153 protein-coding genes, 1 tRNA gene and 2 pseudogenes (1 of these 156 running past the window's edge) are annotated in these 186040 nt (G+C 43.4%); 64 read left to right on the top strand and 92 right to left on the bottom strand.

The genetic code is table 11. From position 1 onward, the window contains the following. Positions 1 to 421: 421 nt before the first annotated feature. The 3 genes from FKQ60_RS07795 to FKQ60_RS07785 all read right to left on the bottom strand — a co-directional run bounded on the left by FKQ60_RS07795 (position 422) and on the right by FKQ60_RS07785 (position 2692). Positions 422 to 1693, bottom strand: coding sequence for an aminotransferase class V-fold PLP-dependent enzyme (locus tag FKQ60_RS07795; RefSeq protein ID WP_170905251.1), 1272 nt, complete (start codon positions 1691 to 1693; stop codon positions 422 to 424). A gap of 282 nt (positions 1694 to 1975) precedes the next feature. Continuing rightward, positions 1976 to 2287: a stress response translation initiation inhibitor YciH gene (yciH, locus tag FKQ60_RS07790; protein ID WP_004396328.1), complete on the bottom strand. Its 312-nt coding sequence runs from the start codon at positions 2285 to 2287 to the stop codon at positions 1976 to 1978. Positions 2288 to 2305: 18 nt separating this feature from the next. Beyond that, positions 2306 to 2692, bottom strand: a complete 387-nt coding sequence (locus FKQ60_RS07785; protein ID WP_154171059.1) for a DUF3319 domain-containing protein — start codon at positions 2690 to 2692, stop codon at positions 2306 to 2308. A gap of 101 nt (positions 2693 to 2793) precedes the next feature. Here FKQ60_RS07785 and FKQ60_RS07780 point away from each other — a divergent pair, with 101 nt between their 5' ends. Beyond that, positions 2794 to 3747 (top strand): tyrosine-type recombinase/integrase, encoded by a 954-nt coding sequence (locus FKQ60_RS07780; RefSeq protein WP_158137330.1) that lies wholly within the window; start codon positions 2794 to 2796, stop codon positions 3745 to 3747. Here FKQ60_RS07780 and FKQ60_RS07775 read toward each other — a convergent pair. Beyond that, on the bottom strand, positions 3731 to 4735 hold the full coding sequence (locus FKQ60_RS07775; RefSeq protein ID WP_170905252.1) for a D-alanine--D-alanine ligase: 1005 nt from the start codon (positions 4733 to 4735) through the stop codon (positions 3731 to 3733). The genes FKQ60_RS07780 and FKQ60_RS07775 overlap by 17 nt on opposite strands. Before the next feature lie 195 nt (positions 4736 to 4930). Beyond that, positions 4931 to 5506, bottom strand: a complete 576-nt coding sequence (locus FKQ60_RS07770; protein WP_170905253.1) for an SPOR domain-containing protein — start codon at positions 5504 to 5506, stop codon at positions 4931 to 4933. A gap of 279 nt (positions 5507 to 5785) precedes the next feature. Here FKQ60_RS07770 and FKQ60_RS07765 point away from each other — a divergent pair, with 279 nt between their 5' ends. Further along, a complete protein-coding gene (locus FKQ60_RS07765) occupies positions 5786 to 8473 on the top strand; it encodes a bifunctional acetate--CoA ligase family protein/GNAT family N-acetyltransferase (RefSeq protein ID WP_170905254.1) in 2688 nt (895 codons plus the stop codon). Positions 8474 to 8490: 17 nt separating this feature from the next. On the opposite strand, the gene FKQ60_RS07760 is transcribed toward FKQ60_RS07765, so the two are convergent. The 4 genes from FKQ60_RS07760 to FKQ60_RS07745 all read right to left on the bottom strand — a co-directional run bounded on the left by FKQ60_RS07760 (position 8491) and on the right by FKQ60_RS07745 (position 11874). Then, positions 8491 to 9378, bottom strand: coding sequence for a LysR family transcriptional regulator (locus FKQ60_RS07760; RefSeq protein ID WP_154171063.1), 888 nt, complete (start codon positions 9376 to 9378; stop codon positions 8491 to 8493). 41 nt (positions 9379 to 9419) lie between these two features. After that, positions 9420 to 11108: an SgrR family transcriptional regulator gene (locus tag FKQ60_RS07755; RefSeq protein WP_170905255.1), complete on the bottom strand. Its 1689-nt coding sequence runs from the start codon at positions 11106 to 11108 to the stop codon at positions 9420 to 9422. 80 nt (positions 11109 to 11188) lie between these two features. Beyond that, a complete protein-coding gene (locus FKQ60_RS07750) occupies positions 11189 to 11422 on the bottom strand; it encodes a DUF3389 domain-containing protein (RefSeq protein ID WP_154171065.1) in 234 nt (77 codons plus the stop codon). Continuing rightward, positions 11419 to 11874: a hotdog fold thioesterase gene (locus FKQ60_RS07745; RefSeq protein WP_158145070.1), complete on the bottom strand. Its 456-nt coding sequence runs from the start codon at positions 11872 to 11874 to the stop codon at positions 11419 to 11421. The genes FKQ60_RS07750 and FKQ60_RS07745 overlap by 4 nt, the downstream gene beginning before the upstream one ends. A gap of 147 nt (positions 11875 to 12021) precedes the next feature. Here FKQ60_RS07745 and FKQ60_RS07740 point away from each other — a divergent pair, with 147 nt between their 5' ends. Both FKQ60_RS07740 and FKQ60_RS07735 read left to right on the top strand, forming a co-directional pair. Beyond that, positions 12022 to 12816 carry a M48 family metallopeptidase gene (locus FKQ60_RS07740; protein WP_154171067.1) on the top strand — a complete coding sequence of 265 codons (795 nt, stop codon included), beginning with the start codon at positions 12022 to 12024 and terminating at the stop codon, positions 12814 to 12816. Positions 12817 to 12954: 138 nt separating this feature from the next. After that, positions 12955 to 13521, top strand: coding sequence for a PhnA domain-containing protein (locus tag FKQ60_RS07735; RefSeq protein ID WP_154171068.1), 567 nt, complete (start codon positions 12955 to 12957; stop codon positions 13519 to 13521). Between the two features lie 95 nt (positions 13522 to 13616). Here FKQ60_RS07735 and FKQ60_RS07730 read toward each other — a convergent pair whose 3' ends face one another. From FKQ60_RS07730 to FKQ60_RS07720, 3 genes are all read right to left on the bottom strand, one after another. After that, the gene (locus FKQ60_RS07730) at positions 13617 to 13808 is read right to left on the bottom strand and encodes a hypothetical protein (RefSeq protein WP_004396347.1); all 192 of its coding nucleotides are present in this window, start codon (positions 13806 to 13808) and stop codon (positions 13617 to 13619) included. Between the two features lie 227 nt (positions 13809 to 14035). Then, positions 14036 to 15013 (bottom strand): TerC/Alx family metal homeostasis membrane protein, encoded by a 978-nt coding sequence (locus FKQ60_RS07725; RefSeq protein ID WP_170906274.1) that lies wholly within the window; start codon positions 15011 to 15013, stop codon positions 14036 to 14038. A gap of 405 nt (positions 15014 to 15418) precedes the next feature. Then, complete coding sequence (locus FKQ60_RS07720; protein ID WP_170906273.1) at positions 15419 to 17158, bottom strand: bifunctional UDP-sugar hydrolase/5'-nucleotidase; 1740 nt, start codon at positions 17156 to 17158, stop codon at positions 15419 to 15421. Between the two features lie 250 nt (positions 17159 to 17408). Here FKQ60_RS07720 and FKQ60_RS07715 point away from each other — a divergent pair, with 250 nt between their 5' ends. Then, positions 17409 to 19040 carry an ATP-dependent endonuclease gene (locus FKQ60_RS07715; protein WP_004396350.1) on the top strand — a complete coding sequence of 544 codons (1632 nt, stop codon included), beginning with the start codon at positions 17409 to 17411 and terminating at the stop codon, positions 19038 to 19040. A gap of 210 nt (positions 19041 to 19250) precedes the next feature. Here the strand turns inward: FKQ60_RS07715 and FKQ60_RS07710 are convergent, their stop codons facing one another. Together FKQ60_RS07710 and FKQ60_RS07705 are read right to left on the bottom strand one after the other, a co-directional pair. After that, on the bottom strand, positions 19251 to 19745 hold the full coding sequence (locus FKQ60_RS07710; RefSeq protein ID WP_158137323.1) for a DUF1097 domain-containing protein: 495 nt from the start codon (positions 19743 to 19745) through the stop codon (positions 19251 to 19253). A gap of 163 nt (positions 19746 to 19908) precedes the next feature. Beyond that, the gene (locus tag FKQ60_RS07705; RefSeq protein WP_004396351.1) at positions 19909 to 20814 is read right to left on the bottom strand and encodes a LysR substrate-binding domain-containing protein; all 906 of its coding nucleotides are present in this window, start codon (positions 20812 to 20814) and stop codon (positions 19909 to 19911) included. A 217-nt stretch (positions 20815 to 21031) separates the two neighbouring features. Between FKQ60_RS07705 and focA the strand changes: the two genes are divergently transcribed. Continuing rightward, a complete protein-coding gene (gene focA / locus FKQ60_RS07700) occupies positions 21032 to 22486 on the top strand; it encodes a formate transporter FocA (RefSeq protein WP_004396353.1) in 1455 nt (484 codons plus the stop codon). Positions 22487 to 22598: 112 nt separating this feature from the next. On the opposite strand, the gene FKQ60_RS07695 is transcribed toward focA, so the two are convergent. Together FKQ60_RS07695 and FKQ60_RS07690 are read right to left on the bottom strand one after the other, a co-directional pair. Beyond that, entirely contained in the window at positions 22599 to 23162 is a 564-nt protein-coding gene (locus tag FKQ60_RS07695; RefSeq protein WP_004396355.1) for a YceI family protein, read from the bottom strand. Beyond that, positions 23159 to 23698 (bottom strand): cytochrome b, encoded by a 540-nt coding sequence (locus tag FKQ60_RS07690; protein WP_170906272.1) that lies wholly within the window; start codon positions 23696 to 23698, stop codon positions 23159 to 23161. Before FKQ60_RS07690 ends, FKQ60_RS07695 begins: the two co-directional genes overlap by 4 nt. Before the next feature lie 520 nt (positions 23699 to 24218). Between FKQ60_RS07690 and FKQ60_RS07685 the strand changes: the two genes are divergently transcribed. Beyond that, a complete protein-coding gene (locus tag FKQ60_RS07685) occupies positions 24219 to 24854 on the top strand; it encodes a hypothetical protein (RefSeq protein WP_154171071.1) in 636 nt (211 codons plus the stop codon). 56 nt (positions 24855 to 24910) lie between these two features. On the opposite strand, the gene FKQ60_RS07680 is transcribed toward FKQ60_RS07685, so the two are convergent. The 6 genes and pseudogenes from FKQ60_RS07680 to FKQ60_RS07660 form a co-directional block, all read right to left on the bottom strand. After that, the gene (locus FKQ60_RS07680; RefSeq protein WP_161426583.1) at positions 24911 to 25297 is read right to left on the bottom strand and encodes a CBS domain-containing protein; all 387 of its coding nucleotides are present in this window, start codon (positions 25295 to 25297) and stop codon (positions 24911 to 24913) included. Between the two features lie 12 nt (positions 25298 to 25309). Then, on the bottom strand, positions 25310 to 25675 hold the full coding sequence (locus FKQ60_RS07675) for a transcriptional regulator (RefSeq protein WP_154171072.1): 366 nt from the start codon (positions 25673 to 25675) through the stop codon (positions 25310 to 25312). Beyond that, on the bottom strand, positions 25672 to 26397 hold the full coding sequence (locus FKQ60_RS17480; RefSeq protein WP_224215239.1) for a DUF1538 domain-containing protein: 726 nt from the start codon (positions 26395 to 26397) through the stop codon (positions 25672 to 25674). The genes FKQ60_RS07675 and FKQ60_RS17480 overlap by 4 nt, the downstream gene beginning before the upstream one ends. An 84-nt stretch (positions 26398 to 26481) precedes the next feature. Then, positions 26482 to 27159 (bottom strand): annotated as a pseudogene (locus tag FKQ60_RS17475) (DUF1538 domain-containing protein); the annotation flags it as partial. 433 nt (positions 27160 to 27592) lie between these two features. After that, the gene (locus tag FKQ60_RS07665) at positions 27593 to 28366 is read right to left on the bottom strand and encodes a 4Fe-4S cluster-binding domain-containing protein (RefSeq protein WP_170905260.1); all 774 of its coding nucleotides are present in this window, start codon (positions 28364 to 28366) and stop codon (positions 27593 to 27595) included. Further along, positions 28366 to 29889, bottom strand: coding sequence for a YjjI family glycine radical enzyme (locus FKQ60_RS07660; RefSeq protein ID WP_249374182.1), 1524 nt, complete (start codon positions 29887 to 29889; stop codon positions 28366 to 28368). Before FKQ60_RS07660 ends, FKQ60_RS07665 begins: the two co-directional genes overlap by 1 nt. 449 nt (positions 29890 to 30338) lie before the next feature. Between FKQ60_RS07660 and alr the strand changes: the two genes are divergently transcribed. Continuing rightward, positions 30339 to 31439 carry an alanine racemase gene (gene alr / locus FKQ60_RS07655; RefSeq protein WP_170905261.1) on the top strand — a complete coding sequence of 367 codons (1101 nt, stop codon included), beginning with the start codon at positions 30339 to 30341 and terminating at the stop codon, positions 31437 to 31439. A 182-nt stretch (positions 31440 to 31621) separates the two neighbouring features. Here alr and FKQ60_RS07650 read toward each other — a convergent pair whose 3' ends face one another. Together FKQ60_RS07650 and FKQ60_RS07645 are read right to left on the bottom strand one after the other, a co-directional pair. Beyond that, on the bottom strand, positions 31622 to 32797 hold the full coding sequence (locus FKQ60_RS07650; protein WP_170905262.1) for a Gfo/Idh/MocA family oxidoreductase: 1176 nt from the start codon (positions 32795 to 32797) through the stop codon (positions 31622 to 31624). Between the two features lie 152 nt (positions 32798 to 32949). After that, entirely contained in the window at positions 32950 to 34317 is a 1368-nt protein-coding gene (locus tag FKQ60_RS07645) for a GntP family permease (protein WP_249374279.1), read from the bottom strand. Positions 34318 to 34644: 327 nt separating this feature from the next. On the opposite strand from FKQ60_RS07645, the gene FKQ60_RS07640 reads away from it, so the two are divergent. From FKQ60_RS07640 to FKQ60_RS07630, 3 genes are all read left to right on the top strand, one after another. Then, complete coding sequence (locus tag FKQ60_RS07640; protein ID WP_170906269.1) at positions 34645 to 35817, top strand: iron-containing alcohol dehydrogenase; 1173 nt, start codon at positions 34645 to 34647, stop codon at positions 35815 to 35817. Between the two features lie 92 nt (positions 35818 to 35909). Continuing rightward, positions 35910 to 36758, top strand: coding sequence for a diguanylate cyclase (locus FKQ60_RS07635; protein ID WP_238925702.1), 849 nt, complete (start codon positions 35910 to 35912; stop codon positions 36756 to 36758). Positions 36759 to 36768: 10 nt separating this feature from the next. After that, positions 36769 to 38262: a methyl-accepting chemotaxis protein gene (locus tag FKQ60_RS07630; protein ID WP_154171079.1), complete on the top strand. Its 1494-nt coding sequence runs from the start codon at positions 36769 to 36771 to the stop codon at positions 38260 to 38262. Positions 38263 to 38374: 112 nt separating this feature from the next. On the opposite strand, the gene FKQ60_RS07625 is transcribed toward FKQ60_RS07630, so the two are convergent. The 4 genes and pseudogenes from FKQ60_RS07625 to iolD all read right to left on the bottom strand — a co-directional run bounded on the left by FKQ60_RS07625 (position 38375) and on the right by iolD (position 45352). Continuing rightward, positions 38375 to 39886, bottom strand: a complete 1512-nt coding sequence (locus FKQ60_RS07625; protein WP_170906268.1) for a CoA-acylating methylmalonate-semialdehyde dehydrogenase — start codon at positions 39884 to 39886, stop codon at positions 38375 to 38377. A gap of 354 nt (positions 39887 to 40240) precedes the next feature. Further along, positions 40241 to 41131 (bottom strand): myo-inosose-2 dehydratase, encoded by an 891-nt coding sequence (gene iolE / locus FKQ60_RS07620; protein WP_170905503.1) that lies wholly within the window; start codon positions 41129 to 41131, stop codon positions 40241 to 40243. A 20-nt stretch (positions 41132 to 41151) separates the two neighbouring features. Further along, positions 41152 to 43068: a 5-dehydro-2-deoxygluconokinase gene (iolC, locus tag FKQ60_RS07615; RefSeq protein ID WP_170906267.1), complete on the bottom strand. Its 1917-nt coding sequence runs from the start codon at positions 43066 to 43068 to the stop codon at positions 41152 to 41154. A gap of 352 nt (positions 43069 to 43420) precedes the next feature. Further along, a pseudogene (gene iolD, locus FKQ60_RS07610) lies at positions 43421 to 45352 on the bottom strand (3D-(3,5/4)-trihydroxycyclohexane-1,2-dione acylhydrolase (decyclizing)). A 366-nt stretch (positions 45353 to 45718) separates the two neighbouring features. Between iolD and iolB the strand changes: the two are divergent. Further along, on the top strand, positions 45719 to 46543 hold the full coding sequence (iolB, locus tag FKQ60_RS07605) for a 5-deoxy-glucuronate isomerase (protein WP_170906266.1): 825 nt from the start codon (positions 45719 to 45721) through the stop codon (positions 46541 to 46543). Positions 46544 to 46619: 76 nt separating this feature from the next. Here the strand turns inward: iolB and FKQ60_RS07600 are convergent, their stop codons facing one another. The 17 genes from FKQ60_RS07600 to FKQ60_RS07520 all read right to left on the bottom strand — a co-directional run bounded on the left by FKQ60_RS07600 (position 46620) and on the right by FKQ60_RS07520 (position 68686). Continuing rightward, positions 46620 to 47456, bottom strand: a complete 837-nt coding sequence (locus tag FKQ60_RS07600; RefSeq protein ID WP_004396389.1) for a MurR/RpiR family transcriptional regulator — start codon at positions 47454 to 47456, stop codon at positions 46620 to 46622. 155 nt (positions 47457 to 47611) lie between these two features. After that, positions 47612 to 48325 (bottom strand): exonuclease domain-containing protein, encoded by a 714-nt coding sequence (locus FKQ60_RS07595; RefSeq protein WP_004396390.1) that lies wholly within the window; start codon positions 48323 to 48325, stop codon positions 47612 to 47614. After that, positions 48322 to 50181, bottom strand: a complete 1860-nt coding sequence (locus FKQ60_RS07590) for a DUF294 nucleotidyltransferase-like domain-containing protein (RefSeq protein ID WP_004396391.1) — start codon at positions 50179 to 50181, stop codon at positions 48322 to 48324. Before FKQ60_RS07590 ends, FKQ60_RS07595 begins: the two co-directional genes overlap by 4 nt. A gap of 103 nt (positions 50182 to 50284) precedes the next feature. Beyond that, a complete protein-coding gene (locus FKQ60_RS07585) occupies positions 50285 to 51991 on the bottom strand; it encodes a solute:sodium symporter family transporter (RefSeq protein WP_040905021.1) in 1707 nt (568 codons plus the stop codon). A 94-nt stretch (positions 51992 to 52085) separates the two neighbouring features. Then, positions 52086 to 53072, bottom strand: coding sequence for an inositol 2-dehydrogenase (gene iolG / locus FKQ60_RS07580; protein WP_170906265.1), 987 nt, complete (start codon positions 53070 to 53072; stop codon positions 52086 to 52088). Between the two features lie 486 nt (positions 53073 to 53558). Continuing rightward, the gene (locus FKQ60_RS07575) at positions 53559 to 55193 is read right to left on the bottom strand and encodes an FGGY-family carbohydrate kinase (protein WP_154116156.1); all 1635 of its coding nucleotides are present in this window, start codon (positions 55191 to 55193) and stop codon (positions 53559 to 53561) included. 11 nt (positions 55194 to 55204) lie between these two features. Further along, a complete protein-coding gene (locus tag FKQ60_RS07570; protein WP_170906264.1) occupies positions 55205 to 56164 on the bottom strand; it encodes an ABC transporter permease in 960 nt (319 codons plus the stop codon). Continuing rightward, positions 56164 to 57162, bottom strand: coding sequence for an ABC transporter permease (locus FKQ60_RS07565; RefSeq protein ID WP_170906263.1), 999 nt, complete (start codon positions 57160 to 57162; stop codon positions 56164 to 56166). Before FKQ60_RS07565 ends, FKQ60_RS07570 begins: the two co-directional genes overlap by 1 nt. Further along, positions 57155 to 58648: a sugar ABC transporter ATP-binding protein gene (locus FKQ60_RS07560; RefSeq protein ID WP_154171087.1), complete on the bottom strand. Its 1494-nt coding sequence runs from the start codon at positions 58646 to 58648 to the stop codon at positions 57155 to 57157. Before FKQ60_RS07560 ends, FKQ60_RS07565 begins: the two co-directional genes overlap by 8 nt. A gap of 67 nt (positions 58649 to 58715) precedes the next feature. Next, on the bottom strand, positions 58716 to 59690 hold the full coding sequence (locus tag FKQ60_RS07555) for an autoinducer 2 ABC transporter substrate-binding protein (protein WP_170906262.1): 975 nt from the start codon (positions 59688 to 59690) through the stop codon (positions 58716 to 58718). A gap of 526 nt (positions 59691 to 60216) precedes the next feature. Next, complete coding sequence (locus tag FKQ60_RS07550) at positions 60217 to 61812, bottom strand: ABC-F family ATPase (RefSeq protein ID WP_158137317.1); 1596 nt, start codon at positions 61810 to 61812, stop codon at positions 60217 to 60219. Between the two features lie 223 nt (positions 61813 to 62035). Beyond that, on the bottom strand, positions 62036 to 62722 hold the full coding sequence (locus tag FKQ60_RS07545) for a response regulator (RefSeq protein WP_154171090.1): 687 nt from the start codon (positions 62720 to 62722) through the stop codon (positions 62036 to 62038). Between the two features lie 20 nt (positions 62723 to 62742). Next, positions 62743 to 64329, bottom strand: coding sequence for a sensor histidine kinase (locus FKQ60_RS07540; protein ID WP_249374278.1), 1587 nt, complete (start codon positions 64327 to 64329; stop codon positions 62743 to 62745). A gap of 195 nt (positions 64330 to 64524) precedes the next feature. Beyond that, entirely contained in the window at positions 64525 to 66027 is a 1503-nt protein-coding gene (locus FKQ60_RS07535; protein WP_154171092.1) for a tripartite tricarboxylate transporter permease, read from the bottom strand. Between the two features lie 12 nt (positions 66028 to 66039). After that, positions 66040 to 66531, bottom strand: coding sequence for a tripartite tricarboxylate transporter TctB family protein (locus tag FKQ60_RS07530; RefSeq protein WP_158145059.1), 492 nt, complete (start codon positions 66529 to 66531; stop codon positions 66040 to 66042). Positions 66532 to 66633: 102 nt separating this feature from the next. After that, positions 66634 to 67614: a tripartite tricarboxylate transporter substrate binding protein gene (locus tag FKQ60_RS07525; protein WP_170906260.1), complete on the bottom strand. Its 981-nt coding sequence runs from the start codon at positions 67612 to 67614 to the stop codon at positions 66634 to 66636. A 301-nt stretch (positions 67615 to 67915) separates the two neighbouring features. Further along, positions 67916 to 68686 carry a DeoR/GlpR family DNA-binding transcription regulator gene (locus tag FKQ60_RS07520; protein ID WP_040905030.1) on the bottom strand — a complete coding sequence of 257 codons (771 nt, stop codon included), beginning with the start codon at positions 68684 to 68686 and terminating at the stop codon, positions 67916 to 67918. 260 nt (positions 68687 to 68946) lie between these two features. On the opposite strand from FKQ60_RS07520, the gene ltnD reads away from it, so the two are divergent. From ltnD to FKQ60_RS07490, 6 genes are read left to right on the top strand one after another with little or no spacing between them, the layout of a single operon-like run. Continuing rightward, complete coding sequence (gene ltnD, locus FKQ60_RS07515) at positions 68947 to 69852, top strand: L-threonate dehydrogenase (protein ID WP_158137313.1); 906 nt, start codon at positions 68947 to 68949, stop codon at positions 69850 to 69852. A gap of 2 nt (positions 69853 to 69854) precedes the next feature. After that, positions 69855 to 71111, top strand: a complete 1257-nt coding sequence (otnK, locus tag FKQ60_RS07510; protein WP_170906259.1) for a 3-oxo-tetronate kinase — start codon at positions 69855 to 69857, stop codon at positions 71109 to 71111. Further along, positions 71108 to 71740 carry an aldolase gene (locus FKQ60_RS07505; protein WP_170906258.1) on the top strand — a complete coding sequence of 211 codons (633 nt, stop codon included), beginning with the start codon at positions 71108 to 71110 and terminating at the stop codon, positions 71738 to 71740. Before otnK ends, FKQ60_RS07505 begins: the two co-directional genes overlap by 4 nt. After that, positions 71740 to 72516 carry a 2-oxo-tetronate isomerase gene (gene otnI, locus FKQ60_RS07500; RefSeq protein WP_158137310.1) on the top strand — a complete coding sequence of 259 codons (777 nt, stop codon included), beginning with the start codon at positions 71740 to 71742 and terminating at the stop codon, positions 72514 to 72516. Before FKQ60_RS07505 ends, otnI begins: the two co-directional genes overlap by 1 nt. A 43-nt stretch (positions 72517 to 72559) precedes the next feature. Then, positions 72560 to 73531, top strand: a complete 972-nt coding sequence (gene denD, locus FKQ60_RS07495; protein WP_170906257.1) for a D-erythronate dehydrogenase — start codon at positions 72560 to 72562, stop codon at positions 73529 to 73531. Continuing rightward, complete coding sequence (locus FKQ60_RS07490) at positions 73531 to 75033, top strand: SLC13 family permease (protein WP_004396410.1); 1503 nt, start codon at positions 73531 to 73533, stop codon at positions 75031 to 75033. The genes denD and FKQ60_RS07490 overlap by 1 nt, the downstream gene beginning before the upstream one ends. Before the next feature lie 93 nt (positions 75034 to 75126). Here FKQ60_RS07490 and dmsD read toward each other — a convergent pair whose 3' ends face one another. From dmsD to ulaR, 6 genes are all read right to left on the bottom strand, one after another. Beyond that, entirely contained in the window at positions 75127 to 75711 is a 585-nt protein-coding gene (gene dmsD / locus FKQ60_RS07485) for a Tat proofreading chaperone DmsD (RefSeq protein WP_170906256.1), read from the bottom strand. A gap of 70 nt (positions 75712 to 75781) precedes the next feature. Beyond that, on the bottom strand, positions 75782 to 76627 hold the full coding sequence (locus FKQ60_RS07480) for a DmsC/YnfH family molybdoenzyme membrane anchor subunit (RefSeq protein WP_170906255.1): 846 nt from the start codon (positions 76625 to 76627) through the stop codon (positions 75782 to 75784). Between the two features lies 1 nt (position 76628). Beyond that, a complete protein-coding gene (locus FKQ60_RS07475; protein ID WP_004396412.1) occupies positions 76629 to 77243 on the bottom strand; it encodes a DMSO/selenate family reductase complex B subunit in 615 nt (204 codons plus the stop codon). A gap of 15 nt (positions 77244 to 77258) precedes the next feature. Continuing rightward, on the bottom strand, positions 77259 to 79703 hold the full coding sequence (locus tag FKQ60_RS07470) for a DmsA/YnfE/YnfF family dimethyl sulfoxide reductase (protein ID WP_217520973.1): 2445 nt from the start codon (positions 79701 to 79703) through the stop codon (positions 77259 to 77261). A 496-nt stretch (positions 79704 to 80199) separates the two neighbouring features. Next, positions 80200 to 81267: an L-ascorbate 6-phosphate lactonase gene (ulaG, locus tag FKQ60_RS07465; protein ID WP_170906254.1), complete on the bottom strand. Its 1068-nt coding sequence runs from the start codon at positions 81265 to 81267 to the stop codon at positions 80200 to 80202. 123 nt (positions 81268 to 81390) lie between these two features. Further along, entirely contained in the window at positions 81391 to 82146 is a 756-nt protein-coding gene (gene ulaR, locus FKQ60_RS07460; RefSeq protein WP_170906253.1) for an HTH-type transcriptional regulator UlaR, read from the bottom strand. A gap of 390 nt (positions 82147 to 82536) precedes the next feature. Here ulaR and FKQ60_RS07455 point away from each other — a divergent pair, with 390 nt between their 5' ends. The 7 genes from FKQ60_RS07455 to FKQ60_RS07425 all read left to right on the top strand — a co-directional run bounded on the left by FKQ60_RS07455 (position 82537) and on the right by FKQ60_RS07425 (position 88535). Continuing rightward, complete coding sequence (locus FKQ60_RS07455) at positions 82537 to 84297, top strand: PTS ascorbate-specific subunit IIBC (RefSeq protein ID WP_170906252.1); 1761 nt, start codon at positions 82537 to 82539, stop codon at positions 84295 to 84297. A gap of 74 nt (positions 84298 to 84371) precedes the next feature. Next, entirely contained in the window at positions 84372 to 84854 is a 483-nt protein-coding gene (locus FKQ60_RS07450; RefSeq protein WP_010316860.1) for a PTS sugar transporter subunit IIA, read from the top strand. 7 nt (positions 84855 to 84861) lie between these two features. Continuing rightward, positions 84862 to 85554, top strand: coding sequence for an L-ribulose-5-phosphate 4-epimerase (locus FKQ60_RS07445; protein WP_088733125.1), 693 nt, complete (start codon positions 84862 to 84864; stop codon positions 85552 to 85554). Positions 85555 to 85559: 5 nt separating this feature from the next. After that, positions 85560 to 86381: a Cof-type HAD-IIB family hydrolase gene (locus FKQ60_RS07440; protein WP_170906251.1), complete on the top strand. Its 822-nt coding sequence runs from the start codon at positions 85560 to 85562 to the stop codon at positions 86379 to 86381. Between the two features lie 5 nt (positions 86382 to 86386). Continuing rightward, positions 86387 to 87034 carry a 3-keto-L-gulonate-6-phosphate decarboxylase UlaD gene (locus FKQ60_RS07435; RefSeq protein WP_170906250.1) on the top strand — a complete coding sequence of 216 codons (648 nt, stop codon included), beginning with the start codon at positions 86387 to 86389 and terminating at the stop codon, positions 87032 to 87034. Positions 87035 to 87042: 8 nt separating this feature from the next. Then, positions 87043 to 87924, top strand: coding sequence for an L-ribulose-5-phosphate 3-epimerase (locus FKQ60_RS07430; protein WP_170906249.1), 882 nt, complete (start codon positions 87043 to 87045; stop codon positions 87922 to 87924). A gap of 188 nt (positions 87925 to 88112) precedes the next feature. Beyond that, a complete protein-coding gene (locus FKQ60_RS07425) occupies positions 88113 to 88535 on the top strand; it encodes a hypothetical protein (protein ID WP_170906248.1) in 423 nt (140 codons plus the stop codon). 54 nt (positions 88536 to 88589) lie between these two features. Here the strand turns inward: FKQ60_RS07425 and FKQ60_RS07420 are convergent, their stop codons facing one another. Then, positions 88590 to 89357, bottom strand: a complete 768-nt coding sequence (locus tag FKQ60_RS07420; RefSeq protein ID WP_004396438.1) for an ABC transporter ATP-binding protein — start codon at positions 89355 to 89357, stop codon at positions 88590 to 88592. 1 nt (position 89358) lies between these two features. Then, positions 89359 to 90411 (bottom strand): iron ABC transporter permease, encoded by a 1053-nt coding sequence (locus FKQ60_RS07415; protein ID WP_154171100.1) that lies wholly within the window; start codon positions 90409 to 90411, stop codon positions 89359 to 89361. A gap of 387 nt (positions 90412 to 90798) precedes the next feature. Between FKQ60_RS07415 and FKQ60_RS07410 the strand changes: the two genes are divergently transcribed. From FKQ60_RS07410 to FKQ60_RS07380, 7 genes are all read left to right on the top strand, one after another. Then, entirely contained in the window at positions 90799 to 91884 is a 1086-nt protein-coding gene (locus FKQ60_RS07410) for an ABC transporter substrate-binding protein (RefSeq protein WP_158145054.1), read from the top strand. 312 nt (positions 91885 to 92196) lie between these two features. Continuing rightward, positions 92197 to 93141, top strand: a complete 945-nt coding sequence (ylqF, locus tag FKQ60_RS07405; protein WP_158137307.1) for a ribosome biogenesis GTPase YlqF — start codon at positions 92197 to 92199, stop codon at positions 93139 to 93141. Positions 93142 to 93440: 299 nt separating this feature from the next. Then, entirely contained in the window at positions 93441 to 94568 is a 1128-nt protein-coding gene (locus tag FKQ60_RS07400) for an efflux RND transporter periplasmic adaptor subunit (protein WP_004396452.1), read from the top strand. After that, a complete protein-coding gene (locus tag FKQ60_RS07395) occupies positions 94558 to 95829 on the top strand; it encodes a TolC family protein (RefSeq protein ID WP_170905269.1) in 1272 nt (423 codons plus the stop codon). The genes FKQ60_RS07400 and FKQ60_RS07395 overlap by 11 nt, the downstream gene beginning before the upstream one ends. Further along, a complete protein-coding gene (locus tag FKQ60_RS07390; protein ID WP_170905268.1) occupies positions 95829 to 97046 on the top strand; it encodes an ABC transporter permease in 1218 nt (405 codons plus the stop codon). The genes FKQ60_RS07395 and FKQ60_RS07390 overlap by 1 nt, the downstream gene beginning before the upstream one ends. 1 nt (position 97047) lies before the next feature. After that, the gene (locus tag FKQ60_RS07385) at positions 97048 to 98328 is read left to right on the top strand and encodes an ABC transporter permease (RefSeq protein ID WP_170905267.1); all 1281 of its coding nucleotides are present in this window, start codon (positions 97048 to 97050) and stop codon (positions 98326 to 98328) included. Beyond that, the gene (locus tag FKQ60_RS07380) at positions 98321 to 99025 is read left to right on the top strand and encodes an ABC transporter ATP-binding protein (RefSeq protein WP_004396460.1); all 705 of its coding nucleotides are present in this window, start codon (positions 98321 to 98323) and stop codon (positions 99023 to 99025) included. Before FKQ60_RS07385 ends, FKQ60_RS07380 begins: the two co-directional genes overlap by 8 nt. A 73-nt stretch (positions 99026 to 99098) precedes the next feature. Here the strand turns inward: FKQ60_RS07380 and FKQ60_RS07375 are convergent, their stop codons facing one another. Then, entirely contained in the window at positions 99099 to 100082 is a 984-nt protein-coding gene (locus FKQ60_RS07375) for a GTP-binding protein (RefSeq protein ID WP_158137302.1), read from the bottom strand. A gap of 471 nt (positions 100083 to 100553) precedes the next feature. Here FKQ60_RS07375 and clcA point away from each other — a divergent pair, with 471 nt between their 5' ends. From clcA to FKQ60_RS07355, 4 genes are all read left to right on the top strand, one after another. Then, positions 100554 to 101951 carry a H(+)/Cl(-) exchange transporter ClcA gene (gene clcA / locus FKQ60_RS07370; RefSeq protein ID WP_004396480.1) on the top strand — a complete coding sequence of 466 codons (1398 nt, stop codon included), beginning with the start codon at positions 100554 to 100556 and terminating at the stop codon, positions 101949 to 101951. Positions 101952 to 102067: 116 nt separating this feature from the next. Next, a complete protein-coding gene (locus FKQ60_RS07365; protein ID WP_004396481.1) occupies positions 102068 to 103024 on the top strand; it encodes a TDT family transporter in 957 nt (318 codons plus the stop codon). Positions 103025 to 103169: 145 nt separating this feature from the next. Then, a complete protein-coding gene (locus FKQ60_RS07360; protein WP_158145045.1) occupies positions 103170 to 104120 on the top strand; it encodes a tripartite tricarboxylate transporter substrate binding protein in 951 nt (316 codons plus the stop codon). Between the two features lie 219 nt (positions 104121 to 104339). After that, positions 104340 to 106949 (top strand): EAL domain-containing protein, encoded by a 2610-nt coding sequence (locus tag FKQ60_RS07355; protein ID WP_170906247.1) that lies wholly within the window; start codon positions 104340 to 104342, stop codon positions 106947 to 106949. Positions 106950 to 107148: 199 nt separating this feature from the next. On the opposite strand, the gene FKQ60_RS07350 is transcribed toward FKQ60_RS07355, so the two are convergent. After that, positions 107149 to 107223 (bottom strand) — tRNA-Gly (locus FKQ60_RS07350). A 396-nt stretch (positions 107224 to 107619) separates the two neighbouring features. On the opposite strand from FKQ60_RS07350, the gene FKQ60_RS07345 reads away from it, so the two are divergent. Continuing rightward, positions 107620 to 108852, top strand: coding sequence for an OFA family MFS transporter (locus tag FKQ60_RS07345; protein WP_170906246.1), 1233 nt, complete (start codon positions 107620 to 107622; stop codon positions 108850 to 108852). Positions 108853 to 108928: 76 nt separating this feature from the next. On the opposite strand, the gene FKQ60_RS07340 is transcribed toward FKQ60_RS07345, so the two are convergent. Further along, positions 108929 to 109366 (bottom strand): TM2 domain-containing protein, encoded by a 438-nt coding sequence (locus tag FKQ60_RS07340; protein WP_154171112.1) that lies wholly within the window; start codon positions 109364 to 109366, stop codon positions 108929 to 108931. Positions 109367 to 109483: 117 nt separating this feature from the next. On the opposite strand from FKQ60_RS07340, the gene FKQ60_RS07335 reads away from it, so the two are divergent. Further along, positions 109484 to 109672 carry a hypothetical protein gene (locus FKQ60_RS07335; protein WP_004396488.1) on the top strand — a complete coding sequence of 63 codons (189 nt, stop codon included), beginning with the start codon at positions 109484 to 109486 and terminating at the stop codon, positions 109670 to 109672. Between the two features lie 39 nt (positions 109673 to 109711). Here FKQ60_RS07335 and FKQ60_RS07330 read toward each other — a convergent pair whose 3' ends face one another. Together FKQ60_RS07330 and FKQ60_RS07325 are read right to left on the bottom strand one after the other, a co-directional pair. Further along, positions 109712 to 110215 (bottom strand): RNA-binding S4 domain-containing protein, encoded by a 504-nt coding sequence (locus tag FKQ60_RS07330; RefSeq protein WP_161425399.1) that lies wholly within the window; start codon positions 110213 to 110215, stop codon positions 109712 to 109714. Between the two features lie 127 nt (positions 110216 to 110342). Further along, positions 110343 to 110870: an NUDIX hydrolase gene (locus FKQ60_RS07325; RefSeq protein ID WP_004396491.1), complete on the bottom strand. Its 528-nt coding sequence runs from the start codon at positions 110868 to 110870 to the stop codon at positions 110343 to 110345. 170 nt (positions 110871 to 111040) lie between these two features. On the opposite strand from FKQ60_RS07325, the gene FKQ60_RS07320 reads away from it, so the two are divergent. Beyond that, positions 111041 to 111829 (top strand): siderophore-interacting protein, encoded by a 789-nt coding sequence (locus FKQ60_RS07320; RefSeq protein WP_004396493.1) that lies wholly within the window; start codon positions 111041 to 111043, stop codon positions 111827 to 111829. Positions 111830 to 111917: 88 nt separating this feature from the next. On the opposite strand, the gene phnR is transcribed toward FKQ60_RS07320, so the two are convergent. Next, entirely contained in the window at positions 111918 to 112637 is a 720-nt protein-coding gene (gene phnR / locus FKQ60_RS07315; RefSeq protein WP_161438268.1) for a phosphonate utilization transcriptional regulator PhnR, read from the bottom strand. A gap of 240 nt (positions 112638 to 112877) precedes the next feature. Between phnR and rnk the strand changes: the two genes are divergently transcribed. Further along, positions 112878 to 113288 (top strand): nucleoside diphosphate kinase regulator, encoded by a 411-nt coding sequence (gene rnk / locus FKQ60_RS07310; RefSeq protein WP_004396497.1) that lies wholly within the window; start codon positions 112878 to 112880, stop codon positions 113286 to 113288. Between the two features lie 53 nt (positions 113289 to 113341). Here the strand turns inward: rnk and yjjG are convergent, their stop codons facing one another. Further along, positions 113342 to 114016, bottom strand: coding sequence for a pyrimidine 5'-nucleotidase (yjjG, locus tag FKQ60_RS07305; RefSeq protein ID WP_004396500.1), 675 nt, complete (start codon positions 114014 to 114016; stop codon positions 113342 to 113344). Positions 114017 to 114110: 94 nt separating this feature from the next. On the opposite strand from yjjG, the gene elbB reads away from it, so the two are divergent. Further along, complete coding sequence (gene elbB, locus FKQ60_RS07300; RefSeq protein WP_161425397.1) at positions 114111 to 114761, top strand: isoprenoid biosynthesis glyoxalase ElbB; 651 nt, start codon at positions 114111 to 114113, stop codon at positions 114759 to 114761. A gap of 590 nt (positions 114762 to 115351) precedes the next feature. Further along, positions 115352 to 116533, top strand: a complete 1182-nt coding sequence (gene cqsA, locus FKQ60_RS07295) for an alpha-hydroxyketone-type quorum-sensing autoinducer synthase (protein WP_004396503.1) — start codon at positions 115352 to 115354, stop codon at positions 116531 to 116533. A 180-nt stretch (positions 116534 to 116713) separates the two neighbouring features. Here cqsA and FKQ60_RS07290 read toward each other — a convergent pair whose 3' ends face one another. From FKQ60_RS07290 to cra, 4 genes are all read right to left on the bottom strand, one after another. Continuing rightward, positions 116714 to 118762 carry a response regulator gene (locus FKQ60_RS07290; protein ID WP_154171116.1) on the bottom strand — a complete coding sequence of 683 codons (2049 nt, stop codon included), beginning with the start codon at positions 118760 to 118762 and terminating at the stop codon, positions 116714 to 116716. 53 nt (positions 118763 to 118815) lie between these two features. Then, complete coding sequence (locus tag FKQ60_RS07285) at positions 118816 to 121860, bottom strand: SMC family ATPase (RefSeq protein WP_170905611.1); 3045 nt, start codon at positions 121858 to 121860, stop codon at positions 118816 to 118818. A gap of 3 nt (positions 121861 to 121863) precedes the next feature. Further along, a complete protein-coding gene (locus FKQ60_RS07280; RefSeq protein WP_170905613.1) occupies positions 121864 to 123006 on the bottom strand; it encodes an exonuclease SbcCD subunit D in 1143 nt (380 codons plus the stop codon). A gap of 74 nt (positions 123007 to 123080) precedes the next feature. Continuing rightward, the gene (gene cra / locus FKQ60_RS07275) at positions 123081 to 124061 is read right to left on the bottom strand and encodes a catabolite repressor/activator (protein WP_170905615.1); all 981 of its coding nucleotides are present in this window, start codon (positions 124059 to 124061) and stop codon (positions 123081 to 123083) included. A gap of 435 nt (positions 124062 to 124496) precedes the next feature. Here cra and fruB point away from each other — a divergent pair, with 435 nt between their 5' ends. From fruB to fruA, 3 genes are all read left to right on the top strand, one after another. Continuing rightward, positions 124497 to 125645 (top strand): fused PTS fructose transporter subunit IIA/HPr protein, encoded by a 1149-nt coding sequence (fruB, locus tag FKQ60_RS07270; protein WP_170906245.1) that lies wholly within the window; start codon positions 124497 to 124499, stop codon positions 125643 to 125645. 10 nt (positions 125646 to 125655) lie between these two features. Then, on the top strand, positions 125656 to 126582 hold the full coding sequence (gene pfkB / locus FKQ60_RS07265) for a 1-phosphofructokinase (RefSeq protein ID WP_158145461.1): 927 nt from the start codon (positions 125656 to 125658) through the stop codon (positions 126580 to 126582). A 152-nt stretch (positions 126583 to 126734) separates the two neighbouring features. Further along, on the top strand, positions 126735 to 128474 hold the full coding sequence (gene fruA / locus FKQ60_RS07260; RefSeq protein ID WP_170905619.1) for a PTS fructose transporter subunit IIBC: 1740 nt from the start codon (positions 126735 to 126737) through the stop codon (positions 128472 to 128474). 109 nt (positions 128475 to 128583) lie between these two features. On the opposite strand, the gene FKQ60_RS07255 is transcribed toward fruA, so the two are convergent. The 4 genes from FKQ60_RS07255 to nrdD all read right to left on the bottom strand — a co-directional run bounded on the left by FKQ60_RS07255 (position 128584) and on the right by nrdD (position 133110). Continuing rightward, positions 128584 to 129204, bottom strand: a complete 621-nt coding sequence (locus tag FKQ60_RS07255; protein WP_170905621.1) for an ATP-dependent zinc protease — start codon at positions 129202 to 129204, stop codon at positions 128584 to 128586. A gap of 23 nt (positions 129205 to 129227) precedes the next feature. Beyond that, complete coding sequence (locus FKQ60_RS07250; protein ID WP_170905623.1) at positions 129228 to 130412, bottom strand: amino acid aminotransferase; 1185 nt, start codon at positions 130410 to 130412, stop codon at positions 129228 to 129230. Positions 130413 to 130487: 75 nt separating this feature from the next. Beyond that, positions 130488 to 130955: an anaerobic ribonucleoside-triphosphate reductase-activating protein gene (nrdG, locus tag FKQ60_RS07245; protein WP_154171123.1), complete on the bottom strand. Its 468-nt coding sequence runs from the start codon at positions 130953 to 130955 to the stop codon at positions 130488 to 130490. Positions 130956 to 130989: 34 nt separating this feature from the next. Beyond that, on the bottom strand, positions 130990 to 133110 hold the full coding sequence (gene nrdD / locus FKQ60_RS07240; RefSeq protein WP_170905625.1) for an anaerobic ribonucleoside-triphosphate reductase: 2121 nt from the start codon (positions 133108 to 133110) through the stop codon (positions 130990 to 130992). 289 nt (positions 133111 to 133399) lie between these two features. On the opposite strand from nrdD, the gene FKQ60_RS07235 reads away from it, so the two are divergent. Further along, on the top strand, positions 133400 to 134299 hold the full coding sequence (locus tag FKQ60_RS07235) for an endonuclease/exonuclease/phosphatase family protein (RefSeq protein WP_170905626.1): 900 nt from the start codon (positions 133400 to 133402) through the stop codon (positions 134297 to 134299). 88 nt (positions 134300 to 134387) lie between these two features. On the opposite strand, the gene FKQ60_RS07230 is transcribed toward FKQ60_RS07235, so the two are convergent. The 3 genes from FKQ60_RS07230 to FKQ60_RS07220 are packed head-to-tail and all read right to left on the bottom strand — an operon-like array spanning position 134388 to position 135603. Further along, positions 134388 to 134819, bottom strand: coding sequence for a YeeE/YedE family protein (locus FKQ60_RS07230; RefSeq protein WP_170905138.1), 432 nt, complete (start codon positions 134817 to 134819; stop codon positions 134388 to 134390). A 33-nt stretch (positions 134820 to 134852) separates the two neighbouring features. Further along, positions 134853 to 135272: a YeeE/YedE family protein gene (locus FKQ60_RS07225; protein WP_158145028.1), complete on the bottom strand. Its 420-nt coding sequence runs from the start codon at positions 135270 to 135272 to the stop codon at positions 134853 to 134855. 10 nt (positions 135273 to 135282) lie between these two features. Then, positions 135283 to 135603: a metalloregulator ArsR/SmtB family transcription factor gene (locus FKQ60_RS07220; RefSeq protein ID WP_154171127.1), complete on the bottom strand. Its 321-nt coding sequence runs from the start codon at positions 135601 to 135603 to the stop codon at positions 135283 to 135285. A gap of 145 nt (positions 135604 to 135748) precedes the next feature. Between FKQ60_RS07220 and FKQ60_RS07215 the strand changes: the two genes are divergently transcribed. Continuing rightward, entirely contained in the window at positions 135749 to 137452 is a 1704-nt protein-coding gene (locus tag FKQ60_RS07215) for an FAD-dependent oxidoreductase (RefSeq protein ID WP_170905139.1), read from the top strand. Between the two features lie 66 nt (positions 137453 to 137518). Here FKQ60_RS07215 and melB read toward each other — a convergent pair whose 3' ends face one another. Both melB and FKQ60_RS07205 read right to left on the bottom strand, forming a co-directional pair. After that, complete coding sequence (gene melB / locus FKQ60_RS07210) at positions 137519 to 138880, bottom strand: melibiose:sodium transporter MelB (RefSeq protein WP_170906244.1); 1362 nt, start codon at positions 138878 to 138880, stop codon at positions 137519 to 137521. Between the two features lie 327 nt (positions 138881 to 139207). After that, positions 139208 to 141325, bottom strand: coding sequence for an alpha-galactosidase (locus FKQ60_RS07205; RefSeq protein WP_170906243.1), 2118 nt, complete (start codon positions 141323 to 141325; stop codon positions 139208 to 139210). 690 nt (positions 141326 to 142015) lie between these two features. On the opposite strand from FKQ60_RS07205, the gene FKQ60_RS07200 reads away from it, so the two are divergent. The 3 genes from FKQ60_RS07200 to FKQ60_RS07190 all read left to right on the top strand — a co-directional run bounded on the left by FKQ60_RS07200 (position 142016) and on the right by FKQ60_RS07190 (position 147531). Next, the gene (locus FKQ60_RS07200) at positions 142016 to 145120 is read left to right on the top strand and encodes a beta-galactosidase (protein WP_170906242.1); all 3105 of its coding nucleotides are present in this window, start codon (positions 142016 to 142018) and stop codon (positions 145118 to 145120) included. A 153-nt stretch (positions 145121 to 145273) separates the two neighbouring features. Beyond that, positions 145274 to 146290 carry a substrate-binding domain-containing protein gene (locus tag FKQ60_RS07195; RefSeq protein WP_161429764.1) on the top strand — a complete coding sequence of 339 codons (1017 nt, stop codon included), beginning with the start codon at positions 145274 to 145276 and terminating at the stop codon, positions 146288 to 146290. Between the two features lie 242 nt (positions 146291 to 146532). Next, complete coding sequence (locus FKQ60_RS07190; protein ID WP_170906241.1) at positions 146533 to 147531, top strand: substrate-binding domain-containing protein; 999 nt, start codon at positions 146533 to 146535, stop codon at positions 147529 to 147531. Positions 147532 to 147603: 72 nt separating this feature from the next. Here FKQ60_RS07190 and FKQ60_RS07185 read toward each other — a convergent pair whose 3' ends face one another. Together FKQ60_RS07185 and FKQ60_RS07180 are read right to left on the bottom strand one after the other, a co-directional pair. Next, positions 147604 to 148953, bottom strand: coding sequence for an MFS transporter (locus FKQ60_RS07185; RefSeq protein WP_170905145.1), 1350 nt, complete (start codon positions 148951 to 148953; stop codon positions 147604 to 147606). Between the two features lie 109 nt (positions 148954 to 149062). After that, positions 149063 to 150133, bottom strand: coding sequence for a cellulase family glycosylhydrolase (locus FKQ60_RS07180; RefSeq protein WP_170906240.1), 1071 nt, complete (start codon positions 150131 to 150133; stop codon positions 149063 to 149065). Between the two features lie 216 nt (positions 150134 to 150349). On the opposite strand from FKQ60_RS07180, the gene FKQ60_RS07175 reads away from it, so the two are divergent. Continuing rightward, positions 150350 to 151375, top strand: coding sequence for a LacI family DNA-binding transcriptional regulator (locus tag FKQ60_RS07175; RefSeq protein ID WP_154171132.1), 1026 nt, complete (start codon positions 150350 to 150352; stop codon positions 151373 to 151375). Between the two features lie 144 nt (positions 151376 to 151519). Here the strand turns inward: FKQ60_RS07175 and galM are convergent, their stop codons facing one another. The 7 genes from galM to FKQ60_RS07140 form a co-directional block, all read right to left on the bottom strand. After that, positions 151520 to 152584 (bottom strand): galactose-1-epimerase, encoded by a 1065-nt coding sequence (gene galM, locus FKQ60_RS07170; protein ID WP_170906239.1) that lies wholly within the window; start codon positions 152582 to 152584, stop codon positions 151520 to 151522. Between the two features lie 9 nt (positions 152585 to 152593). Beyond that, a complete protein-coding gene (galK, locus tag FKQ60_RS07165) occupies positions 152594 to 153754 on the bottom strand; it encodes a galactokinase (protein WP_170906238.1) in 1161 nt (386 codons plus the stop codon). 99 nt (positions 153755 to 153853) lie between these two features. Beyond that, entirely contained in the window at positions 153854 to 154906 is a 1053-nt protein-coding gene (locus FKQ60_RS07160) for a UDP-glucose--hexose-1-phosphate uridylyltransferase (protein ID WP_170906237.1), read from the bottom strand. An 86-nt stretch (positions 154907 to 154992) separates the two neighbouring features. Continuing rightward, the gene (gene galE, locus FKQ60_RS07155) at positions 154993 to 156006 is read right to left on the bottom strand and encodes a UDP-glucose 4-epimerase GalE (protein WP_170906236.1); all 1014 of its coding nucleotides are present in this window, start codon (positions 156004 to 156006) and stop codon (positions 154993 to 154995) included. A gap of 255 nt (positions 156007 to 156261) precedes the next feature. After that, positions 156262 to 157821: an AbgT family transporter gene (locus tag FKQ60_RS07150; RefSeq protein ID WP_170906235.1), complete on the bottom strand. Its 1560-nt coding sequence runs from the start codon at positions 157819 to 157821 to the stop codon at positions 156262 to 156264. Positions 157822 to 158408: 587 nt separating this feature from the next. Beyond that, the gene (locus FKQ60_RS07145) at positions 158409 to 158768 is read right to left on the bottom strand and encodes a hypothetical protein (protein ID WP_050782746.1); all 360 of its coding nucleotides are present in this window, start codon (positions 158766 to 158768) and stop codon (positions 158409 to 158411) included. Continuing rightward, positions 158765 to 160021: a serine protease gene (locus FKQ60_RS07140; protein WP_170906234.1), complete on the bottom strand. Its 1257-nt coding sequence runs from the start codon at positions 160019 to 160021 to the stop codon at positions 158765 to 158767. The genes FKQ60_RS07145 and FKQ60_RS07140 overlap by 4 nt, the downstream gene beginning before the upstream one ends. A gap of 248 nt (positions 160022 to 160269) precedes the next feature. Here FKQ60_RS07140 and ahpC point away from each other — a divergent pair, with 248 nt between their 5' ends. The 4 genes from ahpC (at position 160270) to glpD (ending at position 165190) form a co-directional block, all read left to right on the top strand. Further along, the gene (gene ahpC / locus FKQ60_RS07135) at positions 160270 to 160827 is read left to right on the top strand and encodes an alkyl hydroperoxide reductase subunit C (protein ID WP_004396579.1); all 558 of its coding nucleotides are present in this window, start codon (positions 160270 to 160272) and stop codon (positions 160825 to 160827) included. 179 nt (positions 160828 to 161006) lie between these two features. Continuing rightward, positions 161007 to 162575: an alkyl hydroperoxide reductase subunit F gene (gene ahpF / locus FKQ60_RS07130; RefSeq protein WP_161425390.1), complete on the top strand. Its 1569-nt coding sequence runs from the start codon at positions 161007 to 161009 to the stop codon at positions 162573 to 162575. A gap of 272 nt (positions 162576 to 162847) precedes the next feature. Continuing rightward, positions 162848 to 163285, top strand: coding sequence for a DUF3069 domain-containing protein (locus tag FKQ60_RS07125; RefSeq protein WP_004396583.1), 438 nt, complete (start codon positions 162848 to 162850; stop codon positions 163283 to 163285). Positions 163286 to 163645: 360 nt separating this feature from the next. Further along, positions 163646 to 165190, top strand: coding sequence for a glycerol-3-phosphate dehydrogenase (glpD, locus tag FKQ60_RS07120; RefSeq protein ID WP_170905153.1), 1545 nt, complete (start codon positions 163646 to 163648; stop codon positions 165188 to 165190). Positions 165191 to 165261: 71 nt separating this feature from the next. On the opposite strand, the gene FKQ60_RS07115 is transcribed toward glpD, so the two are convergent. The 3 genes from FKQ60_RS07115 to FKQ60_RS07105 form a co-directional block, all read right to left on the bottom strand. Next, entirely contained in the window at positions 165262 to 166308 is a 1047-nt protein-coding gene (locus tag FKQ60_RS07115; RefSeq protein WP_170905154.1) for an AbrB family transcriptional regulator, read from the bottom strand. Positions 166309 to 166340: 32 nt separating this feature from the next. Then, on the bottom strand, positions 166341 to 166694 hold the full coding sequence (locus tag FKQ60_RS07110; RefSeq protein WP_158137435.1) for a GlpM family protein: 354 nt from the start codon (positions 166692 to 166694) through the stop codon (positions 166341 to 166343). 90 nt (positions 166695 to 166784) lie between these two features. After that, entirely contained in the window at positions 166785 to 167192 is a 408-nt protein-coding gene (locus tag FKQ60_RS07105) for a VOC family protein (RefSeq protein ID WP_170905155.1), read from the bottom strand. A gap of 105 nt (positions 167193 to 167297) precedes the next feature. Between FKQ60_RS07105 and FKQ60_RS07100 the strand changes: the two genes are divergently transcribed. The 4 genes from FKQ60_RS07100 to FKQ60_RS07085 all read left to right on the top strand — a co-directional run bounded on the left by FKQ60_RS07100 (position 167298) and on the right by FKQ60_RS07085 (position 170154). Next, on the top strand, positions 167298 to 167990 hold the full coding sequence (locus FKQ60_RS07100) for a tRNA (adenine(22)-N(1))-methyltransferase TrmK (protein WP_170905156.1): 693 nt from the start codon (positions 167298 to 167300) through the stop codon (positions 167988 to 167990). A 192-nt stretch (positions 167991 to 168182) separates the two neighbouring features. Continuing rightward, positions 168183 to 168656, top strand: coding sequence for a peroxiredoxin (locus FKQ60_RS07095; protein ID WP_154171140.1), 474 nt, complete (start codon positions 168183 to 168185; stop codon positions 168654 to 168656). 180 nt (positions 168657 to 168836) lie between these two features. After that, positions 168837 to 169574 (top strand): hypothetical protein, encoded by a 738-nt coding sequence (locus FKQ60_RS07090; protein WP_170905157.1) that lies wholly within the window; start codon positions 168837 to 168839, stop codon positions 169572 to 169574. Next, positions 169495 to 170154, top strand: a complete 660-nt coding sequence (locus FKQ60_RS07085; RefSeq protein WP_040905069.1) for a hypothetical protein — start codon at positions 169495 to 169497, stop codon at positions 170152 to 170154. The genes FKQ60_RS07090 and FKQ60_RS07085 overlap by 80 nt, the downstream gene beginning before the upstream one ends. Before the next feature lie 3 nt (positions 170155 to 170157). Here the strand turns inward: FKQ60_RS07085 and viaA are convergent, their stop codons facing one another. Then, positions 170158 to 171600: an ATPase RavA stimulator ViaA gene (gene viaA, locus FKQ60_RS07080; protein WP_161426001.1), complete on the bottom strand. Its 1443-nt coding sequence runs from the start codon at positions 171598 to 171600 to the stop codon at positions 170158 to 170160. A gap of 13 nt (positions 171601 to 171613) precedes the next feature. Beyond that, positions 171614 to 173263 (bottom strand): ATPase RavA domain-containing protein, encoded by a 1650-nt coding sequence (locus FKQ60_RS07075; RefSeq protein ID WP_154171142.1) that lies wholly within the window; start codon positions 173261 to 173263, stop codon positions 171614 to 171616. Between the two features lie 336 nt (positions 173264 to 173599). Here FKQ60_RS07075 and FKQ60_RS07070 point away from each other — a divergent pair, with 336 nt between their 5' ends. Beyond that, positions 173600 to 174115, top strand: coding sequence for an NUDIX hydrolase (locus FKQ60_RS07070; RefSeq protein ID WP_154171143.1), 516 nt, complete (start codon positions 173600 to 173602; stop codon positions 174113 to 174115). Positions 174116 to 174234: 119 nt separating this feature from the next. After that, positions 174235 to 175014 carry a TetR/AcrR family transcriptional regulator gene (locus FKQ60_RS07065; protein WP_161426003.1) on the top strand — a complete coding sequence of 260 codons (780 nt, stop codon included), beginning with the start codon at positions 174235 to 174237 and terminating at the stop codon, positions 175012 to 175014. 59 nt (positions 175015 to 175073) lie between these two features. Here FKQ60_RS07065 and FKQ60_RS07060 read toward each other — a convergent pair whose 3' ends face one another. Both FKQ60_RS07060 and FKQ60_RS17755 read right to left on the bottom strand, forming a co-directional pair. After that, the gene (locus FKQ60_RS07060; RefSeq protein ID WP_170906233.1) at positions 175074 to 176336 is read right to left on the bottom strand and encodes a DEAD/DEAH box helicase; all 1263 of its coding nucleotides are present in this window, start codon (positions 176334 to 176336) and stop codon (positions 175074 to 175076) included. A gap of 164 nt (positions 176337 to 176500) precedes the next feature. Beyond that, complete coding sequence (locus FKQ60_RS17755) at positions 176501 to 176632, bottom strand: hypothetical protein (RefSeq protein ID WP_261384366.1); 132 nt, start codon at positions 176630 to 176632, stop codon at positions 176501 to 176503. A 310-nt stretch (positions 176633 to 176942) separates the two neighbouring features. Here FKQ60_RS17755 and FKQ60_RS07055 point away from each other — a divergent pair, with 310 nt between their 5' ends. Together FKQ60_RS07055 and FKQ60_RS07050 are read left to right on the top strand one after the other, a co-directional pair. Next, positions 176943 to 178148 carry an aromatic amino acid transport family protein gene (locus tag FKQ60_RS07055; RefSeq protein WP_154171146.1) on the top strand — a complete coding sequence of 402 codons (1206 nt, stop codon included), beginning with the start codon at positions 176943 to 176945 and terminating at the stop codon, positions 178146 to 178148. A gap of 231 nt (positions 178149 to 178379) precedes the next feature. After that, positions 178380 to 179804, top strand: a complete 1425-nt coding sequence (locus FKQ60_RS07050) for a methyl-accepting chemotaxis protein (protein ID WP_170906232.1) — start codon at positions 178380 to 178382, stop codon at positions 179802 to 179804. 153 nt (positions 179805 to 179957) lie between these two features. Here the strand turns inward: FKQ60_RS07050 and galE (FKQ60_RS07045) are convergent, their stop codons facing one another. After that, positions 179958 to 180983, bottom strand: coding sequence for a UDP-glucose 4-epimerase GalE (galE, locus tag FKQ60_RS07045; protein WP_170906231.1), 1026 nt, complete (start codon positions 180981 to 180983; stop codon positions 179958 to 179960). A 252-nt stretch (positions 180984 to 181235) separates the two neighbouring features. On the opposite strand from galE (FKQ60_RS07045), the gene FKQ60_RS07040 reads away from it, so the two are divergent. Further along, positions 181236 to 181976: a 5-oxoprolinase subunit PxpA gene (locus tag FKQ60_RS07040; protein ID WP_170906230.1), complete on the top strand. Its 741-nt coding sequence runs from the start codon at positions 181236 to 181238 to the stop codon at positions 181974 to 181976. On the opposite strand, the gene FKQ60_RS07035 is transcribed toward FKQ60_RS07040, so the two are convergent. Then, on the bottom strand, positions 181973 to 183442 hold the full coding sequence (locus FKQ60_RS07035; RefSeq protein WP_161438075.1) for an FAD-dependent oxidoreductase: 1470 nt from the start codon (positions 183440 to 183442) through the stop codon (positions 181973 to 181975). The genes FKQ60_RS07040 and FKQ60_RS07035 overlap by 4 nt on opposite strands. 396 nt (positions 183443 to 183838) lie before the next feature. Then, positions 183839 to 186040, bottom strand: partial view of an ABC transporter permease gene (locus tag FKQ60_RS07030; protein ID WP_170905163.1) — the 3' portion only. It continues 240 nt past the right edge of the window; the window shows 2202 of its 2442 coding nt (coding positions 241–2442); its start codon lies off the right edge, out of view; the stop codon is at positions 183839 to 183841.

Raw genomic sequence — 186040 nt, 5'->3', positions numbered from 1 at the left:
TTTACGGGCCGTAAGTAATCGTCATATGCAAATGTCAGATCGTGATGCGCCTGTTAGGGCGCTGCTTGTAAGAAAGCCTTATAGGCGCATATGAAAAACCTCCGGCTATGCCGGAGGATATTTTTTTTGATTTTCTATGTCAATAACGCCTTCATTGTACCAAACAAAAGCGTATTTTATATTCATCAATGTACAACAGAATCATTGACTACGTTGGATCTGGCAAGAGGGCTTCTTTATCTTAACGCACTATAACTTACGTTGCGTTGTAACATAAAACAGAAAATGAAGTTTTAATTTTTTAACCCCCATAGCAATAATAAATATAAAATAGCTTAATAGAGAGGAGTTTCAGGATTCTTCTTCCGATCATGGCCACAGGGATCCCATCAAGGCCATGATTCAGATATCAGAATAAGATTTACACGGTAGCTTGTAACGCTTGTTCAAGATCAGCAAGCAAATCATCAATATGCTCTATGCCTATTGATAACCTAACCATATCAGCTGAAACGCCTGCAGCTTGTAATTCTTGATCATTGAGCTGGCGATGAGTCGTCGATGCAGGAATCGCGGCGCAACTTTTTGCATCACCAATATTAACTAAACGAAGAATTAGACTTAATGCATCATAAAAACGCGTCCCAGCTTCTCGGCCACCGACAATACCGAAACTTAGGATGCCAGAGGCTTTTCCATGCATATATTTTTGGGCAAGTGAGTGATCTTTGTGAGTGCTTAAACCCGCGTAATTTACCCAATTCACTTGTGGATGTTGGCTAAGCCATTGAGCTACAGCAAAAGTATTTTGATTAATTCGCTCAATCCGCAAAGCTAATGTCTCTAATCCTTGTAATAGATTCCAAGCCGCCTGAGCACTCAGCGCCGCTCCCATATTTCTCAAAGGGACAACACGCGCTCTAGCGATAAAAGCCGCAGCACCAATATCTTGAGCATAGTTAACTCCATGATATGAAATATCCGGCTCATTTAATAATGGAAAGCGCTGCGGATAAGCATGCCATGGGAACTTACCTGAATCGACAATCAGACCGCCAATCGTGGTTCCGTGACCGCCAATATACTTTGTAGCAGAGTGAACCACAATGTCAGCACCATGTTCAAAAGGTCGCCACAAAAAGGGCGTAGCCACCGTATTATCAACAATTAACGGTAAACCATGTTGATGAGCTAGGTTAGCTATCATTTCAATATCAACGATACTGCCGGATGGATTGCCGATACTTTCACAAAAAACCGCTCGAGTATTATCATCAATCAGTTGAGCTAACTGAGTAAAATTGTCTTTATCTACAAATCGAACCTCAATACCTTGTCTAGGCAAAGTATGAGCAAATAAATTATAAGTTCCACCATATAACTCACTGATTGAAATAATGTTATCACCAGCTTGAGCAAGAGTTTGAATAGCATAAGTAATCGCGGCCATCCCAGAAGCGACTGCCAGTGCGCCAATACCACCTTCAAGTGCTGAGATACGTTGCTCAAGCACATCACAGGTCGGATTCATAATTCTAGAATAAATATTACCTTGGACTTTTAAATCAAAAAGATCTGCAGCATGTTGTGCATCATTAAAACTGAATGAGGTGGTTTGATGAATGGGTACCGCAACGGAGTTTTGATTATCAGCTTGATAACCATGGTGTAAAGCGATCGTTTCACGTTTCATTACATATCCTTATAGTGATAAACGTAAGGCATGTATAGAACCATGAGCATGATATTGATGTCAATATTAATGGCACACCTTAGTGCGCATTATCATTGTTATGTTAAATATAATTCAGCGAAGGTAAAGGTGGTTTTATCTAGTTTATGTGGGCTATAAAAAGAGAGCTTGTGATAGACCTTACTCTACTTCGACTTTGAGTAGCTCAGTGATTAAACATAAGGTCTATTTACCATAAAATAGCTAATAACAACTCTTGTTATCGATATACAAGTGTCGTTATTAGCTTCCAGCAAGCTTTACCGTGTAACCTTTTTTTTCAAGCAATTGCTTAATTTTATCTCGCATTTCACCTTGAATTTCAATATGACCATCTTTGATCGAGCCACCGCAGCCACAGGACTTTTTTAGCTCAGCAGCCAACAGCTTGAGAGGCGCATCATCAAGGTCTAAACCCTTAATAATTGACACACCTTTGCCTTTGCGACCTTTCGTTTCTTTGTGAATTCTGACAATCCCATCACCTTTCGGACGTTCGATGCTTGGGGCTTCAGGCTTAATACGGCCCGTTTCCGTTGAATATACAAGAGTCATAATATACTTCGTTCTTTGTTACTTTTTTAATTGAGTTTGTTGAGCTTCCGCTTTCTGTTTTGCAATCAGATAAGCTTCGATATGTTTTTGAATAGCAACTTTTGCTCCTTTGATCAAGCGGCCATTGAAAAAGCAATACCATCCATTGGGTTCCCCTGTATCATTTTTTAACATAAAACCGTTGAATTGCTCTTGAATCGTTTGTGAACCACCTTCTCGTTTTTTGCCAATCGATTCAAATTCACTCGGGTCAATCAGCGATGCCGTATCACAAAACCAATCAATACTTTTTTTTACTGCAGCGAGGTTTCCCGTTAAAACGTTTTTTTTGATCTGCACTTGCCAGATGTCTGGTGAGTTATCTGCAGATTTTAGAGTAAATCCTCGGTATGTAGTGATTGCCATGATGACCTACTTATTTTTGTCATTGATAGTTAAATAATAATTGTATCTTCTCGGTACGCAAGTATATTTAGTAACTAATTAGAAAGTTATAGTGCATTAACATGAAAAGACCTCTTGTACAATTGACCGAAGCAAAACAGATCAAAGCTAAGCTATTGGAATTTAAGCATCCTATCACACCACAGCAGCTTGCTCTATTGACCCGAGAACACTATCAAAAAAATTCATTACTCGCCTTCAGTAAAGATTGGAATATTTTCACTGAATTTTGCCAAAGAAAATCAGTAAACCCTTTACCGGCCTCCGTTACCGCCGTTAGGTTATTTCTTGAAAGTGAAGCCAAGGTAAGAAAGTTTAGTACCATTAGACGTTACTCTGTCACTATCGGTATGATTCATTACTTACTGAATCAAAAAGATCCGACGTTGAATGTTCAAGTTCGTCAACTTCTTCAACGCTTAAGAGCAGAAAAATACGGCGATGAGAAACAAGCTGAATGTTTTACTCGTCAACACTTGGCATCACTTTATCAATTGATGGTTAAAAGTAATGAAAGCCTTGCGATACGTGATTTAGCTATCTATCACGTGATGTTTGAATGTGCCATGAAACGAGGAGAGCTTAAAAAGCTCAGCTTCACGGATATTACAGAAGATCATAGTCAACTTAGGATCGGCAATGAAATCTATCAATTATCCCCTTCCGCCCAGCAAATATTAGCTCGTTGGACAGCATTAATCTCTCAGCAAGACGGCGCAGTTTTTCGCTCAATTGATAGGCATGGCAATATCAATAATCGACCTTTAGATGATTCATCCATCTACCGTATATTAAGGCGTGCTGGTGATTTATTAGCGCTACCACATTTAAAGTTTTCAGGTCAATCGACCCGAATTGGTGCAGTAAAAGAGCTAGCTGAACAAGGCTATCATACTAAAGATATTCAAAGTTTTGGCCGTTGGTTAAGCCCTGCGATGCCTAACCAATACTTAGGTAAGTTACACACCGCAGCAGTCGCTAAAATAAAATTTACTCGAATTAAACCTTGGACATAAATGAGCGTTGGACACAATCAGCTAAAAACGCGGAGAATGAGTGGCCGTGGTGTTCCAGCATTTTCGGGAACATTGAAATGGGCGTCATACCCGGGAAAGTATTCACTTCATTAAGATAAATTTCACCTTGTGAGGTAAGGAAAAAGTCAATTCGAGCAAGATGTCTTAATTTCATATGCACAAAAACTTTCTCTGCATAGCGCTTAATGAGGTCTCTTTGCTCTGCGGTGATATTATCCGCAGTCACTTTAGTCATTGAGTGGCTATTTGCGCTGTATTTCTCTTCATAGCTATAAAAAGCATCATCAGGAGCAATAATCTCGCCAGGCTGAGTAATATGGAGTTTGCCACCGAGCTCATAAGCAGCAACCTCTAACTCTCGCGGTTTGACGGCTTGTTCAACCAGCACTTGATCAGAAAAGGTAAAGGCATCATCAATTGCCTTGGCAATTTGCTGCTTATCGGTGACCTTGTAACAGCCAACCGATGAACCTTGTCGAGCCGCCTTAATAAACACTGCGCCCCATTTATCAAAGGCTTGCTGGGCTTGACGTAAAGCCTCATCGTTATTTTCTGTTAAAAATAAGTAGGGTGTATTAGGAATACCGAGTGCGTCATACCATAGTTTCGACGTGATTTTATTGAAACTATTACTACTAGCTTCTGGTCCACATCCTAAATATGGAATACCGGCCAGCTCTAGCATCGATTGGATATCGCCCGTTTCTCCCGGATAACCGTGGATGCAAGGCACAACAAAGTCAATGCGACGAGATCCATGCTCACTGTTTAGTGAGGCAGAGTTCGTATCAAGATAAACCATATCGCCAGACTCAGTAAACCAGCCAGCAGGTTTCATCTCTACTCGAATCACGTCGAACGATGGCGTTAACGTCAGTTGTTGCTGCAAATAATCAGCGGAAACTAGCGAGATCTCATGTTCTGATGAGCCCCCACCACATAAAAGTAAAATTGTTGTTTTTTTCATTACACTGTTCCGTTACACCAAAATTCGGTTGCAGGCCACGAGGCCAAGTGATGCAGTAACTACATTCATTTTATCGGCTATGATAGACAATTCAGCACAGAGGTACACCATAGAAGAGGATTTATTACCTAATCTTAGTTTAATTGTGTAGAGAATAAACAGTACAGGGGCAAAGGCCCCTGTTGTAAACGTTCATTAGTTGAGTTTATTTAGTGTGGGGAAATCTGAGTTTTTAATACTATCAATGCTCTTAACGAATGGTTTCAAGTCACGGAATTCTTCTGGCAATCTTTGCAAGGCGTTCAACGCTTCCTGACGAGTGGCATAATCACCATACAAGACCGTGTACCATTTCGTGCCATTAACGACTTTATAGTTTTCCCAGATCGGTTGTTCATCTTTAGGTAACTGATTCGCAAATTGATCAACCTTAGTTTGCGCCCCAACGGCAACAACTTGAATGGTGAAGCCATAACGTGGATTCATTGCTAATTGCTGTTCGGTTGGTGGTGTAATAGTGACTTTAGGTTTGGCTGGCGGCGTTGCTTTGACGATTTGTTTCTCTTCAGCCGGAGCCATTTTGATCACTTGAGCTTGAACATTACGCTCGGAGACACCGTCAGCGTTACCCCTTTCTGAGACAATAGGTTTAGGAATATCAGCCACGGCAAACTCTTCCGTGTGGCTTTGAGTTGTTACATCCGTGATATAATTTTCTGAGGCACAGGCGGCCAGCAGCGCGCACAAGCCAACAATCGCAATTCTTTTCATAAACCAATAACACCTTAGATAGAAAGTAATGTAAATCATGCCGATAGCGCGTCTTATAATCAAGTATAGGATGTGATTATCTCTGATTATCCTGTGATTTGTGGCACAAAGTGAAAGAGAGATGATGTCATGAAGATCACATCCAGACTAAATACATCAACACCATTAGATAATTTTAACTACAGTGTTGTTGATATGGCTGTATTGACCTTTGGTGAAGATTTCATGCTAAAGGCAAAACTTAGTTATTGGCTCGTTACCTTTTAGGTCTTTTGCATCATGAATTCTATTAACCCGCTACTTAATCCAAGATCTGTGGCTGTGATTGGCGCTTCAACGCGATCTTTTCGTGCCGGTAATATCGTCATGAAAAACCTACTTCAGGGCGGTTTCGATGGTGCAATTATGCCAGTAACGCCTCGTTATCCTTCTGTGTGTGGGGTCTTGGCTTATAAGACCGTGCTTGATTTACCTCTCGTTCCTGATATTGCTATTCTTTGTACCCATGCTTCTCGTAATCTTGAACTTTTCCGTCAATTGGCAGAGAAAGGCGTTTCATGTGTTATCGTGTTATCTGCCGATATGTATAGTGAAGATGCCCAGCAGCATGAAATTCAGCAACAGTGCCTAATGATAGCCAAACAAGCGGGCATACGTGTGCTTGGCCCTAATAGCCTCGGTATTATTCTGCCTTGGATACACTTCAATGGCTCATTCTCTCCAGTCAATGCCTTAAAGGGCCATATTGCTTTTATTTCTCAGTCAGCAGCCGTCTGTACTACGATTCTTGACTGGGCGAATGATAAACAAATTGGCTTTTCGGCTTTTGTTTCCCTAGGCAACGCCTGCGATATCGACTTCGCTGATTTACTCGATTCGCTCAGTATCGACAAGCACACTCACGCGATTTTGTTGTATGTTGATACTATTAAAGATGCACGCCGCTTTTTATCCGCGGCACGTGCCGCATCTCGTAATCGACGAATACTTGTTTTAAAAGGGGGGAGAACGGCTGCAGGGCGAAAAGCGGCTAAAATACACACTGGAGGCGAAGATACATTAGATATTATTTATGACTCTGCCATTCGCAGAACCGGTATGCTGAGGGTTAATAATACGCATGAGCTGTTTGCGGCCGTTGAAACGTTAACTCATGCCGTACCACTCCAAGGCGAGCGGCTAGCGATCATCACTAATGGTGGTGGGCCTGCTATTATGGCTGTCGATACGTTACTCGAACGCGGAGGCAAATTAGCACAATTAAGCCATACCGTTTACCAACAACTGGATCAATGCCTTCCGCGTAGTTGGTCGCAAAATAACCCGATTGATATTGTTGGGGATGCTGACCACACTCGTTATATTAATGCGTTAAAAGCGGTACTCGACAGTGATGATATCGATGCCATTCTGATTATGCACTCTCCTTCCGCCATCGCGCACTCAGAACAAACAGCAATGGCTATTGTTGAGGTGGTTAAAAACCATCCTCGGGCGAGGCGTTTTAATATTCTGACTAATTGGTCTGGGGAACTTACCGCTCGCCCTGCTCGGCACATTTTTACTCAAGCCGGTATCCCGACCTACCGCACGCCAGAAAGTGCCGTCGTCGCTTTCATGCATTTGGTTGAATTTAGGCGTAACCAAAAACAGTTGATGGAAACACCGACGACCACTGAGTTGGTGACCGCTTCAGAAATCAATAGCGCCAAAGCGTGGATCGCCGAGTATTTAAGTGAACAAGAAAGTGTACACATTGATACTCATCAAATAGGCAGTTTTCTCAAATGCTTTCATTTTAATGTGTTACCGACTTGGATTGCTTCGGACAGCAGTGAGGCGGTACACATAGCAGAAACGATTGGCTATCCGGTTGCGGTAAAATTGCGTTCACCAGATATTGCTCATAAATCCGATGTACAAGGCGTTATGCTTAACCTACGCAACCGTAACGAAGTCGCCAATGCCGCGCAATCGATCCTTGATAGAACTCAACTCTCCTACCCTGCAGCTAGGGTGTATGGCTTGTTGGTGCAAGCAATGGCCAAGTTGGGCGGAGGAGAAGAGTTACGTATTAAAGTCAAACACGATGCTATTTTTGGTCCGGTGATTTTACTGGGACAAGGCGGTTCTGAATGGGAAGAGTCTCTGGATGCGGTCGCTGCATTACCACCATTAAATAGTACATTAGCAAGATATTTAATTGTTCGGGCGCTACGCAGCGGTAAAATTCGTCTACAAAAACAACCAGTACCAATAAACATTGACGGTTTATCCGAGTTTTTAGTCCGAATTTCCCAACTGATTATTGAGTGTCCACAAGTACATGAATTGGATATCCACCCTTTACTGGTCAATGGTGATCAATTTACGATTCTAGATGCCGATTTGATATTACAGCGTTTCGAAGGGGATGCGCAAAGTCGGTTAGCTATCCGTCCCTATCCTTCTGAATTGGTGGAAAATGTCATCGCTAAAGATGGGGAGCCGTTAACTCTTAGGCCGATTCTCCCCGAAGATGAGCCACAACATGCCGCTTTCATTCATCGAGTCTCAAAAGAAGATCTGTACAAACGCTTTTTTTCGGATGTCGGTGAATTTAATCACGAAGCGCTAGCCAACTTTACCCAAATTGATTACGACCGAGAGATGGCTTTTGTTGCTGTCAGCCATAAAACCTCACCAGCAGAGATCATTGGCGTCTCACGAGCATTGATCAACCATGATAATAGTGATGCTGAATTTGCCATTTTGATCCGCTCCGATCTTAAAGGTAAAGGGCTCGGATCATTACTAATGAAAAAGATCATTGATTACTGCCAAGCGAAAGGCACTGCCCGTATCTCAGGTATGACCATGCCTAGTAATAAAGGGATGCTCAGTTTAGCCCAAAAACTCGGCTTTAGTATCGAGATCCATTTTGAAGATGGAACGGCAGATATGGTCTTAACCCTGACCAAACCGTAAACCAATACTCTGGTAGATCAGACGAGATTCCAATGTTTTTTCAAATATTGAATACACCACGATTTGGCTTCACCCGTCGTATTTCTACGCCACGCCATAACAATATCAATATGTTTATCCATGCTGCCCGATATCTTTTGCAACTGCCCACTGGCAATCAACGGCTGCGCGATTTGTATCGGTAAGGTACCAATACCTAATCCCTCCACCAGCGCTTGGCATTTGGCATTAAAATTACTCACCGTCAAACGCGGCTGTTTTTCTAAGATATTAATACTCATCGCTGGCTGTTCGCGCGCTGTATCGGCAATCGCAATCACTCGATACTTTTGTCGAGCCTGCTCATCAAACTCACCACGACGGCGATGAACATAATGATCGCTCGCAGCAACCCAAATCAGTGACATTGAGCCTAATCGCTCTGATTTTACCTCTTGCGGTAAACTGTCTATCTTGGGGCAAATCAGTAAATCGGCTCTTCCTGTAGCGAGAGACTCCCAACTTCCGGCTAAAATCTCTTCTTGTAGACGAATTCGAGTTTTACTGACATTGCCTAACGCATCCACCAAAGGAAAAAAATTCGCGACCGGAATGATGCCATCAAAAGCCAATGTAATATCCAATTCCCAACCGTTAGCAAGTAACGTCGCATCGTTAACTAGCTTCTCGGCGGCCGACAAAATGGTTCGCCCACGCTCAAGGATCAACCGTCCGGCATCAGTAAAACTGGCTTTGTGACCAGAGCGATCAAAAATCATCATATCCAAATCTTGTTCAAGCTTTTGAATTTGATAACTCAATGAGCTTGGTGCGCGGTTCAGTTCATTGGCCGCGGCAGCAAAACTGCCACGGCGATCAATCGCATCTAGGATATGTAGCGCTTCTAAAGTAATCGGGCTTTGCATCTCTTCTTTCCTCATACAAGATCGGTGATTTGACGATCGTTTTACTCTGGCTTTACCCATACTTGGCTAAAATCAAACCAGCCTAAGGCATTGCACTTTGCATTTTGTAACGCACCACATTGATCTTTATTCACCCCTAACCAGCAATGAAACATTGGAATGATCTGTTTACTGGCGACTAAGGACTTACCGAGCTCTTGAGCGGGAAAAGGGGTTGATTCATCGCTCGCACGCCATTGATCAATCAATCCAGACCAACGATAAAAATCCTCAGCTTGACTCATTGGTTCAATATCAGAGTAATCCAATAACCAGCCAGCCAGTGCATCATCCCGATGGTTAGCGATGCCCATTGCTTTGATCCAAATGTCAACCTGCTCGACATCATCGACGGTTAATTCATATTTAATGAAGGTGACGTCTATACCATCTTCTTTAAGTAAACGTTCAATACACTTCGCTAAAGTAGGAAACATAGGATGCTGGGCATGATAAGCAACTGTAACGGTATTACCGATTGGCGGTTCAACGGCTGACATTGGTCCATTTTGATGATACCAACCCGGCTTTAATCCATAAGCAGGCAATACGCCCAGTTCAACCACTTTTTCTTCTGGTAACAAACGAAATAAATTCAGCGCACTGAGTTTAGTTTGTAGATAATTGGCCCAAACCTCATTAGACGCAATCCCATTACGACGATTGAGTAATAAATAAGTGCAACCGGGATCGAGTTCAACATCTTCACTAAATGAACCGCGTTGACTTTTCATCGGATGCGTTAAGCTCGGAAATACCATTGAGGAGTGCACTTCATCAATAACCCATACTTCGACACGGTCCAGCAATGGACGAAAACCAAAATAGCCATCAAATGCTTGTAGCACTAGCCTTTTCTCATCATTAACGAATACCTTATAAGGACCACTGCCCACCGGTTTTTGATCAAAGTCATCCGCTCTTAATGACTCTGGCAATAAAATTTTTGCACAAGATTCTGCCAGCAATAACGGTAAGCGAGTATCAGGTTTTGATAGATGGATATCGACGACCCAATTATCCGGAGTCGTAATGGCGTCAATGTGCGCAAACAAATTCACCAAACGTAATTGCCATAGACTCTGCACCACTATCTCAGTGGTCATTAATTCACCGTTATGAAAACGTACTCCAGGGCGTAAATAAAACCGCCAGTGTGTTGGACTTAACGCTTGCCAGTGATGGGCAAGATCCGCTTGTAGCTGTTCCTCTTCATCTAAACGAGTCAAACCAGAATAAATTTGCCGCGCAATATGCAGCTCTGAACGGCGCATCGGCTTCGTGGGATTAAGCATAGAAAGTGGTCGATAATACGGCAAGCGCACCACTTGCAAGCCCTCTTGGTGTTGTACACCTAGGTAACTTTGGATAACTTGGGTTAACTTAGCGGCATCTTGATCCAATACCGCCAGCGCTTGACCTATCTTGCCTTCTTGCAGATAACGGCGAGCAAGGTTTTCACTGACATCTGCCCGACTACGTTTAAAAATAAGCTGTGAGAGTTTGCCGCGTCCTGGAGCGGGATGCCATTCAATCCACCCCTCATCTTCTAATTTGTTGAGAACAATGCGCGCATTACGTCGAGTGCAAAATAAAATGTCGGTAATATCGTCTAATTGCGTCTCTGCATCTTGACCATGAAAATGAGCAAATAAGGTTTCAAATTGGACACGTAAGCGAGGGCTACTCATAAAGGAGGAAACTCTATATCTTAAAAACTTACTACAGTTTCCTCTATTTAGGTCCTTCAGTGCAAGAGCAGGCCACCAGTTTAGGAGATATCGCAACCTAAAGATTGAGCAAGCTCAGATAATTGCTCACTGTTATCGAGCTTAACCGACCATTTTACACCACCACTGTTGGCTAACAATACATTCGCGCCTCTGCCAAGTAAAGTGACATTGTCACTTGATGATTGTAGGCTAATTGAATGTTCACCCAGTAAACGCACCACCACTTCATGTGCGGTGGCAATAATTTTCCCACCGGAAAATTCCATCATCATTCGCTTGCCTCGCTATCTTGGCTTACTTTATTACGCTGCTGTTTGACCGCCAACGTTAAACGGCTGACACAGACCAAGCGGCCTTGTTCATCGGTAATATCTATCTGCCAAACTTGAGTGGAAATCCCAATATGGATAGGTTTCGCCGTGCCAATTACCTGACCTTGTCGCATAGCCCGCAAGTGATTAGCATTAATGTCTAATCCTACACAATAGCGAGTCTTATCGACGGCAAAATTACCGGCAATGGAGCCTAAGGTTTCAGCTAAAACCACCGATGCTCCACCATGCAACATTCCCAATGGTTGATGTGTATACGAACAGACTGGCATGGTTGCCGAGATAGTGTTTTCCGTGATCTCGGTATAAATAATATTCAAATGCTCCATCATGGTATTTTTTGACGTGGCATTTAATCGCTCTAAACTGATTGGCTTTTTCCAAATGTCCATGTTCACCCTTAATAAAATACATCAATAGCCGTCAACAACGCGCATCCAGCAATATTGCATCTCCAACAAACTTGGGTATATTGTACAACCACTTGGCTATCTATCCTACCGAGTCATTATAGGGATGATTATGATTAAGGATGTGTTATGCGTTTAAGAATAAAAATCTTAAGCTTAATGATAACGTTGATGGGTTTAACCGCTTGCAGCGCCTCACCAACTGGGCGCAACCAGCTATTGCTGTTCTCGAATACCCAAATGAGCACGCTCGGCGTGCAATCTTTTAGTCAAATGAAAAGTGAGTTGCCGATCAGTCAAGATGCGGCCTTGACTCGCTACGTACAATGCGTCACCGATGCCCTTCTTCAGTACGTCCCAGCACAGCCTAGCGTCGAGCAATGGGAAGTTGTCCTGTTTGATAGTCCACAAGTGAATGCTTTTGCCCTACCTGGCGGCAAAATCGGAGTTTATACCGGATTACTAAGCGTTGCCGTCAATCAAGATCAACTGGCAACGGTGATTGGTCATGAAATTGCTCATGTACTTGCCAATCATAGTAATGAACGCCTCTCTCAAGCCCAACTGGCCAATGTCGGATTACAAGTCACCGATGTTGCTTTAGGTGCTTCAGAATATGCACAATATCGTGATTTGACGATGGCGGCTTTAGGTGTCGGTGTTCAATATGGTGTGATTATGCCTTATGGCCGCCGCCAAGAATCAGAAGCGGATCGCTTAGGATTAACCTTAATGGCCCAAGCTGGGTTTGATCCGACACAAAGTATCGAACTATGGCGAAATATGGCAAGAGCTTCGATGGGACAGCAACCGCCTGAGCTACTATCGACCCATCCTTCCCACAGCACACGCATTAATGATCTGGCTGCGAAGATCTCAACATTGCCAGATACCACGCGACAAGCGCCCAATTGTGGACCATAAACTAACATCCCGTTCAAAACGACTTTAATTGTCTTTACTACCCCGAGAGTTGCAGAACATTCTCGGGGTTTAACCCTTCCAATCGTAGGCATAAAGTGGATAATACCCGCGAACTTAATCTTATAGAGGTGGGAATCAATGTCTACTGAAGCAACTTTACTCGAACGCTGTGACTCAAAATGTGAACTGTGCGCAGCACAGAGCTCGCTGTCTCCTTATGTGGTTGCTCCGCATACACAGATCACCGTCGATCACGCTATCATGCTTTGCGCCACCTGCAGCTCACAAATCGAACAACCTGAAACGATGGACGCGAATCACTGGCGCTGTCTAAATGACAGTATGTGGAGCCAAGTGGCGCCCGTTCAGGTAATGGCATGGCGTCAACTCAAGCGCTTATCAGCAACAGAAAGCTGGGCGCAAGATTTGCTGGATATGATGTATATGGAAGAAGATCTTCAAAAATGGGCCGAAATTGGTATGAACGATGATGAAGATAAACCCCGTGACGTGAATGGTGTTGAACTCAAAAAAGGCGATGACATCACGGTGATCAAAGATCTTCCAGTGAAAGGCTCAAGCATGGTCATCAAACAAGGAACGGCGGTACGTGGTATTAACTTAACCGATGATCCAAAGCACATTCAGGGTAAAGTTAATGGTCAAACTATGTACATTATCGCTGAGTATTGCCGCAAGAAATAAGCAACTTTGTGCTTATCTTTGCTAAGCGCTAAATGTATATAGCAAAAAGCCGACGTTTTCGTCGGCTTTTGTCTTTTAACAACTTATCTTTTTGCTTAACGTGTTAATCCAATATCACGTTGAATATGGCTAGATAATTCTGCAGTGTGGTAATACGTTGTTTGTTTCGTTTCCACAAAAAGAATATCCACCAAATGAGCTATCAATCCTTTGAAGTTAACCGCATAGGTTTTTTTATCCATAGAGGTGGGTGCTGTTAAAGTACCTAAACGCATTGCTTGTGCCATGTGAGCCTCTCTTAATTCGGTAACTTATTTGCGCGCATTTTAAGCAAGCTATTGCTACAAAAGAAGTGACAAAATTTGTCATTTCGAATTAAAAAAACTAATGAAACAACCCCATAACAACTGCGGAATATATATTCAAAGCAAACGCATTTAAAGCTACTATTTAACCATCAAATGCATAAGGACAATCGCTCTACGATTTTTCAGGCTTTTCATTAACAAATATTTTACTCTCGCGTAAAGTCACTATGTTCTAACTTAATAACAGAAGCTTGAGATCGAGCCTGCCCTTTAACAAGTGATGCGATGATCGCAAATAGCATGGTGGTTAATAGCACCGACAATGATATCCAAGTCGGGATTTCCCAGCGGGATCCAACCAGTAACATTTTTACGCCAATAAACATCATAATGAAAGCTAACGCCGGTTTTAAATAGATAAACTTATCCAGCAAGCCTTGTAAAACAAAAAATAATGAACGCAAGCCAAGCAAAGCGAAAACGTTTGCAGCGAGCACGAGAAAAGGCTCTCTGGTCACCGCAAAGATGGCTGGAATAGAATCCAGTGCAAACATCACGTCCATACAGGCGATCACACCAACAACGATCAACATCGGAGTAACCCACCAGCGTTTGCCAACACGTACCCAAAGTGCATGTCCTTGGTATTGATTCGTCACTCGACAGCAACGTCGGATGATTCTTTCTGCTAATGGATTAGCGTGACTCGCTGGCTTTTCTCGTAATAACTGCACACCCGTCCACATTAAGAACAGGGCAAACACATACAATAAGCCATGATATTGTTCGAGTAATTGAGCACCAACGATAATCATCACCGCACGCAACACAAGCGCGCCAATCACTCCGAACAAAAGCGCTCTTGGACGAAGCGACTCCGGCACAGCGTATTGATGAAAAATAATCGCAAAGACAAACAAATTATCAATACTAAGCGATTTCTCGAGTAGATAACCGGTTAGAAAAGCTAATGTTGCTTGCGAGGCGCTATAAGGGCTATGAACAGCATAATCATCCCAAAATAGATAAAGGACTGCCGCAAACAAAAACGCGAGTAAAATCCAGACCACGCTCCAGCTTAGCGCGCGTTGCAGGGTTATTCGGTTACCACGAGTTTGCCAAATATCCATAGCAACCAGAGCAAACGTTAATAACGCAAACGAAATGTAGATGATCGGGGTCATGCTTCCTCCACAGGCGGAAGGAAAACGGATTCTCGATAGGAAAACGACACCTTCCGCATACCAGTTAGTTCACTGCCTAAATAAGCAGTATGGAATGCGTTGGTCTCGTCGAAATAGAAGTGATAAACAAACTATTTATATTTGCCGGATAAGCGATGCTTAACGTGATGACGACAAATAAACAAATGGCGACTACTCCCCAAACGTCGCCATTTTATGCTGAGTCGCTACTTTCGTCTAGAGTTGATAGCAATTAAATTCCTGCGAAGGGCAAAGCATACACTAAACCTGCCCATAAACTAATCCAAACGACGACCACTAAAGCATCTAACCAGTCTTTGCTCCACATTGGCTTCTCCCCTGTTTGAGTCACAGCGCATAATGCTTTGCAAAGAACACGCCATATTAACGTGTGTATTGTCCCGTTTCTTGTCGTTCAGCGTCATTACTGAGTATCGAGGGGTTATCGGTTAAAAACTCAATAAAGGCATCGGCCATCGAAATCGTAGTGATTTTCCCTTCTCCTTTCATTTCGGTTAGCCCTTGGTAGCCTTCTTTCCCTTTCATGGTATAAGCCGAAGACGTTCCCCAGTATTCCTGTTCCGCTTGTACGGGATGCCACTGTCCCTTTTGCCAGATCTGTAAATTGGCGATCCGTTCTCCGAGCGGTCGTTCGGGCAGATACTCAAAGGAAAGATGGTGAGTATAAGGATAACTTCCCGCTCCCGTGCCCTCGACACCATTATTTAAAGCGTTATTAATTGCCCCTTCAAGGGCTTTAGCCAGGCTTTTACCTTTTAAACGATAGACGCCAATCGGCACGGCAAACGGAAGTAATTTTCCGGCAATATCGGCAACAGAAACAGCACCGGCAGATAAGGAGGTCCTCACACCGCCCGCATTATGAATCGCAAACTGAACCGGGTAGCCACGTTTACGCATCACATGCATAAAGGATCTCGCCACTAAAGGAGCCAATTCACTGGGGCCTTCTTGATCGGGAATACGCACATGACGTAGTGCTTGAGTAGCATGACCAATGATTTGTTGCTGCAACTCTCGCACACGAGGAATGTATTTATTGCGCAAAATAGCATGCACTTGCGGATCTTTTTTACACACCACGACATTAGGGTGGTTATTTACAAAATCACAGGCATCGAGATAAGCAGAATCACTGCCTGCTTCACTCATGCTCGCATCAAGAAATAATCGTCGACCAAGCAGTAATTCGTTACGCCCTGAGAAATTCACTACGTTACCTTGTTCATCAAAGTCTATCTGGCAGTGGCCTAACGCCAATGCATACAGCCCAGCTTGAACAACGTAAGTTTGGTTAATTTTTTGTCCATAGGATTCCTCACTACTTAACCCAAGTGAGCTAAAATCACCTTGCAATACGTGAGTATGACCACCGACGATTAAACTTATCCCATCGACCTTAGCCGCTAACTCTTTGTCAGCTTCATAGCCTAAGTGGCTGACGAGAATAATTTTATTAATCCCAGCATTGTGGATCTGTTGAATAGTATTTTTAGCTGTTTCTAACGCGTTGATAAATGGTGTATCAGCATCTGGGTTGGCTATCTCATCCATTTTATCCAAAGATAAACCGAAGAGAGCGATATCACTTCCCTGCGCAGATTTAACAATCCACCGAGCGCACTGTTTATCTACATCAAAGGCATGTACGCGCGGATTCATCGCTAAACGACGAGGTTTATCTTCATGCTCTTGCGATAAATCCCAGTTACCGGCAAGTAAAGGGAACTGGATACGCTCAGCAAATTGCGCCACCGGATCATTACCCATATCCAGCTCGTGATTCCCTAAAGTCATAGCATCAAGGCCCAGTGAATTGAGCATTTCTGCGTTCGCTAATCCTTTGAATAACGAAAAATAGAGCGTGCCTTGGAAACAATCGCCAGCGTGAACCAAGATAAACTCTCGCTGCATCCGCTTCGCATCGGCTCTTAACTGCTCAACACGAGTGGCGATACGTGCAAAACCGCCTGCACTGACAAAAGGCGTCATCGTTTGCCCGTCAATATTTAAGGTCAGTTGTAATGATGTTGGCTCAAAATAAGAATGGGTATCATTGATATGAGCCAGAGTGATTGATGTAATATTTTTTATTTTTTTCATAACTTTCTCTCTCTTTCGCGCTCATCCTAGCGGAAAAATCATGACAGAATCGTGACTTTTATGAAATAGGTTTGCAAAAAAAGTGTTCGACTGTCCTATCGTTTATTACGTAATACGAGATAAAAGGGATGAATTTGTGAGATGAGGACAAGTTTCAAGCCTTAACGGTCTGCTTTTTCAGACTTTTTCCTTTATGCTAAAAGAAAAGCTCAGCGTAAGCAGGCACGCGTTGAGAAAAAGGACATTGCCAATGCATCTAGAACGTATTGAAATATCAGGATTTCGTGGCATTCGCCGTTTATCGCTCGCTTTTGATGAGTTAACCACCCTCATTGGTGAGAATACGTGGGGTAAATCCTCATTATTGGATGCGCTCTCCATCATGCTACCTGCCGATGGTCGGCCTTACCAGTTCGAATTGCAAGATTTCCACGTCGACTATTCTGTCTCTCACCCCCAAACCCAAGATATTCAAATCATTTTGAGTTTTGTCACTACTGAACCTCGCGAACACCGCGCAGGACGCTATCGCAAGCTGAAACCGGTGTGGCGACAAGACGAACAGGGCAATCAACGAATCATTTATCGTGTCAGCGGAACACGGGTACAGTACGATATCTCAACCGATTATGCTTTCTTAGATTTAGACGGTAATCCTATTTTAGTTCATGACAGCGCACAAATCGCTCAAACTCTGATGAATTTACATCCGGTGATCCGACTGCGAGATTCTCGACAATTTGAACGCCCCTTTGTCGAAGGTAACGGTAAAAACACTCGCGTTGAGAAACGCATTAATAATACATGTCGCCGCTTAATGGCGATTCCCGGCCATGTCAATAAAGGTGAAATGCGCAGTAGCCTGAGCGCTATGCAAGCCTTAGTCGAGCATTATTTTTCTTTCAAAGATCAAAAACGTAAAAACCCACGTCGTGAACGCGAAAGCTTAGTCTACGCTTCACCAAGCAACGATAAAAGCTTAACGCAAATTGTCGATGAAACCAAAAATCGCCAAACGCGTTTGTTACTACTCGGGCTACTTAATGCTTATCTTCAAGCGAAAGGACCCAATGATCTTCGCCGTTATGCGCGACCGATTTTAATCGTTGAAGATCCGGAAGGGCGTTTACACCCCACTCACTTAGCCAGAGCCTGGAGTCTTTTAGAGTTGTTACCGATGCAAAAGATCTTAACTACTAATAGTGGCGATCTCCTCGGCTCAGTCCCCCTGCACTCGATCCGTCGTTTAGTTCGACAATCAGATAAAACGATCGCCACCAGCATGCCGATCCATGGCGTTAGCCGAGATGAGTTAAGAAGAATTGGTTTTCATATTCGTTTTCATCGTTCTGGTGCGCTTTTCGCTCGCTGTTGGCTATTGGTAGAAGGCGAAACTGAAGTTTGGTTATTTAGTGAATTAGCAAGACAATGTGGTTATAACTTAGCTGCAGAAGGCGTACAAATTATCGAGTTTGCCCAATCAGGATTAAAGTCGTTGATCAAAGTGGCTAAAGCTTTTTCTATTGAATGGCATGTGGTTACTGACGGCGATCCTGCAGGTAAGAAATACGCGGCAACAGTGATCGGCATGTTGGGCAATGATCAACCTCGACATCGATTAACCGAACTCCCTGATCGTGATATCGAGCATTTTCTCTATTCTCACGGCTTTGAAGACTTTTTTAAAGACATGGTCAAGATCCCTCATGATCATCCTATTCCAGCTAAAAAAGTGGTTAGCCGCGTACTCAAAAAACACGCAAAACCTGACTTAGCTTTGGCGATTGTTTCTCACTGTGATAAAAATGGTCTTGAATCTATCCCGGTCCTACTACGCTGGACACTGAAACGCGTGATTACGATGGCAAACGGCCATGGCTAGAGATCACCGAACGTTCGATCAATAAACAAAGAAAAAGCACAGCCAGTTAACTTTAGGCTGTGCTTAGTATCAAAGGAGCAAAACAGTCACATTTAGGGGAAATATGAATGTCGATATCAGAAAAGATGATATGAGGTCATTGATACAAAAATAAGCAATGAAATCCAACCATCGTATTTTGAAGAATGGATCCGTTATCAAGTAAACGATTTAACTGACCCGATTGATGGATTTTAGGCGTTTAGTTTGAGCGCTATTCTGTGCGCGTTGATGAAGCCACACTCCGCTCGTTTTCATTAAATAACCAAAAACTCCCCCAAGCAGTAATGAAGGGATCACCAAAGGCCATTGCTCTGCTGCGGCAAATGTTGCGCAAGATCCAATAAAGGTACCGGGAATATAAGCAAGCCAACTTTTACTCGCTTGAATACACATCATAAAGGCAACCATTGCAGTAATGATATAACCTAATACATCAACTCCCATCCACGAAGAGCTGTAGATAATCACTAACGCCCAGAAAACCCCGCTGATGTTACACAGTAAACTTTGCAGTAATCCTCTGATCCCTTCATTGGGCGTAGCAAAAAAACTGGTGCAACCTAAAAAACCAGCCCAAGAGAGAAGCCCTAACGAGACAGCAATCCATCCCCAAAGACCCGATAAGATCCCTGTTGTCAGTGAAATGGCGAATAGTATATTCATGATCTTCTCCGCAGTGACTCGCTTGCAAACAACCTTATCAATGAGCGGCATAGTAAAGGGGAACAAACACAATAACCAGTGATCAGTAACACATATTTAAAGTAACAATTTAAGTTTAATACATAAAATTGTGACGCAAACGGTAAATCAACAGATTTAGGAACTAAAGAACATAGGGCTTACCCTTCATCATCCGTAATCCTTCACGCCGAATACATTCTGCTAACGGGTTTTCAGCCATATCTGCTCGCCAAATAAAAGTTAATGTTCTCTCCATACTCAGCTGGGGAACATTCAGCGCTACTAACTGACCATTTTGAATAAATCGTTCGACATCCAAATAAGGCAAACAGGTTAAATAGGGGCCATTTTCTACCAAACTACGCAGCACGGGAACATGCTCATATTCACGCCATACATCCAAATCCGGGATAAGCTTATGCACTGCACTCTCAAAAATACCACGCGTCCCTGAGCCCTGTTCACGTAATACCCATTTCGCTTGTTCTAATTGGGCTAAACTCACCACATCGCGTTTCGCAAACGGATGATGAGCGGAAGTAACAATACATAAGTGATCACGACACCAAACTTCTTGGAGAATTCGGCTATCATCACAACGCCCTTCGATGATCCCTAAATCATAGCGATAATCTAAAATACCGTCGATCACGCTCTGGGTACTTCTGACGCCCAGCTCAATGCGGATCTCTGGAAAATCACTATCAATAATACTGATAAGATCGGGGACAAGATGCTCCGCAGGAGTTTGACTCGCACCAAGACGAATCTCTCCACTCAATAAATGCTGATCATAAAAGCCCATTTCAATTTGTTGAGCATCTTGCAGTAAGCGTTTCGCTTTCGGACGCAACCACATCCCCCAATGAGTCAGTGCCATCTGCTTGCCTTGACGTTCAAATAGTGGACGCCCTAACATTTTTTCTAGCTGTGCAAGTGACATACTGGTGGCTGACTGAGTTAAGGCGAGTTTATCTGCCGCGACACTGACACTACCGGAATCCGCTACCGCATCAAAAACGGCCAACTGTTTTAATGAATATCGCACTCTACATCCTTTTTATAACCATCATTACCCTGCCCATAATGAGCAATTCGTTTCATTTTACTGGCTCACCCAACTATATCAATAAAATTGATAGGGTAACCAAGAATTATCCATTTTACCGCCCTGCTCGTCTGCCCTAGTCTGGTTTGGTAACAACCCATACGGCGTTGTTTAATTTGTCAGGAGGTAATTATGAATGTGAGTCTGGAGAGCGCGTATGTCGACAGCCAACGCTGAAAATCAACACTATTTTTCACCCTATGAAATGATGGCTGAAGCGGAAAAGTTTGCTTTAAGTAAAGCGCAAAAAACCAGTGGACTGACGCTAAGTCTAGCGGTAATGGCTGGTGCGTTTATTGGTTTGGCTTTTTTGTTTTACATTACTGTGACCACAGGGAGTGAGAGTGCTGGCTGGGGATTGAGTCGTCTCGCTGGTGGCCTTGCTTTTAGTATGGGGCTAATACTGATTGTCATTTGTGGTGGTGAGTTATTCACCAGCTCAGTGCTATCAAGCATTTCATGGGCCAATAAACAGATAAGCTTTAGCAAGATGCTCGCTATCTGGGGCAAAGTATACGTGGGCAATTTTATTGGTGCGATGTTCCTACTTTTGTTGGTCGCTGCTGCGGGCTTGTATCAATTAGATAACGGTCAATGGGGGCTTAATGCGCTAAATATCGCTCAACATAAACTGCACCATACGGCCGTTCAAGCTTTCGCCTTAGGGGTGCTTTGTAACCTTTTGGTGTGTTTAGCCATCTGGTTAACTTTTAGTTCAGCCAATGCGATGACTAAAGCCGCGATGACAATATTGCCAGTAGCGATGTTTGTCTCCAGTGGCTTTGAGCACTGTGTTGCCAATATGTTCATGATCCCTCTTGGTATTGTGATTCATACCTTTGCTCCAGAAAGTTTCTGGATACAGGTCGGCAGCACTCCCGCTCAGTACGCCGACCTCAATATCTCTGCTTTTATTACGGCCAATCTTATCCCTGTCACTTTAGGAAATATTGTCGGCGGTGCTGTTCTGGTTGGCTTAGCAAATTGGTCAATTTATCGTCGTCCACATTTAAAAGCCGCTCATGTGAGCACAATAACAAAAACTACCCCTCTTCAGTCGGTTAAGGAAACTACTATGAAAAACGCAATCATCGTTCAAGATATGATGGATAAAAAAGCCATTACTCTCAGTGCAGAGACACCTGTACCCTTCGCTATCGATACTCTGTTGGATAATTATCTTACCGCCGCCCCTGTCGTCGATCGTCAAGGTCGTTTGATCGGTATGTTCTCAGCTCACGATGTGATGGTCGAGCTATGGTGCCAAGACTATTTACCGAATGCAGAACAAAAAGTTGTTGATTTAATGACTCGTGATGTCATTGCTATTAATGCGAGTGATAGTTTAGTTGATGTGGCGGAGTTCTTTTGCATCGATAAAGAGCAACTTTTCCCAACGACCAGTATGGGTATTGCCACTCGATTTAATGCGTTGTCAGTTGAAGAGCGGGCAAAAAGTATGAAAGTCAGTAAACCCCATGTGCTGCCAGTTTTGGACAAAGGGCAATTTGTCGGTGTTCTGAATCGCAATCATGTGTTGGCCGAGCTACGTGCGATTTATGGTGAACGAGTGACGGCGGTTAAAACAGAAAAAGAGTTAGCAAGAGCCTAAACAGCGACTCATCATTATCGGCCGATACACACGATAAATGATAGGCAAAAAAATTCCCTGATAATTCAGGGAATTTTCTATTTAATCAATCGAACAGAATGACATCGACCAACTATTTCTTGATGCCTTCAACATGCAGTTCCATGTCAACGTAACTTGATGGGCCAACCACTTTAATCGCAAAGTCTTTTAATTCTAGACGAGTCGTACCCATGAATCCGGCACGCTGTCCACCCCAAGGATCCGTACCTGCACCAATAAACTGAGCATCGATAGTAATTGGTTTAGTATGACCATGCAGAGTAAGATCACCAGTAATCGCTAAGTTACCATCGCCTTTATCCACCACCTGAGTACTGGTAAATGTCGCGGTAGAAAATTGCGAGGCATTGATAAAATCTGCACTGCGGATATGGCGATCTCGCTCTGCATGATTAGAATCGAGACTGCGTGTATCAACATTTACCGTAACTTTTGAAGCTGCAATATTCTCAGGATCATAAGAAAACTCACCATTAAAGGTATTAAAGCGACCTTTAATATAACTAAAACCTAAATGGTTTACTTTAAAGTTGATAGAAGCATGAGCTCCTTGAGTATCAATTACATAGTCAGCAGCGTTAGCACTAAAAGGTAATGCCAAAGCGAACGCTAATCCAAGTAAGCTCTTTTTCATTTTTTTGCTCCTGTCATTTTACGTAGGGTATTGTCTTTATCGATAAAGTGATGTTTCAATGCCGCGAGTGCATGAATCGAGACCATGATGATCAGAAACCAAGCGGCATAAAAATGAACATCACCAGAGATATCCGTCTGTCTTGGAAATAAACTACCAAGGCTAGGTACAGTGAACCAATCGAACACCGAGATGCCTCGTCCATCGGCGGTAGAAATTAAGTAACCAGAAATAAAGATCACGGCTAAATTCACATAGATAAGCTTATGAACAATGTTGGCAGCGATACGCTCAAATGGTTTACCTTCCACGGAGGGTGACGGCGTCACTAACTTCCAAATAAAACGAAATAAGGTTAACCCTGCCAGTAATATACCTATCGATTTGTGCCAATACGGGACAGTGTGATACCACTGGCTGTAGTAGGATAAATCGACCATCCATAGACCCGCTGCAAACATACCAATAACGACAATAGCGGATAGCCAATGAATAATTTGCAGCGGTCGATTGTAATGTGTCACTTGGGTCTTCATAGGATTTCTCTTTGTAAAAGTGCCGAGTTGATACATCTTGATAACAGAGTATTTACCATTTGTACCGCTCTGGATAGACAAGGCAATTGATGATGTTGTTCAATTTATTTGAAGAAACTTTTCTATGCCATGTTTCACATGGTGTGACTGACACCGAAAACTAATTATTGTTTAATTTCAAATAGTTAATTAAATTGACAGATATGCACTTCAACTTAAGTGGTAACATTATGAAACATATTGCCTTGATATGTTCTCGCTTGACTCAGAAAAATGAAAAGAAAAATGTATGCTATAGCACACTCTACACTGCTTTCAGTTGCCAAGCTCATCGCGATTGATTCATCATGTCACTAGCGATGGTGCTCTTTTAGTCAAAGCCAACTGATTGACCATCCACCATTATTTATTGGGTGGTATATGTGTGAAGGTTAACTTTTTCGAGAGTAATGGGATTTGAATTTTAGGAAGCGATTAAAGTGGGATCGTTTAAATACATTTTGCTAAGGAGTACATCGCCTTGCTGTTGGATATAGTGACGCAAAGTGTCAATGAGTTTCAAGCCGATTGTCTAAAGCTATGTGAAAAGCACTACCCTACTATTCATAATCAAGGAATGAGTCAACATCACCTCAGCCAAGCTTTTGCTCGGCGACTAGCGCGCACGTTAACTGAATTTGGTCATACCTGTGAATACATGCCGTTAGACTTTATGCCCAACAATGAACTTCCTTATCATTTTAGAGTGAGTAGTGATGTAGGGACGGTGTGGATATTAACGCAACATATGGTCAGTGCGGGGAAAACGTGCCGCGCAAAATTATTGCGCGATATTTGTGCTTGGAAACAAGAATACGCTTATGCCATTCAACCCAATGATCTATTACTCTTGCTCACCGATCATTGGATAAGTCGCAGCCAAAAAAGTCGTGAGTTGTTGCATTGGTGGACAGGACGATTGCCCGATGAACTGGCTGACTATCATGCACAAGGCATCACCCTCTATGAAAGTGAATCACAACTGCTACAAACGTTAGAGTCCACTTTTACCATGACCCCCTGCTATATTAAGTATGGTCACCCTCTTAAGCGCTCTAAAAACCAACAGCTCGTACGTAAATATATTCAGCTTTATGCGGTGTTACAAGGTGCCTAGTCTACGATACGCTACGGCCTAGGTCTCCACCTAAGCCGCTGATCGTCGTGATAATATTAATCGATGCGGGCAAGTAAGGCATCCATGATATCATCCATCGACACAAACCCGAGCAGTTGATTATCATTTAAAACCAGTAGACGTTTAATATGTTGTTGAGTCATCAGCGCCGCAACATGTTTTAACGCGAGATTTTCACCAACCGAGATCGCCGGTTTAGCGCATACGTCATAGACATTCAATAAATCAATATCACCACCTTCAGCAATCACTGTTTTGACAATATCGGTATAAGTGATTAAACCAAACGCATCATTGGCATTTTGCTGTTCAACGACCAGAGATTTTAAATGATGTTTTTTCATCAACATCATGGCTTCACGTAATTTGGCAAACGGCGATATAGTGACAACGTCACGAATCATAACGTCTTTTACTAACATAGGGTTTTATCCTTATAAAGTGTCTTTTAACTGCTGTTGGAACAGCTGCTGTTCAAATTTATCCAGTTGATTGAGGTCAATCCCTGCTAGATGTTCTAATCCAATCGTAAAAGCAATGCCTCTTGAATCTTCTTCACTTGGACGTAACAGTACTTGCAATGATTTCAGCACTTGTAAAGAGAGAGACTTCTCGAGCACCATGAGCAAAACAGATTGACTGCCATCGTAGGTTAAGCCAAAAAACGTCTTTCTGGTCTCATTGCTGATGCCTCGACCTGCTAATACGGTAATACCACCTGCGCCTTGCTCACGAGCGGTATCAATCGCTTCTTGCTCGAATTCTTCGGGGACGATGGCAACTAATACGGAAAACTTCATGATTTCACCTTTGAAAATTGAAAATACCATTGTGTGAAAATGGCGTAGAGCATAACTGTAACAATAGGAAAAATAGAGGCGAAGGCAATCAGACCAAAGCCATCAATTAGGACATTTCGACCTTCGATATGAGTCGCTAAACCAATACCGAGAGCCGTGATTAAAGGTACCGTAACCTCGGAGGTCGTCACCCCACCAAGATCATAGGCTAACGCGATGATGTACTTCGGTGCCAACATCGTCAAAATAATCACTAAGGTATAACCCGCCATAATAAAATAGTGCATCGAACCACCAATAATGATGCGATGTACACCAATCGCGATTCCAGTCGCGACCCCAAACGCCACCAATATTCTGATCGTATTACCTTTAACTTTACCTGCCGCCGCTTCTTCAGCTTGTTGTCCTACGGCAAGCAAGGCAGGTTCAGCCATGGTAGTAGCAAAACCTATCATAAAAGCAAATAGATAAATGTAGAATAATTGATCTCGGCCGATAAGTTGTTCCGCCATTGCGCTACCAATCGGAAATAGACCTAATTTTAAACCGACAACAAAGGCATACAGTCCAACGATAACTAATGAAAAACCAAAGATAATCTGTTTAGGATTACTTAATCGTCGACGTAAAATAATGTACTGAAAGAATAAGATAGTGATGATTATCGGTAATACATCCCTAACCATACTCGCCAGTTCAAGCAGTGGCGTAACCCACATAGGCAGTTGATTCGTTGTTTCGTCACCGAGTATTGTCAGAACATCATGTACCTCTGGCTGCGAATAAACATAAATGCCATACAACTGTACACTGATCATTGGAACCATTACCGCTAACGCAACTAGACCAAACCCATCAATCAGTGGATTTCGCCCACGAATAGAGCTGGCAAGACCAATCCCCATTGCCGCAATCAAAGGAACGGTGACAATATTGGTGGTAACGCCCCCCGAATCATAAGCAAGCCCAACGATTTCTTCTGGAGCAAAATAGGTAATGGTCACAACCAGCAAATAACCAATAATCATAAACCAATGTAAGGGATATCCCATGATGGTACGAAAGACACCCAGCGCAATAACGAAACCAACCGACGTTGCAACCAATAAGCGTAAGGTAAGCCCATCAATGCGTCCTTCACTAATGATTTGTGCCTGTTCTGCTACCGCAATCAGTGCCGGTTCAGCAACCACGGCAGAAAATCCCATCGCAAAACCAAAACCCAGTAAAATAGGGATCGAGCCGCGCCGTGCAAATTGGTTAGCCAAGCTTTTTCCGACAGGGAAGATACTTAACTCTAACCCTTGTAGAAATAGAGCCACACCAACTGCTACTACCAACAAACCAAATGTCATCGTCCACACATCGTCCGGAACTTGACGTAAGATCACGAGCTGAAAGAAAAGCACGACAGCAACAATCGGTAATAAATTTTTTAATGCATGCAAAAGCGCATGATAAAAATCCTTGATAAATAACATCATTATTCCTGTTTTACGTGAAGAGAGTCCATTGTGCTGTCAAAACGGACAATAATTAGCCGCTGTTATTTGAAAAATACATATTAAACAATACACTACATCGGCAAGAAGTAGATAATTAATTATATAAAACGATGAGAAAAAACATAATGTTATTCAAAAATAGCGTTGATTTTTTGTTAACTCACGCAAAAATAATGCTCAACAAATAGAGAAAAATGGCCTTAGTAAAATATGGTTACTCTATTTCACATTTCGTAACGAGCGTAGCCATTCAAGCAGGAAGAAGACAGCTAACAAGAAAAGAAAAAGCTAGGTCTTTTACACCTAGCTTTTGTGATATTAAGCCTACTGACATTGTTAGATATTAATTTGCAGACGAAATCATAACCACCACTAATCAATTGTACAACCGCTATTTACCTCAAGATTACTAGGAAAGTGCATCATCAGTAAGTTTTGCCATTAAACGGCTCACTTGCTCCGGGGTGGCCGCAGACCACGATTTAGCGATGCCAGAAACACCATGATTGGCAAAAGCATTAACACGTAGTTGAAAAGCCGCCCCCTGAGCTGACTGTAACTGTTGTAACTGATTTAAATATTGCGCTAATGACTCGCTATATAGGTCATAGTCTGTTTTATCGGGAATGAGTAATAAACGAACTTCATTTAGTTTGCCATGCTCAGCCAGAAAGTGTAACGACCGTTTAACGGGCACATTGCTATGCCCAGTTAATTGATAATGACACCTTTCATGCCATGCTTTTAAATCGATCATTGCCCCGTCCATCCAAGGCAACAAGCTTTGCCAGTGCTTGAGCGAAAGACTGCCATTACTATCGAGTAAGCAAGTTAATGACGATAGCTCTGGGGTGGTTTTCACCGCTTTGAATAGCTCGCGAACAAATTTGATTTGTAAACTCGCCTCACCACCACTGAGAGTAATACCAGTAATGAAGTGTCGCCGCTGCCTGATCTGCTCAACAGCGTCAAACACAGTCATCGCTTGAGAATCTTCACTACAGCGAGCAATCGTTTGCGGATTATGACAAGCCGGGCAGCGATAATTACAGCCTTGGAGAAAAAACACCAAGCGGTTGCCGGGCCCATCAACCACAGAATAAGGCAGCAATCGAGCAACTTGCCCCGTTATTGAGCGTTGGATCGTTATCTCATCATTATCCGAAATCACTGTGGTCGGCATTACTCACCTGCAATAAATTCATGACTCACCACTCTTGGTGCTCGTTGAGTGACTTTTGTTTCGGTGCACGCTTCAGCGCCAAGCGCCGTTGTATTCGTGCGAGAGCCTTGTTGATAATACGCTTCTAAGTCCGATTTTTTTACCATATAGCCAGTAATTCTCACTAAATCATTTCCGTGAGTATTAGCCGTGAACTCCCTCATTCCATGAGCGAAAGCGCCTAAGCAGAGATCGGTTAACGCCTGAGGATTGGCTTTAATGGTTTCGTCTAGAGTTAAAATCTCACTGACTCCAGAAGGATAGTAAGCGTGCTGCGGTGCTAAGGCTAATAAATGGCTAACCGGATCTGGCTCTTGACCATAACGAATTCGAATTCCTGGTGTGGTCTGCGTATCAATGGATAGCCCACCTTGCGAATGCAGTAAAGCTCGATTGGCTAAGCCATAAGTGACTGGCGTTTTAGTGACAATGTCACTTAAAGTTTGGCTGATCGTTAATGCGAGTTGGTTAGCCGCAGGGTCGCGCCCATATTCTGCCTTACCCGATAATAAATGATTGACCGCTTCGGCCATGCCATAAACACCAAACATTGGCGCAAAGCGAGCTTCTTCAATCAGCCCTTCTGTGACTAAAAAGCCTTGAAAAAAGTTGGATTGTTGATGTAAAAAACGACAACGCTGCTCAATCAACTCATACATCAAGTGGCAATAATAAGGCAGCGTATGATTTAAGAACGTATCGATATTTTGTGCTTGTTCAGCAACGGCTTTAAGATTCAAGCGTACCAAGGTATTTGCACCGCCACGAACAGGCAAGGCGTTATAACAACTGACAATGCCGAAACTAGGTTGCACATTTTGCTCAACAAAGAAGGCTTGATGTAAAGGCCAATTCGCTATATGTGGTTTACTGCAGTGGATAATATTATCCGTTGCTTGACGAAGTAAGCTGTTTGGCGTGCGCTGTGGGTCGTACATGAGTGTTAAATTAGGAGCAACTTGTTGTAATTCAGCATCGATTTTTAACACCATGCGACAAACACGATTATCCTCTGGGCCAATATTCGCATGCATAAAGGCATCGGGAAGCGTTCTATCTAATTGAATCCAAAAACGTTTTAAGGAACGGTAAAGATGCTCGTCAGTCACATCATCGCAATAAGGTAGCAACAGTTGATCAAGGTAGCCCAAGAATACCGGCATATTGGTCACTGAGGGTACATGATGATACAACACCATTAATTTCATTAATGCATCATCAAAATCTTCTGCAGGGGTTAACTCTAAATAGCGCGAACCTTGAGTTAGAAAGCGTTGATAATCGGGTAAGACATAACGAGGTTTAAACGGTGCATGGCCCTCATACATATCACAAATAATGCCTTGCTCCATCGCCTCAATTAATTCTGGGCTGCGAGAGACATAAGGTAAACTGGCTTCTGCTTGAGCCGCTAAGGCAAACGTTTTTTGTTTCGGATTTAAGATTGGATTGGTCACAATAGAGAAAAGATCATCGGTCATCATCGTATCCACATCGTTTACTCATCAATAACCTTATGCTACCAATGGTTTTATTAGTGGGAAAGCGGAATCAAGACACAGACCATTACGATGGCTCAAAGTATGAACTGCAGCACGTATTAACTATTTTTAAAACAAAAACTTATACGATAGAGATGGTTTACTTACCCCCTTTCAGAAACCCATTCCCCGATTAGCTATCTTTATATAACCAAAATCAAACATTCTGTTTTTATCTTAAAGCCAGTATTTTTAATTGAAAATCACCTTGAGAAAGGTACAGCGTTCTTCCCAAGCAAAAACAAACAACATTTTATACAACATTATTAGCAAGATCACGGCCAATGAAACCACAAAAGACTAACAAACCATACAAACTTGCTACATAATAACCAAAAGTTGACCGTTATCTCTGATGTAGAGAGACGAATTTCGAGTACATAGGATGTTGTATGAAAACCGCTCAGGCCTCAATAGACTTAATCGCACTTCGCCATAACTATTTACGTTTAAAGTCACTCTCTGGACAGCAAAAACTGATTGCTGTCATCAAAGGAGATGCCTATGGTCATGGTGCCGTCCAGTTGGCAAAAGCGCTCCCAATGGCAGATTGGTTTGCCGTAGCACGAATCGAAGAAGCAGAAGAGCTTATCGTTAATGGGATTGATCAACCAATCCTGCTACTGGAAGGCTGTTTCTGTGCTGACGATTTACAACGTGCCGCCGACCTCAAGCTCGCAACTGTCATTCATTGTGAAGAGCAATTACGAGATTTAGAACAAAGTAACTTGGCTAACCCTATCAGCATTTGGTTGAAAATTGATACTGGAATGCATCGGCTTGGAGTTCAGCCAGAACAAGTGACAGAATATGTACAGCGCATTGAACGAAGCGGAAAACTTAAAGGTCAACTCGGTTTTATGAGCCATTTTAGCTGTGCCGACGATCTTTCTCATCCTGCAACACTGAAACAAATCGAGTGTTTTTCACAAGCGGCGTTTCCGTATTCCGGCCCGAAAAGTTTGGCTAACTCGGCAGGTATTTTATTTTGGCCAGAATCACAGTTCAATGTCGCCAGAGCAGGGATAGCTTTGTACGGCATTTCCCCTAGCCTTTATCATTCGGGAATAGATCACCAATTACTGCCAGTAATGACCGTCACCACACGTTTGATTGCTGTTCGTCAACATACCGCGAATCAACCTGTCGGCTATGGTGAAACTTGGTATGCAAAACGAGATACGAAAATCGGCGTTATCGCGATGGGCTATGGTGATGGTTATCCACGCTCTGCCCCAGCAGGTACGCCAGTATTTATTAATGGCCGCCAAGTGCCAATTGTCGGGCGAGTATCCATGGACATGATAACCGTAGATCTTGGGCCTGATGCGATGGATAAAGTGGGTGATAGCGTAGAAATATGGGGAAAAAACTTACCAGTAGAAACGGTAGCCAAGCATATTGGTACCATCCCTTATGAATTAACGATTAAATTAACCAATCGCGTAGCTCGTCATTATATGGATAAAGTTCCGAATTTTTGTATTGCATAACATGATGTCAATAATGATAGCATATGCAGTGACGGCAGCTAGAATCCACTGCCGTCAGCTATTTGGATATAAAACTCCTAAAACAACTTACTGACTTTCAAGCCCTACTGTTTAGTAGAATAATAAAAAATGTTATCGTTCGAAGCCCGAAGATTCGAATTGATAGAATTACTTACCCTATATTAATCAAAGTATACCCATGTAGATTTATTATCCGCTGACTCCACACATTTTTCACAGAATTTCACGCCACTGATTCCAGCCTCAATTCCAGGATACCAGATGGCTTGGGCCGCTTGCTTATCATCACAATCAATGGCATTCATCACTAAAGCAAAGCGATGATAAAGATTTGACCATGATTCAAAATAGCCTTCGGCATGCCCACTCCCTATTCGATTAGCAGCCACTCCTGCCACATCTTTATATAAGTAGTCCATATCTCTGTCTAAAATCCGAATTGGTTCTCCCTGAACTTCATAACGTAATTGATTTGGATGCTCATCCCACCACTCTATCGAGGCTTTTTCTCCGACAATTCGAATTCTTTGTTGATGCATCGAACCTGAATTAACCGCTGAAGCCCAAAGTGTGCCGACCGCCCCACCATCAAACTCCATCATTACATGCGCATTATCTTCTAAAGGTGCACGTGATTGAATGAAACTTTGACGCATGCAAGAGAGACGTTTCACTTTAAGTCCTGTGATCATTTCACATAAATAAAATGCATGAGTACCAATATCTCCAATCACATACGTTGGCCCAGAGACTTCTGGACTCACTCGCCATTTCAAACTGGGATTATCTTTTTCATGTTCAACATTATGAAAGCCGTGCGCAAACTGCATAGTAACCACCCGTATTTCACCAAGGTCTCCCCTTTCAACCATTTCACGCGCCTGATGAACCATCGGAAAACCGGTATAACCATACATCACACCGAGCACGCGATCTTTAGTCTTTGCAATAGACTTCAGTTCTTCCGCCTCTTTGCTAGTAAAGGTAATGGGCTTTTCACACACGACATGCAATCCTGCTTGTAGTGCCGCTTTACAAATTTCATAGTGTGTTGCATTCGGTGTCGCAATCGATACGGCTTGAATGCCATCTTCTCTCTTTGCTTCCTGTTCAAATAATACGGGATAAGAGGAGTAACAACGTTCAGGATCTAGACCGATGTTCTTTCCAAAATCTTGACAACGTTGAACGTCTAAATCAAAAGCGCCTGCCACTAAAGTAAACAGACCATCTCGCACAGCTGCATTACGGTGGGAATATCCGATTTGACTGCCACGACCGCCTCCAACCATACCCCAACGAATAGGATGTTTGAATTGCTGTTCTTCATTAAACATGTGTTGTTTCTCCTAGTTATTGGGGGTTATCCCAACAGATAGTTTGATATGCTCTATGGTCGAATAATTGAGTTAATGAAATGTACATTCCTAAATTTGTAATCGAGTACCCCTTCATTCGGTTCATTTTCCCTATTTGAACTCAACGTTCATTACACCACGCCAAACGTCGCAAATATCAGCACCACTCCCGTAGCAACAATGGGAATCGCTAATGTACAAACAAAAATATCTTTATAAGAATCTCGATGTGTCATGCCACAAATGCTAAGTAATGTAATGACCGCGCCATTATGAGGTAATGAGTCCAACCCGCCGCAGGCAATCGAAGCAATCCGATGTAACGCGTCTAGGCTGATCCCTAAATTTGACGCTTGTTGAATATAAATATCACCGAGTGCATCCAAAGCAATGCTTAGCCCACCAGAAGCAGAACCGGTAATTCCAGCCAGTAAACTGGTGGATATGGCAAATGACAGTAGCGGGGAGCCTGGAATGGACAAAATCATCTCTTTAATCGAATCAAATGAAGATAATGATTTGATCACATTACCAAAACCCACCGCAGCTGCCGTATTCATAATGGGCATAATGGCACTCTCTCCACCGTCATTAATCGCCTCTCGTGCATGAGCAATCTGTTTTCGAAAAAGAATCAGTGCGACGACAATCGCGGTCGTTAACGCGATGATCAGGCTCCACATCCCTTTCACTTTTTGGAGCGTTGAACCGTAATCAGACAGGTAATGGGCTTCAATATTGGGGTAATAAAACGTGACCAACAAAAAATTAAGCATCAGTACAATAACGATTGGGATAAATGCCCGTCGTGGAGAAGGTAAAGTGTCTGATTCCTCACTATCGTCAACGTCGATACCAAGGTGATGTCCATAGCCTTCACCATTCGCACGGGCAACCGCTTCTCTTCTTTTCAGCCACAACATGCCTAATCCAAACATCGTGCTCGCGCCAATTAAACCGAGCATGGAAGCGGCATAGGCCGTCGTACCAAAAAATGGCATAGCAATCGTATTTTGAATCTGTGATGAGCCTGGTAATGCTGTCATCGTAAAGGTAAACGATCCTAAAGCGATGGTTCCTGGAATTAACCGCTTGGGAACATTACTATCCCGAAAAATTTGCGCCGCAATAGGATAGACCGCAAACACCACCACAAACATGGAGACGCCCCCATACGTCAACACCGACACGGCAAGCACCACCGCTAAAATGGCATTATTTGCTCCAACCCTTGATGTGATAACCTGCGCAATCGTTTTTGCTGCACCAGAAACATCCATAATTTTGCCAAAGACGGCTCCCAATAAAAAAGCTGGAAAATAGAGCTTTACGTACTGGGCAGCACTCAACATAAAAACTTCAGTATAACTGGCCATCAAAGGGGTTCCCGACGAAAAAATTGCAGCGAATAAGGCAAGAATCGGGGCTAGCCATATCACAGACATACCTCGATAGGCTAAGTACATTAGCATCACTAACGACAGAATAATTCCAACCATTCCAAGCTCCACGAGAGACTTCTCCTTGCTATCCAGATTTGGTGACTGGCAAAAGTTAACTTTTCAAAACCAACACAAATTGAATCATTCATTTCATAGTTTGGGAAGGTTTATTTATGTAACAATGTTCACATTTTACTAAAATCTCGACATAAAAAATAAAAAAAACAATTACTTATTAGTAAGATAAGGATTTTCCATTTCCAGTTTTATGGTCAGCGACTTTTTAGAATATATTTTTCAATTAATTTATTTAAGAAATAAAATTTTCAATGATAGTATGATTTGGTTACTATTTTTCAACTTTGAAAAACTGAGGAATCAATCATGAGCACAAGTATCGTATTACCCAGAATCATGCATATAGGGAAAGGGGCGTCCATGAAGGTGGCGGAGGTGATGAAAACTCTCCATGTTCATTCCCCTCTCATCGTGACAGATAAAATGATGGTTAAGCTAGGTTATGCCGAGCGAGTACAACAAAGGTTACGCTGTGACGGTATCGAAAGTACGGTTTACTCAGATACTGTGCCAGAGCCAACGGTTAGCTCTATTCAAGCCGGTGTGGATTTAGTGCAAAAAAGTCATTTTGATTCAATCATTGCAATTGGCGGTGGTAGTCCAATTGATAGCGCAAAAGCAATCTCAATTGTGGGTAAATTGGGTGGACAAGTCAGTGACTACCGATTTCCAAACGATGTGGCTGAAAATGGGCTACCGATTATTGCGATTCCAACCACCGCAGGAACGGGTTCAGAAGTGACACGAGTGACGGTGATTACTGATGACACCAATGATGAAAAGATGCTCTGTATGGGGCTTGGGTTTATGCCAATGGCCGCATTAATCGACTTTGAATTGACGTTGTCGTTACCCCCCAGAGTGACCGCAGATTGTGGACTAGATGCCCTAACTCATGCTATCGAGGCGTATGTTAGTAAAAAGGCTAACCCTTTTACGGATGCTCAAGTTCTCTCAGCAATAGAAATGATCGGAACCCATATCCGTCAAGCTTATCATGAGCCACAGAACGTACTTGCACGCTCAGCAATGATGTTAGGCGCAACACTGGCTGGTATTGCGTTTTCTAATGCCTCTGTCGCTTTAGTTCACGGCATGAGCCGACCTATTGGGGCTTTTTTTCATGTCCCGCACGGGTTATCCAACGCCATGTTATTGCCTGTTATTACGGAATATTCTATTCCTGCAGCAAAAGAACGTTATGCAGACTGTGCACGAGCAATGGGAGTGGCACTGCTTTCTGATCATCATTCCGTCGCCTGCCAAAAATTGGTTGCGGAGCTACGGCTGTTGAATCAACACCTTAACGTTCCCTCTCCCTCCTCTTATGGCATTGAAAAAGAAAAGTTTTTCGACTTGCTCCCCACAATGGCTCAGCAAGCATTCAATTCCGGTTCACCGCTAAATAATCCCAAAGTTCCAACGATTGAGGAAATGATAGAACTCTACCGAAAAGTATGGGCGGATGGAGAAAGATAAGTCTATTCGCTGTATTTCAATCACTTGAAGTTGTCGCTATAGCAACTTCAAGTAACAAAAGCTCGTGGAATGGTCGACTAAATGGAGAGATCATGAAAATAAAAAATATATTTATCCTCGTTGCAGTGTTCTTCAGTGTTCACTGCACTGCGGCACAAACGATAACGGTAAATAAAGTCGAAGGAGAAAAAGAACAACTGGCATTTAATATATTGCAATTAGTGTTAGCTAAAAGCTCTCCTGACGTAATCATTAAGCAAATTGATCAAAATTATAATGAAACACGGCTCACTGAGGAAATTCAAGCCAATAATATTGATGTGATGTGGGCCGGCGCTTCATCGGAAAGGGATGAAAAGTTACTTGCTATTCGAATACCGATATTTAAAGGGCTTATGGGGCATCGACTTTTTATTATTAGATCGGGAGATCAAGCTAAATTCTCACAAATAAAAAATCTATCACAACTCAGAGCATTAAAAGCCGGTCAAGCTACTTTTTGGGGAGATACACAAGTCATTAAACAAGCGAATTTGCCCATCGTCACCACGATCAAATACAACAATCTTTTTCCAATGCTAGAAGGAGGACGGTACGACTATTTTCCCCGCGGTGTTCTTGAGCCTTGGGAAGAGGTCGCCCAACATACTCAACTCAATTTGGCTGTTGAAAAAGATTTGATGCTTATTTATCCCTTTGCTTTATATTTTTATGTCAGTAGAGACAATCAACCCTTATATAATCAAATATATCAAGGATTTATATCAGCTATCGATGATGGGAGTTTTGATTCGTTATTTTTCAATCATCCTCTTATCAAAGACACTCTTGCTAAAGCCAATCTAGGGCAACGAACCATCTTACGGATCGATAACCCTTATATGCATCCAGACACCCCATATGAGAACAAAAAGTTCTGGCTAGATATCAACCAGTTATAGGGAATCCATTATGAACTCTATTAAATATAAATCCATGCTGCTTTTGATCATTATTTCATTAGTGGTTATGGCTGCCGTTTTCTCTGGTAGCTATTTTTTTGCAAGAGAATACTTAACCAATCAGTTGGAACAAGATATTAATGACACGAATAAAACATTATCGGTCGTTTTAAAAGAACCTATCTTTTCATATGATAACCATTTAATTGATAATATTACAAAATCTTTTGTTAATTATCCCTACCTCTATCAAATCAAGGCATTTGATCATCGTAATAATATCATTGGAGAAGCAAAATCTGATCGGCCGATACCATCCTCTTCTGATTTAAAATCCTTTACCTTAAACATATTATGGGAAGATGGGCAAAAAATAGGATCGTTAGTGATTGATTATCGTCTTGATGCCAATAATGCGATTTTAAATACCATAAAGAAAATGTTCATGCTCATTGCGGTTTTGTTATTATTCTCCCTACAACTCATTAATTGGGGCGTATTATCAAAATTAGTGATAACACCACTTAACCAAGTCACAGCAGCACTGTCAAAAATCGCCCAAGGTGAAGGTGATTTAACCCGCAGGCTAACGATTCGTCATCACGATGAGGTTGGCCAATTAGCGAGTGAATTCAATACGTTTATTTCAAACCTTCATGCTTTGGTAACTCGTATCATCTCTTCCACGAACGAACTTGCTTTATGTGCTGAAAAAATCCGTGCTAACAGTGAACAAAATAGCCATGAGACTCAGCAACAATTAAGAGAGATCGAACAAGTTGCCACGGCGCTGAATGAAATGGCTTCAGCCTCACACGAAGTTTCCCATAATGCGAATAATACAGCGGATAAAACAAGAAGTTGTAATGTTCTTGCTGAGCAAGGAAATGAGGTCGTGAAACAGACCGTACTGGCTATTCATAAACTTGGCGATGAGATTAATTCCACCTCTGAGACCGTCTCTGAACTGAAAGAAAAAAGTGATTACATCAGCACCGTATTAGAAGTGATTAAAGGAGTAGCAGATCAAACCAATTTACTGGCGCTCAATGCCGCTATTGAAGCCGCCCGAGCTGGAGAACAAGGCCGTGGATTTGCGGTCGTTGCGGATGAAGTTCGAGCTCTTGCGTTGCGAACCCACCACTCTACAGAGGAAATCGAACATATCATTCACGATCTTCAAACCAGTTCAGAAAATGCCAATACTCAAATGAATGCGACAAGTCTTACCTTAAGCCAAACGGTCTCTGAGTCCGAACAAACCACACTCGCACTCAACAACATTATTAAACACATAAACGATATTAATGATATGAATACCCAAATAGCGACGGCGACCGAAGAACAAAATACCGTCGCCAATGATATCAGTGAAAAAATCAACATCATTAATGATAGCACCACTTCAGTCACGAATAATGTTGCAGGTGTACGCGTGTTAAGTGAACAGTTAGATGAAATTTGCCAACACATACGTGAGGATTTAAATAAATTTAAAGTGTAACGGTTCAACAAGACAAATAGTCAAAAAACCGTTTACCCTTTCTATAGATCCATAGAGTAAAAAAGCGCCTCCGGCATAGCAGGAGGCGCTTTTTTGTATAGAGAAAAATCGATCAATCCATAGTGGGCATCGAGAAAGAGCTGGCATGTTGCTCTAACCGAACACTTGTAGGCCAACGGCTGGTGACGGTTTTCATGCGGGTATAAAAACGCACCCCATCTTGACCATGGACATTGAGCGGCCCAAATATTGAGCGCTTCCAACCACCAAAACTGTGGAACGCCATAGGGACTGGAATCGGGACATTGATACCAACCATGCCAGTATGGACCTCTTCACTAAATTGACGAGCCGTTTCACCATCGCGGGTAAAGATGGCTGAGCCATTGCCGTATTCATGGCGATTAATCAATGCTAACGCGGTTTGATAATTCTCAACCCGTACCACACACAACACTGGGCCAAAAATTTCTTCTTGATACACGGTCATCTCGGGTGAAACATGATCAATTAACGTTGGACCAACAAAATAGCCGGCTTCATACCCCTCAACGGAACAATCTCGGCCATCGGTAATTAAGGTCGCTCCCTGATCCTGTCCCGATTGAATATAGTCACATATTTTTTGTTTATGCTGCGCTGAGATAACTGGCCCCATATCATTTTCAGTGCCATCGACCATCCCTGGGCCCACTCGCATGGTGGCGATTTTCTGTTGTAGCCGCTCAATGAGTTGATCAGCCGTTTCATCACCAACAACCACGGCGACAGAAAGCGCCATACAACGCTCTCCAGCAGCCCCAAAAGCTGCGCCTATAATCGCATTGGTTGCCATATCAATATCGGCATCTGGCATCAAAATGCAGTGATTTTTAGCGCCCCCTAATGCTTGGCAACGCTTACCATGAGCAGAAGCGGTACTGTAGATATATTCCGCAATCGGGGTAGAACCAACAAAGCTGACCGCTTGAATTCTCGGATCAGTAAGCAGTACATCGACCGCTTCTTTGTCCCCATTCACAACATTAAACACCCCATCAGGTAAGCCCGCTTCGGTGAGCAGCTCCGCCAGAATTAACGCTGTACTCGGATCTTTCTCTGACGGCTTTAAAATAAAGGTATTACCCGTTGCCAAAGCAATGGGAAACATCCACATTGGCACCATCGCTGGGAAGTTAAACGGGGTGATGCCAGCGCAAACACCGAGTGGCTGCATTAAAGAATGGCTATCAACATGCGTCCCCACGTTGGCAGAGTGTTCTCCTTTTTGCAGATGAGGAATACCACAGGCGAACTCAACCACTTCAAGCCCTCGAGTCACTTCCCCCACCGCATCAGAATAAACTTTACCATGCTCATTGGAGATGACTCGAGCCAATCTATCCATATTCTGCTCCAGTAACGCTTTAAACTGAAACATAACTCGCGCACGTTTTAACGGGCTGGTTTTCGCCCATGAGGCAAACGCTTTTTCCGCCGCTTTGATCGCCTCTTCCACTTCTTCCTTTTGGCTTAATTGGACCTGTCGGGTTTGCTCACCTGTTGCAGGGTTATAGATTGCAGAAAATCGTTCACTCTGGCTTGCTTTGTGTTGACCATTAATAAAATTCAGCACCGTTTCCATCGTATTCTCCTTCGGCTGTCTTGACTGGAACATCATTATTATTTTGCTGTCACTACGTATTCCGTACTGCTTGAACCGTTCTAACAATACCACTCTTTATACAGAATAAATATTTCACTTTCAATGCAAGTTTAGTTGTTTTGTTTCATTTTGTACGAGATATTTTCTAAATTTTGGCCGGAATCACCCAATTTACCGAATTTAAATGAAATCTTAATTTCATTTAACACACATAAAACCAAGGAACGCTGCTGACCATTCTGGCTTTTGTTGGCTAGAATGGTGGGATAAAAAAAGCGCCTAAAAAGGCGCTATCAGGAATAAGAGGTTAGCGATTTACTCAAAGAATTGGCGCTATAAAAGCCCAGCTTCTTTGGCAAATTTATATAAGTTGTTATAGCCCAATGTGGCATAAGTCAACGGGTGAGCAATCGCAGGATCTTGCTCAGCTTCAACCACAAGCCAGCCCGTATAATTGACCTCTTTCAACACATGAAATACCGCAGGGTAATCAATACAACCATCACCCGGTACGGTGTAAACGCCTTCTAGAACAGAATCCAAGAAGCTTAATTTGCGATTTTTCACATCGGCAAGTACGTCTTTTCGAATGTCTTTGCAATGCACATGGTTAATTCGCTCAGCCCAGCACTGCGCGACTTTTACCGGATCTTCACCAGCAAACGTCAAATGCCCAGTGTCTAATAGTAAGCCAACTTCAGGGCCTGTGTGCTTCATCAAGTTATCGATATCTTGCGCGGTTTCAATCACCGTTCCCATATGATGGTGGTAAGCGATCTGGACACCTTGACTTTGTGTGTATTGAGCAAACTCTGTTAGCTTACGGCCATACTCTTCCCAACGATCAGCGGGAAACAGTGGGCGTAAGTGAACGGGTGTCTCTTTTGCACCATGAATACAATTCGTCACTTCACAGGCGACCATCACTGTTGCGCCAAGTTCACGCAATAAGGTCAGGTGTTCTTGTACCGCTTCAATTTCCTCTTCCACACTACGAGTCAAGAGTTCCATGGAATACCAGCCAGAGACCAGTTTCAGATCATGGCTAGCGAGAATTGGGCCTAACACACTCGCCTGACGTGGAAATTTATTCCCCAGCTCAAAGCCTGCAAACCCCGCTTGTTTTCCTTCGCTTAAACAGGTTTCTAGCGATGTTTCGGCTCCCAGTGTTGGCATATCGTCATTGGTCCACGTGAGTGGGTTAATACCTAGTTGAACACTCATCAAAAGTCTCCTTTATTGCACTATTTTTCGCCGCGTTGACGCCATAGTGTGATTAAGTTGTGATAATTTTCTTTCACGGTATGAATCAGAGTTTGGTCATCCATTTGACCGGCTAACCACGCACGTGAGGGCTCTCCAAATAACGTGCGACCAACAGCAAACCCTTTCACGATGTTTTGTCCTGCTGTTTGTGAAAAACCATGCTGTAATTCTGCTTGCGGAGCATCTAAGCCCAAAATAACGACTCCTCGACAGTAAGCATCTCGTTCTTCAATCAACGTCGAGATCGCCTGCCAGCTCGCTTTATCTAATGGAGGAAGCTTCCACCAATCTGGCTTTATGCCTAGGTTATAAAAGCGTTTCATCGCTCGTAGATAGAGGGCATCTTTTTTTTCGATGCCTGCGGGTAAAATCACTTCGAGTAACAGCTCATGCCCAGATTGGCAACAGGCTTGATACACTTCTTGAATTTGATGTTCTTGTTGTAAACGCATCGTGTGATCATCTTCTGGGTTAAAGAACACCAGACATTTCACGATATGCTCAAGCGGCCAACTGACGAGTTGTGAGCCAATGTTGCCATGCTCCAGTTCCAGCGGGCGTGATCCCGGTAATTCAATAGGACGTGCAATCCACCATCCCTGTCCAGTAATGGCATTTAATACATCTTGACCAAAGGAGCTATCACACAATAACCCGGCTTGTCCTTTTTCCAGCCCAGCTTCAACGGCGACTTCTCGGCTGGCTTGTAGAATCAGTTTCTTCAGTGGCTTAATACGAGCGATGTCTGCCCCAACTTGCCGCGCCATATCAACAAATTGAATTCGGTGATCAAACGCCATCACGCAGAGCTCATCTCGTGTTGGAGATTTTCGCGTGGTGACACGATGGAGATGATTAAGCTCACTATCGAGATCAGGACGCTTCACTTGCTGAGCCCGTAGTAAGTAATTGTCCAGCTCGGCTTTCGTTGGCATTGCCGGAGCGCAACCATGGCGAGAAACCACTAACGCGCCACAAGCATTGGCATAAGCACACGCTTTTTCCCAACCTTCACCATTTAAGTAGCCACGCAATAAGCCCGACATAAAGGCATCGCCTGCTCCTAATACGTTCAACACATCCACTCGAACGCCATAAACGGTGATTCCTTGATCAAGAGTTTCGGGAATAACATCCGTAAATACGGAGCAACCTAACGCCCCTCGTTTACACACCAACTCAGCCTGAGAAACTTCACGAACGGCTTTTAACGCTTGAATGGTATCAGTTGAACCGCCGCAGATATGAAACTCTTCTTCAGTCCCGACTATCACGTCAAAAAGACCTAATACCTCTTGCAGTTGATCGGTAACTTTTTCTGATTCAATAAAACGAGTTTCACCATCGCCTAAAGAGGTGAGCCCCCATAACACCGGTCGGTAATCAATATCTAAGGCAGTTTTAACACCATTGCGACGAGCATATTTCAATGCCGTCAACACCGCTTCTCGTGTTTTAGGGTGAGAAAGATGCGTTCCGGTGATTGCCAAACAACGTGCAGAGGCAATGTACTCTTCACTGAAATCTTCCTTGCTGATCGCCATATCAGCGCAGTTTTCACGATAGAAAATCAGTGGGAAGGTTTCTTCATCTTTAATACCGAGGATCACAAGCCCGGTTAGCCGATCTTTATCTGTCAGTAAATGGCTGGTGTCACAGCCAACTCGTTGTAACTCTTCACGTAAAAAGCGGCCCATATGTTCATCACCAACACGTGCCAGCATGGAGGATTTTAGCCCTTGTACTGCGGTACCATAAGCCACGTTACCCGATGAGCCACCCAAATATTTACTAAAAGAGCTCATATCTTCTAAGCGGGCACCGATTTGCTGTCCATAGAGATCAACCGCAATTCGTCCCATGCAAATCACATCTAAATTCTTTTCTGTACTCACCGTTCGCTCCTTAAGTACCTCTGTGCTAAACAAGTCCTCTTTTCCCTTAGGGGGATAGACCGTTCTTGCCGTGTTACACTCTATTGCACAATCATTTCACAACACCATTTATACGGAATATTCATTTCATTTTCAATAAAAAATCACCGTAATATTTCATTATGTGATCGTGATGGAATTTTGATTTATAAATATTCAAAAATAGAATAAATACTTCAAAAGAAAAAAGAACTAATAAAACAATGGGATAGAAGGATTTAAATTTAGACGGGAGTCAAAACAGAAAAATGGAAGTGAAAAAGCCCACCACATTTCGTGGTGGGAAATCGGGGGGTGGTTTCGTATTATCCGTTTAATACTGACGGGCTGTCGTTAATACTTGCTTAATGTCATTCGCGGCTTGCTCAATCTCTGGTTTATCGGCCACTTGAGCAGTACCACAGCGCCACCAAGCTTCATAACCATGGGTCATGGTTTTGGGTAACACTTTGATATCAATCAGGGTCGATACCGTCTGTTTTTTTGCCTCTTCAAGCGCACTGATCAGTTGCTCTTCGTTGTAAACTCGATAGGCTCGACATCCATAACTTTCGGCGTTCATAGCAAAATCCACCGGAACTAGTGGCCCGGTCAACGTGTTTGTTTTCGGATCTCGAAAGCGGTTTTCCGTTCCAAAACTCCCCATCCCTTGGCTCATTTGTAAATTATTGATAAACCCAAAAGCGGCATTATCAAACAAAATTACGTTGATCTTCACCCCTTATTGAATAGAGGTTTGTAATTCAGAATGCAGCATCATGTAAGAGCCATCACCTAATAAGGTATAAACGGGTTGATCAGGACAAGCGATCTTCGCCCCCACGGCAGCCCCAATTTCATATCCCATACAGGAGAAACCATACTCCATATGGTAGGTATCAGGTACTTTCGGTTGCCATAGCCGTTGTAAATCACCCGGTAACGAACCTGCGGCCCCGACCACAATCGCATCATCTTCTAAGTGTTGATCCAACAAACCTAAAACACGGGTTTGCGTTAACTCAGTATTGAGAGCGTCTCGATACTCACGCAATTCATCATCAAAATGCCCTTCCACCTCCGGTTGGTATTCTTGCCCTATTTGTGTAGCAAACAAACGCGCGACTTCTTCTCGCCACAGTGATTTCGCTTGCTTGATCTCATTGTGATAACCACTGGTGTAGCCAGCCTGAATTAAGTGGCTTGCCATCGCCCCAAGGGCTGATTTTGCATCCGCGACCACCGCAGTAGCATCAAGCTTACAGGCATCAAATTCCGACACATTGATGGTTAAAAAATCGACGTCTGGATGTTGAAATAATGATTTAGAAGCCGTGGTAAAATCGGTAAATCGGGTACCTACTCCAATCACCAAGTCGGCTTCTTTCGCAATGAGGTTAGCAGCCAAACCGCCCGTGGTACCAATGCCTCCTAAATTAAGGGCATGATCACACACAATGGCGCTTTTTCCTGCCTGTGTTTCACCAAAAGGAATATGGAAGGTTTCGGCAAATTGACGAAATGCTTCGTGAGCTTCTGAATATCGAACCCCACCGCCACAGATAAGTAGTGGTTTTTTCTTCGTCATGATTAAGCGAACCGCCTCATCGATCATGGCGTCAGTCGCAGGTCGGCGATCAATACGATGTACTCTTTTTTTAAAGAAATATTCTGGGAAATCATACGCTTCCCCTTGTACATCTTGGGGTAAACAGATGGTGACGGCTCCTGTATCAGCAGGGTCGGTCAAAACGCGCATGGCATGAATCATCGCAGACATCAATTGCTCAGGGCGATTGATACGATCCCAATAACGAGAAACGGGTTTAAAGCAATCATTGGTGCTGATTGAAGCATCATAATATTGCTCAACTTGTTGAAGCACCGGATCTGGTTGCCGACAAGCAAAAATGTCACCCGGTAAGAAGAGTACAGGAATTCGGTTTGCGGTTGCCGTTGCTGCCGCGGTGATCATATTGGCAGCACCGGGGCCAACGGATGAAGTCACGGCATAAATTTTCTTGCGTTTATGCTGTTTAGCAAACCCCATTGCAATATGCGCCATTCCTTGTTCATTACACCCTTGGTGAACAATCAAATCTCCTGAATCTTGTTCTAACGCTTGCCCAAGCCCTACTACATTGCCATGACCAAAAATCGTTAGTACACCATGAATAAACTTATGCTGCTGACCATCAAACTCAACGTATTGTTGGTTCATAAATTTGACCAGCGCCTGCGCTGTTGTCATTCTTATTGTCTTCATCACCCGATCATCTCCAAAATTCGCTAAGAGAAGCATTGATACTGTTCCATCACTGTTCTCGTGACTTACCGCAATCCTGTTATTTCTTGAAATCACTATATGAAATATAAATTTCATTTCAATTTATATTTGGAATAAATTTGGCTTTTGTGATCGGAGTACAATTGTCAAAATTAAACGTAAATTTCTTAATGTCGCCGAGTTTTTCTCATGAACTCACCTTGAAATTGAAACATTTATTTCATAATATGAATAATTGAAAACTTAAACTCATTTCAACCAGAAGCAAGTCATGAAGAACAAACCACACCTAGATAACGTGAATACGCTGGGGAAATGGGCTTGCTAACCACTGAGGAACATCGCATGTCTACACTATTATCAAAGTATAAAGCGCCAGATAAAATAGGGTGTACGCAAAAAATAACCCCTGAGAATGCAGGCTGGGAATATGTCGGATTTGAAGTTTATGAATTGAAAACAGGGCAAAAACTGGTTCTACCTGCATCAAGTAATGAACTTTGCTTAGTTCTGGTCGCGGGCAAAGCAAGCATAAGAACAGAAACAGCGATTTTTGAAAACATCGGCGAGCGGATGAACCCTTTTGAACGAAAAAAACCATACGCTGTTTATGTTTCCGCTCAGGAAGGTTGTGAGGTTGAAGCATTAACGCCACTAGAATTGGCCGTCTGTAAAGCACCGGGTAAAGGAACCTATGCCACTCGGTTAATTACACCAAAAGATATCCAAGCTGAAGCACGAGGCCAAGGTAATAACCGACGCTATGTACATAACATATTACCTGATGATGCACCCGCAGATAGCTTATTGGTCGTGGAAGTCTTTACTGATGAAGGTTGCACTAGTTCCTATCCAAGCCATAAGCACGATCAATCTAACGAACCTCATGAAACGTATTTAGAAGAAACTTACTACCATCGCCTTAACCCTAGCCAAGGTTTCTGCTTGCAGCGTGTTTATACCGATGATCGATCTTTAGATGAATCGATGGCGGTTTATGATAAAGATGTGGTCAAAGCACCAAAAGGTTATCACCCTGTAGCGACCATTGCCGGTTACGATAACTATTACTTAAATGTCATGGCTGGCCCTTCAAGAAAATGGTGCTTCACTTGGGAGCCAGACCATGAATGGGTCAATGGTCCGGTTTATAAGGCCAAACATGCTTAGTTGGGTATTTTGATTGTTATATAAAAACGTCAGCACTGATTGCTGACGTTTTTTATGCTAAGGATAAATCCGCTACTTACTCTTTGTTTGCAGAATCATGAAAAGCGAGCGATACAGCAAGAGTTTGAGCTAAACACAAGGAAGCGGCTTGAGAGCGAAATGCATCCACCTTTGCTTCTTTCACCACAAAACAGACATCACTCGATGAGGCTAATGGGCTAATTTGACTATCGGTAATGATAATTTGCTGAATCGCAGAACCGACTAATGATTCACTGATTGCAGTCGTTTCTTTTGCATAGGGTGAGAAGCTAATCACAATCAATACATCATTTTCTTCAATGGTACTCATCTGCTCTTTAAACATGCCCCCCAATCCATCAATGAGGAAAGCACGCTTGTTTAAGTGGCGCAATGCATAAACAAGATACGATGAAACAGAAAATGAACGACCTAAACCCACCACATAGATATTCTTTGCCTGAGCGAGAATCTCAACCGCGCTATCCAAATATTCAACCGGGGTTTGCGCCGCTAACTGATGCATAGCATTGCTATTTGCTCGTGCAAACTCTTGTAGAATATCCATCGGGCGTTCTGGTGGCGTGGTATCCCCTTCCATTTCTTTCAATAACCGAACACGATCCGTATAACTGGACGTCTCTTCTAATAAATTACTGCGAAATAGTTGTTTCATTTCATTAAAGCCACTGTAACCAAACGCATTGGCAAAGCGGATCAAGGTTGACGGTGGAACATTCGCTTGCTCAGCAATGGCGGAAACCGTTTCAAAAGCGACACTGTTTTTATTATCTAAAACATAAGCAGCCACTTGTTGCAATCTTTTGCTGAGTTCACCATAACGAGTACGGATTTGATCTTCTAATTCACTTAAGGTTGTTGCCGATAACATTCCAACACTCCATCATCTCTTTTAGACAATCTTATTCAAAATAAAACAACAATGAAATTTTTTTTCTGTTTTTATACGAATAAAGTAAAAAATTTAGACCAAACACGATTTTGTAGCGTTCATTTTTCAAGAGAGCTGACAGCAATATGCATTCATCATAATGAACGCAATACCAAAGGTCCCAAACACGGTGTTTGATCTTCACAAATTTCCTCGACCAACGCCAGAAACAACTCGCCAGTAGCCACTACATCGGCAAAAGCATTATGCGCGAGATAAGGAGGCAACCCTTTCTGTTCTCGAATATGAGCCAATCGTAAATCAGGATACATTATCCCTCGATACTTAATAAGCGAGCGTTCTAATCGCATCGTATCTAAAAAGATCAGGGGTAAAGGGAGTGAATCTTCTAGCGATAGCAACTGACGTAAAAACTGCTTCTCAATTTCAGCACCATGAGCAATCACCACTTTCCCGCTTAAACTTTCGACCAAACATTCAATCAGCTCATGACGTGAAATGCCTCCGAGCAATGTTTCCGGTACGATATGGTTAACGACCGCTGTTTCTGCCTCAATACAGTGCTCAGACTCAACATAATAATGCTGAGCCGTGGCAAGAGACATCACCGGGTAATGAATGTTGATCATCCCTACCGATAAAATTTCATCTTGCCTTGGATTGAGCCCTGAGGTTTCAAAGTCTAACACCACACACTTTAACTGCGATAACGGGGTATTAGGATCAGGGTACGGTTTCTTAAAAAGTGGCAGGCCATGAGACGGAATTCGAGATCGCGCCAAAGCATGACATCGTAACTTATCACTATTGCTGAGCGGGTGTTGACGACGAAACCAATGCTTTATCACCGTAAGCGCCCTCCTGCATGATACCGTTGTTTCGCCGCCTCTTGATAACGAGCAATAATTCGAAATGCATCTTTAAGATGGCTACGTTCAAATGCCGTCAACTCACCCGGCGCTACCTGATTATTCAGGGGTTGCCCGTGTTGTACTTGTTCACCTTGATGGTGAAAGCGAACTTGATTGATAAAGTTCAACGCTTCTTGTAGCTCTTGCTTGCTGCCATGGCTGATCACCCCAAGTTTTGCCGCACACGCTAATCTTTTGTGCGTTTCCGGTGCAAAACACCCTGCATTTAAGGCATAAATTCGCGCTAACTCAATAAGTAAATTCACCGCTTGCTGTTTAATATTAAGCACTTGGCGATTATCCCCATCTTTGGTTAACACAAATTGACGAAACAGGCCTAGTGGCGGACTAACACGCAAAGAGTTTGCCACCATAATAGAAAGAAAGCGCTGGTTTCCTCGGACACAAGTCAGCAAGGTTTGGTTAAGTGCCTCAACCAAAGGTTTTGCTCCGTATAAAAAACGCATGTCCAGAAATACGCTGATATCGAGCAATGACTGAGGTTCAGGCAATACCACCCATTGCCTGAAGTTTTTTTGCCATTGCTCTAAAGAGACACACCAGCGAGCCTGATTCGCCATCATTTCTCCTGGGCAAAATGGATAACCACAGGCATCAAGCCCATGGCAAACAAACTGTGCTAATTTGTGAAAATAAGCTTGCTCATCATGGTTGGCTTCTCTGGCCAATATGATGCCGTTATCTTGATCGGAATTTAAATGCATCTCTTGGCGAGCCTGAGATCCGGCGGCAAACCAAGCATATTCCATCGGAGGTGGGCCAAATTCACGCTCAGCCAATTGCAGTAGCCGTTTATTAAAGGCATCGGCGATCAAGGTCATCATCTGCTGGATAATGGTGGGGGCAACACTGGCAGAGAGTAATGCATCAAATACAGCTTGTCGTTGAGGAACCAGACTCACTAGCTCAATCAAAGACTCCTGCCGGTAAATTCGGCTGATCAGAAACACCGCATGAACATGGCTTTTTTCTGTCAAACTGGTGGCGGTTAATACCCCGACAACCTGCTCCCCTTCCAACACTGGCAAGCTTCGTACATTGTGTAACATCATCATTTCCATCGCTTCAAGCAACAAAGCATCAGACTGAATGGTTTGAGGATGTTGAGTCATAATTTGACTGATGGGCGTATTTAACGTTAACCCTGCCGCAATGACTCTTTTGGTCATATCTCTGTCAGTGACCACACCGACTAATTGATCATTATCCATCACTAACGCACTGGAACGGTGACTATTGACCATAATTTGTGCCGCTTCTTGTACCAGAGTATCGGTATGGACTTTTGCCACACTACGATTCATCACCTCTTTGACACGTTTTAAATAGAGCATTTCCTCACCGGCCCATTTCACACTGGAATGAGCCAAACGCACCGATTCTTTGGAAGAGAAGTGATTTCTAACCGCGGGGTTATCTTGCATGAGCTGTAACAGAACCCTTTTCGGAATGCGATACAGTAACGTATTTTCTAACGCCACTAGCTGGTAATCACACTCACCCGTACGATACAACTGGCTAAAACCGAACAGATCACCATCTGCGAGTCGAGCCCGCAAGGTTCCATCCGCGTGGCATTGCTCTACCGCGCCTGTTCGCACAAGGTACAATCCCTGCCCGACAATATGCTCTCCAGCAAGCGGTTTGCCTTGCTTTAAATAGAGAATATCCACTGCCGCCGCTAGGGCTTCTTGCTCTTGTGTTCCTAATCGCTCAAAGGGATCAACCGAAGAGAGATAACTAACAATATTAGGTAAAAGTGAACGTTCCATCGCAGAGCCTATTTCTATCAATGAAAATCGCTCAATCCTTTTGCGAAAAGATTGAGCGGTATACGTATTTCACTCTAGTAAGCGGCAAGGTAAAAACTTGTCACTATTGAGCGTCTTTCTGAGCTTTGATCATTTTGGCTCGTGGACTACGCATTAACTCACGGAAAATGATCCAGAAGACATACCCCAGTGAACCCATAGCCAATAAATAGTATCCAGTCATGATCCAAGTTGGCACATTATGCGCTAAAAAAACATACATAGAGACTGAAGCTAGCGTAATCAATACCGCCACCGCAGGTGTCATAGACCAAGGCGTAATATCTACTTGTTCGGTATAAACATCTTCATGATCTTCCTGAGGATAGAAATACCCAACCGTCAACATAAAGACAACGTTGGCAACAAATAATAACCCAACAAGGTGGAAGAAGTGGATGTCTACTTGGAAAACAAAGTTAAACAGAATATAGGCTGACACACCAAAAAGTAGCCCAAGTTTAGCGGCAATGGCGGGAACATGTTTGGTCAATAACCCGACCAGTACCACACTGAGAATCGGCGAGTTAAACAAACCTTGTAACTGCTGGATAAGATAGAACAGGCCATCTGGTGCGTTGGCAACTAAGGGGGCCACAATCATAGAGATTAACGCTAAGCTTAGCCCTAGCCATTTCCCAAGTGACACCGTTTGTGCTTCCGTTGCATCAGGTTTAAGCGATTTTTGGAAAATATTGACGGTAAATAGGGTCACCGAAGAGTTTAACCCGCCACTAAAGGTAGAGAATACCGCGCCCACTACCACTGCAGCGAAGAAACCGACCAACATTTCCGGTAGAACCAATTGTACAAGGCTAGGATAAGCATGGTCAGGGTTATCCATCTGCCCACTGAAAACATGGAAGGCAATAATACCGGGTAAAATAATAATACTTGGAATCATCAGTTTAAAGAAAGCACAAAGCAGTACTCCTTTTTGTCCTTCTGCTAGGTTCTTCGCCCCCAAGGCTTTTTGTACAATGGACTGATTGGTACACCAGAAGAACATATTGGAGACGATCAACCCAGTAAATAAGGTCGAAAATGGCACCATCGAATCTTCAGAACCAATCGAGTTAAATTTTTCTGGGTGAGCTTGATAGACTTCCACTAAGCCGCCCCAAATATCACCATTGCCCACATAAGCCAGAGCGAACAACGTGACCATCAAGCCGCCAGTAATTAACCCAACACCATTGATAGTATCGGCTACTGCAATCGCTTTAATGCCACCAAAAACAGCATAAATGGCCCCTATCGTACCCACACCCCAAACCATTAGCCATAAAGCGGTATCTTTATCGACACTAAATACATTGGATACTTGGAACAAACTTTCCAAAGCGATCGCACCGGTATAAAGCACAATAGGTAGGAGTGAAATGACATACATGGCTAAGAATAGAATCGACGTAATGGTCAGCGTTTGTTTATCAAACCGCTTTTCTAAGTATTCAGGAATGGTCGAAATACCCAGTTTTAGATAACGCGGTAGAAAGAAAATCGCAAAAAGAACGATGGTCATGGCTGCCATCACTTCCCATGCCATGACAATAAAACCAGTACGAAAAGATAAGCCATTGAGTCCGACGAGGTGTTCTGTAGAGAGGTTCATCAGCAACATGGATCCGCCAATATAAACCCCAGTTAACGACCGACCGCCGAGAAAATATCCTTCTGTTGAATCAGTAAGGTGTGCGTTGTGAGTTTTATAGTAGGCAAATCCCGCAACGAACAGCGTAAAACCGATAAATGAAATAAAAGCGAGCATGGTTCCTCCAAAAGCTTTTATTACGCCCAGCACCTTTATATCTCCATGCTGGGCGATAAATTAGCCAACCTGATTAGCGAAGGCTAATGACGATTTACAGTGTAATTTCACGTCCTGAGTGCAGTGATTCCAACGCTTTATCCGCGAGCAATAATGCTTGCTCACCATCATAACCACTGCATTCAGGCTTCGCTCGGCCAGATAACACATCCACAAAGTGCTGCCATTCTGCGCGATATGCTTTTTCATAACGCTGTAAGAAGAAGTGTTCAGGTTTTGCGGCCAGACAGCCTTGTTCGCCCCAAACTTCCACCACATCTTCATGGATATTATTAGCGCACAGTAAACCTTTTTCTCCATGCAGTTCAATACGTTGATCGTAACCGTAACCAGAGCGACGGCTATTGGTAATCGTCGCCATCGCCCCTGATGGGAATTTCATCACGATGAATGCGGTATCAATATCCCCCGCTTGACCAATTTCAGGATCGACAAGATTACTGCCTTGTGCATAAATAGAGACAGGATCTTCTCCCATGATAAAACGAGCCATATCAAAGTCATGAATCGTCATATCTCGGAACATGCCACCAGAAACTTTGACATATTGAGCAGGAGGTGGCGATGGATCGCGGGAAGTGATCAGCAGTGACTCCGCTTTACCAATGACACCCGCACTCAGTTGTTCACGCACTTTTCGAAACTGTGGATCATAACGGCGATTAAATCCGACAAAGAGAGGAACCTGATGCTCTTTGACAATGGCTAAACATTCACGGACTCGTTCAATATCTAAATGGACAGGTTTCTCACAAAAAATAGCTTTCCCAGCTCGTGCAGCCAGTTCAATCAACTCTGCATGGGTATCCGTCGCAGAGGCAATCAGCACCCCATGGACATTGGGATCAGCCAGAGCTTGTTCTGTGGTTTGAATGTTAGCGCCATATTTATCGGCCAGTTTTGATGCACCATCACCATAAGGGTCAATGACAGAGTAGAGGTTGGTTTCTTTATGTTCAGCGATATTGACGGCGTGAACTTGTCCAATTCTACCAGCGCCAAACAAAGCAATGTTATACATAGGGTACTCTCCTTCTACAGGATGTTTTTATGATCTTTTCATTGAAGCTTTACCGCATAACGAGTGTTGGCTTTCTCACTTCATTAATGAGCGGGATGGAAACAATGAGTTCTTGTTAATGACAAACACACCATAGCAACGAAAAAATAATTCCACAATAATTTAAAATGAAATTTTTATTTTGTTTTTGAGAATTGAGAGTATCGCAACATTTTTGCTCACCATGAACCTTGAGGCTGTATTCATTAAGGATAATATGAGAGGAATTGAAGAACATTGATCAACAAAATAGAAACATTATTGATATATAAAGGCTTTTTATTACTCTCCTCACAGAATAGGGAATGATATGAAATAAATATTTCATATCAACTAAAAACCGCGCGCATTTCCGAACGATCTCGAACAAAAAAGCCACAATATGATCGCGCTTCTCTTTGTGGCTTTCGTTCATTGGTGACACTTCACGCTTCTAGTGCGAATGGATTAGAAATCTGTCATTAGCCGTTTATATTCCATGTCATCCTCATACATTTTGTGGAAAATAGTGTATTTCATATCATAGAAATGCTTAATTTTTTCGGTCTGTGGCGTCACACTTTTACTGATACGACTCATCGCATTCATGGCATCTGGAATGTCACTATAAAACCCGGCGGCCACGGCTCCTAACATTGCGGAGCCAAGAATGACAGCTTCACTCTCTTCTGGTAACAAAAAAATACATCCTGTCGCGTTCGCATGTTCTTGCAGAAAAATACTGTTCTTGGTACCTCCCCCACAAGCCATGATGGTATCAATTTCGTAGCCTGAGCGGTTCATGACTTCGATAATATGGCGAGTTCCCAAAGCGATTCCCTGAATAGTTGCCAAATACAGTAATGCCATATCATCCATGGTTTGGGACATTTTTAATCCAGTAACCGTCCCCGTGAGATGCGCATTAGCTCGCGGTGAACGATTGCCATGAAAATATGGCAGTACGTGAATGTCTTTGGTCAGAAAGGCAATGTTGTCTTTGCTGCCCGCTAAACTCAGCAAACGATCATTTAACAACTGGTAGACCGTTTTTCCTACTTTACCCGCTTGTATCTTGACACTGTCATACAGTGGATGAGAAGTAATCACATGATCAATTAAGGCTCCGGTTGCAGACTGACCGCCTTCATTTAACCAGTACCCCGGGATCATGGCGCTGTAGTAAGCTCCCCATACCCCATCAATAAATCGAGCGGTTTTTGAAACGGCCATGTGACAAGAGGAAGTGCCACCAATTAAGGCTAACCGCTTATTAAAATCCGCTTTATCCCCCGTCATTCCTGCCGCACCTAAAACACCAATTCCCCCCGCATGGGCATCAATAATGGAGGTCGCAACGGCCGTTCCAACCACTAAACCAAGATCTGAAGCCGCATGAGCGGTTAACCCATTTCCTACTGGTTGCCCCATTGGCAAAATACGTTCGCCAATCACTTTCGCATTACTGTCGAGTAAATCATCAAGACCCACTTCTTTGAAAAAGCTTTTATCCCATCGACCTTCATGACCCAGATAGGTCCACTTACAGACGGTTGAACACAATGAACGACTATCATCAAAGGTAGCTTTCCAAGTTAAAAAATCCGGTAAATCAAAAAAATACCCCGCTTTTGACCAAGTATTCGGCATGTTTTGTTTTAGCCAGAGTAACTTTGGGGTTTGCATCTCAGGTGAAATCCGATTCCCCACATAAGCCAGCACAGGATGCTCCGTTTTATTAATGCGATCGGCTTGAACGATGGCTCGATGATCCATCCACATGATAATGTTCTGTTCACTACGCCCCGTTGGGCTCACGGTTAAAGGTTGACCATGTGGGTCCAACACCACCAGAGAACAGGTTGCATCAAACCCTATCCCTTTGACTTGAATCGGGTCGATATTGGCCTGAGAGACCGCATCTTTCACCGCCAAGCACACCGACTGCCAAATATCTTCCGACGATTGTTCAACAAAATCGGCTTGTGGCTTAAACATAAGCGTATCGCGTTTCGCTTCACCTACTTTATGTCCATTGGCATCAAATACCCCAGCTCGTGCGCTACCACTGCCTACATCAACGCCGATAAAATAAATACTCATAGATTTCACCGTTAAGCCTTATTCTTTTGTAAGAAAATAAATAAAATCAGGATACCGCCCCATAAAGCCATGGTGAGATAGCTGCTCACTCCCAGCAAGTTAAGGCCGCTTTCTAATGTTTGAAGCACTATCAAGGCAAGCGCAATACCAATAATTCTCCCAAAACCGCCATCAGGGTTAATACCGCCTAACACCGACGCTAGAATGGCAATCAGTAAATAAGATTCGCCATATCCGGCTTTAGCAGAATTGAATTTTGCCATCATGACCAATGCTGCCACCCAACATAATATGGATGAGAGGACATAAACCGCTAAGGTGGCCTTTTTCGTGTTAATCCCTGAAAAACGGGTGGCTTTTTCATTCGACCCCATTAAATAAATGGTTCGTCCTAAGCGGGTATGCTCTAGTAAAGCCCAAAGCCCGATCGCAAAGACGGCAAACAAAATAAGAGGCATGGGAATACCGAAAAATACCCCATTTCCCAGCACCAACAATGTATTCGGGAACCCAGAGATCACGCTTCCCCCAGAAATGAGTACATTTAATCCGTTGATCAATGTCATCATTCCTAGTGTTGCCAAAATGGGAGAAACACCAACATAAGCAATTAACGCTCCATTAAACAGCCCAATAATGACCGCCGTTGACACGCCTCCAGCCAAGGCAATCACCAGCATCGCCGCACTGTCTGGTGCTTGAGTAATGATGCTCGCCATAATCAAACCGCAGGCATTGGTCGTGGCAATAATGGATAAATTAATGCCTCCGGTTAACATACAGACTGCCATTGCCAGCGCGAGCAAACCCAATAATGGCATTTGAGAAGACATCGACTGTAGGTTATTTAACGAAAAGAAAGATGGACCGGCCAAAAATCCCATGGCCAGTAAAATACCCACTAATATCACCAACAAATAACGAATATTTTTGTCCGTCGGTAGTTGTAGTTTATTGAGAATGACTTCCATTATGCCCCCTGCGCCGCTTGTTTTTTCTCGTTGATCGCCGTCATGCTAATGCTGCACACAATAATTAAGCCGGTTACAACAGTGTGCCAATAAGAAGGAACCCCTAAAATCGTTAATCCATTTTTTACAATTGCCAGTAAGATAACCCCAAGGATCACTCCCATTAATGTTCCCTTTCCTCCTGTCATACTGGTTCCTCCCAGCACGACAGCAGCGAGCACGGTCAACTCAAACCCCATCAGTGAATTTGGTGCAACCGACTGGGTGATTTGGGTTTGCACGACTGAAGCGATGCCCGCCAGTGCCCCCATATATCCATAGACAAATAAATGAATACCAAAAAGGTTAATACCAATCCGACTTGCTGCATCAGCATTGCCACCCACGGCATAAATTTGTCGTCCTAGGCGTGTTTTCGTCATTAAAAAAGAAGTGGCAAGAACCATCACAATAAGCGTCAAGATCGGAAGTGACAAACCATAGTCATAGCCATCACTACCTGTGAACGTGAATAACTCGATACCCTCCATAAACCAGTCGGGAAAACCGTATAACCACTCACCATTGCTGACATAAATCAGCAAACCAAAGAAAACATTTAAGGTGGAGATGGTAATAATGATGGCGGGCACTTTTAACTTGTAAACAAGGATCGCATTGATCATTCCCAGTAAAATCCCCACTACGGTAGCAATAGCAAAAGCAAGCATAAAATTGCCACCGAGAGCTAAAATGTAAGTCGCCATCACATACTGGGCTATCGCCGCCGTAGCAGGAAAAGAGATATCAATTCCCCCAGCGATCAAAACAACAAATAACCCACAAGCCATGATGCCAAGAATGGCTGAGCTGACGGACATATCGAATAAGTTACCTAAGGTCAGAAAATCTTCAGAGGTCGCCGTTAGTACTCCCACAATGAGAACAATCATCATCGACAGATAAAATTCATGATGTTTCGTTAACGGCGTGAGAGAGCAGCGAAATGAATTAACCATTGACGGCCTCCATAATCTCTTGTTCGGTGGAGTAAGCGGGGTAGAAGTCATGAGTAAAACGTCCTTCTTTCATCACAATCACACGGTGACTGTTATAAAACACTTCAGGGATCTCATCACTGACCATGATGATGGCCATTCCTTTTGCGGCAAGATCTTTGGCGATGGCATAAATCGCCTCTTTATTGGCGACATCAACGCCAACGGTCGGAGAGTCAAGGATCAGCACCTCAGGTTCTGCCGCTATCCACTTTGCGATAGAAATGCGCTGTGCATTACCACCAGAAAGGCTAGTCACTGGTAATTGAGGGTCAGCCACTTTAATTGAGAGTGATGAAATCAAAAGCTCCACCAGCTTATTCGCTTTGATGTGGTCGAGAAAACCCGACGGTTTTTGCAATCGATCCAATACCGCGGCCGTAATGTTGTCTTGAATGGTTTGATCCATAACCAGCCCAGTCGACATACGATCTTCTGATACATACCCAATACCATGAGCAATCGCCTCTCGGTTGGATTCGAAGAAAACCGGCTGTCCGCTGATCAATATCTGACCACCATCTGGTTTTGTCATACCAAATAACGCCATACATAACTCCGTTCGGCCAGCACCCAGTAATCCCGTAATAGAAACCACTTCACCCGCGCGAACAGAGAAAGAAATGTCACTAAATTGCCCTTTTTTCGTCAGGCCTTTGACTTCCAGTTTGATCTCACCTTGCTCGTGGTAAGGTGCCAGCGGAGTAAATTCAAAGCGCTGCCCCGTCATTAAAAAGGCCAACTTGTCACTGTCAACATCACAGGCTTGATACGTTCCAATCGTTTTTCCATCACGAATAACGGTAATTCGATCAGAAATTTCCATCACTTCATCCAATTTATGGCTCACAAAGACGACCGTGACGCCTTTAGATTTGAGATCGGCAACCACATTAATCAGATGGTTAACTTCCGTGCGAGTTAACGATGCGGTAGGTTCATCCATGATCATTAATTTGGCATCCGATGCCATAGCACGACAAATTGCCACAAGCTGACATTCAGCAATAGAGAGCTGTTCAACCCTTTTGTCTAACGCCAACTTCACGCCGACTTTGGCCATCGCGGTGAGTGCAATGTCTCGAATTCGTTTTTTTTGCACCAACCCTTTCGACCACTCAATGTGATCTTGAATAGCAATATTCTCTGCAACGGTTAAGTTGGGAAATAATGACAAATCCTGATAAATCACTTGGATGCCGTATTCAATCGACTGTTGTGGGGTAAGCCTTGCATAACTTTTACCGCCAAGGATGATTTCTGCTCCTTTCTCTGGCGCATGAACACCGGAGATCACTTTAAATAACGTACTTTTACCACAGCCATTTTTGCCCGCTAAACAATGCACTTCACCTTGATTAAAGGTAAGATCAATGTCATCTAGAGCTTTCACTGAACCAAAATGCTTTGAGACATGTTTAAGGGTAATAAAAGGAGTACCTGACATAAGAATTTCCAGAAGTCAAAGGGCGGCGTTGCACCGCCCAAATAAGTAGAGGTAAAACGTTAAGCCGTTAAAAACCTAACTGACGAGCGTTAGTGTTATCCACTTCTAAGATTCTATTGAATTTGATGACACGATTTTCGGTATCAATGTCCGCCTCACCAAGCCCTTCAACTGTCACGCCTTTTGAGACATCTTTTCCTTCTAGCATCTGCTTCGCAACAGCCACCATGGCATAGCCTGCATCAGCGGGGTTCCATAAGAAACCCTTTTTAATTTCCCCACGAGCCAAATAAGGAGCCGCTTGACTTGGCATCATAATGCCCACTACGCTGATCTTATCTTTTGCTCGTTTCTTTCTGATCGCTTCCCCAGCACCAATACCGCCAAGTGAACCATAAGAGACAATGCCAGACATGTCTGAGTGCGCTTTCATCAAGTCATTAGTGGCAGCATAAGATTGATCGATACTTTCCGCCACTGGCATACGGCTAGTAACTTCATACATATTGGGGTAGGTTTTTTTCTGGTAATCAATGGCTAAATTTGCCCAGTTATTATGCAGAGGCACCGTTAATGAACCCACATACACGGCATAACCACCTTTCTCTCCCATATTCTTTGCGAGTTCATCCATGGTCGCTCTCGCATAGGCTTGGTTATCGATCGTTTCGATATCCCAATCGGCACTATGACCATCGGGAGATTCGTGGGTCAAAACAATAATGCCTTTTTCACGTGCTTTCTTAAATACGGGCTCAAGCACGGTCACATCATTAGGGACAACAGTAATCGCATCCACACCCTTTGCGATTAAATCTTCAATAATTTTCACTTGCTGAGCGGGATCTGGCGTAGAAGGACCCAGTTGGCGTGCATTCACACCAAAATCGGTGGCAGCTTGTTCTATCCCTTTATTCATTTGGTTAAACCAAGGAATACCAGAGACTTTTACTACGTTTACAATCTCGTAATCTTTCGCTTGTGCTCCCGCAGCAGCAATAGCAAGCGTTAATACGGCGGCTTTTAATAAGACCTTTTTCATCTTCATCAATCCTTTCTTGTGGTATGTAGGGTTAAGGTGAATCGATGAAAGAATGTTAAATCGGATTTCAATACAATATTGATACCCAATAGAGAAAACGTGATGCAGACACGAATATGTTAATATCTAGTTAATATGAAATCTCATATCAGTAAAAATCATAGGGAGGTGTAAAATTACGAATAAAAAAGCCATGAAAAAGATCAATTAATTACCCTTTAATTAACAAAATAAAAACAAAAAAATCAAAAAATTAAAAAAACAAAAAAATAGTCAGTAAGCTCTTAGCCTAAAAACCGTATTTTGATAAATATATGAATAAGATCACTTTTACTCTTCAATACCACCATAATTTTGACTCTTGAACGAACAAAAAACACTCAACAACGAATGTTATAACCGCTTTATTCTCGTTTTTTTGTCACTAAGTAACCGGTTATTTGTCCTAGAATTTCAGTTTGCAGCCCAATAAACAAAAAGCCATCGCGCAATGCGATGGCTTCATAGAGGTTCATGATGTACCTGATTAGCCTATCAAACCTTGTTTCGCCAAGTATTCATCGTAGGTGCCGTGGAAATCGTTGACACCTTGTTTAGTGATCTCAATGATCCGTGTGGCAATAGAAGAAACGAATTGGCGGTCATGGGAGACAAACAGCAAAGTACCTTTGTAGTTCTCTAACGCCAGGTTCAACGCTTCAATCGATTCCATATCCATGTGGTTGGTTGGTTCGTCCATCAACAAAATGTTCGGTTTTTGCATGATTAACTTACCAAATAGCATTCGACCTTGTTCACCACCAGAAATCACTTTAACCGACTTTTTGATGTCGTTTTGTGAAAACAGCATACGACCTAAAATGCCTCGCACCGTTTGCTCATCTTCCCCTTCGTTTTTCCACTGGCTCATCCAATCCAATAACGTCATATCTTCACTGAAATCATGAGCGTGATCTTGTGCGTAGAAACCGATGTGATTGTTTTCAGACCACTTGATCATGCCTGCCATCGGCTCCATTGCACCTGCTAAGGTATTGAGCATGGTTGATTTACCAATCCCGTTTTCACCGATGATGGCGATGCGCTCACCCACTTCTACCATTAAATTGACGTTATCAAACAGAATATTATCGCCATAACCTTGCTTTAGACCTTCAACTTCTAACGCATTACGGAATAACTCTTTCTTTTGATCAAAGCGAATAAACGGAGATTGACGGCTTGATGGCTTAACCTCTTGTAGCTGAATTTTATCCAACTGCTTTTGACGCGACGTGGCTTGCTTGGCTTTTGAAGCGTTAGCAGAAAAGCGGCTCACAAAGGTTTGTAGCTCAGCGATTTGCGCCTTTTTCTTTGCGTTGTCAGCATGTAAACGCTCACGAGCTTGTTCAGCCGCACTCATGTATTCATCATAGTTACCGTGGAAAAGACGCAGCTCACCATAGTCTAAATCCGCCATATGAGTACATACGGTATTTAAAAAGTGGCGGTCGTGAGAAATAATGATCATGGTGCAGTTACGCGCCAATAGCACTTGTTCCAACCAAGCGATGGTATGCATGTCCAAGTTGTTGGTCGGTTCATCAAGCAGCATGATTTCTGGTTCGGCAAATAACACTTGCGCCAGCAAAACTCGAAGTTTCAGACCAGGAGCCACTTCACTCATTAAACCAAAATGCTGCGCTTCAGGAATGCCAAGCCCAAGTAGCAACTCTCCGGCGCGAGCTTCTGCTGAATAGCCGTCCATTTCAGCAAATTCAGTTTCAAGATCGCCCACTCGCATACCATCTTCATCGGTCATTTCCGGTAACGCATAAATGCGGTCGCGTTCTTCTTTTACTTTCCACAATTCTTTATGACCCATGATCACTGTATCGACCACGGTATAGTTCTCAAAAGCGAACTGATCTTGGCCAAGTTTTGCCATCCGCTCATTGGGATCAGTGGAAACCGTACCAGAAGAGGGTTCAAGTTCACCGCTAAGGATTTTCATAAAGGTGGATTTACCACAACCGTTTGCGCCAATCAGGCCATAGCGATTGCCATTACCAAATTTAATCGAGATATTTTCAAATAATGGCTTATCGCCAAATTGCATGGTGATGTTTGCAGTCGTTAACACAAAAAATTCCAAGTTGTCGGATGATGATAAACAAAAGGTAAGCAAAACTAACCTTTAAAAAATACCGCCGATGGTAGCATTTTCTGTGACAAATATCACCTAAATTTGCAGACAAATCGTTCATCTAACAAAAATAGACAATAAGCGGTAATCAATATGAAAAATACATCCAATTTAAAATACCTTATTACTGAATAACAATAATTATTTAAAATAAGAAAGGTTAATTTTTAGTATAAACACGCTCGGGACGACCAACTTTACCGTATTCGTTTTCACTAATAATAAGTCCATGAGTGGCACAATATTCTAAATATCTCCGAGCTGTGGTTTTACTCACACCAGTATGTAGACTCACTTTTTCAACGGTAAATTTATCGCCACTATTTAAAGATAATAGACGAATAATTTTATCTAATGTTATCTGCTCTATACCTTTAGGTAGAAGGCTAACTTGCTGCTTTCTGTGCTGAATATTAAATAACTCATCAATGTATTTTTGATTTAAATTATCATAAGCTTTCATTGCATTATTGAGATCTAAATAACGTTGTAATGTTTGTTGAAATCGATCAAAAGATATAGGTTTGAGTAAATAGTCAAAACAACCAAGCTGCATTGCTTCTTGAACCGTATTTACGTCATCTGATGCTGTGATAAGTACAACATCTTGTTTTCTTTTCTTTTTCTGAGCAAGAATATCACGATATAAATCAATACCTAAACCATCCGGAAGATAGTTATCGAGTAAGATAAGCTGTGGTTGATAAGCTTGAATAATCGTGCGAGCTATCTTCTGAGACTCAGCGATCCCGACAACAGTAAATCGACTAAAACCTTGAATGATATCCAAATAAATATTAGTAATATTTACGTCATCCTCAACAATAACGATATCAATCGTTTCCATTCCTCCCTCCTGACTTTATGCTAATTATTAATATAGTTGGGGATAAATAAAGAAAAAATACATCCCTGAGGTTCAGCATTATCAATGTTAATAAAACCACCCGCTTGCTTTACATAGTGATCGACAAGATATAGCCCAAGACCATGATCTTCCTTATCATCTTTACGAGTCACACCTCGATTCCATATTACTTCCTTTTCCTGTATAGACAGACCACTTCCATTGTCAGACACTTCAATCAAAATATCTTGTCCTGCATCGGTAATTAAAATACCAACATAAGGACTCTTCGTTTGATTTATTCGACATGAATCAAAGGCATTATCAATCAAATTTCCTAATACTGTGCATAATTGATGATCATCTAACTTTGTTTGATTGTTACTTAACTGACAAGTGGGATCTAAACGAAAATCAATATTTAACTCTTGTGCACGTAAAGCTTTTCCTAGTAAAAATGCAGCGACTTGATTGACGCGGATAGAATGCTGAATAAAGTCTAACAGCTCTTGTTTACTCCCACTTTCATTATTAATTAATATCATCGCCTCTTGAATCTTTCCCATTTTTAACAATCCAGAAAGTGTCGTTAACTTATTAGAAAACTCATGACGAAGAACACGAAAATTATCACTATATTGTTTAATTTGAGTTAAGCTTGCAGAGACCGCATACACATCATTCTGCTCACGAAAGCTCAGAACCCAACCAACAAGATTTTTATTATGTAATATGGGTTCTCGATTAGCGATAATTTGATGATGGTTTAATCGATAAAACTCATCTTTCTGTTTATCGATGAGCGAACTCTTATTATCTAACCAACTACAATCATTAAGATAATCTCTAATGTTAATATTTTCTTCTGAACCGCATGGAAGATAGCGTTTTGCTGCTGGATTTATAACAATTATCCTACCTTGTAAATCAACCGCAATAATACCCTCATAGACAGCATATAAAATAGATTGCTGAATTTCCCAAGAGAGCGAAATTTCTTCTGGTTCCATATTATTCATTTTTCTTTGTATGTGCCGAGAAAACAACCAGACTAATAATAATGAAATAGAAATTAATAATAAGGCATCAATAATCAAAGGACGAAAGTAGTCTTTAAGCCAATATTGAAACCGTGTTAACAGATAACCGACTGAAACCACACCAATAATATTACCTTGGCTATCAATAATCGGTGACTTCCCTCGTATACCATAACCTAAACTCCCTTCTCGCAAAGAAGTATACGATTCCTTTCTTAATAAAGCTCCCGCATTATCATCACCTTGCATTGGATAACCTATACGATCCGGCTCTGGATGAAATAAGCGAATACCATTTTGATCACCAATAACAATAAAGCTCGCATCAGAATAATGCATGATACGCTCAATCGCCTTGTGAATTTCTGTAATGTTTTTTGTTTCTACTAAAGTAATCAACTCTGGATCACTAGCAATATCTTGAGCTTGTAATAATGCACGAGTACGAACTTGATCATCAATAGAAGAGGATAATGCTTGATAGAATCCCCAGGCCATGTAAAGGAATTGAATTAGGAGTAAAAAAGTAAGCAATAAGAATATCTTATTACGAAAGCGTAAATGCATAAAAAAACATCGGTTTCGATTGCTATTTATCTGAATCACGTCCAGATTTTTACGCATTACCTTATACATATTCACTCATATAATTACACAACTTAGGTATTCCACAGCATACCTAAAGACAACAACTTTACTACCAGAAATTAACAAAAAAAAGGGTAAAGTCACAAAATGACTTTACCCTTTGAAATAGTTATCTTAAGCCATGTTTGAAAGGCTTTTATTTCTAAATGAGTTTATTAATGGCCAACAGATTGAAAAAATTGTCACTATCAATAGAAATTGAGTAATTCCTGATTGAACAAAAATACTGAACTCTTGATTAGAGATCCGAAATGCTTGCCTAAACGACTGTTCCATTTGGCTGCCAACAATAACAGCAAGAATCATTGGTGCAGTAGGAATAACCAGTTTGTGCATAATAAACCCAACTATACCTAATAAAATTAAGATATAAAAATCTACCACAGAATTCCCAATGGCATAGCAGCCCACGAAAGCAAGCCCTAAAACGATAGGATATAAAACATTCGCAGGGATAGCGAGCATACGAACTAAAACACCTGCTAATGGAATATTTACAAAAGCCAGAATAATATTCGCGACAAATAAACTTGCGATCAATCCCCATGCTGTTTCTGGATGCTGGGTAAATAAAAGCGGCCCAGGTTGTATTCCTAACATTAATAAGGCCCCCATCATGACTGCCGTCGTACCTGAACCAGGGATACCTAATGAGAGCATAGGAATCATCGCTCCAATGGATGCTGAGTTATTTGCTGATTCAGGAGCGGCTAGGCCTTCTATCGCACCTTTGCCAAATTCATCTTTGTTGGGTGAGAGTTGTTTCTCATTATTATAACAAAGTAACGATGCCATTGTTCCCCCTGCGCCGGGGAGTGCCCCGACAATAAAACCAACAGGGGCACTACGTAAAATGGGCCATTTCGATCTGCGCCAATCCTCTTTACTGATCCAAATCCGTTTAAACTGAGTTTGTGCTTTTTTACTACCATCACCTAAGGTTGTCATGCTTTTCAGCACTTCTCCTAATGCATAAATGCCAATGATCACCACCAAGAAGTCAACACCTGTTTGGAGCTCAAGGGAACCAAAAGTAAAACGACTTAATCCGGATTGAGCATCAATGCCGATTGTTGCAATCGCTAACCCTATTGCCATAGAGAAGAAACCTTTCAGCATATTGCCTTTAGACATAGAAACCGTCATCGAAAGGGCGGCTAGCATTAACATAAAATATTCTGCTGGACCAAATCTAATCGCAAAGTTGGCTACAGGCTCAGCAAGAAAGGTCATGAGCACCGCAGCGATAGTACCTCCGATCAATGATGCGATTGCTGAGATAGCAAGTGCGGCTTCTGCACGCCCTTTCATTGCCATCGGATAACCATCGAAGGTTGCCGCCAAGGCAGCACCGTCTCCGGGTGTATTGATTAAAATCGAGCTACGGGAACCACCAAACATCGCCCCCATATAGATCCCTGTCATCGTAATTAATGATGCCGTAGGCCCCATGGCATAAGTCATGGGCAATAGAACGGCAACGCCCGTCGCCGGACCAAGACCCGGTAGCATGCCGATAATCGTTCCCATGATCCCACCAAGTGTTATCAGTAGAAGATAATAAGGCTGTAAAGCAATCCCAAAGCCATTAAAAAGATTCGTAAATATATCTGTCATAGTTAATTTTCCTTAACTAAAAAGTGTTCCGCTAGGTAAATTAATGGATAATAATTCATTGAAAATGAAGTAAATCCCAACAGAAAAAACCACACCAATGACTAATGATTGCTTCCAACGTTTAATACCACATGTAACCATTAACATCATCAGCATAAAAAACATCGTGCTTATAAGAAAGCCAACAGGCTCAAACATAAAAGAATACAGCAAGGAAATTAAACATGTTGATAATACCCTATATGTATTAATCTTATTTTTTGAATGCTCATCAATCGTCTTCATTATTGCTGTCATTGATGGAGAAAATCGACCATTAACGACTAATAATAATCCAATCACAATCATAAAAATCGAGATCGACAAAGGCATAATAATCGGTTCCCACTCATTACCAAATATAGGCCTTGGTAATAAATAGGCGTAACTACCATAACTTAAGCCAAAGAGAATACTGATAATACCGGTCAATCCATCCCAATTAGATTTACTATAATCTTTCATATTTATATCATCCATAAATGTACAAGAGAATAAACCAATACCTATAACGATAATTTTTATCTAGGCGATTGGTTTATTTCTGTATTGAAAATTTATATAACTCTAGAAAACTTCTTTAATCAAGGCATTATATTGTTGATTCGTATTTTCTAAGAATGGTTGAAAATCATCAAAATCCAGATAAGCATCATCCCATCCATTGCGTTGTAATGCGGCTTTCCAGCTATCGGTATGAATCATTTTCTCTAAAGCATCACGCCAATAATTGATGGCTTCTTCTGGCATATCTTTCGGCCCAAATAAACCACGCCAATTTTCAAAAACCACATCAATTCCCTGCTCTCTAACGGTAGGAATTTCGGCCATCATCCCTTCACCTACTCGTTTATCAGCAGTTTGAGCTAATGCTCTCAACTCACCACTTTGTATTAAACCAGCTACATCGCCTAACCCTGTTGAAATCAAATCAATGTGTCCGCCTAAAACCTGAGCAACAACTCCACCGTCTTGAAATGATATATAATCTATATTTTTTAAATTATTAACCCCAGCAGCTTTCGCCACTAAGAGAAATTGAATATGGTCCATTGAGCCAGCAGCGGATGTACCACCTATTTTAATAGACTTAGGATCTTGTTTTAGCGCCTCCATAACCTGATTAATTGAGGTATAAGGAGAATTTTTAGGCACAACAAAAGCGGCATAATCCGTAATTAAGCGCGCAATAGGGGTCGTATCTTGATAACTGTATGGTGTTAAACCGACTAAATGAGTCAGTAAGATCGGAGGAGAATAAACAGAAATTAAGTCTCCTTTACCTTTCTGACTTTGCATATAAGCCAAATTTACTGCACCTCCGCCACCGGGACGATTAATCACCGGTAGATTCGCATTAATAATCCCCTCATCTTTTAATGTCTTAGCTACGGTACGAATCGTAATATCCCATCCTCCACCCGCACCCGCTGGAGCAACCATATTAATGGTTCTTGGAGGATATGATTTCGCAAAAGCAGAGGATACCCCTAATAAAGAGCTAAGTATTATAAACCATGTTACAGAGATATATTTTACTTTATTCATCGTTCTATCCTTGTGTCTGACTTAATGTAAATTATTTTTTATAGTTTTTAATCTGGCTTATATTGTTGCTCTACTAACAATGGTTAATTAAAACAACTTATAATGTTTTCAACTTGTTTACATTAAGTGACAATAAAGTAAATTAACGAGAGGAAGGACACTTTTTACCATACCGCTTATGGTGTTTATGGTTTTTATGATGTTAATTATTGACCGACAAAGGCAGACGTCAGCTAAACCATTGATCTAAGTAGTAGCTGACACCAATCTGAAAAAACATGACGAGTTTATGAAATAATGATTAAGAGTTTTTACTCTCGATCAACACCGAAATCCCTTCTTCTGCTAATTCTTGTCGGACACTGATTGGAAATGCCCGGTCAGTGATCACCACATCAAAACACTGCATATCGAGCGCATGAAAGGTGGCAACTTTGCCATATTTAGAAGAGTCAGAGACAAGGATGACTTTTTGTGCTGCCGCTGCGACAGCCCTTTTGACAATGACCTTAGGCTCACTGGGCGTAGAGATACCGCGCAGATTCCATGATGAAGTTGAGACAAACGCGATATCCACATTCATTCCCGCCAGAAAGTCTGACACTTTACTCCCTACGCTGGACTGATTCTCACGATCAATTCTTCCGCCCGTATGATAAAGCTCGCTTTTACTGTGATGGGTTAGAAAAGCCGCAATAACAAAATCGTTAGTAATAAAAAGCAGATCATCACGGCTAGCAAGTTGATGAGCGATTTCCAGTGTAGTGGTCCCAGCATCAAGATAAACCGTAGCATTTTGTTGCACCAACTGGCTAGCAATAAGGCCAATCATCGCTTTCTCATTAGCGTGTTGCGTCGCTTTAGCATCATGAGAAGGCTCCTGATGCAGCACTTTAGTCAGTTGCACACCGCCTGACACGGACAATACCTTACCCAATTTTTCGAGTTTAGCGATATCGCGACGAATGGTCATGTGCGACACCTCTAATTGCTCAACCAGTTCGTTAATGCTGATCACTTCCTGTTGTGAAAGCAGAGATAGGATAGTTTTGTGACGTTCTGCTGGAATCATAATGACTTAGCTATAAGTAATGAGTGTACTCATATTATCAGTCATCAGCCATGGTGTGAAGTTGTGTTAACTATTGTTAAAAACAAACAAATTCTGGAGAAAAACTGAAGCTGTAAAGTGTGAACATCTAGTTATTTTCCATATTATTACTAATTATTGTTAATATATGTGACAAATGACGCATGACACCTCGCCGACTATCACATAGAATCACAATTAATAACACAAATTAACATCAATCTTCAATGCGAGATAAGTATATGGATAATCAAACCGTGAAATCGATAGCGGTGATCGGATTAGGATCTATGGGGATGGGGGCTGCAAAATCCTGTATTCGCGCAGGACTCGATGTGTACGGCATTGACCTCAACCCAATCGCTCTCGAAACACTAGGTAACTACGGGGCGAAAGCGGTAGCTAGCGACGCCAATCTATTTGCTCACGAACTCGATGCGGTTTTATTGTTAGTCATCAACGCCAAGCAAGTGAAATCGATTTTGTTCGATTCAGGTTTAGCCGCCAACCTAAAACCAGGCACAGCCATCATGGTGTCTGCCACCATCTCTGCCCAAGATGCAAAAGATATTGAAGCGGGCCTTAAGTCTTACCATCTGCTGATGTTAGACGCCCCCGTTTCCGGTGGTGCAATAAAAGCCGAAGCCGGTGATATGACCATCATGGCATCCGGAAGTATAGAGGCGTTCACTAAATTGGCTCCCGTGTTAGCGGCAACGGCAGGCAAAGTTTATAACATCGGTACCGAAATTGGTCTTGGTGCTACCGTCAAAATCATTCACCAACTTTTGGCAGGTGTACATATTGCTGCCGGAGCTGAAGCGATGGCCCTGGCCGCTCGTGCCAATATTCCTCTCGATTTAATGTACGACGTGGTCACTAACGCGGCAGGTAATTCTTGGATGTTTGAAAACAGAATGAAACACGTTGTTGATGGTGACTACTCGCCAAAATCAATGGTCGATATCTTTGTTAAAGACCTTAATCTGGTCGCCAATACCGCACAAGACCTGAAATTCCCTCTGCCACTAGCGAGTACTGCACTCAACATGTTTATCTCTGCTAGTAATGCAGGTTTTGGTCAAGAAGATGACAGCGCAGTGATCAAGATTTTTGATGGCATCAATCTACCTGGCATGGAGAAATAATTATGTTACTTGGAGTCATTGCTGATGATTTTACTGGCGCAACCGATATTGCAGGTTTTCTGGTTGAAAATGGCATGCGCACTGTACAGCTCAACGGCATACCAAAGAAAAACATTCATGTAGACGCCGATGCTGTGGTCATCAGCCTTAAATCCCGCTCATGTCCCGCTGAACAAGCCGTCAACCAATCACTAGAAGCGCTTCGTTGGTTGCAAGTTCAGGGCTGCCAGCAGTTTTATTTTAAATACTGTTCGACTTTCGATAGTACTGCACAAGGCAATATCGGTCCTGTGACCGATGCCCTACTAGCAGAACTAAATGAAACCTTCACTATCGTTTGCCCAGCACTGCCAGTTAATGGCCGTACCGTATTCAATGGTTATCTATTTGTGCTTGGTGAACTCCTGAACGAATCGGGCATGCGCCACCATCCTGTAACACCAATGACAGATTCGAGCTTAGTTCGTCTGATGAATAACCAATCTCAAGGTGAATGTGGTCTGGTTAATTATCAAGTCATTGAGCAAGGTGTAGACGCCGTTGTTGCACGTTTTGCTCAATTACAAGAGGAAGGAAAACGCTACGCGGTTGTTGATGCCATTAATAGCACTCATCTGATTACTCTCGGTCAGGCAGTGAAATCACTCAAATTGATTACTGGTGGGTCAGGCTTAGCTGCAGGTATCGCTCAAAATTGGGCCAACAAACTGGCCGATCAAAGCGAAGCTCAATCGGCAGGCTTACCGACAAAAGCACCCGGTGTCGTGCTTTCTGGATCTTGCTCAGTCATGACGAATCAACAAGTCGCCCGTTATCAATCGGTAGCACCGCATTTTGCCGTCGACGTCGAAGCGTGTCTACGCGATAAAAACTATGTACAACAAGCGTTTATTTGGGTCACCGAGCAACTTGATAGTCACTACGCACCCATTGTGTATGCCACCGAAGATCCAGACAAACTCAAGGCCATTCAGACGCAATACGGTGCGGCCACTTCAAGTGAAGCGGTAGAGCAATTTTTCAGTCAACTTGCCCATCAATTGCAAGAGTTTGGGATTAAAAACTTTATTGTTGCCGGCGGTGAAACATCCGGAATTGTAACCCAAAGCCTTGGTGTCACTGGTTTTCACATCGGACCACAAATCGCTCCAGGTGTGCCTTGGGTCCAATCTATCGACGGTTCACTATCGTTGGCGCTTAAGTCAGGTAACTTCGGCGATGAACGTTTCTTCGAAAAAGCACAGGATTTTTATCTATGACAGAACAACAACTTAGAGAACAAATGGTTAGCCTTGCACGCTCCATGTTTGAACGTGGTTACGCCACGGGTGGTGCAGGAAACCTATCATTGAAATTACCAAACGGCCATTTTCTCGCTACACCAACAGGCTCTTCATTTGGCCGTTTAATCGCCGAAGAATTATCTGTGGTGGATATTGAGGGTAATCAGCTCTCCGGTAAACGTGCTTCAAAAGAGATAGCCTTCCATCTAGCTATCTACCGAAACAACCCGAAATGTAACGCAATTGTGCATTTGCATTCTACTTATCTGACAGCGCTCTCCTGCCTCGATAATCTCGATGCTGATAATGCTATTCGCCCTTTCACACCTTACTACGTGATGCGTATCGGCCAATTACCTGTCATTCCCTATTTGCGCCCGGGTGAACCACGTATTGCCGAAGAACTGGCTAAACGTGCCGCCGATTACCGTGCATTCTTACTGGCTAACCACGGCCCAGTTATCACTGGCGCCGATCTAGAAGATGCCGTGGATAACGCTGAAGAATTAGAAGAAACCGCCAAGTTAATGTTTTTACTCAATAACCATCCAGTTCGTTACCTCACAGAGGTCGAGGTGGAAGACCTAAAAGGGAGAGGAAAGTAATGGCTAAATTTGCTGCGAACCTTACCATGCTGTTCAACGAAGTGCCTTTTATAGAACGCTTTGAGCATGCACATCGTGCTGGCTTTAAGGCGATCGAATTTTTGTTTCCTTATGCTTTCGAACCACAAGTGTTGGCGAAAAAATTAGAGCAATACGGGTTTGAACAAGCGCTGTTTAATATGCCTCCCGGCGACTGGGATGCCGGTGAAAAAGGCTTCGCGGCTCTACCGGGGCGTGAGCAAGAATTTAGGCAAAGTGTCGCCACCACACTGATGTATGCCAAAGCACTCAACTGCAAAAAAGTACACGCTATGTCAGGCATCATCGATCCAGCGTACAGCCTGCAACAACACATCGATACCTTTATCGCCAACATTCGTTACGCTGCGGATACCTTTGCCGAACATGGCATTGATGTACTGATTGAACCTCTAAACCATCGCGATGTTCCTCATTACTTCATTTCTCATCAACGGCGTGCCGTTGAATTGATTCAGATGGTTAATCGTCCGAATGTGAAATTACAACTCGATCTGTACCACGCACAGATCATGGATGGTGATCTGGATGTTCTGATCCGCGATTTAGCGCCATTTACTGGCCATATTCAAATTGCGTCAGTGCCACACCGTAATGAACCTAGTGACGGTGAAATCAACTACCCGTATCTCTTCGATGTACTGGATAACTCCGGTTATGACGGCTGGATCGGGTGCGAATACAAACCTAAAACCACTACCGAACAAGGCTTAGGCTGGGTCAAGCCTTACTTATAACGCTCATAACAATAATAACAAGCAATACAACAAGGACATGTGTATGAACATCGTAATCACTGGTGGTGCCGGATTTCTCGGATCTCTACTAGCTCAAACCCTACTCCAACAAGATTCAGGTTCGATTCAGTCTTTAATGATTGTCGATCGAGTCAAACCCAACGGTGCTATCACTGAAGATCCACGAGTCAGTGCCATCGTCGCCGACATCACCGATCCACAACAGGTGGCTACCTTGATTGGTCCGAAAACCACTCATGTATTTCACCTTGCTGCGATTGTATCGAGTCATGCAGAACAAGATTTCGATCTTGGAATCAAGGTCAACTTGACGGCAACACAGTTAATGCTTGAACAGTGTCGTCAAGTCAATTCAGAGATACGCTTTGTATTTTCTAGTTCGCTCGCGGTGTTTGGTGGAACACTACCAGAGGTAGTGACGCCAATGACGGCGACTCAGCCCAGTTCTTCGTACGGTACACAAAAAGCCATAGGCGAACTGTTGGTGAACGATTATGGTCGCAAAAATCTGGTTGATGCGATCAGCGTTCGTCTGCCAACGATCTGTATCCGTCCCGGCGTACCCAATCAGGCCGCGTCATCGTTCGTGAGTGGCATGATTCGCGAACCGCTAAAAGGTCAAACATCCAACTGTCCAGTGGATCTTGACCTCGGACTGTGGATATCCAGCCCAGAAACTGTCATTCAGAATATTATCCACGCAAGCCGACTGGAGCGTAGTGCTATCCAGGGTTATCGAACTTTTAACTTACCCGGTATTAGAGTTACGCCACGCACTATGCTTGCTGCCATGGCAGAACAAGTGGCTCCTTCTCGCACTGATCTCGTCACCATTAAAAAAGATAAAGCGATTGAATCGATCGTAGCAAGCTGGCCTCAAGCTATTGATAATACAAAGGAACTCAACCTAGGTTTCAGTGTTGATGCCAATTTCAATGCCGTTCTTTCTCGCTACCTTACGACTTGCTCAGTCGTAGAAATGGAGGATGCATAATGTTATCTACTTCCGTTATCGGTTTGATCATCGCGGTATTTGTTTTGATATTTCTGGTTCTGCGCACTCGGGTTCATGTCTTGATCGCAATGCTTGCAGCCGCTTGTATTGCGGGCTTGATTGGTGGATTAAGTGTTAATGAAACTATGTCTGCCATCAGCCAAGGATTTGGCGGTACCTTAAGTGGCATTGGCATTGTCATTGGTCTGGGTGTCATGATGGGAGCCATTTTGGAAACCTCTGGTGCTGGTGAGTCCATCGCCTATCATTTCATTAAATGGCTAGGTAAACGAAAGGAAGAGCTGGCGTTAGCGATCACCGGATACATTGTCAGTATTCCCGTCTTTGTCGATAGTGCCTTAATCATCCTTTATCCAATTGCTAAGTCTTTGGCCAAAACTTCTCAACGTTCGATTCTCACTCTTACGGTCGCACTAGCAGGTGGTCTTGTCGTCGCTCACCACTGTATTCCACCAACACCTGGACCATTGGGAGTAGCAAGTATTTTTGGTGTAGATATCGCTTCGATGCTCGGTTTTGGCTTGCTCATCGCTTTACCATCAGTGGCCGGAATTGTCATGTATGCGCGTTGGCTAGAGAAGCATTTCCCTGAGTACGCGACACCAGTGACGTTGGCTAAAGCACCAGAAGAGCAGAAGAAAGTTCACGCGGACTATATGGCGTCAAAGTCAGAAAAAGCATTACCCTCTTTGACTAAATCAATCATGCCTATCGTGGTACCGATTTTACTGATCCTAGCAAATTCGCTGACACAGCTGGCAGAGAAACAACTCGGATTAACGGGATTTAGCACCAGCTTTTTGGGTCAGGCTATTCAATTCCTTGGTCACCCGATCATTGCGCTATCGATCAGTACATTACTGGCGGTATACACTTTGACGCCATACCTAGACAAAGCAGAGACAACCGCGAAGCTGGAACAAGGCATTTCAACATCAGGGATCATCCTTCTCGTTACTGGTGCTGGCGGTGCTCTGGGCAACGTACTACGCGAGTCAGGCGCTGGGGCTGAAATTGCTAACCAAGTCGCCTCATTACCCATCTCACCAATCATGATCCCGTTTATTATCGCAACATTAGTGCGAGTTATTCAGGGCAGTGGGACGGTTTCAATGATTACCGCAGCATCCATTTCTGCGCCAGTTTTAGCCGAGATTCAAGATGTGAACATGCTTTTTGCCGCTTCCGCTGCAACAATGGGCAGTCTATTCGCGGGGTATTTTAATGACAGCCTATTCCATATTGTCAACCGTCTAATGGGAGTGACAGAAGTTCGCAAACAATTGGTGATTTGGACCATTCCAACCACTCTAGCTTGGGCGATTGGCGGTACGTTGATCATGACACTGAACCTTATTTTTGGAACCGCTGGCTCTATTTATGATCCTCTACTACCTCTTGTTATTCTCGGCTGGTGTCTCTATTTTATGAGTTCACAGAGTCGTTCAATGAGTCAGAGCCTTACCAAAATAAATCATTAATATCCATTTCCCTTTTTATAAAAGCGGAATGATTTAAATAAACCGATGAAGATAGCTACCCTCATCGGTTTATTCTCGATAAAAATACCCAAATTACCGATAGAGTTTCATCACCACGGCTTGGACTGAAAAAACTTGTTGTAAATATTCTAACCACTGCTCAGCAATATCGGCCAAACATTGATAGGCTTGTGTATTTGCCGATTGTTTCAACAGCGTAAGGTAACGGTAACTCCAAGGTAACAGATGATGAGACAGTAATAGTTGAACACTCTTTTGACTTGTATCATTACCAAGCAGTTGGCTGAGTAGCATTAACATAAGCCCAAAATGGTCTTCTGGTTCACGTAATCCTGTATCAATTTCAAGTCCATGTTGACGTAAGAAAGTACGTAGCGTTAACGTCGTTTCTCCAAAAATAACTTGTTCTTTATCTAAATAAACGGAACCCCACGGTGGCGCTAACATGGTTTCTCTACCTTCAAAAAGCTGTTGATAATCGTCTAGGATCGCTTCTGGTGTGTCTTTTTTCAGAGCAACCAGTAGATCAATAAAGGGATGAGAAGGCTGTTCGGACCACTGGGTCAACTGATGTAATATTTCTTGGTTCTTAGGATGCGATAATGGGTAATACAGCAAACTCCCTAAAACAGAGCTTAGCGTAATAATGTCATTCATATAAATAAACTCTCTTTATCTACCAAGAAGGAGGCTACCGCCCCCTTTTTACGTGTAAATTAACGTGAGGTTATAAACCGACGGTCATATGTAAACTGTAGAAAATACCACGACCCAAAAACTCTGCTAACAATACACACACTACACCCAGTGAAATAGGCAGTAGTGCCCGTTGGGAACGCTGCCAAGTAGGCCACCACCATAACACTAGCGCCACAACTAATAATAAGTATTGGATACTCTTGAGCATGCCGATATTAGGCAGCAGATCGACCGCTGACACAATAGAGGTTTGGATATGCGCCAGTTCCTGTAGTTGAGCAAAACTGGCAAGTACACTCACAACCACACCCAGTACGCCTAAAAGAGGCAGCTGTTTCTCAACGATAGTTGTGCGATATCCGGAGCCAGTTAGTAGTGTACAAGCAACGATGCTCCCCGAAATAACTGCCGTTAATACGAAACTTAATGGTGTATACAGCGTATGCCAAGTTGGAACGGTTTCAATCATATATAGCCGAGCCATAGCATACATAAAGATGATACCCATCACCATTGCGGTCACCATCAAGCCTCTACGTAATGCTGCTGAAGCTACCTTGAGAGCACTCAGCAACCACAGTAATCCCCCGAGTGCAAAAAAAAGGCTACCCGTTAAGATTTCATTAGATAACCAAGAATGTCCAACTCGATTAAAAGCATTAAAAGCACGTATTGGACTCCCTAGATGGAACGTCGACGCAGCAAAACCAATACCCATCAAAACCCAAACAAAAAATAAGCTTTTCATCATGGACATTTTTTGCTGTTCACTCGGACTGCCAAATAAAAACAATAAACAGACCAAGAAAAAAGCGCCTACTGCCGTTTGGGCGAAAACGGTAAAGATCACTAACGGAAATTCATGCCAAGCCATCTTACACCTCCTTCGGATTTGCTAAGAAACCCGTTTTATCGCCCGTAGGACGAGCATTTTTATTGAGTTTAATGACAATGTTGGGCTTCGTAATGAACGATGAAGGAAGAGGAGCAACATCCGCATTAGTGCCGTATTTGGCTCGTAATTCATCAATGGGACCAAACTCGAGTGCTCGCAATGGGCAAGAAGTCACACAAACAGGCTCCAAACCTTGCCCTACTCGCTCATAACATCCATCACACTTCGTCATGTGACCTTTTTCTTCGCTATACTGCGGTGCACCATAAGGACAAGACATCGCACACAACTTACAGCCGATACAAACCGCTTCATCAACAATCACAAAACCGTCTTCGCGTTTGTGCATAGCTCCAGATGGACAAACCTTCGCACATGCTGGCTCATCACAGTGATTACAAGCAATCGAAAGATAGTAAGAAAAGACATCTTGACGAAAGGTTTCCCCTTCAACGACCCAATTTCCACCTTCATAATCGTAGACACGACGAAAGTTAACGCCAACACCTAGATCTTTATTGTCTTTACAAGAGAGCTGGCACGTTTTACAGCCCGTACATTTACTGGAATCAATATAAAAACCATACTGTTTCATAAGTTAGTCCTTGGGTTATACGCGCTGAACTTGAACAAGGTTAGTGTGCTGAGGGTTGCCTTTCGCCAATGGGCTTGGCCGTTGAGTCGTCAACACATTAATTGAGCCTGCTTGATCGACTTTTCGACCATCGGGCGTATACCAAGCTCCCTCACCTAATGCAACCACGCCAGGAATAATTCGTGGTGTGACCTTAGCTGGAATACGTGTCTCTCCACGGTCATTAAAAATACGTACACGATCACCATTTTTAATTCCACGAGCCTTAGCATCAATCGGATTAATCCACATTTCTTGGCGAGCTGCTTCTTTTAAAATATCGATATTGCCATACGTAGAATGGACTCGAGCTTTAAAGTGGAAACCGGTTAATTGCAATGGATATAGTGAACGTTTTGGATCATCCCACCCTTCAAAGCTTGAAGTGTAAACGGGTAGAGGATGAATCACATCACCTTCAGGGAGCTCCCAAGTTTGCGCAATTTCCGCCAACCGCTCAGAATAGATCTCTATCTTACCCGAAGGTGTCGATAAAGGATTATTCTGTGGATCGTCACGGAATGCTTTATAAGCGACATAATGACCATTAGGATCTGTCCGTTTCACGATACCCTGTTGACGGACTGTTTCAAAATCAGGCAAGCTAGGATCAAGCTTTCGCGTTTCCGCATACAGATAACGTAGCCACCCTTCTTGATCTCGCCCTTCAGTAAAGGCTTCTGCCACACCAAGTCGTTTGGCAAGCTCTGAACACATTTCATAAATTCCACGAGCTTCAAATTGAGGCTTAATCGCTTGATCAGCATAAATGAAATACGGCATATTGGCTGCTTTACCATCCATACAAAAATCGGCTTGCTCTGAAGTGGTCAAATCTGGCAATACAATATCCGCGTATTTCGCAGAGGACGTCATGTGATTATCAATCACGACGATCATCTCGCAAGTAGTATCATCTTGCAGGATCTGGTGAGTAAGGTTGATATCAGAATGTTGGTTAATTAAGCAGTTGCCAGCGTAATTCCAAATAAATTTAATCGGCACATCCAATTTATCTTTACCACGAACACCGTCTTTTAATGCTGTCATTTCTGGGCCGCGCACAATAGCATCCGTCCATAGGAACATCGGAATGGAGGCTTTGACTGGGTTATCCAAAGTAGGAAAACGAACAAACGGAATGCTGTAATCCGACTCACGAGCGCCTGAACCGCCACCACTAATACCAACATTACCGGTTAAAATGGCCAGCATCGCCACAGCTCGAGATGCAATTTCTCCCGCAGCGGTACGTTGTAACCCCCAACCTTGGTGAATGGCACAAGGTTTGATTGAGCCAATTTCGCGGGCCGTTTTAATGATAATGTCAGCCGGAATTCCGGTAATGGCCGCCGCCCATTCCGGTGTTTTTGGGGTTTTATCGTCACCGAGTCCTAAAATATACGATTTATAATCACTGTTCGCCAGAGCGGATGCTGGTAATGTTTTTTCATCGTAACCCACGCAGTATTTATCTAAGAAAGGTTGATCGACCAAATTTTCTTTGATCATCACATACGCCATTGCCGAAATAAACGCGGTATCGGTACCCGGACGGATAGGAATCCACTCATCTTCTCGTCCACCCGCCGTATCAGTATAACGAGGGTCAATAATAATGGTACGCGCATTCGATTTTGCTTTGCTTTCTACATAATGATGAATTAACCCACCACCAGACATGCGCGTTTCTGCAGGATTATTACCAAATTGCACAATCAGTTTGGCGTTTTCCAAATCAGAGAACGAGTTACCATTGGCCCAACCACCATAAGTATAATTTAGTCCCTCAGCAATTTGTGCCGTAGAATAATCGCCATAATGATTTAAATAACCCCCTTTTAAGTTCATCAATCTAGCAATTAATGTTTTACCCGGTGGCCAAGAACGAGTGACTGTTCCACCTAATGTTCCTGTACCATAGTTAAGGTATACCGCTTCATTACCGTAATCATCAATGATACGTTGCAAATTATTCGCAATGTCGTCGTAAGCTTCTTCCCAACTGATACGCTTAAATTTGCCTTCCCCTCGTTTCCCAACTCGTTTTAATGGGTATTTGAGACGGTCTGGATTGTAAACTCGACGACGCATCGAACGACCACGTAAACAAGCACGAACTTGTACATCTTTTGCTGCATAGTTATCAGTGCCTGTATTATCAGCCTCTACCCATTTTATCTCGCCGTCCACTACGTGCATACGAAGCGGACATCGGCTACCACAGTTAACCGTGCAGGCACTCCAAACCACTTTTTCATCCGCTTTAGGTGTTATTTCTTTAGCTTGAGCAAGCGTCGATTTAAAAGGAAGAGGAAGAGAACTGGTAACGGCCGCAAGTCCTCCAAGCATCGAACTGGATTTAATAAATCCGCGCCGCGTGATATCGGGTGACAATAAGGTTTTAAATCGGTTTTTGATCATCATGAACATTACCCATACATGGCCATATATAGCACAAAAAAACTTGTCGAATTAGCCTATCCTTAAACTTTTCAAATAATAATCAATTGTACTCAAACGTTTATTAAATGGGATAACCCAACACCAAAGTACAAATGAGAACTATTTTCTTTTTGATGCTTATTCTAATATAACCCCAAAATCAATCGTAAACCTTATTGAATGAGGATTATCCAGGAAATACCTTTTCAACAAAAATATAAATCGATTCATTATAATAGTTTGATAAATTATTGGTGTTGATTTAAATCATTTATTGCTAAACCAATAAATACATAAAAATAGATTCAAAAAATACATTAGAAAGAATCATTTATAACATGAATGATTTTGAGTTATTGAAAATCATTCTTAATACTTGATATGATCTTTCTACAGATTAATATGACCTTACTAATCATAACGCCACCTTAACATTAGGTGGCGTTGTGATATTTAATAAAATTTTCAAGTGTTATAAAAAGGCTTTATAAGGTAATTCCGGCTCATCAACGAAAATATCTCTAAAGCCCCTGAAATGTTGATAGTGCATACGCCCTTTATCGGTTGGATAAGTATATTTGCCACCTACTTGCCAAAAGAAAGGTGCAAAACCGTATTGCAGACGATCTTTTTTCATTTGCCACAATACTTCAATTTCACGCGGGTCATTTTGGAAGTTAGCCCAAATATCGTGATGGAATGGGATCACCACTTCACAATTTAATGACTCTCCAGCACGTAAAATGTCAGAAGATGTCATTTTATCGGTCACACCACGTGGGTTTTCACCGTATGAGAGTAGCGCCACATCAATCTTGTAGTCGTTACCATGTTTTGCATAATAGTTTGAATAATGCGAATCACCCGAGTGGTAGATAGAACCACCGGAGGTTTCAATCAAATAGTTGACCGCGCGATCATCCATACCATCAAGAATCGTTTTATCATAAGATGAAACACCTTTAGGCAGCGTGATCAACGCAGTGCGATCAAACGAGTCCAGTACTCGAACATTAATATCACCGACTTCAATGCAATCACCCACTTTCGCTACAATGCAACGCTCACTCGGTACTCCCCAGCCTTGCCACAGGTCAACACAAGCTTGTGGCCCAATAAATTTCACATGCTCACCACAGTTTTGCAGCACAGCCGCTGCGACATTAATATCGATATGGTCAGCGTGATCATGCGTCGCCAACACCGCATCAATCTCTTTGATGCCAAACGGGTCCAACACAAAAGGCGAAGTTCTTAAGTTGGGTTGCAGTTCACGCACGCCCCCCATTCGCATCATTTGGTGTTGTTGGTTCATAAGCGGATTTTTTTGAGTTTTCTTACCCGTTCCACACCAAAAATCGATCGAAATATTGGTATTCCCAGCACTTTTTAGCCAAATACCGGTACAACCGAGCCACCACATAGCAAAGGTGTTAGCTTCCACTTCGGTCTTTTCTATCTCTTCATTCAGCCAAGTTCCCCACTCAGGAAAGGTACTTAGAACCCATGAATCGCGTGTGATTTTATCAATTTTACTCATAGCAACACCTTTTATTTCACGATCAGTTAGACAAATTTTGGATGTAGGGAGCCAAGCGTCTTCATCTAAGGTGAAGACACTGAGCCTATGTTTATTATTAGAATCTGTAGAGAGAAGTGCTTTCTATACCAGAATCACTTCTGTTCCTTGCTGTTGTAGTGCTTGGATAACTTGCGGATCGGCCGTCTTACCAGTGATAACAATGTCAATTTTATCAGCCGGACAAAATAACATGCCGGTACGCTGCCCCACTTTAGAGCTGTCCACCACCACCACTAACTTGCCAATTTGTTCCAGCATCTGTTGCTCGGCAACGGCGGTGAGCATATCGGTTTTGTAGAGGCCATTTTCCGTCAGCCCTTTGCCACTGGTGAACATCCAATGTCCAGCGTAGCCGCCTAACGAGTCTGGGGCGGGGTTAAGGAAAATGTTTTGTGCTTTGTTGTACTGCCCACCAATGATGATCACATCGTCGTGATCTTCATTAATCAAATAACTGGCCAGTGGAAAATAGTTAGTCACAATTTGAACATCTTGGCCGCACAGCTCTTTACCGAGCAAGAAGGCGGTCGAACCGCAGTTAATCACCACACTGTCACCGGGTTTGCAGAGCTTAGCCGCAGCCATGGCAATGTGTGATTTTTCATGAAAATGATCCGTACTGTCGATATTTAACGGCGTCCACGCTCGCTTTCTAATCTCTAGGCGTTCAGCACCATTGCGAACTTTCTTCAGCTTACCTAGATCATCTAACTTAGAAATATCGCGCCGAGCCGTAGCCGGAGAGACGTTAAATTTTTCAATGATGTGCGCAACGTTGATGGTGCGCATATTGTCTAGCAAAGACAGTATCTCGTTATGTCTTTGTACTTCATTCATGGTTATCACCTTATCTTTTCATCAAGTGATTACTTGGTGATTGTTTATGATTTTTTTTGATTCTATTTCTCATCCATCACAATGTCAAATATTCGAAGAACAAAACTTCCTTCTCGATCACAATAAAATACAAGCGATTGATTTAATTGATATTATTGTAAAAACCGTGACTTAAGTATCAAATAACAGCTCCACTTGGTTCAGAAATTGATAAAAATCAAAATAATCACAAATGAGCATTGAATGATTACTTTTGATTGGTAAAGTCTGTTTCGTGAGCAAAACAAGATGGAAATCAGCATCACCTTGCTGATCCACTCTGACCTACACCCAGCTTCGAGTAAGACGGGAAGACACATAACGATAAATAGAGAATTAAGGGGTAAAGATATGCAGTTCATCTACGATATCTTCTACATTTTTTATAGCCAAGTTATGACTAAAGCACCTTTGCTGCTGGGCTTAGTCACCCTTATCGGGTATTGGTTATTAAGAAGAGACGCCACCACCATCATCAAAGGGTCGATCAAAACCATCGTCGGCTTTATGTTGGTACAAGTGGGTGCAGGGACCTTAGTGGCAGGCTTTAAGCCTGTGATTGAGAAATTATCGGAATATCATGGTTTAACTGGCTCGGTTATCGATCCCTACACCTCGATGATGGCCACCATGGAAATCATGGGGGATGATTATTCTTGGGTCGGCTATACCGTGCTACTGGCACTGGCGATTAATATTTTGCTGGTTTTACTGCGCCGCTACACGGGCATTCGCACCATCATGCTAACGGGGCATATTATGTTCCAACAGGCAGGATTGATTGCCGTGTTCTACCTTGTACTCGGTGCGAGCATGTGGGAAACCATCCTTTATTCAGCTGTTTTGATGGCGCTTTACTGGTCGATCTCCTCCAACATTATGTTCAAACCCACTGAAGAAGTTACAGGCGGTGCCGGTTTCTCCATCGGCCACCAACAGCAAGTCGCATCTTGGATAGCGGTTAAGGTTGCCCCCAAGTTAGGCGACAAAAAAGACAGTGTCGATCACCTTAAACTGCCTAAATGGTTGCACATTTTCCACGACAGTATTGCCGCCACCGCGATTGTGATGACACTATTTTTCGGCATTATTTTGCTCTCCTTTGGTTTAGACAACCTGCAAGCGATGGCGGGAAAAACCCATTGGTCTATCTACATTCTGGAAACTGGCCTTAAATTTGCGGTAGCGATTCAAGTCATTGTTGCAGGGGTGCGCATGTTCGTTGCCGAACTGTCTGAAGCCTTTAAAGGCATCTCAGAGCGCGTCATCCCTAACGCGGTTTTAGCCATTGACTGTGCTGCTATCTACGCATTTTCGCCTAATGCCATGGTGTTTGGTTTCATGTGGGGTGCAATTGGTCAATTTACCGCAGTGCTGGCCATGCTCGCGTTTGATGCGCCGATCATGATCATTCCCGGCTTTATTCCAATGTTCTTCTCCAACGCGACCATTGGTGTTTTTGCTAACCACTTTGGCGGCTGGCGTGCGGTAATGAAAATCTGTTTTGTGATGGGCATCATCGAAGTCGTTGGTTCCGCATGGGCCATTCACATCTTCAACCAATACGGCACTGAATTCAGTGGCTGGATGGGCATGGCCGACTGGGCGCTAGTCTTCCCACCGATCATGCAAGGCTTATCCGTCTCAAAACTGTTCTTCTTTGTGCTGATTGCATTGGCTGGTGTGTACATGTTCTTCGCCTCTAAAAAACTGCGTGAAGAGGAAGATGCGCAGGGTCTGGTGAACATCAGTGACGAGCCAGACGTCATCGCCGCCGTCGAACAAGCACTGAAAGTCAGTGATGGCGTGCGCCCGGTCAGCATTTTAGCCGTGTGTGGCAATGGACAAGGCTCCTCAATGATGATGAAGATGAAAATCGGTAAGTATCTAGAGAAGAAAGGCATTCCACATGTGATGGATTCCTGCGCAGTGTCTGATTATAAATCTAAGCTCGCCACCACCGACATCATCGTCTCATCAAAACATCTCTCTGGTGAGATGGAGCCCGGAGAAGGCAAATTTGTGCTCGGGGTACAAAACATGCTGAATCCGAACTCTTTTGGTGATGAGTTGCTCGACATCATCGATAAAAACTTTGTCACTTTGAAATAGCTATTGACGACAAAACGATAAGTACAAAAACGATAGGTGCCAGACACTCTGGCACCCACTCTGGAGATAGAACCATGGGACTGAAACAATCACTGATCGACAATGATTCCATTCAATTAAATGCCCAGGCGAGCACTTGGCAAGAGGCGATAAAAATCGGTACGGATAGGCTGATCAAATCAGGAGCCATCCACCCCTGTTATCACGATGCTATCATCAGCAGCGTTGAACAATTAGGCCCGTACATCGTCATCGCGCCTAATCTTGCCCTGCCTCATGCTCGACCTGAAAATGGCGTGATCAGAACCGCCTTTGCTTTAGTGACGCTACAAACACCTGTCTATTTTGACGGCGAAGATGAACCAGTCGATGTGCTGATCACCTTGGCTGGTAGCTCGTCTGATCAGCATATGGAAGGATTAATGGAAGTAACCCAAGTGCTGGATGATGAAGAGAGCGAGACTGGCGTTGATCTCGATAAACTGCGCCGTTGTCGTACCGCGCAGGATGTTTACCAAGTGATTGATCAAGCGTTAGCGGCGCAATTGGTCGAGTGAGGATGTCATGTATAGCGAACTAAAACAGCGAGTATTTGCGGCAAACCTTAAGCTTCCCCAATACGGTTTAGTCACTTTCACTTGGGGTAATGTGTCAGAAATAGACCGCGAGAAGGGCGTCATCGCCATCAAACCTTCTGGCGTGGAATACGATGTAATGAAAGTCGATGACATGGTGATCGTTGACCTTAATGGCGCGATTGTGGAAGGCACACTCAATCCATCCAGTGATACCGCCACTCACCTCGAACTCTATAAAGCTTATCCAGAGATTGGCGGCGTGGTACACACCCATTCGCGCAGTGCCACTATTTGGGCGCAAGCGGGCATTGACATTCCTGCTTTAGGGACCACTCACGCCGATTATTTTTACGGTGACATCCCCTGCACACGCAAACTTTCTTGCGATGAAATCGCTGGCCAATATGAGAAAAATACCGGCCTTGTGATCATCGAAGAGTTCACACATCGTCGCATTGACCCGATGGCGGTGCCAAGCGTGATTGTCGCCGGGCATGCTCCTTTCTCTTGGGGCAAAGATGCTAACGATGCCGTTCATAACGCCGTCGTCTTGGAGGAGATTTCCGCCATGGCGCTGGCGACTCGTTCACTCAACAGTGGCATCAAGATTCAACCGGAATTATCCGATAAACACTATCAACGTAAGCATGGTGATAACGCTTACTACGGTCAAAGGTAGCGGCTATGTATAAAGTTCTCGCGCTCGACCTTGATGGCACGGTGTTGACTGATGAACACACCATTCATCCGCAGCTAAAACGGGCGATTCAACAGGCGCAGCAACACTGCCACGTGGTGATTGTGACTGGCCGTCACCACACGGCAGCGAAACCCTATTATCAAGAATTGGGGCTCACAACCCCCATCATCTGCTGTAACGGCACCTATGTGTATGACTACCAAAATGAAAAAGTGCTCAAGCACAATGCGATTGCCAAGCACGATGCATTGACCTTTCTTGCACTGGCTAAAGAGTTTCAAATGAAACTGGTGATGTATGTGACCGACGCGATGACCTATTCCAAGCATAGCCCAATCGCCTACATGCAAGCGTTAGAAAAGTGGGCCAGCCAGTACCCACCGGCAGCACAACCTAAAATCGAAAAAATTGACTCGTTTCGTCACCGCGTCGAGCAAGAAACGTTTATTTGGAAATTTGTGGTTGAAGGGCTACCGAGTTCCGTTGAACGCCTTGCTCAACAAGCTTGGGTACTAGAGACATTCAATGGCGAGCGTTCATGGTCGAATCGCGTCGACTTTACCGCCAAAGGCAACAGTAAAGGTCAGCGCTTGGCTGAATATGTGCAATCGCTCGGCTACCACGCCAATCACGTGCTGGCCGTCGGTGATAACCATAATGATATTTCAATGCTCGACTACGCAGGGCTCGGGGTGGCAATGCTCAATGCCGACGATACGGTGAAGTCCCACGCCAATCTGATTTGTACAACCGATAACAATCACGACGGGCTCGCCCGTTTGATCCGTGACAAAATTCAAGGATAACTCTCATGACTAAACCAATGATCCAAATCGCACTCGACCAAACTGACCTTATTTCTGCCATCGAAGTGGCAAAAAACGTAGCAAGTTTTGTGGATGTCATCGAAGTGGGCACCATCCTCGCCTTTGCTGAAGGCATGAAGGCCGTCAAAACGTTACGCCATAATCACCCTGACCATATTCTAGTGTGCGATATGAAAACCACCGATGGCGGCGCTATTTTGGCGCGGATGGCATTTGAAGCTGGCGCGGATTGGATCACCGTTTCTGCCGCAGCACATATCGCTACCATCAGTGCGTGTAAGAAAGTCGCCGATGAACTGGATGGCGAAATCCAAATCGAAATTTACGGTAACTGGACCTTTGCTGATGCACAAGCATGGATTGACCTTGGCATCACCCAAGCCATTTATCACCGTTCAAGAGATGCCGAACTGGCCGGTATTGGTTGGACAAGCGAAGATGTTGAGAAGATGCGAACCCTATCCGACATGGGGCTTGAGCTTTCCATCACAGGTGGCATCGTGCCAGAAGATCTCTATTTATTTGAAGGTATTAAGGCCAAAACCTTCATTGCAGGGCGTGCATTGGTCGGTGAAAAAGGTCGCGTCACTGCCGAAGCACTGCGCCGTCAAATCGATCGTTTTTGGTGCTAGGAGGCCGTATGTATCAGCATTTACCACGCCAACGTATCGGGTTGTATGAAAAAGCGCTCCCCAATCATTTCAGTTGGGAAGAAAAGCTCGCCACAACGAAAGAGCTGGGGTTTGATTTTTTAGAGATATCCGTCGATGAGTCGGATCAACGTCGTCAACGCTTAGACTGGGATGATGCAACCATCTATCAGCTACGAAGATGGTGTGAGCAATACCAAATCCCGCTGCAATCGATGTGCTTAAGTGCGCACCGTAAGTTTCCTTTTGGCTCGTCAGACCCCGCCATTAGAGAGCAAGCTATTTTGCACATGGAGAAAGCGATTACCTTAGCTTACAAACTGGGTATTCGTACCATTCAACTCGCAGGCTATGATGTCTATTACGAACCCGCTAATGAAGAAACTCATCAACGCTTCATTGAAGGCATGCAGCTTGCCGCCAAACTGGCCGAGCGTGCTGGCGTGATGCTGGCGGTGGAGATCATGGATACCCGCTATCTTAATTCACTGAGCAAGTTCGAAATTCTAAAACGGGAAGTACCCTCCCCCTATTTTATGGCGTATCCAGATGTAGGCAACATTTCCGGTTGGAACTATGATGTGTGTACTGAATTGGCACTTGGTATGCCACACATCACGCAGATTCATCTTAAAGATACCTATTGTGTCACCTCAAACTACGCTGGGCAGTTTCGAGATTTAGTGATTGGACAAGGAGAGGTTAATTTCGACGCCATTTTCCAAACCTTGAAAAAGACACACTGCGTTGTGCCGATGGTGATTGAGATGTGGGCACAAAATGAATATTGGCAGCGCGACATTCGTACCGCTCAACAGCGATTAAACCAAGCGTGTGACGCCGCAGATTTACCTCGTTTATTTAACCTATAGCTCGTTTATTCAATCGATAAATCGTGCTCCGATGCATCTTTTATGCATTATTTATCCTGAACTTGGATATGGCCGCGCCCGCTCCCCCGTCAGCGCGGTCTCTTTTCTTGGCAAATATTGACATCGCCAACACAATCGCGCAGAGTTGCCTCTTGATAACGCCCCGATGCATAACACTCTGAGAACCAATGAAATTACTTCACTTACAACTCTTCTGGTATGAAAAGCATCACACCCTTTTAGAAATGGAAGCGCTCCCCACACTGACGCCAACCCAAGAACAAGCGCTGATAGAGTGGGTCAAATGTCGACGCAAAATATTAAGCTTTGAGGCCCACCAGCATACTTGGGTAAAAGTGAATGTAGACGGTTTTTCTTCTGCCTTGCATTTAAAGCCGAATGGCACGTTGGTCGAGCGAGATCTGTTTGCTGAAAAAACACTGCAAGGATTATGGAAAGTCATCGACGGTTTGTTATTTATCAAAGTGATCAGCGGTGAATTTATTGTCGAATATCAGATTGTTGGCAATAACGAACACAGCATTCACTGCGGTATTGAGTACATCAACGGCCGAGTCAGTACCTACAGTAAATTTATTCAAACAACATAATTCAAATACGAGCCAAGGTTTATTCTCACAACAATCCCAGAAGATCAAAACTTTCTATGCCGAACGTCGAGTACGAACAAAAGGAACCCCTTTATCATCGACCAGTACATCTGCATCCACCTGATACAGTTGATATATCAATTCGGAAGTCAAGAGATCTTGCGGTTTCCCTTGGGCTAACAACTGCCCTTGTTTCATCACCAAAAGATTATCTGCATATTGCGCGGCAAGATTAAGATCATGCAACACCATAATCGTAGTGTATTGATGCTGACGAGTTTGCTCAACCAAATGCTCAAGCAACACATGTTGATGGTGTAAATCGAGCGCACTGACAGGTTCATCCAGCATTAAGATGGAAGGATTACGCATCAATGCTTGAGCAAACAAGATCATCTGGCACTGCCCTCCACTTAAGGTTCTGACATCTCGATGCGCCAAATGACGTAAACCTAAACGAGAGAGGATCGACAAGCCATCATTCAACATCCTATCATCAATGCGCATACTCAAGGCATCCAAACGCCCAAGCAATATCACTTCAATCACCGACAAGTTGACATCAAGATGAATATCTTGTGGCATGTAACCAAACTGTTGACGCCATTGCGCAAGATGGTGCTTATTGAGTATCTGTTGATGAAAACGGATCTCACCTTCTTGCCATCGTATATCACCAAACAAGGTTTTGAGTAAGGTACTTTTTCCTGTACCGTTAGGACCAAGAATTGCCGTTACTTGACCCGGTTGCAATGAAAAACTGACCCCATCCGCCAAGACTAAATCACCAAATCGAACATGAAGATTGTTAACCTGTAACATATTAACGCGCCTTGCCAATAATGAGCCAAAAGAAAAAGGGCACTCCAACAATGGCAGTAACAATACCAATTGGGAAAAGTGCTCCTGGAACAATTACTTTCGATAATACAGAGGCGGTAGAGAGTAAAAATGCGCCAATTAAAAAGGATAAGGGAAGAAAGAAACGTTGATCCTCACCGACCAAAATCTTAGCGATATTGGGAGCGACAATACCAATAAACCCAATAATACCGACGAAACTGGTCACCGTTGCCGTCATCAGTGCAACGAGAAATAATGTTTTTAACCTGAGCCTAACAATATTCACCCCGAGGCTTTTTGCCCGCTCTTCCCCTAAACGCAGTGCAGTTAACTTCCAAGCATCTTTTAGTAACAGTACAACACTCAAACTGACCACGACAGCGGTGATCATCAAGTTATTCCACGTTGCTTTCGATAAGCTGCCAAACAACCAAAACAAAATTTGCTGGCTTAGCTCCGGTGAAGAGATGAACTGCACTAATGAAAGTAAAGATTGAAATAAAAACAGCAAAGCTATGCCTGCTAAAATCAATTGCCCAGACCCAATATGACGTACAGAAGCAAGAGCAAAGAGAAAACAAGCAGAAAGCATACAACACACAAAAGCACCCAAGGGAACCGCAAAATGGCTCTCTATGCCTAGCGAACCAACATAAAGCACTAAAGCGGCACCAAATCCAGCCGCGGCAGCCATTCCCAACGTATAAGGACTCGCCATTGAATTATTCAACAACGTTTGCATTTCTGCACCGCCGACCCCAAGCGATCCACCTACGAAGATAGCCATTAATGCAATAGGCAATCGTAAATTTTTTACAATCACTTGTGTCGAAGCATCAACCTGAAAAGGAAGCCCGATCCATTCCAATAATGCATGCAGTACCGAGGTCACATCGATCATCGAGGGACCGGTCATAATATCTAGAATAAAGGAAGCAATCAGCAATAAGCCGAAGCCAAATAACATCCAACTACGGCGACGTTCACTTTCTCGCTGTGTCATAACAGCATCTTGTAATGTATCAGAGATCATTTTTTATTAATCCAGTTTTTCGTAGCCAAAACAACTCGTTGAGAAGAAATTCAATGGCAACCTGACAACACCCTCGAGCACTTTTAGTTTTGCAGTGATCAAACCTGATGCTGAGATAATGGTAAAAGAGGTGAGCAAAGTCTTTCTTTTCATTCTTATTTTCTCGAACACGCCTGTATATGCGTGACTCGTACCAGCATTGAATCAGCGCGCATTATGCGGCCTTGGCCGCTAATACTACCATTCAATAAATAATAATTACCACATATTGAGTATCTAAATAATAACTATTTGCATAATTATTTAGTTTATTCTTATAATCATGTCAATGGTACGGCGCATTCAAACGCCAAATATGCATTTAATAGCAAATAAAGAGTTCATCGTATGTACAAAAAATTCCTGATCATGGCTGCAATGGCTTTTAGCACCACAGCTCTCTCAGCAGTGACTACCGTTACTGATGTATTAGAAAGGCAAGTTACCTTTAACGCTCCCGCTCAACGCGTTATTGTTGGGTTTTACCCTGAAGACTATATGGCTATTGGTACAGAAGCGGCCTATGACAACGTCGTTGGTATGTCAAAATACATCTGGCAAGCTCGACCAGCCAACTGGGAGATGTATGTTAACCATCGTCCCTCACTGGATGATATCCCTGAAATTGGCCGAGTAGATACCAATTCATTTTCGATAGAAAAAGTGATCAGCCTAAACCCTGACCTTATCCTATTAGCCGATTGGCAATATAAAGCCTTGAGCACAGAAGTCTCTCGCCTTGAAGCAATGGGGATTCCTATTGTGGTTGTCGATTATAATGCTCAAACGGTAGAACGGCATGTAAAAAGCACCCAACTGATTGGCACCATCACGGGGCAAGAAAAACGGGCTGAAGCCATTGCGAATGAATATCAGGAAAGTGTCGAGAAGATAACTCAACGACTGGCTGCGGCAAATAAACCTCAACCAAAAATCTATACCGAATATGGTGCAAGCGGTGTAAATGAAGTGGGCTACACCTTTGGTAAAAATATGTGGGGAGCTATCTCAACCATGGCGGGTGGCGATAATATTTCAGCCCCTTATGTCGAATGGTGGGGAAAACTTAACCCTGAACAAATTATTGCCAGCAACCCCGATGTGATTGTTATTACAGGGTATGAATCCGGCACCGCCAGCAATGCAATGCTCATAGGGCAAGACGTCGCCGAAGAAACGGCAAAACAACGGCTAGCGGGCTTTAAACAGCGGCTGGGTTGGTCTTCCATTAATGCAGTAAAAAATAACCGGATGTATGCCGCCTATCATGGCGCATGTCGAACCATTATGGATGGCGCAATGATTCAGTTTTATGCCAAGGCGCTCTACCCTGATGTCTTTACTGATCTCAACCCCGAGCAAGCCTATCTGGATTTCTATCAAAAATATTTGCCAGTTACCCCTAAAGGCACCTTTGTTGCTCAGCTCCCTTAATCCTTTGCCATTGAGCTCAACGCTCTCGTTGGGCTCGATGCTTATCGATTCATCATTCTCATTTTCCTGTAAACTTTTTCATTATTCACAACCTATTAATTGCTTCACTTTTCATCTTCGCTAACGAACTAAACACAAACCTCATCATATGTAGATTCCCGCGCTATGATAAAAATGCTAAAATACTCAACATAAGAGCTGCTGTAATTATGGTTAGTTTGGTATGGCGATCCAATCAAACTCATCGATTGTTTTGATGCCCACCTGATACCTCACCAGCTAAAACCAAAAAACGAAAGGCTACAAACTCAAATGGTTAACAATAAAATTCAATGGTTTCCGGGCCACATGCACAAGGCTCGTAAAGAGATTGAAGAAGCAATTCCGCAAATTGATGTAATTATCGAGGTGCTCGATGCGCGTATTCCTTACAGTAGTGAAAACCCACTGATTTCTCAGCTCCGCGGCGATAAACCTTGTATTAAAGTACTCAATAAGCGTGATTTAGCCGATCCTGAAATGACCGAGTTGTGGATTGCTCATTTAGAGCAAGAGCAAGGGGTGAAAGCAATGGCCATCACCACCGCTAATCCTCAAGAAGTCCATCGGATTTTAGAATTGTGCCGTAAGATGGTCCCTCATCGTGAAGAGGTGGGCAAAAATGTTCGCACTATGATCATGGGTATCCCCAACGTTGGTAAATCGACCATCATTAATACCTTAGCTGGTCGAGCGATAGCCCAAACCGGTAACCAGCCGGCGGTGACACGTCGTCAACAACGGATCAATTTACAAAATGGTGTCGTGCTGTCTGATACGCCTGGTATTTTGTGGCCTAAAGTTGAAAACCCTCACAGTGGATTTCGTCTTGCTGCGACTGGCGCGATTAAAGATACCGCGATGGAATATGAGGATGTGGCTTTTTATACTGTCGAGTATCTTGCCAAACATTATGCCGATAATCTTATTGCACGCTATCACGTTGATGGCACACCTGAATCGGATGTGGAATGGATGGAAGCCATTGGCCAAAAGCGTGGTGCTCTTCGCGCTGGTGGGCGAGTAGATTTGCATAAAGCATCGGAAATTCTCTTGCATGAACTTCGCCAAGGGGTACTGGGTAAAATTACGTTAGAACGCCCAGACATGATCCCTAATGAGTTAATCGAAGTCGAACAAGAAGAAATCCGTAAAACGGAAGAAAAAGCGAAAATTAAAGAAGAACGCCGTAAACGTTATCTACGTAATAAGCGCTAACAACTACACTTCAGAACTTCTTGCATTAAAAAGTCACAACGTCACTTAAAGTTGTGACTTTTTTGTTCTTGCCTCTTATACATCAACACTTCGACTCTCAACATCCTGTGTACACAATACATAAACGTACATTCCAAGACACACCACTGAGTGACAAATCCACTCATGATTAGTAGGCTATCGAATATCTGAGATGAACACCTCTCTTTGATAAACAACCGCCCAATAATTATCTGCGGAACCTAATCACCAATTCATCATCATACATTCATGCTCTTATATCATTCACGGAACCTAACATGAACAAACGCTGGATTGCAGTCGCCATTGTATTAATGGCTGGCGGTTACTGGGGTAGCGCTCATTTATCAAAACCCAAAGCATCACTACCGACCTTAACGGCACAATTAGGCCAAATTGAAAAACAAGCCATCGCTGTGGGACAAATCGTTCCGGCTCACTCAGTATCAATTAAATCGCAAATTGAAGGTATTGTTGGTGAGATATTCCACCATGTTGGTGCGCATGTGAATGCGGGAACACCATTAATTAAAATCACCCCTAACCCAACTCCGCAGGCACTGACCGAAGCAACCACGATGTTAATGCAAAGTGAAGCCAGTTTAGAGTCAGCAAAACAAAACGTTACCAATTTAGAACGTCTGGTTAAACAGAATATTATTCCTAAAAACTACGGCGACTACATTCAAGCTCAAGCCGATTTGAAATCAAAATTGGCCGATGTGGTACAAAAACGCCAAAACTTAGAATTAATCCGTAGCGGCGAGGCCTCAATTGGTGATGCTAAATTAACCTCAACCCTTACCGCTCCGATCGATGGCACTATTTTAAATTTAAAAGTAGAGGTGGGTGAGCCGATCATCTCTACGGCCTCTAGCCAAGCCGCGACCGAACTGATGTCGATTGCAGATATGAAGAATATGATTTTTAAAGGCAGCGTCAGTGAACACGATGCGGCACAACTCGCGGTTGGCATGCCTGTCACTGTGATACTCGCCCCCTTTCCAACCCTAAATATCGAGGGCGTGTTAAGCAAAGTCGCTGTGCAATCTGAAAAACTCAATAACACCAGTTCGAGCAATAACACGGGGTTTGATAATGGCTTTGAAGTCGAAATTAGCCAGCTCAACTTTCCAGAGGATATCACCCTTCGCTCCGGCTTTTCAGCCACCGCTCATATCATCTTAGAAAAAGTAGAGAATGTGGTGACGGTACCGGAGCGCGCATTACGCTTTCAAGGTAACCAAGCCGAAGTGTTAATTGCTGATGATTCAGAACATGGATTCACTGCACAGCCGGTAACATTAGGGTTATCCGATGGCATCAATGTGCAAATTATCTCTGGGCTTGAAAACCAACAAACGATTGTTGATAACAGTATGCTGGGTCATTCTTATGCCAACTAATGCCTTGATCAATTTTACCCGTTATGGATTATTAGCGCTTGCGATCAGTCAGCCCGCTTTTGCTATTACGTTAGAACAAGCTTGGCAAGCGGCAAAAACCGCTGATCCAACCTACATGCAGGCGCAAATCCAATCACAAATTAGTCAAACTGACGTTGCCACTGCCACTAGCGTATTACGCCCATCGCTGAATATCACGGCGCAAACCAGTTGGAACCAAGATGGTGACAACCAAAGGGGTTATGGCGCCACATTGAGTCAAACCCTTTGGGATAGCTCTGCTTGGTCTGCGCTTGATCAGTCTCAAGCTCACTATGTTGCTGCGCAACTGCGGGCAAAAGCGGAATACAATAACCTGGCCGCACGTTTACTAACCGCTTATCTTGAATTGGCCAGCGCCCAAGGTGATCTCACTCTTGCTCAAGAGAAATGGCGAGAAGGCGCACAGTTACTACATGTAACCGAGCAACGCTATCTGGCCGGTAAAATTCGCGCCACAGAGTTAGAAGATATGCGCGCTAACCATGTTGATGAGCAAGCAGCTTTACTCGCCGCACAATCGGATCTTGCTAGCAAACAATATGCGTTAACAGCACTCATTAATCAGCCAGTTGATAAAATCCATGAAATCAATACGCAGGTATCAGAGCAGCCCACTTTACCTTTTGCGACTGAACAACAATGGATTAAGCTTGCCAAAGACAACAGTCCGACCTTGTTAGCCAGCATACAAGAGTTAACTGCGGCTCAATTTGCACATGACGCCGCTAAAGCCAAATATTACCCGACGCTATCAGGTAGCGTGTCCTATCAAAGTACTGATCAAGGTCGTGATGGTGATTTGAATGCAGGGCTGACGCTCAGCGTGCCTATCGATTTAAATGGAGCGACACGTTCTAGTGTGGATCGCGCTCAACTCACTATCTTAAACAACAAGCAAGCAGTGAGAAAAGTCGAGATTGACATTCAACAAGAAATTCAAACTCGCTTTCATCAACTGCAATTGGAATGGCAACGGATTGAAATTGCCCAGCAACAAGTGCTGGCGCGACAAACCGCGCTGGAAAGTAAACAAGCGGTCTATAACGCTGGCATGACAGAAGCCTCTGAGGTGATCACCGCTCATAATGCGCTGTTTAATAGCAAACATACCTTACAAACCCGTCTGTACGACTACTGGTATCATCGTATTGCTTTACTAAAAACAGTGGGCAAATTGGATGATGAGAATATCGCGTTAATCGCACGAGTGCTGCAGTAATGAACACTCTATTTCTGCAAGTTACCCAAACCTTATTGGCTCACCGCTTACGCAGCACATTAGCCATTATTGCCATTGTCTGGGGAATGCTGTCGGTACTGGTTTTGGTCGCTTTAGGTGAAGGTTTTTATCGAGTGAATACTCAATCCTTTGCGTTACTGATGAGTGATACTCAGATGGCTTTTCCCGGTCAAACCGCTAAGCCATGGCAAGGGCTTCCAGCCAAACGACCGATCCGGATCTCTAAGGAGCAAATGCATGCCTTAGCCAAACAACCAGCGATAGAACAACTTTCGGTGATGTACGGAAAATGGGATGCTACGGTTACCAACGCTCAAGGACGCTCACTACCAGGTTATGTCGCTGGAGTTGATCAGCATTATTTTGCTTTACAAAGCCTAACCTTACGTCCAGCTTCACGTGCGATAACCCCTAATGATGTATTCAATCATGCGAGAGTAGCGATCATCGGTTGGCAATTAGCCCAAGTCGGTCAATTGGCGCTAGGCGATAGCGTTAAGGTGAATGGCATACCCTTTTTTATTATTGGTATCACTGAGCAAAAAGAAGGTGGAGTGTCGTTAAATAATGAGAGCAATCAACTAATGATTCCCAGCACCACCTTTACTGATTTATGGCAAAGTAACCCCTATTCTTTGTTAGTAAAACCCAAAGCGGATATTCCCGGCGTAGCTTTACGTCATGCCATACAAACGTTTTTTGCCAAGCAACAGCATTATGACCCAACCGACAGCGAAGCGGTTTATTTGCCAGACTTCAGCAGTGGTGCTCAGTTTATTAATGCCCTGTTTCGCGGTATTCAGCTGTTTTTAGGTGCCAGCGGGATGATGACCCTCGCTGTCGGCGCTTTGGGGGTTGCCAATATTATGTTTTTGTCGGTAACCGAGCGAACGCGAGAGATTGGCGTGCGACTGGCCGTTGGCGCGACACCAAAAATTATCCTCTGGCAATTTATACTCGAAGGCACGTTATTGGTTACCCTCGGCTGCGCGATAGGTGTTGGGCTCTCGTATTTGGCCATTGCCACGCTGAATCAGCTTGGTTTACCTGACTGGTTGGGTACGCCGATCATCACCAGTGCTTCGATCGTTGGATCGCTCCTTATCACCGCCTGTCTAGCGTTATGTGCCGCTTATTTTCCAGCTCGCCGTGCTGCACATTTAACGCCAGTTTTAGCTTTAAGTGCGAGAGGATAGCATGCTGCCAATCAGACAAATTATTCAGGAAATGCTGGCAGAAAAACAGCGTCTTTTATTAACCGTTCTTGCTGTTGCTTGGGGTACGCTGTGCATCAGTATGATGTTAGCGAGCGGTGAAGGCTTAAGACAAGGCTTAAGCCGTGCTTCGCAAAGCGGCAATGGTCAACTGATTTATATCACACCAGGCTACGCCAGTATCAACAGTGGTCGTTTCTTTACTGGGCAAGCTTTATCCTTACAAGCGCAAGATGTCGATGTGGTTCGTGCATTACCGAGCGTGCAACAGGCTGAGATTAGCGCCGTGTGGGATAAAACCGTCCGTTATCAGGAAAATAGCAGTTGGCAAACCCCGTATGCGGTTAGTCCTGATTATGCTCAACTGACAGGAATAGAAATGATACCCGGGGGACGCTGGTTTAATCAATTAGATAATCAGCAACAACGTAAAGTCATCGTGCTGGGTTATACCACTGCAAGCCAGCTATTCAATCAAGAGAGCGACGAGGATTTTTTGCAGTCGCCCGTGTTAACCATTAATCCAGTCGGCAAAATCGTTAAAGTCGGTGATGAAGATTTTACCGTGATTGGTGTAATAAAATCCAACGCTTCACTGATAGAACAAGGCCTACCAATTGATTATGCATTGTTTGTCCCTTTGAGCACTTGGCAACGTTTTCATCCCAACCAACCGATTGCCGCAATTAACGTCAAGCCCATTGCGCAAGCGGATCGTGAACAGTTAGCTCAAGTGATCAAACAAGTGTTAGCCAGAAAATATTCTGCCGATCCGAGTGATGAGCAGTTAATTCAAAGCCAAGATATGCTACTCAGACAAAAAAGTATGCAACGCTTTTTACTCGGTCTGCAAAGTTTTTTAGGTGTGATTGGTCTTGTTACTCTGAGTGTCGCGGGCATTGGCATCGCCAATGTGATGTATGCGACCGTCAAACGCGCTACACGAGATATTGGCGTGAAAATGGCGGTTGGCGCCACCAGCGCCAACATTCGTCTTCATTACTTAGTTCAATCCATACTAACCATGGGGATGGGCGGTATCGTCGGACTGAGTTTCACCTACGGCCTTATACGCTTAGTCCAACACCTGCCACTACAAGGTAACTTTCTTTATGAACAGTTGGGAAAACCCCAGCCAGAGCTGTCGTGGCCCATTCTATTTTTGGTGATGACGGCATTAGTCATCATCGGCGTCGTTGCGGCTTGGTTTCCCGCTAATCGCGCAGCAAACATCACTCCATTAGAGGCATTACAAAGTGAATGATCAATCTCCTCTCGTGCAACTCGCCAATATCTGTAAACATTACCGAAGTGGTGAAGAACAAGTCAAAGCGCTGGATAATGTCTCACTGAATATCGATAAAGGCGAATACCTTGCTATTCTTGGTCCATCAGGTTCAGGAAAATCAACCCTGATGAATGTTCTCGGCTGTTTAGATACACCAACCAGCGGTGACTATATACTGGAAGATAAACGGGTATCATCGTTAACCAATCACCAGTTAGCCAAGATAAGAAATCAAAAAATTGGTTTTGTTTTTCAAAGTTTTAATTTACTTGATTATGCGAATGCGATTGATAATGTCGCCCTGCCACTGGTGTATAGCGGCACAACGCTAAAAGAGAGGCGTCAGCGTGCCGAGCATTTATTAGACAGCGTTGGCCTCGGCGATCGTCGTTATCATAAGCCGAATCAACTCTCTGGTGGTCAAAAGCAGCGAGTGGCCATTGCCCGTGCGTTGGTCAATGATCCGCAAATCATTTTGGCCGATGAACCCACGGGGGCACTGGATTCCAAATCGGGTGCTGAGATCGAAACGCTATTCAATCAGCTTCATCAAGCAGGTCGAACATTAATTATTGTCACTCATGATGTGGCACTGGCGCAGCGCACTCGGCGGATCATTACTATTAAGGATGGTAAAGTGTTATCGGATAAGCCTGTTCATCAAAGCGAATGACGCTGAAACTCACTACTCTAGAGAGAAGATAAGAAGGCTGAGAAACGGCCTTCTTATCTTTCTGAATCAATCATCATTTGATGTTGGCTAAGGTCAATAAAATTGACTCCAACTGATCCCATGGCATCAATTGTGAATCAATGACTTCTAAACGAGATTCAAAGCCTTGTAGGGTTAACTCGTTAACCGATAACACCCCGTTATTGGCATTAAAGGCATAACAGCCTTTGGTCGTGTTCAAAACCCCTTTGACCCGTTCAGCGGTTAAGGCGCTAAGCATCGAAAACAGCTCATCAAAATCAAACTGATATTCTGCACCAAATAACCAGCCACAACTGTAGTAGCCTTGACCACGATTTTCTTTACGTAGAAATGCTTGTCCCGGGGCTAAAGCAAACTGTGGCTCTAATTGGGCATGATGATGGTGATGAGCTTCGATATGGCTTGATGCACTTTCCGCACTACGCTCCATATCAAGCATCGAGAGCGATAAATTGCCCTGACTGACTAACTGATAAGCCGCTTTCGCTGGTTGCTGTCTGGCGAACCAAGTCTGGAACATCTCAACATCTGTTGGCGTTGCTTGGTCAACTTTATTGGCAACAATCACATCAGCACTGGCTAATTGATCATTAAAGTTTTGATTCATCAAATATTTATCATTACTTAAATGACGAGGGTCAACCAGTGCAATGGTCGCTTTGAGGTCAACATAAGGCTGATATTGGGCAGAGGTTAAAGTGGCGATAACTTGCTTGGGGTGCCCTAAGCCTGTCGGTTCGATCAATAAACGATCGGGCTTCTGCCTTAACAGGGTGTTAATCCCCACAGACATCGGTACACCCGCCGTACAGCACATACACCCACCCGGGACTTCTTTAATTAATGCCCCTTGTTCGGACATTATCGCGCCATCAATACCTATCTCACCAAACTCATTAACCAGCACCGCCCACTTTTCATCCGCCGGTTTATGCTTCAATAAGTTTAAAATCGTGGTCGTTTTACCCACGCCAAGAAAGCCAGTAATAATATTGGTCGGTACTTTTTTTGTCATCGTGGTACTCCTTTTCGCGGAGTATATACAAAAAACAAAGAGGTGTAGACTGAAACGAGCTGAGGAGAAGCGCCTAAACAGCAAAAGGCGCACTGTATGAGCGCGCCTTAATCCTCGGAACTCAATCGTGAGTTGTGCGAATCAGGAAGGCTATAGTTGCAACCTGATCATAATCGAGGCTATTTGAATTGTAGGTTTAATCCATCCAAATTGTAGGTAAGGCTTGCGTTTCCTCCTGTTGAAATACTCTGTTTGCCTTACGCCTTAAATATCGCTCATTTTCAGAAAAACACCATTTTTTTATCGTCTTTTTTTCGGTTGAAATATGACTTTGCGATCCTGTTCAAAAATCATCATTAATGGCGATACAATAGCTATTTTTCCAATTCAATATTTCATTTTTAAAACTACAGTTAAAGGATTGGCTAAGTATAATTTACATTTTGTTACCTCTATAAGGCTGTTGTGTACATGCTTGTCCGCGAGAAATTCTCTCATCGATTGTTCAATAAAATACCTAAAGACAGCTTTAGCCAATTTCTTGCCAACGATAAGCTTTCATTATCGATCCTATTTCTATCTATGATCGTCGGGATACTCGCCGGACTGATCGCAACGTATTTCGAACTTGCCGTCCATTTCGTCTCTGAGTCACGCACCGAATGGTTAGTGGGTTCGATTACTTCACTGGTTCCTCTTTGGCTAGCCGCTTTTTTGATCAGCGCTGGACTAGCCTTAATCGGCTACTACCTCGTTCATCGATTCGCTCCTGAAGCCGCAGGCTCTGGTATACCAGAAATTGAAGGAGCAATGGATAACATTCGTCCAGTTCGCTGGTGGCGCGTTTTACCGGTTAAATTTATCGGCGGTATGGGCGCACTTGGCTCAGGTATGGTTTTGGGAAGAGAAGGTCCAACCGTACAAATGGGCGGTGCCGTGGGTCGAATGGTATCTGATGTTTTTCGAGTAAAAAACGATGATACTCGACACTCTTTGCTTGCTGCTGGGGCTGCTGGTGGTCTTGCCGCCGCGTTTAATGCGCCTCTTGCGGGCATTATGTTCGTATTGGAAGAGATGCGTCCACAATTTCGCTACAGCTTTATTTCTGTACGAAGTGTGATCATTGCAGCCGTGTCAGCCAATATTGTGTACCGAGTCATTAATGGCCAACAAGCGGTGATTACTTTGCCACAATATTCGGCCCCAGAATTGAGATCCCTACTGTTTTTCCTATTACTTGGCATATTATTCGGTGCTTTCGGCGTGCTCTTCAATAAACTGATCACCTTGAGTCAAGACCTCTTTGTTCGCATTCACCATAACCTCCGTCATCGTTACCTTCTTACTGGCTCACTACTTGGAGGATGCTTTGGTTTAACTCTGCTCTACATCCCTGAACTTACCGGTGGAGGTATTGGCTTAATCCCCTCAGTAGCGATGGGAGAGTATACGACCGGTATATTACTGTTATTGTTTTTAGGAAGGATTGTTACGACTCTACTCTGCTTCGGTTCTGGTGCTCCCGGTGGCATTTTTGCTCCCATGTTGGCATTAGGGACATTGTTTGGCTACGCCTTTGGTTTAATTGTTCAAAGCTGGTTTCCAGAGCTCAATATCGAACCAGGCATGTTTGCGATCGCCGGCATGGGAGCACTATTTGCTGCCACGGTTAGAGCACCGATCACTGGTATTTTATTGGTGATAGAAATGACTAATAATTACTATTTAATCTTACCATTAATCATTACCAGTCTCGGCGCAGTCATTTTTGCTCAGCTTTTAGGCGGCAAACCTATTTACAGCCAGCTGCTGCACAGAACCATCAAAAAAGAGAAACTGCGCCAACAAGAGTTACCCAATGGTCATTAGCTATAAATGTGATCATTTTGTGATAATCATCTAGTGATTGATTACCCATGTTAGACATAACTTGCTAGAATCGCCGCTGTTTTTATGGCTCGTTATGTGTCTCAATGGAGTGAACATTGCACTGGAAAAAATTACTGCATGTACAAAGCGTACCCGCTTCACAAGCAGCCTTGGCATTGGGCATTATTGGTTTAGGTCAAGCTTGGACACTCTACTCACCAACCTGGGGAGCTCTTTTCCATCCCTACTTTGCGCTGTTTGGTAGTTTATTATTACTGCCCGTTTTAGGTAAATATCTCACTAGTTATTCTTCATTTATTAATGATCTCCGTCATCCTCTACACGGCAGTTTAATGGCTCCAATGAGTATGGCACTATTAATTTTATGTGATTATTTAGCGGTTATTTCTCCAAGTATTGCTTATCCAATATGGGCTCTAGCCCTACTGTTGCACATGACCATGATGGTCCTGTTTTTTCGCTTTCAGCTCCTGAATTTTAAAATCTCCAATATTGTTCCCAGTTGGTTTCTCTACCCAGTCGGTCTGATTAGCAGTTCTCTTGCTGGGACACAATTTGGCCATACTGTTTTTTCTGAAACGCTGGTTAGTGTCTGTGTTGCTATCTATTTTGTGATGTTACCAGTGGTACTCTATCGCTTAGTCTTTGAAGGCATGCTGCCCAGACGGGCACGTCCAACCTTAGCGATCATGGCTGCGCCGATTAACCTTACTCTCGCCACCTATCTGGTCAATTTTGCTACCCCGGATCCGATCCTCACTGGTGCTTTAGCGGGTATTGCCATCACCATGACGCTATTAATTTATCTTTGTTATTTCAGACTATTGCGTTTAGCCTTTCAACCTTCAATTGCTGCGCTTACTTTTCCTTCGGTGATCAGCGCTATCGCGATGCATCGTTTAACCGATTATTTTTCAGAATTTTACCCACACTGGTACTGGCTACATCTGTTTGGTTTATTTGAACTTCTTGTCGCTACAGGACTCGTCGCTTGGGTTGTTTGGGGATACTGGAAAATGTATTGGCCATCCCCTCCCGTCATCGTAAAGTAAATCATCACCGACCGCGTCGATACTCAATATGGGCAAATAAACCATCATCGTTAACCATTGATAATTTATCATGATCGCTTGCCATAGACAGAACCATAAACCGCTCCTAAACTTAGAATAATTCAACAAAATAGGTGGCACGATAATGAGACAAACCAAACAATTAGCTCACCTAGTACTGTTGTTATTAACATTGATAGTAACAGTACCAACGTTTGCTCAATCCAACTTTCCTACCCAGCCACTGACTATGTTGATTGGTTTTAATCAAGGTGGCAGTACGGATATTCAAGGGCAAGTCCTCGCGAAAGTTCTTTCCGAAAAACTCGGCCAACCCGTTAATATTCTTTACCATCCTGGTGCTGGAGGAGCTTCAGCGGCAGCCATGCTGGCAAACAGTCGCGATCAAGGCTACACCTTTCAATTTGGACTTTCTCTGCCTTATACCTTCGCACCGTTAGCAACTCCGGCTTCTTACCAGTTAACCAGTTTTCGATACGTGGCTGGTATTACTCTTGATCAAATTGCTTTAGTCACTGGTCCTAATACTCCATTTGCTACGTGGAGCGAGTTTATTACTTATGCCAAAGCCAACCCCGGCTTAGTTTATGCGTCGCAAAACATTCAAGATCGATTCGTGATCAATCGAATCATGCGGCGTGAAGGCATTACATTACGTATTATGCCAACGACCGGAGGAGCGGGTATGGCTCCATTAATCCTTTCTGGGGATGCCGACCTTGCCTTTAGTGGCGGCACACATAGCGCTTATACTGACTCCGGACTAATGCGGGTCCTTGCCAGTTTGGCGGATGAAAGGCTTGCCCATTATCCACAAGTACCTAACTTAAGAGAACTCGGTTACGACGTAAGTATGCATGCGATCCGTGTGATTACCGTTCCAGCCAATACTCCTGACTATCAAGTCGATATTTTAGCCAAAGCGCTTCAATCAGTGACTCAAGACGCACGATTTAAAAAAGTCACAGAAGAGACAATAAAAATGCCCGTTATATTTATGAATGAATCCGCATTAATTGAATTATTCAACGCCCAAGTAAAAGAGTACAAACAATTAATTGCAGAGTCTCAATGAATAGTGCAATAGTGCAATAGTGCAATAGTTAGAATTATAAAATAATAAAATTTTCGGAGAGACACATTAATGCCTTCAAGCTCAGAAATAGGAAAAAAAAGCAAAACAAACAGGTGGGAACTCAAATTCACTACCCGAATTACTTTGCTATTTGGTTTTCTAAGCTTGTTTACCCTTCTTATTTCCATGTTTTATTCAATACGTACTGCAGAAATCAGTTTGCATTCAGAAATTGAAAATAGTTTAGCGCAGCGACAAAGAACCGTACAAAGTTTAATAGAAAATCGTCTAGATTTATTAGAGGTTTATTTACACACGACTGCATCTAATCAAGTGTTCACTTCATTAACTGGTGAGAACTTTGAGTTTAATAACATTGCTGAAGATATGATCTATATGTTTCAAGATTCAGCATTAGGAGCAAACCTTGATATTTTCTTTTTAACCGATTCCTCGGGCAAGGTTTTAATGGATGCAGGACTCCCTTTATACAATATTGAACCAATGTTAAATTCATTACGCTCTCCTCTACATTACACAAGTGAATGGGCATTAGTGCATAGTCCAAATTTAACCGCCTTACTGAAAGCGACTCCAATTTTTGACCCTGCAAGCATTCAATTACGAGGCTATATGTTTATTGGTTTGGCGATTGGTCAAAACCGAAGTTTTATTCAGACTCTCGCTGAACGGGCCGATTTAGATGCTCTTTCTATTCATTATCAGCAAGCAAGACTGATTCAATACAGTCCAAGTATCGCGCTTCCAGCACATTCTAGTGAAGAAAAAACTTCATCACAGATGCGTGCTTATGAAAATCTATATCTATTAAATGCAACCCTGAACATTAACAATAAAGCATATCCCTTAAACTTAAAAATGGGTATCGATAAGCAGAGATTTACTTCTGTCTCTGAACATTATTGGCAAACGTTCTTTTTATTATCTGGTGTTTTTTTACTGCTGCTGATTCTTGCCGCTTGGCTTTTACATCTAAGTCATAGCCGAGCGATAAGCCAATTGACCGACTATATTCAAGGTATTCAAAAAGGACTAAGAGTATCATTTTCTCCTACTGGAATATATGAATACAATCAAGTGGGAGATGCGATGCAGCATATGGTGGAAAATCTAAAAATTGCCGCCACGGTATTTGAGTCAGCCGAAGGTATGGTTGTGACCGATGAAAAAAAACACATTCTTAGAGTGAACCAAGCATTTACTGATATTACCGGTTACCAACCAAAAGATGTACTAGGCCATCATATAAAAGTCATTCGCTCGGGTCGTCATAATCAAAGCTTTTACGATGAACTTGAATTGCAATTAAAAACACAAGGTTCATGGCAAGGTGAAATCTTTAATAAACGTAAAAATGGAGAAGAGTATCTACAGTGGACAATGATCACTGCCGTCATCAGTGATCATGAAGATGAAATCATTAATTATGTGATCACGTTAATTGATATCACTCAACGTAAAGCCGCAGAAAGCAAAATAAAACAGCTCGCCTTCTATGACCAATTAACTGGATTACCTAACCGTCAGTTATTAATGGAGCGCTTAGAATCAGCTCGACTAAATAGCCAAAGAAATGGCCAGTACGGTGCAATTTTATATTTAGACTTGGATGATTTTAAAACTCTAAATGATACTCGAGGCCATGATACTGGCGATAAATTTTTAACCTTAGTCAGTCAACGATTACTTGACTGTGTACGTAGAACGGACACCGTTGCTCGAATCGGTGGCGATGAGTTTGTGATCATTCTTGAACAACTGGATTCGGATTTAGACATCGCCTCTAAACGTGCTGATTTATTGTGCAGAAAGATTCTTGATACATTATCTAAGCCTTATTACATTGATAATATTGAACATTTTAGCACATTAAGTATCGGCGTTACCCTTTTCCTCGGTGAGACCAAAGGGATTGATGAATTACTTAAGCATGCCGACTTAGCCATGTACCAGGCTAAAGGAGCGGGTCGCAATACACATCGATTCTTTAATCCAGAAATGCAAGCCAAAGTGTTAGAGCATGCAGCCATGGCCAATGATATTCGCCACGCCTTAACTCGTAATGAATTCACTTTATACTATCAACCACAAGTCACCCATGATGGTCAACTTACTGGCGCTGAAGCCCTTATTCGTTGGCAACATCCTAAACAGGGGACAATTTCACCAATAGAGTTTATTCCTATTGCTGAAGAAACCGGGTTAATTCTTCCTTTAGGCGAGTGGGTATTAGATCAAGCTTGCCAAGTCCTTGCTGTATGGCAAAACTCACCGCTCACTGACTCGCTGGTTCTCGCCATTAATATCAGTGCCAAGCAATTCCATCAAACTGGTTTTGTTCAGCAAGTTCTAGAAGCGTTGCAACGTTATAGAGCGAATCCTCATCGACTCAAGCTGGAACTCACAGAAAGTATGCTTCATGAAGATCTTGAAGATACCATCACAAAAATGTCGCAACTAAAAAAATATGGGGTGAGTTTTTCTCTCGATGATTTCGGAACGGGTTACTCATCACTCAACTACTTAAAACGATTACCTTTAGATCAACTCAAAATTGATAAATCTTTTGTGCGTGATTTACTCACCAATAGTCATGATGCGGATATTGCTCGTACGATTGTCTCATTGGCGAAAAGCATGAACTTAGCGGTGATTGCTGAAGGCGTCGAAACACAAGAACAAAGACTGGCTCTCGCTAGCTACGGTTGTTTGGATTTCCAAGGCTATTTATTTTCTCGTCCTGTCCCTCTCGAAGCCTTCCCATTTAATTATCCTGATGGTATTCCGACAACAGCCAAAACAAATTAACGCAACTCTGTGGTTAATATTATCAGAAACCGGCTTTGATAGATTTGGATACTGGGTAGACAGACGTCAAAGATAAACTGGAGGCTTTCTTGCAAATGGTAAACGGTTATGAGAGGAAAAAAATTTATTAAACATAAAGATAAAAAAACAGCGCATCTAAGCGCTTTATTTGATAACTTCTGACGGATTTTAGTAAGCTTGGAGCGTGCGGCGGGAATCGAACCCGCATCATCAGCTTGGAAGGCTGAGGTAATAGCCATTATACGACGCACGCTTTGTTTGGTCTGGCTTGCTTACGGGGTGTATATTGCCACAGTTATAAGAAAAGAAAAGCCTTTTTTTAGAATTTCAGTTTGTTTGCTTGTAAAATAAACAAATTGATTTCAATGGGTTAAGTTTTAATCTTGTCAGGTCAAATGAGAGGCATTTTTTCTCCCGAAATGTCAATTTTGTTCGCCTAATCAGCCCTATTCCATCATCCACAGAAATAGTTCATGCTTCTACTAAACCACTATCAATTATTTTCTTCAATCGAATGTGAAAAGTGATTCCAATCACACCGATATTGGTTATAATCCGCGCGCTTTGTGATTTGTGTTGATAATTGCAAACTAATTTTTAACTAATGCCGTTGGCATTTTCCTGAACTGACCTTTGAGTATCCCAACTAATGAGCAAGATTGATAAAGCGCTACGTATTCTTCTAGCTGGTTTTTGTATCAACCTTTGTCTTGGCATCCTATATGCTTGGAGCGTATTTAATAAAGCGCTCGTCAATGATTTTGGCTGGAGTGCAGCCGATGCTTCGTCCCCTTATGCACTTGCCACTATCGCTTTCTCGGTTTCATTGCTGATCGCTGGTGTCTTACAAGATAAGATGGGACCCCGTAATATTCTTATTCTTGGTACCTCGTTAACCGGATTAGGCATGATTGCCTCCGGATTTGTTTCATCGGTTGCTATGCTCAATATCACTTTTGGGATCATCACTGGTGCCGGCATTGGCTTTGGTTATGCTTGTCTATCACCATCGGCCATGAAGTGGTTTCATCCTTCAAAGAAAGGGATGGTTAATGGATTAATTGCTGCTGGATTTGGCTTAGCCGCTATTTATCTTGCTCCTTTAACCTCAGCACTGATCACTCATTATGGTATTCAAACTAGCTTTATTTTACTGGGTATTGGTGTACTGGTCATTGCAGTACCGTTAGCATGCACCATCAATAATCCGCCAAGTGATTACGTGCCCGCTGAACCAACATTAAAAGCTGGTCAGCAAGCGAAAAAAGTTTCTATCAATAATGATATGACATGGCGAGCCATGCTAAGAACTCCACAGTTTTACGCCTTATGGGTCATGTATGCCTTAGCCGCATCGGTCGGCTTAATGATTATTGGTAATATAACCAATATCGCCAGCGTACAAGCAAGCTTACCTAATGCCGTTTATCTTGCCTCTATTTTAGCGATTTTCAACTCAGGTGGGCGCATTGCTGCAGGTGTATTGTCCGACAAAATCGGCGGCGTAAAAACTCTACTGATCGCCTTTTTACTGCAAGGAGCCAATATGATGTTGTTTGCTCAATTTGATTCTGAATGGACACTGATCATCGGTACTGCTATCGCCGCTGTCGGTTACGGTACGTTACTTGCTGTCTTCCCATCGATCACTGCTGAATTTTATGGCTTGAAAAATTACGGCACCAACTATGGCGTTCTTTATACCTCATGGGGTATTGGTGGCGCAATTGGCGCAGCCGTGGTCGGCTACTCGATGACCCATGGTGGCGATTATCAGCTGGCTTACAGTATCTCAGCCGCGATGATGGCACTGTGTATTTTGCTGGCTTTAGTAACCAAACCCATTACTCGCCCCGAAGTATTAGAGTTGAAAACCGCTTAATCTTGCGGCTCAACATTTTCCCCTAAAAAAACGCGCTGCTCTAAAAAGGCAGCGCGTTTTTATATACTCGGACACTCTAAAACCAAGGTTTACGACTCAGAATATAGGTCTGCTCGAACTCTTCATCGGACCTCGTCACATAAATAAGAAACTCAACAAAAGCGATAATCCCAATGATCGCTGAAGGGATACCAAGTAACAAAAAGCCTAACAGAAAGGCAAACAACATGATCAACCCCTGTTTGATATACCCTAAGTAAAACTTATGTACCCCTAGCGAGCCGAAGAAAAACGCCAGTAAAGCGGCCACAATTTTCTTCGATGATTTACTACTCGGTAATGGATAAATCGCTGTGGCTTGACCATCCTGAACAAAAAAATCAACAGTAAGACCAATTTTTGGTCCTTGTTCGCCTTTCCACTCGTATATTGTCAGTGGATATCGATTACCGTCCTCACCGGAAATAAGCCCAGTGTGGTCGAACTGATTGAAATCAATAACAGTGCCTTTCATTTTTACTTACACCTCAGATAATGAATGTTGCCATCTCTGCACATTCCCAAAACAGGGTATATACTAACCATGAATAGCCAGTAACTCCCAACTCACGTAAGCAACCGGAGGTGTGAGATGAACATTAGAGATAACATTGATGCTTTAGAGCAACAAATTTATGTTGCGTGTTCAGAAGGTGATTTCCAAACGGTCAACCACCTTGAAAAACAGTTAGAGCAACTTCGAGGGAAAATGGAGCATCCTTTCGATGAAGACCCTTATGCACTCGAAGGAAGAACGTTTATTGACGATGATTGGCGATAAATAACGCAAGGGAGTCATTGGCTCCCTTGCTATATCACACTAAAAAAAGCGGATTCGACTGCGTCCACTTTCGTTATCCAGTTGATCATCAACGACTGATGTATCGACACCTTTTTTGCTTGTCTTATTCTTAATCTTATTTTTTGCTTTCTTTTGGTCAGTTTGACGGTTTGAGCTCTGAGTGAGCTTAGATTGCGTATTTTTAGCTTTAGGTGCCGAAGGCGTGGCTTTTTTCTTAGTTGGCGCTTTTTCTGCACTTAATGGACGTTCAATCGTTTCCGTCACTGGCGCATCACAGATCACCAGATAATATTCTTGATTGAACTCAATCAAATCACCATCGTACAATTTACGACGTTTGCGCGCTTCTAGTTCGCCATTCACCGCAACGTAGCCTTCAGCGATGACATGCTTCGCTTCTCCACCACCGCTCACTGCATTCGCTAATTTGAGTACTTTGTATAATTCAATCGGCTGATTATCGACTTCTACGCCAATCGCTTCAATTTCTACTTCTTGCTGGTCGTCAACACTCTGACTCATGATCATTTCTCATTCAATATTTCGCGCTAGTGTATACCGAATACACTCACAGACAAGACCAGAAACAGGGCTTGTCATACCTATCTTAGCCAACAAGACTGTCGATTAGGCGGTATCATGACTTATTTTAGGGCTTCATCGCCATTTCTTTAGCAATTAAACGTAATAAAAAGGTTTCTCTTTCAATGCTCATGCCTTTTTTATCACTGCTGGCAATTGTCTGCTCATTATGAGCAATCGCTTGATGGATATTCACCCACATCGGCCGCATGCCATTTTTTATTTCATAATCTTCAAAACGAGTATCACCTAACTGACGATCAGCTTTACAAGTATAACAGTAGGAGATCATATGCATCACATCCGCATCATCTCGATACCAAGGACGAAATTCTTCATAAATACCATAAGGTTGAATATGGTGAATATTGTTAGCACCCGTCTCCTCTTCGAGCTCACGGACTAAGCCTTGAATAATATCTTCATGCTCATCAATGCCCCCACCAGGTAAGGTGTAATCATGATAACGCTCAGTATAGAGCAGCAAAATATCATCGCCATCGGTAACGATCGCTCGTGCAGCTTGGCGTTGGACAATAGTGTGTTGACTGAGTTCCGTCACCTCGGGATGCGTCGCGGTGTGTAAATGTTTCATAAACTACCTTATTATTTCTTAATGACCGATTTTATCATGATCCTTAACGCGGCGTGAGACTCGCTCTGTGTTTTTCTGAATAGATAGAAACGACAACGATTATCATTGCCGAATGATTCATTTACCGCTAAGGTAATAGAGAAAATGATTCCCTACTTTGATGAATAAATATGGCAACTCAAGAAAAACAACGTGACTTCTATCGGGTTACAGTCACCGAGACCAAGCGTCTTTCTCCGAACATTCAACGTATTACGCTACAAGGCGACACGATTGCCCATTTTGGTGAACAAAGTGTTGGCGGCTATTTTAAATTGGTTTTTACCCCACAAGGTGATCCTGATCTCTCGCGTTTAACCCCAACCGAGCGACCGATTTTACGCACTTATACGATTCGTGAATTCAACCCTCATAGCAATCAAATGACGGTCGACTTCGTCCGACATATTACCGAGGATCTATCCTGTGGCTTTGCCGCTCGCTGGGCAGAAAACGCAAAAGTGGGAGATGAAGTATTCATCGCCGGACCAGGTAAAAGCCAGGGCCCGAATTGGGCAGCCGACTGGGTCTGTCTAGCTGCTGATATGACAGCACTTCCTGCTCTAGCAACAACACTAACGAGCTTAGACCCAAAAACTCAAGGCTATGCCGTAATTGAAATTTCTCATCCTGACGATCAACAACCTTTAGTTGCTCCACCAGGAGTCAAAATCATCTGGGCTCATACTGATCAGGGGGAGACATTAACTCAGACGGTAAAAGCTCAACCTTGGTTGGCGGGACTTTGCACCGTTTGGTGTGCTTGTGAATTTGAATCAATGCGTGAACTTCGTCAATATTTTCGCAATGACAAGCAAGTGGAACGCGATCATATATACATCAGCAGCTATTGGAAAAATGGCGTGACGGAAGATGGACATAAAGTGCTAAAACGAGAAGACGCAGAAGCCAATAGTTGAGGCTAACTGACTTCTGCCTATCATTGGTTTAGGCTTAATTAAAACGCGGCTTGATACTCTACTTATATCCCGTCGCGTTTTATCATTTTTAATCGTCGTAGCATGGTTCCTGCATCGTCAACAAAGATTCAATCACAATGGCATCGTGACGCCAATAACTTATCTCCGTATCGATTAATCCACCTTGTGCATCATACCTCACTCGCTCAATAACCATCGCTGGCGTTCCTTGCGTTGTACGCAACGCTTGTGCCATCTCCCCCAACAGAGATCGACTGGTAATACGATAGCGTATCGTTGCACACTCGGTAAAAAAGTGTTGCTGATAAAGCAAGGTCAGTGATTGGCTTAACTCTAAAGTCAGTAAATTCGGAAAACGCTCTGGGCTTAGATAATTGGTCACAAAAGCAACTGGTCTCTGCTCTAAGCAACGGACACGCTCAAGATGATACACTTCTGAAAAAGGCTTGAGCTGCAATAAACGACTGGCCTGCGGATTGGCTAAACTACTTTTAGCCGTGAGCAATTGAACCGTTGGAACACGTTGCTGAGTTTTTGCCAATTGTTCAAACGTTAGATTTTGCGTTGGGTCATAACGCAGTGGCGAAGGAGAAATAAACCAACCACGGCGATCTTCTCGATAAATCCGCCCTTCGGCCTCAAGTAAAGAGAGTGCCTCACGCAACGTTACCCTTGTGGTTGAGAATGATTCAGCCAGCTTACGTTCCGAAGGCAGTTTTTGTCTGGCGGATAACTGACCAGAGCTTATCTGTTCGATGATAATGTCTTTAATCGCTAAATACTGCACGATAGTCCTTGATTGAAATGATAGTGCTGATATGCATATCGACCGCGCTAAATGTAGAGTCTAACCATACCTGACATGTCGATAGTAGCGCAAAAATGTAAAACTATGGGCATATAGATTGTATTTTCTCTCCATTCGGTTTATGTTCTATAACACAATAGGTGCCAAGCGGTACCATTAAATCAGTTTCTATGCCGCCCTGATACGTTCAGGGCGGTATTTCTTTTTGGAGAAAATAAAATGCCAAACAATAATAACGCGATTATCGTGTCCACTCTGGATATGGATCGAATTAGCGCACTGATGGACAAACTACCTAAGTTGTCTAAAGAATTAGAACGTCTAGAAAATGAACTCGACAGAGCCACTGTTTTAAACCCGGAAGAGATCCCTGCGGATGTCGTCACTATGAACTCTACCGTGAAATTTAAGTTTCAAGGCAGCGACGATGTGATGCAAAAAACCTTGGTGTACCCTCATGATGTGAAGGGTAATGATGATATTTCTATCTTCGCTCCCGTTGGTAGCGCACTACTTGGACTTTCTAAAGGCCAACAACTGACTTGGCCAATGCCAAATGGCGTTGAGCGGACCATCGAAATCATCGATATTATCGATCAACCTGAGCGCAACGGCGAATATAACCGCTAAACGCTTTGACCTGATGCAAAGGCTAACTTTGCATCAGGTTTTACCTACCCCAATTAAGCCAGCAAAATCGTTTTTAATTCGTGTAATGAAGCCACTTCATAGTGCGCGTCGATACCACTTGGTTTTGGATGTTGATGAGTATTCAACCAGCATGTCTCAAGTCCAAAGTTCAATCCACCTAAAATATCAGAGTGTGGATTATCCCCCACCATTAATACTTTTTCCTTAGCTGGGTGGCCCATCATTTCCATGGCATAGGCAAAAATGCCCGCATCCGGTTTAGCAATACCAATCTGTTCTGAAATCACGATATGCTCGAAATAGTGCTTCATGCCGGTTTTGGTTAATCGAACATCTTGTAGCTCGGTAAATCCATTCGTGATGATGCCAAGCTTTGCTTTACCACGTAACGCCTCCAATAATTCTCGGGCCCCTGGTAACAAAGTACAGATGTCCGCCATCGCGGTCAAAAATGCGCTGTTTAATTCAGCCGGCGTGGTATCCAATTTTGTTGCCCAGAGTTCGAATCGCGTGTGCTTTAGCTGTTCTGCCGTAATATCACCATTTTGGTAGTCCACCCATAAAGGCTTATTAACTTCTTGATATTCCATAAAATCTTGCTCAGTGAAATCCACGCCTTTACGGGAGAACATCAACTGCATTCCTTTAAAAGAATCAAAATGGAATAAGGTTTCATCCGCATCAAACAAAATCCAATCGTACTTCATCATTTACTCCTCAAATTTGCTGAGCAAGTGTAGATTGTTTTTAATAAGATGTTAATCTCATATTAGATCCGTTAACTGATTAAGGAGCAGAGTGATGAAAAAGATTGCTGTGATATTAAGTGGATGCGGGGTTTTCGATGGCGCTGAAATTCATGAGTCGGTACTTGCCCTTTATGCGATTGAAAAACAAGGTGCGCAATGGGCCTGTTTTGCACCGAATGTTGAGCAAACGCAAGTAGTTAACCATCTCACTGGTGAGATCATGTCTGAAACTCGGAACGTACTGGTTGAATCAGCAAGATTGACTCGTGGTAAAGTACAAGACATTGCGGAGCTCAATGTTCAAGATTTTGATGCATTACTGCTCCCAGGTGGATTCGGCGTCGCCAAAAACCTCAGCGATTTTGCCACCAAAGGAGCCAACTGCACGCTCAATGAGCAAGTCGCTAAGGTCTGCCATGCCTTTGCTCAAAGTGGTAAACCCGCCGGTTATTTATGCATCTCCCCTGCACTCATCCCGCTTATTTATCCAACCGGAGTAGAAGGCACCATTGGCCATGACCAACAAACGGCCAATGCATTTAATCAAATGGGCGGAGAACACGTGAATTGTCCCGTTGATGATTATGTTTACGATCAACGTCATAACGTTCTCTCGACTCCAGCTTATATGCTGGCCGAAAATCTATCACAAGCAGCACTCGGCATTGATCGATTAATTAAACGTTTAATTCAGTTGGCCTAAAGCGAGTCACTTTTATTCGAGACCAATAACATTAACTTACTATGCTTGATATACCGCTGAAGATATCCCTTTTCGGCGGTATTTTTTATTGCTGATTTGACTGTATATCGAAACTACTTTGATTTTTAGCAATGTGCAGCGCCAGTGATAAATTTGTCTGGTGTAAATGCTAACCATCGTAGATTGATAGTTGGTGAGAGCGAGGATATCTCTCACTATCATTTGGTATACGGAGTAGACAAACCTACAGCAGCTTCCCCCCTTTCTACTTGAAGCTGCAGCGGTGTTGGCTACGTTCGTTCACCTCAATCACATAGCCTGTCTATGCTCATGGGGGCTCAGTCACTTGCTGCCTTCCTGCAACTCCAAGTAGTTTGAGTATATAAATAGTAGCAATAATTTGGGCTATTATATTTATTACACATTAATTAGGCTCTCTGAGCCTACGGATCAACAACACATAATAAAGGCACTATAATTGAGTTTGCTAACACGAGCAAAATAATAATATTTCATTAATGACATTATTTTTTTATACGACAATATATCCTTTGTCAGCTGGCGCTTACTTTCAACAAAGGATATTAACCATGAAATATGGCACCTCAAAAAAACAACTACCTGAATTTATTCAACAACGATTAGATTTATTTATTAACGACCTTATTGATAGTAATAATAATGGCAAACATTTGGTTCTAGGCAAGCGTCCGAGCACTAATGATATTATTTTACAGAGTAATGATTACCTTAGTTTATCTCATCATCCGCTCATTAAGGCTCACTTAAAACAAGCCATCGATGATAGTACCGATAGTGTGTTTATGTCGGCGATCTTTTTACAAGATGAGGCTGACAAACCTGATCTTGAGCAACAGCTTGCCCAATTTGCTCAATTTGATACGTGTCTACTTTCGCAGTCTGGTTGGAATGCGAATACCGCACTATTACAAACGATCTGCTCAGCCGATACCAACGTCTATATCGACTTTTTTGCTCATATGTCACTTTGGGAGGGAGCTCGCTATGCCAATGCTCATCTGCACCCTTTTATGCATAATCACTGTGATCATTTAGTGAAGCTCATTAAACGTCATGGACCCGGATTGATCGTGGTCGATTCTATCTATAGTACAATTGGTACTGTCGCCCCATTAGCAGATTTAGTTGCGATAGCTAAACAGTATGGTTGCGCTATTTTAGTTGATGAGTCCCATTCACTCGGTACTCATGGTCCTAAAGGTGCCGGTTTGCTCGCTGAACTTGGTTTATCATCACAGGTTGATTTTATGACGGTGAGTTTAGCGAAAAGCTTTGCTTATCGAGCTGGCGCTATCTGGGCGAATAACCATGTTGATCGCTGTTTACCTTTTGTCGGTTATCCCGCGATCTTTAGCTCGACAATTCTGCCTTATGAAGTCGCAGCGCTCAGTGCTACGTTATCGGTAATCCAATCGGCGGATGAAAGAAGAAAACAACTTTTTCGTCACAGTGAGCAGTTACGCCATGGCTTACTTGAACTTGGTTTTACGATTCGTAGTCAATCGCAAATTATTGCTTTAGAAACAGGCGATGAACGTAATACCGAAAATGTTCGTGATTTTCTAGAGAATAATGGCGTATTTGGCGCAGTCTTTTGTCGCCCTGCCACGGCAAAAAATAAAAACATTATTCGATTATCGTTAAACAGCTCACTAAAAGACTCTGACATTCAAAAAATTCTCTCAGTCTGTGAGTCTGCGATACACAATAAGCAACTCTATTTTAAATAATTAAAGATCGATTCAAGGAAAGAGAATTATACCCAAACAACTTGGAGTTGCAGGTAGGCGGCAAGTGAGTGCATATCCATGAGCATAGGCAGACTATGTGATTGGGGTGAACGAACGCAGCCAACACCGCTGCAGCTTAAAGGAGGAAGGATATATAGGATACAGGGGAAACCTTGTATCCTATAACCAATCGGCCACTTTATTTAATAATTTATCTTTATCAGCAGGTTTAACAATATAATCATTCATTCCAGCACGGTAGAGACGATTTATCGTTTCTGAGCTATTATCCCCTGTATAGCCAATAATAGGCGTTTTTCGGTATTCGGCCATTGAACTGCGGATGATATTCGTCGCCTGTAATCCATCAATAACCGGCATTTCAACATCCATTAAGATTAAATCCATAGTATGTTGTTTTAATATCTCTAAAGCTTGTTGACCATCATGAGCTTGATAAACATCATAACCCTGCTTTTCTAATAATATAGCAGAAAACGTTCGTAAAGAATCATTGTCATCGACTAATAAGATGCTTCTTTGATAATTGACTTCTCGTTGTGGTATATTTCCCCTTTCAACCTCAAGCTCATCAATCGAAAATAATAGCTTCTCGATGGTTCCAATACTGTCTTTTAACAAATGACGTATTTCAATTGGATAAATTGTTAAGTAACGAGAGATATTAATAGGATAACGCTTAGATTGGTCATAAATATAACTAATTCTGGCTTCAGTAAAATGTAATTGACCTTCCAGTAAGCTCAATTTATCCCACTGTGTTTCAAATGGAGCTAAATCAATAAAAATAAGATCAAATTCAAATTCATACGCTTCTTTTTGCATCGCTTGACTGAGAGTGAGCATATGCAAAGTAAACCCTAAATAAAAAGCTTGTTCATTCAGATGCCGACTTAATAAACTCGGTTCACCAATCAATAAAATCGATTTAGATTTTAGTAGATCGTGTTTTATCTGTTTGATACGTTCGGATTCAACATCTGGAAACTGAAGGGTAAATTGGGTCCATTCACCGAAGACGGAATGGCAAATAATTTCACCGCCAAATGAATGCATAACTTTTCGACAAAAAGGCAGCCCTAACCCATAACTATTATGTTTACCAAAGGTATAGAAGTCCTTAAAAATTTCTTCGAGCTGTTCTGCTTCAATACCAATCCCATTATCTTTGACAGTAATCACATTCTGCTCATCGACTCGATTCAATTCGATGTTAATCGTAAACACTTCACTACTTTGATAATAAAAAGCATTTTTCAGTAAATTGTACAACGCAAACTTAAGTAAGGTATCGCTACCAAAAAAATCAAAATCTTGATTAACGGTTAATGAAACGGCTGCTCGATCAACGGCCCGTTTGTAGGCAAAAGAATGAATAGCATTTTCAACCACCGTAGCAGCGGATAATTTTCGAAAGGTCGACGTTGAGACACGATGCTGATCAATTGACGTTAACAATAAATCTATGGTTTCATTACCAGAATGAATCACCTCATCCGCATCATTTAATATTTCATGCAATTGCTGTAAATCTTGTTGATTAATAATATGAGTTGCTTGGCCTGAATGGGGGGAAGGAACTAGAGTACGCACCACATCAAGAGAAGACTTAAGCGCACTGAGTGGATTACGCATTTCGTGTGCAATTCCTGCACCAAACGATTTTGCTAATGATGCTTTGCTCTCGTGTGATACCTGATTGCGAAAGTAGAACAGATTACCGAATACATAAGTAAAGATAAAAATAGGTACATAAGTCCAAGAAATCATCTGACTAGGGGCGGCATCAACGACAACATAAACCGAGAAGTAAGCGAGTAATACGGAAATAATCGCTTGTGGCAACATCACCTTAGTTTCATGAACTAGCAGAATATGCAAGAAAATCGATGCCATAAAAGACATCGCCCAGACTGTCGACCAATCGTTCATCAACATCATAAAAGAGAAGAAAAAAGGTAAACAAAAGCCTATTGAAAGCAGATAGTAATACGGTAAATAGCGCTGTAATGCTTTGGGAAATGAGTGGCGAAAAGCAATTCCGGCAAACAATAGCGAGCAAAATCCCCGTAGCCAAAACGATTCATAGCCTTGGGGAAACAGGTAAGTCCATACATAATAGTAAATCGGAAAACCGATGAAGCCCATCCATCCAACTAATGTTAAGTTTGGTTCTGCGTATTGGTATATTTTTTTTACCGCATCCATATGAGTTATCGCTGCCTATGATCCATTGATCAATCCTCTATCCTATCTTTGAACTATACAACAAGTTTAATGCTACTGCCGAGGGTTGAGGTCACGATATCTAACCGTAAAGCAATTTGCTCTTTGAGCTCAGCAACGTGAGAAATTATGCCAATGCAGCGCCCCCCTTGCTGCAAATCAACTAAGGTTTGGATTGCCAAATCTAACGATTCAGGATCTAAGCTACCAAATCCTTCATCAATAAACAGAGTATCGAGGCGAATCCCACCGCTGTAGGCTTGCACTACATCGGATAAACCTAATGCCAATGCTAACGCCGCCATAAAAGATTCTCCGCCCGATAATGTCGCCACATCGCGCCATTTTCCCGTATAGCCATCTTCGACCATTAAATCGAGCCCTGAACCCGCATTACCTTTAGCGCGATCTTCTTTACGTTTTAACCAATAGCGTCCTTTACTCATTCTTTGCAAACGTTGTGAAGCCTGAATTAAGACATCATCAAGCAGCACGCCTAACACAAAGCGGTGCAAACTGACTTTAGCGCCCGTGCGTCCATTGGCTATATCACTTAATGTGCCGTAAATTTGATACTCTTTTTCAAGTTGCACATTGTTCTGATAAAGCGTAACCAACTTGTCGCTCACTTGGCGTAAACTGTCGTAACGTGAGCGAACTTCACTGAGCTGCTGCAAGCAAAGCGTAACATGGGCTTGTTGCTGTTCTACCGCGGCCTTGAGTTCGGTGAGATTCGGCGGCGTTTGGTTGTTCAACTCCTTAGCCAACGCATCCCACTGGCCTTGTAGCGTCGCTCGGTGCTGCTCAAATTGACGAACTTTCTGTTCTATGGATAAGCGGGCCTCTTCTGCTAACTTGGCCTGCAGATAATCCTCTAGCGAGGAAAAAGCACTGTCGTTAAGCGCCGCTTGCCATTCCTGGGCTAAACGCTGCTCACTGTCCAACCAACGTTTCGCTTGCTGCTCGGCGCTGATTAAGCTTGCTTGAGCAGAAGATAAAGCCTGCTGAGCCGCAGCTAACTGGGTTCGAACCTGTAATTCAGCTTGCTGCAACGCGGTGATCTGTTTTTTCACCCGTCCATAGGCTTCACGCACTTGAGCGGCATCAGTAAATTCACTAGCCACTTCAGCTTGTAAACTGGTGACTTTGGTTTGTGCTTCAATCTCTGTTTTACTGGCTTGATCGACTTTATGTTGCTGCTGCTCAAGTTGTAACTGAACTTGCTGCAAGGCCACCATCACTTGGCTCAGTTGATGCTCAAGGGCTTGCGGATTTAACAGCGTTAGACGCTCAATTTCAGCAGTTAATGCTTGATGTTGATGTTGCAATGCGGTTAATTCTGGCAATGCCTTGTGCTCGATTTGCTCCTCGAACTGCTTGAGCTGCTGCTGATAATGACTAAGATTGTTTTCAGCCTTTTGGTATTGTTTCAGTTGTTCGGTTTCATTCGCTTGATGATGTTGCTGAGCCTGACGAGCTTGCTGAACCTGATCTTTACTCACCACTTGACCAGAAAATTGTGCGATATGAGGATGATGCTCACTACCACAGACTGGACATGGATTACCTGGTGCGAGTTTCTGTGCCAATTCTGCGGCTTGATTACTGTGCCAATAAAATTCCAACTGATCGACATGCTGGCTAGCCTGCAACGTTTGCTGCTGAGCCTGCTGATAAGCTTGCCCAGCTTGTTGATACGCTTGCTGTAACTGGTTGATTTGTTCGGTTAAAGATTGCTGCTTGACACGTAACTGAATATGCTCATTCAGTTGGCTACACTGTAGCTGTTTAGTTTCCAGACCGCTTCGTTGGCTAATCACCCGTTCTAATGCTTGCTGCTGCTCTTGGCGCTGCTGTTCTAAATCAGCAAGGTGCTTTTTCAACTGCTGATGCTGAGTCTGCGCCGCCTTCAACGCCGCTAACGCGTTAGTCTGCTGATGCCGTTGTTGCTCTAACTCAACCCATTTTTTACCCATGCTTTCCAGTTGATACAACTGTTGGCTGAGCGCATCAATTTGCTGTGCGGCTTGATCTGCCTGCTGATAAGCTGCCGTTGCCACCGTCACTTGCTGCTGTGTTTGACTCACCGCTTGTTGATGCGTTTTTTGCGCTTGCTCAGCCAGCGTCAATTGCTGCCGTACATCAGATAATTGTTGATAAGGTAAGTCGAGCCGCGCCGCTTTTTGGTCTTGTTGCAATCTTACTTGCCACTCATCGATCTCAGCCTGTTGCGCGGTTAATTGTGCTTGCTCTAAAGCCAACTGCTCTTGCTGGCTAAATTTCGCTTGTAACTCTTGCCCCGCGTGCCATTGTTGCTTAAGAACATCAAGCTTCTGCTGCGCTTGTTGATGGCTTTGCTCGCTGTTTTTTAAGCTTGGCTCAACGCTGGTCAGTGCTTGCTGCAATTCCTCTTCACTGGCCATAGCAACAACATTCAACGCCCCTTTTATTTGCTGATCAAATTGCTCTTTTTGGCGACGAATCTCTGCCGCTCGCTCAAACAATTCCCGTTCAATTTGCGTATAAATATGGGTTTGAAATAGCTGACCAAAGATTTGTTCGCGCTCTTTTGAGTTCGCGACTAACAATTCACGAAATTTACCTTGCGGAATCACCATCACTTGACGAAATTGCTTTACATCTAGGCCAATTAATTCAACCACCGCAGAAGCAACACGCTTAGGGCTATGAGCCAGCAGCTTTTCTTCGTCATTAGCGAACCGTTCGATTAAGCTCGCGGCATGAGATTTTTTAGTGGTGCCTTCACCGCGCTGTTTCGCCACCTGCTGATCCGGGCTGCGGATGATCTTAAACCGCCGATTATGCAGCTCAAAGACAAACTCTATTTCCGTCAGAACAGAATCAGGCGCATAATCACAGCGCATTTGATCGCCAGAACGTTCGCTACCCGTAGTTTCGCCATACAAGGCATAGCATATCGCATCGAGTAGCGAGCTTTTCCCTGCCCCTGTTGGGCCATTGATTAAAAAAAGCGGCGCATGACCAAAAGCGCTGAAATCGACCACTTGCTGGCTCGCAAACGGGCCAAAAGCTTGCAGAGTCAAAGTAATTGGACGCATAACTTAATTTGACTCCTGATTTTTGAGTGACTGAATGACTTGGCTAATCGCCTGTGTTTGCAATTCCGTTAACGGCTCTTGCTTAGCTTCAAGAAAAAAATCTCGAAACATATCCAGCTCACCACGCGCCAAACGAGCTCGACCCATTGGCTGCTCACTATCCATTAACATACCCGGTTTCTCTAAATGCAACACATTTGGGTATACTTTGCGCAGCTTTTCCATCGGATCTAAAATGGCGTGCTTATCCATTAAACGCACCAGTAGATAATCATCCGCATGAGGGTCTTGCTGACCTTGAGCCAACAAGGTCTCTAGTTCTCCTTCAATAACACGCATATCATGGGGCGCGGTGAGCGGGATCGGTTGTGCCGACACAAAACCCTCTTGATTCAATTCCACTAAAGTCATGCCTTTTTTATGATATTGCTCAGAGAAGCTGTATTTCATCAGCGAGCCACTGTAACGAATATAATCTTGGCCTTTATATTGCGGCTGATGCAAATGCCCTAATGCAACATAATCAAAGGGTAAAAAGTGCTGGTGATTCACACAGTCAGCGCCGCCAATCGACAGCGGTCGCTCTGAATCTGAGGTACTTGCGCCATCGACAAAACAGTGACTAAGCAAGACATGACGCTGGGCAGGATTGAACGTATCAACAATCTGCTGACAAAGAAATTGATGTGCCTGATCATGAGTGCTGACCTTATTTTTAAACGCATCACGAACCTGCTCAGGATCGCTATAAGGCATACCATAAAAAGCCACTTCGCCGGCTTGCTCTGAGCTAAGCACCACAGGCTGTAACATTTGCGTAAAGTCACTGATAATATGCAAGCCAGACGACTGCATATGTTTGGCGGCAAAACCTAAACGCTTCGCGCCATCATGGTTGCCAGGGATCATGATCACTGGGGTCTGTAATTGCTGACAAATGCGCGTTAATACTTCATCCAATAGCTCAATTGCGGCGGTCGGTGGTACTGAGCGGTCATAAATATCACCGGCGATCAACAACGCATCCACCGGATGAAGAGTGATATAATCGATAAGTTGGTTTAAGACCTGCCGTTGATCATCCAATAAAAAGACATTGTGAAAGTGACGGCCTAAATGCCAATCGGAAGTGTGTAAAAACTTCATTGCCAGCCTGTAAGCAAAGGTGATGTTAAGCCTATGATAACCTTAAGCTAGGATAAGATCATTGCTTTCATTAATCAGCGGCGCACTTTCAACCGACGCGGAATTAACTCAATACCATTAGCAAAACGTTTTGCCGAGGCGTTCAGAGCTAATGCCATCGCACTATCGGCGATCAATTCAAACTGCTGGGGTAATGAGTTCACTTTAATTGGCAAGAAATCTAATAATCTATTATCACCAAAGGTCGCCAGTCTTAGTTTATCCATCAGTGCTGGATGCTCTAATAATACGTCTAATACCCCTTCTAATAAGGTATAAGACGTCACTACCACGGCATCGGGCATGTTATCTTGCTCATACCACTGTGCGAACACTCGCCGCCCTTCCTCGCGATTAAAGTGCTCGCCATAAGCCAGAACCATTTGCTTATTCGCCTGCTTCAACGCCGATTCAAAGCCCATTTGCCGCTCTTGAGAGATACTTAATTCAGGCAATGCGCCAATCAAACCAACGCACTTCACCTCATTGCTCAATACCGATTGGGTGAGTTCAAAGGCGGCACTAAAATCCTCACTGACCACGCAAGGAAAATGTTCATCATCCAAAGGTCGGTCAATGGCAATCACCGGCGTGCCCGCTTGTTGAACCTGCCAATAAAATTCGCTGGCATCCGCCAAGCTACTGGCCACAAATAAGGCATCAATCCGCCGAGAGACGAGAGCATGGGCAACATTTTTCTCAATTTCTGCATCATCATCAGAGCAGCCAATTAATATTTGATAACCCGCTTGACGTGAATTGTGTTCAAGTAATTTGGCTAATTTGGCATAACTGGTGTTTTCTAAATCGGGAATAATCAAGCCAAACGAGCGACTATTGCCCGCTCTTAACGAAGATGCGGCTAAATCTGGGCGGTAATCATACTGCTCAACAATCGCGATCACTTTTTGCTGAGTTTTTTGGCTAATGCGATATTTGGTCGCTTTGCCATTAATCACATAGCTGGCCGTTGTTTTTGAGACGCCTGCCAATTTGGCTATTTCATCTAGTGTCATATCCACTACTCGGGTTCTGTGCGTGGGATCATAGAAACAATTTTTTGATCCTTAATTGAGTTGAATTATAAGCTGAATCGATTCAGTATCAAAGCTGAAAGGATTCAGCAAAAGTTTAAATTGGTAGCTAAGTCGAGTTTTTTGGACTAAACCTAATGAAAGCGACTGATTAATAAACTATAGCGTTTGCTAAATTTTTTTAAACTTAAAGCTGAAACGATTCAGCTTAATCATAAATCACGATAATGCGACTCTATACCCAAACAACTTGGAGTTGCAGGTAGGTGGCAAGTGAGTGAGTCCCCATGAGCATAGATAGGCTCCATGATTGGGGTGAACGAACATAGCCCCCCTGCAGCTTCAAGTAGGAAGGGGATAGTCAGAAAAAGCGACTCGCATTATCAACACAAGCCATTTCTGGCTAAGGGGCCAAACATGTTGCAACTCTCTACGCAAGATATTCGATTAGCGCAGACACCCTCGAACAAACAAGATGCCATTCGTGCTATCGCGGCAGACCTTACTGAAAAACAACTGGTCGAGTCAGGCTATGTTCAAGGTATGCTTAACCGCGAAGCGCAAAATTCAACTTTTTTAGGCAGCGGTATCGCCATTCCCCATGGCACGATTGAAACTCGCGAACTGGTTAAGCAGACTGGCGTCACCGTGCATCATTTTGCCAACGGCGTTGATTGGGGTGAGGGTAATATCGTCTATGTCGCGATTGGTATTGCAGCCAAATCCGATGAACATTTAGGCATATTAAAGCAACTGACCAAGGTGCTCTCTGCCGATGGCGTTGAGAATCAGCTCAAACAAGTACAACAAGCGAGTGATTTAGTCGCACTACTCAATGGCGAAGTGCAATTTGCCGCTGATTTTGATCCTGCTTTGATTCAACTGCACTTTCCTGCCAGTGACATGCTGCAAATGACCGCGGTGGCGGGTGGTTTACTGAAAAATACTGGCTGTACTGATAGTGCTTTTGTCGCCGATCTGGTCACCAAGTCCCCTACCCATTTAGGCAAAGGGTTATGGTTAATCAGCAGTAACCAAAGTGTGACGCGCAGCGCGATGTCATTTGTTTCTACCGCTAATCATTGTGAGTACCAAGGCATTGCTGTCAAAGCTTTGATCGCGATTGCCGCTTGTAATGATGCCCATCGCTCGTTTCTTAATATCATCACCCAGCTTGTATTCAACCAGCAGCAAGAGCAATTATTACAAGCGGATGCCCATCAATTGGTCGCGTTATTTTCTCAAGACAACGCCCAAGCTGCTTCTAGCCACCCAGAAAACAACGCGAATGTTGAAACCTCGATCTTTAAAATTACCAATTCACATGGTTTGCATGCTCGTCCCGGCGCCATGCTCGTGGCAGAAGCGAAGAAATTTCAAGCCAACATCAAGGTGGTCAATTTAGATGGTGATGGTAAAGCGGCCAACGCGAAAAGCTTAATGAAAGTTATCGCCCTAGGAGTGAAACACGGCCACCAACTGCAATTTAGCGCTGAAGGGCCAGATGCCGCCCTTGCCCTTGAATCGATTGGCGCAGCGATTAAATCCGGTCTTGGTGAGCATTAAGGAGCCGATGATGAGTATGAAAGTCGTTACCATTACCTTGAATCCAGCACTTGATCTCACTGGCAGCATGGAAAAAATGCATGTTGGTTCCGTGAGCTTAGTTCAACAAGGTTCATTACATGCGGCGGGTAAAGGGGTCAATGTAGCCAAAGTGCTCAGCGATCTTGGTGCTCAAGTCACGGTGACAGGATTTCTTGGTCAAGATAACCAAGAAATGTTTTGTCAACTCTTTGCTGAAATAGGCGCAAACGATCAGTTTATTCGTCTACCTGGAGCGACACGAATTAATGTCAAATTGGTCGAACAATCTGGTCAAGTCAGTGACATCAATTTCCCTGGTATTCATGTCAATGAACAAGATATTCAACGGTTCGAGCAGAGACTGTTCCAGCTCGCTGATGATCACGAGTACTTCATCATTGCAGGCAGTCTACCATCCGGTCTCTCCCCACAGCGCTGCGCAACATGGATTGAGCAACTGGGCTTACTGGGTAAAAAAGTGCTGTTTGATAGCAGCCGTGAGGCTCTAATCGCCGGAGTCGATGCAAAGCCATGGTTAATTAAACCCAATGAAGAAGAACTGGCTCAGTTTGTTGGCCACCCTCTGCATACCCCTGAAGCGTGTCAAGCCGCCGCTCAACAACTCGCCGATAAAGGTATCGCTAATATTGTGGTATCCATGGGGGCACAAGGCACGATGTGGCTTAATCAAGGCCAATGGCTACACGCCAAACCACCCAAAATGCCGGTCGTGAGCACGGTCGGTGCTGGCGATACCTTAGTGGCCGGTTTGTGTTGGGGGCATATGCAAAATATGGATAAATCGTCATTGATCACCTTTGCAACCGCGCTATCCGCTCTTGCGGTAACGCAGGTGGGCGTTGGCGTTCCTGACATCAACAAAGTCACAGCTCTACAAAACGATATCCAATTATAACCACACGACTTGACGAAAGCAGTCACCAACGACAGCGAGGTAACTGGGTAGAAAAAATATACCGAGCTGTTAAAACCGCCATCGTCTTAAGTTACTAGGGTAAACCATTGATTAGTCTATGAACTAACCATTAACGACAAAAGGTCAACACTATGAATATTGCCATCATTACCGCATGCCCCAGCGGGGTTGCCAATAGCATTATCGCCGCCGGTTTATTAGAACAAGCAGCGAAATCACTGAACTGGAATGCCACTGTCGAGTGTCACTCTTCGATACTCGACACGACAACCTTAACCGAGGCCGATATTGCTCAAGCTGAAGTGGTGATCATTGCTGCTAATACGCCGGTCGATACCTCGCGTTTTGTCGGTAAAAAATTCTACCAAAGTGAGATTTCAGCCTGCACCAGCGATCCGAGCACGTACTTAACCACAGCAGTAGAACAAGCCAAAGTACTGAACGCCTCAGCCGTGACCACCACTGCACCCAGTAGATCAAACGCGTCAGCGGTGAAAAAGATCGTCGCTATCACCGCGTGTCCAACCGGTGTTGCTCATACCTTTATGGCAGCGGAAGCGCTGGAAGAAGAAGCCAAACGCCGCGGCCACCAAATCAAAGTCGAAACTCGTGGCTCGGTCGGTGCCAAAAATCAACTCACTGAGCAAGATATTGCCGAGGCCGATTTAGTGATTATTGCCGCCGATATTGAAGTGCCTCTTGAGCGCTTTAATGGTAAAGCGCTGTATCGCACCAAAACTGGCCCCGCTCTTAAGAAAACCGCTGAAGAGATGGATAAAGCCTTGGTCCAAGCCACCACTTACCAACACTCAGGATCAAGTAGTGCATCGTCTAGTGACGAGAAAAAAGGCGTCTATAAACACCTGATGACTGGGGTTTCACATATGCTCCCTGTGGTCGTTGCTGGTGGCTTATTGATCGCCCTCTCTTTCGTGTTTGGTATTGAAGCTTTTAAAGAAGAAGGCACCCTTGCCGCCGCTTTGATGACCATAGGTGGTGGATCCGCCTTTGCATTGATGATCCCCGTACTGGCTGGTTATATTGCTTTTTCGATTGCCGACCGTCCTGGTCTGGCACCTGGTCTGATTGGTGGCATGCTCGCTAGCTCAACGGGCGCTGGCTTTTTAGGCGGTATCGCGGCCGGTTTCATCGCCGGTTATAGTGCAAAATGGATTGCTGATAATGTCTCCTTGCCTCAGTCAATGGAAGCGCTTAAGCCGATTTTAATCATTCCGTTTATCGCCAGCTTAGTCACCGGTTTAGTGATGATTTATATCGTCGGCGGGCCAGTTTCAGGCATCATGTCGGCGCTGACTGAGTTTTTAAATAGCATGGGTTCCACCAATGCCGTGTTATTAGGCATTATTCTTGGTGCGATGATGTGCTTTGACTTAGGTGGCCCAGTCAACAAAGCGGCGTATACTTTTGGTGTTGGTCTATTAGCGTCAAACACCTATGCGCCCATGGCTGCGATCATGGCGGCAGGGATGGTACCTGCATTAGGGATGGGCCTTGCCACGTTCTTAGCCAAAAATAAATTTGCCGCAAGTGAACGTGAAGCAGGCAAAGCCTCATTTGTACTGGGCTTGTGTTTTATCTCTGAAGGGGCAATTCCTTTTGCAGCCAAAGACCCCATGCGAGTTATCCCGGCATGTATGGTGGGCGGTGCATTAACCGGAGCACTATCCATGCTGTTTGGTGCACAACTCATGGCACCGCATGGTGGACTATTTGTCTTGTTGATCCCGAATGCCATCACGCCAGTATTGATGTATTTGGTCGCGATCGCTGCTGGTACTATCGTGACCGGTGTAGGCTATGCGTTTTTAAAATCACGCGCAGCGGCAAGTACACAAGCCGTTCAAGCTTAAACCTCTCAACCATGGTGCAAGCCATCAGGCTCTGTGCTCCTTGTTCAAAAAAGCAAAAAGTCAGCGATACGCTGACTTTTTTGTTTCATTACTTCTACCACTGTAGATGTTATTGATGCTTACCTTGGACATATTCACGACTTACATCAACCACCGCCACATCCCTAAAAAAGCTCCGCCCTAACAATATAGGAAAGGTGAGATGGGTTCGATTGGCTAAAGTGAATTGAGTATGATCTTTCATCTCTCCAAGTTGTACCCACATCATCACCACCGGACGACGCTGATAACTGTTATCGGACGATTGACGAATGCGTACCCAACGTTCAACAGGTAAATTGATCTCACCACTTTTTATTCCATCATGTTCAATACGAAACTTGACCCAATCTTCTCCATCCCGTTCAAAAGCTTCAACATCGACTGCACTAATCGAAGATGTGGTTGCTCCGGTATCGATGCGAGCCCGAAAGCTCTCTTCTATTGCCGGTACATAAACCCACTCTTTTTCACCAAAAATCAGTTTACCATCGGATGTTTTGGTCGCCGCAGGCACCTCGGGCTCAACAATCTCTGGTGGTTCTACTTCCGGTTTTGCAGATTCCGTTTCTGGTTCGGGTTGCTCAATTTGGGCTGAGGTTTCAGTTTGCTCAGAAGAAGGAACCATCGCACAAGCAACTAACCCCCCACTAAGCAGCAACGTTAGAAGGATTTTCCATGGTTGTTTCATTCATTTACCTCATTCAACTACTGTTATGACACGCTAACGATCGCCTCTGCTACATAAGGGATGTCTTTCTCCGTTAGACCGGCGATATTAATTCGACCATCAGCCACCGCATAAATCGCGAACTGATCGCGTAAACGACCCATCTGTTCTGGACTAAAACCGAGCATAGTAAACATCCCTTTGTGGCTTTGGATAAAGTCGAATTGTGACGTATTGTGTTGATTTCTCAACTCATTACACAAGGTTTGACGAAGGCTTAACAATCGTTGCTGCATTTCTGTCAATTCTTGCAGCCAAAGGTTGGTTAACTTTTCATCTTGTAATACGGTTTTCACCAAAGCCGCACCGTGATCAGGTGGCATGGTGTAAGTGGCTCGTGCTAGGGTCAACATTTTGCCTCGCGCATTGGCGACCTGCTGAGCGTTTTTACCTAATACGATTGCCGCTCCAGTCCGTTCACGATACAAACCAAAGTTTTTCGAGCACGAAGTAGTAATCAGCATCTCTTCTACCCGCTGCGCCATATAACGCACACCTTGAGCATCGCCTTCAAGTGACTCACCAAAGCCTTGGTAAGCGATATCCACAAATGGAGTAAAACCTTGTTTAAGTGATAATTCCGTTATCGCCTGCCAGACGGAAAAATCAATATCCGCTCCTGTCGGGTTATGGCAACAGCCATGCAGTAACACCACATCTTTCGGTCCTGCCTGAGCCAGATCGCTCATCATGGCAGCAAGATCAACCATTTTGGTCTCCGGACTAAAATAAGCATAGTATTTTACTTTTAATCCTGCCGCTTCCATGACTGGTTTATGATTAATATAGCTTGGATTGGTTAACCACACCGTCGTATCGGGCTGAGCAACACGCATTAAATCCCCCAACATGCGCAATGCGCCACTGGCTCCGGGAGTCTGAATGGTGGTTAAACGGTCAGATAATGAGTGTTCATGACCCAAGACCAATTGCGTGATACTGTGGTTAAACTCTTCACAACCGGCAAGCCCAACGTAGGATTTAGTGGTTTGAGTCTGGATCACCTTTTGCTGAGCCAGTTGCACCGCCTGCATGATCGGTGTTTGGCCTTGACTATTTTTATAAACGCCAATCCCCAAATCGACCTTTTCAGGACGGGGATCTTGGCGAAAAGCGACGGAGAGAGAAAGAATAGGATCTAATACTGGTTCAGATAAATGGTCTAGCATGAAAGTCACAACCCTTTGAAATTCAAGTAATGACTTTCAAGTAAACACCAGAAACCATAAAACCGAAAGTAATTTTTACACTTTACAACTATGTATCACCTGATTATGGCTACCCCGCCACGGTAAACTGGGATCGGCTTTATCTTGCTCAAACTTACCATCAATTAATACATCAATATGATCGAGTACTTGACGTTGTTGAGCGTTCAATTCTGATAAACGGTAACCCGTCCATAACCAAATATCTTTGCCCGGGCATTCCTGATTAACTCGTTGCACCAAAGCTAAAACGGTAGAGACATTACTCGGATGCAAAGGGTCGCCACCGGACAGTGACAAACCCCGCTTAATAATGCGCTGGTCGTTGAGATCAGCAATGATCTGATCGGCCAACTGGTCAGTAAACGGCAAACCAGAAGTCAACGACCAAGTGCTTTGGTTATAACAACCTTTACATTGATGCACACAGCCAGAAACAAACAAAGTGCAGCGTGTCCCCGGCCCGTTCACCACATCAACGGAATAATATTGATGATAATTCATAGCTCAACCGCTGTTGATCTGATGATAAAAGCCGTCATAGGTGTTTCACTCGGCGCTTGACTTCTTCTTGTTTGCCGAAGTTAAACGGTCTTGCATCCGGACTACCGAGATAACCACAAACTCGGCGCGTGACCGATACTTTTGCAGAGTCATGATTACCACATTTAGGACAAACAAAGCCTTTGCTGGTACAAGAAAATTCACCGGTAAATCCGCACTCATAACACTCATCTATCGGCGTATTGGTGCCGTAGTATGGCACTCGGCTATAACTGTAATCCCAGACGTTTTCCAATGCTTCAATATTGAGCTGCATATTAGGAAATTCGCCATAACAGATAAAACCACCACTGGATATCGCTGGGTATGGCATTTCGAAGTCAATTTTATCGTATGGATTAACTTTCTTCTCTACATCTAAGTGAAAACTATTGGTGTAATAGCCCTTATCAGTTACTCCAGCAATAATCCCAAATTCTTTGCTGTCAATTTGGCAGAAACGGCTGCACAAATTTTCACTGGGCGTCGCGTACAAGCTGAACGCGTAGCCAGTCTCTTCTTTCCATTGATCCACTGCCGCACGCATGCGACTGATAATAGTTAACGCGTGATCGCGTAAAGCCGGACTATCATAAACATGCTGTTGTGAACCAAACAACGCATTAATGGTTTCATGTAAACCAATATAACCCAACGAAATAGACGCTCGGCCATCTTTAAAAATTTGCGCAATCGTATCATCGGCTTGCAAACGAACACCGCAAGCCCCTTCCATATAAAGAATCGGCGCGACCCGCGCTTTAACATTCTCTAAACGACTAATACGAGTCTCTAAGGCTCGACGAGCCAGCAGTAATTGCTGATCTAACAAACGATAGAACTGGTCCAAATCCCCCTTGGCTTTCAGTGCGATACGCGGCAGGTTTAAACTCACTACACCTAAGTTATTACGCCCTTCATGAACAAGCTCGCCCTGCTCTTGGTATGTATTGAGGAAGCTTCGACAACCCATTGGGGTTTTGAATGAACCCGTGACTTCAACCACTTTGTCGTAATTAAGAATATCGGGGTACATACGCTTCGACGCGCACTCTAAAGCCAGCTGCTTAATATCGTAGTTGGTGTCACCGGGTTTATGGTTCAAACCTTGTTTAATCGCAAAGACTAATTTCGGGAATACGGCGGTTTTACGATTTTTACCAAGCCCAGCGATACGATTTTTTAAGATCGATTGCTGAATTAAGCGTGCTTCCCACGACGTACCTAAGCCAAAACCAAACGTGACAAAAGGGGTTTGCCCATTAGCCGTGTGCAAGGTATTGACTTCATATTCCAGCGATTGGAAGGCGTCGTAACACTCTTTCTCGGTACGAGACATAGCAAAATCTTGTGCATTAGCAATGTGCCACTCTTCGGCAATCGCCAAATGTTTGTGATAGCTTGCCGTCACGTAAGGGGCAAGCACTTCATCAATGCGGTTGATTGTGGTGCCACCGTAAATATGGCTAGCGACTTGGGCGATAATTTGCGCGGTTACTGCCGTGGCGGTAGAAATCGATTTCGGTGTATCAATCTCAGCATTACCCATCTTGAAACCATGAGTAAGCATCCCCTGCAAATCAATCAGCATGCAGTTAAACATTGGGAAAAATGGCGCGTAGTCAAGGTCGTGATAGTGGATATCACCTTGCTCATGGGCTTGTACAATATCTCGGGGGAGAATTCGGGTTTTGGCGTAATGTTTAGCAACAATCCCCGCTAATAAGTCTCGCTGAGTTGGGATCACTTTACCGTCTTTATTGGCATTCTCATTGAGTAGATCGGCATTACTTTCTTCAATCAGACCTTCAATTTCTTTGGTTAGCGTACTCTGCTTTTCACGGGCAATATCGCGATCGTGACGATATTCAATGTAGGAGCGAGCCAAACCTTTATACGGCCCTTGCATCAGTTCATTTTCAACCAAGGTTTGAATCTCAGCAATATGAACCTGCTGCTGTCCCTCAAGTTGTAATTCAACCGCTAACGCGACATTGAGTGCATAAATAGCAATCTCGCTGGTGACTTGATCAGCGGCGCTTTCTACCGCCGCTTGAATACGATCTCGGCTAAACGACGCTTTAGAGCCGTCACGCTTGATTACGATTGGTTTCATGATATCTCCTTACCCAGAATATCCACACGCTTATCCACAAATACACCATATAGATAAAAGTCTGCACCGCTAACACAATATGTTGTGGCATATTAGACGAAATGCCGCCATGAGGCGTATTGATTTAGATCAATAAAAACCAGACCATGGACAAGAAGACGACGATATTGAGGTCAGAGATCGCAATCTATTGAGAAACGATGAAAATAGGCATTTTCTCAAACAACGTATTGATTTTTTAAAAAGCCTGCTAGGCTAAGGACTTAAGATTCAACGGATGAAAATAACCATGATAACCCGATTTCTGTCACGATTGACTCTGTGTGTGGTGTTGCTCAGCTCATTTTGTGGCTATGCACAACCGATCAGTATCACAACCTGGAATATAGAATGGCTGACCTTAAATCCCGATGCGCCTGACGATAAGGGCAAACGTAGCGAAGCGGATTTTCAAGCCTTGTCTCGACATTTTCAGCGTTTCAGCCCTGATGTACTGGCTTTTCAAGAAGTGGATAGTATTGCTGCCATCCAAAAGGTGGTGGGTAATGAGTATCGAATTGTTTTATCTGAACGCGCCATGCCACAACATCAGCAGCATCAATTCAGTAAACTCAATCAATATACAGGTTTTGCTATCAAATCAACGATCCCTTTTGATACACCAGCTGATATTGATCTCTATGGACGGGCTAATCATAAACTGCGCTTCGCCACGTATGTGATTCTCTATCCTGATAATCCGAACGAGATCCACTTGCTTTCAGTGCATTTAAAAGCTGGATGCGCTGGAGCCTTCCATCCCAATACTGACAGTTGCCAAATTTTAAAAACTCAGGGCAAAGCACTCAATCGTTGGCTACAAGAGCGAGAGCGTCATCAACACGCGTTTATGATCTTAGGAGATTTCAATCATAATCTCGCCTACCAAGGGGATTGGCTATGGAAAATAATTAACCAAGAGTTAAACAAGCCAGTGCAACTCGCGACTCAAGAAACGCCCGCACGCTGCCAAGTTCGCTCTCGCCGTCAGCCAGATAAACTACACCGTTTTCGTTCGTTAATTGATCATATCATTGTCAGTAGCCAAGTGAGCTATCAGCAAGTACAACAAATGATTTTTCCTAACGATGAAGTGCTGCGCTACCGACTGAGTGATCATTGTCCGATTCATGGTCAATTTCACTGGTAATTCTTTTACAGTCTATTAAGACCAGATAAAAAAACAGGCGTATTGAATGACATTTTTCAATACGCCATAAACCAAACCACTTAAGTAACTAGTTTTTGGTTTTTAGCCATTGTCCCATGACAAATAAACCCACCAACATAGCCACAAAAAATACCCATACGTCACGGTTACCTAGCGCTAAACTTGACACTGCTGGCCCAGGGCAGATGCCTGCTAACCCCCAACCCAAGCCGAAAATAACCGCGCCGCTAATCAGACGACTATCGAGATGAGGATTATTCGCCAAACTAAAACTCGAGGCATTAAGGGGCTTAGATTTTGGTTTGATCACAATAAAATAAGCAGGCATAAAGACCAATAATGCACCACCCATCACAAACATTAGACTTGGATCCCAAGCGCCAGCAACATCTAAAAAGCCGATCACCTTGGTCGGATCCGCCATACCAGAAATCACCATACCGAGACCAAACAATAAGCCCGTTACCAGTGACGTTAAACGAAATAAGAACGTATTCATGATCTATCCTTACTAATAAAAAAAGCTATGCGTTTAAAGAAGATGCAAACGAACAAAGACGGTAATACCAGCAACCAACATAAAGATTCCCGTAGCAACAATAGAGCGCAGCGACAAACGTCCAATACCACAGATACCATGGCCACTGGTACAACCATTACCTAAGCGAGTGCCTAAACCAACCAGTAAACCGGCGATGATTAACATTCCTGTACTCGATGAGTACTGTAAAGGCACTTCGGCTCCCAGTAAGCGCACCCCAAACACGCCTCCCGCCACCAAACCAATCATAAATAACCAGCGCCATGCGGTATCTTGCGCTTTGGGGGTTAATAAACCACCAAGGATGCCGCTGATCCCAGCAACTTTACCGTTTAATAACAGCAATAAAGTGGCGGAGACGCCAAGTAACATTCCGCCAAATAGCGAATACCAAGGAATTGAAAATGTCATAATTACCTCATCATGAGTTAGCGTTATTTGGGTGACAAAAAATACGTTGTAAACTAGCGATTAGTTGTTTAACTCTATGATCAGCCAAAGAATAAAAAACTTGTTGCGAGCGTTTACGTGCGCTGATCAATCGCTGTTTACGCAGTAAAGCAAGATGCTGCGATAAGGCGGATTGACTCAATAAAGACGCTTGTTGTAACTGAGCTACCGCGACTTCACCTTCAATCAACTGACACAGCACCATCATCCGTTCAGGATGGGCCATAATTTTTAGTAATTCCGTGACCTCATCAATATGAACTTGCATTTGATCAATATTTATCTCAGCCATACGCTTATCTCCGGTCACACTGTCAACATAATAGTAATCAACCACTAAATTAGTCAACACTTATTTAGATTAATAAAAATTAGAAAAAACTAATTCATTAGCTTATACTCGTTGTCAGCATTTTTAGAAGCTAGAAGAGGTAATCATGACCAAAATCGTTATTATTGGTGGCGTCGCAGGTGGCGCATCTGCCGCAGCCAGAGCTCGTCGTTTAAGTGAAGAGGCTGAAATTATCATGTTCGAACGAGGAGCGTTCGTTTCCTTTGCTAATTGCGGTTTGCCTTATCACATCGGCGGTGATATTCAGGATCGCAGTAAATTACTGCTACAGACACCAGAAAGTTTTCTTGCTCGTTTTAACGTTGATGTGCGAGTGATGAATGAAGTGATAGCAATCAATCGCTCAGAAAAAACGGTTACCGTGAAAAACCTTGTCGATGGTACCGAATATAACGAATCGTATGATTTCTTACTGCTTAGCCCAGGGGCGAGTCCGATTGTTCCTCCTATTGCTGGTCTTGATAATCCACTCACACATTCGCTGCGTAACATTCCCGATATGGATCGCATTATCCAAACGATCCAGATGAACAAGCCCACTCACGCGACTGTCGTCGGTGGTGGTTTTATTGGTTTAGAAATGATGGAAGCTTTTCATCAACTTGGGATTAAAACCACGCTGATTGAAATGGCCGATCAAGTCATGACACCCGTCGATAGAGAAATGGCCGGCTTTGTCCACCATGAAATTCGCAACCAAGGCATCGATTTACGTTTAGGTGTCGCATTGCAATCGGTTGAATTTGTCGCAACCACTTCTATTGCGAATACGGATGCTGGCGAGCAAGATTCTACTCAGCATTTGTGTGGCCAACTGTCATTAACATTAAGTAATGGCGACTCGTTAACCACTGAGCTATTGATTATGGCGATTGGCGTACGGCCTGAAACCACACTAGCGCAACAAGCTGGATTAGAGATTGGTCAACTCGGTGGTATCTGGACTAACGCAGAAATGCAAACCAGTGATCCTTTTATTTATGCCGTTGGCGATGCGGTTGAAGAGCAAGACTTTGTAACAGGTAAACCAACACTCGTGCCACTGGCGGGGCCTGCAAATCGACAAGGTAGAATGGCAGCCGACAATATGTTTGGTCGCCAAGAAACGTATCAAGGAACACAAGGCACCGCTATTTGTAAAGTCTTTGATCTTGCCGTTGCTTCCACGGGTAAAAACGAAAAACAGTTAAAACGTGAAGGGATCGAATACGAAAAAGTCTACGTCCACACCGCCAGCCATGCCAGCTACTATCCGGGGGCAGAAATTGTCTCATTTAAAATGTTATTTGATCCCAATAATGGCAAAATATTCGGCGCGCAAGCGGTTGGCAAAGACGGAATTGATAAACGTATTGATGTGATGGCCGTAGCGCAACGCGCTGGTATGACAGTGGAACAACTTCAGCACCTAGAGTTAACTTACGCGCCACCGTACGGCAGTGCAAAAGATGTGATTAACCAAGCCGCGTTTGTGGCTACCAACCTGATGAAAGGTGATGCAAAAGCGATTCACTTTGATCAACTCGCCACCCTGAGTGACGATCAGATCATTTTAGATGTGCGCAATCCTGAAGAACGCCAAGAGGGTTGTTATCTACAAGGGGATATCAATATTCAGGTTGATCAATTACGTCAACGTATGAACGAACTACCAAAAGATAAAGAGATTGTTATTTACTGCCAAGTCGGGTTACGCGGTAACGTCGCTTATCGTCAACTAGTCAACAACGGCTTTAAAGCTCGTAATTTGATTGGTGGATATCGTACTTATTTTTATTCCAAAGTGTGATAACCACTTTATATATCGAAGAGATAGAGCATCCTGAACAGTCAGCGTAGGATGCTCATCATATAATTATGCTACCACTTGCTTTCGAACAGTCTCTTCTTTCATTTTGGTTGCATCAAAACCGTCATGCAAATGGTAATAACGCTGATAAATCATACCGCTCACTAACATTAAAACGGCAGGTAATCCTATCATGATGAACTCTAGTCCAGCGATCGTACTCTCTGTTTGCTCAACGTTGGGTACATAGCCAATAATGCTCAGACCTATACCAACGATAAAACCGCCTGCTGCACCAGCAAATTTAACCAGCATGGTTTGCACAGAAAAAATAACGCTCTCACTACGACGTCCCGTTCTATATTCACCATAATCTACGACATCAGCCAACATTACGGTTTGAAGAGCGTTGGCAATACCTACACCAAATTTAATAGCAGCCCCTGCGATTCCAATGATAATTACATTGGCCGGAGCAACAAATCCCATAATTAATAAAATAAAGCAGGATAAAATTGGAAAGCCACAGGCAATCATCCACAAATATTTACGAGGTAATAAAGCTGCAATTCTCGGAAATAAAAACACACCAGCTACTTCAGCAATACCGGCAAACATCATATAAACAGGAAATAATTCTGCTTTATTTAATGCATAAGAAAAATAATAGATAGCAAAACCACCAACAAGAAGGTTCGCGATTTGAAATGAAAGAACGGTACCAATCAGTGCTTTAAGTTGATCATTTTTTCCAATAATCGTTAATACGTCTTTAAAGCTAAATTTTGCCATCGTCATAGGAGGGGCTATTTTTTCTTTTACATTACGCGCAATTAAAAAAGCACTCATAATAAATAGTACAGCAATCAGCATCGCAACATTAAAAAATCCTTTACCTTGATCACCCTGCCCTAGCTCGCCAACAATATACAGACCATAAGTTCCGGTCACAAACCAAGCAAGACTTGCAAATAAACGCGGCCATACCACTAATTTTTCTCTCTCCTGACGAGAACTAGATAGCGCTGGAATCATTGACCAGTAAGGAATATCCATGATGGTGTATGTTAATCCCCACAAAATATAAGCGGCGGCAGCATAGATATAAAGCGTTGTACCTTCAAACATATGTGTACTAAATAAGCCAACCAGAACGACCGCATTTAGCAGTGTACCAATGACAATCCATGGGCGGAATTTGCCAAACTTTGAGCGCGTATTATCGACAATGACTCCCATCATAGGGTCAGTGATCGCATCAATAATACGAGCAGCTAAAAAGATGGTACCAACGAAAGCCGCGGGTAAGCCGGCAACGTCAGTGAAGTAGAACATTAAGAAAATATAGATAGGAGCACAGGCAAAATCTTTACCGAGTGCACCAAGGCCGTAAGAAACCTTAGTTTGTAGCGTAATTTTATCAGACATAATCGTTCCTTAGTATCGTACTGCTATGAGTTTCTTGATAAGAACTCATGGCATCAATGTCTTTTATTTATTGTTCGACGCTAATGCTATCTATACACCTGATACCTTACTGTGATCTATCACCAGCTTATGGAAACGTTTACATCGGAGTTTAAAAAATGAGACATGGCACATAAATAATCCCTAGATAACATTAAAAATTATTAAAATCAAAACGTTATAATAATAAAATTATGGTTAACATTACTTTTAAGCAACACGAACAGCCGTTTAACCTTCTGGTTAAACGGCCTAAAAATATCAACAGTGAGGATTTAACGATTACACTTAATCCATACGTTCGAACTTGACCAATATTGCCGTTTCAGGATCCAAAATTGGTATTGTTAGACCAACTTTCTCACACCATAAACCCGAAACTTCACAACCAGACTCAGTCCAGAGAGGCTGATAATTGACAATATCATCGTAATTTGAAGGTTTATCTAGAAGAAAAACTCGATATAAGCCTTGTGGCGCTAATCCCGGAACTCTCAGTTGGCCGCTTAATGAATTAGTTGGCATCGCAAGCTGAGCGATCATCGCAACCGCTTCAGATTGATCATTGGCTACCACAACATGGATTTGATGCGCTTGGTCATCGGTAGGTACTCGCCAAGTTCTACCAGTGTGTAGTAATGGACGTAATATCTTGTGTAATTTAATATAACGCTCAAAACCTTTTTTTTCTGATTTTGTTTCTTTAACAGGGTCTAGTTCTATTCCCATATGGCCAAATAGCGCAGTCAAACCACGAAATTCTATGCTGTGCTGTCTTCGGGTACTATGACAATGGCTCGATCCTATATGACTTCCCATCACTTCTGGTGGGAAAAAGTAACTCATCCCACGTTGAATCGTTTGACGCTCTAACGCGTCATTATTATCTGAAGCCCAGAAACGATGTGTTCGTTTAAGCACCTCAAAATCAATACGCCCTCCTCCAGCAGCACACGATTCAATCTCAACTTGAGGATGTTTGACTCGAACTTTATCGACCAATTCATAGTAACGTAATGTTTGATTGTACGCTGAGGCTTGGCCTAGATGAGCCGGTTGAACAACTTCACGGTTCATGTCCCACTTGATATAGGCAATATTGTAGGTTGATAAAAAATAGTCAAGTCGCTCAAATAAGAAGTTAAAAGCTTCTTCATTCTGTAGATTAATCACATATTGATTGCGTCCGGTGGGTTGCTCATATCCATCAATAGCGAGCAACCACTCTGGATGTGCGCGAAAGAGATCGGAGTTTGTATTGATCATTTCAGGTTCAAACCACAATCCAAACTCCATACCTAATTGATTCACATGTTCGACAATAGGTTGTAAACCATTCGGGTACTTAAAGGGGCATAGAAACCAATCTCCTAGGCCAGCTTTATCGCCATTTCTTCCTTTAAACCATCCATCATCAATAATAAAACGCTCAACGCCCATCTCTGCTGCTTGAGTTGCCATTGACATAATATATTCAGGATTATGTTCAAAATAGATACCTTCCCATGTATTTAAATGAATGGGTCTAGGTTTATCACGAAAGCTTTTCGATAAAATGGCATCCCTGACATGTGAATGGAAATGATGGCTCATTCCATTCAACCCCGAATGACTATAACTTGCATAAAGCCAAGGAGTTGTGAGACTTTCCCCCTCTTTAAGCGCGATTTCTCCCGGGAAATAAATGACTTCAGCTTGCATGTAACGACGACCATCTGCTTTTACATCGACTCTTAACCGATGATTTCCACTCCAAGCAAAATGGAAACCCCATACCTCTCCGTTCATTTCATCAAAATGCGAAGTCCCAGCAACAAGCGCAGGATAATGCTCATGAGAAGTTCGACCGCGTCGGTTCTCTTGTTGATAACCGCCTTGTAACAGGGGCTGACGAACCGTTTGGAACTCATGCACCCAGCGTCCATAATAGGTCATCAACTCATTAACACGAACAGGCAGAGGGAGCGTATTAGCAAAACGATTAACTTGGTAAACCCCTGCCCGAATATTGGTCAACGTACAGCGAGTTTGCAAAACATCATGTTCATCGAGTTTTAACTCCGTTTTTAAATGAACACCAGCAGTGACATCCTCACTTTCAATAACAATGTTATCTTTATTTTTCTCGATTTGAGTTATCGCAAATACGGGGGACCAATGTTGGCCATCACGATGGCCTTCCAAACCCGGGCTACTAAACACTCCGCGGCCAAGCTCAGGAAGCAAAGTCATTGGTACATCATCATCTAAACGCCCATATGGTACAGGACGGGACAAAGTGAGACGCGATCGCTCAACGCCATCCCCCACATCTATCCCCCAATATAAGACTTCAGCATAATCTCCAAGCTCAACAATAAGTTGAGTCTGCTTACCTGTTAGCTGAACCAGTGTTTTTTGCCGCATGTTTTTTACCTTGATGTTGGGTACAGTTTGGTATGATAAATAAATTGACGAAATAAACTGTGAGCTTCGACAAATAATGATAACGTTTCCATTTCATGCGCAAAGATTTGGAAATATTTATTGGAATTAGTTATTTTTATGACGAAAAGAGTCAGAAAACAAGAAGGCACAGTTTAGTGCGTCAAAAACGTAATCCAACCTAATGAAATAACGCACATCCTGTTATTATAGTCTTCTTCATTAGCCCACCTTACTGCTAGCGATTGAGATCAATACTCGTGTTCTCAAGACGTTGAGATCTGTTATAACGTGTCTAAACCTGTTCTTTTTCCTTACCTATGCCAGCACATTTTATTAGGTATTCTTGTCTCTTACTTATTTAACGCCTCATGAAAACATGATGAGAATCACAAAAATAACTCCCTAACAATAGTCAATATTAAAATGCTACCTTTATCATGAAAACGTTTCCAAAATTATTTATACTATTTGCCAGATTAGAAGCTTAGCGAAAAATAAATCCATAGACATAAAGTAAAAAGACAGGTGATAACGCTGGGATTTAACCTCTATACACAAGCTGAAGTTTGGCGAGTCAATCAATTAGCAGCAACCGTAGGTTACGTTAACTAAAACGCTTAAGCTCTCCTTAAAACTTTATTTAAAAACCGATAATTAGGTAAAGAATTCATGACAACATTTGTAGATATTATTCAACGACGTGACTGGGAGAATCCGCAGTCCGTGAACATTCACTGCCTAAAAGCACACAGCCCACTTCACAGTTTTCGTCACATTGACCATGCACGTGATGGTATTCATACTCAACGTCAATCACTCAATGGTCAATGGAAATTCAAGCTTTTCAATAAACCAGAACTAGTCGATGGACAATTCATTGAAACCAGCTTTAATGATGAAAATTGGGCTGAGATCACGGTTCCTTCCAACTGGCAGCTACAAGGTTACGACAAGCCCATCTATGCTAACGTCAAATATCCATTTGAGGTAAAGCCACCATTTGTTCCAGCAGAGAACCCAACGGGCTGCTACCGAACCATCGTTTCACTATCAGCAGACGATCTTACCCATACTCAACGCATCATCTTTGATGGTGTTAACTCTGCATTCCACTTTTGGTGTAATGGGACGTGGGTAGGCTATAGTCAAGATAGTCGTTTGCCCGCTGAATTTGACCTAACACCACACCTTTTTGCAGGCGAAAATACGCTTGCCGTAATGGTGATTCGTTGGTGTGACGGCAGTTACTTAGAAGACCAAGACATGTGGTGGCTCAGTGGTATTTTCCGAGATGTCACCCTACTTTCTAAACCTAAGCACTGCATTGAAGATGTCTTCATTACTCCGGAGCTCGACGCGTGTTATCGCGATGGTTCTCTGTCTATCGTGACTCACATTTCAGCGCCAGACACTTACCAAGTTCAAGTCCAACTTTTTGAGGGTGAGCAGGCAGTAACAGAACCCAAAATTGATCGACCACATAACCGTCGTATTGATGAGCGTGGTACATGGAATGACGTGGTATTCCAGACTCTGCATCTACACAACCCTAAAAAATGGACCGCAGAAACTCCCCATCTATACCGCTTAATCGTCTCATTATTGGATGAAAATGGTCACCACCAAGAAAGTGAAGCATACCAAGTTGGTTTTCGAAAAGTGGAAATCCGTGATGGTCAATTGAAACTCAATGGTAAACCCTTGTTGATCCGTGGCGTTAACCGCCATGAGCATCATCCAGAGCTAGGCCATGTCATGACAGAAGAAGATATGATCCGCGATATCTGTCTAATGAAACAATACAACTTCAACGCAGTTCGTACCGCTCATTATCCCAATCACCCACGTTGGTATGAACTGTGTGATCAATACGGTTTGTATGTATGCGATGAAGCCAATATCGAAACTCACGGTATGCAACCGATGAATCGCCTTTCAAGCGATCCACAATGGGCACACGCCTACATGAGTCGCTATACCCAAATGATCATGCGTGATAAGAATCACCCGTCGATTATTATTTGGTCGTTGGGTAACGAATCTGGTCATGGCAGTAACCACAATGCCATGTACGCTTGGTCAAAAAATTACGACCCTTCTCGTCCGGTACAATACGAAGGAGGTGGAGCTAACACAGAGGCAACGGATATCATTGCTCCTATGTATGCCCGCGTGAATACAACGATAAAAGATGAAGCCGTACCGAAATGGTCAATCAAGAAATGGATTTCGTTGCCCAATGAAACTCGCCCACTAATATTATGTGAATACGCCCATGCCATGGGCAATAGTCTAGGCAGTTTTAACGAGTATTGGGATGCATTTCGAGAATTCCCTCGCCTTCAAGGTGGTTTTGTTTGGGATTGGGTTGATCAAGGTTTAAGCCAGTGGGATGAGAATGGTCAACACTTTTGGGCCTATGGTGGAGATTTCGGTGATGAAATCAACGACCGACAGTTCTGCATCAATGGCTTGATTTTCCCAGATCGCACGGTACACCCTACGTTAGAAGAAGCCAAACATTGTCAACGTATGATTAGCGTTTCACTACAAGGACAAACGAATGGAGTTTGTCAGCTATTAGTGACAAATGAACATTTATTCCGTGCTACCGATAACGAACAATTAAACTGGTCACTATTGGAAAATGGCAAAGCGATTCAATCTGGTTCAATCGCACTGAATATCAAGGCAGATAGCCAAGAAATCATATCAGTTGATTTAAATTTTACCCCCCGATTAGACGCACAATATCACTTAAATACTGATATTATCTTGGTTGAAAAGACACTTTGGGCACCCGCTGGCCACATCTGTGCTTCGGAGCAGTTTGCACTTTATCATGGCAAAGGCCTAATGATGCCGAAGCTGGAAATCCAACCACCACCACTAATGAGCCAAACCAATAACATGATTATGATCACGAGCCTAGATGGTCAGCATCAATGGTGTTGGGATAGCCAAACAGGCTTGATGATTGATTGGAAAGTCAACGGTAAAGCTCAGCTACTAGCTGCGCCACAAGACAACTTCCTCCGAGCACCACTGGATAACGACATCGGTATAAGTGAAGTAGATAATGTGGATCCGAACGCTTGGGTATGTCGTTGGGACAACGCTGGTATTGGCCGATGGAAGCGCGAATGTGTAAGCTGTCATAGTGAAACACTCACACACTCGGTGCAAGTAACCTCAATTTTCGCTTATCAATTTAATGGCATCATTCAAGCGATCACCTCGTGGACACAAACACTAAAAAATAGTGGAGAGATGCAACTAAACGTTGATGTAAAACTGGCCGACGAACTCCCTCCAATACCACGCATTGGTTTGGAGCTCATTTTGCCCTTGAATGAGAAAAATCCTATCATTACATGGCAAGGCTTAGGCCCATTTGAAAACTATCCAGATCGCTTGTCCGCTGCACGTTTTGGCTGTTACGAAAAAACATTACAGCAAATGCACACACCCTATATCTTCCCGACCGATAATGGGCTACGTTGCAACGTTCAAAGGTTAAGCCTTAACCAATTAGAAATTATAGGAAACTTTCAATTTAGTGTTAGTCAATATAATCAAGAACAGTTAACCCAAGCAAAACATACCAATGAACTGATCATAGAAGATAAAATATATGTGAGGATTGATCATCAACACATGGGGGTCGGTGGTGACGACTCATGGAGCCCAAGCGTACATAAAGAGTATCAACTTTGTGCGAAATCCTATCAATATAGCCTTACTTTAAAATCCATACTTAACACCGTTAGTTAACTAAATTTGATTTAGCCCCTTGATTATCTCTAGGGGCTTTTTCTAAAGTCGTTAACTCAATATCTTGAAACAACACAACAATCACATTGATTGGATTTGAATTTTCTAGTGATGAGGTGTTAAATGGCACGGCCGACAATACTAGAGAACCCTATGACGACTATCAAAGATGTTGCAAAAGCTGCAGGTGTATCCATAGCGACCGCTTCTCGAGTCATCAATAACTCACCCCAAACGAGTGAAAAAGCGGTTAAAGCCGTACAACAAGCAATGAAAGCATTGGGCTATCGACCCAATGCAAACGCTAGAGCGCTGGTAAGTAAATCCTCCAATACTATTGGCGTATTGGTTAACGATGTTTCATCACCGTTCTTTGGCAGCATGGTCAAAGCCATCGATACCGTCGCTAGTGAACAAGGAAAACAACTACTGATAGGCAGTGGGTACCATGATGCTGATAAAGAAAGAAACGCCATCAACCTACTGATCAATAGCCAATGCGAATCTTTAGTTGTACATAGCAAAGGGATGAGCGATGAAGAACTTCGACAACTGGCTAATGAAATTCCGGGAATGGTGCTGATTAATCGAAGTATTCCTGGAATAGAATCTCGCTGTGTGGCTTTAGATAACTATAAGGGCTCCTACATCGCAACTGAATATTTAATTAAAAATGGCCATAGGGATATTGGCTATATTTGTTCTAGTCATGATATTGCAGATGCGCATGATCGACTCCGAGGCTATTACGATGCTCTGCGAGATAATCATATTACGATAAAAGAAAGTTATATTGAATTTGAAGAACCAGACGAAAAAGGCGGAGAGTTAGCCATGGTCAACCTTCTCGCCAAAAATATGCCATTATCTGCAATTGCAACCTATAACGACTATATGGCTGCAGGTTGTATGGCATTACTACAAGAAAATGAGATACGAATCCCCCAAGATATCTCTATTGTAGGCTTTGACGATGGTCATATCGCACGTTACATCTACCCTCGCCTAACCACTATTCGTTACCCAATACAAGTCATGGCCGCTGAAGCCGTCAAACTTTCAACTCAGTTGATAAATAAAGAGGTAATACAATCCCATACCCAACGTCTATTCTTACCAATATTGGTTAGACGTTCTACTGTGGCCGTGAACAATCAAAACATCACTTAAGGGGATTAATCGGTAGTCAAAAAAAAACAAACAGCTTGAATCATTAATTGGCATATTATTCAATCAATTAGTCGAAAGATTATTATTGATTCATGGTATTATCATCAATCTAACTTGCTAGGCTAAATCTGCCATTAAAGACGCTGATGAGAACCTCTCTTTAGGCTATTAACGTAGTCCGCTCACCAACCGTTGTGTGAGTGTATTCATCACTTATTAAAATGAAAGGTTATATATTACCCATGGCTACCATTAAAGATGTTGCAAAAGCTGCGGGCGTTTCCGTTGCTACCGTTTCCCGCGTACTCAATAAATCCCCGAAAGCCAGTCAAGCGTCAATCCACGCCGTTACAGAAGCAATGAATGCTCTCGGTTATCGACCCAATGCGGCCGCTCGTGCTCTTGTTAGTCAGAGCACAAAAACAATGGGCGTCTTAGTATCAGATGTCTCTGATCCCTTTTTTGGTACTTTAGTCAAAGCCGTCGATACCATTGCCCGAGCAAATGGTAAACACATATTGATCGGTAATGGATACCATAACCCCAATGATGAGCGCCAAGCCTTAGAGTTACTCATCAACAACCGTTGTGATGCACTCGTGGTGCATGCTAAAGGCTTATCTGATGAGGAGTTGATTGGTTACGCCAAAGAGGTCAAAGGTATGGTTCTGATTAATCGCTATATCCCAGAGCTAGCCGAGCGCTGTATTTCACTCGATAACCGCAAAGGAGCATTCTTAGCAACGGAATATTTACTTCGTCATGGTCATCGAAAAATTGCTTGTATTGCCTCCTCACAAGACATTGAAGATACCGATGAACGTCTACAAGGCTATCAAGCCGCGCTCAGTGACTATGGTATTGAGCTACCTAAAAGCTACATCGAGTACGGCACCCCTAATAGCGATGGCGGCGAGCTCGCTATTACTAACCTATTAGCAAAGTCATTAGAGATCACGGGAGTCGTCGCCTACAACGATTATATGGCAGCAGGCGCATTGGTGACCTTAGAACAAAATGGGATTGAAGTGCCCAATCAGATTTCTATCATTGGCTTTGATGATGGATTAATTGCTCGTTTTGTTCATCCAAGTCTTACTACGATTCGTTATCCTATTGAGATGATGGCTGAACGCGCCGCTCACTTAGCTTTGGCATTATCACGTGATGACGTGATTGAAGAAGAAACAGCCATATTCACCCCAACTCTCGTACGTAGAAACTCTGTCGAACGCTGCTGATCACAATCTAATTACGATAAAAAGCCCGCACTGTTTATTAAGCGGGCTTTAATTGTAAACAATTGTGGGTATCTAGCTCAATGCTTCATGTGGTTTTACAGACTTAACATCTACACCTTCAGCAAATTCACCTCGCTGCAACTTCTCTCGTAAAATTGCGTGTTGATCTTCAGTAAATGTATAACGGGACATAATGAAGATGCGCACTAATGCTCCTAACGCTGGTAGCAATGCAATACAGAAAAATATTCCATTCAGCGTCATTTCTGTTTGTTCTACATTGGGAACATAACCGATCATCGTTAAAATTATCCCAGTTAAACCACCAGCTACAGCAACAGAAAGCTTACCAGTAAAGGTCTGTCCCGAAAAAGTAATCGCGGCGGTCCGTTTACCACTATGGTAGTAAGAATATTCGACCGTATCAGCGATCATTGCTGAGATGAGAGGGTTAGTCATCATAAAGATCCCTGTTATTACCGCTAACCATATCATCACAGCGGTTGGATTGGTGTACCCAGTAAAATAGAATCCAATACGAGCGATGATCTCTAAAACACACAGCGCAATAAAAATGTCACGTTTTTTGAAACGCTTCGTTAATACAGGTGTAGCTAAACATGCAATCGCACTAACCAAAGTAATTGTGCCAATCAAAGAGACTAATCCAGCATCACCCATGTTGTAAGTGAAAAAGAAAATGTACAGTCCGTTAACTAGGTTGAAGAATACATTCATAAAAAACGCAGCCAAAATAAAAAACAGCGGCTTGTTCTTACGAACGGCTTGGAAGGTTTGTTTTAACGTAACTTTTTCGCAGTTTTTCGTCGAGATTCGTTCTTTAGTGTTGTAAAAACCGTTCAACATAAAGAGTAAACCCGCAATCATCAGTACAATTACCGCTGGTAAGTAACCCTGATCTGCACGGCCATCAGAGAAGTACACACTCAGTTTCGGAAATACAACCAAAGTCGCGCCGATACCCGCATTCACCCCTAACATGGCACAGGTTGCCGCTTTTGCTCGCTCTTGCGGTTCATCCGTCATAACAGAAGACATAGACCAAAAGGGCACATCAGAAATGGTGTAAAGCGTACCCCAAAGAATGTAAGTGATACCGGCGTACATCACTTTTGTCGACGTATCAGCATCGATGTTGTAGAACGCCGCGACCGTGACCAAAACAATCAGAATCGGCGTAAACAACATGTAAGGGCGGAATTTACCGAAGCGAGATTCAAGAGTGTCCATGTATCCGGCAATAAGCGGGTCATTGACTGCATCCCAAACTCGAGCAATCAAAAAAATCGTACTTGCTGCAATCGGTGAAATCCCCAAAATATCGGTATAGAAATAGAGAATAAAAGAGCCGACTAGGCCAAAGCTAAAGCACTGGCCTACTCCGTAGCCGAAGTAAGACATCAGCTCCTTATTGGTAAGTTTGTTTTGTAGAGTAGTCATCGTTCACGTCTCAATTAAGTTAATTATAGGTTGGGCGCCGACCCATTTATCAAGGTCGGCTCACAGGCAATTAATCCACTTCTGCGAGCGTTTTAATTAATTGCACTTCGTTTACGTCATATGGCTGTCCTTGCTCATCAAGCAGATCGTGGAACCATTGACTCGCATAATTGGCATCGTTACGTTTGATTTCCGGCCAAGGAAGGTGTGTTTGGGTTTTCCCTTTCACCAATCCCCATTGATAGCAGCCAATATTCTTCTGTTTGAAGATAGGCAGTTGTTCATGCAAGTACGATTGCGCGTGACGAGCAAGCCACTCAGTACACATCATTGGTCGGTTATATCTTTCAACAATCTCAATGGCTTGATGGAATAGATCGAGTGGTAAGTAAGCATGGAAAGTGATGATGTCTGACAATTCCATCGCTTTTCGGTCGGTTGGGTGTTCATAAATTGGTAAGCTTCGGTCAAGAATGCTTGGGGCATGCCAAGCACCAACTGTGAGTGGTTGAGTTGGGTGTTCTTCACGTGCCCACTCAAACGCTTTTTCCATCAAATCATGACTGAAGGTTTCCATCTCTTCATCATAAGCTATCTCTCCTGTGGTGGTGAAAATCATTCGATTGGTTGGCTCATTATAGAGATCCCAAATAACAATCCGAGAGTCATCTTTATAAGTAGCTATGATGTCGCGGATATAGGCTTCGACATCACCCCACATGGATTTATCCATTACCACATTACGGCCAGGGCTAGCCGCAGCTTGGCTGTTGTGCAAATCAGGTATCGGTGCTTTTTGGGCACCAAGATAGGGATGGTCACCAGAGAAACCACAGTCATCCATAGGCGTCATCATTACTTTGATTTGATTGCGTTCGCAGATATCCAGAAATTGCTTAATTCGCGTATGTAAACCGTCGCGATCCGCTTGCCAGACAATAAATGGTAAATTAGTACGTAAAGTGTTGTAGCCCACTTCATGTGCCCATGCTAACTCTTGCTCTATTATCTCGGGTGAAAAAGACTCCTCCTGCCACATCTCATTCCAATTTACTGCGGTACGCGGTAAATAGTTAAAACCACGTAACCAACCATGCTCTTTTTGCCATTGCCACGCTTTTTCTTCTGACCATCTTTTCATCTTGATTTCCTTAAAACTAAACCATCAATTAACTAATAATATTAGCTAATATATTAATCAATAATTTTATGACTAGATGATAAGAGAAGAAACGTGGTGGGAGTCACAGCTTTTCAGGTGCTATAACCTACTTTTGTGATCTTAACCTTTAAAGGATGATCCGAACTTAATCTTTAGCTAATATCTTTAGCTAACGAAATTAAGTGGAAAATCAAAATGGTTAAGAAAATTACCATGGGTGACATAGCAGCAACGGCTGGAGTATCTCAGTCCACTGTATCGCTGGTATTGAATGGCTCAACCTCCGTAAAAATTGCTGAAGCAACCAAACGCAAAGTACTCGAAACCGCAGAGTTGCTGGGTTATAAAAGTAAAAAGGTCGCCCATGCTCTGGGGCGACCAAAAAAAATAGCACTAGTGATCAATGGATTAACTAGCTATGACCCATTTATCGATGCGATCAATACTGCAAGGGAAGAAGCTTGGTCAAATGACTATATTTTAGTGACGTTTAATTACAACCATGATGAGGTGTTGGCCAGTAAGATAGAATCGGAAATCAACAGTGGTGATTATGCAGGCTTAATCTACGCATCAAGTATGACACGAGAGTTGGAGCAGCAAAGGGTTGTAACCTTGCTCCCGACGGTATTGCTAAACTGCACCAACGAGGAAAATACTGAAACACCAAGTATTCTACCCGCCGATATGATTGGAGCTTATAAGGCCGTTTCGCACCTGACAATACAAGGCTATCGTCGCATTGCTATGCTATCTGGTGAAAGCTGGATGTTAGCCAGTAAGCAACGTGCTGATGGTTATCGTCAAGCACTCATTGATGCAGATATTATTCCTAACGCGGATTATCTAGTCGAAGCAAACTGGTCACTAAAAGAAGCCTATCAGCAAACATTAGTACTGATGAACATGAATCCTCGACCAGAAGCGATTTTCTGCAGTAGCGATTATATGGCGATGGGCTGCTATCAAGCGATAGCTGAATTAGGTTTGAAAATTCCACAAGATATCGCCGTAGTCGGTTACGATAATCAACAAATCGCCTCTGAGAGTTTCCCAGCATTGACTTCCGTTGAGCTACCTTACTCTGACATGGGTAAGCTTGCTGTCGAATCACTAATGGCATTGATTGAAAACCAACCCTTACTTACCAATAAACGTAAAGTGGAAGGTGAGCTTATCATTCGGACCTCTTCGACAAAACTAAAGAAAGTGGGCATCTAGCCCACTATGACAACCCCAACATTGGAATATCAGTAATACGACAGTGGCAAATGTTAAAGATAACCTCTGTCTATCTTAAAGTGCTATCGTCCTTTCGCCTTATATCCCCGCTCTCAGATCGGGCGAGGGTTTACGACGAGATGGCTAACATTCAAATTGATAAATAGTCCGATGTTGGTAACGTTCCATCGGCATCAATATCCCTCGGTTACGTCCCCATTGTGGCTTGTTTGGGCCATCTGGAAAGTACTGTGTTTCTAGAGCAAGACCATCATAAGATTCATAGATTTTACTTGCACCAGGAGTGCCAGCTAAGAAATTACCCGAATAAAACTGGACGGCTGGTTTTGTGGTTTTAATCGTCATCACCACCTCTTTCTCTGGTGCAATAAGAATCGCGGCGGTAGATATGCCATCAGTCACTTCTGGTTCGAATACGAAGGCGTGATCATAACCACCAGCCATTTTCTGATCCTGCTCAGCAAGAAAGGTTTGACCAATCGGTTTGAGAGCAGTGAAATCAAAGCTGGTACCTAAAACCGACTTCTGCTCACCAAGAGGAATTAACCCCGCATCCGTAGGCAAATAATACTCCGCATGAAGCTGTAAAACGTGATCTAAACTTTTCGCACGGCTTGCCTCACCAGCCAAATTAAAGTAAGCGTGATTGGTTAAATTTACTGGTGATGCTTTGTCCGTCGTCACGTCATAGGAGATAGACAATTGATTGTCATCAGTGAGCTTGTAAGTCACACTAATATCGAGATTACCAGGATAACCTTGGTCACCATCTGGCGATTGAAGCGAATAAACCACATGTTGAATACTTTGTTCCTCGACTTTCCAACGTCGTTTATCAAAGCCATCCAACCCGCCGTGCAGTGAATGGTCACCATTATTGATACCCGTTTGATACGATTTTCCATCTATCTCGAACTGGCCTTTCGCAATTCGGTTAGCAAAACGACCGACAATAGAACCAAAATAAGCTCCTTGCTTCATATGTTCAGCCATATTTGGCGAACGCAATAATACTTCACGGCTCTCACCATTCACTGGTAGTGTGCAGCTCAACCACGTCGCGCCGATATCCATAAACGATGCGGTCATACCATTCGCGTTAGTAAGATGAATCAAATTTGCGACTTGACCATCAAACGACGGCGTTTTAGCCATAGCTTGTTCTAGGAGTTCAAAATATGCGTTCATCAAATACCCTTACAAGACTTCAACTAAGCCAGCACCATCTTTGGCTTGGCACACATAAATTGACGCGGTTAAGCCTGTCGCTGCTTGATATTTTGCTTCAACCGTTGCTTTTACTGTATCGACCAGCGCTGGCGGAACGAGAGCAACAATACATCCCCCAAAACCACCACCCGTCATACGTACGCCCCCTTGAACACCAATCACGTCTTTGACCATCTCAACTAAGGTATCTATTTCCTGTACGGTGATTTCGAAATCATCTCGCATCGATGCGTGTGATTCCGCCATCAACTCGCCCATCCGCTTCATGTCGTGCGCCCGAAGAGCCTGAGCAGCAGCCACCGTACGATCGTTTTCCGTGATGACATGACGAGCACGTTTTGCGATCATTTCATCCAGTTCAGCGATTTTCTCGTTAAACTGCTCAATCGTCACATCACGCAATGCTGCCACACCAAAGATTCGGGCCGCCTCTTCACATTGCTGACGACGAGTGTTGTATTCGCTATCAACCAAACCGCGTTTTTTATTTGAGTTAATGATCACAACCGCCATATCTTCTGGCATCGATACCGCTTCAGTGTCTAGGCTACGACAATCTAATAGCATGGCATGATTTTCACGTCCTTCAGCCGAAATCATTTGATCCATGATGCCACAATTACAACCGACAAATTCGTTCTCTGCTTGCTGGCCGTTTAACGCAATGTCTGCGTGACTAATTTCGAGGTTGAACAGCACCTTAAACGTTTGACCAATAACTACCTCCAATGCTGCAGATGAACTCAAGCCGGCACCTTGAGGTACGTTGCCACTCACTGAAATATCTGCGCCAGTAAACTGGTATCCGCGAGCCAACAGACACTTCACCACCCCACGAATGTAGTTGGCCCACATTTTGTCTTGTTGGAAGAGAATGTCTCCAGTGATATCAAACTCATCAATCTCGTTACCGTAATCCACTGATACCACGCGCACGAGGTTATCCGTACGCTTTGCTGCCGCCACCATCGTTTGATAATTAATGGCACATGGCAGGACAAAACCATCATTGTAATCGGTATGTTCACCAATTAAATTCACACGACCAGGTGCTTGGACAATATGGCTAGGTGAGTAACCAAACACTTGCGCAAAAGACGCTTTCACATTTTGAATTAGATCAGACATAGTAAATTCTCAAACGGTTTAATTGTCTAATCGCAGCTCGAATCTCAAGCCACGATTATCACATCCCTTAAATAGGTAGAGCTGCAACAATGATCGAAATTATTGTTCTTTATAGTGCACATCACTGACATCGCGTAGACGTTGCGCGGCTTGCTCAGCGGTTAAATCACGCTGGCTTTCTGCTAGCATTTCGTAACCCACCATAAATTTACGAATGGTGGCACTGCGCAACAATGGGGGATAAAACAGCGCATGCAATTGCCAATGTTCGATGTTGGTGCCCGGTTCAAAAAACGGCGCGTAGTGCCAACCCATTGAATAAGGGAAAGAGCATTGGAAAAGATTATCGTAACGACTGGTGAGTTTTTTGATGGCAACAGCAAGATCATCACGTTGTTCACCGCTGAGTTCACTCATACGACGAATATGCGCTTTCGGTAGTAACATCGTTTCGAATGGCCATGCAGCCCAATAAGGCACTATCGCAAGCCAGTGTTCCGTTTCAACGACGGTTCGTGAACCATCTGCTCGTTCAGCCAATGCGTAGTCGACTAACAAGTTAGTACCATGTTCTTGGTAGTACGCCTTGAGATGATGCTCTTTACGCTCGATTTCATTGGGTAAAAAACTGTTCGCCCAAATTTGACCATGTGGGTGCGGCTGAGAGCAGCCCATTGTCTCGCCTTTATTTTCAAACACTTGAACCCATACGTACTCTTTACCCAAGGTTTCGATTTGCTCGTTCCATGTGTCAATTACGTTGCGAATTTTATTAACGGGTAGCTCTGGCAGCGTTTTGCTATGGTCAGGAGAGAAGCAAATCACTCGACTTAAACCACGGACGCCTTGCGTTTTGAACAGTGGATTGTCCGACTCTGGCGCATCTGGAGAATCCACCATCAATGCAGCAAAGTCGTTACTGAATACGTATGTGTCCTTGTAATCTGAATTGATATCGCCCGAGATACGCTCGTTAGTCGGACAAAGAAAACATTTGTCATCATAATTTGGCAACTCATCAAGCGCTGGCTTTTCGTCAGCGCCACTCCAAGGACGTTTTGCGCGATGGGGGGAAACCAAAATCCATTGCCCCGTCAGCGGGTTGTAACGGCGATGAGGATGATCCACAGGATTAAATTTGATATTTGACATCTGACTTACTCAACTTTTAAAGATTCTTCAAATTGAGCTTCCCAACAGCGTGAGAAGCACAGTAAACAGCAATGTGTTCAATTATGCTAAGAATAGCCATTCGGATTTTTAACTTGCCAGTGCCACGTATCCGCCGTCATTTCAGCTACGTTACGCGTCGCTCTCCAGCCCAATTCACGCGCTGCTTTCTCTGTACTCGCCCAGCACTGAGCAATATCACCCGGACGACGTGGGCATGTTTGATAAGGGATTGGTTTGCCGCAAGCCTCACTGAAAGCGTCAACCATCTCAAGTACGCTAGAACCTTTACCCGTACCTAAGTTGTAAATGTGCAACCCCGATTTCTCTCCCACAGACTGAAGTGCCGCAAGATGTCCATCGGCCAAATCCATCACATGAATGTAGTCACGCACACCTGTACCGTCTGGTGTTGGGTAATCGTTACCAAATAGATAGAGTTTTTCTCTTCGACCTACCGCGACTTGTGCAATAAACGGCATCAAATTATTGGGAATACCTTGCGGATCCTCCCCCATCAGGCCCGATGGATGTGCGCCGACCGGATTGAAATAACGCAGCAAGGTAATACTCCAGTCGTTTTCAGCGTGGAACAGATCACTTAGGCACTGCTCCACCATGTATTTGCTACGACCATATGGATTCGTTGTTGATCCTGTTGGAGAATCTTCGGTGATAGGTACAATGTCTGGATCACCATACACTGTCGCCGACGAACTGAAGACGAGACTTTTCACTCCGGCTTTACGCATACTACGCGTCAAGACCAATGAACCATTGACGTTATTATCATAATACTCAAGTGGTTTTGCCACCGATTCACCAACTGCTTTGAGGCCCGCAAAGTGAATCACAGCTTGGATATCATGCTGCGTGAAGACCGAATCTAAAAATGCCTCATCACGTACATCACCATGATAAAAGATAGGTTTCTTTCCTGTTAACGCATCAATTCGGTTTAACACCTCGACTTTTGCATTACATAGGTTATCGATGATAATCGGTTCAAGGCCCGCCTCAATCATCTGAACACAAGTATGGCTGCCAATGTAGCCCATCCCACCAGTAATCAAAACACTCATAAACCCTCTTACTCTTCAACGTTGCCTCAATGACATTCAGTCTATCAGTAGAGAGAGCTATTTTTCTGTGATAAAAACCTCAAAGTGGTAACGTTTACAAAATATAATTCAAATAAAATAAAACAAACATTTAAATCTTCAATTTTAAAGGGGCAAAAACAGTGGTAACGATAACAATAAAAAGCCAAAAACCAAGATAGGGAGGCAAAAAAAGCCCGATATGCAATCGGGCTTTCCAGCAAAACAGCACCACCTTTAGAAACCTAACGGTAATCCAAGTGTGAAGAAACCAATCAGTAATACTGTCCAAGAAACTAAGAAGGCAACAGAATAAGGGATCATCATCGCAATCACATCTCCAAACGATAGCTCCGGTTTGTACTTACGCATAAAGGCTAAAATAACCCCAGCATAACTCATCATCGGCGTAATGATATTGGTTGATGAATCCGCAACACGATAAGCAGCAGCCACTAAATCTGGCGTCATATTCGGGTTTACTTGATAGAGCATTGGCACAAAAATAGGGCCTAATAGCATCCATTTCGAAGTTAGACCACCCACAAAGAGGTTAATCACCGCAGTGGTCAGCAAGAAACCAACAATCAATAAGATCGGGAATTTTTGCAATCCAAGAGATTGTAAGAAGGTCGCACCCAGATAGGTAATATAAGTGCCAAGACCGGAATAGCTAAGTAAAGCCAAGAAGTTATAGCAGAAAAAGGTCAAGACTAAGATATAGCCCATGGTGTTCATCTGCTTAACCATCGCTTGTACAACGTCTTGCACTTTCTTGAATTTACCGCTCGCGACACCGAAAAACACACCAATAATGGTGAAAACTAAGGCAATCAATAAAATGACATTATTCAGGTACGGCGTCACTTCACGGCCAGAGGTATCAGTATAGGTTGCTAATGGGCCAACAATCAGTCCCCACACCATTAATAGCGCAAGAATTAAACCCACTCCTGCAGCGCGTAATCCCTTTTGCTCTTTCTCAGTGACTTTAAAGTCATCTAAATTCAAGTCTTCGGGAAGCTGATAACTCATCTTTTCTAAGCGTGGAGTAACGAAACGTTTCGTCACCCAAGCACCAACAACGGCAAGCAAAATGGTGGAAACAAAAATAAAATAATAATGCATTGTTGCAGGATTAAGCGCCTCTCCCGCCGCATTCACAAACGGCACACCTTGCGCCTCAGCAAAGACTCGGGCATTAACGCCGATGATCACGTCTGAAGGCGTAGCTGGGATCAAGTTGGCACTAAAGCCGGCAGAAACACCCGCAAATGCCGCGCTCATACCGATTAATGGGTTTTTACCTAAACCAGCGTAAAGCATACCAGCTAAAGGAATTAAGAATAAATAACCAGCATCACTGGCGATCGAACTCATGATCCCTAAAAAGACCAGTAGCAAAGGTAACCAACGATCACTGATTTTAGTACCAACTCGTTTGATCACGGTGCTCAATAAACCGGAATGCTCGGCAATGCCGACACCAATCATGACGATCAGAATGACACCCAATACACCGCCACCAAAGGCTAGCCAGTTTTGCAATAACGCATTATCAAACACCCAACGCACGTGCTCGGTTGCCAGCATGTTTTTAATGCTATGCGTGGTACTCGCGCCATCCGCCCCCGTGGTTACAAACTGCACACCGTTCATCACCCCAGTGAGGAGTAAGCAGACAGCAAATAGCACCATAAATATCACAATAGGGTCTGGGATTTTCTGTCCCGCAAGGGCAATAAAACACAGTACACCACGGCCTTGCGTTGATTCCTTATCCGCGATTTCACTCATTGATTTCTCTATCCTTATGTCATCCATTAATCATTGCCATGCTCAAACTACTTAGCGAAACACTCTATATCGACCTCAATCATCACTATATATGAGGAAAAATAGCCATGTTTTACGCTACCATTACAGTAAGTAGAAAGAGAGTAAGCTGAGTTATTGCGATGAGCTGAGTGGCTATCTCAATAGACAAATGGTGGCTATTGTCCATCAGCTCAGCATATATCACCAAGTCAATTGCATTCAGCTTGGTAATGCTGCCGCAGAGTAAATCAAAAGTTAATGGGACATTTCAAGTATTATCGACCAATAAAGGGTAGAAAAGCTTAAAAATTAGCACTGATATCATTATTTGTTGAAGAATCAGATAAAAAGAAAGGAGAAAGAGTCAGTATCGGGCTTAACTTTTGTACCGAATGATCCTCTTCAATAGTGGCTCGATTAACGTTGAATCGTCTAGTTAACGATTTAGAGTGTTCTGAATGGCAGCCACTATCGCTCGTCGATGACCTAATGCGTGACGACTAAAAACGGCGCAGCCATAACTAGGCACTGCGCCGCGGGTTTATCTCACAAACCATAAGTGATTATTAACCTTTACTATCTGCCTGCCCTTGGGGGTTGGTCACAGAAAGGGTTTTACCTTGGAGCTCTTTAGGTAAAGCAAGCGTGAACGATTCCCACATCGGCATACGGCGACACATATCTTGTTTAACGCGTATCACTGATACCGTTGCTGCTTGTCGATGAATTGAATCGATTTGTAGCGCAAAATGATCCGCTTGACTGCATCCATTACCTAGCGCTTCAAAGGCGATATGATTGGGGTTGACTTGATAACTCAGTAGAGGAATTTTATCTCCAACCACTGGGTCAGTTGCTGCACTCTCAGCGCCGCTGCAAGCGCTCAATATGAATACTAATAATGTACTGAATACGACTCTTATCACAATCTCACTCCTTTACGAAAACGTAACCAACCGAGTAAGCCTAACCCAAATAAAGACCAACCGATACTGCCGCCTGAACTAGAAGAAAGCAAGGCTGGTTTATCACGTTCAAACACCAAGAAAAGCGATAATTCATCATTCAAGCGGTCAGTCGTCACCACTAACTGTTGTACCTCGCGAATATCATCCCGTTGAGTAAACAGTTTTTTTGAGGTTGATGTGAGACGAATACTACAACGATTAGAAGGCTCCAAAGTCGCATCAATACAAGTATTGGTTGTTATGGTGAGCTTGGAATCAGGCTCAAGTTCTATATCAAGAATAGATAATGCCGTATCAGAGGTATTCTCTATAACAAGCTCTTCTTCTACGGTTGGTTGAGTGACTTTACGATAAGTATATTGAGTATAACTGATACCCGATTCTTTTATCTGGGCGATCCAATCTTGAAAATAAGCAACATTAGCATAAACCCCATACGCGTTTGGCTGAGCACAGCCATCTCCCCAACTCACCACACCTACCTGCTCAATGCCACCATTATGGCTGTACACTAATGGGCCGCCACTGTCCCCTTGACAAGAATCTTTACCGCCCTCACTAAATCCAGCACAAATGGCATCATCACCAATATCGCTATAATCACCACCAAGATTTTGGCAAATTGCTCTAGGTACATAAGGCACATCGACCTGGTTAAGTATCCACGGATAATTAGGTTTCGTATTGCGATCAGGCACAGTATTGCCCCAGCCCATGACTGTTAGAGGTTGCCCTTTCGAAAGCTCTCCTCCGGTTGTTTTCAGCGCTACTGCGTCAGCATTAGGTTTCGACTTTAACTCAATCAAAGCAATATCATTGCTGTAATCACTAGGATCAGCATAGTTTTCATTCACATAAACTGCTTTAATCTCGGCACGTTCACCTTCAATGCTCGCTTCAAGCAGATCATGCACACCAATATGCACATGGAAATCGTTAAAGTTGATTCTCTCCACACAGTGGGCAGCGGTCAACACCCAGCCATCACCTAAGTAACTCGCTCCACAAAATTGGCCTTGATAACTGTCGCTTTCGCGATTTCTTACCAGTGCGGTCATAAAAGGCCATTGCTCTTTTTTTGCTTCATCTCCGCGAATAATACGACTCGAAAAACTGGTTTGCCCTTCTGTCGATTCTGTTGCCACTACTGGCCCAGCAACCAATCCACCGACCAATCCACCGATCAATAAAAGACCTATTGTGTTACGCATAAATAATCCTTACACCTCATCCTTATGATATGCATCCAGTGTAATTTTAGTGACTGATAAATACAGCAACTTTTTGTATTGGTTTGTATTTTTTAAACATATCTGGATAACGTCGCTTTCATTAAATAGCTTTCACCTATCAATAGGATAGACACAAGCAATTTTCCTTTATCAACTCAAAGTGGGAATATACTTACCGAGCGCAACACATTGCGAAATCAAAAACTTACAGAAAAGGAAAGTAAAGAATGATTAACACTCAAATCAAACCATTTAGCGCAACTGCATACAAAAACGGTGAATTCGTAGAAATCACAGAAAAAGACGTTCTCGGTAAATGGGCCGTGTTCTTCTTCTATCCAGCTGACTTCACGTTTGTTTGTCCAACCGAACTTGGTGACCTTGCTGATCACTATGAAGAGTTACAAAAACGCGGCGTTGAAGTGTTCTCAGTTTCTACTGACACTCATTTCACTCACAAAGCATGGCACGACAGTTCTGACACGATCGGCAAAATCAACTACTACATGGTGGGCGACCAAACTGGCAACATCACCAACAACTTCGGTGTGATGCGTGAAGGTCAAGGCCTAGCAGACCGCGCGACTTTCGTTATCGATCCAGAAGGTGTTATCCAAGCGATGGAAATCACCGCTGAAGGCATTGGCCGTGATGCACAAGATCTAATGCGTAAGATCAAGGCGGCTCAGTATGTAGCTTCTCACCCAGGTGAAGTGTGCCCTGCAAAATGGAAAGAAGGTGAAGAAACGCTAGCGCCATCTTTAGACCTTGTAGGCAAAATCTAATTCTAATTAACGCTGATAGCGAACCTGTGGTGTTAAACCACATCCGCAAGCACAGACGTTAATCGATTAAGAGCAGGCTGGGTGTTTTACTCTGACGACCTAAATGCCTAGCTTGCTCTCTCTTGACAATATTCATCCAGAGTGGCCATTTTTTTCAACGTATTCGACAAGGTGTTTCTATGTTAGACCAAGCGATTAAACAACAATTAAAACAATATCTCAGTAATCTGAAACAAGACGTCCGTTTAGTGGTCAGCCTCGATGAAAGTAAAGCAGCGCAAGATATTCTAGCTCTGGCTAATGAAATTGCTGAACTCAGCCCATTAGTTTCGGTCGAGCGTGACGATAATGCCAGTGCGCGTAAACCTATTATGACGGTCAGTAACCCAGACAAAGCAACCCAATTAAGTTTTGCTGGTGTGCCTATGGGCCATGAATTTACTTCTTTAGTTCTTGCCCTGCTTCACTCTGGCGGCCATCCAATGAAACTGGAGCCAGAAGTCATTGAGCAAATTGCCCAGTTAGACAAAACATTAGACGTAGAGATTTTTATTTCACTGTCTTGCCAAAACTGCCCCGATGTCGTGCAGGCGTTCAATATGATGTCGGCAATTAATCCTGATATTCGCACCACGATGATCGATGGCGCTCTATTCCAAGATGAAGTCAAACAGCGCGACATTATGGCGGTGCCAAGCGTATTCGTGAATGGTGAGCTGTTTGGCCAAGGACGCATGAGCCTAACTGAAATACTGCATAAGTTAGACGATGGCGCCGCCGAAAAAGCAGCGGCCAGCCTCAATGAGAAAGCCCCTTACGACGTATTGGTGGTTGGCGGTGGTCCAGCTGGTGCAGCAGCAGCGATTTACGCGGCTCGTAAAGGCATTCGCACCGGTATTGTTGCTCAGCGTCTTGGTGGCCAAGTAATGGATACTATGGCTATCGAAAACTTTATCTCGGTCAAACATACTGAAGGTCCGAAGCTTACTGCTAATTTGACTGAGCATTTAAAAGAGTACGGCGTTGATATTATTACTGAACAGCAAGCCGATAAATTAATGGGCGCAGAATTTACCGATGATGGACGTATTCATGTCGGTTTACAAAGCGGTGCTAGCCTTAAAAGTCGCAGCGTGATTTTAAGCCCAGGTGCTCGCTGGCGTGAAATGAACGTACCAGGAGAGCAAGAATATCGCAATAAAGGCGTGGCTTACTGCCCACACTGTGACGGCCCATTATTTAAAGGCAAAAGAACCGCAGTGATCGGTGGTGGTAACTCAGGTATTGAAGCGGCGATTGACTTAGCGGGTATCGTTGAGCATGTTACGGTACTGGAGTTTGCTGATACTTTGCGCGCAGACCAAGTATTGATCAACAAAGCTAACTCATTGCCAAACGTTGATATCATCACGATGGCGCAAACTACTGAAGTGATCGGTGACGGTACCCGAGTGACCGGATTGAACTACAAAGATCGTCATACTGATGAAATTAAACACATTGAATTGTCGGGGATCTTTGTGCAAATCGGTTTAGTACCGAACACTGAATGGCTGAAAGATTCAGCGGTTAACTTATCACCGCGTGGTGAAATTGAAATCGGTAGTCGTGGTGAAACCAGCCTTGAGGGGGTATTTGCTGCTGGTGATGCAACAACGGTCCCTTATAAACAAATCATCATTGCCATGGGCGAAGGAGCTAAAGCCAGCTTAGGCGCTTTTGATTACTTGATTCGCCAACAGAACTAATCTTGGCTTAACACAACCAATATGACTCTTACGACGCGGCTGACTCCTTTTCTAGGTCGCTGTCGTGAGAGTCTTTTTTTGTCATGAATTCAATAGCGATCTGGCTTTTAGTCTAATTTTTAGCAGAAAAGCTCAGTATCAACCTTTACCAACTGCTAGTCATGCTGATGATACGAACAAAATCTCCGCGCTTAGCGCTTTATTGATACGTTTAGGTTGACATTTCAGCGTAACTTTTTAGCATGAGGTTTTTCCTTGATGAGAAATTTTTCATGTCAGACACGACTCAAACTGAAGCACCGATCGTTAATTTGGATACCGTATCCCCTGAACTGCGTCAGGTGATTGAATTTGACCAAGTACCCGAGCAAATGTACAACATGGTGGCTTCTATTCATGAAGTCTCAGAAGAGGTCGTTAGAGAAGCATGGAATAGCCTTCCTGCTAGTGCGCAAAACATTCTTGATAACTTTGAGCAGTTCCATGCACTGATCTCAGTAAGCCAAGCGTTTGCCGGCGTCAATGTAATGGAAGAGTTTCCGACACTAAAATTACCTAAAGACATGAGTGAGCAAGACAAAGAAGAGTACCGCGCCGAATTGCTCGATCAAGTCTTACATAACTGTGTTAAAGACATGGTCAAACAAATCAAAAAAGCCCGTCGTGATCCTATTTTAAAACGTGATTTTAAAGACGTGTTTGTTAAATAGTTCAATAACCATTGATACCTAGCTCGCCGTTATCTAACCGTAATCGCGAGCTTTTTTATTTTCTAAACACTCACGTTATTTCGCTTCACCTATAGACCATCCCTAATAGCCTGTTGTCATCCCTCCTGGTTTCTTTTATTTCGTCGTTATCGACATACCCTATACTCATCTAATAAGCCGTTTCTCCTATCGTTAATATAAATAAACGCGCAATAGAGCGTTCAATTACCAATAAACACCTTCAAACGCGCATTAAATATGATCCATATCAAAAAATCACACGTAACAACTGCCAATCTTGACCATTTAATGGTTTCATACGAACATTAAAAGACAAAAACGAACACAAAGGCCATCAAAATGAAACAACAGCACAGTTCAACGCAATTTAACGAACACCAAGTGTTAGATATTATCGTGGTGGGTGGCGGCATTAATGGTGCCGGCATCGCCGCCGACGCCGCTGGGCGTGGTTTAAAAGTCGGGCTCTATGAAGCACAAGATTTTGCCAGCGCTACCTCGTCAGCCAGCTCAAAGCTAATCCACGGTGGCCTACGTTATCTCGAACATTATGAGTTTCGTTTAGTGAGTGAAGCATTAGCTGAACGCGAAGTCTTACTTAAAAAAGCACCGCACATTGTCACGCCGATGCGTTTTCGTCTTCCTCATCGCCCGTTTCTTCGCCCGGCATGGATGATTCGTGCGGGTCTATTCCTGTATGACAATTTAGGCAAACGCACTTCACTGCCGGGGAGTAAAAAAGTCGCCTTGCAGGCAGGCAGCGTAATGAAACCTGAAATGTCGGTCGGTTTTGAATATTCTGATTGTTGGGTAGACGACGCTCGATTGGTGATACTGAATGCGATGCAAGCTAAAGAGCTCGGCTCGGAAGTGATCAATTATTGCCGAGTAGAAAAAGCCACTCGTGAACATGATATCTGGTCTGTTACGCTCTTTGATGAGCGAACGCAAACCCGTTTTGTGCGTAAAAGCCATGCCTTAGTCAATGCTACCGGACCTTGGGTTAAGCAATTTTTAGATAACAATATCCAAATCGACTCGCCCTATGGCATTCGTCTTATCAAAGGCTCACACATCATTGTGCCAAAAATTCACGATGAGCCGCAGTCTTATATCTTGCAAAATGAAGATAAGCGTATCGTATTTGTTATCCCTTATTTGGGTAAGTATTCAATGATCGGCACCACAGACGTTGAGTATAAAGGCGATCCAAGACAAGTCACGATTTCAGCAGAAGAGCGTCAGTACCTGATTGATATCGTCAATAAGCATTTTGCGAAAGAGATCGCTGTCAGTGATATCGTCTCTGAGTTTAGCGGTGTGCGGCCTTTATGTGATGATGAATCAGACTCACCACAAGCGATTACTCGTGATTACACCTTATCTCTCGACCAAGACGGTGATGAAGCTCCGCTACTGTCGATTTTTGGTGGTAAGCTGACCACCTATCGTAAATTGGCCGAATCAGCAATGAAGCAGCTTGCGCCCTTCTTCCCACAGATGAAACCAAGTTGGACAGCACAATCTGCTTTACCGGGCGGGGAAGCCTTTGCACGCGATAAGCTACTGGCCAAACTGCAACAACAGCTGCCATTTGTCAATCAAGCAATGTTAGAGCGCTGGGTCACTAACTATGGTACGCGCTGTAATACCATGCTTGATGGCGTGCAAAACCAAGCGGATTTAGGTATTCAATTTAGTGATGACTTGTATCAAATCGAAGTCGATTATTTGATTGAACATGAGTATGCACAGCAAGCGGATGATATCTTCTGGCGTCGTACTAAATTAGGTATCGATCACGATGTGACCTGTGTTGAACAAATCACACAATATTTAGCCGCTAAGGCAGAGGCAGACACTAGCCAACGGGCCGTTGGTTAAGCCCCTTCAATACAGACAACCATGATTGAACCACCGCCTTACGCGGTGGTTTTTTTATGCGATGAATTTATTTACTGTTCCGAAGGACGTAACTGCTCTAACTGCTTCTTAAACAGTGCTGGCATGGTGTATAAAAGCAGTAAGCGAATGGCATGATTGACCATCACAAAAGCGGGTTCTAAACCGAGTAGTAACGCCACCGCGGTCATCGCTTCAACACTACCGGGCACCCAAGATAACAGTAACACTAACCAACTCATACCCAATAGATTGGCAGCAATCCAAGATACGCCTACGGCAACCATTAAGCCAATCAGGGTGACTATCACCCCAGCTTTAGAATAAGAAGCCGCTTCACGCAATGTCGTTTCTGCCAAACGCACGCCAATTAACACTCCCAATAACGCGGTAGCAAATAGCACCAAATTGATCGGTACCGCAAAAGAAAATGTAGGGACGAAACTATTAAAGGCAGCAGCGATCAATAATGAGGCCAACATATAGGGGGCGGGAATACCCAGCTTTATCGAGAGTTTGCCACAAAGCATACTTAGGCCAACAATAGCCCCTAAAATTAACCATTGTTCACTGCCCATCAACGGGTGACTAACCGCGATACGGGTACCATTAAGGGAAATGACCCCCGCTAATAGGATTAAAATAATTAACCGAACTGAATGAGCATAAACCACTTTACTCGATGGCTTACTCCCCGACTCACTGATCACCAGTATCGCCGCCATCGCACCGGGAATGGCGCCCAATAATGCTTCAAACGGGTGCCAACCTTCCCGTTTATGTAGCCACCAAAAACCGCCGCCCGTCTGTAACAGTAGACAGACCATTAATCCAGCCACTACCGAGACATTCAGGGTTTGCCCTAACTCAATCAGCGAAATCGTCGCCCCAACACTGATCCCCAATATCACCTGCACAAACATCAACAGACTTTTTGGTAAATTCAATGTTATCTGCGCTTGCTTACGCAATAGCACCACCACGATAGCCGCGATAAATAACTCGCTTAACGGCAAGGAAAAAAAGCTTCCCACTAACATGGAGCACAAAGCAATTAGGGTAATCACCACTAGGTTAAAGCTTATTATTCGAGTGCACATACTGACTCCCACTTCACAGATAACACCGCCTATCACACGGCCATGCTTGGATGAAAACGGCTCCAGCTCACAATCAACACCCCAGCGAAAGCTAGCCAAATCAAAGTCGATAAACTCAATGTCCAAAGCAAAGAGAAGTGATAGCTAAAATAATAAATCGCTAATAGATAGGCGGCATAAGGGATCAAGGAATAGAGGCCGAATAAAGCCGTGATACGCAGGTCAGCCATCGTGCGCTCAGCGCCAATAATATAATGCGCAATCAAAGCGAAAGTCGGAAACAGTGGTACTAAACCAGCAATGAAAAAACTTTTACTCTTCGAGAGAAGAGCAATAATCAACACCGCTACTGCGCCCAGTAAGCATTTCAAAAACAGAGCCAGCATGGCATTCCTCTCTCATTTCAACGCGTTGCTTACTATAACCAGTTGTTACAAGATGTAAAGATTAAGTTCTCAACCCGTGAAAATCGACAGTTACACTTGAAAAGCTTTTAATTCAATCACGTTGCCTTCTGGATCTTCAATATAAATCGAACGCCCAAAACCTTGTGCGCCATAACGAGTGTCAAAATCAGAATGCGGAATCTCGTGCTGATCAAGAAACGCTAATAAAGCCGCCTCTTCGAGTGGAGAGACTTGCAGGCAAATATGCTCAACATTTCGGCCATCTTGTTGCGGCGCTTTACCGCCTAATTTACCCAGCTCACTATCAACAGTAACGATATCAATTAAAGCTGAACCAGCTCGTAGCTGAATCAATCCCACTTCATCGGGTAAAGTGCGTACTATCGGACAACCAAGCACGGTGCCATAAAAATAGAGCATCTTATCTAACTGAGTGGTGCGTAATACCACATGATCCAAACCATGGATGGTTAACATTATCTTCTCCTTATTACTATGTGTATTGGTTTTGCATCTAGAATTATGGTTCGCGAGTTAAGTTGAGTATAATCCGCTTCCTTATTTGACTAACCGTTATTGTCCATGAAGCTAAGCCAACGCCTACAACACATTGAGCAACTGATTACCCAGCCTTATGATCATATTTGGGATTGCTGTTGTGATCATGGTTGGTTGGGACAAGCGCTATTAACGCGCCAAGCGGCGAGCTGCATTCATTTTGTTGATATTGTCCCTGAGCTGATTGACGTGTTACGCCAGCGCCTTTCTCGCCACTACCCTAATCAAACTCAGTGGAGCGCCGACTGCATCGATGTAGCAAGGTTGCCGCTTGATAAGCATCATGGTCGTCATTTAGTGATCATCGCGGGTGTCGGTGGTGATTTAACCGCGGAGTTGGTGAGCAAAATCATCACGGCTCATCCAAACCAATCGATCGATTTTATACTTTGTCCGGTTTATCATACCTATCGCTTAAGACAACAGTTACGTCAGTTGTCCTGCCAGCTGTATCATGAAAGCCTGGTCGAAGACAACCGCCGCTATTATGAAGTGCTGTATATCGCAGCCCCACCTTCTACTGATAATAACGCACCAACGATCAGTCTGGTGGGCGACTCACTCTGGCAAGTCAAGACCCTCGCCGAATATCAGCAGGCGCAAAGATATTTAACCACATTACTTGGCCATTATCAGCGTGTTGAAAAAAGTCACCCTGAAAAAGCCGCGCCAATTGTCCGTGCTTATCACTCCGTTTCAATCAGGTTAGCAGAATGAAATATCAGCCCTAAACTCGGGGCATCGATAGCATGCGGTAACAAGCATAATAACGCCATTAACTCATTATGATTTCCCTACAGTTTGTCGGTGGTTGGTCATCGTATTTAGAGTTACACTGGATGAGTAATCTCTTCCCTCAGGCGATTTGATTTTCAAACCGCAGGGACAACTCACGATTAAGGAACCAAGATGATCAAGCAAGGACAATCTTTACCTGCGGCAACACTCAGCCAACTGACCGCAGATGGTATGGTTAATCATAATGTTCAAGAATTGTTTGCGGGCAAAAAAGTGGTCTTATTTGCCGTCCCAGGCGCATTTACCCCAACCTGTTCAGAAGCCCATTTACCTGGTTACGTGGTTCATGCCGATACTTTCAAAGCGAAAGGTGTTGACCTGATTGCCTGTGTTGCGGTTAATGATGCATTTGTAATGAAAGCATGGGGCGAAGCGCAAAATGCCTCTGAACTGTTAATGCTTGCCGATGGTGATGCCAGTTTTACCAAAGCTCTGGGCCTTGAAATGGATACTGCGGGCTTTGGTGGCATTCGCTCACAACGCTATGCGATGATCATTGAAGATGGTGTGGTCACCACCCTCAATGTTGAAGAAGCGAAAACATTCGAAGCCAGTAAAGCAGAAACCTTACTTGCACTACTGTAATCAACGCCTAAGCCACCATTGATCATACTTATGGCCCCAAAACATAATGGGGCCAATTCATTTCTTTGGCTTATCGCTATTGTGCAAATGAATTTAATTACTCTCAAGCCTACAACTCCCTATGCGACTGACATACAATAACGCTTCCTTTTAATATTACATAAAGTCGGAGCGAGATAAGTGAGCGCAAAATATACCCATCTAGCCTGGCAACTCAACTGTGCAAGCGCAGCAGAAAAACTGGTGTTATTAATGCTTGCCGATAGCACCGATGATATGGGCTATGTGACGGTTAACTTAGAACATATGGGCCCGCTCTGCTGCTTATCTACCTTTGGTTTAGCCGAATGTTTACGTTCTTTGTGTGAGCAGCAACGGCTTGAAAAAATCAAAGTAGACTATCGTCATGGTCATGAACTGCATATTTTCCAGATGCGAATTAGTGCTCAAGAGCACCACCCTATGACGATGAAATCACCTGCACCTGCACCTGCACCTGCACCACAGGAAAACTTTCCTAATCTGCCAAAGCAAGCGTTACAATATCGCAATAACTCATCTAATTTACTGCAAGGGAACGCGATTGCGACTCATGATTTGGATGAGAGTGAAATCCCTATGTGGGCAGAGCGGGCTTTTAAATTCTCTGGCATTAATAATGATCATCTATTAGTGTGGAAAAAATTTGTTCTCTGGCACAAGTCTAAAGCCAGCGAGCTATTAACCGTCGCCCGATTAGAAAACAAACTCCAGTATTGGTTGACCAACGAGAAACTCAATGAAAGACAGCAAGCGAAAACCTCTGAACATTCAGGAAATCGAGAGCAAACTACGGGAAATGGGTATAAACCAAAGCTTAGCCCATCTGAGCGCTTCCGACAGCAGCTTATCCAAAAAGGAAAAAAGCCCACCTTCTGAGCCCATCGTGGCCGATAGTGTTCATCCTGAGGAGCCTTCCGACTGGTGCTTACATGTTTTTGGCTCGTTCTTGAGTGTTTATGAAACTCAATGGGAATATCAGTATGGCAGTTTGCCTACAGGGAAATTTGTTGATTTCGCTGAATCGATTGACCCTAATAGTCTCAACCGAGTACTTAAACATTGTCATGAACGTATTCAGTTGGGCAATAGCTGGCCACCACAGATGGGCGAGCTTTGGGTGCTGCGTGATGCCCTTACTGCCGAAGAGCTACTCGACAGCCGGATCCGCGTACTCTCTCGCGAACCGGAGAATAATATTGAGAAATGGTTAGTTCAAAACAAGCTGTATGACTTAAAACGAGTGGCGGAAGCCAAGTTAGATCAACTGTTTAAGAAATATTATTTGGAAGCGAAAAGGCTTGAAGAAAAGGGGAAATTAGTCACTGAATTACCTAATAATTTACTGCCGTCCCATTCAGTGAAAAACGTTAATGATCTCAAACGGGAAGAGTATGAGCAACAGCACGGGAAAACGCTCAACCCACGTATTCAGCAGATCCTTAACAGCAAACGTTGATGGCTACCATTTCTTCACCAGTCTACCCAATAAATTAGGATGGTAATGCCAACAGTGATCAAACATGGTCATCAGTTCGGGATTACCATGACGAGACAAGGTTAACGCATGGAAGCGGTTGCGGTTTCGTTTTAAATCCTCGACCTGCTGCAAAATCGATTCGTTCTGCTTGGGAGCAATAAAGTCTGAAATCACCATCAGATCGGCATTTTTGTATCGCTCACCTTGCATCAAGCTGATCGCTTTTTCTAACGCTGGCTGCAAATCGGTGCCACCATGAAAGGTATAACTTAAAAAATCACTCGCTTCACGCAGACCATCTTGTCGCGTGAGCTCATAGACAATCGCTTGTGTTGAAAACAGCATCACAAAACAATCACGATCTTCGGCTAACGCAATTTGCATCAAAGCGTAAGCCATCGCTTTGGCACACTGCTCAGGAAAACCTTTCATTGAGCCTGATGCATCAATGGCAATAATAAACGGCCCCTTTTCTAATTCTAACTGTGCATGCTCGGTAGATTGAGCACGAACCTTACGCAGCGTGCGTGACTTACCTTGCATACGATAGTTCATTAAGCGCTTATCTATTAGATGCTTATAGAAGATCACTTCGAGTTCTGGATGACTCAAGAAAAGAATTTCATTCGGCAGTAACTTATTGAGATCATCACTAGGGTGAATGCCCACAATATCATCGGTCGCTTGATCAGATTTCTCTTCCACCACCTCGGGATGTTCATTTAAGGTTGGATTGAGCGAAGGATCATCAATTTGACTGGCCATTCGTCCAAGTTGCTCAGCGATTTCTTGTAGCCCTTTGTGTTTTTTGAGGAAGTCAGCGTGACGCTTCATGACGCTCAGATCGGTTCGACTTAATTTAGCGGCCGCCATATCCCATAAACGTCCGACGTGATTTTCATCCCCAGCTTGAGCGACATTATCCATATTACGCAACGTTTCCATCCGCTGATACAACTCGGCATAAGCCTGTTCTTTACTCGCTTCAAGCTCAATAATCTGCGCTTGTTTAATTTCTTCGCTTAAAGCTTTATACCATTGGTCACAGAAAAAATGGGCAAACATCGGATTTTTCAGTGCGTTGTTATCTTCCATTAATTGACGAGCTTTCAGATAAAAAGGCGACACCCCTTCTAATTGCTTGACCAGTTCCGGTAGTTTACTAAAAAAGGTTTCTTCATCCCAATGAATCACTTGTTGGTAAAGTGCCATTTCAGTTTGAAAATGCTCACTCTCTGTGACTTGGGTAATCTGTTGTTTAACTTGACTATGCCACTTCGCTAAATGATTTTTTACCGAGGCACGAATACCATCATTTTCAACCATCATCATTTGTGAGCGTGCTAATAAATCATTGACGGCGGTTTCAATAATGCCAGATTCCGCGATGGCTAAAACAATATTCAAGCTGTCTGCACCGAGCATAATCCGACCTCAATTAACTAAAAAAATCGCTTAACTGTCTAAAGCGCTGAACGGTTTTCTCAAACTCACTGTGCGTCTCCTCTAATTGCTGCTGTAGCTCATGCAGTATCGACTGCATCGCCACAGGCAGTTCTGGATCAATAAAGTTATGTGGTAACGCACTATGAAAATCTGAACGCACTTGACGTAAATGATGCTCCGTCTGCTTGAGTTGTACCAACGCCTGTTCCGCTTGTTGTAACCAAAGTTGATACTGTTGCTCGTCTAACCCTTGCTTAGTCACCAAGGCTAATAACACGGAACGGTTGGCAATATCTTTGATAACTAACTTCCCTTGTCCATCCAGTTCAATCCGTAACCGGAATACATTTGGGTTGTGATTAACGTAACCGTAAATCTCTCCCTGCCCTTGTTTAATCGCCTTTTGCAGCTCAGGTTTACTAAGATAAATCCACCGGCTATCGCCTTTTTCGGCTTCAGCAACCGATAAATTGTTTTGCAGCAATACCAGTTTAACGAGATTTTTTGTTTGCCCCACTTGATAAAGTTTAGCTTGGCTGAGATCGTATTGATGAAATTGTTTTTTTCTTAAGCCATTGGTCGTTTCTAGTGACGGCTCCATGGCTAATTCACTTTCTAACGCTTGCTGAATGGACGTCAATTCAATACGACAGCGGTCAATTTGTTGCTCAACCTGAGATTGATCAAATGCATCACGTAAAGCAAACTCACGCGTCACTCGATACACCAATTCCCGTGACTCGGGACTGTTCCATAAACAATCTTGTAATAACAGTAAATCCAGCGGGCTTATCTGATCGCGTCCATTAAAAAAAGCAGACGCTTTCAATAACTTCACCGACTTTTTCCAGCGGCGATCAGAAACATAGACATCATCGGCCGGTAAACCGCTCTCTTGCGCCGCTTGCTCTAATTGCGCTTTTAGCAGATAGAGCTTTTCAAACAGCGGATCGGTTAACGTCAGCTTATCTAATTCACTTAACCATTGATGATATTCTTGATCGGTAATTGCCAGTCCATCAGGGATTTTCGCTTCTTGTGGCGTCCCTACCGTTAACATCGATTTAAAGTTCTGTTTATTTTGAATACGATTGACAAAAACACGCACTAACATACGGTCGTATAAAGCATCAAGACCGCTCTCTTCATCAGGTAATTCATTGGAAGCCGAAATCAACAAACGCATTGGGACCCGTTCAATATCACTGCCATTTTTAAAGGTTTTCTCGTTGACAACCGTCAGTAACGTATTAAGAATTGCCGGCCCCGCTTTCCATATTTCATCCAGAAAAACCACTTGTGCCGTCGGCAGGTAGCCATCCGTTAGGCGTAGATAGCGACCATTATCTTTTAATTCTTGAATACTTAATGGACCAAACACCTCTTCAGGGGTAGAAAATCGAGTCATCAAGTATTCAAAATAGCTGCTACTATCAAAAGCTTGGATAAGACGTTTGGCAATTAAACTTTTTGCAATCCCGGGAGGACCAAGCAGGAAAACACTTTCACCCGTCAGGGCTGCGAGCAAACAGAGCTTAATCGTACTTTCACGCTCATACACGCCATCCGCCAATGCTTTGGCTAATTTATTAATTCTTTCTGCCAGTAACGCTTTTTGTGCATGAGAAGAAGGGTTGATCATAGAGGCGCTCCGTAACTGGCTGAGGGTACAGCGGGATTTATACATTCGTTATTAATTTGTTACAAGTTGTATTTTAAACTCGCACAGCCTTATACCAGATCTCAATAGTGAGAAAAGGGTTGAGATCAAAGTTTGCAGAATTACTTCTCAACTCATTGATGCGTAAATAACAAATTCATAGAAACGTCACGTCTGGACATCAATTGAGTTGGGGTATCCGATTAAATGGGGTAAGGTTAGTCGCTTAACGATAACCGCCCTCTGTTGATACCCTATTGCTTTTATTCATCGCTGACTGCCACAGCATTTCAACAGATAAAAATAGATTATTAGTCCATGATAAAAACCATACACCACTGGAAAAACATTGCACTGGTTGAAGAAACCATTATCTATCCAAACGGACAAACCTTGGTTCATACCACCATCAAACACCCGGGTGCCGCAGTCATCTTGCCCATCACGGCAGACAAGCGAATTATCGTTATTCGTCAATTCAGACCTTCGTTAAAAAAATGGTTACTCGAATTACCCGCAGGGACCATCGAAAATAATGAAACTGCACTTGAGTGTGCACAACGTGAGCTAGAGGAAGAGACTGGCTACAGTGGCGAACAATTTTTTGAATTAGGCCAAGTCACTCCGATGGCCGGATTTTGTGACGAAATACAATATCTATTTGTCGCCAAACAACTGACGAAAACACAGCGCTTTCAGTGTGATGATGATGAACTGATAGAAGTATTAAGCCTAACGATGGAAGAGCTCGAACAATACATTATTGATGGCGATATCAGCGATGCAAAAACCATCGCTTGCTTAAGTAAAGCCAAACTCTGCGGTTATGTATGAACCTTCGCATTAATTAAGGTGAGGTTTTGTGCAGTCAATCTCTCCATGCGCCAGTTATCCGTGAAACTCTGCGGTAGATCTGGTAAAACATCACAGTAATCAATCAATGAAGAAGTGCCATGACGGAAAAACGACAAGGGCGGCGCAGTGCTGAAGATGCACTGAACACTCGCTATCATATCCTCAAAGTTGCAGCACAACTGTTTTGTGATTTCGGTTATGCACGAGTCTCTTTGCGTAACATTAGTGAAAAAGCCGGAGTGTCACACAGTTTGATTCGTCATCATTTCGGTAGTAAAGAGAAAATCTGGCACAGCATTAGTGATGGCCTGCATCTGTATGTTGAGCATTATATGCGTAAGGTGATCAAAGAGATCCCAGAATCCATGCCAGCTAACGTGAAAGTCTATCTGTTTATCATGCGTTTATTGGCTCATGGATTGATTGTCAAACAACCTATCCAGCTGATTGCTGATGCCGTGCGTCAAGACGATGCGTTAATCGACTACTTTATCGATACTTCAGGTGAAATAGAACGATTAATTGAAGGGTTTGCCGAACAGTATAATCAACAGTGCCCTGAAACGCCGATCAAAATTTGGGAAGTGAAATGGCAAATGATCATGTATACCCACAGTGCGGCCAGTTTAACGCCTTTTCTCAAAGAAACATGGCGAGATGAAGAAGCGGACCTCGACCAATGCTTACTCAACCACTGGCAACTGTTTAATGGGTTAATGATTCAAAAATACCGCATTACCGATGAGTACGCTTTATCTCCTCGTTCTGTCAAAGAGCTAGTCTACGATGTGCAGTATGATTGGCGAAAACAGTGCGCCCTCTCTCAGCCATCGGAAAACCTCTCCACTGACGAAGACTCATCAGCGACAGCCGATTAAGCCAATATCTAACATATAACCCCCTAAAGGCTCACGTCTTCAGGGGGTTATATGTTTAACTATCTTTTGCCACGCTTGGCATGAATTTTCAGCTTAGCCTTTAATTGACGTTTCTCCGCCGAGCGGCTCAATCGCTGAGAAGGCGTATCTTCATAGCGTTCTAATGGCGATGGTTCAAAACCTTTTAACCACTCTTGTGGTAAGCGCTGATCCAGCAACCGCTCAATCGCTTGCAACAACGGCTCTTCTTGTGGACTCATTAAAGAGACCGCCAAACCGGATTGTCCTGCCCGTCCCGTACGGCCGATACGATGAACATAGTCTTCCGCTTTGTAAGGCAGATCAAAATTAACCACTTGCTCTAATTGACAGATATCAATCCCGCGCGCGGCGACATCCGTAGCAATTAACGCCCGAATCTTGCCGGCTTTAAAATCATCCAACGCCTTTTGTCGCGCGCCTTGGCTTTTATCACCATTGATCGAGGCTGCTTTAATACCATCCAACTTCAGCTCTTGAGCTAAAGCATCACTGCCCTGCTTAGTCTTAGTAAAGACCAACACTTGCTGCCAGTTACGTGAACCGATCAAATACGCCAATAACTCACTTTTACGTTTTTTATCAACCGGATAAACCATTTGTGACACCGTGTCTGCCGTCGTATTCGCTGGCGTCACTTGCACCTCTATCGGTTCATGCATCATCCGATAAGCCAATGCCTTAATTTTTTGATCGAAGGTGGCAGAGAAGAATAACGTTTGTCGTGCACGATTTAATTTACGCAAGACTCTTTGGATATCAGGCATAAAGCCCATATCCAGCATTCGATCCGCTTCATCCAACACTAAGGTTTGTACGTTACCCAAATAAAGACTTTTCACATGTGCATGATCCAAAAGCCGTCCTGGCGTGGCGATGAGTACATCAGCACCACCACGCAAATGCTGTTTTTGCACACTCATACTGGTGCCGCCATACGCAACAACAATTTTTAACTCGCTGCCTTTCGCGTAAGCAGTCAGGCTCTCAAATACCTGCTGGGCAAGCTCACGTGTTGGCACCAACACCAAAGCACGAATATCCCTGCTGCTCAAATCGATACTAGTTTTTGATGCCGCCAAGCGTTGTAATATTGGCAGACCAAAGGCCGCCGTTTTACCCGTTCCGGTTTGCGCTCCAGCAAGCACATCATGTCCCGCCAAAATGGGCGGGATGGCCTGAATTTGAATTTCTGTTGGCGTCTCAATACCTAACGCATTCAGGCTGTCAACTAAAGTAGGTGCAATACCCAAGTCTAAAAAGGTTTTGAAGGGTGAAGACATGCTACTTTCCTTTTAAAAATACAAGAAACGCCCAGCGTTCGACGCTGAGCGTAAAGAAAATCTGGGCGCGGATTGTAGCAAATAGTTATGGCTTTGGCTTTGCGAAAATGAGAATCGCCACCTATAGTGATTATTTTGTACGCAAATGGAAATCATGATGCGAACTAACAGAGTAAGGTAACGTCAGCCTCGCTAGTGTCATAAGCCGTAGTATCGTAATGACTTAATTCACAACCAATTTCCAACGCGTCTAACAGCTCTAAAGTATCATCATTAAGGTTTATCTGGTCTGTCATCTCGACCTCCTGTGTTATTACTGGAAAGGTGAATCACTTTTCCACTCCGTGTAATTTTGTGTCGTACTCAACGAGAACAATACCAACTACAGATTTAACACAGTCAGCGATGCATCACCAGTCAGACCAAACTAAAGATTCAGTGTACAAATAAAATTACACTAATGAACTTAATTTTTTACAACACCATTGACCTTATTGATTAATTTATTCAAAATAGCCAAAAACACCTAAGCAGCGGCCTAAACATCGTTTAACTGACTCCGTCGCACCCATTTAACCACTAAATACGTACAGATAAGTTTACAATATGATTAAATCAAAACTGTTAGGTAGTAGCTTAATTATTGCAGGAACGACGATTGGCGCGGGTATGCTCGCTCTGCCTTTGGCTTCCGCTGGGCTTGGATTTTCGACGGCATTAGTGATTATGCTTGGTCTATGGGCCTTAATGGCCTTCACCGCATTATTGATGGTAGAAATCCATCAATACTCAAGTCAAGACGCCACGTTGCATACCCTCGCGAAAGAGATACTCGGCACAAAAGGCAAGTGGATAGCGACCTTCGCTATGCTGTTCTTATTTTACTCGTTATGTGCTGCTTATATCGCTGGAGGTGGTGGGCAGTTTACTCAACGGATCAGTGAATTTACTGGATTCACTATATCTGCGCCAACAGGCACTTTGCTGTTTACCGTTATTGTCGCTGCGGTAGTCACCATCGGTACAGCGACGGTCGATAAAGTCAACCGCTTATTATTTGCCGGTAAAATCATTGCCATGATCATGGTGCTGACGTTTCTTGCCCCTAATGTTACTGAGTCCTACTTATTGAGTATGCCACTTGGACAGGGGCTGATCATTGCTTCTATCCCCGTGATTTTCACCTCGTTTGGTTTTCATGGCAGTATCCCCGCTATCGTCAACTATCTTGATGGACATACCCCATCACTGCGTAAAGCCATCGTCTTTGGTTCGGCTATTCCACTGATCATTTATATCCTGTGGCAATTAGCCACACTCGGTGTCGTTAGCCAAGCTGAGCTGGTTCAAAATAGTGGTTTGTCTGCCTTAATTGGCACATTGGCACGCAGTGCACATCAATCGGGCCTAGGGAGTATGATCGGTATTTTCGCGGATTTAGCGTTATTGACTTCTTTCCTCGGTGTTAGCTTAGGTTTGTTTGAGTTTATGGGTGATACGTTACGTAAAAAAGGGGCAGGTGTGAATCGGTTCGTCGCTTCTGTCGCCACCTTTACCCCACCGCTTTTGTTTGCTTTATTCTACCCACAAGGCTTTATTATGGCCTTAGGTTATGCGGCAATTGCTTTGGCGGTGTTGGCGATATTTTTACCGATTGCGATGGTCGTGCGCGTTAGAAGTCAAAGCTCCTCACCTGAGTATTACCAAGTGATTGGTGGTAAGCCAGCCTTGATGATTACAGGGGTCATTGGCTTATTAATTGTTGCCGCCCAATTAATGATCACCATTGGCGCACTTCCCGCACTCGGCTAATCACTGCCATTCAAGCGCCCTGCTTGGAATTCTTTATGACCTTTATCAAAGCCCGAATAAGAATCCTTATTCGGGCTTTGATATAAATGCTGAATATATCGATCTACCTCTCAATTCTTATATGTTGGTACATATATATTTCATAAATATATGGGATATTACACACTTTAATCGCTCAGATAGCCGTAAAATCGCTCAACCCCTACGCCATTGTGCTGCACCGGAGAAGATATGAAACAAGTTCCATTCAGGATGATTGATCGTGTATTCATCAAAATATCCATCAACGATAAGATGTGGGCCGTGTTTGCGCTCTTTTTTATCACACTAAGTGCCCTAGCTGGCGCTCGCTATATCAACACTATTACCAACTTTGAGACTCAAGCGAAACAAGCGGTAGAATATAAGCTGCAAGGGATCATCAGTCAAAATACCATTACCCTGATCCCGGGATTAGAATCTCGCGCTGCTTTGCAAGATACGCAGTATCAACAAGGTCGAGTCATGGCGACGGCTCAAAGCAACAATGGGCAGGTCTATCGTTTAACGGAAGACTTCTCTCGTCAAGAGCAGCAAATGCGCTCTGCCGCTTTCAAGGTGCTTTTATTCAGTTACTTGTGGGTTCTTCCGTTCGGGCTTCTTTGCTATTGGATTGCGACTTTCTTAGGTGGAGCATTGTGGGATCTCTACACTACGACGCAAAAAATTGCGAAAGGCGATCTGACTTCCCGCTTAGGCTTTCATCCTGGACGTGATGAGTTTGGCACCATTGGCTGCGCACTAGATAAAGCCATGGATACCTTGACTGAATTAGTGGTCACAGTAAAAGACAACTCAGCGACACTCACCGATACCTCAAAAGTGTTTGCCGGTGAAATGAAAGAGAGTGAAAAACAAATTCATAATCAATACGCGTCGTTAGATTCTGTTGCCACCGCAATGGAACAAATGACCGCCTCCGCACAGGAAGTGTCGAGCATTTCTCGTCAAGCCACTCAACAAGCAGAACAAGATGCGAAACAAGTTGAGATTGGTCATCGTCGAGTCACTCAAGCGATCAACGAAATTGAACAATTATCACGCTTTATCGGTCAAACATCCTCATCGGTAACAACCTTAAATGAAAATGCGATCAAGATTAATGAAGTGATCACCACCATCAACGCTATCTCTGAACAAACTAATCTTCTCGCACTCAACGCAGCGATTGAAGCCGCACGAGCTGGTGAACAAGGTCGAGGATTTGCTGTGGTTGCTGACGAAGTTCGCACTCTCGCTAGCCGTACACAATCAGCCACTATTGATATTCAATCGATGATTGAAAAACTGCAAAGTGAAAGCCGTACGATAGCAAAAATGACCGAACAAACGGTAGGACAAGCGCAAAGTAGCAGCAGCTTAGTAATGGAAATTGGCCAAGATATTGAAAAAATCGCTCATTCGGCACGGATGATCAATGATATGAGTGTACAGATTTCAACGTCTGCAGAAGAACAAAGTTCAGTCGCTAATGATATTGCATCAGAATTGAGCGATATCCGTAGTCAGTCCAATACCATTCGTCGCGTCGCAGAAAAATCCTCATCTGGGATTAATGAAATCAGTCAAGCGACGCAAAACCTCAGTCAAATATTAAGTCGCTACCAAACGAATTAATCCGCCGCTTTCTCCTCTCATTTGAGATGAAAAGTGATTTATTAAAAAGCCAGTCAACTAATGTGACTGGCTTTTTTATTGATAACCATTTGTTGATGACCAATAACGACTGACCATAGCCCAAAATAAGTGATGGCTAATAACGTCGTTTAGTTATATCGCTTCACTATCCGGATAACCTTGAGGATTTTGTGACTGCCAACGCCAAGTATCTTGCGCCATCTCTTGGAGGGTGCGTGTCGCTTGCCAATTTAGCTCTTTCTGAGCTTTCGTTGGATCGGCCCAACATTCGGCAATATCACCCGGGCGTCTTGCCACTAACTGATACGGTATTTGACACTGATTAGCGGTTTCAAAGGCTTTGACCATCTCTAACACACTGTAACCCTGACCTGTGCCTAAGTTATAGATATGTAGCCCTGACTGAATGCCGACTTTTTGTAGTGCCGCAATGTGCCCATCAGCCAAATCCATCACATGAATATAATCGCGTACACCAGTACCGTCTTTGGTGGGGTAATCACTACCAAAAATAGACAGACATTCGCGCCGCCCGACAGCAACTTGAGAAATGAACGGCATTAAATTATTCGGAATGCCTTGCGGATCTTCACCAAGCTCTCCCGATGGATGCGAGCCAACCGGGTTGAAATAACGCAACAGTGTGATGCTCCAATCTGGATTAGCACGTTGAAAATCATGCAAACACTCTTCAACCATCAATTTACTACGCCCATAGGGATTCGTCGCACTGGTCGGAAACTGTTCAGTGATTGGCACGCTAGCAGGATCGCCATACACGGTCGCAGAAGAACTGAATATTAATGATTTCACCCCCACTTCACGCATCGCGGAAACGAGCACTAAGGTACCATTGACATTATTATCGTAATATTCGAGCGGTTTTTGTACCGACTCACCGACCGCCTTCAACCCCGCAAAGTGAATCACCGATTCAATCTTATGTTCGGCCATAATGCTCATTAACCGCGCTTTGTCACGAATGTCGCTATGAATAAAAACGGGGTGACAACCTGATATTTTCTCAATTCTATCCAATACCGAGGCTTTACTATTGTATAAGTTATCAACAATAACTGGCGTCATGCCCGCTTGAATCATCTGGATACAAGTATGACTACCGATATAGCCCATTCCCCCGGTGACTAACACTTTCATACCTAGCTACCTTTGTTCGTTAATTTGTACATCTTAGTTATCTGTTTGAGTCATTGATTCGATTGCAGCACGATTGACCACGTTCATAAACCTATTCTATCGTTAAGTACTTTCAAAATACTAATAAAGAATCCAAGAAAAAAACCTGTCAGCGTATTGATCTTATCCTATAAGATAATGATAAATAGGTTCAAACGATGACTAATATTCAACATCAGATAAGTAAGGGATAACCAATAAGGATCACCTTCTGTGAGTACGACGCGAACGATCAAACTAAATTGTGATATGGGCCAAGGCTTTGGTGCATGGCAGATGGGGGCTGATAAAGACATCATGCCTCATATCGATATGGCTAATATCGCCTGTGGATTTCATGCTGGCGATCCACATCTCATCAGTAAAACCATTGATTTAGCACTACAAAATGACGTCATGATTGGTGCTCATCCCGGCTATCCTGATAAACAAGGCTTCGGTCAACGCTCCTTTGCCCTATCGGATGAAGAGATATGCGATATTGTGATTTATCAAGTTGGTGCGCTCAAGGCCTTGTGTGAGAGCAAAAATGCCGAGCTAAGCTATGTCAAACCCCATGGCGCGTTATATCGTGACATGATGAGTGATAAAAATATTTTCCGCTCAATGGTCGATGCGGTCTCTTGTTTTAATCTTCCCCTGATGATTTTAGCCTCGCCGAATAACCAAGATTATCTCGATCTGGCGGATCGCTTTGATGTGCCGCTGTTATTTGAAGCGGTTGCCGATAGAACGTATCTGGCTAACGGGCAATTAACGCCCGACACGCTACCTAATGCGATACTGCATAGCGAAGAAGCGGTATTAAACCAAGTCAAACAAATCTCTCGTTATGGAAAAGTAACCAGTGCAGACGGTTTTATTTTGGCGATTGAAGCAGACACCTTATGCGTCAACCCAGGACATCCAAAAGCGGTTGAATTGATCAACCGCATCCGTGAGCAGTTGCGTTAATGATTACTAATGCCAACAACCTTAGCTAACGCAATCGGATAACCACGCTGCTCCGCTAACTCGATGGCTTTTTGCTCAATTTGTTGCTCGCTAAAACTTAAACACACCGGGTGCTGCTGCTCAATCGATAATCCAGAATCAACGTCGGCTAATTGCCATGTCGAAACCAGTCGTCTCGCTGCTTCCAAAGCCGATGAGCCTTTTACTACCTCAATGCGAGCATACTGGTTGGCCTCAAACGTAACATCTGCCGCGCGCAGTGATGCATCGACACCTGGGATCTGCTGAGCACCAAATAATGGGTTTCCACCTACCTCTGCACAAGCGAATTCGGGCACAAATTGACTCATGTGTTGAATTGCTCTTAAAGTCCGCTCACTTAGCGCTTGGCTTGACCAGCCTTGAGTCAGCTTTTCCTGCAGATAAGCGGGCAAACAAGGTTGTGAGGATTCCGCCGTCGAAGACACCAAGCCGTCACTGAACAACGTAATGTCTTGTGTCATACCGTGCAATTGAAAAACACCATCCGCATAAGGGGTTAGCTGAGCCATTCCTTGTGGTGTGCCTCTCGGGCCATGGAAAATTACCTCAGGCCACTCTTGATGACAACGCGGCCAGTGGGTCACAAACGCAGCTTTAAACTCAACCAGACGCTGCCGAGGATGTTGAGTTAAATCATCAATTTTACCCGTTTCATAACCGCAAGCATTAATTAAGTAGTCACACTGTAACAATTGCTGATGACCATGACGATCTTGATAGGTTAACTGCCACTGTTGATCGACGAACTGGGAGTCAACCAACGTCGCTTGGGTGATGACTTGGCAATTTGGCAACGCTTCTAAGGTTAAGTGTGCGCTGGCGGCTAATCGGAAGACGCTCCAACCATATTCTTGCACGGCAACAACCGGATATTTCAGTTGAGATAAATCCGTATGCTGGGCAAAAGGGATTAACCAATCATCGAAGCTGGTTGGTACCTTCGGTTGTGACTTAAGTGCAAGACGCTCAAGCTCATCTTGCTGATAAAGACGAAAATAGTCACTGGGTTCACCGAGCATTTTATTGTGACAGTCTTCGACGACGAGCTGCTGGTAAGCGGAACGAATGACTTCTAGCCTCGGTAACACTTCCTGTACAGATCCAGGATCACTGTGTGGAATGGCGATCACTGTGGGTCGACGATTTAAGGTGTGCGGATATAACCTTACGGTTTCTATCGATTGACGCAGTAATTCAATGCACTGCTGTTGAGAAATTTCTCGATATAAATTACCGCCTGCATGAAGATGGCAAATCGGTGGTCCGTTGACGAGACCAGCACTCTTTTCCAACAAGGTCACCTTTAACCCGAGTTCACTTAGATGCACCGCGGCGGTGGCACCTGCGACACCACCACCAATAATGGCGACGCTCGGGGCTTGTATTTCTGGTTTAGTAAGTAACATTTCACTGCCGTTGGTCATTACGTTGCTGCCTATTCTAAAACGTGTAAAAGGTTATGAAAATCACATTTTTCACAAGGTCTTATCGATGTTATACCCAAATGGGCCTCGCTCGCTCGACAATGGACTGAACCGATCATCGATGAAAGCCATGAGTCGCGAGACCTTCCCTAAATGCACACAGGATAACGGGGGTTTGATGTAACGTGGCACCGTTATCAACTGTGCAAAATTTATCAAAAAAGCCTTGACTGATTATCCGCTTATCTTCAACTGTCGCTCACTGTGAATAACGGATTATCAGTAAGCTTGAGCGGCATTGGCTTAGCATGCTGATCGCTATCTATGACCAATCAAGTTATCCCAACCTTTATCCACCGTTTTTGTGGATAAGTTCTTTACTTACTCAAGATACGATTAACTTAAAGCTCGGTTAATCGGCGTTAACAATCGCTGTAACAAGCTACTAACCACAAGGGCTAAAGTAACAAAGGTCATCACTGGTAGAGCCAACCACATCGAAAAATGCGTCACTGGGGATAAGTCAAACCCCCAATACATGATACTGCCAACAATCACATCGGCACTGATTGCCGCCACCAACCCAGCTATTAACGCCATTACCCCATATTCAGCCCATAAGGTTGCTGTTACTCGGCGGCGACTTGCACCAAGCGTACGGTAAAGCTGGATTTCTTGTTGACGTTGACTCAAACTTAAACGCAATAAGGTAAAAATCAGCAAAATACCGGCTAACATACCAAGCGCGGCCAATACCGTAATCGACCAAACGATTTGCGTCAGTAGCTGCTGAATCTTTTCACCCATCGCTCGGATATCCATTAAGCTCACTGTCGGGTGCTGGCGAGACAACTCACTGAGCAAGGGTTGGTGATCAGATTCAATCCGAAAGCTCACCATCCAACTACCTGATACGTTTTGCATCACATCCGGCGAAAATATAAAAAAGAAATTCGGTTTCATTTCGCGCCATTCTACGTGACGAATCGTATTAACAACCGCACTAATGGTTTGACTACTGATCATAAAGCTCAGTGTATCCCCCACTTCAATCCCTAATTCTTGAGCTAGGGATTGTTCAATTGAAACGGCCTGACTGGCTACCCATTGCCCTTCCACAATCGTGTTATAACTCGGTAATGTATCACCCCAAGTAAAATTAAGTTCACGGCGCAGCGCGTTAGGGCCATCTCCATTCTCAATTCTTTCCTGAGCGACTTGACCATTAATATGGGTTAGTCGACCACGAATAATCGGAAACGCCTCAGATCGTTCAAGACCCGCCTCATCGAGAGCTTGCAAATAAGCCTGCTTTTCATAATCAGCAATATTAATTGCAAAGGCATTCGGTGCATCGGCAGGTAATACTTTTTGCCAATCCGTCAGTAAATCGGTACGCACCAACCACATCACAGCCAATAACATTAGCGATAACGATAACGCGCCAAACTGTAGCCCCGTAGCGACACTCGAACGATTGATTCGGCTCAATGCTAAACGCATCGCCGTATTCAGCGGTAACAAACCCAATACGCGGATTAACAACAGACTGATCACGGCTAAGACAAAAAACAGCCCAAGAATGCCAAATAAGATGATCCACACCAATTGGTTTTGCCAATAAACCACCACCATAGGCACCAATGGTACAGCGAGTAATAGGGTATTCCACAAGCGACGGCGAGCGGCTTTAACGGGCTGTATGACACTGGCAGCGTTAACATTCAGTAGATAACCAAGAGGAATGCCTAATGCGGGTACGGCAATCAAAATACTCGATAACAACGCCACCGCGACAGGTTGGAAACCATAAGTCGGTAGAGGATCAGGCAATAAATCAACCAACGGTATTCTGAGTAAAAATTCCAATCCAACGCCAATCAGAGTACCGCCTATTGCAGCAAAGAGTAGCAACAGTCCAATTTGAATCGTTAACCAACGCACGATCCATTTTTTGCTCGCGCCAAGACTTTTTAACATGGCAATCGTACGTTGGCGCGTCGAAACATAGTGCTGACAGGTTAAGACTAACGTCGTCGCCGCCATCATGATCACAATCGCGACGGTTAACGACAAATATTGCTGAGTACGTTCAAAAACTTCATTACTCTGATTGGTGGTTTCTTGATCTCGCCATTCGTCACTCGGTCCGAGTTCGAGCGATGATTTTAATGGCTCAATCTGACGATCCGCGCCGAGAATGAATAACCGATATTGAACACGGCTACCCAGTTGAAGAGCCCCCGTCTTCGCTACATCCGCTTGATGAATATAAACTACCGGCATTTGTTGAAAAGGATTAAAACTTAACCCTGGCTCGTCAATAACTCGACCACTGACCTGAAAATCAGCGTCCCCCAAAGTAACCGTATCACCTATCTCTACATTAAGTTGAGCAAACACGCGATCGTCCAACCATAACTGGTTGGCTTGCACACGATGAGACAGCGCAACACCATCACTTAGGGTCATTTTGCCAAGTAGCGGATAGGATGAATCCACCGCGCGAACTCCGACCAATTGCATACCATGATCACTGAACGCCATGGTCGCAAAACGCGTCATCTGCGAAGTACTTAACGACTTCTGTTCCGTGAG

Origin of the sequence: Vibrio sp. A11 (genome assembly GCF_013048705.1) — a bacterium.
Lineage (GTDB): Bacteria > Pseudomonadota > Gammaproteobacteria > Enterobacterales > Vibrionaceae > Vibrio > Vibrio metschnikovii.
This window is presented reverse-complemented; position numbering and strand designations above follow the sequence as displayed.

Excerpts from the sequence above, each read along its gene's own strand:
- FKQ60_RS07645 (WP_249374279.1), bottom strand. The coding sequence starts at position 34,317 with ATGGTTGGAATTATTCTGTCGTTAGTGATGCTAATGTACTTAGCCTAT.
- FKQ60_RS07715 (WP_004396350.1), top strand. The coding sequence starts at position 17,409 with ATGCATCTAGAACGTATTGAAATATCAGGATTTCGTGGCATTCGCCGT.
- ylqF (WP_158137307.1), top strand. The coding sequence starts at position 92,197 with ATGGTTAACAATAAAATTCAATGGTTTCCGGGCCACATGCACAAGGCT.
- FKQ60_RS07635 (WP_238925702.1), top strand. The coding sequence starts at position 35,910 with ATGAAAATAAAAAATATATTTATCCTCGTTGCAGTGTTCTTCAGTGTT.
- FKQ60_RS07765 (WP_170905254.1), top strand. The coding sequence starts at position 5,786 with ATGAATTCTATTAACCCGCTACTTAATCCAAGATCTGTGGCTGTGATT.
- FKQ60_RS07325 (WP_004396491.1), bottom strand. The coding sequence starts at position 110,870 with ATGAAACATTTACACACCGCGACGCATCCCGAGGTGACGGAACTCAGT.
- FKQ60_RS07035 (WP_161438075.1), bottom strand. The coding sequence starts at position 183,442 with ATGACCAACGGCAGTGAAATGTTACTTACTAAACCAGAAATACAAGCC.
- FKQ60_RS07750 (WP_154171065.1), bottom strand. The coding sequence starts at position 11,422 with ATGATGATGGAATTTTCCGGTGGGAAAATTATTGCCACCGCACATGAA.
- FKQ60_RS07695 (WP_004396355.1), bottom strand. The coding sequence starts at position 23,162 with ATGAAAAAGAGCTTACTTGGATTAGCGTTCGCTTTGGCATTACCTTTT.
- FKQ60_RS07795 (WP_170905251.1), bottom strand. The coding sequence starts at position 1,693 with ATGAAACGTGAAACGATCGCTTTACACCATGGTTATCAAGCTGATAAT.
- FKQ60_RS07215 (WP_170905139.1), top strand. The coding sequence starts at position 135,749 with ATGACCAAAATCGTTATTATTGGTGGCGTCGCAGGTGGCGCATCTGCC.
- FKQ60_RS07115 (WP_170905154.1), bottom strand. The coding sequence starts at position 166,308 with ATGTGCACTCGAATAATAAGCTTTAACCTAGTGGTGATTACCCTAATT.
- FKQ60_RS07125 (WP_004396583.1), top strand. The coding sequence starts at position 162,848 with ATGTCAGACACGACTCAAACTGAAGCACCGATCGTTAATTTGGATACC.
- ahpF (WP_161425390.1), top strand. The coding sequence starts at position 161,007 with ATGTTAGACCAAGCGATTAAACAACAATTAAAACAATATCTCAGTAAT.
- FKQ60_RS07630 (WP_154171079.1), top strand. The coding sequence starts at position 36,769 with ATGAACTCTATTAAATATAAATCCATGCTGCTTTTGATCATTATTTCA.
- FKQ60_RS07290 (WP_154171116.1), bottom strand. The coding sequence starts at position 118,762 with ATGGATGCGGTAAAAAAAATATACCAATACGCAGAACCAAACTTAACA.
- FKQ60_RS07065 (WP_161426003.1), top strand. The coding sequence starts at position 174,235 with ATGACGGAAAAACGACAAGGGCGGCGCAGTGCTGAAGATGCACTGAAC.
- FKQ60_RS07085 (WP_040905069.1), top strand. The coding sequence starts at position 169,495 with ATGGGTATAAACCAAAGCTTAGCCCATCTGAGCGCTTCCGACAGCAGC.
- ulaG (WP_170906254.1), bottom strand. The coding sequence starts at position 81,267 with ATGAGTAAAATTGATAAAATCACACGCGATTCATGGGTTCTAAGTACC.
- clcA (WP_004396480.1), top strand. The coding sequence starts at position 100,554 with ATGCTTGTCCGCGAGAAATTCTCTCATCGATTGTTCAATAAAATACCT.
- FKQ60_RS07340 (WP_154171112.1), bottom strand. The coding sequence starts at position 109,366 with ATGAAAGGCACTGTTATTGATTTCAATCAGTTCGACCACACTGGGCTT.
- FKQ60_RS07320 (WP_004396493.1), top strand. The coding sequence starts at position 111,041 with ATGGCAACTCAAGAAAAACAACGTGACTTCTATCGGGTTACAGTCACC.
- FKQ60_RS07225 (WP_158145028.1), bottom strand. The coding sequence starts at position 135,272 with ATGACATTTTCAATTCCTTGGTATTCGCTATTTGGCGGAATGTTACTT.
- FKQ60_RS07600 (WP_004396389.1), bottom strand. The coding sequence starts at position 47,456 with ATGTTATCGGCAACAACCTTAAGTGAATTAGAAGATCAAATCCGTACT.
- FKQ60_RS07195 (WP_161429764.1), top strand. The coding sequence starts at position 145,274 with ATGACGACTATCAAAGATGTTGCAAAAGCTGCAGGTGTATCCATAGCG.
- FKQ60_RS07220 (WP_154171127.1), bottom strand. The coding sequence starts at position 135,603 with ATGGCTGAGATAAATATTGATCAAATGCAAGTTCATATTGATGAGGTC.
- melB (WP_170906244.1), bottom strand. The coding sequence starts at position 138,880 with ATGTCTGATAAAATTACGCTACAAACTAAGGTTTCTTACGGCCTTGGT.
- FKQ60_RS07740 (WP_154171067.1), top strand. The coding sequence starts at position 12,022 with ATGCGTTTAAGAATAAAAATCTTAAGCTTAATGATAACGTTGATGGGT.
- FKQ60_RS07420 (WP_004396438.1), bottom strand. The coding sequence starts at position 89,357 with ATGTTACAGGTTAACAATCTTCATGTTCGATTTGGTGATTTAGTCTTG.
- galE (WP_170906231.1), bottom strand. The coding sequence starts at position 180,983 with ATGAAAGTGTTAGTCACCGGGGGAATGGGCTATATCGGTAGTCATACT.
- FKQ60_RS07255 (WP_170905621.1), bottom strand. The coding sequence starts at position 129,204 with ATGAAACAACCATGGAAAATCCTTCTAACGTTGCTGCTTAGTGGGGGG.
- FKQ60_RS07590 (WP_004396391.1), bottom strand. The coding sequence starts at position 50,181 with ATGGAACGTTCACTTTTACCTAATATTGTTAGTTATCTCTCTTCGGTT.
- FKQ60_RS07530 (WP_158145059.1), bottom strand. The coding sequence starts at position 66,531 with ATGAAAGATTATAGTAAATCTAATTGGGATGGATTGACCGGTATTATC.
- FKQ60_RS07770 (WP_170905253.1), bottom strand. The coding sequence starts at position 5,506 with ATGAAAAGAATTGCGATTGTTGGCTTGTGCGCGCTGCTGGCCGCCTGT.
- FKQ60_RS07505 (WP_170906258.1), top strand. The coding sequence starts at position 71,108 with ATGACAGAACAACAACTTAGAGAACAAATGGTTAGCCTTGCACGCTCC.
- cra (WP_170905615.1), bottom strand. The coding sequence starts at position 124,061 with ATGACACTAGATGAAATAGCCAAATTGGCAGGCGTCTCAAAAACAACG.
- iolE (WP_170905503.1), bottom strand. The coding sequence starts at position 41,131 with ATGAGTGTTCAACTAGGTATTAACCCACTCACGTGGACCAATGACGAT.
- FKQ60_RS07535 (WP_154171092.1), bottom strand. The coding sequence starts at position 66,027 with ATGACAGATATATTTACGAATCTTTTTAATGGCTTTGGGATTGCTTTA.
- FKQ60_RS07385 (WP_170905267.1), top strand. The coding sequence starts at position 97,048 with ATGCTGCCAATCAGACAAATTATTCAGGAAATGCTGGCAGAAAAACAG.
- cqsA (WP_004396503.1), top strand. The coding sequence starts at position 115,352 with ATGAAATATGGCACCTCAAAAAAACAACTACCTGAATTTATTCAACAA.
- FKQ60_RS07445 (WP_088733125.1), top strand. The coding sequence starts at position 84,862 with ATGTATAGCGAACTAAAACAGCGAGTATTTGCGGCAAACCTTAAGCTT.
- elbB (WP_161425397.1), top strand. The coding sequence starts at position 114,111 with ATGAAAAAGATTGCTGTGATATTAAGTGGATGCGGGGTTTTCGATGGC.
- FKQ60_RS07560 (WP_154171087.1), bottom strand. The coding sequence starts at position 58,648 with ATGTCAGGTACTCCTTTTATTACCCTTAAACATGTCTCAAAGCATTTT.
- FKQ60_RS07520 (WP_040905030.1), bottom strand. The coding sequence starts at position 68,686 with ATGATTCCAGCAGAACGTCACAAAACTATCCTATCTCTGCTTTCACAA.
- yciH (WP_004396328.1), bottom strand. The coding sequence starts at position 2,287 with ATGACTCTTGTATATTCAACGGAAACGGGCCGTATTAAGCCTGAAGCC.
- FKQ60_RS07675 (WP_154171072.1), bottom strand. The coding sequence starts at position 25,675 with ATGAAGTTTTCCGTATTAGTTGCCATCGTCCCCGAAGAATTCGAGCAA.
- ulaR (WP_170906253.1), bottom strand. The coding sequence starts at position 82,146 with ATGAATGAAGTACAAAGACATAACGAGATACTGTCTTTGCTAGACAAT.
- FKQ60_RS07395 (WP_170905269.1), top strand. The coding sequence starts at position 94,558 with ATGCCAACTAATGCCTTGATCAATTTTACCCGTTATGGATTATTAGCG.
- FKQ60_RS07650 (WP_170905262.1), bottom strand. The coding sequence starts at position 32,797 with ATGTTTAATGAAGAACAGCAATTCAAACATCCTATTCGTTGGGGTATG.
- FKQ60_RS07205 (WP_170906243.1), bottom strand. The coding sequence starts at position 141,325 with ATGCGGCAAAAAACACTGGTTCAGCTAACAGGTAAGCAGACTCAACTT.
- FKQ60_RS07160 (WP_170906237.1), bottom strand. The coding sequence starts at position 154,906 with ATGTCAAATATCAAATTTAATCCTGTGGATCATCCTCATCGCCGTTAC.
- FKQ60_RS07585 (WP_040905021.1), bottom strand. The coding sequence starts at position 51,991 with ATGCTCGCTTTTATTTCATTTATCGGTTTTACGCTGTTCGTTGCGGGA.
- FKQ60_RS07410 (WP_158145054.1), top strand. The coding sequence starts at position 90,799 with ATGTACAAAAAATTCCTGATCATGGCTGCAATGGCTTTTAGCACCACA.
- FKQ60_RS07375 (WP_158137302.1), bottom strand. The coding sequence starts at position 100,082 with ATGACAAAAAAAGTACCGACCAATATTATTACTGGCTTTCTTGGCGTG.
- FKQ60_RS07075 (WP_154171142.1), bottom strand. The coding sequence starts at position 173,263 with ATGATCAACCCTTCTTCTCATGCACAAAAAGCGTTACTGGCAGAAAGA.
- FKQ60_RS07070 (WP_154171143.1), top strand. The coding sequence starts at position 173,600 with ATGATAAAAACCATACACCACTGGAAAAACATTGCACTGGTTGAAGAA.
- FKQ60_RS07110 (WP_158137435.1), bottom strand. The coding sequence starts at position 166,694 with ATGCTGGCTCTGTTTTTGAAATGCTTACTGGGCGCAGTAGCGGTGTTG.
- otnI (WP_158137310.1), top strand. The coding sequence starts at position 71,740 with ATGGCTAAATTTGCTGCGAACCTTACCATGCTGTTCAACGAAGTGCCT.
- FKQ60_RS07185 (WP_170905145.1), bottom strand. The coding sequence starts at position 148,953 with ATGTCTTACTTCGGCTACGGAGTAGGCCAGTGCTTTAGCTTTGGCCTA.
- FKQ60_RS07360 (WP_158145045.1), top strand. The coding sequence starts at position 103,170 with ATGAGACAAACCAAACAATTAGCTCACCTAGTACTGTTGTTATTAACA.
- viaA (WP_161426001.1), bottom strand. The coding sequence starts at position 171,600 with ATGCTCGGTGCAGACAGCTTGAATATTGTTTTAGCCATCGCGGAATCT.
- FKQ60_RS07490 (WP_004396410.1), top strand. The coding sequence starts at position 73,531 with ATGTTATCTACTTCCGTTATCGGTTTGATCATCGCGGTATTTGTTTTG.
- FKQ60_RS07055 (WP_154171146.1), top strand. The coding sequence starts at position 176,943 with ATGATTAAATCAAAACTGTTAGGTAGTAGCTTAATTATTGCAGGAACG.
- nrdD (WP_170905625.1), bottom strand. The coding sequence starts at position 133,110 with ATGAAACCAATCGTAATCAAGCGTGACGGCTCTAAAGCGTCGTTTAGC.
- rnk (WP_004396497.1), top strand. The coding sequence starts at position 112,878 with ATGCCAAACAATAATAACGCGATTATCGTGTCCACTCTGGATATGGAT.
- FKQ60_RS07400 (WP_004396452.1), top strand. The coding sequence starts at position 93,441 with ATGAACAAACGCTGGATTGCAGTCGCCATTGTATTAATGGCTGGCGGT.
- FKQ60_RS07775 (WP_170905252.1), bottom strand. The coding sequence starts at position 4,735 with ATGAAAAAAACAACAATTTTACTTTTATGTGGTGGGGGCTCATCAGAA.
- FKQ60_RS07150 (WP_170906235.1), bottom strand. The coding sequence starts at position 157,821 with ATGAGTGAAATCGCGGATAAGGAATCAACGCAAGGCCGTGGTGTACTG.
- FKQ60_RS07190 (WP_170906241.1), top strand. The coding sequence starts at position 146,533 with ATGGCTACCATTAAAGATGTTGCAAAAGCTGCGGGCGTTTCCGTTGCT.
- FKQ60_RS07280 (WP_170905613.1), bottom strand. The coding sequence starts at position 123,006 with ATGAAGTTTTTACACACTTCCGATTGGCATTTAGGCCGTCACTTTCAC.
- FKQ60_RS07140 (WP_170906234.1), bottom strand. The coding sequence starts at position 160,021 with ATGCGTAACACAATAGGTCTTTTATTGATCGGTGGATTGGTCGGTGGA.
- FKQ60_RS07640 (WP_170906269.1), top strand. The coding sequence starts at position 34,645 with ATGAGCACAAGTATCGTATTACCCAGAATCATGCATATAGGGAAAGGG.
- FKQ60_RS07335 (WP_004396488.1), top strand. The coding sequence starts at position 109,484 with ATGAACATTAGAGATAACATTGATGCTTTAGAGCAACAAATTTATGTT.
- FKQ60_RS07755 (WP_170905255.1), bottom strand. The coding sequence starts at position 11,108 with ATGAGTAGCCCTCGCTTACGTGTCCAATTTGAAACCTTATTTGCTCAT.
- FKQ60_RS07095 (WP_154171140.1), top strand. The coding sequence starts at position 168,183 with ATGATCAAGCAAGGACAATCTTTACCTGCGGCAACACTCAGCCAACTG.
- ltnD (WP_158137313.1), top strand. The coding sequence starts at position 68,947 with ATGGATAATCAAACCGTGAAATCGATAGCGGTGATCGGATTAGGATCT.
- FKQ60_RS07415 (WP_154171100.1), bottom strand. The coding sequence starts at position 90,411 with ATGATCTCTGATACATTACAAGATGCTGTTATGACACAGCGAGAAAGT.
- FKQ60_RS07680 (WP_161426583.1), bottom strand. The coding sequence starts at position 25,297 with ATGTTAGTAAAAGACGTTATGATTCGTGACGTTGTCACTATATCGCCG.
- FKQ60_RS07665 (WP_170905260.1), bottom strand. The coding sequence starts at position 28,366 with ATGCCGACCACAGTGATTTCGGATAATGATGAGATAACGATCCAACGC.
- denD (WP_170906257.1), top strand. The coding sequence starts at position 72,560 with ATGAACATCGTAATCACTGGTGGTGCCGGATTTCTCGGATCTCTACTA.
- fruA (WP_170905619.1), top strand. The coding sequence starts at position 126,735 with ATGAATATTGCCATCATTACCGCATGCCCCAGCGGGGTTGCCAATAGC.
- FKQ60_RS07625 (WP_170906268.1), bottom strand. The coding sequence starts at position 39,886 with ATGGAAACGGTGCTGAATTTTATTAATGGTCAACACAAAGCAAGCCAG.
- iolG (WP_170906265.1), bottom strand. The coding sequence starts at position 53,072 with ATGTATAACATTGCTTTGTTTGGCGCTGGTAGAATTGGACAAGTTCAC.
- FKQ60_RS07785 (WP_154171059.1), bottom strand. The coding sequence starts at position 2,692 with ATGGCAATCACTACATACCGAGGATTTACTCTAAAATCTGCAGATAAC.
- FKQ60_RS07060 (WP_170906233.1), bottom strand. The coding sequence starts at position 176,336 with ATGTCTTCACCCTTCAAAACCTTTTTAGACTTGGGTATTGCACCTACT.
- fruB (WP_170906245.1), top strand. The coding sequence starts at position 124,497 with ATGTTGCAACTCTCTACGCAAGATATTCGATTAGCGCAGACACCCTCG.
- FKQ60_RS07180 (WP_170906240.1), bottom strand. The coding sequence starts at position 150,133 with ATGAAAAGATGGTCAGAAGAAAAAGCGTGGCAATGGCAAAAAGAGCAT.
- FKQ60_RS17480 (WP_224215239.1), bottom strand. The coding sequence starts at position 26,397 with ATGTGGGTTACGCCACTGCTTGAACTGGCGAGTATGGTTAGGGATGTA.
- FKQ60_RS17755 (WP_261384366.1), bottom strand. The coding sequence starts at position 176,632 with ATGACAGACCAGATAAACCTTAATGATGATACTTTAGAGCTGTTAGAC.
- nrdG (WP_154171123.1), bottom strand. The coding sequence starts at position 130,955 with ATGAATTATCATCAATATTATTCCGTTGATGTGGTGAACGGGCCGGGG.
- FKQ60_RS07570 (WP_170906264.1), bottom strand. The coding sequence starts at position 56,164 with ATGGAAGTCATTCTCAATAAACTACAACTACCGACGGACAAAAATATT.
- FKQ60_RS07690 (WP_170906272.1), bottom strand. The coding sequence starts at position 23,698 with ATGAAGACCCAAGTGACACATTACAATCGACCGCTGCAAATTATTCAT.
- FKQ60_RS07250 (WP_170905623.1), bottom strand. The coding sequence starts at position 130,412 with ATGCTAGACCATTTATCTGAACCAGTATTAGATCCTATTCTTTCTCTC.
- iolB (WP_170906266.1), top strand. The coding sequence starts at position 45,719 with ATGTCTACACTATTATCAAAGTATAAAGCGCCAGATAAAATAGGGTGT.
- FKQ60_RS07565 (WP_170906263.1), bottom strand. The coding sequence starts at position 57,162 with ATGGTTAATTCATTTCGCTGCTCTCTCACGCCGTTAACGAAACATCAT.
- glpD (WP_170905153.1), top strand. The coding sequence starts at position 163,646 with ATGAAACAACAGCACAGTTCAACGCAATTTAACGAACACCAAGTGTTA.
- FKQ60_RS07725 (WP_170906274.1), bottom strand. The coding sequence starts at position 15,013 with ATGACCCCGATCATCTACATTTCGTTTGCGTTATTAACGTTTGCTCTG.
- FKQ60_RS07540 (WP_249374278.1), bottom strand. The coding sequence starts at position 64,329 with ATGCATTTACGCTTTCGTAATAAGATATTCTTATTGCTTACTTTTTTA.
- yjjG (WP_004396500.1), bottom strand. The coding sequence starts at position 114,016 with ATGAAGTACGATTGGATTTTGTTTGATGCGGATGAAACCTTATTCCAT.
- FKQ60_RS07105 (WP_170905155.1), bottom strand. The coding sequence starts at position 167,192 with ATGTTAACCATCCATGGTTTGGATCATGTGGTATTACGCACCACTCAG.
- FKQ60_RS07575 (WP_154116156.1), bottom strand. The coding sequence starts at position 55,193 with ATGAGTATTTATTTTATCGGCGTTGATGTAGGCAGTGGTAGCGCACGA.
- FKQ60_RS07425 (WP_170906248.1), top strand. The coding sequence starts at position 88,113 with ATGAAATTACTTCACTTACAACTCTTCTGGTATGAAAAGCATCACACC.
- FKQ60_RS07390 (WP_170905268.1), top strand. The coding sequence starts at position 95,829 with ATGAACACTCTATTTCTGCAAGTTACCCAAACCTTATTGGCTCACCGC.
- FKQ60_RS07545 (WP_154171090.1), bottom strand. The coding sequence starts at position 62,722 with ATGGAAACGATTGATATCGTTATTGTTGAGGATGACGTAAATATTACT.
- FKQ60_RS07230 (WP_170905138.1), bottom strand. The coding sequence starts at position 134,819 with ATGAATACGTTCTTATTTCGTTTAACGTCACTGGTAACGGGCTTATTG.
- dmsD (WP_170906256.1), bottom strand. The coding sequence starts at position 75,711 with ATGAATGACATTATTACGCTAAGCTCTGTTTTAGGGAGTTTGCTGTAT.
- pfkB (WP_158145461.1), top strand. The coding sequence starts at position 125,656 with ATGAGTATGAAAGTCGTTACCATTACCTTGAATCCAGCACTTGATCTC.
- FKQ60_RS07455 (WP_170906252.1), top strand. The coding sequence starts at position 82,537 with ATGCAGTTCATCTACGATATCTTCTACATTTTTTATAGCCAAGTTATG.
- FKQ60_RS07330 (WP_161425399.1), bottom strand. The coding sequence starts at position 110,215 with ATGAGTCAGAGTGTTGACGACCAGCAAGAAGTAGAAATTGAAGCGATT.
- FKQ60_RS07745 (WP_158145070.1), bottom strand. The coding sequence starts at position 11,874 with ATGGACATTTGGAAAAAGCCAATCAGTTTAGAGCGATTAAATGCCACG.
- FKQ60_RS07440 (WP_170906251.1), top strand. The coding sequence starts at position 85,560 with ATGTATAAAGTTCTCGCGCTCGACCTTGATGGCACGGTGTTGACTGAT.
- galE (WP_170906236.1), bottom strand. The coding sequence starts at position 156,006 with ATGAGTGTTTTGATTACTGGTGGGATGGGCTACATTGGCAGCCATACT.
- FKQ60_RS07235 (WP_170905626.1), top strand. The coding sequence starts at position 133,400 with ATGATAACCCGATTTCTGTCACGATTGACTCTGTGTGTGGTGTTGCTC.
- ahpC (WP_004396579.1), top strand. The coding sequence starts at position 160,270 with ATGATTAACACTCAAATCAAACCATTTAGCGCAACTGCATACAAAAAC.
- FKQ60_RS07480 (WP_170906255.1), bottom strand. The coding sequence starts at position 76,627 with ATGGCTTGGCATGAATTTCCGTTAGTGATCTTTACCGTTTTCGCCCAA.
- FKQ60_RS07200 (WP_170906242.1), top strand. The coding sequence starts at position 142,016 with ATGACAACATTTGTAGATATTATTCAACGACGTGACTGGGAGAATCCG.
- FKQ60_RS07730 (WP_004396347.1), bottom strand. The coding sequence starts at position 13,808 with ATGGCACAAGCAATGCGTTTAGGTACTTTAACAGCACCCACCTCTATG.
- FKQ60_RS07285 (WP_170905611.1), bottom strand. The coding sequence starts at position 121,860 with ATGCGTCCAATTACTTTGACTCTGCAAGCTTTTGGCCCGTTTGCGAGC.
- FKQ60_RS07475 (WP_004396412.1), bottom strand. The coding sequence starts at position 77,243 with ATGAAACAGTATGGTTTTTATATTGATTCCAGTAAATGTACGGGCTGT.
- focA (WP_004396353.1), top strand. The coding sequence starts at position 21,032 with ATGTCGACAGCCAACGCTGAAAATCAACACTATTTTTCACCCTATGAA.
- FKQ60_RS07660 (WP_249374182.1), bottom strand. The coding sequence starts at position 29,889 with ATGATGACCGATGATCTTTTCTCTATTGTGACCAATCCAATCTTAAAT.
- FKQ60_RS07760 (WP_154171063.1), bottom strand. The coding sequence starts at position 9,378 with ATGCAAAGCCCGATTACTTTAGAAGCGCTACATATCCTAGATGCGATT.
- FKQ60_RS07345 (WP_170906246.1), top strand. The coding sequence starts at position 107,620 with ATGAGCAAGATTGATAAAGCGCTACGTATTCTTCTAGCTGGTTTTTGT.
- FKQ60_RS07450 (WP_010316860.1), top strand. The coding sequence starts at position 84,372 with ATGGGACTGAAACAATCACTGATCGACAATGATTCCATTCAATTAAAT.
- FKQ60_RS07720 (WP_170906273.1), bottom strand. The coding sequence starts at position 17,158 with ATGAAAAAAATAAAAAATATTACATCAATCACTCTGGCTCATATCAAT.
- FKQ60_RS07430 (WP_170906249.1), top strand. The coding sequence starts at position 87,043 with ATGTATCAGCATTTACCACGCCAACGTATCGGGTTGTATGAAAAAGCG.
- FKQ60_RS07735 (WP_154171068.1), top strand. The coding sequence starts at position 12,955 with ATGTCTACTGAAGCAACTTTACTCGAACGCTGTGACTCAAAATGTGAA.
- FKQ60_RS07435 (WP_170906250.1), top strand. The coding sequence starts at position 86,387 with ATGACTAAACCAATGATCCAAATCGCACTCGACCAAACTGACCTTATT.
- otnK (WP_170906259.1), top strand. The coding sequence starts at position 69,855 with ATGTTACTTGGAGTCATTGCTGATGATTTTACTGGCGCAACCGATATT.
- FKQ60_RS07050 (WP_170906232.1), top strand. The coding sequence starts at position 178,380 with ATGAAACAAGTTCCATTCAGGATGATTGATCGTGTATTCATCAAAATA.
- FKQ60_RS07525 (WP_170906260.1), bottom strand. The coding sequence starts at position 67,614 with ATGAATAAAGTAAAATATATCTCTGTAACATGGTTTATAATACTTAGC.
- FKQ60_RS07175 (WP_154171132.1), top strand. The coding sequence starts at position 150,350 with ATGGTTAAGAAAATTACCATGGGTGACATAGCAGCAACGGCTGGAGTA.
- FKQ60_RS07710 (WP_158137323.1), bottom strand. The coding sequence starts at position 19,745 with ATGAATATACTATTCGCCATTTCACTGACAACAGGGATCTTATCGGGT.
- galK (WP_170906238.1), bottom strand. The coding sequence starts at position 153,754 with ATGTCTGATCTAATTCAAAATGTGAAAGCGTCTTTTGCGCAAGTGTTT.
- galM (WP_170906239.1), bottom strand. The coding sequence starts at position 152,584 with ATGAACGCATATTTTGAACTCCTAGAACAAGCTATGGCTAAAACGCCG.
- FKQ60_RS07100 (WP_170905156.1), top strand. The coding sequence starts at position 167,298 with ATGAAGCTAAGCCAACGCCTACAACACATTGAGCAACTGATTACCCAG.
- alr (WP_170905261.1), top strand. The coding sequence starts at position 30,339 with ATGAAAACCGCTCAGGCCTCAATAGACTTAATCGCACTTCGCCATAAC.
- FKQ60_RS07555 (WP_170906262.1), bottom strand. The coding sequence starts at position 59,690 with ATGAAAAAGGTCTTATTAAAAGCCGCCGTATTAACGCTTGCTATTGCT.
- FKQ60_RS07780 (WP_158137330.1), top strand. The coding sequence starts at position 2,794 with ATGAAAAGACCTCTTGTACAATTGACCGAAGCAAAACAGATCAAAGCT.